The 224,815-nt window shown below is 72.4% G+C and carries 209 protein-coding genes, 2 tRNA genes, 1 pseudogene and 1 riboswitch (2 of these 213 only partly in view); of the genes and pseudogenes, 79 read left to right on the plus strand and 133 right to left on the minus strand.

The features are described from left to right. Positions 1 to 2,056, plus strand: the 3' portion of a protein-coding gene (metE, locus tag OG357_RS06125; RefSeq protein WP_329620160.1) for a 5-methyltetrahydropteroyltriglutamate--homocysteine S-methyltransferase. 263 nt of this gene lie to the left of the window's left edge; the window shows 2,056 of its 2,319 coding nt (coding positions 264-2,319); its start codon lies off the left edge, out of view; it ends in the stop codon at positions 2,054 to 2,056. Positions 2,057 to 2,132: 76 nt separating this feature from the next. Here metE and OG357_RS06130 read toward each other — a convergent pair whose 3' ends face one another. From OG357_RS06130 to OG357_RS06170, 9 genes are all read right to left on the minus strand, one after another. After that, a complete protein-coding gene (locus tag OG357_RS06130; protein WP_329620161.1) occupies positions 2,133 to 3,299 on the minus strand; it encodes an oxygenase MpaB family protein in 1,167 nt (388 codons plus the stop codon). 78 nt (positions 3,300 to 3,377) lie between these two features. Continuing rightward, a complete protein-coding gene (locus OG357_RS06135; RefSeq protein WP_329620162.1) occupies positions 3,378 to 4,436 on the minus strand; it encodes a polyprenyl synthetase family protein in 1,059 nt (352 codons plus the stop codon). After that, complete coding sequence (locus OG357_RS06140) at positions 4,426 to 4,704, minus strand: polyprenyl synthetase (RefSeq protein ID WP_329620163.1); 279 nt, start codon at positions 4,702 to 4,704, stop codon at positions 4,426 to 4,428. Before OG357_RS06140 ends, OG357_RS06135 begins: the two co-directional genes overlap by 11 nt. A 145-nt stretch (positions 4,705 to 4,849) precedes the next feature. Next, positions 4,850 to 5,863 carry a pyridoxal-phosphate dependent enzyme gene (locus OG357_RS06145; protein ID WP_329620164.1) on the minus strand — a complete coding sequence of 338 codons (1,014 nt, stop codon included), beginning with the start codon at positions 5,861 to 5,863 and terminating at the stop codon, positions 4,850 to 4,852. Next, the gene (locus OG357_RS06150; RefSeq protein ID WP_329620165.1) at positions 5,784 to 6,842 is read right to left on the minus strand and encodes a GHMP family kinase ATP-binding protein; all 1,059 of its coding nucleotides are present in this window, start codon (positions 6,840 to 6,842) and stop codon (positions 5,784 to 5,786) included. Before OG357_RS06150 ends, OG357_RS06145 begins: the two co-directional genes overlap by 80 nt. Continuing rightward, entirely contained in the window at positions 6,839 to 7,696 is an 858-nt protein-coding gene (locus OG357_RS06155) for a Rossmann-like domain-containing protein (RefSeq protein WP_329620166.1), read from the minus strand. The genes OG357_RS06150 and OG357_RS06155 overlap by 4 nt, the downstream gene beginning before the upstream one ends. A gap of 11 nt (positions 7,697 to 7,707) precedes the next feature. Beyond that, entirely contained in the window at positions 7,708 to 8,511 is an 804-nt protein-coding gene (locus OG357_RS06160; protein WP_329620167.1) for an ABC transporter ATP-binding protein, read from the minus strand. Further along, positions 8,508 to 9,632 carry a FecCD family ABC transporter permease gene (locus OG357_RS06165; protein WP_329620168.1) on the minus strand — a complete coding sequence of 375 codons (1,125 nt, stop codon included), beginning with the start codon at positions 9,630 to 9,632 and terminating at the stop codon, positions 8,508 to 8,510. Before OG357_RS06165 ends, OG357_RS06160 begins: the two co-directional genes overlap by 4 nt. Further along, positions 9,622 to 10,656, minus strand: coding sequence for an ABC transporter substrate-binding protein (locus OG357_RS06170; RefSeq protein WP_329620169.1), 1,035 nt, complete (start codon positions 10,654 to 10,656; stop codon positions 9,622 to 9,624). The genes OG357_RS06165 and OG357_RS06170 overlap by 11 nt, the downstream gene beginning before the upstream one ends. Positions 10,657 to 10,827: 171 nt before the next feature. Between OG357_RS06170 and OG357_RS06175 the strand changes: the two genes are divergently transcribed. The 3 genes from OG357_RS06175 (at position 10,828) to OG357_RS06185 (ending at position 13,651) form a co-directional block, all read left to right on the plus strand. Next, positions 10,828 to 12,123, plus strand: coding sequence for an MFS transporter (locus OG357_RS06175; RefSeq protein WP_329620170.1), 1,296 nt, complete (start codon positions 10,828 to 10,830; stop codon positions 12,121 to 12,123). Between the two features lie 95 nt (positions 12,124 to 12,218). Continuing rightward, entirely contained in the window at positions 12,219 to 12,875 is a 657-nt protein-coding gene (locus OG357_RS06180) for a hypothetical protein (protein WP_329620171.1), read from the plus strand. Between the two features lie 80 nt (positions 12,876 to 12,955). Next, entirely contained in the window at positions 12,956 to 13,651 is a 696-nt protein-coding gene (locus OG357_RS06185) for a type 1 glutamine amidotransferase domain-containing protein (protein ID WP_329620172.1), read from the plus strand. 31 nt (positions 13,652 to 13,682) lie between these two features. Here the strand turns inward: OG357_RS06185 and OG357_RS06190 are convergent, their stop codons facing one another. Beyond that, positions 13,683 to 14,366, minus strand: coding sequence for a TetR/AcrR family transcriptional regulator (locus OG357_RS06190; protein ID WP_329620173.1), 684 nt, complete (start codon positions 14,364 to 14,366; stop codon positions 13,683 to 13,685). A gap of 136 nt (positions 14,367 to 14,502) precedes the next feature. On the opposite strand from OG357_RS06190, the gene OG357_RS06195 reads away from it, so the two are divergent. Both OG357_RS06195 and OG357_RS06200 read left to right on the plus strand, forming a co-directional pair. Further along, on the plus strand, positions 14,503 to 16,326 hold the full coding sequence (locus OG357_RS06195) for an ABC transporter ATP-binding protein (protein ID WP_329625499.1): 1,824 nt from the start codon (positions 14,503 to 14,505) through the stop codon (positions 16,324 to 16,326). Next, positions 16,323 to 18,038, plus strand: coding sequence for an ABC transporter ATP-binding protein (locus tag OG357_RS06200; protein WP_329620174.1), 1,716 nt, complete (start codon positions 16,323 to 16,325; stop codon positions 18,036 to 18,038). Before OG357_RS06195 ends, OG357_RS06200 begins: the two co-directional genes overlap by 4 nt. Before the next feature lie 115 nt (positions 18,039 to 18,153). Here OG357_RS06200 and OG357_RS06205 read toward each other — a convergent pair whose 3' ends face one another. The 11 genes from OG357_RS06205 to OG357_RS06255 are packed head-to-tail and all read right to left on the minus strand — an operon-like array spanning position 18,154 to position 28,191. After that, positions 18,154 to 19,170: an aromatic ring-hydroxylating dioxygenase subunit alpha gene (locus OG357_RS06205; protein ID WP_329620175.1), complete on the minus strand. Its 1,017-nt coding sequence runs from the start codon at positions 19,168 to 19,170 to the stop codon at positions 18,154 to 18,156. A 1-nt stretch (position 19,171) separates the two neighbouring features. Then, a complete protein-coding gene (locus OG357_RS06210) occupies positions 19,172 to 19,396 on the minus strand; it encodes a recombinase-like helix-turn-helix domain-containing protein (protein WP_329620176.1) in 225 nt (74 codons plus the stop codon). A 29-nt stretch (positions 19,397 to 19,425) separates the two neighbouring features. Continuing rightward, positions 19,426 to 20,361: a PDR/VanB family oxidoreductase gene (locus OG357_RS06215; protein ID WP_329620177.1), complete on the minus strand. Its 936-nt coding sequence runs from the start codon at positions 20,359 to 20,361 to the stop codon at positions 19,426 to 19,428. Between the two features lie 55 nt (positions 20,362 to 20,416). After that, positions 20,417 to 22,051, minus strand: coding sequence for a thiamine pyrophosphate-binding protein (locus OG357_RS06220; protein ID WP_329620178.1), 1,635 nt, complete (start codon positions 22,049 to 22,051; stop codon positions 20,417 to 20,419). A gap of 9 nt (positions 22,052 to 22,060) precedes the next feature. Next, on the minus strand, positions 22,061 to 22,849 hold the full coding sequence (locus OG357_RS06225) for an SDR family oxidoreductase (RefSeq protein ID WP_329620179.1): 789 nt from the start codon (positions 22,847 to 22,849) through the stop codon (positions 22,061 to 22,063). Positions 22,850 to 22,868: 19 nt separating this feature from the next. After that, the gene (locus tag OG357_RS06230) at positions 22,869 to 23,609 is read right to left on the minus strand and encodes an SDR family oxidoreductase (RefSeq protein ID WP_329620180.1); all 741 of its coding nucleotides are present in this window, start codon (positions 23,607 to 23,609) and stop codon (positions 22,869 to 22,871) included. Continuing rightward, positions 23,602 to 24,123 (minus strand): cupin domain-containing protein, encoded by a 522-nt coding sequence (locus OG357_RS06235; protein WP_329620181.1) that lies wholly within the window; start codon positions 24,121 to 24,123, stop codon positions 23,602 to 23,604. Before OG357_RS06235 ends, OG357_RS06230 begins: the two co-directional genes overlap by 8 nt. Continuing rightward, positions 24,114 to 24,941 carry an alpha/beta fold hydrolase gene (locus OG357_RS06240; RefSeq protein ID WP_329620182.1) on the minus strand — a complete coding sequence of 276 codons (828 nt, stop codon included), beginning with the start codon at positions 24,939 to 24,941 and terminating at the stop codon, positions 24,114 to 24,116. The genes OG357_RS06235 and OG357_RS06240 overlap by 10 nt, the downstream gene beginning before the upstream one ends. After that, complete coding sequence (locus OG357_RS06245; RefSeq protein WP_329620183.1) at positions 24,938 to 25,735, minus strand: aspartate dehydrogenase domain-containing protein; 798 nt, start codon at positions 25,733 to 25,735, stop codon at positions 24,938 to 24,940. The genes OG357_RS06240 and OG357_RS06245 overlap by 4 nt, the downstream gene beginning before the upstream one ends. Further along, on the minus strand, positions 25,732 to 26,676 hold the full coding sequence (locus tag OG357_RS06250) for a VOC family protein (protein WP_329620184.1): 945 nt from the start codon (positions 26,674 to 26,676) through the stop codon (positions 25,732 to 25,734). The genes OG357_RS06245 and OG357_RS06250 overlap by 4 nt, the downstream gene beginning before the upstream one ends. Positions 26,677 to 26,706: 30 nt before the next feature. Continuing rightward, positions 26,707 to 28,191, minus strand: coding sequence for an aldehyde dehydrogenase (locus OG357_RS06255; protein WP_329620185.1), 1,485 nt, complete (start codon positions 28,189 to 28,191; stop codon positions 26,707 to 26,709). Between the two features lie 293 nt (positions 28,192 to 28,484). On the opposite strand from OG357_RS06255, the gene OG357_RS06260 reads away from it, so the two are divergent. Both OG357_RS06260 and OG357_RS06265 read left to right on the plus strand, forming a co-directional pair. Continuing rightward, positions 28,485 to 29,849, plus strand: a complete 1,365-nt coding sequence (locus OG357_RS06260; protein ID WP_329620186.1) for an MFS transporter — start codon at positions 28,485 to 28,487, stop codon at positions 29,847 to 29,849. Between the two features lie 101 nt (positions 29,850 to 29,950). Continuing rightward, a complete protein-coding gene (locus tag OG357_RS06265) occupies positions 29,951 to 30,490 on the plus strand; it encodes a MarR family winged helix-turn-helix transcriptional regulator (RefSeq protein WP_329620187.1) in 540 nt (179 codons plus the stop codon). A gap of 26 nt (positions 30,491 to 30,516) precedes the next feature. On the opposite strand, the gene OG357_RS06270 is transcribed toward OG357_RS06265, so the two are convergent. From OG357_RS06270 to OG357_RS06295, 6 genes are all read right to left on the minus strand, one after another. Then, a complete protein-coding gene (locus OG357_RS06270) occupies positions 30,517 to 31,272 on the minus strand; it encodes a thioesterase II family protein (RefSeq protein WP_329620188.1) in 756 nt (251 codons plus the stop codon). Then, positions 31,269 to 33,926 carry an amino acid adenylation domain-containing protein gene (locus tag OG357_RS06275; protein ID WP_329620189.1) on the minus strand — a complete coding sequence of 886 codons (2,658 nt, stop codon included), beginning with the start codon at positions 33,924 to 33,926 and terminating at the stop codon, positions 31,269 to 31,271. Before OG357_RS06275 ends, OG357_RS06270 begins: the two co-directional genes overlap by 4 nt. Before the next feature lie 42 nt (positions 33,927 to 33,968). Then, on the minus strand, positions 33,969 to 34,541 hold the full coding sequence (locus OG357_RS06280; protein WP_329620190.1) for an aspartyl/asparaginyl beta-hydroxylase domain-containing protein: 573 nt from the start codon (positions 34,539 to 34,541) through the stop codon (positions 33,969 to 33,971). A 65-nt stretch (positions 34,542 to 34,606) separates the two neighbouring features. Next, positions 34,607 to 35,878, minus strand: a complete 1,272-nt coding sequence (locus OG357_RS06285) for an MFS transporter (RefSeq protein ID WP_329620191.1) — start codon at positions 35,876 to 35,878, stop codon at positions 34,607 to 34,609. Continuing rightward, on the minus strand, positions 35,875 to 38,493 hold the full coding sequence (locus OG357_RS06290; RefSeq protein ID WP_329620192.1) for an ATP-grasp domain-containing protein: 2,619 nt from the start codon (positions 38,491 to 38,493) through the stop codon (positions 35,875 to 35,877). The genes OG357_RS06285 and OG357_RS06290 overlap by 4 nt, the downstream gene beginning before the upstream one ends. Positions 38,494 to 38,541: 48 nt before the next feature. After that, positions 38,542 to 38,709 carry a hypothetical protein gene (locus tag OG357_RS06295; RefSeq protein ID WP_329620193.1) on the minus strand — a complete coding sequence of 56 codons (168 nt, stop codon included), beginning with the start codon at positions 38,707 to 38,709 and terminating at the stop codon, positions 38,542 to 38,544. 214 nt (positions 38,710 to 38,923) lie between these two features. Between OG357_RS06295 and OG357_RS06300 the strand changes: the two genes are divergently transcribed. Beyond that, a complete protein-coding gene (locus OG357_RS06300) occupies positions 38,924 to 39,409 on the plus strand; it encodes a GNAT family N-acetyltransferase (protein ID WP_329620194.1) in 486 nt (161 codons plus the stop codon). 61 nt (positions 39,410 to 39,470) lie between these two features. Here the strand turns inward: OG357_RS06300 and OG357_RS06305 are convergent, their stop codons facing one another. The 3 genes from OG357_RS06305 to OG357_RS06315 all read right to left on the minus strand — a co-directional run bounded on the left by OG357_RS06305 (position 39,471) and on the right by OG357_RS06315 (position 45,394). Next, positions 39,471 to 40,229: a class I SAM-dependent methyltransferase gene (locus OG357_RS06305; protein WP_329620195.1), complete on the minus strand. Its 759-nt coding sequence runs from the start codon at positions 40,227 to 40,229 to the stop codon at positions 39,471 to 39,473. Continuing rightward, positions 40,226 to 44,068, minus strand: coding sequence for a type I polyketide synthase (locus OG357_RS06310; protein WP_329620196.1), 3,843 nt, complete (start codon positions 44,066 to 44,068; stop codon positions 40,226 to 40,228). The genes OG357_RS06305 and OG357_RS06310 overlap by 4 nt, the downstream gene beginning before the upstream one ends. A 153-nt stretch (positions 44,069 to 44,221) precedes the next feature. Next, positions 44,222 to 45,394 carry an MFS transporter gene (locus tag OG357_RS06315; protein ID WP_329620197.1) on the minus strand — a complete coding sequence of 391 codons (1,173 nt, stop codon included), beginning with the start codon at positions 45,392 to 45,394 and terminating at the stop codon, positions 44,222 to 44,224. Between the two features lie 368 nt (positions 45,395 to 45,762). Here OG357_RS06315 and OG357_RS06320 point away from each other — a divergent pair, with 368 nt between their 5' ends. The 9 genes from OG357_RS06320 (at position 45,763) to OG357_RS06360 (ending at position 60,864) form a co-directional block, all read left to right on the plus strand. Next, on the plus strand, positions 45,763 to 47,013 hold the full coding sequence (locus OG357_RS06320) for a helix-turn-helix domain-containing protein (protein WP_329620198.1): 1,251 nt from the start codon (positions 45,763 to 45,765) through the stop codon (positions 47,011 to 47,013). A 460-nt stretch (positions 47,014 to 47,473) separates the two neighbouring features. Then, the gene (locus tag OG357_RS06325; protein WP_329620199.1) at positions 47,474 to 48,751 is read left to right on the plus strand and encodes an ATP-grasp domain-containing protein; all 1,278 of its coding nucleotides are present in this window, start codon (positions 47,474 to 47,476) and stop codon (positions 48,749 to 48,751) included. Then, a complete protein-coding gene (locus tag OG357_RS06330) occupies positions 48,748 to 51,183 on the plus strand; it encodes an ATP-grasp domain-containing protein (protein WP_329620200.1) in 2,436 nt (811 codons plus the stop codon). The genes OG357_RS06325 and OG357_RS06330 overlap by 4 nt, the downstream gene beginning before the upstream one ends. Beyond that, positions 51,180 to 53,123: a S9 family peptidase gene (locus OG357_RS06335; protein WP_329620201.1), complete on the plus strand. Its 1,944-nt coding sequence runs from the start codon at positions 51,180 to 51,182 to the stop codon at positions 53,121 to 53,123. The genes OG357_RS06330 and OG357_RS06335 overlap by 4 nt, the downstream gene beginning before the upstream one ends. 81 nt (positions 53,124 to 53,204) lie before the next feature. Beyond that, entirely contained in the window at positions 53,205 to 54,305 is a 1,101-nt protein-coding gene (locus tag OG357_RS06340) for a fatty acid desaturase family protein (protein WP_329620202.1), read from the plus strand. An 81-nt stretch (positions 54,306 to 54,386) separates the two neighbouring features. Continuing rightward, the gene (locus OG357_RS06345) at positions 54,387 to 55,355 is read left to right on the plus strand and encodes a proline dehydrogenase family protein (protein WP_329620203.1); all 969 of its coding nucleotides are present in this window, start codon (positions 54,387 to 54,389) and stop codon (positions 55,353 to 55,355) included. Between the two features lie 96 nt (positions 55,356 to 55,451). Beyond that, positions 55,452 to 56,624 carry an aminotransferase class V-fold PLP-dependent enzyme gene (locus tag OG357_RS06350; protein WP_329620204.1) on the plus strand — a complete coding sequence of 391 codons (1,173 nt, stop codon included), beginning with the start codon at positions 55,452 to 55,454 and terminating at the stop codon, positions 56,622 to 56,624. Beyond that, entirely contained in the window at positions 56,621 to 59,674 is a 3,054-nt protein-coding gene (locus OG357_RS06355) for an AMP-binding protein (protein ID WP_329620205.1), read from the plus strand. Before OG357_RS06350 ends, OG357_RS06355 begins: the two co-directional genes overlap by 4 nt. After that, the gene (locus OG357_RS06360; RefSeq protein ID WP_329620206.1) at positions 59,671 to 60,864 is read left to right on the plus strand and encodes a cytochrome P450; all 1,194 of its coding nucleotides are present in this window, start codon (positions 59,671 to 59,673) and stop codon (positions 60,862 to 60,864) included. Before OG357_RS06355 ends, OG357_RS06360 begins: the two co-directional genes overlap by 4 nt. 225 nt (positions 60,865 to 61,089) lie before the next feature. On the opposite strand, the gene OG357_RS06365 is transcribed toward OG357_RS06360, so the two are convergent. Then, positions 61,090 to 61,163, minus strand: a tRNA-Pro gene (locus tag OG357_RS06365). 579 nt (positions 61,164 to 61,742) lie between these two features. Here OG357_RS06365 and OG357_RS06370 point away from each other — a divergent pair. Next, positions 61,743 to 62,951 (plus strand): acyl-CoA dehydrogenase family protein, encoded by a 1,209-nt coding sequence (locus OG357_RS06370; RefSeq protein WP_329620207.1) that lies wholly within the window; start codon positions 61,743 to 61,745, stop codon positions 62,949 to 62,951. A 100-nt stretch (positions 62,952 to 63,051) separates the two neighbouring features. Here OG357_RS06370 and OG357_RS06375 read toward each other — a convergent pair whose 3' ends face one another. From OG357_RS06375 to OG357_RS06400, 6 genes are all read right to left on the minus strand, one after another. After that, a complete protein-coding gene (locus OG357_RS06375) occupies positions 63,052 to 63,624 on the minus strand; it encodes a GAF domain-containing protein (protein ID WP_056646873.1) in 573 nt (190 codons plus the stop codon). Continuing rightward, positions 63,621 to 64,244, minus strand: a complete 624-nt coding sequence (locus tag OG357_RS06380) for a GTP-binding protein (RefSeq protein WP_317600978.1) — start codon at positions 64,242 to 64,244, stop codon at positions 63,621 to 63,623. The genes OG357_RS06375 and OG357_RS06380 overlap by 4 nt, the downstream gene beginning before the upstream one ends. Then, entirely contained in the window at positions 64,222 to 64,599 is a 378-nt protein-coding gene (locus tag OG357_RS06385) for a DUF742 domain-containing protein (protein WP_443066635.1), read from the minus strand. Before OG357_RS06385 ends, OG357_RS06380 begins: the two co-directional genes overlap by 23 nt. Continuing rightward, a complete protein-coding gene (locus OG357_RS06390; RefSeq protein ID WP_317600976.1) occupies positions 64,596 to 65,030 on the minus strand; it encodes a roadblock/LC7 domain-containing protein in 435 nt (144 codons plus the stop codon). Before OG357_RS06390 ends, OG357_RS06385 begins: the two co-directional genes overlap by 4 nt. Positions 65,031 to 65,036: 6 nt before the next feature. Then, entirely contained in the window at positions 65,037 to 67,019 is a 1,983-nt protein-coding gene (locus OG357_RS06395) for an ATP-binding protein (RefSeq protein WP_329620208.1), read from the minus strand. A gap of 595 nt (positions 67,020 to 67,614) precedes the next feature. Beyond that, complete coding sequence (locus OG357_RS06400; RefSeq protein WP_329620209.1) at positions 67,615 to 68,007, minus strand: PPOX class F420-dependent oxidoreductase; 393 nt, start codon at positions 68,005 to 68,007, stop codon at positions 67,615 to 67,617. A gap of 88 nt (positions 68,008 to 68,095) precedes the next feature. On the opposite strand from OG357_RS06400, the gene OG357_RS06405 reads away from it, so the two are divergent. Further along, positions 68,096 to 68,593 carry a small multi-drug export protein gene (locus OG357_RS06405; RefSeq protein ID WP_329620210.1) on the plus strand — a complete coding sequence of 166 codons (498 nt, stop codon included), beginning with the start codon at positions 68,096 to 68,098 and terminating at the stop codon, positions 68,591 to 68,593. 68 nt (positions 68,594 to 68,661) lie between these two features. After that, on the plus strand, positions 68,662 to 69,228 hold the full coding sequence (locus OG357_RS06410; protein WP_329620211.1) for a TetR family transcriptional regulator: 567 nt from the start codon (positions 68,662 to 68,664) through the stop codon (positions 69,226 to 69,228). A gap of 61 nt (positions 69,229 to 69,289) precedes the next feature. Here OG357_RS06410 and OG357_RS06415 read toward each other — a convergent pair whose 3' ends face one another. Beyond that, positions 69,290 to 70,258, minus strand: a complete 969-nt coding sequence (locus OG357_RS06415) for a LysR family transcriptional regulator (RefSeq protein WP_329625501.1) — start codon at positions 70,256 to 70,258, stop codon at positions 69,290 to 69,292. Positions 70,259 to 70,297: 39 nt separating this feature from the next. On the opposite strand from OG357_RS06415, the gene OG357_RS06420 reads away from it, so the two are divergent. Both OG357_RS06420 and OG357_RS06425 read left to right on the plus strand, forming a co-directional pair. Then, on the plus strand, positions 70,298 to 71,191 hold the full coding sequence (locus tag OG357_RS06420; protein ID WP_329625502.1) for a serine hydrolase: 894 nt from the start codon (positions 70,298 to 70,300) through the stop codon (positions 71,189 to 71,191). An 83-nt stretch (positions 71,192 to 71,274) separates the two neighbouring features. After that, positions 71,275 to 72,291, plus strand: coding sequence for an MBL fold metallo-hydrolase (locus tag OG357_RS06425; protein WP_329620212.1), 1,017 nt, complete (start codon positions 71,275 to 71,277; stop codon positions 72,289 to 72,291). A gap of 145 nt (positions 72,292 to 72,436) precedes the next feature. Here OG357_RS06425 and OG357_RS06430 read toward each other — a convergent pair whose 3' ends face one another. Beyond that, entirely contained in the window at positions 72,437 to 73,444 is a 1,008-nt protein-coding gene (locus tag OG357_RS06430; protein WP_329620213.1) for a hypothetical protein, read from the minus strand. A gap of 129 nt (positions 73,445 to 73,573) precedes the next feature. Between OG357_RS06430 and OG357_RS06435 the strand changes: the two genes are divergently transcribed. Continuing rightward, complete coding sequence (locus OG357_RS06435; RefSeq protein ID WP_329620214.1) at positions 73,574 to 74,011, plus strand: DUF5959 family protein; 438 nt, start codon at positions 73,574 to 73,576, stop codon at positions 74,009 to 74,011. 33 nt (positions 74,012 to 74,044) lie between these two features. On the opposite strand, the pseudogene OG357_RS06440 reads toward OG357_RS06435, so the two are convergent. Beyond that, positions 74,045 to 74,152, minus strand: a pseudogene (locus OG357_RS06440) (IS5/IS1182 family transposase); the annotation flags it as partial. 176 nt (positions 74,153 to 74,328) lie between these two features. Here OG357_RS06440 and OG357_RS06445 point away from each other — a divergent pair. Further along, the gene (locus tag OG357_RS06445) at positions 74,329 to 74,781 is read left to right on the plus strand and encodes a hypothetical protein (protein WP_329620215.1); all 453 of its coding nucleotides are present in this window, start codon (positions 74,329 to 74,331) and stop codon (positions 74,779 to 74,781) included. A gap of 288 nt (positions 74,782 to 75,069) precedes the next feature. On the opposite strand, the gene OG357_RS06450 is transcribed toward OG357_RS06445, so the two are convergent. Beyond that, a complete protein-coding gene (locus tag OG357_RS06450; protein WP_329620216.1) occupies positions 75,070 to 76,269 on the minus strand; it encodes an MBL fold metallo-hydrolase in 1,200 nt (399 codons plus the stop codon). Between the two features lie 117 nt (positions 76,270 to 76,386). Between OG357_RS06450 and OG357_RS06455 the strand changes: the two genes are divergently transcribed. Further along, positions 76,387 to 77,565: a glutamate dehydrogenase gene (locus OG357_RS06455; protein WP_329620217.1), complete on the plus strand. Its 1,179-nt coding sequence runs from the start codon at positions 76,387 to 76,389 to the stop codon at positions 77,563 to 77,565. 107 nt (positions 77,566 to 77,672) lie between these two features. Continuing rightward, the gene (locus tag OG357_RS06460) at positions 77,673 to 78,383 is read left to right on the plus strand and encodes a TetR/AcrR family transcriptional regulator (RefSeq protein WP_329620218.1); all 711 of its coding nucleotides are present in this window, start codon (positions 77,673 to 77,675) and stop codon (positions 78,381 to 78,383) included. Positions 78,384 to 78,442: 59 nt separating this feature from the next. On the opposite strand, the gene OG357_RS06465 is transcribed toward OG357_RS06460, so the two are convergent. The 3 genes from OG357_RS06465 to OG357_RS06475 form a co-directional block, all read right to left on the minus strand. After that, positions 78,443 to 79,294 (minus strand): SIMPL domain-containing protein, encoded by an 852-nt coding sequence (locus tag OG357_RS06465; RefSeq protein ID WP_329620219.1) that lies wholly within the window; start codon positions 79,292 to 79,294, stop codon positions 78,443 to 78,445. Between the two features lie 139 nt (positions 79,295 to 79,433). Continuing rightward, positions 79,434 to 80,492: a DUF6745 domain-containing protein gene (locus OG357_RS06470; protein WP_329620220.1), complete on the minus strand. Its 1,059-nt coding sequence runs from the start codon at positions 80,490 to 80,492 to the stop codon at positions 79,434 to 79,436. A gap of 27 nt (positions 80,493 to 80,519) precedes the next feature. Then, entirely contained in the window at positions 80,520 to 80,846 is a 327-nt protein-coding gene (locus OG357_RS06475; RefSeq protein ID WP_329620221.1) for a hypothetical protein, read from the minus strand. A gap of 200 nt (positions 80,847 to 81,046) precedes the next feature. Here OG357_RS06475 and OG357_RS06480 point away from each other — a divergent pair, with 200 nt between their 5' ends. The 5 genes from OG357_RS06480 to OG357_RS06500 are packed head-to-tail and all read left to right on the plus strand — an operon-like array spanning position 81,047 to position 86,243. Beyond that, a complete protein-coding gene (locus tag OG357_RS06480; RefSeq protein ID WP_329620222.1) occupies positions 81,047 to 82,018 on the plus strand; it encodes an STM4015 family protein in 972 nt (323 codons plus the stop codon). Further along, on the plus strand, positions 82,015 to 83,187 hold the full coding sequence (locus tag OG357_RS06485; protein WP_329620223.1) for an STM4014 family protein: 1,173 nt from the start codon (positions 82,015 to 82,017) through the stop codon (positions 83,185 to 83,187). Before OG357_RS06480 ends, OG357_RS06485 begins: the two co-directional genes overlap by 4 nt. A gap of 11 nt (positions 83,188 to 83,198) precedes the next feature. Then, positions 83,199 to 84,020, plus strand: coding sequence for an STM4013/SEN3800 family hydrolase (locus OG357_RS06490; protein WP_329625503.1), 822 nt, complete (start codon positions 83,199 to 83,201; stop codon positions 84,018 to 84,020). Continuing rightward, entirely contained in the window at positions 84,017 to 85,363 is a 1,347-nt protein-coding gene (locus tag OG357_RS06495) for an STM4012 family radical SAM protein (RefSeq protein ID WP_329620224.1), read from the plus strand. The genes OG357_RS06490 and OG357_RS06495 overlap by 4 nt, the downstream gene beginning before the upstream one ends. Before the next feature lie 7 nt (positions 85,364 to 85,370). Continuing rightward, on the plus strand, positions 85,371 to 86,243 hold the full coding sequence (locus tag OG357_RS06500) for an STM4011 family radical SAM protein (protein WP_329620225.1): 873 nt from the start codon (positions 85,371 to 85,373) through the stop codon (positions 86,241 to 86,243). Here the strand turns inward: OG357_RS06500 and OG357_RS06505 are convergent. Further along, positions 86,230 to 87,024, minus strand: coding sequence for an SGNH/GDSL hydrolase family protein (locus OG357_RS06505; protein WP_329620226.1), 795 nt, complete (start codon positions 87,022 to 87,024; stop codon positions 86,230 to 86,232). The two genes, OG357_RS06500 and OG357_RS06505, sit on opposite strands and share 14 nt — an antisense overlap. Before the next feature lie 150 nt (positions 87,025 to 87,174). Then, complete coding sequence (locus OG357_RS06510) at positions 87,175 to 88,209, minus strand: M23 family metallopeptidase (protein ID WP_329620227.1); 1,035 nt, start codon at positions 88,207 to 88,209, stop codon at positions 87,175 to 87,177. A 4-nt stretch (positions 88,210 to 88,213) separates the two neighbouring features. Continuing rightward, positions 88,214 to 88,376, minus strand: a riboswitch (cyclic di-AMP (ydaO/yuaA leader). 388 nt (positions 88,377 to 88,764) lie between these two features. On the opposite strand from OG357_RS06510, the gene OG357_RS06515 reads away from it, so the two are divergent. After that, positions 88,765 to 89,586, plus strand: a complete 822-nt coding sequence (locus tag OG357_RS06515; protein ID WP_329620228.1) for a tyrosine-protein phosphatase — start codon at positions 88,765 to 88,767, stop codon at positions 89,584 to 89,586. Positions 89,587 to 89,605: 19 nt separating this feature from the next. Here OG357_RS06515 and OG357_RS06520 read toward each other — a convergent pair whose 3' ends face one another. The 18 genes from OG357_RS06520 to OG357_RS06605 form a co-directional block, all read right to left on the minus strand. Beyond that, positions 89,606 to 89,761: a DUF6126 family protein gene (locus OG357_RS06520; protein WP_329620229.1), complete on the minus strand. Its 156-nt coding sequence runs from the start codon at positions 89,759 to 89,761 to the stop codon at positions 89,606 to 89,608. A gap of 49 nt (positions 89,762 to 89,810) precedes the next feature. Then, positions 89,811 to 90,440 carry a helix-turn-helix domain-containing protein gene (locus OG357_RS06525; RefSeq protein WP_329620230.1) on the minus strand — a complete coding sequence of 210 codons (630 nt, stop codon included), beginning with the start codon at positions 90,438 to 90,440 and terminating at the stop codon, positions 89,811 to 89,813. A gap of 75 nt (positions 90,441 to 90,515) precedes the next feature. Further along, the gene (locus tag OG357_RS06530) at positions 90,516 to 91,901 is read right to left on the minus strand and encodes an aspartate aminotransferase family protein (protein WP_329620231.1); all 1,386 of its coding nucleotides are present in this window, start codon (positions 91,899 to 91,901) and stop codon (positions 90,516 to 90,518) included. Positions 91,902 to 91,908: 7 nt separating this feature from the next. Further along, on the minus strand, positions 91,909 to 92,931 hold the full coding sequence (gene hpnH, locus OG357_RS06535; RefSeq protein WP_329620232.1) for an adenosyl-hopene transferase HpnH: 1,023 nt from the start codon (positions 92,929 to 92,931) through the stop codon (positions 91,909 to 91,911). A 7-nt stretch (positions 92,932 to 92,938) separates the two neighbouring features. After that, positions 92,939 to 93,628 carry a phosphorylase family protein gene (locus OG357_RS06540; RefSeq protein ID WP_329620233.1) on the minus strand — a complete coding sequence of 230 codons (690 nt, stop codon included), beginning with the start codon at positions 93,626 to 93,628 and terminating at the stop codon, positions 92,939 to 92,941. Beyond that, positions 93,628 to 95,631 carry a squalene--hopene cyclase gene (shc, locus tag OG357_RS06545; RefSeq protein WP_329620234.1) on the minus strand — a complete coding sequence of 668 codons (2,004 nt, stop codon included), beginning with the start codon at positions 95,629 to 95,631 and terminating at the stop codon, positions 93,628 to 93,630. The genes OG357_RS06540 and shc overlap by 1 nt, the downstream gene beginning before the upstream one ends. A 108-nt stretch (positions 95,632 to 95,739) precedes the next feature. Next, positions 95,740 to 96,840 carry a polyprenyl synthetase family protein gene (locus OG357_RS06550; RefSeq protein WP_317600884.1) on the minus strand — a complete coding sequence of 367 codons (1,101 nt, stop codon included), beginning with the start codon at positions 96,838 to 96,840 and terminating at the stop codon, positions 95,740 to 95,742. Continuing rightward, the gene (gene hpnE, locus OG357_RS06555) at positions 96,837 to 98,237 is read right to left on the minus strand and encodes a hydroxysqualene dehydroxylase HpnE (RefSeq protein ID WP_329620235.1); all 1,401 of its coding nucleotides are present in this window, start codon (positions 98,235 to 98,237) and stop codon (positions 96,837 to 96,839) included. Before hpnE ends, OG357_RS06550 begins: the two co-directional genes overlap by 4 nt. A 115-nt stretch (positions 98,238 to 98,352) precedes the next feature. Beyond that, entirely contained in the window at positions 98,353 to 99,303 is a 951-nt protein-coding gene (gene hpnD, locus OG357_RS06560) for a presqualene diphosphate synthase HpnD (protein WP_329620236.1), read from the minus strand. Further along, a complete protein-coding gene (hpnC, locus tag OG357_RS06565; protein WP_329620237.1) occupies positions 99,300 to 100,211 on the minus strand; it encodes a squalene synthase HpnC in 912 nt (303 codons plus the stop codon). Before hpnC ends, hpnD begins: the two co-directional genes overlap by 4 nt. A 313-nt stretch (positions 100,212 to 100,524) precedes the next feature. Further along, positions 100,525 to 101,172 carry a TetR/AcrR family transcriptional regulator gene (locus OG357_RS06570; RefSeq protein WP_329620238.1) on the minus strand — a complete coding sequence of 216 codons (648 nt, stop codon included), beginning with the start codon at positions 101,170 to 101,172 and terminating at the stop codon, positions 100,525 to 100,527. A 176-nt stretch (positions 101,173 to 101,348) separates the two neighbouring features. After that, positions 101,349 to 102,134, minus strand: coding sequence for an ABC transporter ATP-binding protein (locus OG357_RS06575; RefSeq protein ID WP_329620239.1), 786 nt, complete (start codon positions 102,132 to 102,134; stop codon positions 101,349 to 101,351). Beyond that, positions 102,127 to 103,056 (minus strand): ABC transporter permease, encoded by a 930-nt coding sequence (locus tag OG357_RS06580; RefSeq protein ID WP_317600873.1) that lies wholly within the window; start codon positions 103,054 to 103,056, stop codon positions 102,127 to 102,129. Before OG357_RS06580 ends, OG357_RS06575 begins: the two co-directional genes overlap by 8 nt. 48 nt (positions 103,057 to 103,104) lie before the next feature. Beyond that, positions 103,105 to 103,950, minus strand: coding sequence for a glycosyltransferase family 2 protein (locus OG357_RS06585; protein ID WP_329625504.1), 846 nt, complete (start codon positions 103,948 to 103,950; stop codon positions 103,105 to 103,107). 47 nt (positions 103,951 to 103,997) lie between these two features. After that, on the minus strand, positions 103,998 to 104,777 hold the full coding sequence (locus tag OG357_RS06590) for a CDP-alcohol phosphatidyltransferase family protein (RefSeq protein WP_329620240.1): 780 nt from the start codon (positions 104,775 to 104,777) through the stop codon (positions 103,998 to 104,000). Then, on the minus strand, positions 104,755 to 105,816 hold the full coding sequence (locus OG357_RS06595) for an iron-containing alcohol dehydrogenase family protein (protein WP_329620241.1): 1,062 nt from the start codon (positions 105,814 to 105,816) through the stop codon (positions 104,755 to 104,757). Before OG357_RS06595 ends, OG357_RS06590 begins: the two co-directional genes overlap by 23 nt. Beyond that, complete coding sequence (locus OG357_RS06600) at positions 105,804 to 106,541, minus strand: phosphocholine cytidylyltransferase family protein (protein WP_329620242.1); 738 nt, start codon at positions 106,539 to 106,541, stop codon at positions 105,804 to 105,806. The genes OG357_RS06595 and OG357_RS06600 overlap by 13 nt, the downstream gene beginning before the upstream one ends. Further along, the gene (locus OG357_RS06605) at positions 106,538 to 108,361 is read right to left on the minus strand and encodes a DUF5941 domain-containing protein (protein ID WP_329625505.1); all 1,824 of its coding nucleotides are present in this window, start codon (positions 108,359 to 108,361) and stop codon (positions 106,538 to 106,540) included. The genes OG357_RS06600 and OG357_RS06605 overlap by 4 nt, the downstream gene beginning before the upstream one ends. A 412-nt stretch (positions 108,362 to 108,773) precedes the next feature. Here OG357_RS06605 and OG357_RS06610 point away from each other — a divergent pair, with 412 nt between their 5' ends. The 3 genes from OG357_RS06610 (at position 108,774) to idi (ending at position 111,978) form a co-directional block, all read left to right on the plus strand. Continuing rightward, complete coding sequence (locus OG357_RS06610) at positions 108,774 to 109,715, plus strand: cation diffusion facilitator family transporter (RefSeq protein WP_329620243.1); 942 nt, start codon at positions 108,774 to 108,776, stop codon at positions 109,713 to 109,715. A gap of 198 nt (positions 109,716 to 109,913) precedes the next feature. Next, entirely contained in the window at positions 109,914 to 111,206 is a 1,293-nt protein-coding gene (locus OG357_RS06615; protein ID WP_329620244.1) for a bifunctional class I SAM-dependent methyltransferase/N-acetyltransferase, read from the plus strand. Positions 111,207 to 111,357: 151 nt separating this feature from the next. Continuing rightward, positions 111,358 to 111,978 carry an isopentenyl-diphosphate Delta-isomerase gene (gene idi / locus OG357_RS06620; protein ID WP_399227160.1) on the plus strand — a complete coding sequence of 207 codons (621 nt, stop codon included), beginning with the start codon at positions 111,358 to 111,360 and terminating at the stop codon, positions 111,976 to 111,978. On the opposite strand, the gene OG357_RS06625 is transcribed toward idi, so the two are convergent. Next, complete coding sequence (locus OG357_RS06625) at positions 111,944 to 112,465, minus strand: ATP-binding protein (protein ID WP_317600862.1); 522 nt, start codon at positions 112,463 to 112,465, stop codon at positions 111,944 to 111,946. The genes idi and OG357_RS06625 overlap by 35 nt on opposite strands. Before the next feature lie 258 nt (positions 112,466 to 112,723). Between OG357_RS06625 and OG357_RS06630 the strand changes: the two genes are divergently transcribed. Further along, complete coding sequence (locus tag OG357_RS06630) at positions 112,724 to 113,467, plus strand: enoyl-CoA hydratase/isomerase family protein (RefSeq protein WP_329620245.1); 744 nt, start codon at positions 112,724 to 112,726, stop codon at positions 113,465 to 113,467. A 3-nt stretch (positions 113,468 to 113,470) separates the two neighbouring features. Here OG357_RS06630 and OG357_RS06635 read toward each other — a convergent pair whose 3' ends face one another. Continuing rightward, positions 113,471 to 114,118, minus strand: coding sequence for a DJ-1/PfpI family protein (locus OG357_RS06635; RefSeq protein ID WP_329620246.1), 648 nt, complete (start codon positions 114,116 to 114,118; stop codon positions 113,471 to 113,473). Between the two features lie 35 nt (positions 114,119 to 114,153). Beyond that, positions 114,154 to 115,146 carry a GlxA family transcriptional regulator gene (locus OG357_RS06640; RefSeq protein ID WP_329620247.1) on the minus strand — a complete coding sequence of 331 codons (993 nt, stop codon included), beginning with the start codon at positions 115,144 to 115,146 and terminating at the stop codon, positions 114,154 to 114,156. A 127-nt stretch (positions 115,147 to 115,273) separates the two neighbouring features. On the opposite strand from OG357_RS06640, the gene OG357_RS06645 reads away from it, so the two are divergent. Both OG357_RS06645 and OG357_RS06650 read left to right on the plus strand, forming a co-directional pair. Continuing rightward, entirely contained in the window at positions 115,274 to 116,140 is an 867-nt protein-coding gene (locus OG357_RS06645) for an SCO6745 family protein (RefSeq protein ID WP_329620248.1), read from the plus strand. A 137-nt stretch (positions 116,141 to 116,277) separates the two neighbouring features. Beyond that, positions 116,278 to 118,758 (plus strand): Tex family protein, encoded by a 2,481-nt coding sequence (locus OG357_RS06650; RefSeq protein WP_329620249.1) that lies wholly within the window; start codon positions 116,278 to 116,280, stop codon positions 118,756 to 118,758. 98 nt (positions 118,759 to 118,856) lie between these two features. On the opposite strand, the gene OG357_RS06655 is transcribed toward OG357_RS06650, so the two are convergent. From OG357_RS06655 to OG357_RS06670, 4 genes are all read right to left on the minus strand, one after another. Next, positions 118,857 to 119,258 (minus strand): hypothetical protein, encoded by a 402-nt coding sequence (locus OG357_RS06655; protein ID WP_329620250.1) that lies wholly within the window; start codon positions 119,256 to 119,258, stop codon positions 118,857 to 118,859. Beyond that, complete coding sequence (locus OG357_RS06660; protein ID WP_329620251.1) at positions 119,255 to 119,983, minus strand: 2-phosphosulfolactate phosphatase; 729 nt, start codon at positions 119,981 to 119,983, stop codon at positions 119,255 to 119,257. Before OG357_RS06660 ends, OG357_RS06655 begins: the two co-directional genes overlap by 4 nt. Positions 119,984 to 120,011: 28 nt before the next feature. After that, a complete protein-coding gene (locus tag OG357_RS06665; RefSeq protein ID WP_329620252.1) occupies positions 120,012 to 121,649 on the minus strand; it encodes an ABC-F family ATP-binding cassette domain-containing protein in 1,638 nt (545 codons plus the stop codon). A gap of 75 nt (positions 121,650 to 121,724) precedes the next feature. Then, on the minus strand, positions 121,725 to 122,201 hold the full coding sequence (locus OG357_RS06670) for a hypothetical protein (RefSeq protein WP_329620253.1): 477 nt from the start codon (positions 122,199 to 122,201) through the stop codon (positions 121,725 to 121,727). Between the two features lie 82 nt (positions 122,202 to 122,283). Between OG357_RS06670 and OG357_RS06675 the strand changes: the two genes are divergently transcribed. Beyond that, positions 122,284 to 123,240 (plus strand): NAD(P)/FAD-dependent oxidoreductase, encoded by a 957-nt coding sequence (locus OG357_RS06675; RefSeq protein ID WP_329620254.1) that lies wholly within the window; start codon positions 122,284 to 122,286, stop codon positions 123,238 to 123,240. A 99-nt stretch (positions 123,241 to 123,339) separates the two neighbouring features. On the opposite strand, the gene OG357_RS06680 is transcribed toward OG357_RS06675, so the two are convergent. The 3 genes from OG357_RS06680 to OG357_RS06690 form a co-directional block, all read right to left on the minus strand. Then, positions 123,340 to 123,642, minus strand: a complete 303-nt coding sequence (locus OG357_RS06680; protein ID WP_329620255.1) for a hypothetical protein — start codon at positions 123,640 to 123,642, stop codon at positions 123,340 to 123,342. A gap of 118 nt (positions 123,643 to 123,760) precedes the next feature. Next, positions 123,761 to 125,068, minus strand: coding sequence for a M14 family metallopeptidase (locus OG357_RS06685; protein ID WP_329620256.1), 1,308 nt, complete (start codon positions 125,066 to 125,068; stop codon positions 123,761 to 123,763). Next, the gene (locus OG357_RS06690) at positions 125,065 to 127,140 is read right to left on the minus strand and encodes a Xaa-Pro dipeptidyl-peptidase (protein WP_329620257.1); all 2,076 of its coding nucleotides are present in this window, start codon (positions 127,138 to 127,140) and stop codon (positions 125,065 to 125,067) included. The genes OG357_RS06685 and OG357_RS06690 overlap by 4 nt, the downstream gene beginning before the upstream one ends. Positions 127,141 to 127,364: 224 nt before the next feature. Here OG357_RS06690 and OG357_RS06695 point away from each other — a divergent pair, with 224 nt between their 5' ends. Next, the gene (locus OG357_RS06695; RefSeq protein ID WP_329620258.1) at positions 127,365 to 128,915 is read left to right on the plus strand and encodes a M1 family metallopeptidase; all 1,551 of its coding nucleotides are present in this window, start codon (positions 127,365 to 127,367) and stop codon (positions 128,913 to 128,915) included. 42 nt (positions 128,916 to 128,957) lie between these two features. On the opposite strand, the gene OG357_RS06700 is transcribed toward OG357_RS06695, so the two are convergent. Then, positions 128,958 to 129,842 (minus strand): oxygenase MpaB family protein, encoded by an 885-nt coding sequence (locus tag OG357_RS06700; protein WP_329620259.1) that lies wholly within the window; start codon positions 129,840 to 129,842, stop codon positions 128,958 to 128,960. Positions 129,843 to 129,955: 113 nt separating this feature from the next. After that, positions 129,956 to 130,444, minus strand: a complete 489-nt coding sequence (locus OG357_RS06705) for a F0F1 ATP synthase subunit B family protein (RefSeq protein WP_329620260.1) — start codon at positions 130,442 to 130,444, stop codon at positions 129,956 to 129,958. A 125-nt stretch (positions 130,445 to 130,569) separates the two neighbouring features. On the opposite strand from OG357_RS06705, the gene sph reads away from it, so the two are divergent. After that, positions 130,570 to 131,604 (plus strand): sphingomyelin phosphodiesterase, encoded by a 1,035-nt coding sequence (sph, locus tag OG357_RS06710; RefSeq protein WP_329620261.1) that lies wholly within the window; start codon positions 130,570 to 130,572, stop codon positions 131,602 to 131,604. Positions 131,605 to 131,632: 28 nt separating this feature from the next. Here sph and OG357_RS06715 read toward each other — a convergent pair whose 3' ends face one another. Together OG357_RS06715 and OG357_RS06720 are read right to left on the minus strand one after the other, a co-directional pair. Beyond that, positions 131,633 to 132,118 (minus strand): hypothetical protein, encoded by a 486-nt coding sequence (locus tag OG357_RS06715; RefSeq protein WP_329620262.1) that lies wholly within the window; start codon positions 132,116 to 132,118, stop codon positions 131,633 to 131,635. Positions 132,119 to 132,211: 93 nt separating this feature from the next. Further along, positions 132,212 to 132,694 (minus strand): macro domain-containing protein, encoded by a 483-nt coding sequence (locus OG357_RS06720; protein ID WP_329620263.1) that lies wholly within the window; start codon positions 132,692 to 132,694, stop codon positions 132,212 to 132,214. 76 nt (positions 132,695 to 132,770) lie between these two features. Here OG357_RS06720 and OG357_RS06725 point away from each other — a divergent pair, with 76 nt between their 5' ends. Then, positions 132,771 to 133,499: a MerR family transcriptional regulator gene (locus OG357_RS06725; RefSeq protein ID WP_329620264.1), complete on the plus strand. Its 729-nt coding sequence runs from the start codon at positions 132,771 to 132,773 to the stop codon at positions 133,497 to 133,499. Here the strand turns inward: OG357_RS06725 and OG357_RS06730 are convergent. From OG357_RS06730 to OG357_RS06745, 4 genes are read right to left on the minus strand one after another with little or no spacing between them, the layout of a single operon-like run. Next, entirely contained in the window at positions 133,486 to 135,660 is a 2,175-nt protein-coding gene (locus OG357_RS06730) for a 3-hydroxyacyl-CoA dehydrogenase NAD-binding domain-containing protein (protein ID WP_329620265.1), read from the minus strand. The genes OG357_RS06725 and OG357_RS06730 overlap by 14 nt on opposite strands. Before the next feature lie 47 nt (positions 135,661 to 135,707). After that, positions 135,708 to 136,922 (minus strand): acetyl-CoA C-acetyltransferase, encoded by a 1,215-nt coding sequence (locus OG357_RS06735; RefSeq protein ID WP_329620266.1) that lies wholly within the window; start codon positions 136,920 to 136,922, stop codon positions 135,708 to 135,710. Between the two features lie 46 nt (positions 136,923 to 136,968). Then, positions 136,969 to 138,111, minus strand: a complete 1,143-nt coding sequence (locus OG357_RS06740) for an acyl-CoA dehydrogenase family protein (RefSeq protein ID WP_329620267.1) — start codon at positions 138,109 to 138,111, stop codon at positions 136,969 to 136,971. Then, on the minus strand, positions 138,108 to 139,277 hold the full coding sequence (locus OG357_RS06745) for a CaiB/BaiF CoA transferase family protein (RefSeq protein ID WP_329620268.1): 1,170 nt from the start codon (positions 139,275 to 139,277) through the stop codon (positions 138,108 to 138,110). Before OG357_RS06745 ends, OG357_RS06740 begins: the two co-directional genes overlap by 4 nt. A gap of 181 nt (positions 139,278 to 139,458) precedes the next feature. Between OG357_RS06745 and OG357_RS06750 the strand changes: the two genes are divergently transcribed. Further along, positions 139,459 to 140,712 (plus strand): saccharopine dehydrogenase family protein, encoded by a 1,254-nt coding sequence (locus tag OG357_RS06750; RefSeq protein WP_329620269.1) that lies wholly within the window; start codon positions 139,459 to 139,461, stop codon positions 140,710 to 140,712. 72 nt (positions 140,713 to 140,784) lie between these two features. Here the strand turns inward: OG357_RS06750 and OG357_RS06755 are convergent, their stop codons facing one another. Continuing rightward, the gene (locus OG357_RS06755) at positions 140,785 to 141,156 is read right to left on the minus strand and encodes a VOC family protein (protein ID WP_329620270.1); all 372 of its coding nucleotides are present in this window, start codon (positions 141,154 to 141,156) and stop codon (positions 140,785 to 140,787) included. A 126-nt stretch (positions 141,157 to 141,282) separates the two neighbouring features. Next, positions 141,283 to 141,978: an endonuclease V gene (locus OG357_RS06760; RefSeq protein WP_329620271.1), complete on the minus strand. Its 696-nt coding sequence runs from the start codon at positions 141,976 to 141,978 to the stop codon at positions 141,283 to 141,285. 82 nt (positions 141,979 to 142,060) lie between these two features. Here OG357_RS06760 and OG357_RS06765 point away from each other — a divergent pair, with 82 nt between their 5' ends. Beyond that, positions 142,061 to 142,360, plus strand: a complete 300-nt coding sequence (locus OG357_RS06765; protein ID WP_317600813.1) for a YciI family protein — start codon at positions 142,061 to 142,063, stop codon at positions 142,358 to 142,360. Positions 142,361 to 142,367: 7 nt separating this feature from the next. Here the strand turns inward: OG357_RS06765 and OG357_RS06770 are convergent, their stop codons facing one another. Further along, the gene (locus tag OG357_RS06770) at positions 142,368 to 143,495 is read right to left on the minus strand and encodes a WD40/YVTN/BNR-like repeat-containing protein (RefSeq protein WP_443066636.1); all 1,128 of its coding nucleotides are present in this window, start codon (positions 143,493 to 143,495) and stop codon (positions 142,368 to 142,370) included. 98 nt (positions 143,496 to 143,593) lie between these two features. Between OG357_RS06770 and OG357_RS06775 the strand changes: the two genes are divergently transcribed. The 3 genes from OG357_RS06775 to OG357_RS06785 all read left to right on the plus strand — a co-directional run bounded on the left by OG357_RS06775 (position 143,594) and on the right by OG357_RS06785 (position 146,561). Next, complete coding sequence (locus OG357_RS06775) at positions 143,594 to 144,070, plus strand: (4Fe-4S)-binding protein (protein ID WP_329620272.1); 477 nt, start codon at positions 143,594 to 143,596, stop codon at positions 144,068 to 144,070. 143 nt (positions 144,071 to 144,213) lie between these two features. Continuing rightward, a complete protein-coding gene (locus OG357_RS06780) occupies positions 144,214 to 144,630 on the plus strand; it encodes an SsgA family sporulation/cell division regulator (RefSeq protein WP_329620273.1) in 417 nt (138 codons plus the stop codon). Between the two features lie 290 nt (positions 144,631 to 144,920). Next, on the plus strand, positions 144,921 to 146,561 hold the full coding sequence (locus tag OG357_RS06785) for an ABC-F family ATP-binding cassette domain-containing protein (protein WP_329620274.1): 1,641 nt from the start codon (positions 144,921 to 144,923) through the stop codon (positions 146,559 to 146,561). Positions 146,562 to 146,657: 96 nt separating this feature from the next. Here OG357_RS06785 and OG357_RS06790 read toward each other — a convergent pair whose 3' ends face one another. Beyond that, positions 146,658 to 147,134, minus strand: coding sequence for an ATP-binding protein (locus OG357_RS06790; RefSeq protein WP_329620275.1), 477 nt, complete (start codon positions 147,132 to 147,134; stop codon positions 146,658 to 146,660). A 182-nt stretch (positions 147,135 to 147,316) separates the two neighbouring features. Here OG357_RS06790 and OG357_RS06795 point away from each other — a divergent pair, with 182 nt between their 5' ends. The 3 genes from OG357_RS06795 (at position 147,317) to OG357_RS06805 (ending at position 149,675) form a co-directional block, all read left to right on the plus strand. Continuing rightward, a complete protein-coding gene (locus tag OG357_RS06795) occupies positions 147,317 to 148,168 on the plus strand; it encodes a helix-turn-helix domain-containing protein (RefSeq protein ID WP_329620276.1) in 852 nt (283 codons plus the stop codon). A gap of 14 nt (positions 148,169 to 148,182) precedes the next feature. Next, a complete protein-coding gene (locus OG357_RS06800; protein ID WP_329620277.1) occupies positions 148,183 to 148,452 on the plus strand; it encodes a hypothetical protein in 270 nt (89 codons plus the stop codon). A 248-nt stretch (positions 148,453 to 148,700) separates the two neighbouring features. Beyond that, entirely contained in the window at positions 148,701 to 149,675 is a 975-nt protein-coding gene (locus OG357_RS06805) for an acyl-ACP desaturase (RefSeq protein ID WP_125742070.1), read from the plus strand. 37 nt (positions 149,676 to 149,712) lie between these two features. Here OG357_RS06805 and OG357_RS06810 read toward each other — a convergent pair whose 3' ends face one another. From OG357_RS06810 to OG357_RS06845, 8 genes are all read right to left on the minus strand, one after another. Continuing rightward, a complete protein-coding gene (locus tag OG357_RS06810) occupies positions 149,713 to 149,970 on the minus strand; it encodes a WhiB family transcriptional regulator (protein WP_329620278.1) in 258 nt (85 codons plus the stop codon). Positions 149,971 to 150,016: 46 nt separating this feature from the next. Further along, positions 150,017 to 151,099, minus strand: coding sequence for an LLM class flavin-dependent oxidoreductase (locus tag OG357_RS06815; RefSeq protein WP_329620279.1), 1,083 nt, complete (start codon positions 151,097 to 151,099; stop codon positions 150,017 to 150,019). A 5-nt stretch (positions 151,100 to 151,104) separates the two neighbouring features. Further along, positions 151,105 to 151,968, minus strand: coding sequence for an ABC transporter substrate-binding protein (locus OG357_RS06820; protein WP_329620280.1), 864 nt, complete (start codon positions 151,966 to 151,968; stop codon positions 151,105 to 151,107). Next, entirely contained in the window at positions 151,965 to 152,738 is a 774-nt protein-coding gene (locus OG357_RS06825) for an ABC transporter ATP-binding protein (RefSeq protein ID WP_329620281.1), read from the minus strand. Before OG357_RS06825 ends, OG357_RS06820 begins: the two co-directional genes overlap by 4 nt. Continuing rightward, positions 152,735 to 153,649: an ABC transporter permease gene (locus OG357_RS06830; protein WP_329620282.1), complete on the minus strand. Its 915-nt coding sequence runs from the start codon at positions 153,647 to 153,649 to the stop codon at positions 152,735 to 152,737. The genes OG357_RS06825 and OG357_RS06830 overlap by 4 nt, the downstream gene beginning before the upstream one ends. Continuing rightward, complete coding sequence (locus tag OG357_RS06835; protein WP_329620283.1) at positions 153,646 to 154,647, minus strand: ABC transporter substrate-binding protein; 1,002 nt, start codon at positions 154,645 to 154,647, stop codon at positions 153,646 to 153,648. The genes OG357_RS06830 and OG357_RS06835 overlap by 4 nt, the downstream gene beginning before the upstream one ends. A gap of 63 nt (positions 154,648 to 154,710) precedes the next feature. Next, positions 154,711 to 155,733 carry an ABC transporter substrate-binding protein gene (locus OG357_RS06840; RefSeq protein WP_329620284.1) on the minus strand — a complete coding sequence of 341 codons (1,023 nt, stop codon included), beginning with the start codon at positions 155,731 to 155,733 and terminating at the stop codon, positions 154,711 to 154,713. A 287-nt stretch (positions 155,734 to 156,020) separates the two neighbouring features. Next, positions 156,021 to 156,134 (minus strand): putative leader peptide, encoded by a 114-nt coding sequence (locus OG357_RS06845; protein WP_329620285.1) that lies wholly within the window; start codon positions 156,132 to 156,134, stop codon positions 156,021 to 156,023. A 199-nt stretch (positions 156,135 to 156,333) separates the two neighbouring features. On the opposite strand from OG357_RS06845, the gene OG357_RS06850 reads away from it, so the two are divergent. From OG357_RS06850 to OG357_RS06865, 4 genes are all read left to right on the plus strand, one after another. Further along, the gene (locus OG357_RS06850; protein ID WP_329620286.1) at positions 156,334 to 157,125 is read left to right on the plus strand and encodes an IclR family transcriptional regulator; all 792 of its coding nucleotides are present in this window, start codon (positions 156,334 to 156,336) and stop codon (positions 157,123 to 157,125) included. A 138-nt stretch (positions 157,126 to 157,263) separates the two neighbouring features. Further along, complete coding sequence (locus OG357_RS06855) at positions 157,264 to 158,088, plus strand: NAD(P)H-binding protein (protein ID WP_329620287.1); 825 nt, start codon at positions 157,264 to 157,266, stop codon at positions 158,086 to 158,088. A gap of 69 nt (positions 158,089 to 158,157) precedes the next feature. After that, positions 158,158 to 158,865, plus strand: coding sequence for a TetR/AcrR family transcriptional regulator (locus tag OG357_RS06860; protein WP_329620288.1), 708 nt, complete (start codon positions 158,158 to 158,160; stop codon positions 158,863 to 158,865). 103 nt (positions 158,866 to 158,968) lie between these two features. Then, positions 158,969 to 160,024, plus strand: coding sequence for a hypothetical protein (locus tag OG357_RS06865; protein WP_329620289.1), 1,056 nt, complete (start codon positions 158,969 to 158,971; stop codon positions 160,022 to 160,024). 1 nt (position 160,025) lies between these two features. On the opposite strand, the gene OG357_RS06870 is transcribed toward OG357_RS06865, so the two are convergent. Together OG357_RS06870 and ligD are read right to left on the minus strand one after the other, a co-directional pair. After that, positions 160,026 to 160,943 (minus strand): alpha/beta hydrolase, encoded by a 918-nt coding sequence (locus OG357_RS06870; RefSeq protein WP_329620290.1) that lies wholly within the window; start codon positions 160,941 to 160,943, stop codon positions 160,026 to 160,028. Positions 160,944 to 161,061: 118 nt separating this feature from the next. Then, a complete protein-coding gene (gene ligD, locus OG357_RS06875; protein WP_329620291.1) occupies positions 161,062 to 162,093 on the minus strand; it encodes a non-homologous end-joining DNA ligase in 1,032 nt (343 codons plus the stop codon). 53 nt (positions 162,094 to 162,146) lie between these two features. On the opposite strand from ligD, the gene OG357_RS06880 reads away from it, so the two are divergent. The 3 genes from OG357_RS06880 (at position 162,147) to OG357_RS06890 (ending at position 166,010) form a co-directional block, all read left to right on the plus strand. After that, a complete protein-coding gene (locus OG357_RS06880; RefSeq protein ID WP_329620292.1) occupies positions 162,147 to 163,205 on the plus strand; it encodes an ATP-dependent DNA ligase in 1,059 nt (352 codons plus the stop codon). Between the two features lie 383 nt (positions 163,206 to 163,588). Continuing rightward, positions 163,589 to 163,840: a hypothetical protein gene (locus OG357_RS06885; protein WP_024761539.1), complete on the plus strand. Its 252-nt coding sequence runs from the start codon at positions 163,589 to 163,591 to the stop codon at positions 163,838 to 163,840. Positions 163,841 to 163,904: 64 nt separating this feature from the next. After that, positions 163,905 to 166,010, plus strand: a complete 2,106-nt coding sequence (locus OG357_RS06890) for an MDR family MFS transporter (RefSeq protein ID WP_329620293.1) — start codon at positions 163,905 to 163,907, stop codon at positions 166,008 to 166,010. Positions 166,011 to 166,117: 107 nt separating this feature from the next. Here the strand turns inward: OG357_RS06890 and OG357_RS06895 are convergent, their stop codons facing one another. Continuing rightward, positions 166,118 to 166,567, minus strand: coding sequence for a YchJ family protein (locus OG357_RS06895; protein WP_329620294.1), 450 nt, complete (start codon positions 166,565 to 166,567; stop codon positions 166,118 to 166,120). Between the two features lie 113 nt (positions 166,568 to 166,680). Here OG357_RS06895 and OG357_RS06900 point away from each other — a divergent pair, with 113 nt between their 5' ends. Together OG357_RS06900 and OG357_RS06905 are read left to right on the plus strand one after the other, a co-directional pair. Beyond that, positions 166,681 to 168,024: a 6-phospho-beta-glucosidase gene (locus tag OG357_RS06900; protein ID WP_329620295.1), complete on the plus strand. Its 1,344-nt coding sequence runs from the start codon at positions 166,681 to 166,683 to the stop codon at positions 168,022 to 168,024. A 111-nt stretch (positions 168,025 to 168,135) separates the two neighbouring features. After that, positions 168,136 to 170,037 carry a M64 family metallopeptidase gene (locus OG357_RS06905; RefSeq protein ID WP_329620296.1) on the plus strand — a complete coding sequence of 634 codons (1,902 nt, stop codon included), beginning with the start codon at positions 168,136 to 168,138 and terminating at the stop codon, positions 170,035 to 170,037. 87 nt (positions 170,038 to 170,124) lie between these two features. Here OG357_RS06905 and OG357_RS06910 read toward each other — a convergent pair whose 3' ends face one another. The 3 genes from OG357_RS06910 to OG357_RS06920 all read right to left on the minus strand — a co-directional run bounded on the left by OG357_RS06910 (position 170,125) and on the right by OG357_RS06920 (position 172,114). Continuing rightward, positions 170,125 to 170,931 (minus strand): SAM-dependent methyltransferase, encoded by an 807-nt coding sequence (locus OG357_RS06910; protein ID WP_329620297.1) that lies wholly within the window; start codon positions 170,929 to 170,931, stop codon positions 170,125 to 170,127. Between the two features lie 73 nt (positions 170,932 to 171,004). After that, positions 171,005 to 171,241 carry a DUF397 domain-containing protein gene (locus OG357_RS06915; protein WP_055640502.1) on the minus strand — a complete coding sequence of 79 codons (237 nt, stop codon included), beginning with the start codon at positions 171,239 to 171,241 and terminating at the stop codon, positions 171,005 to 171,007. After that, a complete protein-coding gene (locus OG357_RS06920; protein WP_329620298.1) occupies positions 171,242 to 172,114 on the minus strand; it encodes a helix-turn-helix domain-containing protein in 873 nt (290 codons plus the stop codon). Positions 172,115 to 172,376: 262 nt separating this feature from the next. Here OG357_RS06920 and OG357_RS06925 point away from each other — a divergent pair, with 262 nt between their 5' ends. Genes OG357_RS06925 through OG357_RS06935 form a run of 3 tightly spaced genes read left to right on the plus strand, consistent with a single transcriptional unit; the run spans position 172,377 to position 174,098 of the window. Next, the gene (locus OG357_RS06925; protein WP_329620299.1) at positions 172,377 to 172,826 is read left to right on the plus strand and encodes an ATP-binding protein; all 450 of its coding nucleotides are present in this window, start codon (positions 172,377 to 172,379) and stop codon (positions 172,824 to 172,826) included. Continuing rightward, positions 172,820 to 173,353 carry a hypothetical protein gene (locus tag OG357_RS06930; protein WP_443066637.1) on the plus strand — a complete coding sequence of 178 codons (534 nt, stop codon included), beginning with the start codon at positions 172,820 to 172,822 and terminating at the stop codon, positions 173,351 to 173,353. Before OG357_RS06925 ends, OG357_RS06930 begins: the two co-directional genes overlap by 7 nt. Positions 173,354 to 173,387: 34 nt before the next feature. Next, a complete protein-coding gene (locus OG357_RS06935) occupies positions 173,388 to 174,098 on the plus strand; it encodes a class I SAM-dependent methyltransferase (RefSeq protein ID WP_329620300.1) in 711 nt (236 codons plus the stop codon). 190 nt (positions 174,099 to 174,288) lie between these two features. Here the strand turns inward: OG357_RS06935 and OG357_RS06940 are convergent, their stop codons facing one another. The 20 genes from OG357_RS06940 to OG357_RS07035 all read right to left on the minus strand — a co-directional run bounded on the left by OG357_RS06940 (position 174,289) and on the right by OG357_RS07035 (position 197,394). Then, the gene (locus OG357_RS06940; RefSeq protein WP_329620301.1) at positions 174,289 to 174,657 is read right to left on the minus strand and encodes a zinc ribbon domain-containing protein YjdM; all 369 of its coding nucleotides are present in this window, start codon (positions 174,655 to 174,657) and stop codon (positions 174,289 to 174,291) included. A 107-nt stretch (positions 174,658 to 174,764) separates the two neighbouring features. Continuing rightward, positions 174,765 to 174,849 (minus strand) — tRNA-Leu (locus OG357_RS06945). 223 nt (positions 174,850 to 175,072) lie between these two features. Next, positions 175,073 to 176,137 carry a sugar phosphate isomerase/epimerase family protein gene (locus OG357_RS06950; RefSeq protein ID WP_329620302.1) on the minus strand — a complete coding sequence of 355 codons (1,065 nt, stop codon included), beginning with the start codon at positions 176,135 to 176,137 and terminating at the stop codon, positions 175,073 to 175,075. 58 nt (positions 176,138 to 176,195) lie between these two features. After that, positions 176,196 to 177,584, minus strand: a complete 1,389-nt coding sequence (locus OG357_RS06955) for a nucleotide pyrophosphatase/phosphodiesterase family protein (protein ID WP_329620303.1) — start codon at positions 177,582 to 177,584, stop codon at positions 176,196 to 176,198. Continuing rightward, complete coding sequence (gene eboE, locus OG357_RS06960) at positions 177,581 to 178,774, minus strand: metabolite traffic protein EboE (protein ID WP_329620304.1); 1,194 nt, start codon at positions 178,772 to 178,774, stop codon at positions 177,581 to 177,583. Before eboE ends, OG357_RS06955 begins: the two co-directional genes overlap by 4 nt. Before the next feature lie 10 nt (positions 178,775 to 178,784). Next, positions 178,785 to 179,633, minus strand: a complete 849-nt coding sequence (locus OG357_RS06965; protein ID WP_329620305.1) for a TatD family hydrolase — start codon at positions 179,631 to 179,633, stop codon at positions 178,785 to 178,787. Next, positions 179,633 to 180,193 (minus strand): EboA domain-containing protein, encoded by a 561-nt coding sequence (locus tag OG357_RS06970; protein ID WP_329620306.1) that lies wholly within the window; start codon positions 180,191 to 180,193, stop codon positions 179,633 to 179,635. Before OG357_RS06970 ends, OG357_RS06965 begins: the two co-directional genes overlap by 1 nt. Then, positions 180,187 to 181,083 carry a sugar phosphate isomerase/epimerase family protein gene (locus tag OG357_RS06975; protein WP_329620307.1) on the minus strand — a complete coding sequence of 299 codons (897 nt, stop codon included), beginning with the start codon at positions 181,081 to 181,083 and terminating at the stop codon, positions 180,187 to 180,189. The genes OG357_RS06970 and OG357_RS06975 overlap by 7 nt, the downstream gene beginning before the upstream one ends. Continuing rightward, positions 181,080 to 182,021: an SCO3242 family prenyltransferase gene (locus tag OG357_RS06980; protein ID WP_329620308.1), complete on the minus strand. Its 942-nt coding sequence runs from the start codon at positions 182,019 to 182,021 to the stop codon at positions 181,080 to 181,082. Before OG357_RS06980 ends, OG357_RS06975 begins: the two co-directional genes overlap by 4 nt. Continuing rightward, positions 182,018 to 183,199 (minus strand): inositol-3-phosphate synthase, encoded by a 1,182-nt coding sequence (locus tag OG357_RS06985; RefSeq protein ID WP_329620309.1) that lies wholly within the window; start codon positions 183,197 to 183,199, stop codon positions 182,018 to 182,020. The genes OG357_RS06980 and OG357_RS06985 overlap by 4 nt, the downstream gene beginning before the upstream one ends. A 109-nt stretch (positions 183,200 to 183,308) precedes the next feature. Next, positions 183,309 to 187,058, minus strand: coding sequence for a ThuA domain-containing protein (locus OG357_RS06990; protein ID WP_329620310.1), 3,750 nt, complete (start codon positions 187,056 to 187,058; stop codon positions 183,309 to 183,311). Between the two features lie 309 nt (positions 187,059 to 187,367). Beyond that, entirely contained in the window at positions 187,368 to 188,372 is a 1,005-nt protein-coding gene (locus tag OG357_RS06995; protein WP_329620311.1) for a sugar phosphate isomerase/epimerase family protein, read from the minus strand. Between the two features lie 13 nt (positions 188,373 to 188,385). Beyond that, entirely contained in the window at positions 188,386 to 189,636 is a 1,251-nt protein-coding gene (locus tag OG357_RS07000) for a Gfo/Idh/MocA family protein (RefSeq protein ID WP_329620312.1), read from the minus strand. A 68-nt stretch (positions 189,637 to 189,704) separates the two neighbouring features. Further along, complete coding sequence (locus OG357_RS07005) at positions 189,705 to 190,748, minus strand: substrate-binding domain-containing protein (protein ID WP_329620313.1); 1,044 nt, start codon at positions 190,746 to 190,748, stop codon at positions 189,705 to 189,707. Between the two features lie 118 nt (positions 190,749 to 190,866). Next, positions 190,867 to 191,868 (minus strand): ABC transporter permease, encoded by a 1,002-nt coding sequence (locus tag OG357_RS07010; RefSeq protein ID WP_329620314.1) that lies wholly within the window; start codon positions 191,866 to 191,868, stop codon positions 190,867 to 190,869. Continuing rightward, positions 191,865 to 193,379 (minus strand): sugar ABC transporter ATP-binding protein, encoded by a 1,515-nt coding sequence (locus OG357_RS07015; protein ID WP_329620315.1) that lies wholly within the window; start codon positions 193,377 to 193,379, stop codon positions 191,865 to 191,867. Before OG357_RS07015 ends, OG357_RS07010 begins: the two co-directional genes overlap by 4 nt. 115 nt (positions 193,380 to 193,494) lie before the next feature. Continuing rightward, positions 193,495 to 194,676, minus strand: coding sequence for an ROK family transcriptional regulator (locus OG357_RS07020; RefSeq protein WP_329620316.1), 1,182 nt, complete (start codon positions 194,674 to 194,676; stop codon positions 193,495 to 193,497). 172 nt (positions 194,677 to 194,848) lie between these two features. Continuing rightward, on the minus strand, positions 194,849 to 195,550 hold the full coding sequence (locus OG357_RS07025) for a class F sortase (protein ID WP_329620317.1): 702 nt from the start codon (positions 195,548 to 195,550) through the stop codon (positions 194,849 to 194,851). 107 nt (positions 195,551 to 195,657) lie between these two features. Next, a complete protein-coding gene (locus tag OG357_RS07030) occupies positions 195,658 to 196,263 on the minus strand; it encodes a hypothetical protein (RefSeq protein ID WP_329620318.1) in 606 nt (201 codons plus the stop codon). A 174-nt stretch (positions 196,264 to 196,437) separates the two neighbouring features. Then, a complete protein-coding gene (locus OG357_RS07035; protein WP_329620319.1) occupies positions 196,438 to 197,394 on the minus strand; it encodes a beta-ketoacyl-ACP synthase III in 957 nt (318 codons plus the stop codon). Positions 197,395 to 197,629: 235 nt separating this feature from the next. On the opposite strand from OG357_RS07035, the gene fdhD reads away from it, so the two are divergent. Then, positions 197,630 to 198,457, plus strand: a complete 828-nt coding sequence (gene fdhD, locus OG357_RS07040; RefSeq protein ID WP_329620320.1) for a formate dehydrogenase accessory sulfurtransferase FdhD — start codon at positions 197,630 to 197,632, stop codon at positions 198,455 to 198,457. Positions 198,458 to 198,500: 43 nt separating this feature from the next. On the opposite strand, the gene OG357_RS07045 is transcribed toward fdhD, so the two are convergent. Next, positions 198,501 to 198,923: a MerR family transcriptional regulator gene (locus OG357_RS07045; RefSeq protein ID WP_329620321.1), complete on the minus strand. Its 423-nt coding sequence runs from the start codon at positions 198,921 to 198,923 to the stop codon at positions 198,501 to 198,503. A 55-nt stretch (positions 198,924 to 198,978) separates the two neighbouring features. Between OG357_RS07045 and OG357_RS07050 the strand changes: the two genes are divergently transcribed. Then, positions 198,979 to 199,950 (plus strand): oxidoreductase, encoded by a 972-nt coding sequence (locus OG357_RS07050; protein WP_329620322.1) that lies wholly within the window; start codon positions 198,979 to 198,981, stop codon positions 199,948 to 199,950. A gap of 44 nt (positions 199,951 to 199,994) precedes the next feature. Here the strand turns inward: OG357_RS07050 and OG357_RS07055 are convergent, their stop codons facing one another. The 3 genes from OG357_RS07055 to OG357_RS07065 are packed head-to-tail and all read right to left on the minus strand — an operon-like array spanning position 199,995 to position 202,001. After that, positions 199,995 to 200,378 (minus strand): hypothetical protein, encoded by a 384-nt coding sequence (locus OG357_RS07055; RefSeq protein WP_024761558.1) that lies wholly within the window; start codon positions 200,376 to 200,378, stop codon positions 199,995 to 199,997. Next, entirely contained in the window at positions 200,375 to 200,896 is a 522-nt protein-coding gene (locus tag OG357_RS07060) for an isochorismatase family protein (RefSeq protein WP_329620323.1), read from the minus strand. The genes OG357_RS07055 and OG357_RS07060 overlap by 4 nt, the downstream gene beginning before the upstream one ends. Before the next feature lie 25 nt (positions 200,897 to 200,921). Next, positions 200,922 to 202,001, minus strand: coding sequence for a bile acid:sodium symporter family protein (locus OG357_RS07065; RefSeq protein WP_329620324.1), 1,080 nt, complete (start codon positions 201,999 to 202,001; stop codon positions 200,922 to 200,924). Positions 202,002 to 202,124: 123 nt separating this feature from the next. On the opposite strand from OG357_RS07065, the gene OG357_RS07070 reads away from it, so the two are divergent. The 7 genes from OG357_RS07070 (at position 202,125) to OG357_RS07100 (ending at position 211,577) form a co-directional block, all read left to right on the plus strand. Further along, entirely contained in the window at positions 202,125 to 203,006 is an 882-nt protein-coding gene (locus tag OG357_RS07070) for a LysR substrate-binding domain-containing protein (protein ID WP_329620325.1), read from the plus strand. A gap of 367 nt (positions 203,007 to 203,373) precedes the next feature. Further along, positions 203,374 to 205,203, plus strand: coding sequence for an AMP-dependent synthetase/ligase (locus OG357_RS07075; RefSeq protein ID WP_329620326.1), 1,830 nt, complete (start codon positions 203,374 to 203,376; stop codon positions 205,201 to 205,203). A 113-nt stretch (positions 205,204 to 205,316) separates the two neighbouring features. Continuing rightward, on the plus strand, positions 205,317 to 206,603 hold the full coding sequence (locus tag OG357_RS07080; protein ID WP_329620327.1) for an ABC transporter substrate-binding protein: 1,287 nt from the start codon (positions 205,317 to 205,319) through the stop codon (positions 206,601 to 206,603). Between the two features lie 12 nt (positions 206,604 to 206,615). Next, entirely contained in the window at positions 206,616 to 209,369 is a 2,754-nt protein-coding gene (locus OG357_RS07085; protein ID WP_329620328.1) for an ABC transporter permease subunit, read from the plus strand. Then, positions 209,366 to 210,184, plus strand: coding sequence for an ABC transporter ATP-binding protein (locus OG357_RS07090; protein WP_329620329.1), 819 nt, complete (start codon positions 209,366 to 209,368; stop codon positions 210,182 to 210,184). The genes OG357_RS07085 and OG357_RS07090 overlap by 4 nt, the downstream gene beginning before the upstream one ends. A 99-nt stretch (positions 210,185 to 210,283) precedes the next feature. Beyond that, positions 210,284 to 211,078 carry an aldo/keto reductase gene (locus OG357_RS07095; protein ID WP_329625508.1) on the plus strand — a complete coding sequence of 265 codons (795 nt, stop codon included), beginning with the start codon at positions 210,284 to 210,286 and terminating at the stop codon, positions 211,076 to 211,078. A 34-nt stretch (positions 211,079 to 211,112) separates the two neighbouring features. Further along, positions 211,113 to 211,577 carry an RICIN domain-containing protein gene (locus OG357_RS07100; protein WP_329620330.1) on the plus strand — a complete coding sequence of 155 codons (465 nt, stop codon included), beginning with the start codon at positions 211,113 to 211,115 and terminating at the stop codon, positions 211,575 to 211,577. A gap of 21 nt (positions 211,578 to 211,598) precedes the next feature. On the opposite strand, the gene OG357_RS07105 is transcribed toward OG357_RS07100, so the two are convergent. Then, entirely contained in the window at positions 211,599 to 212,546 is a 948-nt protein-coding gene (locus OG357_RS07105; RefSeq protein ID WP_329620331.1) for a class I SAM-dependent methyltransferase, read from the minus strand. A 103-nt stretch (positions 212,547 to 212,649) separates the two neighbouring features. Further along, the gene (locus tag OG357_RS07110) at positions 212,650 to 213,582 is read right to left on the minus strand and encodes an AraC family transcriptional regulator (protein WP_329620332.1); all 933 of its coding nucleotides are present in this window, start codon (positions 213,580 to 213,582) and stop codon (positions 212,650 to 212,652) included. A gap of 250 nt (positions 213,583 to 213,832) precedes the next feature. On the opposite strand from OG357_RS07110, the gene OG357_RS07115 reads away from it, so the two are divergent. The 3 genes from OG357_RS07115 to OG357_RS07125 all read left to right on the plus strand — a co-directional run bounded on the left by OG357_RS07115 (position 213,833) and on the right by OG357_RS07125 (position 215,707). Continuing rightward, positions 213,833 to 214,048: a DUF6243 family protein gene (locus OG357_RS07115; RefSeq protein ID WP_030146807.1), complete on the plus strand. Its 216-nt coding sequence runs from the start codon at positions 213,833 to 213,835 to the stop codon at positions 214,046 to 214,048. Positions 214,049 to 214,203: 155 nt separating this feature from the next. Continuing rightward, positions 214,204 to 215,082 (plus strand): NmrA family transcriptional regulator, encoded by an 879-nt coding sequence (locus OG357_RS07120; protein WP_329620333.1) that lies wholly within the window; start codon positions 214,204 to 214,206, stop codon positions 215,080 to 215,082. Between the two features lie 70 nt (positions 215,083 to 215,152). Beyond that, entirely contained in the window at positions 215,153 to 215,707 is a 555-nt protein-coding gene (locus OG357_RS07125; protein ID WP_329620334.1) for a hypothetical protein, read from the plus strand. On the opposite strand, the gene OG357_RS07130 is transcribed toward OG357_RS07125, so the two are convergent. Both OG357_RS07130 and OG357_RS07135 read right to left on the minus strand, forming a co-directional pair. Further along, on the minus strand, positions 215,694 to 216,428 hold the full coding sequence (locus tag OG357_RS07130) for a class I SAM-dependent methyltransferase (RefSeq protein WP_329625509.1): 735 nt from the start codon (positions 216,426 to 216,428) through the stop codon (positions 215,694 to 215,696). The two genes, OG357_RS07125 and OG357_RS07130, sit on opposite strands and share 14 nt — an antisense overlap. Before the next feature lie 51 nt (positions 216,429 to 216,479). After that, positions 216,480 to 216,785 carry a 4a-hydroxytetrahydrobiopterin dehydratase gene (locus tag OG357_RS07135; protein WP_329620335.1) on the minus strand — a complete coding sequence of 102 codons (306 nt, stop codon included), beginning with the start codon at positions 216,783 to 216,785 and terminating at the stop codon, positions 216,480 to 216,482. 91 nt (positions 216,786 to 216,876) lie between these two features. Between OG357_RS07135 and OG357_RS07140 the strand changes: the two genes are divergently transcribed. Beyond that, the gene (locus tag OG357_RS07140) at positions 216,877 to 217,695 is read left to right on the plus strand and encodes a helix-turn-helix domain-containing protein (protein WP_329620336.1); all 819 of its coding nucleotides are present in this window, start codon (positions 216,877 to 216,879) and stop codon (positions 217,693 to 217,695) included. Here OG357_RS07140 and OG357_RS07145 read toward each other — a convergent pair. Then, positions 217,685 to 218,107, minus strand: a complete 423-nt coding sequence (locus OG357_RS07145; RefSeq protein ID WP_329620337.1) for a hypothetical protein — start codon at positions 218,105 to 218,107, stop codon at positions 217,685 to 217,687. The genes OG357_RS07140 and OG357_RS07145 overlap by 11 nt on opposite strands. A 227-nt stretch (positions 218,108 to 218,334) precedes the next feature. Here OG357_RS07145 and OG357_RS07150 point away from each other — a divergent pair, with 227 nt between their 5' ends. The 3 genes from OG357_RS07150 to OG357_RS07160 all read left to right on the plus strand — a co-directional run bounded on the left by OG357_RS07150 (position 218,335) and on the right by OG357_RS07160 (position 220,321). After that, positions 218,335 to 219,549: a low temperature requirement protein A gene (locus OG357_RS07150; RefSeq protein WP_329620338.1), complete on the plus strand. Its 1,215-nt coding sequence runs from the start codon at positions 218,335 to 218,337 to the stop codon at positions 219,547 to 219,549. A 110-nt stretch (positions 219,550 to 219,659) separates the two neighbouring features. Further along, positions 219,660 to 220,154 carry a helix-turn-helix domain-containing protein gene (locus OG357_RS07155; RefSeq protein ID WP_329620339.1) on the plus strand — a complete coding sequence of 165 codons (495 nt, stop codon included), beginning with the start codon at positions 219,660 to 219,662 and terminating at the stop codon, positions 220,152 to 220,154. Continuing rightward, a complete protein-coding gene (locus OG357_RS07160) occupies positions 220,040 to 220,321 on the plus strand; it encodes an IclR family transcriptional regulator domain-containing protein (protein WP_329620340.1) in 282 nt (93 codons plus the stop codon). The genes OG357_RS07155 and OG357_RS07160 overlap by 115 nt, the downstream gene beginning before the upstream one ends. Before the next feature lie 103 nt (positions 220,322 to 220,424). Here OG357_RS07160 and OG357_RS07165 read toward each other — a convergent pair whose 3' ends face one another. From OG357_RS07165 to OG357_RS07180, 4 genes are all read right to left on the minus strand, one after another. Next, complete coding sequence (locus tag OG357_RS07165) at positions 220,425 to 222,278, minus strand: alpha/beta hydrolase (RefSeq protein WP_329620341.1); 1,854 nt, start codon at positions 222,276 to 222,278, stop codon at positions 220,425 to 220,427. 105 nt (positions 222,279 to 222,383) lie between these two features. Continuing rightward, on the minus strand, positions 222,384 to 222,539 hold the full coding sequence (locus OG357_RS07170) for a hypothetical protein (RefSeq protein ID WP_329620342.1): 156 nt from the start codon (positions 222,537 to 222,539) through the stop codon (positions 222,384 to 222,386). A 60-nt stretch (positions 222,540 to 222,599) separates the two neighbouring features. Continuing rightward, on the minus strand, positions 222,600 to 222,998 hold the full coding sequence (locus tag OG357_RS07175; protein WP_329620343.1) for a hypothetical protein: 399 nt from the start codon (positions 222,996 to 222,998) through the stop codon (positions 222,600 to 222,602). A 101-nt stretch (positions 222,999 to 223,099) separates the two neighbouring features. Further along, a protein-coding gene (locus tag OG357_RS07180) for a phage holin family protein (RefSeq protein WP_329625510.1) crosses the window boundary here: on the minus strand, positions 223,100 to 224,815 show its 3' portion. 402 nt of this gene lie beyond the right edge of the window; only the last 1,716 of its 2,118 coding nucleotides appear in the window; the start codon falls outside the window, past its right edge — the gene reads right to left on this strand; the stop codon is at positions 223,100 to 223,102.

Consider the following 224,815-nt stretch of genomic DNA (forward strand, 5'->3'; position numbering starts at 1 on the left):
CGCCCGCCACCGGGCCGCCGTCGCGGCGGACCCGCTCGACGGCTACTTCGCCATGGCACGCGGCACCCAGGATGTCGCGCCACTGGAGATGACCAAGTGGTTCGACACCAACTACCACTATCTCGTCCCGGAGTTGGGACCTGACACGGTCTTCTCGGCCGACTCCTCCCAGCAGGTCGCGGGCTTCCGGGAAGCTCTCGACCTGGGCCTCGGCGCCCGGCCCGTCCTGGTCGGCCCCGTCACCTACCTGATGCTCGCCAAGCCCGCGCCCGGCGTGGCGGCCGACTTCGATCCGCTCACCCTCCTCGACCGGCTGCTTCCGGTGTACGCCGAGGTCCTCGCCGACCTCCGCGCGGCGGGCGCCGACTGGGTGCAGCTCGACGAGCCCGCCCTCGTCCAGGACCGCACCCCGGCGGAACTGAACGCCGCCGCACGCGCCTACCGCGACCTCGGCGCGCTCACGGACCGTCCGAAGCTCCTGGTCGCCTCCTACTTCGACCGGCTCGGCGACGCCCTCCCGGTGCTGGCCAAGGCGCCGGTGGAGGGGCTGGCCCTCGACTTCACCGAGCGAGCGGCCGCCAACCTGGACTCGCTCGCCGCCATCGGCGGCCTGCCCGGCAAGCGACTCGTCGCCGGAGTGGTCAACGGCCGCAACATCTGGGTCAACGACCTGGCCGCGTCGCTCACCACACTCGGCACCCTCCTCGGTCTCGCCGACCGCGTCGACGTGGCGGCCTCCTGCTCCCTGCTGCACGTCCCGCTCGACGCCACGGCGGAACGCGAGATCGATCCGCAGATCCTGCGCTGGCTCGCCTTCGCCCGCCAGAAGACCGCCGAGATCGTCACCCTCGCGAAGGGACTCTCGCAGGGCACCGGGGCCATCACCGGCGAACTCGCCGCCAACCGCGCCGACCTCGCCTCGCGCGCCCGCTCCCCGATCACCCAGGACCCGGCCGTCCGCTCCCGCGCAGCCGCCGTCACCGACGCCGACACCCGCCGCCCCCAGCCGTACGCCGACCGCGCGGGCGCCCAACACGCCGCCCTCCGGCTTCCGTTGCTCCCCTCCACGACCATCGGCTCGTTCCCGCAGACCGCGGAGCTGCGGACCGCGCGGGCCGACCTGCGGGCCGGGCGGATCGACACCGCCGGGTACGAGGAGCGCATCAGGTCCGAGATCCAGGACGTGATCGCCTTCCAGGAGAAGACCGGCCTCGACGTCCTGGTCCACGGCGAGCCCGAACGCAACGACATGGTCCAGTACTTCGCCGAGCAGCTCACGGGCTACCTGGCCACGCGACACGGCTGGGTCCAGTCCTACGGCACCCGCTACGTCCGGCCGCCCGTCCTCGCCGGGGACATCTCCCGTCCCGCGCCGATGACGGTCCGCTGGACGGCGTACGCCCGGTCCCTCACCGCCAAGCCCGTCAAGGGCATGCTCACCGGACCGGTCACCATGCTCGCCTGGTCCTTCGTCCGCGACGACCAGCCCCTCGCCGACACCGCCCGCCAGGTCGCCCTCGCCCTGCGCGACGAGGTGAACGACCTGGAGGCGGCGGGCACTTCGGTCATCCAGGTGGACGAGCCGGCCCTCCGCGAGACCCTGCCGCTGCGCGCCGCCGACCACGGGACGTACCTGGCGTGGGCGACGGAGGCGTTCCGCCTCACGACCGCCGGAGTGCGCCCGGAGACCCAGATCCACACCCATATGTGCTACGCCGAGTTCGGCGACATCGTCCAGGCCATCGACGACCTCGACGCCGACGTCATCAGCCTGGAGGCCGCCCGCTCCCACATGCAGGTCGCCCGCGAACTCGCCGCGCACGGCTACCCGCGCGAGGCGGGACCCGGTGTCTACGACATCCACTCGCCGCGCGTGCCGAGCGCCCACGAGGCCGCCGAGCTGCTCCGTACCGGCCTCGAAGCCATCCCCGCCGAGCGGCTCTGGGTCAACCCCGACTGCGGCCTGAAGACCCGAGGCTGGCCCGAGACCCGCGCCTCCCTGGAGAACCTGGTCGCGGCGGCCCGCACCGTCCGCGCGGAACTCGCCACCCCCTGACCGTGCCGTAGCGACAGGGAATCCTCGCGCCCCCGCCCGAGCGGCGGGGGCGCGGGGATCACGGGGATCACGGGGATCACGGGGAGACCGTGGCGGCCGGGGGCGTCCAGCGGCGCGTGCGGGCCGGGATAGCCGAGAGGCCGTACTCCTTCCTGAGGTCCTCGGGGATGGCGTAGTGCATGACGCGTCCGCGGGTGAGGGAGGACAGTTCGAGGACGGTGGTGAGGTGGCCGAGTCGGTCCAGGGCCCACGCGCCGAGCGGGGAGCGGTCCTCGATGGTCTCCAGGACGCCGAGGAGGTGGGGGACGGACTTGACGAGGGTGTCCCAGCGGGTGCGGGGGACGTCCAGCCAGTCGGCGCAGGTGTCGCCGACGAGGTAGCGGATGAGCGCGGAGACGACAGGGTCGAAGAGGGTGCCGGGCACGACCTCCTCGTAGAGGTCGATCAGCTGCCGGGTCAGATGGGATCCCTCCGGGGAGGGGCCCATGTAGCGGATCATGTACTGGTCGAGGAAGCGGCGGGCGTCGTCGAGGCTCTTCGGTACGGCGTCCTGGTCGACGCCCAGCATGGCGCCGACCACGCGCCAGGCGTAGTAGTAGGCGTCCGCGCCCTCGGAGGTCATGTGGATGCCGAGGCGGTGGAGGCTGTCGAGGACGAGCATCGAGAAGAACATCTGCCCGCCGATCATGTCCTCCTGACAGATCGGCACCCCCAACGCCCCGGCGTCCCATCGGTTCTCGCGGGTGAGGTGGTGGCGGATGGAGGCGTGCAGCAGGCGGACTTTCTGCGCGGCGGGGATGAAGCGGCTCCCCGCCTCGAAGGCGTCGGGCCGCATCAGGTAGACGGTGAACTGGCCTGTCTCCGCCATGCGGGTGGACGGGTAGCTCAGTCCGTGGGTCGTCGACAGCAGCTTCGCCACGTGCGGGACGAGGTAGCAGGCGGGCATGGCGGCGAAGGACAGCGCGGTGGAGATGTGGACGTTGTTGTCGATGAAGAACAGCCGGGCCTTCTCCATCTCCCCCCAGTCCACCCAGGCCGGCGGGGCGCTCGTGGCCCGGAGGTACTCCCGGGCGACGTCGGGAAGCCCGTCCGGCAGCGGAGCGCCGGCGGTGGAGACGTACCGCATCAGGGTGTTGAACGTACCGACCTCGCCGCGTTCGAAGAGCGCGGCGACCGTGGCGTCGGCGAGTTCGTCGCCGGTCTTCCGCAGGGCGTCCGTCGACGCCTCGGTGGTCCGGGTCATGGCGGGGCTCCTTGTTCTCCTGGTCGTCCGTCGGTCGGTGAGTCCGTGAGTCCGTGAGTGCGTGAGTGCGTGAGTGCGTCAGGAGCGGCGGACCGCCGCCGAGTGCGCCAGGCCGGTGAGCGCGGCGGCGGCAGGCGCGGGCAGGTTCAGGGCGTCGAGGGCGCGGAGGGCCTCCTCGACCCGCTCGGTGATCATGACCTCGACCCGCTCGGGTGCCTTCAGTCGCCGCATGACCGCCCGTACGGCGTCCAGGGCGTCGCCGTCGGGGTCGTCCGACGTGCCGAGCAGGTCGCGCAGCCGCCCGCGGTCCTCGTCCCCCGCGAGCCGCCAGGTCTCCGCGAGGAGGGCGGTGGGCCGCCGGCCGTGTACGTCGTCGGCGCCGGCCTTTCCGGTGACCTCCGGGTCTCCGAACAGGCCGAGCAGATCGTCCCGCAACTGGAACGCCTCTCCGAGCGGCAGCCCGTACGCGGAGTAGCCCTCGCGCAGCCGCCGCCCGGCCCCGGCCAAGGCGCCGCCGATCAACAGAGGTTGCTCGACGGTGTACTTGGCGGTCTTGTAGCGGATCACCTTCAGCGACGCCGCCGTGTCCGGGGCCGCGCCGGTGTGCAGGATCTCCAGGCACTCGCCCGCGATCAGGTCCCGGGCCAGGGCCGCCCAGAGCGGACGGGCCCGGCCGAGGTAGGCGGCCGGCAGTCCGCTGGTGACGAAGAGCTGGCCGGCGAGCGACATGAGCAGGTCCCCGACGAGCATCGCCAGCGACCGGGCGCCCTCGGCGGGACGCGGGTGGTGCTCCACCGCGTCGCGCAGGGCCAGGTGCGCGGTGGGCCGGCCGTGCCGCAGCGGACTGTCGTCGATCAGGTCGTCGTGCACGACCGCGGCCGCGTGCACGATCTCCATCGAGGCCGCCGCCCGCAGCAGCGCTTCGCTGTCGGGCTGCCCCACCGCGCGCCAGCCCCAGTAACAGAACGCCGCCCGCAGCCGTTTGCCCTCCGTGGTCGCCGCCTCCAGCTGCCCGGCCACCGGGCCCAGCGCGGGATCGACCTCGGACAGCAGGTCGGCCTCCTGGGCGACGTACCGCCGGAGCACGGCGTCGACGCGCGCCTTGAACGCGGCGGGATCCCAGCGCTCAGACGTCATCGTCGGCCCGCCGGGCCAGCACGTGCCGGGCGAGAACCTCCAGGTGGGCCGGTGGCGGCGACGCGTACCTGTCGAGGACGAGGCGCCCGCGCGCCTCCAGATCCCGCTCGGCCTCCGCCGCCACCTCGGCGGCGTCCGAACGCCTCAACAGGCCGCGGACGGCCCCGAGTCCCGAACTCAGCGTGCTCACCGCCAGGTCGGCGAGGCCCGCCGCCAGCAACACCGCCCGCTCGTCCAGGCCCGCCTGGGGTCCCGACTCCCGCGTCATGCCATTCCCCCGCCCGCGGCGCGGCCGGGGCTCCGTGCCCCGGCCGCGCTCTCGCCGCCACTTCTCCCCCAGCGTCACGCCCACCAGGGGAACGGCGCAGGTGAACTCACCAACGAGTGATCACCTCGCTGAAACGTACGAGTCCTCACACACACGCGCGGTTCCAGTGCATCCGGGACCACGGCAGGACCAGCTCGCTCCGGTCCTTCACGTCGCGCGGGGCGAGGCCCTCGACAGGTACGGCCTCGCGGTGCCGTGCGTAGACGGTGTCGACGTAGCGGTGGCCGGTGTCGGCGGCGATGAAGAGGACCGTCCGCGAGGGGGTGCGCGCGCGTTCGTGGCGGGCGGCGAGGTAGCCGGCGCCGGTCGAGAGGCCCGCGAAGACCGCGTGCCGGCGCAGCAGGTCGACGCTGCCGGCCAGTGCCGCGTCGAAGGAGATCCAGTGCAGGGTGTCGTACAGCTCGTGGGAGACGTTCCCGAAGGGGATGGAGCTGCCGATCCCGGCGATGATGATCTCGGGATCGGAGACGTGCTCGGCGCCGAAGGTGACGCTGCCGTACGGCTGGACGCCGACGAGTTCGACGTCGGCCTCGCCATCGCGCGGCTCGTCGGCCGGCGCGCGCAGATAGCGGGCCAGGGCGCCGGTCGAGGCCCCCGAGCCGACCCCGCCGACGACGGTGAGCCCGTCCGTTCCGGTCGCCTCCCGGATCCGGTCGGCGATCGCGCGGTAGCCGAGGTAGTGGATGTCGTCGTGGTACTGCCGCATCCAGTGGTACTCGGGGTGTTCGGCGAGGATCTCGTGGATCCGCTCGACGCGCCGCTTCTGGTCGAGCTTGAGATCGCTGGACGGCTCCATCTGCTCCAGCGTCGCCCCGAGCACGGCGAGTTGTGTGCGCAGCGTGTGATCCACCGTGGACGAGCCGACGATGTGACAGCGCATGCCGTACCGATGGCAGGCCAGGGCGAGGGCGTAGGCGTAGATGCCACTGGAGCTGTCCAGCAGGGTGTCCCCGCGCCGTACGGTTCCGGTGTCCAGGAGGTGGCGTACCGCCGCGAGGGCGGAGACCACCTTCATCGTCTCAAAACGCAGGCAGACCAGCCGGTCGTCGAGACGTATCAGGTCCGGCCGGCCGATCGACTCCGCGATGTGCTGGTCCATTCCAGGGCTCCTTGGTGGTGGTGGCGGCGGTCGTGAAGGTCCGGGTGGCGGGGATGCCGTGGGCGTCCAGGGCGCGCAGGCAGCCGCGGACGCGGTGCCGCACCCCCGGCGCGGCCGGGTCGAAGAGCACGCCCGCCACCGCGCCGCTGTGCGCGATCTGCACGCCCGCCGCCCCGACCCGGCGGGCGATGCCGGTCAGTGCGTCGAACTCCGGGTGTCCGAGTACGTGTTGGCCGCGTCGAGCGCTGGCGGTGGCGACCTGCCCGAGCAGTCCGACGTCGCCGGTGGCCACGGCCCGGCGCAGCCGCGCGCGCAGCAGCTCGTAGGCCCGTACGTCACCGGCGTCGGGCTCGTACGCGGGGAGGGCCAGCGTGTCCACGGGCGCTCCGCCGCCCAGCACGCAGCCGACCACGACCAGCGGCGGCAGGGACGGGCCGAGGACTTCCAGGACGCGGCCCTCCCGCTGGGCGAAGAGCACGGGACCTCCGTCCAGCATCAGCGGATCGCAGGCCAGCTCCGCGCGGACCGCCAGCCGGGCGACGGTCTCGGGCGTCAGGCGAAGCCCGTACGAGTCCGCGACCGCCCGTACGGCGGCGATCACGTCGCTGGTGGAGCTGCCCATGCCCAGTCCCACCGGGATGTCGCCGGTGAGACGCAACTCCCCTCCGCAGGGCGGCTGTCCGACCCGCTCGGCACACGCGGCCACGGCGAGCGCCGCGGCCTGCGCGGCCTTCCCCCGGCCGGCGGGGACGACGGTGAGCGCCTCGGCCGGCGTGCCGGGAGCGCGGACGAACCGAGCTCCGCTGCCCGGGCCGGCCATGGGGAGGGTGACCAGTCCGGCGCACCGGAGCCCGTCACCGTCGAGGAAGACCCCTTGGAGGATCTCGCCGTGGTGACAGGGCGCGTACCCGGTGCCCGCGCCGGTGCCCGTGCACGTGCCGGCGCCGGTGGAAGGGGCCGGGCGGGCGGCGGGGATCACGCGCCGTCCACCGTCCGGTAGCGGTACAGAACCGTCTCCTCGGCGCTGAACTGGGAGAAGGGGAAGGGTTCCGCGGAGAGCGCGGTGACGCCGGAGCCGAGGAACGCCCGGGCGACGGCGCTGCCGGTCTGCGCGTAGACGACCAGCGGGATGCCGCGGGAGCGACAGCGGTCGAGGATCGTGTCGAACGAGCCGTTGCTCAGGGTCATTCCGGTGGCGACGACGGCCTGGGCCCGGTCCAGCACCTCGTGCATGTCGGCGGTGACGGGGTCGCCCCACTGCGTGGTCCTGAGGTTGAGGTCGCAGGGCAGCGGTCGGCCGCCGCGCGCGCGGATCGCCGCGACGAGCGGATTGACGACGCCGATGAGACCCACCTCGGCGCCCTCCTCGATGTCCAGCAGGCCCGCGATGGCCGCGTCGCGGGCCTTGGCGCGGACCTCCGGGGTGCCGGTGGGGAGGGTGACCGGCTCGGCGTCGCCCGCCGCGCCTGCCGTCCGGTGCGGTCGGACCTCGGAGAGGTAGGCGTCGAGGGCGGCGATCCGCAGCGGACGCGGAGCCTCTCGCAGGAGCACGTCGAGCGGGGTGCCCGAGGAGTCACGGCAGATCGACGGGTCGATCTCGCCGGCCTCGAAGGCGCAGCCACCGAACGAGCCGCCGAGGCGGACGAGGACGTACTGGTTGAGATAGGTGGTGTCGCCGCCGGCCAGGCGGGTGCCGTGGTGGATCCAGAACACGCTGGTCGCGACGAGTTCGGAGGGAAGCGGTCCGTGCGCACCGGCCAGGACGGCCTCGACGAGGCCGTCGACGGACGTCGCGGCGGAAGGGGTGACAGAGGTGGGGATCGTCTGGGTCATGGCTTTCCTTTTCACAGGGCTGGTTGGGGTGCCGGGGCCGGTGCCGCGTCGCCGAGCGGCCCTCGGTACGTCACGTGGGGGTGTCCCAGGGCGTCGGCGGTGAGTTCGGCGTCCACCTCGAAGACCTCGGCGAGCCGGTCGGCGGTCAGCACGGCGGCGGGCGGGCCGGAGGCGACCAGCCGGCCGTGGTGCAGGAGCACCAGCCGGTCGCAGTACCGGGCGGCGAGTGACAGGTCGTGCAGCGCGACCAGGACCGTCCGGCCGGTGCCGGACAGCAGCTCCATGAGCTCCAACTGGTGTTTGACGTCGAGGTGGTTGGTGGGTTCGTCGAGGAGCAGCGCGTACGGCTGCTGGGCGAGCGCGCGGGCGATGTGGGCGCGCTGCCGCTCGCCGCCCGACAGCGCCTTCCAGGAGCGGTCGGCGAGCGCGGTCAGGCCGAGCCGTTCGAGGGCGGCGGCCACCACGGCCCGGTCGGTGGCGTCCGGACCGCGCCAGCGGTCCCGGAACGGGGTCCGCCCCAGGCCCACGACGTCACCGACCCGCAGGTCGCTGTCCGCGCCCGAGTCCTGTTCGACGAAGGCGACATGGCGGGCGACGCGACGCGCGCTCCAGTGCCGTACGGACTCCCCGTCGTAGCGGACCTCGCCCGCGTCAGGAGCCCGGAGGCCGGCCAGACAGCGGAGCAGCGACGACTTGCCGGAGCCGTTCGGCCCCAGCAGTCCCACGGTCTCGCCGGGGGCGATGTCCAGGCTGACGTCGTGGACGACCCGCGTGCCGGCCACCGACCAGCTGAGTGCTTCGGCGGTGATCCTCACAGTTCCCCCCTCCTGCGCAGGACGAGCAGGAAGAGCGGTACGCCGAGGAGGGCGGTGATGACACCCACCGGGACCTCGCGGGGCGCGAAGGCGATCCGCGCCAGCGCGTCCGTCCAGACGAGGAACACCGCTCCGGCGAGCGCCGCGTAGGGCAGCAGGACCCGGTGCAGCGGCCCGACCAGGAACCGCGCCCCGTGCGGGACGATCAGGCCGACGAAGCCGATGGCTCCGACGGTGGCCACCGCCACCGCGGTCAGCACCGCCGTGACCACGAGGAGGAGCATCCGGGTGTGCCGGACGCCGATCCCCAGGGAGGCCGCGGTGTCGGTTCCGAAGGAGAGCCCGTCGAGGGCGGTGGAGCAGAACCACGCCACCGCGAGACCCAGCGGAGTGACGATCGCGCAGACCACGACGGTGTTCCAGCGGGCCGGCGCCATCGAGCCCAGCAGCCAGTGGGTGACGGCCCGTGTGGTGTCCGCGTCCGCCGAGGCCATGAGGACGAGGGAGGTCAGGGCGGTGAACAGCTGGCCGACGACCACGCCGGTGAGGACGATGCGGACGGAGTCGAGCCCGCTGCGCCGGAGCAGCAGGAGGAGCAGCGCGAAGGACAGCAGGGCGCCGACGAGCGCACCCCCGGTGACGCCGAGCGCGCTCGCGCCCACCCCGAGCACGACGACGGTGACGGCTCCCGTCGACGCGCCGGAGGAGACGCCGAGCAGGTAGGGGTCGGCGAGCGCGTTACGGGTGACCGCCTGGAGCACCGCGCCGCAGACGGCGAGCGAGGCGCCGACGAGGGCGGCCATCAGCACGCGCGGCAGACGCAGGTCCCAGACGAGGGAGTCCACGAGCGGGGGCAACGGCTCGACGTCCAGGCCGAGATGGGTGCCGAGGACACGGCCGAGGCCGGCCCAGGTCACCTCGGCCGTGCCGATGCGAACGGCGGCCGCCACCGAGCCCACGAGAACGCCCACGGCGAGAAGGAAGAGCACCACCTGGGCGGCCGCGGGCCGGCGAGCGGCGACGGACCCGCCTGCGTCACCGCCGGTCCGTGAGCCGCGGGCCGCGGGCGACAGGAGATCCGCCGCTCCCCTCCCGCTCCGGACGAGCGGGTCAGCGGGCATACCCGAGGTCCTTCATCCCGTCCGCGAGCAGTCCCAGGGTGTGCACCGAACGCACGGAGGGGTCCAGCTCGATGCCCGGCACTTCGAGGATCCTGTCGTCGCGGACCGCCGCCAGCCGGGAGATCACCGGGTGCCGGGTCATCGAGGCGCGCTTCTCGGCGGCGCTGTCGCCCGGCCGGCCGCGCTCGGACAGGTCGCCGATCACGATGAAGTCCGGGTCGCGCCGGGCGACTTCCTCCCAGGAGACCTCCGGCCAGTCCTCGTCGACGTCGTCGAAGGCGTTCTTCGCGCCGACGATCCGGCTCATCTCGCTGGGCAGGCCGGTGCCGCCCGCCACGTACGGCATGCCGTTGAAGACGGAGTAGAGGTAGACGACGGTCGGCCGGTCCGCACCCTGAGGCACCTTGGCGGCGTTCGCCCCGGCCTTGGCGACCGTGGCCCGCTGGTCGGCGGCGAGTCTGCCGGCCCGCTCCTCGACTCCGAAGACCTTGCCGAGGTTCTCGTAGTCGGAGAAGAGCAGCTCGAAGGGGGTCGTACCGGCCGCGTTCTGCTGCGGGCAGTCCACGGCGCTGACGAAGGTGGGGACCTTGAGGGCGTCCAGCTCCTCGCGGGTGCCCGCGCGGTCCTTGGTGAACAGGTCCGCAGAGCCGGCGACGACGAAGTCGGGGGTGGAGGCGCGCAGTTGCTCGCCCGTGGCGATCTTCGGGGCGATGACCGGGATCTTGGCGTACGCGGCCGCGTACCGGGCCGGGATCTTCGTCTTGAGGTTGGCCGTGCCCGCCATCCGGTCCTGGAGCCCGAGGGCGAGCAGGGTCTCGGTCGAGGTCTGGTCCAGGGCGACGGCCCGCTCAGGCGTCCCGGCGAAGGACAGCTGACGGCCACAGCTCGTGACGGCGTTCGCAGCGACGGACGACCGGTCGGTGGACTTGGCGTCCGGCGCGGAGCCGTCGCCGCCCGCCGTGGAGCAGCCCACGGTGGCGAGGAGGACGGTCAGGGCGATGCCGAGGCGGGTGGGGTGGCGCATGAGGGTCTCCGGTCTGCGGGGGGCCTGGATAAGGCATGGGTGTTGTCGTGCACCGGGCAGGAGTGCCGCGTTCGAAGGGTACTGTAATGGTATTCATTTTCATTAAAGACCCAGGGGGGCGTTCACCGAGCCGCCCCGCCCTCATCCCCGCCCCCAAGGAGCACCCACACCGTGGCGACCACACCCGCGACCGCAGCGGCCAAGTCCGATGCACCACCCCCTCGTTCGATCCTCCGCGACACCGCGTTCCTCCGCCTGTGGGCGGGCACCACCGCCTCAGGGCTCGCGACTTGGGCCCTGCCCTTCGTCCTCGGACTCGCCGTGCTGCACCACGACCTCGGCGCCGCCGGCCTCGGCCTGGTCCTCGCCGCACGCACCGCCGGCTTCCTCGTCGCCGTCGCCGTCGGCGGCGTGCTCGCCGACCGGCACTCCCGCCGCGCGGTCGTCCTCTGGTCGGCCCTCGCGGCGGCGACGGCCGCGCCCCTCCTCGCCGCCGGGCTCGGCGGCTCGCTCGCGCTGATGACGGCGGCCGCCGCCCTCGCGGGCGCCGGACAGGGCGCCTGCCGCCCGGCGTTCCAGGCGCTCACCGCCGAGACCGTCGCCCCGGAGCGCCGCCAACAGGCCAACGCCGCCATGACCATGGCCGTACGCGGTTCCACCCTCGCCGGCCCCGCCCTGACCGCGCTGCTCGCGGCCTTCCTCGACGTCCGGACGCTGCTGCTCGGCATCGGCCTGCTCTGGCTGGTCGCCGCGCTCGTCCCGGGCGAGGGCTCCGCCACCCCGGCGGACCCTGCCGCGATGCCGGACCCTGCCACCGGGCCCGCGCAGCGCGCCGGTTTCCGGGCCGAGTTCCTGGAGGGCATACGCGAGGCGCGGCGCCACCCGTGGTTCCTCGCCGGACTCGCCGCCCTCGTCGCGGTCATCGCCCTCGGCTACTCCGCCACGAGCGTCGCGCTGCCCCTGATCAGCAGGGACCGCTACGGCACCCAGTGGGTACTGGCCGCGGCCATGACCGCGTACACCGTGGGCGCGCTCGCGGGTGCCCTGGTCATCGCCCGCTGGCGCCCGCGCTCCCAGGGCTGGGCCGCCTTCGCCGGGCTGGCCGCGTACGGCGTCGCGCCGCTGAGCCTGATGCTGCCGGTGCACCCGCTCGTGGTCGTCGCCGCGTACGCCGTCGCCGGGATCGGGATCGAGCTGTTCAACGTGCCCTGGTTCACGGCCACCCAGCGGGAGGTCGCCCCGGACAAGCTGGCCCGTGTCTCCTCCCTGGACTTCCTCGTGTCCTACGGCCTCGCGCCCGTCGGACTGGCCCTGATCGCCCCGGCGATCGACGCCTTCGGGGTCACGCCCGTACTCGGCGCCTGCGCCGCCGCCTGCTTCCTCGTACCGGCCGCGGCGGCACTGACACCCACGGCCCGCCACTTCGCACGCACGGCCCCGGCCCCCGCCCCGGCGAAGACGGGCTGACGGCAGGCATCGGACGGAGACCGTGTCGGACCCCTCCGATACGGTCTCCGTCCGACGACTCTCACGAGTCGGGACGACGACACACGGGGGCAAGGATGACCATTCACCGTCCGGGACTGCCGGAGGACCTTCCGGCGGGCGAGGCCCTGTGGGCCCGGTGGGCGCTGCTCGCCTCGCTCGGCGCGACCACGAAGGAAGAGAGTCGCCCGAGCGGCTACCGCACCGGGCGCTGGATCGACGACGAGGGCCTCCACTACGACGACGCCGGCTGCACGTGGTGGACCATGTCCCGGATGGGCGAGGGCCGGTTCGTGCTGTACGGCGAGGACGAGGCGAGCGGCGTCAAGTGGCACGAGCCGCCGATCGACATGCTGGCGGGCGGCCCGGACTGGCTCCCGTACGACGAACTGCACGACCGGCTCAAGGGCTACGAGCTGGGCTGCGTCTACTGGTACGAGAACGGGTCCTGGGCCCGCGCACCCTACCCCGACGACCTCGGCGACGACGGCCTGGACTGCGGCATGAGCGACTTCGTCGACCGGGGCCGCACACTGAGCGAACTGTCCGACCACATCGACGGCACCGTCGACGGGCCGAGCGCGGACACCCTTCTGGCCGAAGCCGAGGCACACCGCCTGGAGCCGGGCCTCCTGCTGGAGCGGCTGCGCCCCACCGACCCGGACGGCGATCCACGGGACCTTCCGGCCGTCGCCAGAGCACTCACCCTCGCGGGCCTGACCGCCCCTCGGTGAGCGACGTCGCAGGCCGAACCCCGCGGGCATAGCGTGAGGACATGACCTCACCGACGATCTGAACCCTCGGAGGCCCCCGCATGTCCACAATCCTTCTCGTGATGACCGGCGCCGACCACTGGACGCTCGCCGACGGCACCAAGCACCCCACCGGCTTCTGGGCGGAGGAGGCCGTCGCGCCGTACGAGGCGTTCAAGGCTGCCGGCCACGAGATCGTCGTGGCCACCCCCGGCGGAGTCGTCCCCACGGTCGACCGGGGCAGCCTCGCCCCCGAGGTCAACGGCGGCCAGGAGGGCGCCGACAAGATCGCCGCCACCCTCGCGTCCCTCGCCGAGATCAAGAACCCGATCACGCTGGAGGACGTGGACCTCGACGACTACGCGGCCGTCTTCTACCCCGGCGGCCACGGCCCCATGGAGGACCTCGCCGCCGACCCGGCCTCGGGCCGGATCCTGATCGACGCCCTCGACTCGGGCAAGCCCCTCGCCGTCGTCTGCCACGGCCCCGCCGCGCTGCTCGCCGCCACGCGGGCGGACGGCACCAACGCCTTCGCGGGCTACAAGGTCGCCGCCTTCACCAACGCCGAGGAGACCCAGGCCGGCTTGGCGGACAAGGCCAAGTGGCTCCTGGAGACCCGCCTCGTCGAGGCCGGCGTGGACGTACAGGTCGGCGAGCCCTGGGTGCCGAACATCGTCGTCGACCGCAACCTCGTCACCGGCCAGAACCCGTCCTCCTCCGCCCCGCTCGCGGCCGAGGTCCTCAAGAAGCTGGCCTGACCCACGAAAAACGGTCGGAGGCCGTATCGGATCACTCCGATACGGCCTCCGACCGGGCTTGCGCGAGCAGCCCGTCGACGAACGTGCGGAGTACCTGAGGGTAGATGTCCCGCGCGGCCAGCGCTGCCCACCGGACGCCGATGGCGGCCAGGTGGGGCACCTGGGACGGGTCCAGGTCGTCGCGGTAGGCGAAGGGCACGCCCTCGGCCTGCCGACGGGCGGAGTGGGCGCGGACCAGGACCTCGCCCACGGTGAAGTACCAGATGCCGCGGAAGACGTCGACACTCTGCTCCGGTGTGCATCCGTGGTCGCCGGCTCCGGCCACGATGGCTTCGACCATCCACATCGCCGATTCGTCGAGGAGACCGACGAAACCGTCGGCCGAGAGAACTTCCGCCGCCCATGGCCAGGCCGCGAGGGCGTCGTGGAGCGCGGTGGCGGCCGTGACGATGCGCTCCCGTGGGTCACCGGGCAGTTCGGGGCGTCCCACCTGCTCGATGTGGTGATGGAGCAGGAGGAGCAGCAGGTCGTCCTTGTTCCGGATGTGGTGGTACAGGGTCGTCGCCCCGATGCCGATCTCGGCGGCCAGGCCGCGGATCGTCAGCTTCTCCCAGCCGTGCTGATCGATGAGCCGGCGGGCGGCCACCAGGATCTGCTCACGGGAGGTCAGGGGTGGCCGGCCGGTGCGGCCGTGCGGTGCGGGCGCTCGGGACATCGTCCCATCATGCCGCCCCTCGCCCCCGCCTCGAAACGGGTGCGGATGCGGCCTTCATGCTCACGGCGGCCTGTCCCGTGCTACTTTCGGAACACGTTCGGAAACTCAAAAGGCAGTGAGGAAACCGGAGTTCGTGATGATGAAGAGCCGGGAGCAGTCCACAGCACCACCCGATGCCGATTCCGCGGCCGGGCAGAACACGGCCGGGTTGCTGCGCCCCTATTACTGGAGTTTCGCCGCCGTGGTGATCCTGCAGGTCATCGGCGCCCTCGCGGGGCTGATGCCGCTGCTGGCGGTCGTCGAACTGGGGCGCGCACTACTGGCGTCCGGCCCGATCGATCACGGTCATGTCCGGATCGTCGTGCTCGCGGGTGCCGCCGGGCTGTTCCTCAGGCTGCTGTTCACGGCCGCGTCGTCAGGCATCGGGCACATCGTCGACGGCCAGGTGCAACTGACGCTCCGCCGGCAACTGGCCGCGCGGCTGGGGCGCGCACCGATCGGCTGGTTCTTCCGGCGCCGGACCGGCGAGCTGGCCAAGGTGGTGGGGGACGACGTCAGCGCCGTCCACCCGTTCATCGCCCACACCCCCGGCGAGCTCGTCTCCGCCTTCGTGGTTCCGCTGACGTCGCTGATCTACCTGTTCACCGTCGACTGGCGGCTCACGCTGATCACGCTGCTACCGGTCGTGCTGGCGGTGGCGCTCGTTCCCCTGATGATGACCCCGACCCGACTGCGCGAGCAGGAGGAGTTCGACGCCGCCATGGGGCGGATCTCGAGTTCCGTCGTCGAGTTCGTCCAGGGCATCGCCGTGGTCAAGGCGTTCGGCGCGTCCGGGCGCGCCCACCGCAGGTTTCTCACGGCGGTGGACGGTTTCGTCAGCAGCTTCCTCCGGATGGTGCGCGGTCTCGCCGGGATCGCCGCCGGAATGCAGGTGGCGCTGTCGCCGCCGTTCGTCCTGCTCGTCGTCCTGATCGGCGGTACGGCTCTGATCACCACCGGCGGCATGGCTCCGGCCGACCTGTTGCCCTTCCTGCTGCTCGGGCTGGGCCTGACCGCACCCGTGGCGGCCCTCGGCCACGGCTTCGACGACATCCAGGCCGCCCGGCGCGCGGTCGGCCGGATCCGGGACGTACTCGCGGTGCCGTCGCTACCGGAGCCCGCGCACCCGGTCGCACCACGGGGTCACCGGGTGGAACTGCGCGATGTCCGATTCGGGTACGAACCCGATCACGAGGTCCTGCGCGGGATCGATCTGGTGCTCGAACCGGGGACCACCACCGCGATCGTCGGTCCGTCCGGAAGCGGAAAGTCCACGCTGGTCCAGCTGTTGCCGCGGTTCTTCGACCCGACCCACGGTTCCGTCGTCCTCGGCGGTGTCGACCTGCGTGAGCTCGGCAGCCGACAGCTCTACCGGACGGTCTCCTTCGTCTTCCAGGACGTCCGCCTGCTGCGCGCGTCGATCGCGGACAACATCGCGCTGGCGGTACCGCACGCCGGCCTCGACGACGTGGTGCGCGCAGCCCGGCTGGCGAACATCCACGAGCGCATTCTCGAACTGCCCCGCGGATACGAGTCGGTGATCGGTGAGGACGCCGGCCTGTCGGGTGGCGAGGCGCAACGCATCGCGCTCGCACGCGCCCTGATCGGCGACGCGCCCGTTCTCGTACTCGACGAGGCGACCGCCTTCGCGGACCCGCAGACCGAACAGGCGGTTCGCCGGGCACTGGCGACGCTGGAGGGTGACCGGACGATCCTGGTCATCGCCCATCGCCTGGAGACGATCGCCGACGCCGACACCGTCGTGATGCTGGACAACGGGTCGATCATCGAACGCGGCACGCCGTCCGAACTGCTGGCACAGCAAGGAAAGTTCGCCACGTTCTGGCAATCCCAACGGTCGGCGCTCGCCGACCGGACCGACACCCACGGTGACGTACCGCAGGGAGGCGAGCCCCGATGATTCGCATGCTGCTGCGCGTGCTGGGCCACGAGTACGGCCGGCCGGTGCGTCGCACCGTGGCCCTGATGACGACGACCGCGGTGGTCGAAGGTCTGTCCTGCGCACTGCTGGTTCCCGTACTGCGTGCGCTGTTCGGGAGCACGCCTGAAGACGCGTGGCCCTGGCTGATCGCGTTCGGGGCCGCGGTCGCGGTCTACGCGGCACTGCGCTACGTCAGCGACCGGTCCGGTTTCCTTGCCGGGACCACGCTGTTGCGCGGGACGTACCACCGTCTCGGCGATCACCTGGCCCGACTGCCCGTCGGCTGGTACGACGCGAGCCGCCTCGGAGAGGTGTCCGTCCTGGCCGGCCGCGGCGTCCTCCAGGCGATGGGTGTGATCGCGCATCTGCTGGCCCCGTTCATCTCCGCCTGTGTGACCCCCCTGACGATCGTCGTCGTGATGCCGGCCTTCAACTGGCAGATGGGTCTGGCCGCGTTGGCCGCCGTACCGATCGTGGCGGCGATCCAGATCCGGACGGGCCGCTCGATGGCCGCCACCGACGCGGAGCGCCACGAACGCGACCACGAGGCCACCGGGCGGGTCATCGAATACCTCCAGGCCCAGCCGGTGCTGCGGGCCGGCGGCCGGACCGTCGAACGCTTCCGGGTACTCGACGACTCCCTGCGGGACGTCGAGCACGCGTCCCGCCGTTCCACACGCTCGGCGCTGCCCGGCGTAGTGGGTTCGACGCTCGCGGTACAGACGGCGTTCACCGTCGTGCTGGCCCTGGGCGCCTACCTCGCGCTCGGCGGAAGCATCGGTACGGCGGAGGTCCTGGCGATCCTGGTGCTGGCCGCCCGGTGCGCGGATCCGCTGCTGTCGCTGGCGGACATCGGTGGCCAGATCCGCGGCGCACGGTACGAACTGGCGAGGCTCGACACGGTCTTGCGCACCGAGCCGCTGCCGGAAGCCGACGAACCGGTCCAGCCGGTCCGCCATGACCTGGAGTTCGCATCCGTCGCCTTCCGGCACGGCGACCGCACAGTGATCGACGACCTGTCGTTGTCCTTGCCGCAGGGACAACGACTCGCCGTGGTCGGACCCTCGGGTTCCGGCAAGAGCACGTTGCTGCAGTTGCTCGCGCGGTTCTCCGACGTGGACGCGGGCGCGGTGCGTGTGGGAGGTGTCGACGTACGGGCGATCGACTCCGAGGTGCTGATGGCGCAGATCGCCATCGTCTTCCAGGACGTCTACCTCTTCGACGGCACGATCGAGGAGAACGTACGTCTCGGCCGCCCCGACGCCGACGAGGCCGAGGTGCGGGCGGCGGCGACGGCGGCGCGACTGGACGAGGTGATCGAGCGGCTGCCCGACGGATGGTCGACGCCTGTCGGCGAGGGCGGCGCGAGGCTGTCGGGTGGTGAACGCCAACGCGTCTCGATCGCGCGGGCGCTGCTGAAGAACGCGCCCATCGTGCTCCTGGACGAGGTGACCTCCGCACTCGACCCGGTGAACGAGGCAGCCGTCCATGAGGGCATCGAACGCCTGATGGCCGGGCGGACGGTGGTGATGGTCGCGCATCGGATGCGGACCGTCCGGCGCGCCGATCGCGTCGTCTTCCTGGACCGCGGCCGGATCGTGGAGGAAGGCAGCCACGACGCACTCCTGCGCCACGGCGGCCGCTACGCCGACTTCTGGAATCTCTCCCTGGCACCGGCGGCGACCGACTGAGCCGGCAACGCTGCCCGCTCCTCTGCTGCGGGACAGCTGCCTGAACGACATCGCCGGCCTGCTGTGGGGACAGCAGGCCGGCGACGGCTTGGACAAGCTCGTCAGCGACACACTCTCAAGCCCCGGCAGAGGACTGCGCCTCGGCCTCCGCCCGGTAGAGCCGGCGCAGCCGGACCACGCCGAGGTCGTGCTGGTAGAGGTTCTCCCGCTGGTCGGCGTCGGCGGGCATGGCCTCCAACATCACGCGGTCCTGCTCCAGAACCTCCCAGTGCCGCTCCTCGATCAGCGTCTTGTACAGGAAGCGCCAGGACGCGCGCTGCCAGTCCTCGACGCGGCGGTAGCGCCAGAAGAAGACGCCGGAGCGCTGCTCGTCGACGGGGCAGACCATGCCCACGATGCCGAACGGTCCGCCCGGACCGGCCGACGGCGGGTACGGGATGGACAGGTCGACCCAGTCGACGCCCGTACGGCACAGCTCGACCCAGTCGAAGTTGACGCCCCGCTGGTCGGTCTTCTCGAAGAAGTAGCCGCGGTCGGTCTCCCGGATGCGGAACTTGGCGGTCGTGTCGCCGGCGAACATGGTGTGCGACTCGTGGTGGAGGAAGGCGCCGTGCATGGGGTCGAGGAGGTTCTCCACCGCGTACCGCCAGGGCACCTCCCACTCGGCGTAGCAGAGGAACGCGTCCACCGCGGGGTCCGTCAGCGGATCGGGGAGCGTCAGCTCGGCCGGCTCCGGGTGCTCCTCGTCGCCGAACCAGGCGAGGACCGCACCGCCGACCTCGCGCACGGGCAGCGAGGTGACCAGCTTCTTGCCCTCCAGGTTGCAGCCGGGCAGTCCGGGCACCGAGGTCACCGTGCCGTCGGTGCCGACCTCGACGCCGTGGTACCAGCAGGCCACTCGGTCGCCGAGGTGCCTGCCGAGCGACAGGGGGGCTCCGCGGTGCGGGCAGCGGTCGGCGAGCATGGAGAGCGTTCCGTCGGAGCGGCGGAACAGCAGCCACTGCTCGCCGAGTGCGGTCACCTTGCGCATCGCGCCGGGGGCGACGAAGCGCGAGGGGACGACGGGATGCCACTGGTTGCGCAGACCGGTGGCGTAGATGCGGTCCGCGGTGGCGGTGGACGACAGCGTCATGTCAGTCTCCCAGTCGGTTCATCTCGGCGCGGAAGGACTCCTCGGTCCACGGCGTGCCGTCCGCGGTGTGCACCGCGCGGGCGTTGAGCCCGCGCACCACGTCGGCCAGCTCGTGGCCCTCCTGTGCGAAGACCTGTTCGAGGGTGGCGGCGAGCCTGTACTCGTAGGGCGTGGGCTCGTGCGTACGGGACTGATGGACGTCCAGGTACGGCCAGGTGTCGGTCACGTTCTCTCCTGAGAAGGCGGGGGAAGGGTTCACAGATCGAGGACGAGCCGGCCGGAGGCGCACCGCGAGACGCAGATCATCATGGTGGCGCCGGCGGACTGCTCCGCCTCGCTGAGCAGGAAGTCGCGGTGGTCGGGCGTGCCGTCGAGCACCCTGGTCTCGCAGGACCCGCAGATGCCGTCGCGGCAGGAGCTGTTGACGCTCAGCCCGGCGCTCTCCGCGGCGTCGAGGATCGACGTGTCGGCGCCGACCCGGAGCGTCAGGCCCGAGGTGCGGCACTCGACCTCGAACTCCTCGTCGGCTCCGTCGCGTTCCACGGCGGGGGCGGCGAACCGTTCCAGGCGCAGGCGGCCTTCCGGGCAGCGTTCCTCCACGGCCGCGAGGAGGGGTTCGGGTCCGCACGAGTAGACGAGCGCGCCGTCGGGCAGCCGCGCGAGCACCGCGTCCAGGTCGATGTGGCCCAGCTCGTCCTGCGGGACGAGCATCACATCGCCTTCGAGCAGGGCGAGTTCGGCGGTGAAGCCCATCGAGTCCCGGCTCCTCCCGCCGTAGACCATGCGCCATTCGGCGCCCCGGCGGGCGGCCTCACGGGCCATCGCGAGGAGGGGGGTGATCCCGATGCCGCCGGCGACGAAGACGTACGAGCCGGCGTCCTCCAGGGCGAAGTGGTTGCGCGGTTCGGAGACCGTGACGGACTGGCCGGGGCGGAGTTCGGTGTGCACGAATCGTGAACCGCCGCGCGAGGAGGGTTCGTTGAGGACGCCGATCCGGTACGTGCTCTGGTCGTGCGGGTCGCCGCACAGGCTGTACTGGCGGATCCGGCCGCCGACGTGCACGTCGATGTGGGCGCCGGGTGTCCAGGCGGGCAGGGGTTTGCCGTCGGGGTGGGTCAGCGCGACGGACAGTACGCCCTCGGCCTCCCATGTCATGCGGTGGACGATCAGGTGCAGGGGGTTCTCGCTCATGGCCTGGTGCCTCCTTACCGGCGATCGGGCAGTGCGGGTGCGGGTCGGGACCGGATTACCGGCCGGGGATCCTCACGGGTGGGGTGAACGGGTTCTTCATCGGGCCCAGGGCCGCGAGGTCGACCTCGACGAGCGTCGGCCCGTCCGAGGCGACCGCCTCGCCGATGACCGGTGCCGCGTGCTCCTCGGCGGCGATCCGCAGGTACGGCAGACCGCAGGCACGGGCGAGGAGTTCGAAGTCGGGAGTGACCAGGTCGACGCCGGAGCGGCGCTCGCTGTGGCGGTCCTGCATGTTGCGCAGCACGCCGTATCCGCCGTCGTTGAAGACGATCAGGGTGAGCCGTGGGCGCTCCTGGGCCAGGGTGAGCAGTTCGCCCAGGTGCACCGCGAGTCCGCCGTCGCCGGCGAGGACGACGGTGGGTGCGTCGGGCCGGGCGAGTGCCGCGCCGATCCCCATGCCGAGGCCCTGACCGATGCCGCCGCCCCGGGGGAAGACGTTGTCCCGTGGGTCGTACATCTCCAGGAGGCGATTGCCCCAGCTGCTGGAGGGGATGGTCACGTCACGGGCGACGACGGCCTCGCGCGGCAGCGCGGCGCGGATCGCGTCGCAGATCGCGGCCTGCGGGCCGATGGCGTCGTGGAGATGGGCGCGCACCTCGGAGCGCACGGCGCGGACGCGTTCGCTCCAGCCGTCCTCGGCGGGCGTGGCGTGCCCGGTCAGGGCCGCCAGGGTGGGCGCGGCATCGCCGTGCAGGGGGTGCGCGACCGGGTAGACCCGGCCGAGCGCCGCCGCGTCGACGTCGATCTGTATGTGCGCCGCGGGCAGGTCCAGCGTGTAGTCGGCGGTCTCGTTGGACCGGAAGTGGGTGCCGATGGTGAGCAGCACGTCCGCGTCGGCGAGCAGGGCCCGCGCGGCGGGGGTGGTGGCGAAGTTGCCGATGACCTGTTCGTGGTCCTCGGGCACAGTGCCGCGCCCGGAGTTGGAGGTGAGCAGTCCCGCTCCGGTCGCCTCCAGGAGGCGGGCGAGTTCGGGGCGGGCCCCGGTCGCGCCGCCGCCGGCCCAGACGAGCGGGCGGCGGGCGGAGGCCAACAGCTCCCCTGCGGCGGCCAGTTCACCGTCCGTGGGGGCCGGCACGGCGGGGAAGACGGGTACGGCGGGACCGTCGGTCTGGGGCGCGTACTGAAGGTCGATCGGCCACTCCACGCTCACCGGTCCGCCGGGTCCGGCCGGCCCGCCGAGCGACGCCCGCGCCGCCTCGCGCAGGATGCGGCCCGCCCCTTCGGTGTCCGTCACGGTCGCCGCGTGGGCCGACACGGCGGTGAGCATGCCGAGCTGGTCCTTGGTCTCGTGGATGAATCCCCGTCCGCTGCCGAGGAATTCGCTCTCCACCTGACCGGTGACGTGCAGCACGGAGCTGCCGGCGCTCAGCGACTCGATCAGCGATCCGGCGGCGTTGCCCGCGCCGGTTCCGGTGGAGGTCAGGGCGCAGCCGATGGAGCCGCGGGCGCGTCCGTAGGCGTCGGCGGCGTTCACGGCGGACGCCTCGTGGCGCACGGGAACGAAGCGCAGGTCGCGGTCGACGGCCTCGACGAGCGGCAGGTTGTGCACGCTGACGATGCCGAAGACGGTGTCGATGCCCAGTTCACGCAGGATGGCGACGAGGAGATCGCCTCCGTTGTCGTAACGCATGGTGTCTCCTCAGAGGATGGAGCGGCCGACGCCGCCGCACACGTCGATGCTGGTGCCGGTGATGTAGGAGGCGCGGGGCGAGAGCAGGGTGACGACCGCGTACGCGACCTCCTCGGCCCGGCCGAGGCGGCCGAGGGCGATGCCCCGGTCGGCGGCCAGCTCCGCCTGCCAGTCCTCGTAGCTCGTGCCGGTGGTGGCCGCGGCGTGGCGGCGGGTCCACTGGCCGGTGTCGATGAGACCCAGGCACACGGAGTTGACCCGGATGCCGTCGCCGGCGAGTTCGGCCGACAGGGACTTGGAGAGGTTGAGGATGCCGGCGCGGGCGGCGCTGGTGGTGATCAGGCGGGGTTCGGGCTGCTTGGCGAGGACCGCGTTGATGTTGACGACGCTCGCCGCTCCGGAGCGGGCGAGGAACGGGCGCGCGGCGCGCAGGGGGTTCAGCACCCCGGCGAACTTGAGCTCCAGTTCGTCGCGCCAGTCCTCGGCCGTCGAGTCGTCGAGCCCCTTCATGCGGGACTGCCCGGCGTTGTTGACGAGCCCGTCGACGCCGCCGAGCGTGTCGGCGGCGCCGCGTACGAAGCGGTCCACGGCGTCGGCGTCCCGGACGTCGCAGACGCCGGTGAGCAGGCGGTCGCGACCGGCGCCGAGCCGGGCGGCCGCCGTGGCGAGACGGTCGGCGTCACGGCCACAGGTGGCGACACGGGCTCCTTCGTCGAGCAGGGCGCGGACCGTGGCCAGGCCGACACCCGAGCTGCCGCCGGTGACCACGATCGTGCGGTCGGCGAGACCCAGATCCATAACTCGTTTCTCCTACAGGTCAGTTCATGGTGAATCCGCCGTTGACGGCGATCACCTGTCCGGTCAGATAGCGGGACTCCTCGCCGAGCAGGAAGGAGACGATCCCGATGAGGTCCTCGGGCTGCTGCGGCCGGGAGACGGCCCGGTTCGCGGCGTAGAGGTCGTGCCGCTCGGCGGGCACGGTCTCGGTCGCCTCGCCCTCGGTGAGTCCGGGGGCGATCGCGTTGACGGTGATCCCCTTGTCGCCGAGTTCGCGCGCCATGGCCCGGGTGAGGGCGATGACCGCTCCCTTGGAGGCGATGTAGTGGGCGAGACGTGGGGAGCCGTAGAGCGCGGCGTCCGAGGCGATGTTCACGATCCGGCCCGGTGCCGCGAGGAGCGGGTACAGGGCCTTCGCCACCAGCCAGGGGCCGCGGGCGTTGACCGTCATCAGCCGGTCCCACACCTCGATGTCGATGTCCTGGAACTCCTTGCCGCCCACGCCGTTGGCGAGCGCCGCGTTGTTGACCAGGCCGTACAGCGGGCCGATCTCCCGCACGGCGGCCGCCAGCGCGGCCACCGAGTCCGGGTCGGCGACGTCGCAGCGTACGAAGCGGGCGTCGATGCCCTCCTCGCGCAGCTCCGCGGCCGCGCGCTCGCCCCGCTCCCGCTCCAGTTCGGCGACGACGACCCGGAAGCCGTCCTCGCCGACCCGGCGGGCCATGGCCAGTCCCAGGCCACGGCCCGCCCCGGTGACGACGACGGCCCGCGGGTCAGTCACGGGTGACGCCGTGCATCGGCGAGTACTCGGGGTAGGTCGGCACCTGGGGCTTCTGCGTGCCGATGACGACGCAGAACAGGGCGTCGGTGTCGCCCTCGTTCTTCAGGGAGCGCGTCACGCCGGCCGGGACGACGATCATGTCGCGGTAGCCGAGGGTGCGGTACTCGGCCTCGTCCGGGCCGCGGTGGATCCCGACCTTGACCTCGCCCTCCAGGACGAAGAAGGCCTCCTCGACGTCGTGGTGGGTGTGGGCCGGGCCCTCGGCGCCGGGCGGGAGCAGCATGTTGGAGAAGGTGAAGCCGCCGGAGGGGATGATCCGGCTGTCGCTCTCGTGGTTGCCGGTGGCGCCCGAACCGACGTAGCGGATCTGGCCGCGGCGGTACTGCGGGCCGGCCTTCTCCTGGAAGGAGAGGGTGCCGAAGTCCGCCACCCGGGAGCCCTTGGTGGCGATGAGCGAGTCGGTGTACGCGGCGAGGTCGCCGCCGTTCTCGTACGCGGTGGTGGTCAGCGGCATGGGAACAGCTCCTGTTCGGGGATGCGTGCGGTGATGCGGAGGTGGGAGAGGACCCAGGCGTTGAAGCGCCCGGGCTGCTCCTGGTTGGCCAGGTGACCGGCGTCCTTGACGATCACGAAGGCGGTTTTGCGGAGGGACCCGGCGAGGACCTGACCGGTCTCGATTCCGGTGACCGTGTCCTGGTCGCCGCAGAGGACGAGCGAGGGCGCGGCGACCGAGGGCAGTTCGGCACGGAGATCGGCCGAGGCCATGGACTCGGCGGCGTACGCGTAGCCCGGCAGCCGCACCGAGGCCGCCATGGTGTCCACGACGCGCCGGACCAGTTCGTCCGGGGCGCCGGGGGACACCAGGCGTGGCCCCCGGGCCTCGGCGAAGGCCCGCGGACCGAGCTCGGCCAGCTCGGTGGCGCGGGCCCGCATGCCCGCCGCCTTCGCCGAGTCCGTACCCGAGCCGGCGCTGGAGTCGGCGACGATGACCGAGGCGACCAGGTCGGGGTGGCGGGCGGCGAGCCGCAGGGCGATCACACCGCCCCAGGAGACGCCGAGCACATGGGCGCTCCCGCCGCGCTCCCGGATCAGTCCGGCCGCCGTGTCCGCGAAGTCGTCGAGGGTGAGGGCGACTTCGGGGTCGGGGGACATGGCGTAGCCGGGGGCGTCCCAGGCGACGACCCGTGCGTGCGAGGAGAGTTCAGCGAGCTGCGGGGCGAAGGCGGCCGACGACGAGCCGATGCCGTGCAGGCACAGGAGCAGGGGCCCGTGGTCGCCGGCTTCCTCGACGTGGACCTCCGTGGAGGCGGGGGCGAGGACGTCGGCGCTCACAGGATCTGTCCCGTCCGCCCGGCGAGCGCGGCGAGGCTGCGCAGTACGGCGTACGGCACCACCTGGCTGGTTGCCGGGTTGCCCGGGTCCGGCAGGTGAGCGACCTCGAAGCGGTACGTCCCGTGCGCGCCGGCCGCCTCGACGACGTGGCGGGTGTGGTGTGCCGCGGGATCGGCGACGACCCGGACCCGCACAGCGTCCAGGTCGCCGACGGCCAGCGCGACCGAGGCGGCCACGTTCGTCGACTTCGGGAATCTGACCGGCACCTCGCGGGCCGTTCCGCTCATGACCTCGACCGGGCCGGTCGCCGTCCGCAGCCGGGCGAGCAACTCCTCGTCCATCCACGGCTGTTCGAGGGTCGACGGCAGCTTCGTGGTGGTGAGCCGGACCTCGCTCAGGGGTCCCAGGGAGCGGGCCGCCTGAAGAAGGTCGAGACCGCCGACGGCACCGCCGGTGAAGTACACCCGGCCAGGGCCCGCCGCGAGCAGTCGCTTCGCCAGCTCGTCGTCGGTCAGCGCCCCGGTGGAGGCGATCAGCAGGTCGGTGCCGGAGGCCAGTACCCGCTCGCCCCATTCCCGTACGACTCCCTGGCCCGCCGCCTCCACGATCAGGTCGCAGAGCTCCAGGGCCTCTTCGAAGGGGACCTGCGGGGCCGGGGCCGCCTCGCCGAGCGGACGGTTGTCCACGACGCACGCGAGCTCGGCGCCGCTCACGTCGCCCGCGGCGAGCGCGGTGCCGACGATCCGGCCGATCGCACCCCAGCCGACGATGCCGACCTTGCGTACGGTGCTCATACGGTGACCTCCTGGGCGTCGACGGGGGCGAGCGGGCCGGGGTCCGGCGCGCCCGCCATGTGGCAGCGGATCTCCTTCGACGGCGGACCCGCCGTCCCCCACAGGTCGGACAGGTCCGGCACCCGTCGCCAGACGCGGGCGATCCACGCGTCCTCGACGATCTGGGCGACCTCGGAGGTGTACTCGCAGACCAGTCCGGAGGGGTCGGTGAAGTAGGAGAAGGTGTTGTTCCCGGGACCGTGGCGGCCGGGTCCCCACTGGGGGGTGATGCCGTGGTGGCGGAGCCGGCCGAGGCCGCGCATGAAGTGGTCGACCGAGCTCATCTCGTACGCCACGTGGTTGAGCGAGGTCCACTCGGCCTGGTTGAAGGCGATGCAGTGGTGGTCGGCGTTGCAGCGCAGGAACGCCATCTGGTGCTCGGACCAGTCGGAGACGCGCAGGCCGAGCACCTCGCGGTAGAAGGCGACGGCGGCGTCGATGTCGACGGTGTTGAGCACGGTGTGGGTGACCCCGACCGGCACGGCGCCGTCCCGTCCGCGCGGGACGACCGCCTCGACGTGGGCGCTGATCTCGACGAGGCGCCCTTCGGGGTCGGTGAACCGCAGCCCGTATCCGCCGCCCGCCTGGTCCAGCGGCCCGGGGCCGAAGACGGGGACGAGGGAGCGCGCCTCCAGGCGCCGGGCCGCCTCGTCCACCTCGGCCGGGGATCCGACGGCGAAGGAGATCCGGCCGAGGCCGACGCGCTCGCGCTCGGTCAGCTGGAGGACGTGGTGTTCGTCGCTCGTACCGCGCAGCCAGCGCGTCCCCGTGTCGGACTCCACGGTTTCGAGGCCCCAGACGTCCTCGTAGAAGCCGGCGGCCTCGGTGAAGGCGGGGGTGTACAGCTCGACGGAGCGAAGCGAGCGGAGCCGGGCGATCGGACCTGGCGGTGTGGGGTGCATGAGTCTCTCCAGACGGGCGGGCGTGCCGGGTCAGTTGGCCCAGGGCAGGGGAAGGTCGGAGGTGCCCCAGTACAGGGACTTCTGTCGCTGGTAGGCGCGGATCGCGTCCCGGCCCTTCTCCGTGCCGAGGCCGCTGTCCTTCCATCCGCTGAACGGGGTGGACGCGCTGAACTGCTTGTACGTGTTGATCCAGACGGTGCCGGCGTCGATCCGGCGGGCGATCCGCCAGGCGGCGCGCAGGTCACGGGTCCAGATGCCGCAGGCCAGTCCGTAGACGGAGTCGTTGGCCTGGCGGACCAGGTCGTCCTCGTCGTCGTAGGGCAGGGCGACGAGGACCGGACCGAAGATCTCCTCCTGGCAGGTGCGGGAGGTGTTGGGGATGCCTTCCAGGACGGTCGGGAGGTAGTACGCGCCGTCCTGGTACCGCTCCCCCCGGGGCGCCGCGCCGCCGCACAGCACGCGCGCCCCTTCGGAGCGGGCGAGGTCGACGTAGGCGGCCACGGAGTCGCGGTGGCGGTGGTGCACCAGGGGGCCGACCTGGGTGGCCGGATCGGTGCCCGGGCCGACGCGCAGCTTGCGGACCCGCTCGACGAGCTCGCCGACGAAGGTGTCGTGGATGTCGCGTGCCACGAAGAGCCGCGAGCCGGCGATGCAGGACTGGCCGCTGGACGAGAAGATCCCGAACAGCACTCCGGCGAGGGCCTGCTCGATGTCGGCGTCGGCGCGCACGATGGTCGGCGACTTGCCGCCGAGCTCCAGCGAGGCGGGGACGAGCTTCTCACCGGCGAGCGCGGCGATGGACCGGCCGGTCTCGGTGCCTCCGGTGAATCCGATCCGGGCGACGAGGGGGTGACGTACGAGGGCGTCGCCGACGATCCTCCCGCTGCCGGGCAGCACCGAGAGGAGGGCGGTGGGCAGGCCGAACTCGTCGAGCGCCCGGGTGATCAGCCGCCCGAGGGCGAGGGAGACCAGCGGGGTCCAGGCTGCGGGCTTGAGGAGGACGGCGTTGCCTGCGGCGAGCGCGGGGGCGATCTTCTGCGCGTCGCTGGCGACCGGGGAGTTCCACGGGTTGATCGCGCCGACCACGCCGATCGGTTCGTACACGCTCATGGTGACGTACGGGCCGCGGGACGGGGTGATCGCGTTCTCGGCCGCCTCCAGGGCGGCGGCCGTATACCGGAAGGTGGCCGCCGCGCTGAGGGCGAGGGCCCGGGTCTCGGCGAGGGTCTTGCCGGTGTCGGCGGTCTGCAGGGCGGCGAGCTCGGGCGCCGCCTCTTCGGTCAGCTCGGCGATCCGGTGCAGCAGACGGGCGCGCTCGTGGGCGAGCATGTCCCGCCAGGCGGGGTCGTCCATCGCCTGCGCCGCGGCTTCGGCCGCTTCGGCGACCTCGGCGGCGGAGGCGGAGTGGACGGTGGCGAGCACGCGTCCGGTCGCCGGATCGACGGTGTCGAGGGGCTCGCCCGCACCGCGTCGCCACTGGCCCGCGATCAGGATGTCGGTGGGAAGGAGCGGCACGGGTGGACCTCCGGGCGGGCGGCGGAAGGGGAGTTGGCTCCGGGCACGGACGGAGTCCGGCGCGATCCCGTGGCCGGAATCGTCGAAGCGCTAGAAATCTAAGCGCTTAACTATTTCTCGGCAAGCCCCCGAGTCGAGATCGTTGCCGAATCGGCCTTGAGCACGACCTTCACTGTGTCGATGATGGCTACCGGGCCCGCGAGACAGAGATCTTTAGGCGCTTAACCATTGACCGCTTAGATATGTCCCCCTACTGTCTCGGCAACTCCCCTGCCCGCGGAAGGACCCCCTCCATGACGACTGTGGCCGGCAAGCAGGCCATCGGCTCGATAGCCGCGCGACTTGAACGACTTCCGCACTCCCGGTGGCACGTCAAGGTCCGGTTCCTGATCGGCGCCGTCACGTTCTTCGAGGCGTTCGACCAGCTTCTGGCCGCGTCCGCGCTGCCCGTCCTGATGAAGGAGTGGCACCTCACCACCGGACAGGCCACCCTCGCCGTGACCGCCGCCTCCATCGGGATGCTGCTCGGCGCGCTGGCGGCCGGCTGGCTGGGCGACCGGATCGGCCGTGTCCGCACCGTCGCCCTGGGCGTCGGCATCACCGGCCTCGCCAGCCTCGCCGTCGCGTTCTCCGGCAGCATCGAGACGTTCTCGCTCTTCCGGTTCGTCCAGGGACTCGGCATCGGCGGAGTCGTGCCCGTCGCCGCGACCTACATCAACGAGATCGCCCGCTCCGACAAGCGGGGCCGGTTCGTCCTGCTGTACGAGATGATCTTCCCCGCCGGACTCGCGGCGGCCACGCTGGTGGCCGTATGGGTGATCCCCCACTTCGGCTGGCGCGCGATGTTCCTCATCGGCACCGTCCCGGTGCTGCTCGCCGCCGCACTGCCCCGCCAGGTCGCCGAGTCCCCGCGCTGGCTGCTGGCCCGCGGACGCACCCAGGAGGCGGAGGAGGTCATCGCGCGCATCGAGGCGGAGGTGGCCCGTTCCACCGCCGAGCCGCTCCCCGCTCCCGCCGCGAACCTGCCCGACGAGACGTCCCGCGGCCGGCTGAGCGACCTGTTCCGGGGACGCTACCTCCGACGGACGGTGGTCCTCTCGGGTCTGTGGTTCGTCGCCTACTACGTCAACCACGGCATCTCCACCTGGCTGCCGTCGCTCTACACGAAGACGTTCGGCCTGGACCTGACCACCGCCCTCGTCTACACCCTGCTCAGCAACGTCACCGGTCTGCTCGGCACGCTCGTCGTCGCCCTCCTGATCGACCGTATCGGCCGCAGGCCCGCCTTGGCGGGCGCGCTCGTCGGCACCGTGCTCTCGCTGGGTGTGCTCGCCCTGGCCGGCGCGACCTCGGGCGGCCAGGTGGCGGTCTTCGCCTCCTGCACGACCTTCTTCCTCTACGCGGTCAACGCCGGGCTCTACCTGTACTCCCCCGAGCTGTACCCCACCTCCAACCGGGCCAGGGGCGCCGCGTTCGGTGGCGTGTGGAACCGGCTGGGCGTCATCCTCGGCCCCGTGACCGTCGGCGCGATCATCGGAGCGGGCGGCAGCCTGACCCTCGTCTTCCTGCAGCTCGCGGTGGTGGCCGCGGTGGGCGCCGCGATCGCCTGTTTCGCCGTCGAGACCAAGGGCCGGACGCTGGAGGAGCTCAACACCTGAGGCGACCGGCACGGAGCGGCCTGCCAGGCGTTTTCACCTCAGGGCTAAGATTCTCAGCGCTGCGAGAAGTCGGGGGACGACCGCCGGACGAGGGGAAGAGCATGGCTACATCGAGGCCGTCGGACCGTGACGCCGTCGCGCGGGTGATCGAGGACTGGGCGCGGGAGAGGCCGGAGCTGGACACCAGCCCGCTGGAGGTCCTCGCCCGCCTCCACCGCTCCTTCCTGCGCTACAGCACCCGGCTCACGACGTCGATCGAGCGTCACGGCCTGTCCGTGGCCGGCTTCGACGTCCTCACCGCACTGCGGCGGGCGGGACACCCTCACCGGCTGACCGCGGGGCAGCTCGCCGACTCCGGTCTGGTGTCGTCGGCCGGCGTGACCCTGCGCATCGACCGCCTGGAGAAGGACGGCCTCATCGTCCGCGAACGGGACGCCGACGACCGCCGGGTCGTCTACTCCCGCCTCACCGACAAGGGCCTCGCCACGGTGGACACCGTGTTCGCCGAGCACCTCGACAACGAGCGCCGGATGCTCGACGGCCTGTCCCCCTCCGAACGCCGGCAGCTCGCACGACTGCTGCGCAAGCTGGAGGAGTCCATCCTCGACTCCGACGACAAGCCCGCCTCCCCCACCGGGTAAGCGGCAACGGGTGCCCGTACGGAAGTTCACCAGCGCTGGCGAGGCGGCACGGCCGGCACCTCCTCGCGGAGCGCCTCCTCGATCAGGTCGAACGGCGGGTGGTCCGTCAGGTAGAAGTGGCCCCCGGGAAGCTGGTGACGCCGGAACGGACCGCGCGTCACCACGGACCAGGCGTCGGCCTCGGCGGCCGTGACGTGCTCGTCCGTGTCACCGGCGATCGCGGTGACCGGGCAGTCGAGCACGTCGGCCGCCCGGTGCTCGTACGCCTCGAACATCCGCAGGTCCCCGATGAGGTACGGGAGCACCAGCTCGCGCATCATCTTGTTGGCCATCAGTTCCGCGTCCACACCGCCCAGTTCCATGACGGCGGCCACCACGGCCTCCTCCGTGAACTCGCCGCCGTCCGGGAGCGAGGGGCGCTCGCGGTGCGGTGCCCGGCAGCCGGAGGCGAAGAGCCGCAGGACCGGGGTCCCGCGCCGCGCGAGCAGCAGGGCCGTCTCGTAGGCGATGACCGCGCCCATGCTGTGGCCGAAGAACACCAGCGGCCTGTCGTCGAGCGGACGCAGCGCCTCCGCGATGTCGGCGACCATCCCGCGCAGGTCGACGGGCGGCGGCTCGGCGATGCGCTGCGCCCGGCCCGGATACAGGACGGACTGGACCTCGAGGCCGGGGAGCGCATCGGACCAGGACCCGAAGAACTGCGCCGAACCTCCGGCGTGGGGGAAGCAGACGAGCCTGTACGGGGCCTCGGGGCGCGGGGTCCGGCAGTACAGCCAGCTCATCGCTGCGCCTGCCCGTCGTCCAGGGAGCGGGCCCGGCGGGCCCTGGCGGCCCAGGCGCGGCGCACCCGTTCCGCGCTGCCGTCGGTGCGGGCGCCGCCGGCCGGGGCCGATGCCGCGCCGGACCGGATCAGCTCCACCTGCGCCTCCACGGTGGTGCAGCGGTAGAGGTCGAGGGGGGAGGGACGGACGCCGGTCAGGCGCTCGAGGGTTGCCTGGAGCCGGACCATCATCAGGGAATGGCCGCCGAGCTCGAAGAAGTTGACCGTGGGAGGGACATCGGTCACGTTCAGGACCTCCGCCCATGCGGCGGTGACCTGGGCGAGGGTGTCCCCCGGTGCGGCGGCGGTGCTGGTCTCAGGGCCGGTCTGGTTCATCTGCTCACGCTTCTCGATCAGTTCGGCGAGCGCCTTCCGGTCCGCCTTGCCGTTGGCGGTCACGGGGAAGGCGTCCAGGACGCGGAGCTGCCCGGGCACGGCGGCCTCCGGCAGCTTGGTGGCGAGTTCCTTGCGGGTGAGGGCGGTGTCGGTGGCCTCGTCGGCCAGGACGAAGCCGACCAGGCCGGTCAGGGCGGAGTCCGGTACGACCACGGCCTCCCGGATGCCGGGGCAGGAGCGCAGGGCGGTCTCGACCGCGCCGAGCTCGACCCGGTGGCCGCGGATCTTGACCTGGTTGTCGCGGCGCCCGAGGAAGTCGAGCGTGCCGGCGTCGTTCCAGCGCACCAGGTCGCCCGTGCGGTACATCCGGGCGGAGTCGGCGGCGAACGGGTCGGCGAGGAAGGCCCGTTCGGTGCTGTCGGGCCGTCCGAAGTAGCCGCGGGAGACTCCGGCTCCGCCGATGTACAGCTCTCCGGTGACGCCTCGGGGCACCAGCCGCCGTTCGTCGTCGAGCACGTAGAGCCGGACGCCGGGCACCGGGCCGCCGATGTCCGTGGTGCGGGAGAGGTCGCTGCGCCCGTGGGTGGCCCACACGGTGGTCTCGGTCGGTCCGTACTCGTTGACGAGGGTGGTGCCGGGCAGGGCCTCCAGGTGCCAGGAGAGAAGGGCCTGGGGCAGCGCCTCGCCCGCTACGGTCACGGTCGTCAGGGACGCGAGCCGGTGGAGTCCGGCGCGTTCCGCGGCGGCGAGCACCATGCCGTAGAGCGAGGGGACGCACAGCAGGTGTGTCACCCGGTGCCGCTCGACGAGCCGGACGAGCTGGTCGGGGTCGCGGTACTCGTCCTCACCGGCGACGACAAGGCGCCCGCCGGCGGTCAGGGTGCCCCAGAGGCCGGCGGCGGAGGAGTCGAAGGCGAGCGGGGGCAGCAGCAGGAAGACGGGCGCGCCGGGGTAGACCTGGCGCCGGGCGAGGGTGGAGGCCGCCAGCTGGCCGTGCTCGACCAGCACGCCCTTGGGCGCCCCCGTGCTGCCGGAGGTGTAGATGAGGTAGGCGGGGTCCTCGGGTGCCGCGGTGGCCGGGACCGTATCCGTGTGTTCGGCTGCGCTCGCGCCTGCGTCCTCCGGTGTCCGCAGCTCCGGTGCGTCCGCTCGTACGACCGCACGGGCGAGGGATCCGGTCAGGCGCTCGGTCTGCCTTCCGGTGACCACCACGGCCGAGACGCCGGCGTCGGTGAGGACCGAGGCGACGCGTTCGTCCGGGTTGGCCGGGTCGACGGGGACATAGGCGGCGCCGGCCCGGAGGATGCCCAGGGTGGCGGCCACGGCGGCGAGGGAACGTTCCGCCAGAAGGCCGACGCGGTCGCCGCGGCCGACGCCCGCGGCGAGCAGCCGGGAGGCGATGCGCGACGCCCAGGCGTCGAGTTCGCCCCGGTCGGCCTCGTCGTCCCCGCAGACCGCCGCGGGGGCGGTCGGGTCCTCGGCCCGGAGCCGGGCCACCCGGGTGTGGACCGGCTCCCGGCCCTCCTCGGGAAGCTCCTGTCCCCGGCCGAGCGCAAGGAGCTCCTCGCGCGCGGACGCGTCGAGCAGGACGAGCTCGCGCAGCACGAGTTCACGCGGCGGCGTGCCCGACCCGGGCTCCTCGGTCAGCGCGGTGAGCGCCGCCCGCAGATGCGTGAGGAAGCCCGTCAGTTGTTCGGGTGTGTAGCGCTCCGCCGGGAAGGCGGCGGTCAGTTCGGCGCCGCCGTCGTCCGTGTGGAGCAGGGCGAAGTGGACGTCCCCGGCGGCGGACGGCGCAAGCGGAGGCGTCGCCGGGCCCTGGACTCCGTAGGTGAACTCCAGGGGTACGGCCGGCACCTGCCCCGGCGTCAGGGCGAGGTCCCGGGAGCGCCCGAGCGCCGCGTGGGCGGTGGCGAACAGCTCGGCGGGCGCCATGTCCTCCCGTACGTCGAGCAGAACCGGCACGTCGGCGTCGGAGGTGGCGATCACCTGCCGGTACACGGCAGTGTGGCGGACGAGCGTCAGAGCGAGTGCGGAGAGACCGACCGTGAGGGGGTTCACTCCGTGCCGGTGGGCCGTCCGGCCGACCGCCGCGCGAAGGGAGGCGTCCAGTGTCAGCCGGACCCGGGCCGCGGGGCCGGCGGGGACCGGGCGGTCCCCGCCGAGTCCGAGCGGGCGCTCGGGGAGAGCGGCGCGGACCTGTTCGGTCCACTGCCGGAACTCCTCTCCCCCGGCGCTGTCCCGCGCGGCCGTTGCGGCCGTCTCGGCGGGCCGTGATGACATGGGTACTCCTTCGGTGGCGGTCGGCACGGAGGGCTGGGGACGTCAGTCGGCCAGCGTCATCGTCAGGTGGACGCGGTCCGAGCCGCCCGCGTTGTAGGCGGAGTGGTGGAGCTTGGTGTTGAGGATGTGGATCCGGCCGTCCGTGGGCACGTGGTAGGTGTGGCCGGTACGGAAGAGCAGCCGGCAGTCCTCGTTGGTCTGGATCGACATATGGGCGACCCGGGAGTGGTCGGTGTGCATGTGGTAGATCTCGCCCGGGTGCAGGGTGACGAGGCGCATGCGGCCGGGGCGGAACGGCAGGCTCTTGTAGATCTCGTGGAAGTACGTGTCCTCGAGTTCCTCGTTGAAGACGGAGAACTCCGCCTCCTCGAAGTTCTTCTCGCCGGTCTCCTGGTCGTACTGGCCGTTGCCGGCGTCCCGCCACGGGTCCTCGGCGCCGACCCGGTGCGTCAGGCCGAGGCGGCGCAGCCGGTCCTCCTCCTTGCCGGACGCGGGCATCGGCACGCGCTCGATGTACTGCTGGTAGGCCTTGGCCAGCTCCTCGTGATCGAACTGGAGCCCGGGGACGAGTTCGAGCAGCTCGGGACCGACCGTGGTGAGGGTCTCGACCGACATGGAGATCTCCTGTGCCTGTGTGAGTGGTGTTGTGGAAGGGGTGTGCGTTGGGGCTGTGGTGCCCGTCAGGCGGCCGGCGCCGACGAGACGGGACGCTTCGGGGCGGTGCGCACGGCCCAGCGGACGAGCGGGCCGCTGATGAGGCCGACGACGAGGAAGAACCCGCCGAGCAGATACCAGCCGGGCTGTCCGAGGCCGAGGGCGAGCGCGCCGAGGACCATGGGGGCGAGGGCCTCGGCGGCTCCGCCGCCCAGGCCGAAGACGCCCGAGTACTGGCCCTGGGCGTGGGGCGCCGCGAGACCGTAGGAGTACTCCATCGCGGCGGCGGAGTGCCACAGTTCGCCGAGGGTGTAGACGGCCGTGGCCGTGAGGAGCAGGGCGACGGACATCCAGGCGGAGGGTCTGCCCGCCGCGAGCATCAGCAGCAGTCCGGCCGCGACGGCGATGCCCGCCCAGCGCATGCTCCGGCCGGCGGCCGCCGTGTTGTCGACGTTCTTGCTGACCACCACCTGGAGGGTGATGACGAGCACGGTGTTGAGGATCAGCACGCCGGACACCATCGAGCGCGGTGCGTCGGTGTGGTCGATGATCCAGAGCGGGAGCAGAAAGGTCGGCACCGCGAAGTGCAGCGACATGAGGCAGTTGAGGACGGTCGCCGCCAGGTACGGGCGGTCCCGCAGCGCCTCCCAGCGGCCGCTCAGCTCCGGTGCGGGCACCGGGGCCAGCCGGGGAAGGCGCAGCAGGACGACGGCGCAGCCGGCGAACGAGAGGGCCCGGCCGATCACGAGGGCCAGATAGGCGGGGGCGGTGTCGAACTGGATGGCGACACCGGCCGCGAGCGCGCCGAGGGCCACGGCGAGGTTGGTCGAGGCCCGCAGATAGGCGCGGAAGCCGGCCTGTTCGTCTCCGCCGATCCCCCGGATCAGGGGGGCCTTGCTGGACTTGTCCGCCGCGAACACCACGCCGATGAGCATGGAGACGAGGACGTACGACCAGAAGCTGTCGACCAGGAGGTAGCAGGCCATGAACAGGGTGCCGCTGACCATCACGCCGATCTGCGTCTCCCGCGCCCCCCAGCGGTCGGCGACCTTGCCGCCCAGGATGCCGGCCGCGAGGCCCACCATGGCGCCGGCGAAGAGACCGAACGCCACCTGGGACATGGGGAGGTGCACCACGCGCGTGAAGTACAGCACGCTGGACGACATGAACATCCCGCTGCCGAGGGCGTCCACGAAGACCGACGTCGCCAACAGGCGGCGCGGTCCTGCCGGTTGCAGCAGCCGGTCGGCGAGCGATCGGCGCTGGGGGGCCGGTCCCCCGTTCCCCTTCTCGGTCACTGCCACATCTGGTCCTTGAAGTCGGCGTCCGGACGCAGGACCTCGCGGTGCCAGGCACGCAGTTCTCGGCCAGACACCCCGTACGGGGCGACGACCAGGCGCTCGTCGAACCAGGCCCGTACCGCGGTGAACCGTGCCTGCAGCTCCTCGTCGTCGGACGCGGAGACCAGGACCTGGCCCATGCGGTGATTGGTGCTGTCGACGTCGGCGGAGAACCGCTGCCCCACCGGGAACTCGAGCCGGGCGAACTCGACGCCGGGCAGTTCACGGAGCTCGGCGGGCGAGGGGCAGTCGAAGACGATGCCGGACCGGCCCGGGAGGTAGCTGGTGCCGACGAGTTCCGGACGGTAGGTGGTCTCGTCCTCCGGCGGCCGGCCGATCGCGCAGAACAGCGCGGCCTCCCCGAAGTTCACCCCGAACTTGGCCATCACCTGCTCGTCGATCAGCGCTCCGCCGCCGCGCGCCGCGCACTCGCTGAAAGTCAGCCGGCCGGTCTCCGGGTCGTGGAAGAGTTCCATGTGGAAGAGGCCGTCCCGCAGGCCGAGCGCCGAGAGGGCGCCGCGGACGACAGGTTCGGCGCGCTCGTACGCCCACGCCTCGGACTTCTGGTCGAAGTGCCGCATCCACAGCACCTGCTGCTCGTCGACCATGGTGAGACACGGCAGCCCGTAGCGGCCGACCGCGAGGAACCGCAGCCGGCCCTCGTACACGAAGCCGTCGGCGATCCACTCCTCGGTCCCGCTGCCGCCCACGTACTCCTCCAGGGCGAAGGTGCGCTGGGCGAGGTGTTCCTCGCGGTAGCGGTCGCTCAGCTCGCGGAGGCGGTCCAGGCTGTCGACGACCGTGGTCCTGGCGGTCCCCGCTCCTGCGATCGGCTTGAGCACGGCACGCTCGTAGGGCAGCTCCGTGAGAGCCGAGACATCGTGCACGTCGTCGATCACGGTCACCCGGGCGGCCGGGATCCCGGCGGCGGCGACCCGGCCCTTCTGGAGGGACTTGTCCCTGAAGTACACAGCGGTGGCCGGGTCGACGGCGAAGCGGCAGCCGAGGTGGGCGGCGAGCAGGCCCGCCGTCACGAGCGACCACTCGTCCGAGGTCTGCACACCGTCGAAGGGGAGGTCCGCGAGCCCTTCCCGGTGCAGGGCCATGAGGATGGCCTCGGGGTTCTTCTGCTCGTCCACCCGGACCACGGTGATGCCGGCCGGGACCTCGGCGAGTCCGTAGTCGTAACTGCCCGGACCCCAGATCAGCACGGCGTCGACGTCATGGCGTACGCACGCCTGCATGACGTACTTGTCGGTGCCGAGCAGCAGCACCCTGGGGCGGCGACCGGCCTCGTCCACCTGGTACACCTCGTCCTTCAGGCTCTGGATGGTCTGGTGGTCGGCGCGGATCTCGGCCTGCTCGGGAGCGGTCATGAAGATGCGGAGCGGGCTGGTCAGCAGGTCGGCTGTGGGCCGGATGCGCTTGCCGGGGGCCAGCTTGACGCTCACCAGATGGACGCTGGGCAGAGCCGCGATCCGGTCGACTGTCTCCTGGTCGACGTCGGTCACCTGACCGTCCTGATCGGTGCGGGTGTTGTGCACCGCCGCGGCCTGGCGCCGCGAGTAGACGTGTCCCGCGTAGCGGGTGCGGAAGTCCCAGGGCCGGGCGTAGGCGAGCGCGGTGAGGTCGGCCTGGTTGGTGCCGAGGCAGATGTCGTGGAAGCCGGGGTTCATGTTGCCGTTGAGGCGGGCCCCGATCTCGACGAGGGCGGGCCCCTCGGGCGTCATGATCACCTCGGCGTGGGCGGGGCCGTGCAGGATGCCGAGGGCGTCGAGGACGGTGCCCACGTAGGCGATCAGCTCGGGCACCGGCTCCTCGGCCGGGTCGCGGAGCACATCGAGGTCGTAGATGTTCGCCCCGTTGGGCAGGATCTGCTTCTCGTACTCCCAGACGCCGCACACGTAACGCTCGCCGTCCACGGAGACCGTGTCCACGATGTACTCGGGGCCTTCGAGGAACGACTGCACCAGCGCCTCGGTGTTGCGCCGGTCGAAGATGTCGGTGGAGGCGAGCACGGCCCGGGCTGCGGCCTCGACCTCCGCCGCGTCGTGGCAGCGGTAGACGTGGTCGGTGGAGGCCGAGCTGAGCGGCTTGACGACGACCGGGTAGGACGTCTCGCGCTCCGCCCAGTCGACGATGGCCGCCGGGTCCGCGCTCTTGAACTGGCGGGCGCAGTGGATGCCGGCCGCCCGGAGGGCCTCGGCCATCTCGAACTTGTCGCGGCGGGCGCTGGACAGCGCCGTGCCGTTCGTCGCCAGGCCGAGCCGCTCGCTGAGCGCGTCGGCGAGCGGGACTCCCGGCTCCTGGCCGGCCAGGACGGCCACGGGCTTCAGGGCCCGCAGCGCCTCCACGGTCCGCTCGAAGGACTCCTCGTCCCCGCAGTGGTAGTGCTCGCGATATACGGCGGGATCCGGGGCGAGCATGGAGGTCATCGGCTCCGCGGTGCTGCGGACGTGTACCACCTCGATGCCGAGCCTGGAGAAGGCCGGGGGCAGGAAGGTGCCGGTCGAGTAACCGTCCACGATCACCGCGGTCTTGGCGTCCGCTACGGCGGCTGGGTCAGAGGCCATCGGAATCACTTTCCATTGCGGGGTACGAGGGCGCTGCGGGACCGTGGGTTACGGCGCGGGCCAGCCGATGTCGCCGAGGGGACCGGCGACGGGGGCAACGGGCTTCGGCGGGGTCGGCCAGCCGATGTCGCCGGCTATGGCGCCCATGCCGAGGGTGGACGCGGCGAGCACGGCCAACAGGGCGGGGACGCGGGCGATCCTGGGGAAGTTCCGCATGACAACTCCGTGGGAGGTTGAGGGGGTGGCTGATCGCGGGGGCCGAAGGCATCTCACGCTGACCAGGAAGCTAGTACAGCCGTCGCGGTCTGGCAAGGTTTGCCAGTAGTTGGCAAGTCTCCTTGACTGACCCTTTCCCCAAGGGCGTGAGGACGGCGGCGGAAACAGCTCGCGGACCATGGCGCCCCGGCGTCCGGGAGGGCATGCTTCTCCCATGCTGATCAGGGAAGCCCATGCATCGGACTGGCCGGCGATCTGGCCCTTCTTCCACACGATCGTGGCAGCGGGCGAGACGTTCACGTACCCGGTCGACCTCGGTGAGGAGGAGGCCCTGGACTGGTGGATCCTGCCGCCGCCGAACCGTACCGTCGTCGCGGTCGACGGCGACACGGTTCTGGGCACCGCGAAGATGAACGGAAACCATCTCGGCAACGCCGCGCACATCGCGAGCGCCAGCTACATGGTGGATCCCGCGCACCAGGGAAAGGGCGTGGGCCGGGCCCTGGGCGAGTACACCCTGACGTGGGCCCGCGCACAGGGCTACCGGGCCATGCAGTTCAACGCGGTCGTCGAGACCAACACCCACGCGGTGAAGCTCTACTCCTCACTCGGATTCACCGTGCTCGGCACGCTCCCGGAGGGCTTCCAGCACCCCGCGCAGGGCTATGTGGGGCTGCACATCATGCACCGCTCGCTGTGACGCGCTGTGACGCCCCCCGTGTCGGCGCCCCGCCCACGGGCGGGGCGCCGACACGGCCGGTTCAGGACCTGAACGCCGAGACGAGGACCCGGGGCACCGTCTCCAGGAGCCGGGGCGCGTCCTCGGCCTCGTCCACGAGGACCTGGGCAGCCGCCTCCCCCATCTCACGCGCCAGCGCGTCCCTGGACTCCAGGATGCGCCGGTACACGGCGAGCTGACGCTCGGTGGAACCCTCGACGAGCTGGGTCTCGATGTCCTCGAAGCCGGCCGGCTCCAGGAACCAGGAGTAGTCGAAGTGCGAGGGCGCCCAGGTCGTGAAGACCAGCGGGCTCCCCGGCTTGAGCAGGCGGGCCAGCTCCGCGAAGGCCGCCGTCTTGTCGATCACCATCCACAGCGCGTCGACGCTCATCGCGCCGTCGTAGCGGTCCCCGGGCAGGCCGGTGTCCGTCGCGCTCGCCGCGTGGAACTCGGCCGCCGGGGCCGCCTCGAACGACTCGGCCATCCGCGCGGCCTCCGCCACCGCCTCGGCGACGACGTCGACACCGGTCAGGGAGGCCTTCAGCTCCCGCGCGACCCAGAGTCCCGGACCGCCGCGCCCGCAGCCGATGTCGAGCAGGCTCGTCACCTCGAACGGGGCCAGGAACTCCGCGAACGACCGGAGGTCACTGAGGGTCACGAAGCCGAAGGGCTCCACCTCGTCCGGGTACTCCTCGCCGTAGACCTCCTGATAGATGGCCCGCAGCGTGCCGCCCGACCGCTGGTTCGCCAGCACGGGACGGTAGCGGTCCTCGTACACGATCGCCGATTCGTGACTGGTCACAGCGCTTCTCCCCGCCGGTCGTCGAGCGTCGCGCGCAGCGAGTACATCAGGGGTACCCGAGGCTTGCCGTCGGCGCTCTTGAAGATGCCGTCCGCGTGCGAACTCAGTGAGTGGAACTTCTGGAAGATTGTCATGTCGTGCTCGTTCAGGAAGTCGATGCGCAGCCCCGCGGAGACGAGTGCCGACACCACCTCGCCGAGACCGTGCTGGAAGGCGACGGCCCGGGAGTTCTCGGTCGACGCCTTCGTGTCGGCGTACGTTCCGGACATGTCGCTGATCTGCGGACCGGAGTCGAAGTAGTCGTGGACGACGGTCCGTCCGTCGTACCCCAGGGTGTCCGCGAAGGGGTGGAACTCCGAGAGGTAGAGGAACCCGCCCGGAGCGAGCAGGGAGACGACCGTCTCGGCCCACTTCCTGATGTCGGGCAGCCAGCAGAGCGCCCCCACGCCGGTGTAGACGATGTCGTACGCCCGGCTGCCGAGCCGGGCCTCCGACTCGTAGACGTCGGCCGTCTCGAACCGTGCGTCAAGGCCCAGTTCGGCGGCGAACCTCCTGGCCTGCTCGATCGCGGGGGCGGAGAAGTCGAGCCCCGTGACGCGGGCGCCGCGGCGCGCCCAGGCGAGGGTGTCCAGGCCGATGTGGCACTGCAGATGGGCGAGGCGAAGGCCGGTGACGTCACCGACCTCACGCAGCTCGAACTCCCGGATCGGGTCGGCGCCCCGCCGGAAGCCCTCCACGTCGTAGTGGTCGCTCTCGACGTGGATCGGGACCCGCTCGTCCCACAGCGCGCGGTTGACCTCCAGGTAGTCGGTCTCCGCCGGCTCGGGCGCTCCGGCCGCGAGCAGTTCCTTGATCAGGGTGGCCTGGCCGCCGAGCGTACGGGCCACGAGCATCGACCGCACCGGGATGTCGATGCCCAGTTCCTCGGAGAGCCTGGAGGTGACCCGTGTGATCAGGAGGGAGTCGCCGCCGACGTCGAAGAAGTCGGAGTCGTCGATAAGGGCGGTCGCGCCGAGGAACTGGGTCCAGGCACGGACCACGGCGTCGTGCGCGTCCGCCGTACCTTGTGCGTTCTGGCCGGTCCGGGCGGTCTGGCCGGTCTGGCCGGTCTGGCCGCTGTCCGCGGGCGAGGTTGTCTCCGGCTCCTGCCGGAACGTCGCCGCCCCGGGCTCGGTGCGTTCCCGGGTGCCCGCGCGTCCGGCGGTCCCGGCCAGCGCCTCGGGTGCGATCCGGCTCGGCCCGGCGAACGGGTACCCGGGCAGGCGGATCCTGCGGCCCTCGCCGCAGAGGGCCGCCACGTCGAGCGGCTGCCCCAGGGTCCACAGGGCGCCGAGGGCCGCGAGCGGTCCCTCGCCGCTGTGCCCGGAGCGCGCCGAGGACAGCGCCACCGTGCGCAGCCCGGCAGCTTCCGCCGGCGCCGACAGCGCCCGGCCGGGGCCGACCTCGACCGCGACGGCCCCCGGGAACAGCTCGGCCGCGTCGGCGAGGGCGTCGGCGAACCGGACCGTGCGGCGGGCCTGTTCGGCGAACGCCCCGGGGGCGATCTCCGCCCCCGCCGGGACGATCCGGCCGGTGACGTTCGAGGCGATCGGGACGGTGGGCCGGCCGAGACGGACGCCGGAGAGCGCGGCGAGGAGTTCCGGCAGGGCGGGTTCGACGAGCGCGGAGTGGAAGGCGTGGCTCGTCCGCAGCGGACGGGAGAACGCCCGGTCGCCGAGCCATGCGCGGAAGGCCTCGACCTCGTCCGCGGTTCCGGCCACGACCACGTTGTCCGGTCCGTTGACGGCGGCCTGCTCAAGGGCGCCGCCGAACTCCGCGAGCAGCTTCTCCGCCTGGGCCGCGCCGCAGCCCAGGGCGAGCATGGCGCCCGTCGGGCAGCCCTGCATGGCACGTCCCCGGGTCGTCACGAACCGGGCCGCGTCGGTCAGTTCCAGGACGCCCGCCAGACAGGCGGCCGTGATCTCTCCGAGGCTGTGGCCGATCAGCGCCGCGGGGGTCACGCCCAGCCCGGTCAGGGCGGTGGCCGCGGCGTACTCGAGCGCGAAGATCGCGGGTTGGGCCAGTTCCGTGGCCTCCAGCTCCGCCGCGGGGAACTCGGGGTCCAGGAGCGCACGGCGCAGCGTGGTGGCCTGCTCCGGGGCGAAGGCGGCGAGGCAGGTGTCGAGCGCGACGGAGAAGCCGGGGAGTTCCTCGGCGAAGGGCACGGCCATGCCCGGTCGCTGAGTGCCCTGTCCCGGCAGCAGGAAGACCACCGGAGCGGGCCCGGTGACGGGACTGCTGCCGCGCGCCACCGACGTGCCCCCGGTGAGCCGCTCGGCGATCTCGGCCGGGCCGCGGCCGGAGACCGCGAGGCGGCGCGGCAGTTCGGCGCGGGCGGCGGCGAGGGTGTGCGCGACGTCGGTGAGGTCGGGGGCCGTCTCGCTCAGGTGGGCCGCGAGCCGCTCCGCGGACCGGTCGAGGGCGTCCGGTGTGGCGGCGGAGAGCAGCACGAGGCGCTCGCGCGCCGGCCGGTCGATGGTGGCGGCCGCGGCGGGCACGGCTTCGGGTTCGGGTGCCTGCTCGATGATCGCGTGAGCGTTGGTACCGCCGATGCCGAAGGAGCTGACGCCGGCCCGTCGCGGTCCCGCGGCGTCGTTCCAGGCGCGCGGCCGGGTGGGGACGTAGAGCGGGGAACCGTCCGTCTCCAGGAGCGGGTTGAGAGCGTCGAAGCCCGCCACCGGCGGCACGATGCCCTCCTTCACCACGAGGAGCGCCTTGACCAGCGAGGCGAGCCCGGCGGCGGCGTCCAGGTGGCCGATGTTGGCCTTGACCGCTCCCACCGCCACCTGTCCGGGACGGGCGCCCAGACCGGCGAGGGCAGCCGAGGCGGCCGACCACTCGATGGGGTCGCCGACCCGGGTTCCGGTGGCGTGCGCCTCCAGATAGCCGAGGGAGGAGGCGTCGACGTCGGCGGTGTGCAGGGCCGCGCGGATGACGGCCTCCTGGCCGATGGCGGACGGTGCGTGGTATCCCGCCTTCGCCGAGCCGTCGTTGTTGATCGCGGTGCCGAGGATCACGCCGTGCGGGGCGGCGCCCTCGGGCGAGTCCGCGAGCGGACTCAGGACCACGGCCACCACTCCGGAGCCGGCGATGACACCGTCCGCGTCGGCGTCGAAGGGCCGGCAGACGCCCGAGGCGGAGAGGATGCCACCCGGCACGTACAGATGGCCGGCCTGGGGGAAGTCCACGGCGGCCGCGACCACGACGGCCTGGTCGCACTCCCCGTTAAGCAGGGCCTGTACGGCGGTGTGGAGGGCGACGAGGGACGAGGAGCACGCGGTCTGCACGGTCAGCGCCGGCCCGGTGAGCCCGAGTTTGTAGGCGATGCGGGTGGCCAGGTAGTCCGGCTCGGTGCCGCGCAGTGCCTGGTCGAGAGCCGTGGGTGCCAGGGCGCCGCCGGTGAGCATGGCGCGCATGTACGTGCTGCCGCTGGCGGAGGCGTAGACACCGGTACGGACCGAGTCGTCGCGCGGATTCCTTCCCGCGTCCTCGAGGGCGGCCCAGGCCACTTCGAGCATGAGGCGGGACTGGGGGTCCATCAGCTCCGCGTCCCGCGGGCTGACATGGAAGAGGTCGTTGTCGAAGCGGTCGGCGTGGGGGAGGTGACCGCGGACCGGAACGTAGTCGGGATGGTCGACGCGTTCCGGTGGCACTCCGGCCCCGAGCAACTCGTCGCGTGTGAATCGAGTGGTCAGTACCCGGCCGGCCTTGAGGGCTTCCCACCATTCGGTGAGGGAGCCGCCGGGGAATCGGGCGGCCATACCGGTCACGGCCACGTCGAGGGAACGGTCGCGGGTCATTTCCCCGACTCCTCGCCGGTTCGGTGGCCTCCGGGGAGTATCGACTCCCGCACATGCCGACACTTCTTTGACATCTTCTTCATGATTCCCCCACAGGGCGTGTGTCAGCGCATGCGCGCGCACGGGCAAGTGATTTCCTGACGAGTGGCAACATCAAGCCGAATCGGCTCCGCGGACTCGCATCGCACGTTCCACGACGAGAGCCCCTGCGGTCAGGACGATGAATACGACTCCCACGACCACCGTGCCGGTCCAGCCGTGGTCGCTGTAGGCGGCGGCGCCGGCCAGCGAACCGATCGCGCCACCGCCGAAGGACGACAGCATGAAGATGGTGTTGAGACGTGCGACCTTGTCCTCACCCAGGACGAAAAGCCGTGCCTGGTTGGCCACTTGACTGCTGCTCGTGCCTAGAATCAAGAGATTGCTGCCCACGATCAGAGCGGCCATCGACGCCCCGAGGAACGCGAACAGCGCGAAGGAGGCGGCGATGCAGCCCAAGGCCCAGACGTTGACCACGGTCGGGCCGTGCCGGTCGTTGAGCCTGCCCGCGTAGGCGGAGAGCAGCGCTGCGGGCAGCCCGTACAGACTGAACAGCCCCGCGAGGGCAGGTCCCTGGTGGAAGGGAGGTGCTGCCAGATGGAAGGTCAGCGTTGCCCAGAAGGCGCTGAAGGCGGCGAAGACCGTCGCACCGAGGAACGCGGAGAACACCACCTCCCGGTGCGAGGTGAGCAGCCCGGGAAGCGTGGCCAGGAGCTTGCGGTAGGGCAGCCGGGCCCGGCCCGCGCCCAGCCGCTCCGGCATGGTGCGGCGGAGTGCCGGGAGGAGCGCCGCGGTCATCACGGCGGCCACCACGTAGGCCGTGCGCCAGTTGCCGCTGAGGTCCGACACCCCTCCGGAGAGCGATCGGGAGAAGGTCGACCCGAGGGTCAGCCCGAGGCCGATGAGGCCGACGACGTGCCCGCTTCGTTCGGGGCCCGCGAGGGCGGCGGCCACGGGGGTGATGACCTGGGGAAGCACCGTCGTCGTGGAGACCGCGAGGGTCGCGACGATCAGGGTGACGATGTTGGGCGAGGCCGCGGCGACGAGCAGTCCGCCGCTGGTCAGGACCAGCAGGACGGTCGTCAGGCGGCGTACGTTCGCCGTGTCCGCCAGGGGCACGATCAGGAAGATGCCGAGGGCGTAGCCGATCTGCAGGGCCGAGGCGATGATGCCGGCGGTGTCCTGGGACACCTTCAGACCCTGGGCGATGGCCTCGAGCAGGGGTTGCGGAAAGTAGATGTTGGCGACGGTGACGGCGCCGGCGAGGGCCAGGACCAGGACATTCACCCGGACTGGGGACGACGGGGAGAGTTCGTCCCGGGCGGCGTCACCTGGGGCCGTGGAGCGTGGTGCGGTCAAGGGGACCCTCTCGTGAAGGGATGTCCTGGTCCGGTCCGGGGTGGCCCCCTGCTCAGGCGGTGCCGAGAGCTGGGGGGAGGAGGCCAGGAAATGGCGTCGCCGCAGAAACTAGTGCAGCGATCGCAGCCAGGCAAGGAGTTGCCAAGAAATTGGCAATCACTCCTGACGCTCTCCCGTGGAGCGTTACCTTCGACTTGCCAAGCCATAGGCCGTCCGGTTAGTCTTGCGCGTCACAAGAAGGTCGGCCGTTGATCAGGGCCAACCTGTTCCATCAATTCGCTTCTGGGGCTCTTCACATGCTGGAACAGCCTGCATTCGGGCGCAGACTCAAGCGATTGAGGCGTGAACGCGGCCTCTCTCAGGCGACACTCGCCGGTGCGGGCATGTCCACCGGTTATCTGTCCCGCCTGGAGTCGGGAGCCCGGAATCCCACGGACCGTGCCGTGGCACACCTGACCAAGCAACTCGGCGTGAACGTCGCCGAGTTCGAGGAACAGCAAACCGTCTCACTGGCACAGGCGCTCACCATCGTCACCTCCATCGACTCCGATTCCGGGGGCGAGCTCCTGGAGACGGCGCTGGCGGGCGACGACGGCCAGGACCTCCTCCTGCGTTGGCAGGCCCTGTGGCTCCTCGCCCAGTGGAAGCGCCGGCACGGCGAGCACGCCAGTGAGCTGGAGTACCTGGAGGAGCTGGTCACCCTCGGCGACGAGGTCGGCCTGCCCGAGCTGCGGGTGCGGGCGCTGACCCAACTCGCCCGATGTCTGCGCTCGTCGGGTGACATCGTCCGCGCGGTCGACATCGCCGTCACGGCGCACCGCGTGGCGGGGGCGCACGAACTCACCGCGCAGGACGTCGTCCTCGTCCTCCTCGCCCTCGTCTCCGTCGAGACGGAGGCGGGACGGCTGCCGGACGCGAGGGCGCACTCCGACGAGCTGCTCGCCCTGGTCGAGGGACGCTCCGACGCCCTGTGGGCCGAGGCCCTCTGGACGGCGGCGGCACTCCGCGTCAGGCAGGGCGACTTCGAATCGGCCCAAACCCTGCTCGACCAGGCGCTGAACGGGTTCCAGAGCCGGGAGAACCTCGTCCTGTGGCTCCGGCTCCGCGTCGCCGCGGCCAGGCTCCACCTGCAGAAGGTCCCGTCCGAGGTGGATGTCGCCCAGCGCTACGTCGAGGCGATCGAATGCGGTCTCCCGTTCGCCGGAACGCCCGCCCTGGAGCAGGAGTTGATCTCCCTCAAGGCCGATCTGGCGTTCCGCGAGGGCCGGTACATGGACGCCCGCGCGATGCTGGGCCGGATCGACCAGACGGGACCGCGCATGTCTTACCGCGACCGGATGCGCCTCGACGTCCTGGAGAACCGGCTGCGGATCGTGGAGGGCCACGAGGAGGAGGGTCTGCGCGGTATGCAGAACCTCGCCCAACAGGCCCACGCGACTTCCAACATCGACCTCGCCGCGGACATCTGGCGCATCGCCGCGGAGACCCTGGTCGAAGTCCGCAACGAGGCCCGCGGCGGCCCGAAGGGCATGGGCCCGCAGTCCTGATCCGAGCGCCGGGCCACGCCGGCCGTCCGCTCCCCCGCACATCCGAGCAGGACCTGACCGCACGTCGGTCAGGTCCTGCCGCTCGTCGTGCCCCGGACCGCCCGGGGATCGCCTTGGATCGCCTTGGATCGCCAGGAATCTCCTGAGATCGCCCGGGATCGCCTGGGATCGCCCCGCCCCCGGAGCCTGCCGCTCCGGCCCGCCGGCGCCCTGACGCGTCCTGCCCGGCCCCGCCGGAGCCCTGATCGGTGTTGCCCGGCCACCAGTCGATCATGCCACCGTTGCCAGCCCTTTTCCTAGCATGTTGCCTGCTAGGGGGGCGAAATCGCAATGATTCTTACATGCCACTTGGATAGTGTTGCCAAGCTGGAAGATCTCATGGCAATCTCTTGCCTCGCATTGGGAATCTGAGGCGCCAGCAACGGCTGCCCACCAAACCCATGACCCAGGGTGGAGACTAATGAGGAGTGCTGAAGCACGCCCCATCGCAGTGCTGGTGGACGCTTACACGACTGGCAATCACTTGCCACCGGCTTTCGACAGGCTCGGCGTGGACGTGGTGCACGTCCAGAGCACTCCCGAGCTGATGACGTCGATGACCTTGCCCGATCTCACCGCCTACAAGGCCGTGATCCCGTACGGCACCCCCGAGGAGACCGCGGCGCGCCTGGCCGAGTTCCGGCCGATCTGCGTGGTTCCGGGCCAGGAGCCCGGAGTCCCCCTCGCGGACGAGCTCTCCGAGCGGCTCGGACTGCCGACCAACGGCACCGCGCTCTCGGCTGCCCGCCGTGACAAGTACGAGATGATCGAGGCGCTGCGCCGCGCCGGCCTGCGCTGCGCCGAGCAATTCAGGAGCGGCGACCCGCAGGCTCTGGTGGACTGGGCGGAGCGCCGGGGCGAGTACCCCGTGGTCGTCAAGCCGCTGTCCTCCGCCGCGACCGAGGGTGTGGCCGTCTGCCGAGGGCCCGAGGAGGTCCGCAAGGCCGCGGAAGCCGTTCTGGGCACGCAGAACATCTTCTTCGAGACCAATGACGAGGTGCTGGTCCAGTCCTTCCTCCAGGGGGAGGAGTACATGGTCGACACCGTGTCGTACGAAGGCCGGCGCTACTGCACCGGTGTCTGGCAGTACCACAAGCGCCTGCGCGGTACGCACCGCATCTACGACCAGGAGACGCTCTGCTCTCCCGAGTCGAGCCCGGTGCCCGAACTGGTCGCCTACACGAGCGAGGTCCTCTCGGCGCTCGGCATCGCGTACGGCCCGGTCCACGCCGAGGTCATCATGACCGAGGAGGGCCCCGCGCTCGTCGAGATCGGCGCCCGGCTCAGCGGCGGGGTGCTCCCCGCGTTCAACGACCTGTGCCACGGGGTCAACCAGGCCGACATGACGGCCCTCGCCTACGCGCGGCCCGCCGAGTTCCTCGCGGAGTACGGCGACCGCACGTACCGCAAGCTGCGCGAGGCAGCGGTGATCGACACCGCCACCGAGCTCGACGGGATCGTCGACAGCATCGACCAGGACGTGTTCGACGAGATCGAGGCCCTGGAGTCGGTCCACTTCCTGCGCGCCAAGCTCCGGCCGGGCGGTCCCATCCGCCCCACGGTGGACCTCTACACCTCGACCCTCGTGGCCTACACCGTCCACGAGTCGGCGGAGCGGCTGCGGGAGGACTACGCGCGCATCCAGCAGCTCAAGGACCGTGTGTACCGCCTCGCCGAAGGTTCGGAGGCCGGCAAGTGACCTCCCGAACCACCACGCCCGAGACCACCGCGCCCGGGACCGCCCCGGAATCCACGGACGCGCCGCGTCTGCTGCTGATCGGTGGCGGCGGCGCGATGACCCTCAGCATCGACGTCGCCGTCGAGGCGCTGGCCCAGGCCCGTGCACGCGGCATGCGTACGCACGTGACCAATCAGGCCGACACGCTGGAAGCCACCCGTGAGGTCGGGGAGAACGCCGACCAGGTGTCCGCCGTCGACTTCGAGGACCCGGCCGGCACCGCCGAGTGGGCGAGCGACCTGGCCAAGGACCACCGTGTCGATCTCGTCTTCGGTGTACGGGAGATGGCCCAGCAGGCCGTGGCGGACACCGCGCTGGCCCTCGGGCTCCCCGGCAATCCGCCCGAGGCCGTCCGCCGGGTCCGTACCAAGGACGCCTGCCGGGCGGCCCTCACCGCCGCCGGATTCCGGCAGCCCGCCGTCGCCGTCTGCGCCGACGAGGCCGAGGCCCGCGCCTTCGCCCTCGGCACCGGCACCGGTCCCTGGGTGGTCAAGCCGCGCGACGGCTCGGACAGCGAGGGCGTCCGCAAGGTGACGGAGGCGGACGGCTTCCGCGCCGCGATCGCGGAACTTCCCGAGCCTCATCTCCCCTTCCTCGTGGAGGAGTTCGTGGAGGGCGAGGAGTTCAGCGCCGAGGGCGTCTTCATCGGTGGCCGGCCCGCGGTCCTCGCCGTCACGGCGAAGGAGAAGCTGGCACCCCCGCACTTCGTAGAGATCGGGCACGTCCTGCCGGCGCCCCTGCGGGATGAGGCCCGCGAGGAGATCGAGGAGCAGGTCCGCGCCGCGCTGACCGCCCTGGGCCTCCGCTTCGGCCTCTTCCACGTCGAGTTGTGGCGCACCGGGGACGGCATCGTCCTCGGCGAGGTCCACTCCCGGATCGGCGGCGGCTGGATCCACCGGATGCTGACGCACACCCGTCCCGGCCTCGAGCTGTACGGGACCGTGTACGACGACATGCTCGGCCGCCCCGTCGAGCTCCCCGAGGGTCCGGTCCGTGCTGCGGCCTCCCGGTACTTCGCACCGCCGCCCGGCCGACTGGTCTCCGTGGAGGGGTGGGAGGAACTGCGCGACCACCCGGCGGTGCTCCACACCGATCTGCTGGTCTCCCCCGGTGACCTGGTCCACCCCTACCGCAGCGGCGAGGACCGGGTGGGCGTCGTCGTGGTGGGCGCCGACACGCCCGAGGCCGCCCGCGCCCTGGCCGCGGAACTCGCCGGTTCCCTGCGCTGGGTGACGGAGCCGGCCGAATCCCCCTCCGTCACGCACCCCGCCGACACCGATGCCGCCTCGGAGTCCGCCGGCATCGATGCCGCCGCAGAGTCCGCCGTCGCCGTCGCCGCCACGGAGTCCGCCGGCACCGCGGCCGTCTTCGTGACGCTCGAACCCCGGCCGCTCACCAGCTCGTTCCAGATCTCCCACATGACGATCGAGACCGTCGACATCGTGCGCCTCCGGCTGCTCGACACCGACGAGCGGGTCCTCGGCGAGGGGGAGATCGCCGCGGACCTCGGCTACGGCCAGAACGGGCCCGTCATCGCGGCCGAGGCGGAGGGCCTCGCCCGCTCCCTGGTCGCCGACGCCGCCGCGTACCACGGCGACGACCAGGTGGCCTGGCTCTCCACGCGCCTTGCGCGGGCCGCCGCCGACGGTGTCGGGGCACCCGCCCGGATGCTCGTCGAGATGGCGTTCCTCGACCGGGCCGCCCGGCTGGCCGGAGTGCCCCTGTGGCAGCTCCTCGGACTGCCCGACCCCGGCCGGATCGAGCTGCTGCACACGGTCCCGATCGGTGAGGAGATCCCGACCGACGGGCGCCCGTTGAAGATCAAGCTCGGCGGACCGCAGGACGAGAGCGTGCTGCGTTCCCTCGTCGGCGCCGCCGGGCCCCTGATCCTGGACGTCAACGGCGGCTGGGAACGGGCCGAGTGGGAGCGGCTGCGTCCGCTCGTGCACGAACTCGCCCCCGCCGTACTGGAGGATCCCGCCCGCGACCCGCGCCTCATCGAGGAGATTCGCCGGGCCCTGCCCGCCACCACCGTCATCCTCGACGAGGGCATCGACTCCCTCGACGGCGCCGAGGAGGCCGCCAGGACCGCCGGCGGAGTCAACGTCAAGCTGATGCGCTTCGGCGGGCTCCTTCCCGCGCTCGCCGCCCTCACCCGGGCCGGCGAACTCGACGGCGCCCGGATGCTCGGCTGCTTCCTGGAGCCGCCGCGTGCCATCGCGTACGCCGCGCAGCTCGCGGGCCTGTGTGACTGGACCGACCTCGACGGCCACTTCTGGGTCAGTGAGGACCCCGTCGTCCAGGAGTACCGGCTCGACAGCACCGCCCCCGGCATCCCGCGCATCGCGTACGGCTCCGCGCAGGTCGCGGCTGGGGAAGGCGGGCAGGCATGAGCGGGCAGCGCAGGACAGCCCCGTACGGCAGCTGGCCGTCACCGATCGGCGCCGAGGACGCGGCCACGGGCGAGGCCCTCGTCGAATGGGTCGGCTTCGTCGGCGCGGAGGTCTGGTGGACCGAGGTGCGGCCCGAGGAAGGCGGACGGGCCGCGCTCGTGAGGCACACCCCCGCCGGGATCGCCGAGGCGCTGCCGCCCGGCTGGGACGTCCGTACACGGGTGATCGAGTACGGCGGCCGGCCCTGGCTGCCGCTGTCCCGCGACGCCGAGGACGGCATCGTCTTCACGCACGCCGCCGACCAGCGGGTCTACCGCTGGCGGCCGGGGACCGACCCGGTTCCGCTCAGCCCCGCCGGAGCGTGGCCCGGCGAGCTGCGGTACGCCGACTTCGCCGTGCACGGGGACGAGGTCTGGTGTCTGCGCGAAGCCGTGTCCGACGAGGCCGCTCTGCGGGCTGTGCGGCACCTGGTGGCACTCCCGCTCGACGGCAGCGCGCACGACGACCCCTCCGCGGTACGGGAGTTGGCGTCCGGCCATGACTTCCTGACGGGCCCCCGGATCGAACCCGGGGGGAGCAGGGTGGCCTGGCTCGGCTGGAACCATCCGGCGATGCCCTGGGACTCCACCGACCTGATGAGCGCGTCCATCACGGCCGACGGCACGCTGACCGAGCCGGTCAGGCTCGCGGGCGGCGGCCAGGAGTCGATCACCCAGGTCGAATGGGCGGCCGACGGGTCCGGACGGTTCTACGCGGTCACCGACCCCCAGGGCTGGTGGAACGTCCACGAGATCCTGCCGGACGGCGGATCCCGCGAACTGTGCGGGCGTGCCGAGGAGTTCGGTGACGCCATGTGGCGGATCGGCCTGCGATGGCTCCTGCCGCTCGACGACGGCGGTCTGGCCGTGCTCCACGGGGTCGGGGAGCGCCGGCTCGGCGTCCTCACCCCGGACGGGCGGCTCACGGACTGCTCGGGCGCTGCCACCGAATGGTTCTTCCCCGCGACGGACGGCCGACGGATCGCCGCGGTGTCCGCGGGACCGGACCAGCGCCGTACCGTCGTCCTGACCGATCCGGCAAGCGGCGCGGTCGAGGTGCTGCGCGCCCCGGCGGACGCGGGCACGGAGGCCTGGGCGAGCACGCCGCACCGGCGTACGTACCGGGGCCCGGACGGCGAGGCGGTGCACGCCCACGTCTATCCGCCGGCGAACCCCGAGTTCAGCGGGCCCGAGGACGAACTGCCGCCCTGGCTGGTCTTCGCGCACGGCGGCCCCACCGGCCGCTCGTACCTGACGCAGAATCAGGAGATCAACTACTTCACCAGCCGTGGCATCGGTGTGATCGACGTGCAGTACGGCGGTTCGACCGGCTATGGCCGGGCCTACCGCGAGCGGCTGCGCGAGACCTGGGGCGTGACCGACGTACGCGACTGCGCCACCGCGATCCGCGGTCTGATCGCGGACGGCCTGGCCTCCGCGGACCGGGTCGCGATCCGCGGCGGCAGCGCCGGCGGCTGGACGGCGGCGGCGTCGCTCGGAGCCGAGCCGGACCTCTACAAGGCGGCGGGCATCTACTACCCGGTGCTCGACGCGGTCGGCTGGCGCACCCAGGGCACGCACGACTTCGAATCCCGCTACCTCGACGGGCTCATCGGTCCCTGGCCCGCCGCGAAGGACCGCTACGAGGCGCAGTCCCCGCTGGCCGGGGCGTCCCGCATCCGGGCTCCCTTCGTGCTGCTCCAGGGGCTCGACGACACCGTCTGCCCGCCGGCCCAGGCCGAGCGGCTGCTCGCCCTGCTCGACGGATCGGGTGTCGCGCACCGCTATCTGACCTTCGAGGGCGAGGGACACGGTTTCCGGCGATCGGCCACCGTCGTCGCCTCCCTCCAGGCGGAGCTGGAGCTGTACGGGCGCGTCCTGGGCTTCACCCCCGGGACCTGATCCGCCGCCCCGCCTCGCGCCTTCCCCCCTCCCCCGCCCGAAAGAACACATCACACAGCGCGAATCAACAGAAGGACGGGCATGTCCGCAATCGAGCAACTCAACTTCGACCGGCTCGAACCCGGAGTGAGAAAGGAACTCCGGGAACTCTGCCGCCTCGACAACCACCACGGCCCGCTCGCGGTGCTCGCCGAGTACGCCCTGATCGCCGCCTCCGTGGCCCTGTGCGTCGGCGTCTCGTACTGGTTCTATCCGGTGGCCCTGGTCGTCATCGGCTCCGTACAGCGCTTCCTCGCCCACTTCCTGCACGAGTCCAGCCACAAGACCTTCGCCCGTGGCAAGACGCTGAACCTGCTGGGCGGGTCCGTGTTCTCGGGCTATCTCGTGTGGCACCTGTACGGTCCCTACCGCAGCTCCCACGTGGGCAACCACCACCGCAACCTGGGCGACGCGGAGAACGATCCCGACTACGCGTTCCACATCGCGTGCGGCCTTTACGACACGGAGCGCTCCGACCGGCACTTCTTCCTGCGGGAAGTGATCCTGTCCGTCCTGGGTCTGCGGACGTTCGCCTACCTCGGCTACATAGCCCGCGAACGGGTCTTCTGCGACAGCTCCCAGATCAGCGTGTCCGTCCCCGTGCCCCTGCGGACCGAGCGTGCGGTGTTCCTCACCCAGTGGGCGGCCGTCTTCGGGCTGTGCGCCTGGTTCGGGTGGCTGCCGGAACTGCTGCTGTTCTGGTTCGTCCCGATGTTCACCACGAACGTGGCCATCGGCTGGCTCGCCGAGCTGTCCGAGCACTATCCGATGCCCGAGAGCGAGAAGCACCAGGTCCTCCTCACCCGGAACCGACACGGGCGCTTCCTGGAGCAGTTCCTGATCAGCCGTCACAACGACCGCTATCACCTTGTCCACCACATGAACGCCGGCATTCCGCACTGGAACCTCGGGCGCGCCCACCGCGTGCTGCTGCGCGACCCGGTCTACGCCGCTTGGGACGGACTGTGGGCCGGCGCCTTCACCCGGCCCCGCTCGCGCCGCGACAAGGAGACCGTCATCAGTTACGCGGCCAAGTACCGCCAGTGGCGCAAGGACGGCGGTGAACCCGAGACGGCCGAACCCACCTTCGCCCGCGTCATGCTGCTCGCGGCCGCCTCCTCCTCCGCCACCCCGCAGGCGTGACGGGGCAGTTCGCTCCCCTGTCCCCTGCCCCCTCCCCGTATTCCTCCCATGTCCCTCTCAGGGAAAGTTCGAGGTAGCGTCATGAACTCCGAGCCCTCGCAGCGCGTGCTGCACGAGGCCGCCTCCCGGGGACTGCGTGCCCTGGCCGCCGACGAGCGGTGCCGCAGCGCCTTCACGGCGCCCGGCTCCGTCCTCCAGGACATCCTGTCGCCCGCGGCACGCCGGTACGTACTGGCCGCCGACCGGGACGAGTTCCTCGGGCACCTCGCGGTACTCCGCGAGAAGTCCTACGGAATCACCGTCGAGTTCGTCGGAGAGGAGAACTCCGACCCCGCCCAGATCGAGCAGGTCGTCCAGGAGTACCTGTCCGTGCTCGCACACGACCCGGTGCCGGGCCAGCTCGGCTTCGACCTGTCCAACGTGGGCCTCACCGTGTCCCGCGAACTCGCCCTGGAGAACAGCGCCCGGATCGTGGAGGCCGCGGCCGCCAAGGGCTGCGAGGTCGTGCTGAGCATGGAGCGCTCGCCGGCCGTCGACGCGGTGCTCGGCGTGTATCGGGACCTCGCCGAGCGGTACGAGAACGTCGGCATCACCCTCCAGGCCCATCTGTACCGGAGCGAGCAGGACATCGCGGCGGTCGCCAGGCCGGGCCGCCGCGTGCGCCTCGTCAAGGGCGCCTTCCAGGAGCCGGCCGATGTCGCCCTCGGCCGCGGTCCGGCGCTCGACGCCCGCTACCTCCGCTTCGCGGAGCAGCTCGTCGACGCGGGTGTCCGGCTGAGCCTCGCCACCCAGGACCCCGAGATGCTGGCCCAGGCGAAAGCCAGCGGTCTTCTGTCGCGGGTCGACGAGATCGAGATGCTGCACGGCGTACGTCCCTCCCTGCTGCGCGAATACCGGGACGCCGGATTCGCGTGCCGGATCTACGCGACGTACGGCGAGAACTGGTGGCTGCACCTGCTGCACCGGCTCGCGGAGCACCCGCCGATGGTGCTCACGGCACTCGCGGACCTCGCCGACCGGGGAGAGCGCACCGTCGGGGCCGGCTACTAGGGACTGTCGGACAGCCCCCACAGCAGACGTCCGGAAGCCAGGACGTGTCCGGCGATCATGGTCGGACAGGTCGATTCGAGAACGATGGAGCACGAAATGGCAGAGCAAGGCGTACGTCAGGCCGAAGACAGGCTCGTTCACCTCAACACGGCGGGCGCCGGGCTGATGCCCGACACCGTCCGCGCGGCCATGGAGGCCTGCATCGCGCGTGAGGCGGCGATCGGCTGCTACGAGACCGAGGAGTCCCTGGACGACCTGCTGCAGGGCGAGGTCTACCAGCGGCTCGCCCGGGCGATCGGCGCCCCGGTCGAGGACGTCGCCCTGTTCGACAGCGCGACCCGGGCCTGGTGCGCGGTCGTGCCCAAGCTGCGGCTCGGCCCCGCCGACCGCGTCTGGGTCACCCCGTACGAGTACGCGGGCAACCTCATCTCCCTGTTCTCCCTGCGCGACCGGACCGGCTGCCGGATCGAGGTCGTCCCCACCCTGCCGGGCGGCGACCTCGATCTGGAGTGGATGGCCGCACACATCGCCGACGACGTGGCCCTGGTGTCGGTCACCCACATCCCGTCCGGCTGCGGCATCGTCAACCCGGTGGAGGAGATCGGCCGCATCCTCGCCCCCTACCGCTGCTTCTACGCCGTGGACGCGTGCCAGTCGATCGGCCAGGTCCCGGTCGACGTCTCCCGGATCGGATGCCAGCTGCTGACCGGCGCCGGCCGGAAGTTCATGCGGGGTCCGCGCGGCACCGCCTTCGCCTACGTGGCGCCGCGGCTGCGCGAGGCGCTGATCACCGACTTCCACGATCTGCACGTGGCGCACGTCGACTCGCCCACCGGCTACCGGGTCACGGACCCGAGCGCCCGCGGCCTGGAGCTCGCCGAGCGCACCACCGCCGCGGTGGCCGGCCTCAACGCCGCGCTCACTCTCTTCGAGTCGGGCAGCCCCTTCGACCACAAGGACGTGTTCCGGGCGCTGCGCGAGACCGTGGAGCGGACCCCCGGCATCGAACTCATCGCCCCTGGAGAGGTGCAGTCGGGCATCGTGTCCTTCCGGCACGCGGACATCCCCGCCGACGAGATCCGACGGCGCCTCGGCGAGCGGCGTATCAACGTCTGGAAGATCGTCGGCAACCACACCCCGATCTACATGGCCGAACGCGGTGTGGAGACGGCCGTCCGCGCCTCGGTGCACTACTACAACACGGTGGAGGAGATCGAGACGTTCGGTCGCGCCCTGCGCGAGATCGTCGGCGCGGGGAGCCGGTCATGACGTCGCTGCACGCGGCGGTACGCCGGCACGCCGAGGCCCGGCCCGGGGCCACCGCTCTGGTGTCCGGCGCCCGCTCGGTCGGCTACGGGGAGCTGGACCGCCGGGCCGACGCCTGGGCGGAGTCGCTCGCCCGGCAGGGCGTCGGCCCCGGTGAGCTGGTGCCGGTCCTGCTGCCCCGGGGCGTGGACCTGGTCGTCGCGGTCCTGGCGATCCTCAAACTGGGCTCCGCCTACGCGGTGCTGGACGCGGGATGGCCCGAGCAGCGCATCCGGGAGATCGTCGAGGACCTGGACGCCCGGCTGATCGTGGCGGGCCCCGGGAGTGCCGGGGTGCCCACGGGGATGCCGGTGTGGTCCGTGGCCGACGCCCCGGCCGGTCTGCCGGGACCGGCCACCGGCTTCCGGCCGGCCGACGTGCAGGAGACGGCTCCGGCCTGCGTCTTCTTCACCTCGGGGACGACGGGGAGGCCCAAGGGCGTGGTGGTCCCGCACCGGGCCCTGAGCCGGCTCGTACGCCCCGGCACGTTCGCCCGGTTCGCGGAGGACACGGTCATGCCGATGGCCGCGGCGCTGCCCTGGGACATGTTCTCGTTCGAACTGTGGGGAGCACTGCTCCGCGGCGGCACCGCACTGATCATCGGCGAGCCGTACCTGTCCGCCCAGGCCCTGCGCGAGGGGGTGACCGCGCACGGCGTGAACACCGTGTGGCTGACCAGCAGCCTGTTCAACATGATCGTGGACGAGGACCCGGACGCCTTCGCCGGGCTGACCCAGCTCATGATCGGCGGGGAGCGCCTCTCCGTCCCGCACGTACGCGCCTTCCTCCGCCGGCATCCCGGTGTGACGCTGCTCAACGGCTACGGCCCGGCCGAGAACACCGCGCTCTCCACCACCCATCGGATCGTCGAGGGCGACTGCGACCGGTCCGGCGGCATCCCCGTCGGCCGTCCCGTGCCCGGTACCCGGATCCACCTCCTCGACGGCGAGATCTGCGTCTCGGGCGAGGGCCTCGCCCTGCGCTATCTCGGCGACCCCGAACTCACCGCGGCGCGCTTCCCCGAGGTGACGGTCGACGGCCGGACCGTACGGGTCTACCGCACCGGCGACCTGGGCGAGTTCGACGACGAGGGGGTGCTCCACTACCGCGGCCGCGTCGACCGGCAGGTGAAGATACGCGGCCACCGGGTCGAACCGGCCGAAGTGGAACGGCAGATCGAGCGGCTGCTGCCCGCCGTCCGGCACTGCCGCGTGGTGGCGCGTCGGGACGACGAGGGTGTCGTCGAGGCGCTGCTCGCCTACTGTGTGCCGCACGTTCCCGGTGACGCGCTGGAGACCGCCGCCGGGGAGCTGCGCGCGGCCCTCGTGCACTACCAGCGCCCGGAGGCCGTGATCAGCGTCCCTTCGTTCCCCGTGACGGGCAGGGGAAAGCTGGACGAGCGCGCGCTCCTCGAGCTGGCCCGCGCGCACGCCGCGCCGGCGGAGTCGTGGGACCTCCCGGACCCGTCCGGCACGGAGGAGGACCCCGACGTCCGGCGGGTCGCCCGGGTGTTCGCCGGTGTGCTCGGCGTCGACACGGTGCCCCCGGACCTGACCTTCACCGAACTCGGCGGGACCTCCCTGGGTGCCGGCCGGGTGTGCGCACGGCTGTCCACCGAACTCCGGCGGCCCGTACCGCTGACGCGCATGTACGAGCATGCGACCGCCCGTGCGCTCGCCGCATGGCTGCGCGACACGGCTGGGACGGAACACACCGACGACGGGACGGCACCGGACGGGGACGTACCGCTCACGCCCATGCAGAGCGTGTATCTGACCCGGCACCTCCTCGACCCCGACGACCGCTCCGCGCACTGTCTGCTGCTGTGGACCGTCGCGGGGGAACTCGACCTGGACGCCCTCGAAGCGGCGGTCGGGGACGTCCACCGGCGGCACGAGGTCCTCGGCTCGGCCTATCTGCTCGACCCCGAGCCCGTCTGCCGCCCGGTCGACGCTCCCGGCCCCGTGCTCGAAGTGCTTGCCGCCGCCCCGAACCGGGAGTCCGCCGTCGAACTCCTGCGGGAGACCCTTGCCGAGCCGCTGGAGATCACCGAGGGGGACGTCTGGCGTACCGTCCTGGTGCCGCTCGACGGCGCCTCGCCGACAAGCGGCCATGTCCTCGGCTGCGTCGTGCACCACATCGCCTTCGACGGCGGGTCGGAGTCCATCCTGGCCGCGGACCTCGCCGAGGCGTACGGGGAGCGTGTCCGCACCGGCCAGGCGTCCGCGCGGCCCAAGGCGCCCACCGCGGCGATGACACACCGGCTACGGACGGATCGGCTCGCCCTTGCCGATGTGGACAGTCAACGCCAGTGGCTCATCGAGGAGTTGACCGGCGTACCGGAGGTGAACTGGCCGGGGTTCCCCGCAACCGGGGGGAAGGTCCCGCCGGGCCGGTGCGAGGTGATCCTGGAGAGGGAGAGCGTGGCACGCCTCGACAGGGCGGCCGCCCGGTTCGGGGTCACCCGCTTCACCCTGCTGCTGTCCCGCTACGGCCGGCTGCTCGCCGACCTGACCGGGGGCGAGGACTTCGCCGTCGGAATTCCGGCCTCCCAGCGTCAGGACGGCGACCTGGAGAGCGCCGTCGGCTGCCACATCGACATGGCCTGCATCCGGCTGCGCGGTGCCGCCCTGGGCGCGGACCCCGAGGCCGTCGCCGCGACCGCCCGGATCGTCGACCGGAGCTTCGCCGCCCAGGACCTCGCCTTCGACGAGGTGGTGCGTCTGGTGAACCCGCCCCGCACCGGCCGGGCCCCGCTCTTCCAGACCCTGTTCGTCCTTCAGGACAACCCGGTGCCCGAGCTGCCGCTCGACGGTCTGACGACGGAGTTCGTACGGCCGCGTTACCTCGAAGTTCCGCTGGAGGTCCAGACCGAGGTATGGCCGCTGGCCGACGGACGGCTGCGGCTGGTCGTCAACCACCGCCCCGACGCCGTGTCGCACGACGTGGCACACAGCCTCGTCAAGGGCCTCGCCGAGCTGCTTCGCACCATTCCGTCGGGAGACCGGTCATGATGCCCTCCGTCCTTGATCCGGCCCGTCTGACCGACCCCGGGTTCCACGCGGACGACTCGGCGCACGCCGTGTGGCGCGCGCTGCGCGAGCACGACCCGATGCACTGGCACGAGCCCACCCGCTACCCGGGCTTCTGGTCCCTCACCCGGTACGAGGACATCCGTGCCGTCAGCCGCGACGCCCGGGTCTTCAGCTCTGCCCAGGGGATTCTCCTGCGGCCCACCGCGCACGGCACGGACGTGGGCGGCGGCCGGACCTTGGCGCTCACCGACCCGCCCCGGCACAAGGCGCTGCGCAACCTGGTGGCCGACTGGTTCACGACCCGCTCGGTGCGTGCCCTTGAGGAGTCGATGCGGGAAGCGGTACGGAACGTCCTGGCGCACGCGATCGAGCTGGAGGAGTGCGACTTCGTCACCGAGGTCGCGGCGCGACTGCCCCTGTACGTCATCTGCGGGCTGATGGGCGTGCCGGACGAGGAGCAGGAACTACTTTTCTCCCTCACCAAGCTGGCGTTCGCCGCCGGCGAGCCGGAGATCCGCGGCGCCGCCCACCTGCAGATCATGCAGTACTTCACCGAGCTCATGTACCAGCGAATGGACAGCCCGGCCGACGATCTGGTGAGCGCCCTGGTGACGGGCCAGATCGACGGGGAGCTGCTCACCGAAGAGGAGGTGCTGCTCAACTGCGACAACCTGCTCGTGGGCGGCACCGAGAACGTCCGGCTCGCCGTGTCGAGCGGGCTCCGCGTCTTCCTCGACCACTCGGACGACTGGGAACGTCTTCGTACGGAACGGGAGTTGCTGCCGACGGCGGTCGAGGAGGTACTGCGGTTCACGTCGACCGCCACCCACGTCATGCGCACGGTCACCGAGCCGGTGCTCCTGCGGGACCAGCGGCTCGACGCGGGCGACCGCGTGGTGCTGTGGATCCCCTCGGCCAACCGCGACGAGCGCGTCTTCACGGACCCGGACCGGTTCGACATCACGCGCACACCCAACCGCCATCTCGCGCTCGGCGCCGGACAGCACTTCTGCCTCGGCGGGATGCTGGCACGGGCGGAAATGCGGATCTTCTTCTCCGAACTCCTCGACATGGTGAAGACCGTCGAACAGACGGGCCCGGCCGTCCCGGTGGAGTCCATCGTCGTCAACGGCCTGGAGCACCTCCCGGTCCGCCTTCGAGCCCGCTGAGCACCCGCCCGGTTCGCCTCCGTCGCGATGCTGGACGAGGGAGGCTACGAGATCGTCCGGCGTGACACCACCCGGGCGACCTCACCAAACGGCCGGCCGCCCGCGCCGAGACTCCTTGGCGCGCGGAGCCGACAGAACCGGGTAACGCCTTTGCCATCCCCAAAAACGATCAAGGGCCCGTTTCAGATTACTCTGAAACAGGCCCTGACCTGCGACTCTTTCGAGTCGGGACGACAGGATTTGAACCTGCGACCCCTTGACCCCCAGTCAAGTGCGCTACCAAGCTGCGCCACGTCCCGATGCCCGTCTGACCTGGGGTTTCCCCTGGCCGAACGCGCATGAGAACGATACCGCACTTTCGACGGTGGTCACGAACCCTTTCCGGCGCCCGGGCGAGGGCACGCGCCGGGGGTGCGACGCTCACTCTCCGTAACGCTTCCGCGCGCCCCTCAGTGCGCCCGCGCGCCCGTGGGGAGGGGTCCCGGAGTGGGGAGGGCGGGGGCGAGGCCCGTGTTCACGGGGCAGGGACGGGGTGGGGCGAGTTCCGGAATGCCGCTCCTTTGGTGACGAAGGGGCTCATGTGGAGATCTCTGGGACCTCATGGCCATATGCCCCCGGATCCGTTGCCGTTGGCATGTGGCAGAAAGATGCCCACGGGGAAGGGACTCCGGATCGGCGGAAGGGGGCCAACACCACACGAAACACAGTCAGATTCAATCGTCAACAGCTCCCGTTTCGGACAAAAGTCGTGGCGATATTGCTCCGTCCCGGAAAGATCAACACCATGAAGAGGTCGGCCTGTTCGGGACGGGACCACTGCCGATGCACCACCTGCTCGATCGACTGGGCGAGCAGGCGTTTCGCAGGGGAGGACTCGAATGGACGGCTACTTCAGCAGTCGACTGCATCATCAGCTCAGGGAGACGGTCCGGGACTTCGCAGAGCGTGAGGTTCGGCCACGGATAGCCGAGATGGAAGCATCTCGGACAGTCCATCACGAGCTCTCCCGGCTCATCGCCGAGCAGGGCTGGCTAGGCGCGACAATCAGCCAGGAATACGGCGGTATGGGCGCCGGCCATCTCGCCAAGACGATCATCATCGAGGAGCTCTCCCGGGTCAGCGGCGCGATGGGCGCCATGGTCCAGGCCTCGCAGCTGGGCACCGCCAAGATCGTCCACTTCGGCAGTGACGAGCAGCGCAAGACCTGGCTCCCGGCCGTCGCGGCCGGTGAGTGCCTGCCGACCATCGCGGTCACCGAGCCCGAGTCCGGCGGTCACGTCCTCGGCATGAGCGCCAGCGCGGTCCGGGACGGCGACGACTACATCCTCAACGGCAGCAAGGTCTTCGTCGGCAACAGCCACGTGGGCGATCTGCATGGCGTCGTGGTCAGGACCGGTCCCGGTTCGAAGGGACTCACGGCCTTCCTGGTCGAATCCGATCGCCCCGGGTTCAGGACCGGACCTCAGCAGCCCGCGATGGGTCTCCACGGCTTCAGCTTCGGCGAGCTGATCTTCGAGAACTGCCGCGTGCCGGCGTCCAACCGCCTCGGCGACGAGGGAGACGGCCTCTCCGTCGCGTACTCCTCCAGCGTGCTGTACGGGCGGGCCAACCTCACCGCCGTCTCGCTCGGCATCCACCAGGCGATCCTGGAGGAGACCACCCGGTTCGCCTCCGAGCGCATCCGCTACGGCAAGCCGCTCCACGACCTGCCCACGGTGAAGCTGAAGCTGGGCCAGATGCAGTCCCGGCTGATGACGGCCCGGCTCGCCGCGTACCACGCCGTGCACCTGCTCGACCAGGGCATGTCCTGCGACGCCGAGCTGATGAACGCGAAGCTCGTCAACGTCGAGTCGGCGATCGACTCCGGACGCAACGCCATGGAGATCCACGCCGCCGCCGGCCTCTTCACGGACCGGGCGATCGAGCGGTACCTCCGGGACGCGCACCACATCTTCGCCCCGGCCGGCACCTCCGACATCCAGCTCCTGCGCCTGGCCGAGGTCGCCCTCGGCCAGGACAAGGGCAGTTGGTCGGAGCGGCTCTCCGAGCTGGTCCGCACCCCGGAGCTCGAACCGGCGCACGCCTGAGCGGGCACGGATGCGGCCGGGGCCCCGGTACGGCGACATGCGCCGTACCGGGGCCCCGGCCGTCTTCCCCGCGGTTCAGGTGCCCTTCCCGCGGTTCCGGTCAGAACATGCCGTCCTCGCGGCGGTGGATCTGCTCCACCAGCTCCGCCGCCATCGCCTTGATCGTCTCCAGTCCGGCGCGCCCCCACGGCCGGACGTCGGTGTCGACCACGCAGATCGTGCCCAGCGCGACACCGGTACGGTCGATCAGCGGCGCCCCCATGTAGGAGCGGATCCCGATCTCGTCGACGACCGGGTTCCCCGCGAAGCGCGGGTAGTCGCAGACGTCCTCCAGGACCAGCGCCTTGCGCCGTACGACCACGTGCGGGCAGTAGCCGTGGTCGCGGGCCATGTAGCGGCCGACGCCACCGGTGTTCGCCGCGGCCGCGCCCAGGTCGCTGCCCGAGTGGGTGCCCTCGGGCGTGTGCAGCCCCGCGAAGAACTGCCGGTTCTCGTCGATGAAGTTGACCATCGAGAACGGGGCGCCGGTCACGTCGGCGAGCCGGTGGGCGAACTCGTCGAACGCCGGGTCCGGCCGCTCCCCGAGCCCGAGTTCACGGAGCCGCTGGACGCGCGCGGGCGCGTCCTTGTCGATGGGGGTCAGCAGGAGATGACCGGTCGGGTCGTAGGTCATGTCGTGGCTCCGAAGCTCGGCACGGCGGCCGGGATGGTGGTGAGCAGATGCTGGACGAGGGTCAGCAGGGTACGGATGCCGGAGCTGGAGATCCGGGCGTCGCAGACGACGACCGGCACCTCCGGCTTGAGGTCGAGCGCGGCCCGTACCTCGTCCGGCTCGTAGCGGTAGGCGCCGTCGAACTCGTTGACCGCCACGACGAAGCGGATGCCCCGCCGCTCGAAGAAGTCCACGGCGGAGAAGCACTCCTGGAGCCTGCGGGTGTCGGCGAGGACGACCGCGCCCAGCGCTCCCTCGGAGAGCTCGTCCCACATGAACCAGAAGCGCTCCTGCCCGGGGGTGCCGAACAGGTACAGCACATGGCGGTCGTCGAGCGTCATGCGTCCGAAGTCCATGGCCACGGTGGTCGTGGTCTTGGACTCCACGCCCTCCAGGCTGTCGGTGGCCGCGCTGACCGAGGTCAGCAGCTCCTCGGTGCTGAGCGGCTCGATCTCGCTGACCGCGCCGACGAAGGTCGTCTTGCCCACGCCGAACCCGCCCGCCACGAGGATCTTGAGCGCGGTGGGGAAGGGGTCGGTCGCGAAACTCTCGTGGCGCTCAGAGCCGTTGTCGTAGGCCATCGAGCACTGCCTCCAGCAAGGAACGGTCGGTTGAATAGGCGTGGAACCGTGGGGCCCGGGCGGTGAGCGCCCCACAGTCCACGAGGTCGGAGAGCAGGACCTTGGTGACGACGGCCGGCAGCCGTAAGTGCGCCGCGATCTCGGCCACCGAGGTGGGCCCGTCGCACAGCCCGAGTGCCAGGCTGTGCTCGGGGCCCATGTGGGCCTGCGGGATCGAGCCGGTCGCCATCACCATCGAAAGCAGGTCCAGCGCGGTGCTGGGCTTGGTCCGGCCGCCGCTCACGGTGTACGGCCGGATCAGCCGGCCTGCCGCGTCGTCGAGCCAGGGCCCTTCCTGGTGGGACGTCACATTCACTGCCCGATGCCACCTGCCGCACCGGCCGCCTGCCGGGCAGGCGTGACCAGGTACGGCCGGACGCTCTTGACGAGCATCGCCATCTCGTAGCCGAGTACGGCGGCGTCCGCCTCGCGTCCGGCGAGGACGGCCAGGCAGGTGCCCGAACCCGCGGTGGAGACGAACAGGAGCGTGGAGTCGAGTTCCACGACCACCTGGCGGACCTCGCCGCCGTCGCCGAACCGGGCGCCCGCACTCCGGCCGAGCGAGTAGAGCCCGGAGGCCAGGGCCGCCATGTGGTCGGCGGCGTCGGGGTCGAGGCCGTGGACGGATTTCACGAGGCCGTCGGAGGAGAGCAGAACCGCGTTGCGGGTGTAGGGAACCCGCTGGACCAGTCCGCTCAGCAGCCAGTCGAGATCCGAGGAATGGCCGTTCGGCACATTGCTCGCCATGGTGATCTACTCCTTGTGCGCGTCGCCTGGACGCAGCGGTTCGTGGGGGGCGGGCTGGGATTCGGCGAGGCCGATTCCGCGCTGGAAGGCGGCCATCAGACCGGGGTCGTGCAGGGCGTGCTCCTCGGGCCTGCGGGCCGCGGGCTCGTCGCGCAGCTGCGGGACGAGGTGCTCCTGCGCGCGCCGCTTCGGGAGGAGGGGCCGGCCGGAGGGCTCGGCACGGGAGGCTTCGGGTGCCGGGGGCAGCAGCGGGGCCTGGTGCTCGGTGCCGACCGACTGCGCCGGTATCGAGGGGGTGGATCCGGCGTCCGCTCGGCCGTCGACGTGGCCGTTCAGGTGCGTGCTCGTACGGCGGTACGCGAGCGGGTCGGACGACGGGGTCTCCTCGTGGCGGGCGGGGGCCCGCTCCGGGGAGGGTGCGGGCGCGGCCATCGGCGCGGAGGCCTGGGCGTACGCCGGCACGTGGCCCGCGGCCGGGGCCGAGAGCGGGACCGAGTGGGGTCCCTCGTAGTGCCCGTCGTGGTGCCCGTCGTGACGGTCGGAGCTCCGGACGTCGGCATGGGACGGCGCGTCGGCGTGGGCCGGGACCTGGACCGGCACCGGAGCCTGGACCGGCTCGGGGGCGTGGACCGGCTCCGGCTCCGGCGCCTGGGGCTGGGGCTGCATCTGCACCTGACCTTGCGGGACCGCCGGGGAGCCGACGGCCGCGGCGGCCTGGCGCTCGTGCTGTGCCAGCCCCTCGGGGTCGGCGCCGAGGAGGCCCTGCGGCAGGACGAGGACGGCCTGGACGCCGCCGTAGATGTTCGACTGGAGTCGTACGGCGATGCCGTGCCGGCGGGCGAGCGCCGAGACGACGAAGAGGCCGATGCGGCCGTCCTGGAGCAGATGCGCGACGTTGACCTGGTCGGGATCGGAGAGCAGGGCGTTCATCTTGTTCTGCTCGGTGACGGGCATGCCCAGGCCGCGGTCCTCGACCTCGATCGCCAGGCCGGCCGTGACGTACTGGGCACGCAGCAGCACCGTGGTGTGCGGTGCGGAGAACAGCGTCGCGTTCTCGACGAGTTCGGCGAGGAGGTGGATGACGTCGGCCACGGCATGGCCCCGGAGCGTACCGTCGATCGGCGGTACGAGCTTCACCCGCGGGTACTGCTCGACCTCGGCGATCGAGGAGCGGAGCACCTCGGTCATGGTGACCGGGTTCGACCACTGGCGGCGGGAGATGGCGCCACCGAGCACGGCGAGGTTCTCGGCGTGCCGGCGGATGCGGGTGGCCAGGTGGTCGACGTGGAACAGGCCCTTGAGCAGCTCCGGGTCCTCGACCTCGTTCTCCAGCTCGTCGAGGAGCTGGATCTCGCGGTGGACGAGGGACTGCAGGCGCCGGGCGAGGTTGACGAAGACCTCGACCTTCTGTTCGTTGCCGACGCTGCTGGAGAGTCGGGACGCCTGGACGACGGCGGCCACGGCAGCCTCGTGCGAGCGGTTCAACTCCTGTGACAGCAGGTCGAATTCGTCACCCGTCGCTGCGCCGGACGGCGTCGCGGGGCGGGGCGGGAGGCCCTCACCGCGGCGCAACTGTTCGACGATCGCACGCAGTTCGCTCTGGCCGCGGGCGCTGGAGCGGCGCAGGGCGTTACAGCGGTCCAGGACCGCTTTGGCCGCCCGGTCGGCGCCGAGCGCCGCGGCGGTCACGGAGGCGACGGTGAGGGCGGCCGCGCCGGTCAGCGCGGCCCAGAGGCCGGGCGTGGGACTGGCGCCCGTGGAGCGGATGGTGAAGAGGACGGCCGCCGCGCCGCCCAGGGCCACCGCGACGGCGGGGAGCACGGAGGTGCGCAGGAGTTGGGGGCGTATGCGGGCTTCCGTCGGGAGCGGCGCGGATGTCTGCGCCGGGGGGGTACTGGGGGTGCCGGAGGAGGAGCGGGCGCCCGACCGGCCGTGCCGCCCGCCCTCGCGTCGATCGGACCGCGAGGCGGGTGCGCGAAGTTGAGACATGAGTGTCCTTGGTACGTGCCCAGGAATCGGCGTACTGCGGGTACAGGGGTGGACTACGGGGGTGCTTCAGACGGTTGTTCAGGGGTGTCGTGCGGGAGTGTCGTACGGGGGGTACTGCGAGGGTGCGATGAGCCTACCGATGATCACCAACCACACACTGTAGTCGTCAACCGTTCATGTGCGGTGCGCAGTTGGCAAACTTACCCGTAGAGCGGCCCGGTCTGGTATCGCCCTTCGCACGACAGGCCGAGAAGCGCATGGCCGAAAGTCGACGTCCCGCCTCCCGTGAACCGCGGAGCGGCGGGAACGGAAGAGGGCGGAGGCGCCCGTACACCTCCGCCCTCTGCGGAAATCGCCCCCTACCGGAATCTCCCGGAAGAGGCGCGAACCGGCCGGCCCGCGCGCGCGTCACGTCGTGCGCGCCGCCTCCAAGGCCTCCCGGCCGGTGTCCGCGCCGGCCTCCCCGGGCGTCCGTCCGGTACCCGGATTCGCGTTCGCGCTCGATACCGTGACGCGCGGCCCGTGACCGTCGGTGAGAGCGGAACGTTCCCAGCCACCCGCGGGGGCCTGGGCATCCGGTCGCGCGGCCGTCCGGCTATCCGTCCAGCCGGATCCGGATGCCCACCGCACGCTCGGAGCCGCCGCGCAGCCTGCTGCCGAGCAGTCCGACCCGGGCGACAAGTCCGTACTTGCGCTTCATCAGGCCGGTGTAATGCGCGCTCGCGTCCGGCGTCAGCACCTCGGCGAAACCGGGCACCGAGGCACCGATCGGTGTGCCCCGCCAGTCGCAGGGGCCGACCGTCACCCGGCCGCTGTTGCGGATCCGCTTCACCTTGCCGGCGTCCGCGGCGCTCCACACGGCCAGCGTCCGGCCGTCCAGCATCACCCAGACCGGGGTGGGGACCGCTCTGCCGTCTCGGCGAAACGTGGTGAGGAGGAGGTACTTGCCGGTCGCCAACTCGGCCAGCGCCGCGTCGATATGAGTCATAGAGCGAGACTAACTGGTTAGTTAGTTGGTTAGACTGCCGCCGGCAAGCGCCAACCGATGCGAACGACGCAGCTGAAAGGATTCCCGTATGGGGAGATTCGTCTGGACCCTGCTCGCCGGCTTCGCGATCGGCACCCCCGCAGTCCCCTTCGGCCTCTCGCTCTCCCTGCCCGGCCCGGTCGCTCTGTTCGCGGTGCTCCTCGGCTCCGCCTGCTGTGTGGTCTTCGCGGTGTTCGCCATGGAACGCGCCCGGTCGCGCTGGCAGTCCTGGCGGGCCCGCCGGAAGTCCTCTGCGCCACGCGCCGGTTCGGCGGCGGAAGCGTCCTCCGACGGCACGGCTGCGGACGGCCGGCTCTCCGGCGCCGCAGGGCGGCGGGCGCGGCGAGTCCTCGACCGGTACGGCGTGGCAGGCTTCGGCATCGTCGGGCCCGCCCTCTTCGGCACCTGGGGCTCGTCCCTGCTCGGCGCCGCGCTGGGCATCCCCCGCCGGCGGCTGATCAGCTGGCTGATGGCCGGCGTCACCTTGTGGTGCACGGTCCTGCTGATCGCGTCGGACGCGGCCTTCGACGCCTTCGGGGCGGGGTGACCGGCCGACCGGCGGGGGCGTCCACCACGCCTCGAACCACCTGGTCAGCCGCCGGTACGATGAACCGCATGTCCCGAGCCGACGCGACCAAGGCCCGCATTCTCCAGGCCGCCACCGACGAGTTTGCGACGCACGGCATCGCCGGAGCCCGGGTGGACCGCATCGCCAAGGCGGCGGCGGCCAACAAGAACCTCATCTACATCTACTTCTGCAGCAAGGACCAGCTCTTCGACGCGGTCTTCGACGCCCACGTCACCCACGGCCTGGACTCGGTCCCCTTCACCCCCGACGACCTCCCCGAGTACGCGGGACGGATCTTCGACTACTGCCAGAAGCGCCCCGAGGTCATCCGGCTCGCCACCTGGCACCGCCTGGAGCGCGGCGACAGCCACGACCGGGACCCGGCCGTCGCGGCGCCGGCGCGCCACGCGAAGCTGGAGGCGCTTGCCGTGGCCCAGAGGGAGGGGGGCATCGGCACCGGCTTCTCCCCCGCCGCGCTGCTCACCTTCGTCCTGAGCATCGCCCTCGCCTGGAACCCGACCAACGCCACCGGCATGCCCGCCTCCACGATCGAGGCCGAGAGCATCGACGACCGCCGCCGCGCGATCGTCGCGGCCGTGCGCCGCCTCCTGTGACATGAGTACGCGTACCGAGAGGCCCCGGCTCTCCTCCCACCGGCAGCCGGCCGCCTCGACGTCAGCTCGACTCGTCGTAGACCACCGACCAGGGGCGGGGTGGCCCGTCCGGTGAGCGAGGGCTGTCGTCGAGGTGCGGGGTCGCCGTACGGTCGCGGGTGAACACACCGGCCGCGAGCTCCGCGAAGTGCGGGGCTGCCGGGTGGGCGGACCGGCCGGCGGGCCAGGCCCCGGTCGTCCGCTGGACCAGGGGGCGGCCCGCCAGCGGCCGCCAGGCGACGCGGGGTTCCTTGCGGGCCACCGGCCCCTGGTCGAAGGCGACGCCGTGGCCCGCGTGGACGAGGGCCAGCAGGAACTCGGGGTTGGACGCGTGCCGGAGCCGGCCGGGCACGAAGCCCTCGGCGCGGCAGGTGTCGAGGACCCGGTCGTACCAGCCGGGGGCCTGGGCGCGGGGGAAGAGCACCAGGTCGTGGCCGGACAGTTCGGCGAGCGCGACCTCGGGGAGCCGGGCCAGCGGCGAGGTGCGGGGCAGGACGACGCCGAGTTCCGCGCGCACCTCCGGGCCGAGGCGGAGTTCGGTGGCGTCCACGGGCTGGTGGACGAGGCCGACGTCGAGTCCACCGGAGCCGAGCAGCCGCAGCTGTTCCTCGGTGGTGATCTCCTGGAGATCGACGGACAGGCCCGGGGAGTGCTCCGCGCAGGCCGAGAGCAGCGTGGAGAGCATGGCGACCGTGGTGCCGGGAGGAACGCCCGCGCGCAGGGCGCCCAGGCCGCCGTCCCCGGCGCGGCGGGCCAGCGTCCGAAACCGCTCCTCGCGGGCCAGGAGTTCGCGGGCCTCGTCCAGCAGCACCATGCCGGCGGCGGTCAGCCGGACCTGGCGGTGGGACCGGTCGAACAGTTCGGCGCCGAGGTCCTTCTCCAGTCTGCGTACCGCCTGGCTGAGGGGCGGCTGGGCCATGCCGAGCCGGTCGGCGGCCCGGCTGAAGTGCAGCTCGTCGGCGACGACGACGAAGATACGCAGGTGGCGCAAGAGATCCACAGCCAGGGACCTTACGTGAGGGGCGAACCGATGGTCGAGGAACGGATCCGCGAGGTCTTCGCGGGGGCGGGCGCCGAGGGATTGCTGCATGCGGTCCCGGTCGACGGGGGGCCGGACGTCGCGGAGGTGGCCGTCGGCGCGGACGAACCCGTCGTGATCGCCTCGGTCTTCAAGGTGCTGCTCGTCCTGGAGTTCGCCCGGCAGGTGGCCGCCGGCCAGCTCGACCCCCGTGAGCGGGTAAGGGTCACGGCGGCCGACCGGCTCGGCGGCTGGGGCACCGCCGGCTGCGCGGACGACGTCGATCTGTCCCTGCGCGATCTGGCGTTCTTCGCGATCTCGGTGAGCGACAACTCGGCGGCGGATCTGCTGCTTGCCCGGGTCGGCCTGGACACGGTGCGGCTCCTCGCCGAAGAACTCGGGCTCGCCAGGACCCGGATCGTGGGTGGTCCCCGTGACGTACTGGAGTCGATGCTCGCCGAGGTCGGCGCACGGAACGAGGCGGAGTTCGCCCGCCGGTACCCGGCTCTGCCGGACGATCGCAAGAGACGGCTGAGCGTGCTGGATCCGCGGCGGACCAACGCCGCCACACCCCGTGAGATCACCCGCCTGCTGCGTCTGGTCTGGCGTGACGAGGCGGGCCCGCCGGAAGCCTGCGCTCAGGTGCGGGAGCTGATGGCCCGCCAGGCGTTCCGGCACCGGTTGGTGTCGGGGTTCCCCGACGAGGTGACGGTCGCGGCGAAGACCGGAACCCTGCCCGGGCTGCACATGGAGGCGGGGGTCGTCCGGTATCCCGACGGCGGTCGCTACGCGGTCTCCGTCTTCGCCTCTACGCGGGAGCTGGCCGCCACGCGTCCGGCGGTGGACTCCGCGATCGGCGCCACGGCCAGGATCGCCGTCGACTTCCTTCGCAGCAAAGGGCTCTGACGTGCACTCATATGCGTACGCATATGAGGACTCCCGAATTTTGATCTTGGACGACGGGGGCCGCGTCCTGATCTGCTGAGGCCATGAACGACGAGACAGACGCACAGCGCCCGAAGCGGCGCGTCCAGGGATTCGGCCGGCGTACGGTGCTGCGCGGCGCCGTGCTCGGCGCGGCCGCCCCACTGCTTCCCGCCACCGCCGCCGCGACCACCGCATCCGATGCGGCCACCCACGGGGCCCCGGCGGCCGGTTCGGCCTCCTTCCGCTGGCTGGGCACCTCCGGCTGGCGCATCGACGTCGACGGCCGGACGGTGCTCTTCGACCCCTACCTCACCCGGTTCAAGACCGGCCTGTTCGACGGGGGCTTCAAGCCGGGTACGAAGCTGGAGTCCGACCCCGATCTCGTACGGGAGCACATCGGCCGTCCCGAGATCGTCCTGGTCAGTCACTCCCACTGGGACCACATCGCGGATGTGCCCCACATCGCCAAGTCCACCGGCGCCCGGGTCGTCGGCACCGAGACCACGTTCCACCTGCTGGTCGCGTTCGGCGTCGACCCGGGCCAGATCTCGGTGGTGAAGGGCGGCGAGATACTGGACTTCGGCGGGATCACCGTCGAGGTGGTGTCGAGCCTGCACAGCCGCAACAAGCGGCACGCCTATTTCGCCCCGGGCACGCTGAACGCGCCGCCCGCGGCGGCCCCGAGGACCATCTCCGACCTGCCGGAGGGCGACACACTCGCCTTCCAGGTGACGACGGGGAGCGGCGGCCCTTCGGCGTTCCTGATGGGCGCCAGCGACTTCTCCGAGCGGGCCGTGCAGGGGCTGAGCCCCGATCTCGCCATGGTCGCAGTGCCGTCCAGCGCCACCACATCCCGCTATGTGCCCCGGCTGCTGAGCGCCCTGGGCCGGCCCGGCGTCGTCGTCCCCGTCCACTGGGACAACTTCGAGGAGCCGCTGAGCGAACCCCCGCGCCGCGACCCGGTCATGGACCTGGACGCGTTCGTCGCCCAAGTCCACCAGGAGTCTCCGACGAGCCGGATCGTCGTCCCGGACTACCGCACGACCTACGGCGGGGACATGCGGCCGAGGAGTCTCTGACCGCAGCACCGCCCGGCGAACGTCGCCATCACCTCACGGTCGCGGGCGGGATCTGACCCACTGGTACGCCCGGGGCCACACCGGCGGCACCGGTCCGGTCGGACCATGGTGCGCGTTCATCGACGAACACAGGGCGCCCCCACTGCTACTGCAAGCTGAGTTGATGGGGGTGGAAGGCGTCTGTGGGGCAGGTGTGGATACGCAGGTAACCGCGCCCCAGGTACACGCCCGTGGGGGTGATGACGTGCCGGTACAGATCAGGGCGGCGGTCTTCCGGGGGAGCCCAGCTCTCCGAGGCGGGATCCCACTCGACATGGTGAGCGGTGAGGAGCGGCGGCATAGAGGTGCCGCACACCGTGCAGTCGACGGTGCGCGGGTCGGTCAGGTGCCAGGTTGCGAAGCCGCCGACCTTCCAACCCGGGGCGAGGGACAGGTCACTGGAGTACTCGGTGGGGAAGTCCGCTTCCGCCTCCTCTTCGTCCTCGTCGAGGAGCTGCTCCTCCCACGTCGCGACGGCTTCCTGGAGATCCTCGGGGAGCAGGCCGAGGTATTCATGTTCGACGATCTGCTCGGGGTGGAGCTCGCAGGGCTGGGGAACGCACTCGGGTGAGCCGACGACGAGCGGCTCGGGCTGTTCGCCGAGTACGGCACCGATGTCCTGGCTGCGGCGCCACTTCAGTACGACGTCGACGCTCGCGTCGGGGCCGTGTGCCTCGAACGGGCACCAGAAGACCTGGAGAAGGTCGTACCCCTCGGGCCCGGTGAGGTCGGGGATGTCCCGTGCCCACAACTGTGCGCCGGCCAGCATCGGGATGGGGTCCGCGTCGCCGATGCCGGGGTCGTGAAGCCCGTTTCGAAGGGCGCCGAGGAGAGCGATCTCCTCTTCGGTCTTCTTCCGCCCCTCCGAAGCGGCATGGATACGGCGTGCGAGTCGGACGTCGGCCAGCAGATGCCCGGTTCCCTTGGGGTGGACGGCGGTGCACATCGGCCAGGGCTCGTCGGCCGGCCACAGCATGGGGCCCGCGACGGAGCTGTCCTGCGTCTTCGGGTCGCCGGGGCGTGGGTGAAGTCGCGTCGCTGTCCTTCGGAACTCGGCAAGGCCGGGAAAGGGCTCCTCGACATCGGCGGGACGCGGGGGTGTGGTGCGGGGCATGCGTTTCTCCGGAACGATTCGTCGTGAGCGCTGGGCCCTGTCTGGTCATTGATCTTGGATGGATCGTCGGGATCGGGCGGCCAGTGAAGTAGTTTTCCAAGGTCGCGAACCTCAGGGACGGGAGTTGGCATGGAAGCGCAAGGCCCAATCGACTTGATCCACTTGGCGGGCATCGAGGGCAACAGCGTTGTTGTTCGCGTAACAGGCCAAGAAATCCGCGCATCTCAACATGACCCCGACGTCCTGGTCGGCGAGATCAGTGTCGGAACCAGCTTCGTCGCGGGAAGCCTCAAGACTTGGATCTTCCCTCAGGACCTCGCGGACTGGGAGACGGCCCTCAACACCCTGGCCGGTGGGGGAAGTACATCCTGGAGGGAGGACAAGAGGGCAACCGAACTGCACATTGACCTCGAAGAGGGCCTCGAACGCGCCACGGTTTCGGTTGCCGACCGCTCGATGTCCCTGGCGACCGTGCAGGTCACCATCGAGTTGGCCGACGGCTGGATCGAAGACCATCGCGCCCGTCTGGGCAGAGTCCGGCAGGCATGGCCCATGCGACGCAACTGAGGAACCCCGCGAAGCCCCCCCCCGCAAGAGAGCTCACGCGGCGGTGTCGCGCAGCCACAGGACGAGCGAGGCGAGGTGCAGCCCGGCCCCGTAGCGGCCGGCGAGCTTGTCGAACCACGTTGCGACCGCCCGGAACTGCTTGGGACTCCGGAGGAGCGCAAGGCGTTCGACGCCTGAGCACCAACAGATCCGGGGTTTGGGGATCGTCACCGACGACAAGGAAGCCGCAGCGTACTGGAGGCGCTCATGGCCCTCCAGCAGCTTCCCGGTACCGCCCGGTGCGTGAAGTGACCTGCCCCCAGGCAGGATGCATCCCCATGACGCACGATGACGACGACCGGACCACGTTCTTGTTCTACGCCCCGGAGCGCGAGCCGCATGCCTGGGGCCTCGACCTCGCCGGCCTGGGTGAAACCCTGCGGGAAGCATTCACCGAGGTCCGCTACGAGGTCCGCCAGGACCGCACGCACCAGGGCGAGCCGTACCTCTCCTTCTGGGCGGCAACAGCTGACGGCACCGAGTACGACGGCACCGCCACGGTCCACGGGCGGGACTGTGTGATGCTGGCCGACTCCACGGTCGGTGAGGCAGCCCTCTTCCTCCTCTGGCTGCGCGACAGCTGCCTGCCCGCTCCCGACCTCGTCCGCTTCAGCAGCGAGCCGGCGGTGGAACGGGGCATCGAGACGGACTGGCGACTGCCTGCCAACGGCGACGCGGCGAGGATGGTCGACGAACTCCGCCACCACATCGCGGTCGTGGACGGGACCTGACTCACACCGGCACAGCGGCCCGGGTGAGCCAGGTCCCACCCGTTGCGCATGGCTATCCGCCGCGCTACCACTCCAACAGGAAAAGAGCAGTTCAGCAGTCCACGATGCGTGTTCGGACCACGACTCGCGACATTCCCCTCCCAGTCGACAATGGCCTGAACCGCTGTGCAACAACCGCGCCCTCTCCGCGAGGCGCCCCGTCCAAGGCCTGCAGCACACGATCACATCCGTCAGCCGGGAGACGCGACAGCATCCGCACGGTCTCGGCAGGATCGTCCCCGGCCGACGTCACCGCTCGCCCGCGAGATCGAGGTCGTCACTGCGCTTCTCGGGCTCGACCTCGACATGCCGGGGGCGGCGCCACGGGCGCGCGACCGGACGGGACACCGCCCGCCACCACGACTCCCCGGGCAGCTTCCCCGCAGGCTCGAACGGCTCGCCGGGACGGGGCAACGCCACCGCCTGGCCGGCCTCCTCGGCCGCGTCCCTCGTCCACTCGCCCGGCTCGGCCCACGGGTGAGGGGCGAGGTTGAACGTGCCCCAGTGGATCGGCAGCATCACGCCGGCCGCCGCACCGCCCTGGAGGTCCAGATGCGCCCGCATGCCCTCCTCGGGAGTCATGTGGATGTCAGTCCAGAACTCCGAGTAGGCGCCGATCTGGATCATGGTGGCGTCGAAGGGGCCGTGCGCGGCGCCGATCTCCTCGAAGCCGGAGAAGCAGCCGGTGTCCCCGCTGTGGAAGATCCGGTGCTCGGGGCCCTGGACGACCCAGGACGCCCAGAGCGTGTGCTGCCGGTTGCGGATGCCCCGGCCGCAGAAGTGGCGGGCCGGGGTGGCCGTGAGCCGCAGCGCGCCGATCTCGGTGGACTCGTTCCAGTCCAGCTCGCGGAGGCGGGAGGCGGCCACGCCCCAGCGCTCCAGGTGTGCGCCGACGCCGAGCGGCACCGCGAAGACGGTGTCGGTGGCCGCGAGCGCCTTGATCGTCGGCAGGTCGAGGTGGTCGTAGTGGTCGTGCGAGATCACGACGACGTCGACCGGGCCGAGCGCGGCGAGCGGTGCGGGCACCGGGTGGAGCCGCTTGGGGCCGACGAAGGGGAACGGCGAGCAGCGATCGCCCCAGACCGGGTCGAAGAGGACCCGGTGCCCGTCGATCTCGGCGAGGACGCCGGAGTGCCCCATCCAGGTGAGGCGCAGCCCGGTGACCGGCGCCTTGGCCAGGTCGGCGACGGTGGTGGGGTGGACGGGGATCGTGCCGGTGGGGGCTCGGCGCGCGCGTCCTTCCTTCTCGAAGTAGATCTTGGCGAACTCCAGGGTGGAGCCCGAGGGCCCGCGGCGGGCGGGTTCGGGGTTCTGGAAGATCCCGTCCGCGAAGTTCGGCGAACGGCGGATACGGGCGAGGCGCTCGCCCGCGGGGTCCGCGCCGAAGGACTCGGGGCGCAGCGCGCGCAGCCGGGCCCGTGGCGAACGGTCGGAGCCGGTACCGGTCACAGGACCTCCTGATCTCTGGGGGTCGTTCCATTATGGGCGGCCCGCGCTCCGAACGGCCGGGGAGACCGGTCATACTGAATCGTTGTTCAGTAACAGCCCCTCCCGAGGAGACGCGCGATGAGCCCCACCCCCCTGCTGTCCGTCGACTGGACCGATCACGTGACCGGCCGCCGGGGCCACCTGGTCGTCGACCGGCTGGTGCGCGGGGTGGCCAGCGGCGGCCTGCGGATGCGCGAGGGATGCACGGCGGCCGAGGTCGCCGGGCTCGCCCGCGGCATGACCATGAAGGAGGCCCTGCACTACGACCCCGAGGCCCGGTACGTCCCGCTGGGCGGCGCGAAGGGCGGCATCGACTGCGACCCCCGCTCCCCGGAGGCGTACGGCGTCCTCGTCCGCTACCTGCGGGCCATGCGGCCGTACATCGAGCGGTTCTGGACGACCGGGGAGGACCTGGGGCTCACCCAGGACCTGGTGGACCGGGCGGCGGCCGAGGCCGGGCTCGTCTCCTCCGTGCAGGCCGTGTACCCGCTCCTGGACGACGAGGCGACGGCCCGGAAGCGGCTCGCCGACGCGTTCGCGATCGAGGTCGACGGCATCGGGCTCGACGAGCTGGTCGGCGGCCTCGGAGTGGCCGAGTCCGTGCTCGTCGCCCTCGACCGGGCCGGGCGGGAGTACGCCGGGACCCGGGTGTCGGTGCAGGGGCTCGGCACGATGGGCGGGGCGACCGCCCGGTTCCTGGCCCGGGCGGGGCTGCGGGTGGTGGCCGTCGCCGATGTCCGGGGCACGATCGTGAACCCGGACGGCCTCGACGTCGAGACGCTGCTCGCCGCCCGCGACGGCCACGGCACGGTCGACCGCGCCGCCCTGCGGCCCGGCGACCGGGAGGAGCCCCGGGACGCCTGGCTCGCCGTGGACGCGGAGGTCCTGGTCCCGGCGGCCGTCTCGTACGCGATCGACACCGGGAACCAGGGTCGGATCACGGCCCGCTGGATCGCGGAGGCGGCCAACATGCCGGTCCTGCCGGAGGCCGAGGAGGCCCTCGCCGCGCGCGGGGTGACCGTGCTGCCCGACGTGGTCGTGAACTCGTGCACCAACGCCTGGTGGTGGTGGACGCTCTTCGGTGACATCGAGGCCGACGCCGAGCAGGCCTTCGGCCGGGTGCGCCGGTCCATGCGGGAGCTGGTGGGCGGCATGCTGGACCGGGCCGCGGCGGACGGCACGGGCCCGCGCGCCGCGGCGCACGCGCTGGTCGCGGAGCGGCTGCCGGTGATCGCCGAGCGCTACGGCTGGTACTGAGGCCGGGTGCGGCCAGGGCCTGGTGTCCCGGGCCCGGGACGGCTCCGACCGGTCGGCCGACTCGGTGACGATCATGCCCTTGTCATGTGCTGTGTAGGCTGCTCGACGTGGCGAGAGTGCGGTTGAGCGTGGCGGAGCGGCGGGACGAGCTGCTGCGGGCCGCCGTCGACCAGATCGAGGCCCGGGGCGTCACCGCCGTCCGGATCTCCGACGTGGCGTCGGCGCTCGGGGTGAGCAACGCCCTCGTGCTCTACCACTTCTCGACCAAGGAACAGCTGGTCGCCGCCGCCTTCTCGCACGCGGCCGAGGGCGACCTCGCCCGCCTGCGGCAGCTGCTCGGACGGCGCTCCACGGCGGTGCGGCGACTGCGCGCCGCGGTGCGCTGGTACGCGCCGACCGGGCAGGCCAAGGGCTGGCGGCTGTGGATCGAGGGATGGGCCGCTTCGCTGCGCGACCCCGAGCTGCGCGAGGTCGCCGCGTCGCTGGACCGGGAGTGGAAGGCGGCGCTGGCCCGGGTGATCGGGGAGGGGGTCGCGGACGGCGAGTTCCGGTGTCCGGATCCGACCGCGGCGGCCTGGCGGCTCACCGCGTTCCTCGACGGGCTCGCGGTACAGACGACGGCGTACGCCGGCTCCCTGTCGCGCGCCACGCTGCTGCGGTGGGCGGACGCCGCCCTCGCCCGGGAGCTGGGCCTGCCCGAGGAGACACGGGACGGCCCGGAGGGCAGCGCACAGGCCCGTGCGGACGGCGCACCGGACGAGGCCCGGGACGGCATCCCCGCGGCCACGCCGGGCGCGGACGGTCCGCCCGGCGCGTAGTGGTTCCGCACGTGGGACGGACCGGACGGACCGGTCGCCACGGCCGGCCCTCTTCGGCCTCAGAGCAGTTCGAAGACCGCCGAGACCGTGACCTGCTCCTCGATCTCTCCGGGAGCCAGCGGGACCCCCGACTCGTCCGCGGGCATCGAGGGGACGGCGCCGTGGCCGGGGCGCATGGAGTCGCCCTCGCTGAGGGAGACCAGGCGGCCGAGCCGGTGTCCGCTGAGCCGCGCGTGCTGCGAGGCCTTCTCGTACGCGTCCTGGAAGGCGGCCTCGCGCGCCTTCACCCGCAGCGCCGACGGGTCGGCGACGTCGAAGACGACGCCGTTGATCCGGCCCTCGTCCCCCGTGGCGTCGTTGACGGCGCCGATGACCTGCCCGGTCCTGTCGAGGTCGCGGACCTTCACGGAGAAGGACTGCCCGGCCTGGTACCCGGTCACCTTGCTCTCCCCCTCGGGGCTCTGCGTGTACACCGGAGAGAGCGAGAGGCTGTCGGTCCGGATGTCCCGGTCCTCGATCCCCTGCTTGTGCAGCACGTCCAGCAGGGCCTTGGCGGCGGTGCTCTGCGCGGCCATCGCCTCCTTCGCCGTCTTACGGGTCGCCTCGACCCCGACGGACAGGATCGCCAGGTCCGGTGCGGCGGCCGCCCGGCCGGTCCCGCTGACGCTGACCGTGGCGGGCGCGGCCGCCCGGGCCGCGGTGCGGAGGGCGGTCCGGTCGGGCGCGGCGGCCAGGGCGGGGGCGGCCGTGCCGGCGAGCAGCCCGCCGAGCACGGCGGTGGCGGCGAGCAGACGGGCAGTGCGGGCGGTCGCGGAGGCACGAGCGGTCGCCGCGGTACGAGGGGGCACCGCGATACGGGCGGTCGGCGCGGTGTGAGCGGTCGTCGCGGTCCGGGGCTGGCGGGTCGTCACGGGCGGTCCCTTCGGGTTGGGTGCCGGAGCTCCGGCGGGCACATCCCAGCACCCGTCGCCGCCGCCTCCCGCACGCCACTCCTGACCGGCGGCTCCCTTCACCTCTCCGTACCAGCCGGGCCCGTGCCCCGGGCCCCGCTCAGGTCTGGACGAGCGGCTCGTACGCCTCGGCGGAGAGCCCGAAGGTCCAGGCCACGCCCTCCCGCGCGGTCCGCGTCGAGGGCGGCACCCGCAGCCAGTACGTGCGGTGGCTGCCGTCCGGTTCGGGGGTGGAGTTGACCACCTCGACCATCACCACGTCCTCGTCGTCGGCCAGTTCGACGCGCCACAGAACGCCCGTCTCGTCGCGGTGCTGGTGCCGGGCACCCGACTCCGCGAGGTAGCGGTCGTAGCCGTAGTACTCCAGCATCACGCGCCGCAGTTCGGCGTTCTCCTCCGCGCGGATCAGCTCGGGGGTGAGGCCGGCGAGACCGGCCAGGAAGTCGGCGTCCACCGACATGCCCCGCCAGGCGTGCAGGGCGAAGCCGTCGGGGTAGGCGAGCGCCGGGCCGTCGCCCCGGTCGAGGCGCCCGGCCTCGTCCCGGTGGAGCTCCACCGGGCGCTCGCAGACCACGGCGACGTTCTCGTAGGGCCACCACCAGCCCGCGTGCCGGGCGACTGCGGCGAGCCCCGCGAGCCGCTCGCCCCGGCCGTCGAAGGCGGCCAGCCAGGCGGCGTCGTGCTGGCCGAGCACCGCGTCGAACAGCACGAGCCGCACGGCGGTCGCCTCCCGCGCGGTCCCGTCGGTGACCCGTTCCGCGGCAGCCTCCGTCACCCCGGCCCGGATCCGGTCGGCGAGCTCCCGCGTGAGGTCCCAGAGCCCCGCGCCGGTCGCCTGCCAGTGCGCCGCCCAGCCCGCGGGTCCGAGCGCGTCGTGGAGGCGTCGCCGCTCCTCGGCCCAGGGCCGGGTGCGCACCTCGTCCCGTACCGAACGGCCCGCGCCGTCAAGCCCTCTGACGAGTGCGACGGCCGCGAGCGGCGAGTCCGCCCAGAGCACGCGCGCGGGCTCGGCGAGCCCCGCCGTGCGGTAGGCGAGCCGGACGCCGGCCTCGGCGGCGGCGCGATCGGCCGGTCCGGTGGCCGCGGCGACGGCCCGCCACGTGTCCTGTGCGGTGGTGCGGTTCATTCCGGTGTCCCCCAAGTCCTCGTCCTTGACCATGTCGAGCCCCTCACGTCCGCCGGGCCGTCAGTCCGCGACGATCCGGTAGGCGCCGGGCACGTACTCCCGCTGCCGCACGACCCGGTACCAGCCCTTGGGCAGGGCTATCGGGGCATGCTCCTCGTGCACCACCCGGCCGCCCTCGGGCAGTTCGAGCAGCAGCGGGCCGAGGGGGCCCGGCTCCCGCACGAGCCGGCCGGGTCCGGGGATGGCGTGGGCGTGCCCGGTCACCTCCCCGAGGGCAAGGACGAGACGGCCTCTGGCGTCCCTCGGCTCCCCCGCCGCGGCCTTCGCGCGGGCCGGTACGGCCGTCTCCTCGACGGGTGCGATCAGCACGTCTCCCTGCCGGTACATGGCTCTCCCCTCCCCGTTCGGCGCGCTTCGCCCGAACACGAGAACGACGCTAGAGGCCGGGTCTGACAATCGGTCCGACCATCGCCCACCGGACAGTCCCTTGCCCGCCGGCGCGGCCCCGGCGAAGGGCGTTGTCGGTGCCGCTTGGTACAACTCTTGGCATCAGCCGATCAACGTCGTCCGTTGTCTGGAGCACCGTCATGACCATCGGGAAATACCAGCAGGATTTCCACGGCCTTCCCGTGTTCGACTTCCCGAGTGCCGGCGCGGACGGGACCGCGTCCACCCCGCTGCCGGACGCCGCCGCCGTCGCCTGGCGGATCTCCGCCCCGACGTACAGCGAGCCCGAGGACGAGCTCTGGGAGCCGCAGTTCGAGCGGTTCCTCAAGACGGTCGACCCCACCCAGGTCCGCGCGCTGGTCGTCGGCGGCTGGGACGAGGCGTACGAGGAATCGTCCGCGCCCATCGTCGCGGCGCTGATCGCCGCCCGCGACCGGCTCACGGACCTGCGGGCGGTGTTCCTCGGCGACATGACGGGCGAGGACTGTGAGATCTCGTGGATCGTCCAGTCCGACGTGACGCCGCTGCTCGCCGCCTACCCGGCCCTGCGGGAGTTCGGGGTGCGCGGGGGCTCGGAGCTGGAGTTCCCGCCGATCCGGCACGAGGGCCTGGAGACCCTGGTGGTCGAGACGGGCGGTCTGCCCGCCGAGGTCGTGCGCGGGATCGCCGGCAGCGAGCTGCCCGCGCTGGAGAACCTCGAACTCTGGCTCGGCACCGACAACTACGGCGGCGACAGCACCACCGAGGACCTGGCACCGCTGCTCGCCGGGACGGCCTTCCCCGCCCTGCGCAGCCTGGGACTGTGCAACAGCGTCATCCAGGACGAGGTCGCCGCGGCCGTGGCCGGCGCCCCGGTCGTCGCCCGGATCGAGCGGCTCGACCTCTCCAAGGGCGTCCTGACGGACGAGGGCGCGGCCGCCCTGCTCGACGGGCAGCCGCTCACCCACCTCACCCGCCTCGACCTCTCCCACCACTTCCTGTCGGAGGCGATGAGCGACCGGGTCCGCGCCGCGCTCGCCCCGCACGGCGTCACGGTCGTCCTCGACGACGCCCAGGAGCCGGAGGACTACGGTGACGGCTCGGTCTACCGGTACGTCGCGGTAGCCGAATGACCCCCGCCCCGCGCCCCGTCGTCGTCGGTGATCCGGCGGGCCGCCGTGTCGCGTTCCTCCAGGACGCGCTGCGGACCGCCGGGCTGCCCGGGGCGCGGGTGGTGTCCTGGCCGGACGTGCTGGGCGGCCGGGCGCGGTTCGCCGCCGGCGAGACCGTACGGATCGACTCGCCCGGTGAGGATCCGGAGGCCGACCGGCTGCTGCGCGGCGTCGACGACCCGGCCCGGGTCGAGGGTTCGGGCCGCTGGTACGCCCGGTTCACCGCCGCCGTCTCGGAGCTCGCGGAGACCGTCGGAGACGCGGGAGCCGCGCTCGTCGACGACCCCGGCGAGCTCGCGGTCCTGTTCGACAAACGGCTGAGCCACGGCCGGCTGCGAGCGGCCGGTGTGCCGGTGCCCGACTCGCCGACCTCCGGGCCCGCCGCCCCGGCCGTGGGCGGCTGGGCGGACCTCCGTTCGCTGCTCGGCGAGGCCGGCCTGCGGCGGGTGTTCGTGAAGCTCGCGCACGGCTCCTCCGCGTCGGGAGTGTTCGCGGTGGAGACGAACGGCACGGGCAGGATCCAGGCGACCACCTCGGTGGAGCGCGCACCGGACGGACGTCTCTTCAACTCCCTGCGGGTACGGCGCTACACGAGCGAGCGGGAGATCGCCTCGATCGTGGACGCCCTCGCCCCCGACGGGCTGCACGTCGAGCGCTGGCTGCCGAAGGCCACCCAGGACGGCCGCGCCGCCGACCTGCGGGTGGTGGTGATCGACGGCCGGGCCACCCATGCCGTCGTCCGCACCAGCCGCTCCCCGATGACCAATCTGCATCTGGGCGGCGCCCGGGGCGACCTGGCCGCCGCCCGGGCCGCGATCATCGCGGCCGGCGGGCGGTGGGAGGACGCGCTCGGCGTGTGCGAGCGGGCCGCCGCCGCCTTCCCCGGCACCCGGTGCGTGGGCGTCGACCTGCTGCCCGCGACCGGCTGGCGCCGCTTCGCGGTGGGCGAGGTCAATGCCTTCGGCGACCTGCTGCCGAGGCTCACGGGTCTGCCGGGCAGCGGCGCCGAGGGCCTCGACACGTACGCGGCGCAGGTCGCCGCCCACTTCCCCGGCCCACTCTCCTCCGACGCGACCCGCACCCGCCCGTCCGACGCAGCCCCCCGCACCACAGGAACGAGCACCACGTGAACCAGCCCGACATGAACGCGATCGTCGGCAGCCACGACCTGCTCCTGGTCACCCTCGACACGCTGCGGTACGACGTGGCGGCCGAGCTGGCGGCCGAGGGGCGCATCCCGCATCTGGCCCGGCATCTACCCGGCGGCGCCTGGGAGCGGCGGCACGCGCCCGGCAGCTTCACGTACGCCTCCCACCAGGCGATCTTCGCGGGTTTCCTGCCGACCCCGGCCGCTCCCGGGCCGCACCCCCGGCTCTTCGCGGCCCGTTTCGCGGGCAGCGAGACGACGGCCGACGGCACTTTCGTCCACGACACCCCGGACCTCGTCTCGGCGCTCGCCGGCGAGGGCTACCGGACGGTCTGCGTCGGCGGGGTGGGCTTCTTCAACAAGCAGCCGCCGCTCGGCTCCGTACTCCCCGGCCTGTTCCAGGAGAGCCACTGGGAGCCGTCCTTCGGCGTCGCGTCCCCGACCTCCTTCGCGTCCCAGGTGGACCGCGCCGAGGAGGTCGTCGCCGCGCTCCCCCGCGAGCGCCGGCTCTTCCTCTTCGTCAACGTGTCCGCGCTCCACCAGCCCAACTGGTTCCACAGCCCGGGGGCGACGCCCGAGGCCGGGGACTCCCGGGCCACACACGCGGCGGCCCTCGAATACGTCGACCGGCACATCGGACGCCTCTTCGCCGCGATGAGCAGCCGCCGGCCCTGCTTCGCGATCGTCTGCTCGGACCACGGCACCGCGTACGGGGAGGACGGCCACACCGGACACCGGCTCGGCCACGAGGTCGTGTGGACCGTGCCGTACGCGCAGTTCGTCCTGGACGGCCCCGCGCAGGAGGCGACGGCATGAGCGACACCACCACCCCGCGCCCGTACCGCAGCTACGTCTACGCCTATCCGCACAAGACGGCGTACCGCGCGCTCCCCGACCGGCCGTCCCTCGACGCCCTCTGGGCGGCGGAGCCGAAGGACGCGCTCTCCCTCTACGCGCACATACCGTTCTGCGAGGTCCGCTGCGGGTTCTGCAATCTCTTCACCCGCATCGGCGCCCCCGACGAGCTGACCACCCGCTACCTCGACGCCCTCGACCGCCAGGCCACGGCCGTCCGCGAGGCGCTCGGCGACCCCCGAGGGGACAGCGCTCCCGTGCGGTTCGCCACGGCCGCGTTCGGCGGTGGCACGCCCACCTTCCTCACCGCCGCCGAGCTGGAGCGGCTCTGCGACATCGCCGAGAAGCGGATGGGGGTCGATCTGCGGGCCGTACCGCTGTCCGTCGAGACGTCCCCCGCGACCGCGACCGCCGACCGGCTCACGGTCCTCGCCGAGCGGGGCGCGACCCGCCTCAGCATCGGCGTGCAGAGCTTCGTGGAGGCGGAGGCGCGGGCGGCGGTCCGGCCGCAGCGGCGCGCGGACGTCGAGGCCGCGCTCGGCAGGATCCGGGACACCGGTGTGCCCGTCCTCAACATCGACCTGATCTACGGGATCGACGGCCAGACCGAGGAGTCCTGGCGTTCCTCGCTCGACGCGGCGCTCGCCTGGTGCCCCGAGGAGCTGTACCTCTACCCGCTGTACGTCCGGCCGCTCACCGGTCTCGGCCGGATCTCCCCCGGGGCCGACCGCGAGTGGGACGAGCGGCGGCTGCGCCTCTACCGGTACGGCCGGGACCACCTCCGCGCGCACGGCTACGAGCAGGTGTCGATGCGGATGTTCCGCCGGACGGACGCCGCGCCCCTCGGCCCGGACGACTACGCGTGCCAGACGGACGGGATGATCGGCCTGGGCTGCGGCGCCCGCTCGTACACCTCGGCGCTGCACTACTCCTTCGACTACGCCGTCGACATGCGCGAGATCCGCTCGATCATCGACGCGTACACGGAGACAGAGGACTTCTCCCGCGTCGAGGTCGGCCGGTGGGTCGATGCCGAGGAGGCCCGCCGCCGCCATCTGCTCCAGTCGCTGCTCCAGGCCGAGGGCATGCCGGTCGCCGGCTACGAGGAGCGGTTCGGCTCCTCCCCGTTCGCGGACTTCCCCGCGGAGCTGGCCCGTTTCGCGTCCCTCGGCTGGCTCGACGAGGACGCCCCGGCGGGGCTGCTCCGGCTGTCACCGGAGGGGCTCGCGTACTCGGACGGGCTCGGCCCGGAGCTGTTCTCGCCCGACGTGCGGGCCGCCATGGCCGCGTACGAGCCGAAGTAGGGAAGCCGTGGATCTGACCCTGCTCTACCGCGGCCCGCTCGCCTCCTGCGACTTCGACTGCCCCTACTGCCCCTTCGCCAAACGCCGGGACAGCCGCGAGCAGCTGCGCGCGGACCGGGCCGCGCTCGACCGGTTCACCGGGTGGGCCGCCGGACAGACCGGCGACCGGCTGCGGATCCTCTTCACCCCGTGGGGCGAGGGCCTGGTGCGCTCCTGGTACCGGCGGGCCCTGGTCGACCTGTCACGGCTGCCGCACGTGGAGCGGGTGGCGATCCAGACCAACCTCAGCTGCCGGACCGACTGGCTGGCGGAGGCGGACCCCGAGACCGTCGCCCTCTGGTGCACGTACCACCCGGGCCAGACGCCGTACGAACGCTTCCTCGGCAAGTGCCGCGAGCTGGCCGCCCGGGGCATCCGGTTCAGCGTCGGCGTGGTCGGCCTGCCCGAGCACCGTGACGACGCCCGCCGGCTGCGCGCGGCCCTGCCGCCGCACGTCTACCTCTGGGTGAACGCAGCCGAGGGCCACACGTACACGGACGCGGAGGCCGAGGAGTGGACGGGGATCGACCCGCTCTTCCCCTACAGCAGACGGCCGCACCGCTCGGCGGGGCTGCCGTGCCGTACCGGCGAGTCGGTGATCTCGGTGGACGGCGAGGGGACCGTGCGGCGCTGCCACTTCGTCAAGGCCGAGCTGGGGAACCTGTACGACGGTTCGTACCGCGCCGCGCTGCGCCCCCGGGCCTGCCCCCTCGCCGTCTGCGACTGCCACATCGGCTACGTCCATCTGGAGACGCTGCCGCTGTACGACGTCTTCGCCGGCGGGGTCCTGGAGCGGATCCCGGCCGGCGTCGGCGGCCCCGGCGGTCCTACAGGGGCATGAGGTCGGGGCGCTTCGCCTCGACGTGGTCGCCCGAGCTCTCGCCGCGCAGCCTGCGCCCGATCCAGGGCACGAGGTACTCCTTGGCCCAGTTGAGGTCGTCGCGGCGGACCTCCAGCGTGCCGCGCGGGGGGCGCGGCGGCCACGGCTGGTCCGGGTCGGCGGGCACCGGCAGGCCGAGGACCTGGGCGGCACGCAGGGCGACGCGGGTGTGGCCGTCGGGCGAGAGGTGCAGCCGGTCGTCGTCCCAGGCCCGCAGGTCCTGCACGGACTTGAGCGACCACAGGTCGAGGACCGGGCAGTCGTAGCGGTCCGCGATGGACCGGACGTGGGCCGTGTAGGTGGCGATCTTCCCGCGCAGGTGCCGGAGCACGGGGATGTCACGGGTGTCGAAGCCGGTGGTCACCATGACGGTGCCGACGGCGGAGGTCAGGTCGGCGACGGCGCGCTCGAAGCGCTCGGCCACGTCGTCGGGGTCGGTGCCGGGCCGGATGATGTCGTTGCCGCCGGCACAGAAGGTCACCAGGTCGGGGGCGAGTTCCTTCGCCCGGGGGACCTGTTCCGCCACGATCTGGTCGAGCAGGCGCCCGCGTACGGCCAGGTTGGCGTAGCGGAAGTCGTCGTGCTCCGGCAGCTCGTCGGCGAGCAGCACCGCGAAGCGGTCCGCCCAGCCGACGTACGTCCCGTCGGGCCCGGGGTCTCCGACGCCCTCGGTGAAGCTGTCACCGATCGCCGCGTACGACCCGAATGCGTTCTTGTCTCTTGATCTCGAATCGTCTGCCACGGGAGCACATCCTTCCCTTTCGGATGTGACCTACGCGACCGTAAGGAGGGGTTGACGCAGGGTGACATATGCCACCGATAAAGATTCTCCCAAGCCGGAATACGCCGACGGCCCGGCACACATGTGCCGGGCCGTCAGGGAGCGTCCGTGTCAGACGGAGACGCCGTGCTGGCGCAGGTAGGCCAGCGGGTCGACGTCGGAGCCGTAGCTCGGGGAGGTGCGGATCTCGAAGTGCAGGTGCGGGCCGGTGGAGTTGCCGGTCGAGCCGGAGAGGCCGATCTGCTGGCCGCCGGTGACGGTCTGGCCGGACGAGACGGAGAGGGAGGAGAGGTGCGCGTACTGCGAGTAGTTGCCGTCGGCGTGCTGGATGACGACCTCGTTGCCGTAGGCGCCGCTCCAGCCGGCGGAGACGACCGTGCCGGCGCCGACGGCGCGGACGGTGGTGCCGGAGGAGGCGGTGAAGTCGACACCGGTGTGGTAGCCGGAGGACCACATGGAGCCGGAGGCGCGGTACGGGGTGGAGAAGCCGGCGCTGACGGGGGCGACCCAGCCGGACGCGGAGGTCGAGGCCCCGGACGACTGGGAGGTCTGCGACGACTGCGACGAGGAGGACTCGGCGGAGGCGGCGGCCGGAGCGGCGGCGCGCTGGCTGCTGCGCGAGGCACGCGAGGAGTCGCCGTTCTTCTCGGAGCTCTGCGTGCTCTCGGGAGCGGCCTTCGGGGCGGCCTTCGGAGCCGCCTTCGGGGCGGCGGCCTTGGGCGCGGCGCTCTTCGGAGCGGCGGCGGCGGTGTTCTTCGCGCCGAGCGTGAGCTTCATGCCGGGCAGGATCAGCGAGGGGTTCTCGCCGACGACCTGGCGGTTGTCCGCGTAGAGCTTCTGCCAGCCGCCTGCGAGGTGGTGCTCGGTGGCGATCTTCGACAGGTAGTCGCCGCTGACGACGGAGTACGTCTTCGGCGCGGCCTTCGCGGCGGCGGTGGGCGCGGCCTGGAGGGCGGCGGGCGCCTTCACCTGAGCGGCGGCGACGGCCTGGGCGGGGACGGCGGCCGGGGCGGCCTGCTCGGCGGCGTGGGCTCCGGTGGCGCCGAGGAGCGGAAGGGCGACGACGGCGCCTCCCGTACTGGCGACGACGAGACCACGCGTGATGGAATTGATCTTGGGACGGCGGTGCTTACCCTTCGCGGGCATGGCGAATTCCTCTCCGGCGCCTACGAGGTGAGCTGTCGGGTTCGGACTGGAGATGCCCGGCCGCGTTCTCACGCGGCTTCACCCCGAGCCGTCCTGTTGTCGCGGGACCGGCGTACTTCCTGGGTCCCCCGCTCCTGCCACGCATGGGATGAGTGCGGATTCCGGACGGTGGCAGGATTCGGCGGTCCGACCGGATTGACGGTGACGCTAGACGAGCGGGGTCGGAGCGAACAAGCCGCAGATTTCCTCCGGCATTACCCGGGCCGCATTCCGGGCGGAATTCCGGTCACCCTCCGTCGATGACGGTCCTTCGATTTCCTTTTTCCGTACGGCAATTGCCCGGGGCCTTCGGCCACGATCCGTCACATCTATGACCCTGCTCACGCGGCATCGCCCATCTCGCCTGCAACCAGGGCGTGTTCCCCTTAACGCCTCATTTCGGACAGATCACCCATTCCCGTCCGAGGGGGTGCGCCGACCCCGTCCCACCTGGATGATTGCCCTAGGAACCGATCTCGCATCGGGCCCCCGAACGACGACCCCCCAGGAGCATCCGTGACGCAGCAGCTGCCGCAGGTCCCGCCCACCGAAGCGAACGAACCCGAGCTGGCCGAGGTCCGCAACTTCCGGGACGTGGGCGGCCTGCCGACGACGGACGGGCGCGCCGTGCGGCCCGGACGCCTCTTCCGCAGCGGCCACCTCGCCCACGCCACCGAGACCGACGCCGCCTTCCTCGCCTCACTGGGCCTGCACACCGTCTTCGACTTCCGCAACGAGGCCGACCGCAAGGTCGAGGGTGCGGACGTCGAGCTCCCCGGCGTGCGAAACGTGAACATACCCCTCAACGACCCCGCCGACGGCAAGGAGTTCTGGAAGCTGGTGTGCGACGGCGACATCGCGCAGTTGCGGGACATCCTGGGCGACGGCAAGGCGGCGGCCCGTATGTCCGACTCGTACCGGAAGATGGTGGTCGAGCGGACGTCGGAGCACAGCCGGATCCTGCACTCCATGGCCGAGGAGAGCGTCCCGGCCCTGATGCACTGCGCGGCGGGCAAGGACCGCGCCGGCCTCTCCATCGCGATCACGCTGCTCGCCCTCGGCGTCGAGGTCGAGGCGATCGAGGCGGACTACGTGAAGTCGAACGACCCGCACCGCCGCTACAAGGTGCGCCGCAGCTCCACCGGCGCGGACGCGATGTCGCCCGAGGTGATGGAGCTGCTGAGCCCGCTCTTCGACGCGCGGGTGGAGTATCTGCGGGGCGCCTTCGAGACGATCGAGGCGACGTGGGGCTCGGTCGAGACCTACCTCACGGAGGGGCTGAAGCTGGCCCCCGAGACCCGCGAGCGGCTGCGGGAGCGCTTCCTCACGGAGGCGTGAGCCCGCCCGGGGCGCCGCTCTACTGGTTCTGCCCGCCGAGCATGAAGAGCAGGTAGAGGAAGCCGGCGAAGAGGTGCCCGGCGATCAGGTACGCGAAGAGGCGGAGGGCCAGCCCCTTGGGAAACTTGCCTTCCCCGCGCTCTTCACCGGTGACAGGTCGTGACTTCTCGGACATCTCGGTCCTTTTCTGGCGAAGGGGCACGTTCTCACGAGGAGGCGCGGTATCAGCGCCGGTGCGGGGTTCCGTCGCCGAGGCACAGCTCGGCGACGGGACTCTGCATCAGGGTGTGGACGAAGAGCAGCTCGGCCCCGCCGGGAGTGGCGGCGCCGATGCGGTGCGGGGTCAGCGAGTCGAAGTGCGCGCTGTCCCCGGGATCGAGGACGTGGACGGCGTCGCCGAGCGCGAGCCGCACCCGCCCCTCCAGGACGTGGATCCACTCCTCGCCGGGGTGGACCCGCACGATGTCGGCCCGGGTGGCGTACGGCACGTGGACGCGCAGGCACTGGAGCGCCCGCCCGGCGCCGCCGGCCTGCCGGTAGATCCAGCCGTCGGCCTCGACGGGTTCGGAGCGGCCGGCCCGGACGACGGGGTCACGCTCGGGCGGAGCCTCGCCGAGGAGCTCGGAGACCGTCGTACCGTAGATACGGGCGAGGCCGAGCAGCATCGGCAGCGACGGTTGCCGGTTCCCCGTCTCCAGCCGGGAGAGGTGGGCCGGCGAGAGGCCGGCCCGCTGGGCGGCGGCCTCCAGGGTGAGTCCCCGGCGGCGGCGCAGGGCCCGCAGCTGCGGGGCGACGTCGGGCAGGACGTCGGGGGTGGCGGAGTCCGGGGAGGCTTCCCCGGGGACGTGGTCCATGCGTCCATTGCGCCAGGATCATGCCTCTGAGGCAAGTTTCTTGCCTCAGAGGCAAAGATCGCGGACTCGTCCGGCTCAGCGCTGCGCCACGGCCTGCTTCACCAGGGTCTTCCCGAAGTCCCACATCAGCCCGCCGCCGCCGTGGGCCTCGTCCATGACCGCCGTGAACGCGGTGACGAACCGGTCCACGTCCGCCTCGTCGATGACCAGCGGCGGGATCAGTTTGATCACCTCCAGGTGGTCCCCCGAGACCTGGGTGAGGATGTGGTGCCGCTGGAGCAGCGGCACCACGACCATCTGGGCGAAGAGACCCTTCCGGGCCGCCTGGAGCATGGCCCAGCGGCCGCGCAGCCCCAGCGACGTCGGCCGGCCGAACTCGATCCCGATCATCAGCCCGCGCCCGCGGACCTCGTGCAGCAGCTCGTACCGGGGTACGAGCTCCTCGAGGCGGGAGCGGAGCAGCCCGCCGATCCGCCGGACGCGGGCGACCGTGTCCTCGCTCTCCATGACCGAGAGGACGGCGAGCCCGGCGGCCATGGCCTGCGCGTTCGATCCGAAGCTCGCCGAGTGGACGAGGACCCGGTCCATGGACGAGTAGACCTTCTTGAAGATCCAGTCCTTGCCGAGGGTGGCGCCGACCGGCACGTAGCCGCCGGAGAGCGCCTTGGCGACGCAGACCAGGTCCGGTTCGACCCCCGCCTCGTGCTGGTACGCGTAGAAGTCGCCGGTCCTGCCGAGGCCGGTCTGCACCTCGTCCACGATCAGCAGCGCGCCGTGCCGGTGCAGCAGCTCCTGGGCGGCGAGCAGGAAGCCGGGCGGCGCCTCCTGGACGCCCTTGCCCTGGATCGGCTCCACGACGAAGGCCGCCACGTCGCCGCGGCGCAGCTCCCGCTCCAGGGCTTCGAGGTCGCCGAGGGCGATCGCGGTGTCCGGCAGGAGCGGGTCGAAGCCCTCCCGGAAGCCCTGCTCGCCGTTGACCGAGAGCGAGCCGGTGGTGAGCCCGTGGAAGGCGTGGGCGCAGTAGAGGACCCTGGGCCGCCCGGTGGCGTACCGGGCGAACTTGAGGGCGGTCTCGACGGCCTCGGTGCCGCTGTTGCCGAAGAAGACCCGGTCGAGGTGGGGGCTGTGGGCGAGGAGGCGTTCGGCGAGCAGCCCCGGCAGGGGCTGGCAGTCGAAGCGGGTGAGGTCGGCGAGCTGGGCGTCCAGGACGTCGTGGAGGGCCTTGCGGACGACGGGGTGGTGCCGTCCGAGACCCATCACGCCGAATCCGGCGAGCATGTCGAGGTGGTCGACGCCGTCGGCGTCCCAGAAGTGGGCACCCTCGGCCCGCTCGTACACCTTGTCGAAGCCGATGGTGTGGAGCATGCGCGGCAGCTGGTGGTTGAGGTGCTTGGCGTGCAGCTCGTACCGCTCACCGCCGCGCTCGGCGAGCAGCGCCCGCAGGTCGAACTCACCCTTCACGAGTCACTCACCCGTTGTTCCCGGAGACGGTCTCCCGGATCGCACGCAGGGACTCCTTGAGGGAACCCATGGTGGCGAGGACGGCGGTGGGCTCGTAGCCGCAGTGCGCCATGCAATTGGCGCAGCGCGGGTCCTTTCCGCGGCCGTACTTGTCCCAGTCGGTGTCCTCGACGAGTTCGCGGTACGTGGGGACGTAGCCGTCGCTCATCAGATAGCAGGGTCGCTGCCAGCCGAAGAGCGAGTAGTTGGGAATGGCCCAGGCCGTGCAGGGGAAATCGGCCTTTCCCTCGAGGAAGTCCAGGAAGAGCGGCGAGTGGTTGAGACGCCAGCGGCGCCGGTTCCCGCCCGCGAAGGCCTTCTTGAAGAGCTCGCGGGTCTGCTCGACGCCGAGGAAGTGCTCCTGGTCGGGGGCCTTCTCGTAGGCGTAGGCGGGCGAGATCATCATTTCGTCGACCTGGAGGTCGTCGTTGAGGTAATTGAGCACCTCGATGATGGTCTGCGGGGTGTCCGTGTTGAAGAAGGTCGAATTGGTGGTGACGCGGAAGCCGCGCCGCTTGGCCTCCTTGATGGCCGCCACCGCCTCGTCGAACACGCCTTCCTTGGCGACGGATTCGTCGTGCCGCTCGCGCAGGCCGTCGATGTGCACGGCGAAGGCGAAGTACGGCGAGGGCGTGAACTTGTCCAGCTTCTTGCGGAGCAGCATCGCGTTGGTGCAGAGGAAGACGTACTTCCTCCTGGCCACCAACTGGCGCACGATCTCGTGGATCTGAGGGTGCATCAGGGGCTCGCCGCCCGCGATGGACACCATGGGGGCGCCTGACTCCAGGACCGCGCCGACCGCTTGCGCGACCGGCATGCGCTGCTTGAGGACACCCGCCGGGTGCTGGATCTTCCCGCAGCCCTCGCACGCGAGGTTGCAGGCGTAGAGCGGCTCCAGCTCGACGATCAGCGGGAACTTGTCACGCTTTCGGAGCTTCTGTTCGACGAGGTAGGTCCCGACCCTGATGGACTGACGAAGCGGCATGGCCATAACTCGCTCACCTCCTGGGGAGCAGCAAAGAACGGTGCCATTCGAAGAATGCGGGAAGGACGGCACGGAGAACACGGAAGGCCGATATTCCCCCGCGTACCGTGCCGATCCGGACCAGTTCATGTTCTGGAGCGTCCACGACCACCCGTACGGCCGCAACCGGGCGGGCGTCCGGCCCGCCGCCGAGCCGGCCGGCCTCCCGGGCGGTCCGCAGGGTCGCCGCGGACTCCATGTCGACGGCGATCGCCCCGGTGGCCCGCAGCGCGACGCGCTCGGGGCCGCGCACCACATGGTCGGAGCCGCTCAGCGGGCCGGTGTGGACGGTCCGCCCGGGCACCGCCCTGACCAGCGCCTTCACCAGGAGCTCGGTGCCGACGCAGGGGGTCGTGCCCTCGGGGCCGCGGGTCTCCTCGGCGACGATCAGGTCCCCCGGGTGCATGCCCGGGGCGAGCCCCGCGCAGAAACCGGAGGCGATGACGGCGGCGTCCGCCCACCGCTCCTCGCCGAGCACCCGGGACACCATCCTGCGGGCGTGGGCGGGTCCCATGCCCGTACGCACCACGGTCACCGGGCCGGGGGCGCCCGTGTGGTCCCCGCCGCGCAGGGCGAACCGCTCGATGCCGAGCGCACAGGCGATCAGCAGCGGTGGTGCGGCGCCGGGGCGGGCGGCCGGGCCCGGTCCCGGCTCGCGGCCCATCAGCGCCCCTTGCCGGGCGAGGGCTCCCCGTACACGTAGCGCCCGAGCGCCGTGAGCGGGAACACCTGCCGGTAGAGGTGGTAGTTGATGGAGAAGTCCCAGGGGAAACCGGTGCCCGTGAAGTACGGCTCGTCCCAGGATCCGTCCTCGCGCTGCGTCTCCGTGAGCCAGGCGACACCCCGCCGGACGGGCCCGGAGTCGCGCTCGCCCGCCGCGAGGAGGGCCAGGAGCGCCCAGGCGGTCTGGGAGGCGGTGGAGGCGCCGCGTCCGATCCACCGCTCGTCCTCGTACGAGCGGAGGTCCTCGCCCCAGCCCCCGTCCTCGTTCTGTACGGAGCCCAGCCAGGCGACGGCCCGGCGGATCGCCGGGTGGGAGCCGGGCAGCCCCGCGGCGGTGAGGGCCGGGAGCACCGAGCCCGTCCCGTACACGTGGTTGACGCCCCAGCGGCCGAACCAGGCGCCGTTCGGCTCCTGTTCGGCGAGGAGCCAGTCGATTCCCCGGCGCGTGCGGGGGTTTCGGGCCTGCCCCTCGAAGGCGAGCATCTCCACCACGTGGGCGGTGACGTCGGCGGACGGCGGGTCGATCACCTCGCCGAAGTCGCAGAACGGCAGCTTGTTGGGGAACACGCTGGTGTTGTCGGCGTCGAAGGCTCCCCAGGCGCCGTTGCGCGACTGCATGCCGAGCGTCCAGCGCGCACCCCGGGCGATGGCCGCCTCGACCCGCGCGGGGTCGGGGTGGTCGACCCGGCGCAGGGCGAGGAGGACCTCGGCGGTGTCGTCGATGTCGGGGTAGTTGTCGTTGTGGAACTCGAACGCCCAGCCGCCCGGCGGGAGTCCGGGGCGGCGCACCGCCCAGTCCCCCTTCCTGGTGATCTCCTCGTCCAGCATCCAGTCGACGGCCTTCACCAGCGCCGGGTGATCGGGGCGGAGCCCGGCGTCGGCGAGCGCGATGGTGGCGAGACAGGTGTCCCAGACGGGCGACTGGCAGGCCTCGATCATGCGGGAGCCGTCCTCGCCCCAGACCGCGAACCGGTCGAGGGACTCCAGGCCGGCGCGCATGACCGGGTGCCCGAGGTCGTAGCCGAGGAGGTGGAGGGCGATGACCGAGTAGACGGCCGGGGGCTGGATGCCGCCCCAGCAGCCGTCGTTCTCCTGGCGCTCGACGATCCAGCGGGCGGCCACGTTCATGGCGGTCCCGCGCAGCGCGCGCGGAGCGACCCGGTGGTAGACGTGCAGCGCCTTGTCGAGCCGCTGGAAGATCCCGTCCCAGCCGGTGGCCGGGGCGAGGGGCCGCGGCGGGTTGGGCCGGGCGGGATCGGTGTGCAGCTCGTCGAGCGGGAAGGGCGCGGGGCGGACCGGGCGCTTCGCGGAGACCACGGTGAGCGGCACGATCGTCTGCCGGGCCCAGCAGCCGAAGTCGTAGATGTTGAGCGGGAACCACTTCGGCAGGAACAGCAGCTCGGGGGGCAGCTCGGGCAGGTCCTCCCAGCGCCACCAGCCGAAGAGGGCCAGCCAGATCCGGGTGAAGACCCGGGCGGCGGCCATCCCGCCACGGTCGCGGACCCAGGCGGAGGCGCGGGCCATGTGCGGGGCCTCGGGCGGGTCTCCGGCGAGCCGCAGGGCCACATAGGCCTCGACCGTCGTGGAGAGGTCGCCGGCTCCGCCGTAGAAGGTGGCCCAGGCACCGTCCTCCCGCTGTTCGCGGCGGATGTGGAGGGCCGCCGCCCGGAGGGTGTCGGCGTCGAGGATGCCCAGGAACTGGCGGAGGAGCAGGTCCTCGGCGTCCATGGTGACGTTGGTCTCCAGGTCGCCCTTCCACCAGCCCGACGGGTCCTGGCGGGCGAGCAGGTGCTCGACGGCGCGCTCCGCGGCCCGTGCGGCGCTCTCGTCGAGCGTGTCCCACGCGACGGAGAGCTCCTCCGGCGCGGCGGTGTCGTGCGTCGTGCTGGCCGCGGCCGCCCGGGGGCCCACGGCCCCGGAGCTTCCGTCGGTCGTCGCTGTCATGGCTTCCCCTTTGATGCAGTCGGTTACTTCTGCTCCTGCGGGTCTGCCGTCGGCCGGCGCCGGATGGCACCGGCCGGCGACTGCGAACTCATATGAGGGTGATGGTGATCATCTCTTCCGTACGACCACGAAATCGGCCAGCGCGGTGAGCTGTTCCCGCACGCGGGCGGGCATGTCCACCTCGTGCAGGGCCTCGATCGCGACGGCGTGCTGGCGGCGGGCCTCCTGGGAGGTCCACTCGCGTCCTCCGGCCTCCTCGATGAGGGCGGCCCGGAAGGCGAACTCCTCCTCGGAGAAGGTGTCGAAGTCGTTGGACTTGGCGTCCTCGGCGAGCAGTTCGCCGAGCCGCTCGGAGGCGGTTCCGCCCGCGGCGAGGGCCGCGACGACCGGCAGCGACTTCTTGCGCTGGCGCAGGTCGCTCCAGGTCTGCTTGCCGGTGGCCTCCGGGTCGCCCCAGATGCCGAGGAGGTCGTCGACGGCCTGGAAGGCGAGGCCGAGGTGGTAGCCGTACTCCTCCAGCTTGTCGGCGGTGCGGTCGTCGGCCCCGCCGAGGACGGCACCGATGGAGACGGCGCAGGCGAGCAGGGCGCCCGTCTTGTTGCCCTCCATCTCCAGGCACTCCTCGACGGTGACCCGCTCGCGGTGCTCGTACGAGATGTCCTGGGCCTGCCCGTCGATGAGCTTGCGGGTGGCCGTGGTGAGCCGGCGGGTCGCCCGGCCGGCCTCGACGGTGCCGAGTTCGAGCAGCAGCTCGTTGGCGAGGGCGAAGAGGGCGTCGCCGACGAGGATGGCCTGGGCCGGTCCGTGCACCTTCCACACGGTGTCGCGGTGGCGGCGCTGCTCGTCGCCGTCCATCAGGTCGTCGTGGAGCAGCGAGAAGTTGTGGACGAGTTCCACGGCGACGGCGCCGGGGACGCCGACCTCGGGCGCGGCGCCCGCGGCCTCGGCCGACAGCAGGGCGAGCGCGGGGCGGATCGCCTTGCCGCCGTCGCCGTCGGCAGGGTTGCCGTGGGCGTCGATCCAGCCGAAGTGGTAGGCGGCCACGGTGTCCATGGGCGCTGCGAGGCGGTCGACGGCCGCTCGCAGTACGGGAGTGGACAGGGTCCGCCCTCGCTCCAGCAGTGCGGACACGTCCGCGGTGTCGACGGCCGGATTACCCGGCGGCACAGTCGGCACGGTCTCTCCTCTAGTTCCGGTACTCACAGTCATGCCGCCTCCTGCAGCGGATGGTCATGACGGCGGCCGAGGGTGGAGAGCGCCGCGCCCGCTGCGCTGAAGCCGCTGCGGACGGCGCCCTCCATGGTCGCGGGCCAGCCGGTGGCGGTCCAGGATCCGGCCAGGTAGAGGCCGGGGACCCGGGTGCGGGCGCCGGGGCGAAGTCGGCCGACGCCCGGGGAGGGAGCGAACGTGGCCGTCCGCTCCCTGGTGACGAAGAAGTCGCGGATCCCGGCGCCGCGGGCGGCGGGCAGCAGCCGCTCCAGCTCCGGGAGGTAGCGCTCGCGCAGGACGGCGACGGGCTCGTCGATCTCGTCCCCGGCGGCGGACTGGGAGACGGCGAGGTACTGGCCGCCGCCCTTCAGTCCCGAGGAGTCGGTGCGGTCGAAGACCCACTGGACCGGGGAGCCCAGCGCCGTGAAGAAGGGCCGCTTGAGCACCTTGCGGTCGTAGACCACGTGCAGGTTGAGGATGGGCGCGGTCTCGATGTCGAGGAGCCGGTCGGGATCGTCGAGGGCGCCTTCGGGCAGCAGGGCGTGCGTCTCGTGCTGCGGTACGGCGAGGACGACGGTGTCGGCGTCGAGGGTCTCCCCCGACACCTCGACCGCCCAACGGCCGTCGTCGGTACGGGAGATCCGCTCGGCCTTGGTGCGCAGCAGGGTGCGGACGCCGAGGGCGTCGAGCTCCTTCGCGGGCCTGGTGTCGTGGAGTTCGCCGAGCGGGACGTGGGCCCAGCCGATGTCGGCGGCGCCGGGCTCGGAGAGGAGGCCGGTCTTGAAGACCATCGCGGCGAGCCCCATGGAGGCCTGCGGGGCGGGGGCGTTGAGGGTGGGGATGCCGACGAGGTCCCAGAGGGCCTCGACGGTCCGCGGGGACTGCCCGTGGCGGCCGAGCCAGGTGGCGAAGTCGATGCCGTCGAGGGCCGGGTCGGCGGGGTCGAGCTTCTTCAGGGCGAGCGCGGCCCGGCCGACGGAGGCACGCTCGGCGAGGGAGAGGTGCGGGTACGTGGCGAGGCTGCGCGCGAGGTGCAGCGGTACAGGAAGGGCGTCGCGGCGGATCCGGCCGAGCCGGGGGCCGCGCGGGTGCGCGACGTCCAGGACGGGCACGTCCAGCCGGTCCTGGAGGGGAGCGAGCCGGGCGCCGTCGATCCGGTCGAGGAACCACCGGTAGGCGGTGCAGCAGCGGAGGTACACGTGCTGGCCGTTGTCGACGGTGAGGTCGCCGCGGCGGAAGGAGAAGGCGAGGCCGCCGAGGCGGGGCCGGCCTTCGAGCAGCGTGACGCGGACGCCGGCGTCCGCGAGCTGGAGCGCGGCCGTGATCCCGGCGAGCCCGCCGCCGACGACGACGGCGTGCGGCTGCGGGGAGTTCCGCTCGGTTCCTTCGGTCGTCACACGGCCTCCGTTCGGGTCGAGGCGGTCGGCAGGGATACCCCGGGCAGGGGCACCGCAGGCAGGGACGCCGGGGCGGCGCTCCGGGTTGCCTGGCGGGCGGGGGCGTACGGGCGCATCAGGCACGCCTCCTGACGGTACGTCGCGCGATGTGGCGGGTGTCGAGCCCGGAGAGGCCGCGCACGGCGACGTACGCCTTCTCCCGGCCCGGCAGCGAGACCCGGCCGCGCAGGACGGCCTCGGGGTCGCGCTCGATGCGGTCGAGCAGGCGCCGGTAGATGCCCGCCATGGCCGCGACGCACGCGCCGCTGCGCCGGTCGAGCATCGGCAGCAGCCGGTAGCCCTCGGCGAACAGGGCGCGGGCGCGCCGTACTTCGAAGTGGACGAGGCCGGCGAAGTCGGCGCCGGGCGGCGGGGTCTCGCTCCCGAAGCCGTCCCCGCAGCCGAACTTGGCGAGGTCGTCGGCGGGCAGGTAGGTGCGCCCGTTCCCGGCGTCCTCACGGACGTCCCTGAGGATGTTGGTGAGTTGGAGCGCGAGGCCGAGGGTGTCGGCGTACTCGGGGGCGCGGTCGGCGCCCGGGGCGCCGGGCTGGGTGCCGAAGACGCCGAGCGAGATCCGGCCGATCGCGCCGGCGACGCAGCGGCAGTAGACCTTGAGGTCGTCCCAGCTCTCGTAGGTCTCGCCGCGCACGTCCATGAGGACGCCGTCGATGAGCTCGTCGAGACCGCCGAGCGGGATCGGGAAGCGGCGGGCCGAGTCGGCGAGCGCGACGGCGACGGGGTCGGTGTCGTCCTCGTCGACCCCGCCCGTGCGGACCCGGTCGAGCAGCGCGCGGGTGGCTTCGAGCCGCTCCCGCTTGGCCTCGACCGGAAGCGTGCCGTCGCCGATGTCGTCGACGCGCCGCGAGAAGGCGTACAGCGCGGACATCGCCTGCCGCTTCTCGGTCGGCAGCAGCCGGATCCCGTACGCGAAGTTGCGGGCCTGCTGCCCGGTGACCGCCTCGCAGTAGCTGTAGGCGGCCAGTACGGGTGCGGACGGCTGGAGCTGTCCCTCCACGGTGGCGCTCACCCCTCTCTCCGCGCCCGGAGCAGAACCGCTCCAGCCTGGCGCATCAGGCTCGGCTTGGTGGGCCCCGGCGGGCCGGGAAGGACGTCGAATCCGGCGGCGGTGATCGCGTCGAGCGCCGCGAGGCCTCCGGCGGTGAATCCGGTGAGGAGGAGGCGGAGCCGGCCGTGGACGCTGCCGACGAGCGGGATGCCCGCGTACAGCAGCTCGCGGGCCCGCTCGGCCTCGAAGGCGATCAGGGCGCGCACGGAGGCGCCCGCGGTGGGCCGGGCCAGGTCGTCCTCGGTGACGTGGAAGCGCTTGAGGTCCTCGGCGGGCAGATAGATCCGGTCGTTGCCGAGGTCCTCGGCGACGTCCTGGAGGTGCTCGACGATCTGCAGGGCGGTGCAGATCTCGTCGGAGCGCCGGATCCGCTCCGGGGTGTCGGTGCCGGTGATGGCGAGGACGAGGCGGCCGACGGGGTTGGCGGAGAGCTCGCAGTACGCGAGGAGGTCGTCGTACGTCTCGTAGCGGCGCACCAGCTGGTCCTGGCGGTTGGCCGCGATCAGGCCGAGGAAGGGCTCGGGTGTGAGGCCGCACCGCCGGACGGTCGGCTGGAGCGCGCGCAGCAGGGGGTGGCGGGGGGTGCCGTCGAAGACGCGCCGGAGGTCGGCCTCGAAGGCGTCGAGGAGCGCGACGCGGTCCTCCCCCTCCTCGGGGGTGAGGCCGAGGTGCCGGGCGTCGGCGCCACCGGGGGCGAGGTCGCCGTCGCCGATGTCGTCGACGAGGCGGGCGTAGCCGTAAACGGCCATGAGGTCGTCGCGCCAGGCACGGGGCAGGAAGAAGGGGGCCACGGGGAAGTTCTCGTCCGCGGCCTTGCCGAGTGTGGTGCGCGAGGAGGCGTCGGGGCGCACCTGCCGGGGACCCGTCACTGGGCGCTGCCCGACAAGGGGACGGCGACACCCTCGTGGAGCTGGAGATTCTGCGTCATGGCCGTCACGACTCCCGTTCTACACTGCCGATCCAATCCATCCTATTTCGGACACGCCGCCTACTCCTGCCCGCCGGGCCGTCTCCCGGCGACCCGATGGCCGTGGGGTATCGCCCTACTTGCCTCGAAACAGACCGGTCCAGCTTACGTTGTACGACGGCAGTCGTCGTTCCGGGGTGGCAGGGATCCGGGACTTCATCCGTACGGGTCGCCAACCCTCCTGTACGGAAAGGGAGTTCGAGTCCGGGCGGGAGTCAGGGAGTGCGGGCGCCGGAGACGACCATGGCCAGGGTGGATTCGACGACGTCGTTCCTGCGCTGCGCGGGCAGGCGCCGCAGCGGACCGTCGAGCAGGAGAAGTGACAGGCCGTGCACGGCCGACCACGCTGCGGCGCCGGCGGCGGGCCGGACGCCGGGGCGGGGTCCGCCGGCCTTGGCGAGGCCTTCAAGGGCCTCCTTGAGCAGGGTGAAGGCGCGGATCTCGGGCTCGGGAGCCGGCCGGCCCGAGACCGGCTCGTCGGCTTCGGCGGGGCGGGGGACGCAGAACGCGGCGCGGTAGAGGCCGGGCTGGTCCACGGCGAAGCCGACGTAGCCCCGGCAGAGGGCGACGAGCCTGCGCTCGGCGGCCAGGGCGGGGTCGTCGGCGCCGGGCTCGCGGGCGGCGGCCCGGTCCATGGAGTCGGCGAGCAGGCGCTGGGCGTGGAGCTTGACGGTACGGAGCAGTTCGCCCCGCCCGTCGAAGTGCCGGTAGGCGGCGGTGGGCGAGACGCCGACCCGGCGGGCGGCCTCGCGCAGGACGACCCGCTCGGGCCCGCCGTCGGTGGCCAGGTCGACGGCGGCGCAGATCAGCGCGTTGCGCAGATCGCCGTGGTGGTAGGTCTTTCCCCCCGAGATCGCTGCCATGTCCTCATCCTGCCCGATGTTTACCGCATGAACATTCCAGGTGGCAGCGCGACGCGCGGAGAAGAAGGGTGCAGGTGCGTAGCACCTTCCGGCAAGGGTGGTGGTGGGCGACGGGAGGGCGGAGGAACCCCTACCGGGTGACTCCGGCAGGGGTTCCGTACAGCTCGGGGTGCTCGCTAGCGGGCGGTCTCCCGCTCGTACGCCTTGAGGACCTCGTCCGTGGGGCCGTCCATGAGGAGCTGCCCCTTCTCCAGCCAGAGCACCCGGTCGCAGGTGTCCCGGATGGACTTGTTGCTGTGGCTGACCAGGAAGACCGTGCCGGCCTCCTTGCGCAGCTCGCGGATGCGCTCCTCGGAGCGGATCTGGAACTTGCGGTCACCCGTCGCGAGGGCCTCGTCGATGAGGAGGACGTCGTGGTTCTTGGCCGCCGCGATGGCGAACCGGAGCCGGGCGCCCATGCCGGAGGAGTACGTGCGCATCGGCAGGCTGATGAAGTCGCCCTTCTCGTTGATGCCGGAGAAGTCGACGATGCCGTCGTACCGGGCGCGCACCTCCTCACGGCTCATGCCCATGGCGAGGCCGCCGAGGATGACGTTGCGCTCGCCCGTCAGGTCGTTCATGAGGGCCGCGTTGACGCCCAGGAGGGACGGCTGGCCGTCCGTGTAGACCTTGCCGCTCTCGGTGGGGAGCAGTCCGGCGACGGCGCGCAGCAGCGTGGACTTGCCGGAGCCGTTGGAGCCGATGAGGCCGATGGCCTCGCCCCGGTAGGCGGTGAAGGTGACGCCGCGGACGGCGTGGACCTTGCGGACGCCGCGGGTGACCTCGGCCTTGCCGCGGCCGACGATCCGGCTGAGGGCCGCGGTGGCGCTGCCCTTGCCTCCGCCGCCGGTGTTGACCCGGTAGACGATGTGGACGTCGTCGCAGATGACGGTGGGGACGTTGCTCGGGTTGGGGTCAGCCACGGCCGTACCTCTCCTCGGCCTTCCAGAAGTAGACGAATCCGCCGGCGCCGACGGCGAGGGCCCAGCCGAGGGCGGTCATCCAGACGTGGTCCGGAAGGTTCTGCGCGCCGTAGCCGTCGATGAGGGCGAAGCGGATCAGGTCCATGTAGACCGCCGCCGGGTTGTACATGAGGATGTCGGCGATCCAGGCCGGCTTGTCGGCGAGCATCACCGGGATCGAGAACATGACGCCGGAGGCGTACATCCAGGTCCGCATGATGAACGGCATCAGCTGGGCGAGGTCGGGGGTCTTGGAGCCCATCCTGGCCACGATCATGGCGAGTCCCACGTTGAACACGAAGTGCAGGAACAGCGCCGGGATCACCAGCAGCCACCGGAGGGAGGGGTAGCTGCCGAAGGAGAGCACGATCGCCACGAGGACGATCATCGAGAACAGCAGCTGCTGGAGCTGCTGGAGCGAGAAGGAGATCGGGAGGCTGGCCCGCGGGAAGTGCAGGGCCCGGACCAGGCCGAGGTTCCCCGAGATCGCCCGGACGCCGGCCATGACCGAGCTCTGGGTGAAGGTGAACACGAAGATGCCGGTGACCAGGAAGGGGATGTAGACCTCCTTGGTCATCCCCTGTCCGGCGCCCAGGATCAGCCCGAAGATCAGGTAGTAGACCAGGGCGTTGAGCAGCGGGGTCGCCACCTGCCACACCTGGCCCAGCTTGGCCTGGCTGTACTGGGCGGTCAGCTTGGCCGAGGAGAAGGCCAGGATGAAGTGGCGGCGGCTCCACAGCTCGCGTACGTACTCGAACAGCCCGGGCCGGGCGCCGCTGACCGCGAGACCGTACTTCGCGGCCAGCTCGGCCGGGGCCAGGCCCTCGTCGACGGACGGGGGCGCGCTCGTCGCGACCGCCCCGCCCTGGTGTGTGTCACTCACAGTCGAAACTTTCGTGTTCAAGATGCGCGGCACGTCGGTACCACGATGTCAGACGACCGGGGGGCGACCCAGCCGGGTCAGCCGCCACACCGTACGCCACCTCATCGGGCGGCGCGGACCGCAGGGAGTCGCCCACCCTTCGCGGAAACCGCCGAACCACGCCTTGAGCGCGGAGAGCGAAGGCCGACGGGCCAGGGTGAGCAGCAGCCAGACGCCGAGATACACCGGCACCAGGGGCGCGGGCAGATTGCGACGTGCCAACCACACTCGGTTACGGGCCACGTTGAAGTGGTACGAGGCGTGGCGGGAAGGCGCTGTAGTGGGGTGCAACAGCACCATGTCGGAACGGTAGTCGATCATCCAGTCGGCGTCGAGCGCGCGCCAGGCGAGATCGGTCTCCTCGTGCGCGTAGAAGAACTCCCCCGGGAGTGCGCCCACTTCGGCGAAGACCTTGGTCCGGACGGCGTTGGCGCCGCCGAGGAAGGTCGTCACCCGCGAGGAGCGCATCGGGTCGGCGGAGCGCAGCCGCGGCACGTGCCGGCGCTGGGTGACCCCGGTCTCGGGGTCGGCGATGCGGAAGCTGATGATGCCGAGCCGCGGGTCCGCCGTGAAGGCCTGCCGGACCAGCTCGGCGGTGTCCGTGTGGGCGAGCAGCCCGTCGTCGTCGAGGAAGAGCAGGACGTCGACGTCGGTGCCGCCCGGCCCGAAGGCCTCGATGCCGACGTTACGGCCGGCGGGGATGCCGAGGTTCTCCGGCAGGTCGACGGTCCGGACCCAGCCGGGCACCCCGGTGACCGGGGTGCCCTGCCCGACGACGACGACGTCGATGCGGTCGCCCTCCTGCTTGGCGACCGAGTCGATCAGCGCGCGCAGGTCGTCGGGGCGGTTGCCCATCGTGATGACGACGGCACCCACCTTGAGCGGAGAACTCACGGCCGGCCTCACTTCAGCCTGCTGGAGACCAGGATCGACACCAGGTGCAGAACGGTCTGGAGCAGGGCGATGCCGCAGAGGACGGCGACGCCGAGCCGGGAGAAGAAGAGGTCGCCCCGGATCTGGTCCAGGACCGCGAGGGCCAGGATCAGGAAGGAGGCCTCGATGCCCAGGATCAGCCGGTGGAACTTGAGCGCGGCGGCGGCCTTGCGGGCCAGCGCCATGCCGGAGGAGCGCGGCTCGGCGGCCGCTTCCTTGACCGGCGGGAGTCCGCCCTGGTGCCGGGCGACGCCGACGAGGTCGGTCTCCGCCTTGATCAGGATCGCGCCGAGGGCGGCGAGGGTCCCGAGGAAGGCCCACAGCCAGTCGATCCGGCCCTCGCCCCACAGGTCGGCGGCGCGCAGGCCGAAGCCGACGAGGACCGCCGCGTCGCACAGGTACGCGCCGACCCGGTCCAGCCAGACGCCGCTGAGCGAGAACTGCTTCTTCCAGCGGGCGACCTCGCCGTCGACGCAGTCGAGCAGCAGGTACATCTGGACCATCACGACGCCGAGGACGGCGCCCGTGATGCCCGGCACGAGGAGCGCCGGGGCGGCGAGCACGCCGAAGACGGTCATCAGGTAGGTCAGCTGGTTGGGCGTGACCTTCGTGGTCACCAGCCGCCGGGTGATCCGCAGCGAGATCTCCCGCATGTACAGGCGGCCGCCCCAGTGCTCACCGCTCCGCCGGTCCTTCACACCCGGGGGGTGGACGACCGGTCGGAGCTCAGCTACCGATGGCTTTTGCATAGTCGGCGTACGCGTCCCTGATCTCGTCGTCGGACAGGTCGAGGTGTTCCAGGATGGTGAAGCGTCCCGGCCGGGTCTGCGGGGCGAAGGACACCGCCTGGACGAACTCGTCCACGGAGAAGCCCATCTCCTCCGGCAGCACGGGCAGCCCGTGCCGGCGCAGGGTCTCGACCATCAGCGCGGAGCCCTCCTGGGCACCGCGCAGGTGCATGGCGAAGGCCGCGCCGAGACCGCACTGCTCGCCGTGGCTCGCGGCCCGCGTCGGGAAGAGCAGGTCGAAGGCGTGGCTGATCTCGTGGCAGGCGCCCGAGGAGGGCCGCGTGTCGCCGCTGATGGACATGGCGATGCCGGACATCACCAGGCCCTCGGAGAGCGTGACGAGGAAGTCGTCGTCGCCCACGCCGCCGGGGTGGCGGAGCACGGCCTCGCCGGCGCTGCGCGCCATGGCGGCCGCGAGACCGTCGACGGGCTCGCCCGTCTGCACGTGCGACAGCTCCCAGTCCGCGATGGCGGAGAGGTTCGAGATCGCGTCGCCGATGCCGGAGCGGACGAAGCGCACCGGGGCGTCCCGGATCACGTCGAGGTCGATGACCAGCGCGATCGGGGTCGGCACACCGTACGAGCCGCGCCCGTTGTCGTTGTCCAGGGTGGACACCGGCGAGCAGATGCCGTCGTGCGAGAGGTTGGTGGCGATGGCCACCAGCGGCAGGCCGACCCGGGCCGCCGCGTACTTCGTCACGTCGATGATCTTGCCGCCGCCGAGGGCGACGACGGCGTCGTACCGCTTGCCGCGCATGGCGTCGGCCAGCTTCACGGCCTCGTCGATGGTGCCGCCGGAGACCGGGTACCAGTCCGCGCCCGGGAGCTCGGGCGCGAACTGGTCACGCAGTTTCAGGCCCGAGCCGCCGCTGATGGCGACGGCGATCTTGCCGTTGCTGGAGATCCGCTGGTCCGCGAGGAGCGCGGACAGGTCGTCCAGCGCTCCTCGGCGGATGTCGACGACGACCGGCGACGGGATCAGCCGGGTCAGTACTGGCACGCGATCTCACGGCCCTTCGCGAGGTCGTCGTGGTTGTCGATCTCGACCCACTTGACGTCGCCGATGGGCTCGACGTCGACGGTGAAGCCGCGGTTGACGAGCTCCTGGTAGCCGTCCTCGTAGTACAGGTCGGGGTCGCGCTCGAAGGTGGCCTTGAGGGCGTCGGCGAGCTCCTCGGCGGCCTCGGCCTCGATCAGCGTGACGCCGATGTACTCGCCGGTGGCGGTGGCCGGGTCCATCAGCTTGGTGATGCGCTGGACGCCCTTGCCCTCGGCGGTGATGACCTTCATCTCCTCGTCGGCGAGGTTCTTCACCGTGTCGAGGGCGAGGATGATCTTCTTGCCGTCGCCGCGGGCGGCGAGCAGCGTCTTCTCGACGGAGACGGGGTGGACGGTGTCGCCGTTGGCGAGGATCACACCGCGCTTGAGGACCTCACGGGCGCACCACAGGGAGTAGGCGTTGTTCCACTCCTCGGCCTTGTCGTTGTCGACGAGGGTGATGGTGAGGCCGTACTTCGCCTCCAGGGCCTCCTTGCGGGCGTAGACGGCCTCCTTGCGGTAGCCGACGACGATCGCGACCTCGGTGAGGCCGATCTCGGCGAAGTTCTTCAGCGTCCCGTCGAGGATCGTGGTCTCGCCGTCGACAGGCACGAGGGCCTTCGGAAGGGTGTCGGTGTAGGGGCGCAGACGGCGTCCGGCACCGGCTGCCAGTACGAGGCCGATCATGCTGTTTCTCCTTCGTCGTGAACGGCGGGTGCTCCGGAGGAGACCCAGAAACGGATGGACTCCACGAGCACCACGAGCGCGACGGCGACCGCGAGGGCGGTCAGTGCCAGGGTGAAGTCGTCACCGCGGTCCGCCAGGAGGGCGGCGAGAGCGACCACGAGGAGCGTGCGCCCCTCGTGTCCGCCGGTGACGCGCACCAGCCACGTGGGCGGCGCGCCGGTGCCACCGCGTATGCGGTAGACCGTGTCGTAGTGATGGTAGGCGACCGCCGCGACCAGCCCGAACGCCGCGGGAAGGGCGTGCGCGGAGTCGGAGCGGGCGGCGAGCACGAGGACGGTGGTGTACTCGGCGGCGCGGAAGAGCGGGGGGACGAGCCAGTCCAGGGCGCCCTTGAGGGGGCGGTGGACGGCCGCGCCGGCGAACATCACGTAGAGGGCCGCGGCGACGACGGTCTGCACGTCCCCGAAGGGACGGCCGAGGACGGCGGCGAGCAGCACTCCCGTGGCGATCAGCGCGAGGACGAACCCGGGGAGCCTCCCGAGTCCGAGGCCGCCGAAGATCCGGCCCGCGATCCGGGCGAGCGGACCGGAGTCCGCGAGGTCGGCGAGGGCCTGGGCGGCCCGGTCCGTCCTCTTCGCCTTACGGGTCACGGAGCGCAGGACGCGGCCGGCGGCGGTGTAGCACGCGGCGAACGCGCCGCCGGCGATCAGCGCCCAGAAGACGATCCGGGGGCTGGTGAAGGCGGTGAGGACCGCGATCATCGCCCAGCGCTCACCGATCGGCAGGATGATTATCCGGCGGGCCCAGACGGTCCAGCCGACACTGTCGAGCCGGCCGGAGAGGGCGGCGGAGGGGCTCTTACTCGCCGCGGCGTCGTAGGTGGCCTCGTAGAACGCGAAGTCCACGACGTGCCGGCAGGTCATGAGGACCATGGCGCCGAGCGCGAGGGCCCAGACGTCGTCGCCGTTGCGGGCGGCGCCGAGAGCGAGGCCCGCGTAGAAGGCGTACTCCTTGGCGCGGTCGAAGGTCGCGTCGAGCCAGGCGCCGAGCGTCGAGTACTGCAGCGAGTAGCGGGCGATCTGCCCGTCGGTGCAGTCGAGGACGAAGGAGACGAGGAGGAGGATGCCGGCGGCGACGTAGCCGCCGCGCTCGCCGGTCGCCGCGCAGCCGGCCGCGATCAGCGCGGTGAGCAGCGAGGCGGTGGTGACCTGGTTGGGGGTCAGGCCGCGGCGCGCGCACCAGCGGGCGATGTAGCGCGAGTACGGGCTGATGCAGAAGGTGGTGAAGAAGCCGTCCTGGGCCTTGACCGCCGAGCGGAGGCGTACGGCTTCCTCGTCGACGGCTGCGACGGCGGCGCGCGCCTCGTGGCGGGCCTCGGCGTCGGCGGGCACGGTGGCGACGAGGGTGCCGAGCCGGGGCCTGTGCACGGCGACGCCGTCGGCGTCGAGGGCGTCGGCGAGGCTGCCGGTGAGGTCGCCGGCGTCGGCGTCGGCCTCGGCGGACCCCGCGGGCACGGTCACGGCCGTCACCGCGGTCAGGGCGCGGGCGAGCGCGGGGCGGGCCTCGCTCTGCGCGGAGAGCGCGCCGGTCGTGGCCGCGGCCGGGAACCGGGGATCGGTGAGGGCGAGCCGCAGGGCGTGCACATGACCGACGAACCGGGGGTCGACGAGCGCGACGCGCTCGTCCGCCGGGACCGATGCCAGCACGGTGCCGGTCTCCTCGGCGCCGGTGGCGATCCGGACGTCGAAGCCGAGCGACCGCAGATCAGCGTCGAGCGAGGATCCGGGTGCCGGCGGGCCGGTGAGGATGGCGGTCGACAGACGAACTCACTCCTTGGAGCTGACGAGGGGCCTGCGGGCCGTGGCGGCCCGGGGCGCGGTAGTGCGGCCCGGCGCCGGGCGGCGGCACGTCGGCTGAGGCTATCGGATGAACGGAGCGTGAGTTCACCGAGGCTTCGCGGGCCGGACTCCCCCGGGCCCACCCATGGCCTCACGGGTGCGAGAGGCCCTGGGGAGATCGGCCCGGACGGGTGGTGGTCCGGCCCGGGGGTCCCTGGCGGCGCCCGCCGTGCGGGCCCCTGCCGACCAGTTCTCGCCATGGCGGGTTCGGATCACATATCCGCAGGTCAGAGCATATGACAACGGTGTTCAGTACCGTGTTGCACATACCCCCCACCCGTAGTTCACTTGCCACTTGGGGCAGACGGAACGACTCGATTCGGGAGGCCATCTCATGGGGGCAGGACACGACCACGGGCACAGTCACGGCGGAGCGCCCCCCACGGGCACCGCGGGGGCCGCGTACAAGAACCGGTTGCGGATCGCGCTCGGCATCACGCTCTCCGTGATGGTGATCGAGATCATCGGCGGTGTGGTCGCGGACTCGCTCGCGCTGATCGCCGACGCGGCCCACATGGCGACGGACGCCGTCGGCCTCGCGATGGCGCTGCTCGCGATCCACTTCGCCAACCGGCCGCCCTCCGGGAACCGCACCTTCGGATTCGCCCGGGCCGAGATCCTGGCGGCGCTGGCCAACTGTCTGCTGCTGCTCGTCGTCGGCGGTTACGTGCTGTACGAGGCGATCCAGCGGTTCGTCGAGCCCGCCGAGACCAAGGGCGGTCTGGCGATCGCCTTCGCCGTGGTCGGCCTGGTGGCCAACATGATCTCCCTCTCCCTGCTCGCCCGGGGCCAGAAGGACAGCCTCAACGTGCGCGGGGCGTATCTGGAGGTGCTCGCGGACGCGCTCGGTTCGGTGACGGTGATCGTCGCGGCCGGCATCATCATCGCCACGGGCTGGCAGTACGCCGACCCGATCGCCTCGATCGTGATCGGCCTGATGATCGTGCCCCGCACGGTCAAGCTGCTGCGCGAGACCCTGGACGTGCTCCTGGAGGCGGCCCCCAAGGGCGTCGACATGGCAGAGGTACGGGCCCACATACTGGCGCTTCCGGGCGTCGAGGACGTCCACGACCTGCACGCCTGGACGATCACCTCGGGCATGCCGGTGCTCTCCGCCCACGTCGTGGTGGACCAGGGCGCGCTGGACTCGGTCGGGCACGAGAAGATGCTGCACGACCTCCAGGGGTGCCTGGGCTCCCACTTCGACGTGGAGCACTGCACCTTCCAGCTGGAGCCCGCCGGGCACGCGCAGCACGAGGCGAAGCTCTGCCTGTGAGATCCCGGGACTGTTAGGATCTTCGGACGTGTACGTGTGGAGAGGAGCTGAGGTTGATGACCGTCGCGATGGAGGCTGCCCAGTGCGGCAGCGCCCGGTCCAGCTTCAGCTCCCGGGTCACCGGCTGACCTGATCCCGGTCTTCCCACCGGTACGTCACGTCGTCGGCCGGGGCCCTCTCACACAAGGGTTTCCCACGTTGTCCGACAACGCTTTGTACGACTCCTTCTTCGCCCTGCACCACGGTCTTCCGCGGCAGGGCCCCGGATCCGACACCACCACCCGTCGGCTGCTCGCGCTCGCGGGCCGGCTTCCGGAGCGTCCGCGCGTGCTCGACCTGGGCTGCGGCCCGGGCCGTTCCGCGCTGCTCCTGGCGGCCGAGGCCGGCGCCGAGGTGACGGCCGTCGACACCCACGAGCCGTTCCTCGCCGAGCTGCGGGATTCCGCGGCCGCGCGCGGGCTCGACGGCTCGATCCGCACCGTCGACGCCGACATGGGCGCACTGCCCTTCCCCGACGGCTCCTTCGACCTGGTCTGGGCCGAGAGCTCGGTCTTCGTGCTCGGCTTCGACCGGGCCCTGGCCGAGTGGCGCAGGCTGCTCGCGCCGGGCGGCACGCTCGTGCTCACCGAGTGCGTGTGGACCACCGAGGAGCCGGGCCCCGTGGCCCGCGCCTTCTGGGAGGAGCACTACACGCTCCGTACCGTCGCCGGGAACGCGGCGGCGGCGGTCGAGGCCGGCTACCACGTCGTCGGCACCGTCCCGCAGCCGGAGAGCGACTGGGACGAGTACTACGTCCCGCTCGCCGCGCACGCCGAGGCGGCCGACACCACCGTGCCCGGCATGGCCGAGGCCGTGGCCGGTGCGCGTACCGAGATCGCCCTGCGGCGCGAGCACGGCGGTGACTACGGCTACGCCGGTTTCGTCCTGCGGCCGGCCGATCCGCGCTGGGGGTCCCCCCACGCCCCCGGGCGTAGGGGGAGCGTCCGCGAGGAGACCGCCGAGGACGCCCCTGCGGTGTGGAGGGTCGTGTCGGCGGCCTTCGCGTCGGCGGACCCCCCGTCGGAGGGAGAGGCCGATCTGGTCGACGACCTCCGGCGGGACGCCGACGCCTGGCTGCCCGGTCTGTCGTACGTGGCGGAGGCCCCGGACGGCTCGATCGCGGCGCACGCCCTGATCACCCGCTGCCGGGTGGGCGGTGCCCCCGCGGCGGCGCTCGCGCCGGTCTCGGTGGCTCCGGAGTACCAGCGGACGGGGGCCGGGCAGGCCGTCGTCCGGGCGGTGCTCGACGCGGCCCGGCTGCGCGGAGAGGCGCTCGTCCTCGTCCTGGGCCATCCGGAGTACTACCCACGATTCGGGTTCGTACGGGCGTCCGAGTATGGAATCAAGCCAGGTTTCGAGGTTCCGGACGAGGCCATGATGGCGCTCGTCCTGGACGGATCCGTGCCCGTCCCGACGGGCACGCTCGTCTATCCGGCGGCTTTCGGGGTCTGACGCCCCCTTGAGGTCCCTCCGCTCCCGCCGCGCCGGTGTGCTCCGGCGCGGCGGGAGCGGCGACGTCCGGCCGACGAAGTGCGGACAAGCCGCTTTTGTACGGCAGACTGGGGTTGCCCCACCGGGCCGAGGACCGAAGCGAAGGACGGGTATGCCGACCACACCAGCCACAGTGGCTCAGATCTCGCCGGAGATCACGTCGAACGGCGTCCAGCCGTCCGGAGCACCGGCGCCGATCATGCTCGAACTGGTCGACGAGGACGGGACGACCATCGGCACGGCGGAGAAGCTCGCCGCCCACCAGGCGCCGGGTCAGCTGCACCGCGCCTTCTCCGTCTTCCTCTTCGACGAGTCCGGCCGGCTGCTGCTCCAGCGCCGGGCGCTCGGCAAGTACCACTCCCCCGGCGTCTGGTCGAACACCTGCTGCGGCCACCCCTACCCGGGCGAGGCGCCGTTCGCGGCGGCCGCGCGGAGGACCTTCGAGGAGCTCGGCGTCTCGCCGACGCTGCTCGCCGAGGCGGGCACCGTCCGCTACAACCACCCGGACCCGGCCTCCGGCCTGGTGGAGCAGGAGTTCAACCACCTCTTCGTCGGCCTGGTGCAGGCCGAACCGCGGCCTGACCCCGAGGAGATCGGGGAGACCGCGTTCGTGACCGCCGCCGAGCTGGCCGAGCGGCACGCCGCCGCGCCGTTCTCCGCCTGGTTCATGACGGTGCTCGACGCGGCGCGGCCGGCCGTCAGGGAGCTGACGGGTCCGTCCGGGGGCTGGTGACCATCGGCTCGTGGGATGCGCCCCCTGGCCCCGGTGCCATCGGGGCCAGGGGCAGCGCCGCCCAGATGATCTTGCCGCCGCTCGCCGTGTGCTCGACGTCGCAGGCTCCGCCGGCCTCCTGGGCGACCTCCCGGACCAGGAGCAGTCCGCGGCCCCCGGTCTGCCCGTAGTCCGCCTCCAGCGCCTTGGGTCGGTACGGGTGGTTGTCCTCGACGGACACCCGGATCCACTCGGGGCCGATCGCGACCTCCACCGCTATCTCCGGGGACAGCAGCGCCGCGTGCCGCACGGCGTTGGTGACCAGCTCGGAGACGATCAGCAGCAGGCCGTCCATGATCTCCTCATGGACAGGGACTCCCTGGCGGACCAACAGGTCGCGTACGGCGTGCCGGGCCTGCGGGACGGAGACGTCGACCGCGGGTGCGGTGAAGCGCCAGACTCCTTCGTAGGACGGTGACCGGGTGGGTACACCTCCGTGGGTGTCCACGGTCCGGTTCCCACCCTCGTGCTCGATTCTCGCCACGGATCGAGTCTTGGCAATGCGCGCGGGCGGACCGGCCTACTGACCAGAAGTCGACACCTATCGGCCACCTTCTGATCGGGTGGGTATGCCAACGTCAGTTGTTCGACTGATCCTGCACGCTTTCTGAAGGCCCCCGACGGCGGGCGTCCTTCGCCCCGTGGCGTCTCCTCGGGACACCCCTTCCTGATCACGCGTCCGGGTGCGGCGGATAGCATCCGGCCCATGGAGCCGCAGCTGAAGGCCAGCGTCACGGACGGGGTCGCCACCGTCGTCATCGCCAACCCCGCCAAGCGCAACGCGATGAGCGCCGCCATGTGGCGCGCGCTGCCCGGTGTGCTGGACCGGCTGGCCGCCGACCACGCGGTGCGGGCCCTGGTCCTGACCGGCGAGGGCGACACCTTCTGCGCCGGGGCGGACATCTCGGCGCTGCGGGAGCCCGGTGACGAGCAGCAGAGCCTCGCGGTACGGGCCGAGGACGCGCTCGCGGCCTTCCCCAAGCCGACGCTCGCGGCCGTCCGGGGCTTCTGTGTCGGGGGCGGCAGCCAACTCGCCGCCGCGTGCGATCTGCGCTTCGCCGAGGAGGGCACCCGCTTCGGGATCACCCCCTCGAAGCTCGGCATCGTCTACCCGTCCTCGTCGACCCGCAGGCTGACCGCCCTCGTGGGCCCTTCGACGGCCAAGTACCTGTTGTTCTCCGGCGAGTTGATGGACACCGAGCGGGCACTGCGGACCGGGTTCGTGGACGAGGTCCACCCGGCGGGCGAACTGGACAAGCGGGTGGCCGAGTTCGTCCGGGTCCTCGCCTCGCGCTCGCTGCTGACCCAGGCCGCGGCCAAGGAGTTCGCCGACGGGCGGGCGGACCGGGACGCCCACTGGGCGGAGCAGGCGCGCGGCAGCGGCGACACCGCGGAGGGGGTCGCCGCCTTCCTGGAGCGCCGCGCGCCCCGCTTCACGTACGGACTCTGAGAGTCACCCCTCGGCGGCGGCGCGGGCCTTGTCGCCGCCGCTTCGCCAGTACGCGACGATCTCGGCCGGGGCCTTCTCCGGGGAGCCCGCGTCGTACGGCGGCTGCGGGTCGTACTCGGTGAGCAGCTGGACCGTCTGGGCGGTCTCGTCGCCGGCGATCCTGCCCAGCAGGTGCAGCGCCATGTCGATGCCGGAGGAAACCCCGGCGGCGGTGACGTACTTGCCGTCGAAGACGACCCGCTCGCCGGTGGGCTCGACGCCCAGCGCCTTGAGCTCCTCGTAGGCCAGCCAGTGCGTCGTCGCTCGGCGGTCCTTGAGCAGGCCCGCCGAGGCGAGGATCAGCGAGCCGGTGCAGACCGAGGTGGTCCAGGCGCTGGTCTCGTCGGCGGTACGGAGCCAGGCCTGGATCTCCGGGTCGTTCATGGCCTCCCGGGAGTCGGGCCCGCCGGGGACCAGGACGATGTCCGGGCGCGGGACCTCGGCGAGCGTCTTGTCCGCGACGAGGGCGAGGCTGCCCTGGTCGTTGCGGACGGGACCGGTCTCCTTGGCCACGAAGACGGTCTCTGCGCCGGGGAGGCGGGCGAGGAGCTCGTACGGTCCGACGGCGTCGAGCGTGGTGAAGCCCGCGTAGAGCAGGACGGCGATCTGCATGGTGGTCCCTTTCGGTCGATGAGTCGGTCGATGGGTCAGTCGATGGGTCGGTCGATGCGGTGGGCGGGTGCGTGGAAGCGGCGGCGGTAGTCGGCTGGCGCGGTGCCGAGGGCCTTGGTGAAGGCGCGGCGCATCGCCTCGGACGTGCCGTAGCCCGAGGCGCGGGAGACCTCCTCGACCCCGCGGGTGGTCTCCTCCAGGAGGCGGCGGGCGTGTTCGAGCCGCACCCGGTCGACGTAGCGGCCGGGGGTCGTACCGGTCTCCGCCCGGAAGGCCCGGGCGAAGTGGCGGGGCGAGAGCCGGGCGCGGGCGGCGAGCGCCTCCACCGAGAGGTCCCCGCCGGGGTGCTCGGTGATCCACTGCTGGAGGTCGCGCAGCGGCTCCCGGCGGGCGGTCTGGGCGGCCAGCTGGGCGCTGAACTGGGCCTGGTTGCCGGGGCGGCGCAGAAAGACGACCAGGTGGCGGGCGACGGTGAGGGCCACGTCCCGGCCGAGGTCCTCCTCCACCAGGGCGAGCGCGAGGTCGATACCGGCGGTGACACCGGCGGAGGTGGAGAGCCGTCCGTCCCGGACGAAGATGGGATCCGGGTCCACCTCGACCTCGGGGTAGCAGCGCGCGAGGTGGTCGCAGGCGATCCAGTGGGTCGTCACCCGGTGTCCGTCGAGGAGTCCGGCCTCGGCGAGGAGCAGCGCCCCCGTACAGACGGAGACCAGGCGTCCGGCGTCCGGGGCGTGCGTGCGCAGCCAGTCGATCAGGGCGGGGTCGGGTTCCCGCGTGCCCTCGCCGCCGGGTACGACGAGGGTGTGCGGGGCGCCGTCGGCGACCGCCTCGGCGAGGGTCGTGTCGGGGAGCAGCCGCAGTCCGCTGTGCGTACGGACCGGTCCGCCGTCCAGGGAGGCGGTGCGGATCGTGTACGTGGAGGGGTCCCCGGCGGACCGGCCGGCACCGGCGAACACCTCGTAGGGGCCGGTGACGTCGAGGCTCTGCACGCCGTCGAAGAGGACGACGAGTACGGGTCGCTGCGTCATGTCCCCATCCTTGGCGGCTCCGGCGGTGTCGGCAACGACGCGTATCCCACCTTTCCTGCCATCGGGCGGCGGCACGCGTCAGGCCGCCCCTTTCCCGTCGTACCGACCAGTCGGTAACCTTCGGTCCATGACGACTGCCCTGCCGCCGCGCGCCGGACGCCGCTGCCACAACGCCCTCAACCCGCTGCACTCCACGCTCTACTTCTCGCCCGACCTGGACCGCGAGTTCAGCGCCCTCGGCTTCACCGACCAGAGCGCGATGCGGCTCGCCGCGCGGAGCGCCGCGCTCGGCGCGGTGGGCGCGGGCACGGTCGCGGCGACCTTCTACAACTACAACCACGAGCTGCTCGCCCGGCACCTCCCCGCCGTCTGGGACACCGCCTCCCCCGCCGACGTCCTGGACGCGCGGCTGCGCACCGTCGACGCGACCCTGCGCCGGCTCCTGGGCGAGGACACCGTCTCCTCCCCGGAGATGGCCGAGGCCGCGGTGCTCGCCCTGCGCGCCACGGAGGCCTGCACCCGGCACGCCCGGCCGCTCTACTCGGCCCACGCGGACCTGCCGGTGCCGGAGGCCCCGCACCTCGCCTACTGGTACGCCGCCACCCTGCTGCGCGAGCACCGGGGCGACGGCCATCTCGCGGCCCTGCTCACGGTCGGCCTCGACCCCGTCGAGGCCCTCGCCTCCCACACCGCCACCGGCAAGGGCATGGCCCCGCGCTGGGTGCTCGGCTCGCGAGGCTGGAAGCGCGCCGACTGGGAGGCGGCGACGGAGCGGCTGCGCGGGCGCGGGCTCCTCGACGCCGACGGCGAGCTCACGGAGGCGGGTACGGCCCTGCGCGACGAACTGGAGCAGCAGACCGACCGGCTGGACGCCGCCCCGTACGAGCACCTCGGCGCGGCGGGCGTCGAGCGGCTGACCGAGCTGGGGCGCGGCTTCCTGGTCACGGCGGCGGTCGCGGGCGCCTTCCCCGCGGACCTCGTCGGCAAGGGCTGAGCGGGGCCGAGCAGGGCTGACAAGGGCTGACGCGGGCGCGGGGACGCGCGCGGGACGGGTCGGTTGCCGCATCCGGGTGACCGACCCGGCACAATGCACTCGCAAGCTTGAGGCACGAGAAGGCGAGTCGGGACACCGTGACGACGTCCATCGAAGCAAGGATCGCCGAGGAACTCGGCGTACGCGAGCGACAGGTGAAGGCGGCCGTCGAGCTGCTCGACGGCGGTTCGACCGTGCCGTTCATCGCGCGCTACCGCAAGGAAGCGACGGAGATGCTCGACGACGCGCAGCTCCGCACCCTGGAGGAGCGGCTGCGTTATCTGCGCGAGCTGGAGGACCGCCGGTCGGCGATCCTCGACTCGGTACGCGAGCAGGGCAAGCTGACGGAGGAGCTCGAGGCCCGGATCCGGGCCGCCGACACCAAGGCACGCCTGGAGGACATCTACCTGCCCTTCAAGCCGAAGCGCAGGACGAAGGCCCAGATCGCCCGCGAGGCCGGGCTGACCCCGCTGGCGGAGGGGCTGCTCGGCGACCCCTCGGTGGAGCCGGCGGCCGCCGCGGCCGCCTTCGTGGACGCCGACAAGGGCGTCGCGGACACCGCCGCGGCCCTGGAGGGCGCGCGGGCGATCCTCACCGAGAAGTTCTCCGAGGACGCCGACCTGATCGGCGAGCTGCGCGAGCGGATGTGGGGCCGGGGCCGGCTGGCCGCGAAGGTCAGGGACGGGCAGGAGGAGGCGGGGGCGAAGTTCGCCGACTACTTCGACTTCGCCGAGCCGTTCACGGCGCTGCCCTCGCACCGGGTGCTCGCCATGCTGCGCGGCGAGAAGGAGGACGTCCTCAGCCTGGACCTGGAGCCGGAGGAGCCGTCCGAGACGCCCGGCCCGTCCTCGTACGAGGGGATCGTCGCGCACCGCTTCGGCGTGACCGACCGGGGGCGCCCCGGCGACAAGTGGCTCCAGGACACCGTCCGCTGGGCCTGGCGGACCCGCATCCTGGTGCACCTCGGGATCGACCTGCGGCTGCGGCTGCGGACCGCCGCCGAGGACGAGGCGGTCCGGGTCTTCGCGGCCAACCTGCGCGACCTGCTGCTCGCCGCGCCGGCCGGCACCCGGGCGACGCTCGGTCTCGACCCCGGTTTCCGTACGGGCGTGAAGGTCGCCGTCGTCGACGCCACCGGCAAGGTCGTCGCCACCGACACGATCTACCCGCACGTCCCCGCCAACAAGTGGGACCAGGCGCTCGACAGGCTGGCGCGCCTCGCGAAGCAGCACGCGGTCGAGCTGGTCGCGATCGGCAACGGCACGGCGTCCCGGGAGACCGACAAACTGGCGGCCGAACTCCTCGCCAAGCACCCGGAGTTGAACCTGACCAAGGTGATGGTCTCGGAGGCCGGCGCCTCCGTCTACTCCGCCTCCGCCTTCGGCTCGCAGGAACTCCCCGACCTCGACGTGTCGTTGCGCGGCGCCGTGTCGATCGCGCGGCGGCTCCAGGACCCGCTGGCGGAGCTCGTGAAGATCGACCCGAAGTCGATCGGCGTCGGCCAGTACCAGCACGACCTGGCGGAGGTGAAGCTCTCGCGCTCGCTGGACGCCGTGGTCGAGGACTGTGTGAACGGCGTCGGCGTCGACGTCAACACCGCGTCCACGCCGCTGCTTTCGCGGGTCTCCGGGATCAGCGCCGGCCTCGCGGAGAACATCGTCGCGCACCGGGACGCCAACGGCCCGTTCCGCTCCCGCAAGGCGCTGAAGGACGTGGCCCGGCTCGGCCCGAAGGCGTACGAGCAGTGCGCGGGCTTCCTGCGCATCCGGGGCGGCGACGACCCGCTCGACTCCTCGGCCGTGCACCCGGAGGCGTACCCGGTGGTGCGCCGGATGGCGAAGACGACGGGCGGACAGGTCGCGGCGCTGATCGGTGACACGGGAACGCTGCGCTCGCTGCGCGCCGACGAGTTCGTCGACGAGACCTTCGGTCTCCCGACGGTGACGGACATCCTGCGCGAGCTGGAGAAGCCGGGCCGCGACCCGCGACCGGCGTTCAAGACGGCCACCTTCAAGGAGGGCGTCGAGAAGATCGGCGACCTGGCCTCGGGAATGGTCCTGGAGGGGGTCGTCACGAACGTGGCCGCCTTCGGGGCGTTCGTCGACATCGGCGTGCACCAGGACGGTCTGGTGCACGTGTCGGCGATGTCGAAGACCTTCGTCAAGGACCCGCGTGACGTCGTGAAGCCCGGCGACGTGGTCAAGGTCAAGGTCATGGACGTCGACATCCCGCGCAAGCGGATCTCGCTGACCCTGCGCCTGGACGACGAGGCGGGCACGGACGCGCCGGGCGGCGCGCCCAAGCGCGGCGAGCGCGGGGAGCGGGCCGAGCGCGGGGAGCGGGCCGAGCGCGGGGAGCGGGCCGAGCGAGGTGGCCGTCCGCCGCAGCAGCGCCAGGGCGGCGGAGCCGGCAGCGGAGCCGGCGGTGGCGGTGGCGGTGGCCGCCGGAACGACCGAGGCGGCCGGGACGACAGGGGCGGCCGCGACCGCTCGTCGGCCCCGGCGCCGGGCAACAGCGCGATGGCGGACGCCCTGCGCAAGGCCGGTCTCCTGGGCGAGGGCGGCGGCAAGCGCAAGTAGGGACGGGTGGAGGGGCCGATCCGCATCGGCCCCTCCCCCCTGGGGGAACGACCGAGGCCGCGACCCCACCGGGTCGCGGCCTCGTCGCACGTCACCCTTTACGGCACGAAGCGCAGCGCCCACTCGGCGCGGTTGGCGACGGAGAGGTCGTCGTCCTCCGTCAGGGGCCGGAGAACACGGCCGGCCGTGTTCGGGTCCGCCTGGACCAGGTCGACGATCTCGGCGGCCAGGCCGTCCTGGTCGTCGCCGAGGTCGACGGCCGAGGCGCGGATCAGCTCCGGGAGGGCTTCCGGGCCGCCGATGGCGGCGAGGACTCCGCCGAGGAGTTCACGGGCGTAGGCGTTCCGGTCGGTGAGGGCGCGGTCCAGCTCCGCCTGGAGCCGGGGCAGGAGCCCGGCGTCGCCCGAGGACGCGATCTCGTCCGCGAGGTCGATCGTCTCGTCGACGTCCGCGTCGAGATCGTCCAGCATCTCGGTCAGCCGGGTCAGTAGGTCGGTCATGGTGCTGCCTCCTGGAATGCACCGTCCACGAGGACGGGGACGGTCGTCGAGCTGTCGATCTCGGCGGCCACGGCCACGTCCTGCGGAAAGCCGTACTCGTACAGTTCACGGCCCGAGTCGCAGCCGTGCAAGGCGGCGACCGGGTCCTCCGTCGCCGCCCACAGCGTGGCCGCCGCACTCGCCTCCGGGCTCGCGGTGCCGCCCGTACGCGCGAGAGCGGAGAGCACCGCTCCCGCGCCGAGCAGGTCTTCGAGCGCCGGGCGCAGCGAGCCGTCGGGCCAGCGCTCGCCGGAGGCGATCACGGCGAGCGGGCGGTCCGCGGAGCCGTATCCCCGGTCCGCGAGCCAGCGGGCGACGGCCGTGGGGTTGCGCAGGGAGGCGGCGACGACGGTCGCGCCCCCGGCCTCCGCCGCGATCGTGGAGCCGTTCGGGGACGGCAGGACCAGGCGCGACGGCATCGGGGCGGCGCGCAGGGCGGCCGGGGAGAGCGTCCACGGGTGCGCCTCGGTGGCCTCGCGCCGGCCGACGGCGAGGACGGCGTCCTCCTCCCGCGCGAACGCCGCCGCGGTGGCGTCCCGCCAGCGGTACGGGAGGACGGCGGTGCCGCCCTCGACCGCGACGCCGACGGACGTGGTGAAGGAGAGCACGTCGACCACGACGACACAGGCGGCCGCCGGGGCGAGGGCCCGTGCCTCGACGGGCCCCCAGCCGAAGGAGATCGTCATGAGGTCGCCGCCGGCACTCGGTCCGCCATCAGAGCTCGGTCACCTTGCCGTCGGCGACCTCGATGCGGCGGGTGGTGCGGACGGCGTCGAGCATGCGCCGGTCGTGGGTGACCAGGAGCAGGGTGCCGTTGTACGAGTCGAGGGCGGACTCCAGCTGCTCGATCGCCGGCAGGTCCAGGTGGTTGGTCGGCTCGTCGAGCACGAGCAGGTTCACGCCCCGGCCCTGGAGCAGCGCGAGCGCGGCGCGCGTCCGCTCGCCCGGGGAGAGCGTGGTCGCGGGCCGCAGGACGTGCTCCGCCTTCAGCCCGAACTTGGCGAGCAGGGTGCGGACCTCGGCGGGCTCCGTGTCGGGCACGGCCGCGCAGAACGCCTCCAGGAGCTTCTCGGTGCCGTGGAAGAGCTTGCGCGCCTGGTCGACCTCGCCGACGACGACGCCCGAGCCGACCACGGTGTCGCCGGAGTCCAGCGGGAGCCGGCCGAGGAGGGCGGCGAGCAGCGTGGACTTCCCGGCTCCGTTGGCGCCGGTGACGGCGACCCGGTCGGCCCAGTCGATCTGGAGCGTGACGGGACCGAAGGAGAAGTCGCCGCGGCGCACCTCGGCGTCGCGCAGGGTCGCCACGACCGAGCCGGAGCGCGGGGCGGTGGCGATCTCCATGCGCAGCTCCCACTCCTTGCGGGGCTCGTCGACGACGTCGAGGCGTTCGATCATGCGCTGGGTCTGCCGGGCCTTGGCGGCCTGCTTCTCGCTGGCCTCGCTGCGGGCGTTGCGGCCGAGCTTGTCGCCGTCGGTGGCCTTGCGGCGGGCGTTCTTGACGCCCTTGTCCATCCAGGACCGCTGCATGTGGCCGCGCGCTTCCAGGGCGGCCTTCTTGCCCGCGTACTCCTCGAAGTCCTCGCGCGCGTGCCGCCGGGCGGTGTCGCGCTCGTCGAGGTACGCGTCGTAACCGCCGCCGTACAGGGTGATCTGCTGCTGGGCGAGGTCCAGTTCGAGGACCTTGGTGACGGTGCGGGTGAGGAACTCGCGGTCGTGGCTGATGACGACCGTCCCGGCGCGCAGCCCCTTCACGAAGGCCTCCAGCCGCTCCAGACCGTCGAGGTCCAGGTCGTTGGTGGGCTCGTCGAGGAGGAAGACGTCGTAGCGGGAGAGGAGGAGCGAGGCGAGACCGGCGCGGGCGGCCTGGCCGCCGGAGAGCGAGGTCATCGGCTGGTCGAGGCCGACGGTGAGGCCGAGGGAGTCGGCGACCTCCTCGGCGCGCTCGTCGAGGTCGGCGCCGCCGAGGTTCAGCCAGCGGTCCAGCGTCTCGGCGTACGCGTCGTCGGCGCCGGGCGTGCCGTCGACGAGGCCCTGGGTGGCCTCGTCCATGGCGGTCTGGGCGGCGGTGACGCCGGTGCGCCGGGCGAGGAACTCGCGCACGGTCTCCCCGGCGCGGCGCTCGGGCTCCTGCGGGAGGTGGCCGACGCTCGCGGTGGGCGGGGAGAGCCGCAGCTCGCCCTCCTCCGGGGTGTCGAGCCCGGCGAGCAGCCGCAGCAGGGTGGACTTCCCGGCGCCGTTCACGCCGACGAGGCCGATGACGTCACCGGGGGCGACGACGAGGTCGAGCCCGGCGAAGAGGGTGCGTTCGCCGTGGCCGGCGGCGAGGTCCTTGGCGACGAGGGTTGCAGTCATGAGGGTACGAATCCTAGGCGACGGCGGGAGCACGGCTCCGCCCGGTCGGGCGGGCCCTGGTCGGGGGGGCTCCGGTCAGGCGGCTGCGAGCCGTACGCCGTGGGGCCCGGGATCGGGCCCGGCCTCGGCCGTCGCGTCGCCGAGGAGGCGGAGCAGGACCGTCCGGTAGGTGTCGCCGCGGAAGCGGTACGGGCCGACGCCCGGGTAGCCGTCGCGGTCCAGGTCGACGGGATCGCCGAGGCCGCGGGTCTGCCAGGCGAAGTCGCGCCAGACGACGTCCTCGCCGTCGCGCTCGACGACAGCGGTGACCGCGCCACAGCCGGGGTCCTCGCAGTCGGGGCAGGAGTAGACGATCCGGCGGCCGGTGGCGCGGAGCAGCGCGCGGAGGGACGCGGCGCGGAGCGTGGGCGGGAGGTCCGAGGCCAGGGGCGAGACGGCGTCGACACCCTCGACCTCGTCGAGCCGGTGGAGCAGGGGCCAGCCGTCGACCACGAGATCGGAGGTGTCGCGGTGAGGGCCGGAGAGGTCGAAGGTCGTGTACGCGGACGGCATGCCTGAAGTATTTCCCCGGACCCGGTCCCGTTCCATGGCTGTGGAGTCCCGGAAATGTCCCGGTCCCGGTACGGTCCCCGCCATGGACAGCGACGTGATCGTGGTGGGTGGCGGGGTCGTCGGTCTGACGACGGCGGTCACCCTGGCGGAGCGCGGACTGCGCGTACGGATCTGGTCACGGGACGACGTGACGGCGACGACCTCGGCCGTGGCGGGTGCCCTGTGGTGGCCGTACCGGATCGAGCCGGCGGCGGAGGCCGGGGCCTGGGCGCTCGCCTCGCTCCGGGTGTACGGGGAGCTGGCCGCCGATCCGGAGCGGACGGGGGTGCGGTGGGTGGCCGGGGTCCACGCGGACGTCGTCCTGGACGGCCTGGGCGCGTGGGCGAAGGAGGTGCCGGGGCTGCGGCAGCTGGCTCCCGAGGACGTGCCGGGTCCGTACGGCGTGGGTCTCGCGGCGCGGCTGCCGCTCATCGACATGCCGGTCCATCTGGCGTGGCTGCGCGAACGGTTCGAGGCCGCGGGCGGGATCTTCGAGCGGCGCGCGGTCACCGGCTTCGAGGAGGCGGCGGCGCGGGCCGGGGTGGTCGTCGACTGCGCGGGGCTCGGCGCGCGGGAGCTCGTACCGGACGCCGGACTGCTGCCGGTGCGGGGGCAGTTGGTGCTGGTGGAGAATCCGGGCGTCGAGGAGTGGTTCACGGCGGCGGACGACGGGGCGGGCGAGACGACGTACTTCTTCCCGCAGCCGGGGCGTCTGGTGCTCGGCGGGACGGCCGAGGAGGGGGCGGAGGGGCTCGACGCCGACCCGGCGACGGCCGCGGCGATCGTCGCGCGGTGCGCGCGGGTGCGGCCGGAGATCGCGGGGGCGCGGATTCTCGGGCACCGGGTGGGCCTGCGGCCCGCTCGGGCGGGCGGTGTCCGGATCGAGGCGGTGGCGCTGCCGGGCGGTGGCCGGCTGGTGCATCACTACGGGCACGGCGGCGCGGGAGTGACGGTGGCCTGGGGCTGCGCGGCGCGGGCGGCGGAGCTGGTGAGCGGATGACGTACGACTGACGTGCGGCTGAGCCGGTGGCCGACCGGCCGCGAACGGCCGCGGGGCGGGTACGGCCCTTTTCGGACCGTACCCGCCCCGCGCGAGCCGCTACTTCCAGAGCGGCGGGCGGTTGTTGTTCTCCGCGTCCTGGCACTGCTGGGCGCGGTGCTCCAGGGCGTCGGCGCGGGCGGCGGCCTTGCGGGCCTCCGTCATGGCGCCGAGGCCGCGGAGCTGGGCGGCGCGGTTGCGCTCCTTGTGGGCGTCCGACCGCAGCTTGTCGATGTTGCAGGTCATCTTGGCCGCGGCCGCGGGTTCGGCGGTGACGGTCTGTCCGAGCAGCACGCCCCCGGCGAGCAGCGTCGTGGTGAGCACGGCCGTCAGGGTGCGGCGCAGAGTCATCGTGTGGCGCATGGTGGTTCTCCAACTTCCCGGCGGAGGCCGCCGGTTTGAGGCATGGTCAATACCGGTCAGTAACATTACCTGTCCGGAAGTCGGTTTCACGCCAATGCGCGGCCCTGGTGCCGGACCGTCAACATTCCTTCACAGGACTCCCACTGACGAGGTGATAGGTCGCGCGCCCGTCGAGGAGGAGCGGGACGAGCATGCGCTGCGACTGGCGCATCGGCACGAACACCCCGGCGCCCGCCGGCCGGACGGTGACCCCGTGCAGGTCGAGTTCGTCGCCCACGTCGGCGTACTGCGCGGCGTCCAGGCGGTAGCCGCAGGGCGGGTCGGCGAGGATCTCCCCGGGCTCCGGCGGGTCGTTGTCGGCGCCGCCGAGGAAGACCGGGCCCCGGTCGGCGAATCCCCGGTGCCGGGCGGCCGCGGTGACCGCCGCGAGCGGCCCGCGCCGCTCGTCGACATAAGCGAACATACCTTCGAGTGTGGCGTGTTGGGTGGCGACGCGGCGCCGGTGGTTGCGCGCCGGGTCGTCCTGCTCGGCCTCGTCGAGCGCGTCCACACGGGTCTCGACGAGCAGGCCCGCCGCGTGCTTGATGCCCGCGGTGTTGCGCAGGATCCGCTCCTGGCCGTCGCCCGCGACCTGCTTGACGGGCTTGCCGGTGAGGGGGTCGGTCCAGATGCCGTAGATGCCGGTGCTGTAGCCGGCGAGCCCGGCGGCGGGCCGGACGTAGGACTCCGAGAGCGTCCGGGACTCGTCGTGGACGTGAAGGTCGGCGTCGAGACTGCGGGGCCAGAGGGCGAGCAGGTCCTTGTCGTAGTAGCGGGGTGTGGCCCCGTACTCGTGGAGGTCGTAGACGAGTTCGGGGCGCCGGTCGCGGATGACGGCGGCCACGGCCCGGGCCTCGGCGGTGCGCAGGGCGATGTGGTCGCGGTTGACGTCGACGCCGTCGCCGTTGCCCCGGGTGTCTGCCTCCCGTCCGTCGGGGTTGGCGGTGGGGACGACGAGGAGAGTGGTCCGGGCGAGGAAGCGCAGGGTCTCCGCGTCCTGGGCGGAGGAGAGGTCGCGGAGCGTGCTCAGGCACGCCTCGCGGCCCGCGGGCTCGTCGCCGTGCTGGCTGCAGACGAGGAGCACGGTGGTACGGCCGGTGCCGAGGGTGGCGAGCCGCAGCGGTCGCCCCTGCGACGTGGTGCCGATCGTGCGCAGCGACACCCGGTCGCTCCCCCGGTCCACGGCCGCGAGGAACTCCCGCTCCTCGGCCTCCGTGGTCCACCGGGCCCCGTGGCTCGTCTCGAATCCGGTGCGCGGGAGGGGGCGCGGGGGCGCGCTGTCCGCCGCCTTGGCGGGGACGGTGACGAGCGGCAGCGCGAGGGCGGCCGCGCCCGCCGCGAGGGCGAGCACCCGGCGCGAACTCCGGTGCGTGGTACGGAGTCTCATCGGGCGGCTCCTGTCCCGGGAAGGCGCGGTCCGGTGACGGCGGCCGGGGGTACGGAGCCGCTGCCGCTCAGGGACGGCCGGGCGGCGGTCGACGGCAGGGCCGGGGCCGGTCCCGTCGTGGCCCGCGCGAACGCGTCCTTGCCGCCGACCAGGGGCAGCTTCGCCCAGGTACGGCTGAGGTCGAGGGTCACGGTCGGCGTGGTCGACGGAGGGTCGATCAGGTCCTTGTCGGTGCCGCCGACGATCAGGGCGAGGCGGTGGCCCGCCGGGACGACGTGGTCGGCGGAGGCGAGGTCCAGGGTGAGGGTGTACGCCCTGCCGGGGGTCAGCGGCCGCTCCTTGCGGGGGTCCGCCCAGGTGCCGAGGTCGGCCCAGCCGCGGCTGACGACCGTGTACCCGACGTCCGTCGTGCGGGCCCGGGTCTCCTTGAAGCAGGCGCTGTCGCCGGGTGTGCTCGGACCCCAGCAGGTGCGGTCGGTCAGCGTGGTGATGCCCTCTCCCGCCGCCGCGTAGTCGCGGATCGTGTCGGGGCCGAGGTCGACGAGGACGGCGGAGAGATGCGCGGTGGCGGTGGTCGGGGTGGCCGTGACCGTCACCTTCGAGGAGCCGGAGATCCGCAGGTCGCGGGAGAGCGGGCGGGTGACGAACCCGGCCTTCTCGGGGGTCGCGGAGTCGACGCGGGCGGCCCAGTCCAGCTCGCCGAGAGCCGGGTCGTCGGTGAAGGTCGCGGCGGAGCCGGGGGCGGCGGGCGTCCGGGCGAGGGTGCCGGCGCCGGGCTCGGCGCCGGGGGCGGGGCGCAGGGTGGTGGCCGAGGTGCCGCGCGGCGGCCAGTGCCGGTCGGTGGTCCAGCGGTCCGGTGCGCGCTCGATGTCGGCGACCGGTTCGCGGTCGATGCCGTTGTCGTATCCGAGCAGGTAGTGGTCGAACCAGCGGTGCAGGGTGCGGACCCAGTCGGCGCGCCGGAAGTCGAAGGGGTCGACGTGGCCGGTCTGGGAGAGCCAGATCTTCCGCTCGACGCCGTGCGCGGCGAGCGCGTCCCACCACTGGCCGAACTGGTTGGCGCGGACGTTCAGATCCTGCTGTCCGTGGACGACGAAGACACTGGCCTTCACCTTCGAGGCGTCCGGCACATGGTTCCGCTCGCTCCAGGCGGGGGTCCAGTCGCCGCTGTACGGGGTGCCCGCGGCGATCCGGTCCTGGACGGCCCCGCAGCGGTCCCTGGCATCGGGGCTGCTCACGTAGTCGGAGAGCCAGCTCGGGTTGGCGTTGTAGAGGGGAGCGCCCTGGGAGTGGAAGTAGTCGTACCAGGACGAGATGGCACCGATCGGAACGATCGTTTTCAGCCCTTCCACGCCGGTGGCGGCCACACCGTTGGCGACGGTGCCGTCCCAGCTCTTGCCGATCATGCCGACGTTCCCGGTGCTCCAGCCGGTGGCCCCGGCCCTGGCCGTGCCGGTGCGGGTGGTGTAGCCGCGGGCGCGGCCGTTCAGCCAGTCGACGACGGCCTTGGCGGACCGGACGTCGGAGCGTCCGCCGACGTCGTCGCAGCCGTCGGAGCGGTTGGTGCCGGCGAGGTCGACGCCGACGAAGGCGTAGCCGCGCGGGACGAAGTAGTTGTCGTAGAAAAGCGGGAACTGCACGGGGTTGCCGTCGGCGTCGTACGTCTTCTTCTGGCTCTCGTTGCCGCGCCCGCAACAGGCGTAGTACGGGCTGGCGTCCATGACGACCGGGATCTTCCGGCCTGCCGCGGCGGGCTCGCGGGGCCGGATGATGTCGACGGCGACCCGGTCGCCGCGCCCGTCCCCGTCGCCGTCGAGTCCGGTGTCGACCCAGACGGACTCGCGGATGGCGTCGGCGTAGGAGTGGACGGGCCGTGACTCGCGTACGGAACTCACGGCAGACGCAGCAGAAGCGGCAGGCGCGGCGGGCCCGGCGAACGCCGGGGCCACCGAGGGCTCGGGCTGCGCACCCGCCGGGGTGACCAGGGTCGCGAGCAGGGCGGCCGTGGCCGCGGCCACGAGGGTTCCGTACGGCAGTCGGGCTCCGCGGGTTCTCCGCATTCGCATCGGCATGGGCGGGAACGTACCCCGGTCAACTCCCGCGCAAAAGAGTGCAGGAGGCAATCAGGGGTGATTCGGGGTCATCCCCGAGACGGAGGGGTTCATGTCGGCCGAATGGCGATCGTGTGACAGGGGGTCCTCTGGACGTGACGGTGCGTCGGGGGCTGAATAGGCTCCGAACTAAGGACCGACGACCACCCGCGCGTCTTACGTTTCTTATGACTTGGGGAGCACCTGTGCACCGCAGAATCATCGTTCCGAGCGCCCTCGCGGCCTCCCTGCTGCTGGCGATCCCGGCATCGGCGGCCGACTTCCTTCCTGGGGCCCCGGGCATCGGCGACTCCTACTACCCCGCCAGCGGCAACGGCGGCTACGACGTCTCCCATTACGACCTGCGGCTGAAGTACCAGCCGGAGACCGATCTGCTCGAAGGTACGGCGACGATCCTCGCCACGACGAAGCAGAACCTGTCCCGGTTCAACCTGGACCTCGGGCTGAAGGTCAGCGAGGTCCGGGTCAACGGGCGCCTCGCGAAGTTCACCACCTCGGGCGACCACGAGCTGGAGGTGACCCCGGCCGCCCCGCTGGAGAAGAACAAGGCGATCTCGGTGGTCGTGCGCTACGCGGGCAAGCCCTCCGAGTTCAAGGTCGACGGCTGGTCGGCCTGGGCCCGTACCCCGGACGGCGGCGTCGCCGCGCAGGAGCCGGACTCGGCCGTCTGGTGGTTCCCGTCGAACGACCACCCGCTGGACAAGGCCACCTTCGACGTCTCCGTCTCCGTACCGGACGGCACGCAGGCCATCAGCAACGGCGTGCTCCAGTCGCAGTCCTCGCGGCTGGGCTGGACGCGCTTCAACTGGCGTTCGAACAAGCCGCAGGCGACCTACCTGGCCACGCTCGCCGTCGGCAAGTTCGACATCACGACGGACAAGACGGCGAACGGGCTGCCGGTCCTCAACGCGTACAGCAAGGACCTCGGCGACAACGCGGGCGCGGCGCGCGCCTCGATCGAGCGCACGACCGAGGTCGCGGAGTGGCTGGAGGGGGTCTTCGGGCCGTACCCCTTCAACTCCCTCGGCGGGTACGTGCCGAACGTGACCAGCGGCTTCGCCCTGGAGACGCAGACCCGCCCGTTCTACAGCCCGCGGCAGTTCGCCAACGGCGCGAACGTGTCGGTCGTCGTCCACGAGCTGGCGCACCAGTGGTACGGCGACAGCGTTTCCGTCCAGGACTGGAAGGACATCTGGGTCAACGAGGGCTTCGCCCGCTACAGCCAGTGGCTGTGGTCGGAGAAGGAGGGCGAAGGCACGGCCCAGGAGCTGGCGGACTACGTGTACGCCACGCGGACGGCCGAGGACCCGTTCTGGACGGTCAAGCCGGGTGACCCGGGCGCGGAGAACCAGTTCCACATCGCCGTCTACGACCGGGGCGCCCTGGCGCTCCAGGCCCTGCGCAACGAGATCGGCGACGAGGACTTCTTCGCGATCCTGAAGGGCTGGCCGCAGGAATTCGCCTACGGGAACGCGCGGGTCGGCGACTTCGTGCGGTACGCGGAGCGGGTCTCCGGCAAGCCGCTGGCCGGGCTCTTCGACACCTGGCTGTACCAGCCGTCGAAGCCGGCCGCTTCGACGGCGGCCGCGGCCGGTCTGTCCGCCCCCGCGGCGGCGCCGGCAGCAGGTCCGGCCGCGCGGTCGGCGGCGCGGTCGGCCGCTCCGAAGCCCGCGCAGCCGAAGTCGTGGAAGAAGATCGCGGCGACGAACACGGTCCACGACCACGACGAGCACTGACCGCACGACCGCACGACCCTCGTACGGTGACCGGGCCGTCCGTCAGCGCTTCCCGCGGCGGGCGGCCCCGCGTGCCTTCCGGGCCAGGGGCAGGTAGCGCAGCCGCTCGGGCAGGACGGGGACCACGGCCCGGACGACCAGGGCGAACCGGCGCAGCGCGCGCTCCTGCGCGTCCGTCCACTCCAGGCCGATGGCCTCGCGGGCGTCCGGGGGCATCAGGCCCACGGTGAGGAAGGCCCGCAGCCGCAGGAACGGGCGGCGCAGTACGGGCCAGAGCAGCCGGAGCGCGAGCCGGACGGGCAGGGGCCCCCGGTCCGGGGCGGGCACCGGCAGGTCCGGGTCGAGCAGCTCCCGGACGACGACGGTCGCCTCCAGCTCCTCGGCGAGGACCCTGCGGTAATAGGGCCAGAACTCCTCGACCGTCTGCGGCATGTCCCGGTCGTGGATGCCGAGGACGCGGCCGACCCGGAGCCACTCGGCGTACAGCTGCCGTTCCTGGGCGTCGGTGAGGGGGCGGGCGAGGAGGCCGAGACCGTACCGGTAGACGGGGAAGCCGGTCGCGTGCACCCACGAGTAGTAGGCCGGGGTGAGGGCGTGGTACTTGCGGCCGTGGGCGTCGGTGCCCTGGATGTCGCGGTGCAGCCGTCGAAGGCGGCGGCCCTCCTCGGCGGCCTCCTCGCCTCCGTACACCCAGAGCTGGACCGAGCGCAGGGAGCGCTCGCCGCGGCCCCAGGGGTCGGTGCGGAAGACGGAGTGCTCGTCGACCCCGGCGCCGATCGCGGGGTGGGCGACCTGCATGGCGAGGGCGGCGGGCAGCATCAGGAGTGCCCGGACGTCCCCGGCGACGCTCCACAGCACGCCGCCGACGGGCGGGGGTGCGGGATCGCCGGCCGGGATTCGGGCGGCGGACTCCTGCGGGCGGTTCATACGGTCGCTCTCCTCACACATCCGGTCACATGTCCAGGCTGCACCCACGACGAAGGGGCCGTCACCCGGGCGTTCTGCTGCCCGGGGACGGCCCCCTCATGGAGAACCTGGGGTCAGGAGCGGTCGGCCCCGACCGGCTCGCCGACGATGCGGGTGGCGAGGGCGTGGGCCCAGGCGTCGACGTCCGCGGTGAGCTCGCGCTCGGCGGCGGCGCGCTCGGCGGCGATCTTCTCGGCACCGGCGGCGAGGATGGCCTCGCGCTCGGCGTTGCCCTCGGCGCGGGCGGCGGCGATGGCGGCCGAGCCCTCCTCGGTGGCCCTGGAGCGGATGCGCGCGGCCTCGTGGCGGGCCTCGGCGAGCTCCGCCTCGTACTGCTCGCGGATCTGCGTGGCCTCGGAGCGCAGGTCGTCGGCGCGGCCGGTGCCGCCGTCGATGGCGTCCTCACGCTCGTCGAGCGTGCGGCGGATCTTGGGCAGGATCCCCTTGGCCAGGATGAGGAAGGTGAGGGCAAACAACACCACGCCGAGAATGAGCTCGGCCCAGACGGGGTTGAGGGGACCAAGGTCCATTTCGAAGACAGTGGGGTTACTCGCGAGGGTCATGCGCGCATTCTACCTGGTTCAAATAAGGACAATTCAGACACCGGGGCGAGAGTTGGCGCGGTTGTGCGAGTTCGGCAAGATTCCCGGCATCCAAAGGCTACCGGAAGGTAACCACGGCTGATTGTATGTGCGGCGCCAGGCCAACCCCCCACGCCTCCTTGGGAGTTCCCTTGTCCTTCGCCGCGCTCCGCCGCGCCCCCGGCGCCGCCCTTTCCCTCGCGCTCGCCGCCGCCACCCTGGCGGCGACCGCCCCGGCCGCCGGCGCCGCCTCCGCCGCGACCGCCGAGGCCCCGCGCCTGAAGGTGCTCACGTACAACGCGTTCCTCTTCTCCAAGTCCCTCTACCCGAACTGGGGCCAGGACCACCGGGCCAAGGCGATCCCCGCCGCCTCCTTCTTCCAGGGGCAGGACGTCGTCGTGATCCAGGAGGCCTTCGACAACTCCTCCTCCGACGCGCTCAAGGCGAACGCCGCCGCGCAGTACCCGCACCAGACCCCGGTCATGGGCCGCAGCAAGACCGGCTGGGACGCCACCGGCGGGGCCTACTCCGCGACCACGCCCGAGGACGGCGGGGTGACGATCTTCAGCAAGTGGCCGATCGTCCGCAAGGAGCAGTACGTCTACAAGGACGCCTGCGGCGCCGACTGGTTCTCGAACAAGGGCTTCGTCTACACCGTCCTGGACGTGAACGGGAGCCGGGTCCACGTCGTCGGCACCCACGCCCAGTCCACCGACCCGGGCTGCTCGGCGGGCGAGGCGGCGCAGATGCGCAGCCGCCAGTTCAAGGCGATGGACGCCTTCCTCGACGCCAAGAACATCCCGGCGAACGAGCAGGTCATCGTCGCCGGCGACATGAACGTCGACTCGCGCACGTCCGAGTACGGCACGATGCTCGCCGACGCGGGCCTGGCGGGGGCCGACTCGCGCACCGGCCACCCGTACTCCTTCGACACCGAGCTGAACTCGATCGCCTCCGAGCGCTACCCGGACGACCCGCGCGAGGACCTCGACTACGTCCTCTACCGGGCCGGGAACGCCCGCCCCGCCGGCTGGACCAACCACGTGGTCCTGGAGAAGAGCACCCCGTGGACGGTCTCCAGCTGGGGCACGCAGTACACGTACACCAACCTCTCCGACCACTACCCCGTCACCGGCTTCTGACCGACCGGCCCGGAGCTGGTACCTGGTCCTAGTACCCGGACCGGCCGAACACGCTGTACAGCCAGACGCCGAGGACCCCGGCGACGCAGAGCAGGACGAACCACGAGCCGAGGCTCGTGTGCCGCGACGTGCGGGGTCTGCCGGGGCGGGCGGCACGCGCCGCCCGCTTCCCGGGCTTGCCCTCCGGCCGTCCCGCGCGGGACGGCCCCTGGGCCGTGTCGGCGCCGGCGGCGACATCGGCGAGCAGCCGCCGGCAGATCGTCGCCAGCTCCGCCGTCCCGGCCGTCAGGTCGACGACCGTCTCGCTCCGGGCCGGGGCGGTGGTCCCCCCGTCGAGGAGCCGCCCGGCGCGCAGCAGCGCCCGGTCCTTGCCCCCGGTCGGGGCGAGACTGATCCAGCGGCCCACGTGCTCGCCCCGGATGACCACGCCACCGCCCCGCTCCCGGTAGACGGTGTGCTCCCGCCACAGGATTCCGGCCAACTCGTCAGCCGTCTCCCTGAGTTGCGCGTACATCTGACTCCCCTGTTGCCGTTCCCCCGATTCGAACAGCCGCCGACTCTAGCCCCCACCACCCACAGCGCCCGCGATGCCCCGCCCCCGTGCCCCTTACGCGCCGAAGTCGTACACGGTGACCGGTATCCCCCGGTCCACGAGCCTGCGGACGACCATCGGCCCGACCTCGTCCCAGGAACCGCCGGCCAGTCCGCAGCCGATGCGCGGCATGTGGACGGACGCGCCCAGCTCCGCCGCCTTGTCGCCGAGCAGCCCGAGCGCGGTGTCGATCGCCCCGTACCGCACGGGCACGGCCTGGTTCCGGACCGTCCGTATGCCGTGCTGGCCCACCATGTTGGCCACCCACACGTCGGGTTCGACCCGCACGAACTGGGCGGCGCCGAGTCCGAAGTCGTTGTCCGCCCGGTCGCGGTGCCACCGCCGGAAAGCCCTCTCCGGCTCCGGCCAGCGGCGCGTGAGCGCGAGGACGAAGCCCCTGCCCCAGCTCCCGGCGTCGTTGCAGACGTGGGCGATGATCCTGACGCCCTCGCCGTGCGGGGCGGTCGCGTCGCCTTCGACGTACGTGATCCCGTTCATGTCGATCACGCTACGGGCAGCCACTGACAGTGTGCGTGGTCTTTTACAGCGGTGGTGAGACAGCAATACTGTCCAAGTGAGCGACGAGGAACACGAGCCGAGCTATACGGTCGACGAGCTGGCCGCGCGGGCCGGGGTCACGGTGCGGACCGTGCGGTTCTACGGGACGCGGGGGCTGCTGCCGCCGCCCGTCATCGGGGCCCGGCGGGTCGGTCACTACGGGCCCGGGCATCTGGCGCGGCTCGCGCTCATCGAGGAGCTCCAGCGGCAGGGTATGACGCTGGCCGCGATCGAGCGGTATCTGGAGCAGTTGCCGGACGACCTCAGCGAGCAGGACCTGGCGATCCACCGCGCGCTCGTGGCCTCCTGGGCGCCCGAGTCCGCCGAGGAGATCACCCTGCGCGAGCTGGAGCGGCGCGCCGGGCGGGCCCTGACCGAGCAGGATGTCGAGCGGCTCGCCGCGATGGGGGTGGTGGAGCGGATCCCCGGGAGTGAGGACTTCCGGCTCGACGGGACGTTGCTGCGGCTCGGGGTCGAGCTGCTCGACGTGCCGATCGAGCACGAGACGATCCTCGCCTCCCGGACCGTCCTCGTGGAGCACGCGCGCTCCGCCGCCCAGGAGCTCTCCCGGCTCTTCCGGGACGAGGTGTGGAACCCGTACCGGGAGAGCGCCGAGGACCCGGACCACCTGAACGCCATGCGGTCGCTCTCGGCCCATATGCAGCCGATGGTGGTCCAGGCCCTGGTCACGGCGTTCCAGCGCTCGCTCCGCGAGGAGCTGCGCGCCGCGTTCAGGAGTCGGTGAAGACCTCGCCGCGCTCGGCCTTCTCGACGAGCAGCGCCGGGGGCTCGAAGCGCTCGCCGTACGTCTCCGCCAGCTCGCGCGCGCGGGCCGCGAAGCCGGCGACACCGCCCTCGTAGCCGTTGATGTACTGGAGCACGCCGCCGGTCCAGGCCGGGAAGCCGATGCCCATGATGGAGCCGATGTTGGCATCGGCGACGGAGGTCAGGACGCCCTCCTCCAGGAGCCGGACGGTGTCAAGCGCCTCGGAGAACAGCATCCGCTCCTGCATGTCGCGGAAGGGGATCTCGTATCCGGGCTTCGTGAAGTGCTCGCGCAGGCCGGGCCAGAGCTTGCCGCGCTTGCCGTCCTCCGCGTACTCGTAGAAGCCCGCGCCGCCGCTGCGGCCGGGGCGGCCGAACTCGTCGACCATGCGGTCGATCACGGCCTCGCCCGGGTGGGTGGCCCACTCCCCGCCGGCCTCCTCGATCGCGCGCCGGGTCTCGTTGCGGATCTTGCGGGGCAGCGTCAGGGTCAGCTCGTCCATGAGGGAGAGGACCTTCGCCGGGTAGCCGGCCTGGGCGGCCGCCTGCTCGATCGAGGCGGGCTCGATGCCCTCGCCGACCATGGCGACACCCTCGTTGATGAAGTGGCCGATCACGCGGGAGGTGAAGAAGCCGCGGGAGTCGTTGACGACGATCGGCGTCTTGTTGATCTGCCGGACCAGGTCGAAGGCGCGGGCGAGGGCCTCGTCGCCGGTCCGCTCGCCCTTGATGATCTCGACGAGCGGCATCTTGTCGACCGGCGAGAAGAAGTGCAGACCGATGAAGTCGGTCTGGCGCTCGACGCCCTCGGCGAGGACGGAGATCGGCAGGGTCGAGGTGTTGGAGCAGAGCAGCGCGTCGGGGGCGACGACGCCCTGGATCTCCTGGAAGACCTTGTGCTTGAGGGACGTGTCCTCGAAGACCGCCTCGATCACCGCGTCGCAGCCGGCCAGGGCCTGGACGTCGGAGGTCGCGGTGATGCGGGCGAGGAGCGCGTCGGCCTTCTCCTGGGTGGTGCGGCCGCGGGCGACGGCCTTGGCGCAGAGCTTCTCGGAGTAGGCCTTGCCCTTGGCGGCGGACTCGGCGGAGACGTCCTTGAGGACGACCTCGATGCCGGCACGGGCGCAGGAGTACGCGATGCCGGCGCCCATCATGCCCGCGCCGAGGACGGCGACCTTGCGGACCGGGCGGGGCGCGATGCCCTTGGGGCGGCTGGCGCCGGAGTTGACGGCCTGGAGGTCGAAGAAGAACGCCTGGATCATGTTCTTCGCGGTCTGCCCGATGACCAGCTCGGTGAAGTACCGGCTCTCGATGACGCTCGCCGACTCGAAGTCGACCTGGGAGCCCTCGACGGCGGCGGCCATGATCGCGCGGGGCGCCGGGTAGGGCGCGCCGTTCAGCTGCTTGCGCAGATTGGCCGGGAAGGCCGGCAGGTTGGCGGCGAACTTCGGGTTGGACGGGGTGCCGCCGGGGATCCGGTGGCCGGGGACGTCCCAGGGCTGGCGGGACTCGGGGTGCGCGTCGATGAAGGCGATGGCCTTGGCCATCATCTCCTCGGGGGTGGCGGCCACCGCGTGGACGAGGCCGTTGTCGAGGGCGCGCTTCGGGGCGTACTGGGTGCCCTGGAGGAGCACCTTGAGCAGGGCGTCGGTGATGCCCATGAGGCGTACGGTACGGGCGATGCCGCCGCCGCCCGGCAGCAGGCCGAGGGTGACCTCGGGCAGGCCGATCTTGGAGCCGGGGGCGTCGAGGGCGACGCGGTGGTGGGAGGCGAGGGCGATCTCGTAGCCGCCGCCGAGTGCCGCGCCGTTGATCGCGGCGACGACGGGCTTGCCGAGGGTCTCGATGCGGCGCAGCGCGTTCTTGATCTCCAGGGCGCCCTCGAAGATGTCCCGGGCGTGCTCGGGGCCCGCCTGGACCATGTCCTTGAGGTCGCCGCCGGCGAAGAAGGTCTTCTTCGCGGAGGTGTAGATGATGCCCCGGATGGAGTCCTGCTCGGCCTCCACGCGGTCGGCGATCGCCGTGATCGAGGCCCGGAAGGCCTGGTTCATGGTGTTGGCGGACTGGTTCGGGTCGTCGAGGACGAGGGTGACGATCCCGGTCGCGTCCTGCTCCCAGCGGATGGTGGTGCTCTCGCTCATGTCTCTGCTTCTCCGTGGATCCGTGAAGAGGGGTTCGGACGGGACCGTCAGACGCGCTCGACGATGGTGGCGATGCCCATGCCGCCGCCGACGCAGAGGGTGGCGAGGCCGTAGCGCTTGTCCTGGCGCTCCAGCTCGTCGACGAGGGTGCCGAGGATCATCGCGCCGGTGGCGCCGAGCGGGTGGCCGAGCGCGATGGCACCGCCGTTGACGTTGACCTTGTCCAGGGAGATGCCCATGTCCTTGACGAAGCGGAGGACGACGGCCGCGAAGGCCTCGTTGATCTCGATGAGGTCGATGTCGTCGATGGTGAGGCCGGCCTTGGCGAGGGCCTTGCGGGTGGCCGGGGCCGGGCCGGTGAGCATGATGGTCGGCTCGGAGCCGGAGACGGCGGCCGCGACGATCCGGGCGCGCGGGGTCAGCCCGTACCGCTCGCCGACCTCCTTCGAGCCGATGGCGACGAGGGAGGCGCCGTCGACGATGCCGGAGGAGTTGCCCGCGTGGTGGACGTGGTCGATCTCCTCGACCCAGTGGTACTTCTGCAGGGCCACGGCGTCGAAGCCGCCCAGCTCGCCGATGTCGGCGAAGGAGGGCTTGAGGCGGGCGAGCGAGTCGGCGGTGGTGCCGGGGCGCAGGAACTCGTCGTGGTCGAGCACGGTGAGTCCGGCGCGGTCCTTCACGGGGACGATCGAGCGGGCGAAGCGGCCGTCCTTGACGGCGGCGGCGGCGCGCTCCTGGGAGAGGGCGGCGTACTCGTCGACGTCGCGGCGGCTGAAGCCCTCGATGGTGGCGATGAGGTCGGCGCCGATGCCCTGCGGGACGAAGTTGGTCTCCAGGTTGGTCATCGGGTCGGCGAACCAGGCGCCGCCGTCGGAGGCCATCGGCACGCGGGACATGGACTCGACGCCGCCGGCGAGGACGAGGTCCTCCCAGCCGGAGCGGACCTTCATCGCGGCCATGTTGACCGCTTCGAGGCCGGAGGCACAGAAGCGGTTCTCCTGGACGCCGGCGACGGTGTCGGGGAGTCCGGCGGCGATGGCGGCGATCCGGGCGATGTCGGAGCCCTGGTCGCCGACGGGGCCGACGACGCCGAGGACGATGTCGTCGATGGCGGCCGGGTCGAGGCCGGGGTGGCGGGCCTGGATCTCCCGGATGAGGCCGACGACCAGGTCGATCGGCTTGGTGCCGTGCAGGGATCCGTTGGCCTTGCCGCGTCCGCGCGGGGTGCGGATCGCGTCGTACACGTACGCTTCGGTGCTCACGTAAAGCCTTTCGCGATGAGGGTGGTCGAGCGGGAGAGGGACGACGTCAGCCGAGGAGGGAACGGCCGATGATCTCCTTCATGATCTCGGTGGTGCCGCCGTAGATGGTCTGGATCCGGCCGTCGGTGTAGGCGCGGGCGACCGGGAATTCGCTCATGTAGCCGTATCCGCCGTGCAGTTGCAGGCAGCGGTCGGCGACGCGCTTCTGGAGTTCGGTCGCCCACCACTTGGCCATGGAGGCGTGGACAGCGTCCAAGGCGCCGCTCGCGTGCTCCTCGATGCAGCGGTCGACGAAGGTCCGGGTGACGGCGCACTCGGTGGCCATCTCGGCGATCTCGAAGCGGACGTGCTGGAGCTTGGCGATGGGGCGGCCGAAGGCCTCGCGCTCCTTGACGTACCGGCTGGTGATCTCCAGGAGGTACTCGGCCCCGGCGATGCCGGCGACGGCGATGGCCAGGCGCTCCTGGGCGAGGTTGGTCATCAGGTGCAGGAAGGCGCCGTTGAGTTCGCCGAGGAGGTTCTCCTTGGGGACGCGGACGTCGTGGAAGAAGAGCTCGGCGGTGTCCTGGGACTTCTGGCCGATCTTGTCGAGGTTCCGGCCGCGCTCGAAGCCCTCGGCGCCGCGCTCGACGACCAGGAGGGAGAGGCCGTGCGCGCCGCCCTCCGGGGTGGTGCGGGCGACGACGATCACGAGGTCGGCCAGGATGCCGTTGGAGATGAAGGTCTTGGAGCCGTTGAGGATCCAGTGGTCGCCGTGGTCCTCGGCGGTGGTGCGGATGCCCTGGAGGTCGGAGCCCGCGCCGGGTTCCGTCATGGCGATGGCGGTGACGGTCTCGCCGGAGCAGAAGCCGGGCAGCCAGCGTCGCTTCTGCTCGTCGGTGGCGAGCGAGGTGAGGTACGGGCCGATGATGTCGTTGTGCAGGCCGATGGCGAGTCCGGGGGCGCCGGCCCGGGTGAACTCCTCGGCGAGTACGGCTCCGTAGCGGAAGTCGGGGTTGCCCCCGCCGCCGTACTCCTCGTCGACGGCGAGCCCGAGCAGTCCCTGCCGGCCGGCGGCCCGCCAGGCCTCGCGGGCGACGATGCCGTCCCGCTCCCACTGCTCGTAGTGGGGCAGCACCTCCTTGGCCAGGAAGGTGCGGACGGTCGCCCGGAAGGCCTCGTGGTCGGCGGTGTAGAGCTGGCGCTTCATGCTTCGGTCTCCTGGATCTCCGGGGTCTCCGGGGTCTTCAAGGCGGGGACGGCCCAGTCGCGGGCGACGGCGGCGGTGTCGGCACCGGGCAGGGCGGGGCCCGAGCGGAGGGTGCCGGGGGTGACGGAGAAGCGGGGAGCGGGGGCCGGCTGGGTGAGGCCGGCATGCTCGGCGAAGGTGGCGCGGGCGGCGAGGTGGGGATGGCTCGGGGCCTCGCGCAGGGAGAGGACGGGGGCGACGCAGGCGTCGGTGCCCTCGAAGACGGACGTCCACTCCTCGCGGGTACGGCTCCGGAAGCGGTCGGCGACGGCCGCGCGCAGTTCGGGCCAGCGGGCGAGGTCGCCGCGCAGGGCGGCGGCCTCCTCGATGCCGATGCCGAGGAGGCGGGTGAACTCCGCGTAGAACTGTCCCTCCAGGGCGCCGACCGCCATGTGTCCGCCGTCGGACGTCTCGTAGACACCGTAGAAGGGACAGCCGCCGTCGAGGAGGTTGACGCCCCTGCGGTCCTGCCAGCCGCCGGCCGCGAGCATGCCGTGGATCATGGTCGTGAGGTGGGCGGTGCCGTCGACGATGGCGGCGTCGACGACCTGGCCCTCGCCGTGCGCCCGCGCGTGCTGGAGGGCGGAGAGGACGCCGATGACGAGGTAGAGCGAGCCGCCCGCGTAGTCGCCGACGAGGTTGGCGGGGACGGTGGGCGGCCCGTCCGGGTCGGGGCCGATCATGCCGAGGGCGCCGGTGATCGCGATGTACCCGATGTCGTGGCCCGCGGTCGTGGCGAGCGGTCCGTCCTGGCCCCAGCCGGTCATCCGGCCGTAGACGAGCCGGGGGTTGCGGGCGAGGCAGGGCTCGGGGCCGACGCCGAGGCGTTCGGCGACGCCGGGGCGGTAGCCCTCGATCAGGACGTCGGCGCGCGCGACGAGGTCGAGCACGGTGGCGGGGCCGTCCTCGGCCTTGAGGTCGACGAGGACGGAGCGCTTGTTGCGGTTGGTGAGGTCGCGGGCCGGGTCGATGCCGAGGCCGGCTCCTCCGGGGCGGTCGACGCGGACGACGTCCGCGCCGAGGTCGGCCAGGAGCATGGCGGCGAAGGGGCCGGGGCCGATGCCGGCCAGTTCGACCACGCGCACCCCGGCGAGCGGGCCGTTCCGGGCGGTGTGCGTCGTGCTCATCGAGCCCCCAGGAGTGTGTGACACCAATGATGTAACACCGGAGATGCTAGGAACGTGTTCCACTCGGCACAAGCCCCCCGGCCGAGCAAGCGCTTGGAAATCGCCGCGGCGCGGAGTTCCGCTATTCTCCGCCGACGACAACCGCGCGCGGCGGCGCGGTACGGCCGAAATGAGGGGCTGGATGGAGACAGGGGCGGGCACCGGACGCGGGACCGGAGCGCGAGCGGAGGACGCGGCAGGCGGGGAGGGACCCCAGGACGGCACTCGGCGGCCGTACGACGTCGTGCTCTTCGGGGCGACGGGTTTCGTGGGCGGGCTCACCGCGGAGTACCTGGCCGAGCACGCCCCCGCGGAGTGCCGCTGGGCGCTCGCGGGGCGCAACCGCACCGGGCTCGCGGCCCTGCGCGAGCGGCTCGCCGCCCGGTGGCCGCACTGCGCGGAGCTGCCGCTGGTCGTCGCCGACGCCGACGATCCGGACTCGCTGCGCGCACTCGCCGAGTCCGCCCGGGTCGTGGCGACGACCGTCGGCCCCTACGTCTGGTACGGGGAGGGTCTGGTCGCCGCCTGCGCGGAGGCCGGGACGGACTGTGTGGACCTCACCGGCGAGGCCGAGTTCGTGGACCGGATGTACGTACGGCACGACGCGCGCGCCCGTGAGACCGGGGCCCGGATCGTGCACGCCTGCGGCTTCGACTCCGTCCCGCACGACCTGGGCGCGTACTTCACCGTCCAGCAGCTCCCGGAGGGCGTACCGCTCCGCGTCGACGGTTTCGTGCGGGTCGGGGCCGCCTTCTCCGGCGGTACCTTCGCGTCGGCGCTGACCGCGCTCGGCCGGGGCCGGCACGTCCTGGGCGCGGCCCGCGAGCGGCGGCTGCACGCACCGAGGCTGGTGGGGCGGCGGGCCCGCGCGCCGCTGGGCAGCCCCCGGTTCAGCCGGGAGACGGGCACCTGGGCCCTGCCGCTGCCGACGCTCGACCCGCAGGTGGTGGCCCGCTCGGCCGCCGCCCTCGACCGGTACGGGCCGGACTTCCGTTACCGCCACTACGCCTCCGTGAAGACGCTCCCGATGGCCCTGGGCGGCACGGCGGCCGTCGGCGCGGGCGCGGCGGCTGCTCAACTCCCTTCGGTACGGCGATGGCTGATGGAGCGTTACCAGCCGGGCCAGGGCCCGTCGGAGGAGCGCCGGGCCCGTAGCTGGTTCTCGGTGCGGTTCGTCGGCGAGGGCGGTGGGCGCCGGGTGTTCACCGAGGTGTGGGGCGGCGACCCGGGGTACGACGAGACGGCCAAGATGCTCGCCGAGTCGGCGCTCTGTCTGGCCTTCGACGCGCTGCCGAAGACGGCGGGCCAGGTGACGACGGCGGTCGCGATGGGCGACGCGCTGATCGAGCGGCTTCGCGCGGCGGGCATCGGCTTCCGGGTGGCGCACCGGGGCTGATCCGCGCGGCGGATCGGGGCGGGCCCGGCGGGTCCGTGCGGGCCCGAGAGACCGGAGCAGGCGGGGCCGGCCTCAGAACCGTACGAGGCGGAAGGGGTGGCCGGCCGGGTCGGCGTAGACGCGCCAGGCCGGGTCGCCGCCCCCGCCGTCGAGCGGGGTGGCCCCGAGTTCGAGGACGGCCTCCTCCGCGGCGGCCAGGTCCTCGACCCGCACGTCGAGGTGGAACTGCTGCTCGGGCGCGCCCCAGACGGGCGGCCGGTGGTCGGCCACGTCCTGGAAGGCGAGGACCGGGCCGGCGGCACCGCGCAGGATGGCGGATCCCTCGCCGACTGCCAACCGGGGGTCGGGGCTCTCTACCTCGCCGCCGATCAACCGCTGGTAGAACAGGGCGAGTTCCCGCGCGTCCGGGCAGTCGAGGACGACGCACCGCAGCCGCCCGATCATGCCAGGACCCAGTCGGCGACGACGTACTGCATGCCGTGCTCCGCGGAACGCGGCGGAACGGAAAGGGGTGTTGTCATGGGGGCCACTGTGCCGGGCGGGAGAGCGGCGCGGTATCCGTACGCGTACTCAGGTATCCCCTAGTGCTTCCCTGAGTGCCCTGCGGCAGAGGGAGTCGGCGTGGCGGGTGGTCTCGGGGATGCGGTAGCGCGGCGCGAGGCGGAGCGTGTGGGCGCAGGCGCGGTCGAGGTCGACCCGGTGGCCGACGGAGACGAAGACCGGCTTCACCCCGGCCTGGGTCCGCAGGGCCCGGCCCACCTCCTCGCCTTCGGCGAGCAGGGAGCTGAACCCCCCGCGTTCCACGCCGGGTTGCTCGTAGGTGAAGGTGAAGGGGTTCTTGGCGACGCCGATGGACGGCCGTCCGGTCAGCACCCCGAGATGGCTCGCGAGCCCGAAGCGGCGGGGATGGGCGAGGCCGTATCCGTCGCAGACGAGCAGGCCGGGGTCCGCGGTCAGGGCGTCGAGCGCGGCGAGCACGGTCGGGATCTCGCGGAAGGCGAGGAGCCCGGGGACGTAGGGGAAGGAGACGCAGCCGACCGCCGTGGCCTCCTCGACCACGTCGAGGGTCCGGGCGTCGAGGACGACGGCCGCGGCGGCGACGAGATCGCGCTCGTCGTCGTAGGCCACGTCGAGCCCCGTGACGTGGCCTTCGCCGACGGCCGGCCCCGGTTCGTCGAGCACGATCCGCCCGCGCAGCTCCCGCTGGACGTCCCGCGCGGCGTCCTCGTCGGCGGGCCAGCCCGCCGGAATACCGATGATCGTCATAGTGCGAGCCACCCTACGACCCCGGTTCCGAGGGCTGGAACGCCTCGTCGGCGTCCGCCGGGTGCCCGGTAGCCTGGCGGTCATGTTCGTACTGGAATTGACCTACACCGCGCCCGTCGAGCGGGCGGACGCCCTGCTCGACGCGCACGTCGAATGGCTGGACGCGCAGTACGCCGCCGGCGTGTTCCTCGCCTCGGGGCGGAAGAACCCGCGCGACGGCGGCGTGATCCTGGCCGCCGGGGTCGGCCGCGCGGAGATCGAGGCGATCGCTGCGGCCGACCCGTTCAGCGCCGAGGGCGTGTGCGCGTACCGGATCACGGAGTTCTACGCGACCAAGACGGTCGAGGGACTCGCCCCGTACCGGGAGCAGCTGCCCTCCTGAACCTGGCTCAGTGGCGTCCGGTGCGGGCGATCCGGCCCTTCTCGCCGGAGGCCCAGCACGACCCGTCGTCCGTGCAGTCCACCGTGTCGTACGAGCCGGTGTCGATCGTGCGCCAGGTGCGGCCGGCGTCGGTCGTCAGGTCCGTGCCGGTCGGGCCGACGGCGAGCGCGGCCGACCTGCTGTGCGGGAGCCAGGCGACGCCGGAGCGGTAGGCAGGCGGCGGCGCGTCCGAGGCGTGCCAGGTGCGGCCTCCGTCCCTGGTGACCGCGGCGGCCCGCGGGGACGGCTGGTCCTTGCGGTAGTCACCGCCGACGGCGATGCCGTGCGTACGGTCGCGGAAGGCGAGGCCGAAGACGCCCCGGGCGGGGTCCCCGGCCGGGATCGGCGTGGCGGTGGCCGTCCAGGTCAGCCCCCGGTCGGCGGAGTGGAGCACGCGGGCCGTGGCGCCGCCGCCCGTCGCGAGCCACACGTCCCGGGGTCCGGAGGACACCAGGCACTGGCCGCTCGCCGCGAAGCCGGCCTCGCCGGGGAGCGCGTCCGGCATCCCGGCGCTCGGCAGCACGCGCCAGGTCCGGCCGCCGTCGCCGGTGGAGAGGATGCGGTACTTCCCGTCGACTGGGTCGCTCATGGCGAGTCCGTGCCGCCGGTCGAAGAAGGTGACGCAGTCGTAGAAGGCGCGCGGGTCGGTGTTCCGGAAGGACTCGGTCCAGGTGGCGCCGCCGTCCTCGGTGCGCAGCAGGCGGGAGGCCTCGCCCTCCCCGATGGCGAGGACGACGGCCCGGCGGGCGTCGAACGCCTCCACGTCGCGGAATTCGAGCTCTCCCGCGCCGGGCGGTGAGACGTCTCGCCAGCTCCGGCCGCCGTCCGTCGTGCGCAGCACCGTGCCTTTGGAGCCCGCGGCCCAGGCGGTCCTCCGGTCGACCGCCGCGAGCCCGCGGAAGCGGGCGTCGGTGCCGGTCGGTGTCAGCCGCCAGCCGGCCGCGGCCGTGGGGGTGTCCCCGGCCTTCCCGGCTTCCCGGGCTTCCCCGGCCGCTCCCCCGGCCCCGGCGCGCGCCGGGGCCGCCAGGCTCAGCGCGAGCGCCGCCCCGATCAGCCCCACCGACATCATTCGTCTCGTCTTCCCCATGGACGTCATGGCGCCGGAAGCTAGTGCCCCGGGGCGGTCCCCGTCCAGGGTGCCTCCCGGGTGCGCCCCGGGTGCGCCCCGCGCTGGGCGTTCCTAGGCTGAGTGGCATGAGCGACCGTCCGGGCGAGCGTGCCCCGACCGAGGAGAAGCCGAAGCTCAAGGAGTACGAGGGCGAGGGCATCACCGTCACTTTCGAGCCACGGCGCTGTCTGCACGCGGCCGAGTGCGTGCACGGCCTGCCCGAGGTCTTCGACCTGTCCCGGCGCCCGTGGGTGCTGCCCGACGCCGCCGAGCCCGGCCTGGTCGCCGAGGTGATCCGCCGCTGCCCCTCGGGCGCGCTCCAGTACCACCACCACCCGGCGGAGGCCGCCGTCGCCGAGCCCCCCGACTCCCCCACCACCGTGCGCCGCACCCCTTCCGGCCAGCTCGTTCTGCGCGGGGACCTGCTCGTGACCGGCCCGCACGGGGACCGGCACGAGACCCGGGTGATGCTGTGCGGCTGCGGTGCCTCCGCGAACCAGCCGTACTGCGACCACTCCGGCCCCTGCGCCGAGCCGGACGACGACGTCGCCGATCAGCGCTGACCCTCGACCGCGTCCGTCCGGTGACGCAGGTCACGTGGTCACCGAGTGCACGTTCCGGCCGTGCCGCTCGTCTTCCCTGGTGTGAGGTGCCCTGGTGTCGGGGAGACGCACAGGATCCGAAACCCGCGCGAGAGGAGCCGGTCTTGCCCGCCGTCATCGAGCAGTCCGTCCAGGCCCGTCTGGTCGCATCCGTGCCCCGGATGGAGACGGTCCCCGCCACCCTGCGGTACGACCGGGAGGACCCGTACGCCGTCAGCATGGCCTTCCCGCCTCCGGCGACCCTGGAGGGCGTCGAGGTCTCCTGGGCCTTCGCCCGTGAGCTGCTCGTCCAGGGCGTCGAGCGCCCGGCGGGGGTCGGTGACGTCCGGCTGCGCCCGTACGGGTACGACCGCACGGTGGTCGAGTTCCACGCCCCTGAGGGGGTCGCGATGGTGCACGTCAGGACCTCGGAGCTGCGCCTCTTCCTGGAGCGCTCGGAGCACCTGGTGCCGGCCGGACGCGAGCACCAGTACCTGAACTGGGACCAGGACCTGGCGGAGCTGCTGCGCGAGCGCCCGTAGAGCGTGCGCCATGAATCGGGCGCCCGTAAGCCGAGCGCCCGTAAACCGAGCGCCCGTAAATCGTTTGCCCCCGCCCGATCGGGGTCGTACGGTCGTACCTGACCTTGTCGTCACTTGATCGGAGAAGGACGTTGCTCGTCTGAGGTTGCGAGACACCGCGCCGCGCGTGCCCCTTGTGCCGCGTGTGCCGTTCTCGACCTCGGCGTACGAGCCGTTCTTTCCACAGCCCGCGCCCCGGTGTCTCTCGCGTCGCCCATTCACGCCCGCGCTCGCGCAACCGGGAGGCCTCCATGGCGCATCACCCCACGTTCATCACCTGTTCCTCGCTCTCCTTCTCCTGGCCCGACGGCACCGAGGTCCTCGACGACTTCCGCCTCACGGTCGGCCCCGGCCGCACCGGGCTCGTCGGGCTCAACGGCTCCGGCAAGTCGACCCTCCTGAAACTCCTCGCGGGAGAGCTCACCCCGGCCTCCGGCGCGATCCGGGTCACGGGCGAGCTCGGCTACCTGCCGCAGAACCTCGTCCTGGACACCTCGCGGCGGGTCGACGAGATCCTCGGTATCGCGGGGAAGCGCGCCGCGCTGCACGCCATCGAGGCGGGCGACCCCGCCGAGGAGCACTTCACCGCCCTCGCCGACGACTGGGACGTCGAGGAGCGGGCCCGCGCCACCCTCGATCAGCTGGGGCTCACCGCCGTCGGCCTCGACCGGACCGTCGGCGAGGTCTCGGGCGGCGAGTCCGTCCTGCTGCGCCTCGCGGCGCTGCTGCTCGCCCGGCCCGACGTGCTGCTGCTCGACGAGCCGACGAACAATCTGGACCTGCACGCCCGCGCCCGTCTGTACGAAGCGGTGGAGGGCTGGTCCGGGGTCCTGGTCGTGGTCAGCCACGACCGTGAACTCCTGGAGCGCGTCGACCAGATCGCCGATCTCCGGGACGGCGAGGTCACCTGGTACGGCGGCCCCTGGTCCGCGTACGAGACGGCACTCGCCGCGGAACAGGACGCCGCGGAGCGGATGGTGCGGGTCGCCGAAGCCGACGTACAGCGCCAGAAGCGCGAACTGGGCGAAGCCCAGACGAAGTTGGCGCGCCGCAAGCGGTTCGCGCAGAAGAGTTACGAGAACAAGGTCGTACCGAAGATCGTGGCGAACGGCCGCAAGAGCGATGCCCAGGTCGCGGCGGGGAAGCACCGCACCCTGCACACGGAGCGGCTCTCCGAGGCCAAGGAGCGGCTCGACGCGGCGGTGGAGGCGGTACGGGACGACGACGAGATCCGCGTCGAACTGCCCCGCACCTCGGTGCCGCCGGGCCGCGAGGTCCTGTTCCTGCGCGACCTGGAGCTGCGGTACGGGGCCAGGGTCGACGGCGAGTTCGCGCTGCGCGGCCCGGAGCGGATCGCGCTCGTCGGCCGGAACGGCGCCGGCAAGACGACGCTGCTCCGGACGATCGCCGGGGAGGTGGAGCCGCTGTCGGGCGAGGCGGACGCACGGGTACCGCTCCGCTTCCTGCCGCAGCGGCTCGACGTCCTCGACGACGGGCTGAGCGTGGTGGAGAACGTGGCCCGCTTCGCGCCCACGGCGACGGGGAACGCGATCAGGGCGCGGCTGGCGAGGTTTCTGTTCCGGGGGGCGCGGGCGGATCAGCCCGTGGGCACCCTCTCGGGCGGGGAGCGGTTCCGGGCGACGCTCGCGGCGCTGCTCCTGGCGGAGCCGGCTCCGCAGCTGCTGATGCTGGACGAGCCGACGAACAACCTGGACATGGGGTCGGTCCGGAAGCTGACGGCGGCCCTCGACGCGTACGAGGGGGCGCTGATCGTGGCGAGCCACGACGTGACGTTCCTGGAGTCGCTCGGCATCACGCGCTGGCTGCTGCTCGACGGTGAGCTGCGGCCGACGACGGCGGAGGAGGTCCGGGGAGTGACTTCGAGGCACTAGCGGGGCATCGAGTCGCGGGGGTGGGGCTCGAGCCCGCGGGACGGGGTGTCGAGGGATCAAGGTGTCAAGGTGTCAAGGTGACAAGGTGACAGGGTGTCAACGGTGAAGTAAGGCCCAGGACTTGGTACCGCCGCCCGGCGTCAGTACGGGGGCGAGGCCCCAGTCTCCGCCGTGCGCGTCGACCGCCGCGGCCAGCAGCCACATGCTGCGGCTGCGGCGGTCGCGGCATTCCTCGGCCGCGGCGGGCGAGGCATGGACCGGGTGCTGGTCGTAGAGCACGATCCGCAGCGCCTCGTACTGCCAGCGGACGCGCAGGATCATCTCGCGGTCGGGCGTGAAGCGGTACGCCGCGGCGACGAGTTCCGAGGTGGCGAGGGCGGCGGTCTCGCAGAGGTCCGAGAGGCCGTGCCGGGTGAGGAGCGTGCCGACCGACTCACGGGCGAGTCCGGCACAGTAGGCGCCTCCGGGGAGGAGCATCGAGTAGCTGAGGTTCTCCGTGGCGGGAGGTATGGGCCCGGCCGCCGCGACGGCGGACGGGAGGCAACGCAGTGCGCCCTTCATCGGGTTGCTCACATTTCTTGCGCATTGGGGGTGTACGCACACACGGTCACAGTCGCCCCGTGTGAGACTTGCGCTACCGACCGTAGCGCACGACCGGAGCACAGTGCTACTACTTGCGGGTAGTCGTGCCATTCCGGCCGAAACGGCGATCCGCGAGGGTCGTCGTCGTCACGCAACGAAAGGGGAGATCGCGCGTGCCACCCAGGAGCAGCCCGACCGCACGACAGCAGCGCCTCGGGAGCGAACTGCGCAAACTGCGCGAACAGTCGGGCATGTCGGCCCAGCAGGCCGCCGCCCTCCTGGGCGTCGACCGCACCCGTATCCCCAACATCGAGTCCGGCCGCTTCGGCATCAGCGCCGAGCGCGTCCGCACCCTCGCCTTCAACTACGGCTGCCCCGACACGGCGCTCGTCGACCTGCTCGCCGACATCGCCCAGGAGCGGGACCGGGGCTGGTGGGAGGAGCACCGCGGACTGCTGCCGCCCGCCCTCATCGACATCGCCGAACTGGAGTACCACTCCTCGGAGTTGCAGAGCGCCGTCACCACCCACATCCCCGGCCTCCTGCAGACCGAGGAGCATGCGCGGGCCGTCTTCGACACCGCTGTCCCGCTCCTGCCGGGACCCGACCTGGAGGCCCGCCTCGCGCTGCGGCTGCGCCGCCAGGAGGTCCTGGACCGGGACCGGCCCGTGCTCTACGAGGCCGTGATCCACGAGGCGGCGCTGCGCATGCAGTTCGGCGGGCCGAAGGTCGCGCGGGACCAGCTGGAGCACATCCTGGCGTACTCCGAGCGGGACACCGTGACCGTCCGCGTCATCCCCTTCGCCGCGGGGGGTTTCCCGGGCGCGGGCCAGTCGTTCACCTATGTGGCCGCGCCCGTGCCGCAGCTCGACACCGTGCAGCTCGACTCCTCCCACGGATCGATCCTCCTCGACGCGGACATGAAGCTCCGCCGCTACCGGGGACTCCTGGAGCGACTGCGCGGACTCGCCCTGTCCACGACCGAATCACGCGCGTTCATACGCACCATCGCCCAGGATCTGTGAAGGACCGCCCCACCATGAACGTCACGACCGACACCCCCCTCGCCGCCGCGCCTCTCGCCGGCGCCCCTCTCGCCGCCGCCCCCGCCCCCGTCGCTGCCGACATCGACTGGAACGAGGCCTTCTGCAGCGAGGGCGCGAACTGTTTCCGGTTCGGCCTCGACGACTCCGGCCGGGCCTACATCGGCTCGACTCTCGCCCCCGGCGAGTACGTCAGCGACTCGGTGGAGGCGCTCCGCGCCCTGATCTCCGCGGTGAAGGCCGGCGCGGCGGACCATCTGCTCTGAACCGTCCGCCCCGAACCGTGCGCTCCGAACCGTCTGCTCTGCGTAGCCGTCCGGTCGGCCTGTGGCGCACGTCGAGGACGTGACCTGCATCTCCAGGACCCCACCGGAGCAGCGCACATAACGGAACGTAACCGGACATCGTCCAGACGGGCTTGGCCGACGCCTTACGGAGCCTTAACCTACGGTCTCGTAACCTACGAATCCGTAGGTAATCCCGTATGCCCTTCTCTCCGTCCCCAGGAGTCCCCGTGACGCTCACCTCTCCCCACCTCGGCAGCTCGGCGGAGTGGACCGACGCGCGCCTGCTCTACGCGCTGGAAGAGGTCGTGGAGAAGGAGCTCAACCGGCACCTGAAGGTCACCAAGGACTGGATGCCGCACGAGTACGTGCCGTGGTCCGACGGCCGGAACTTCCCCGGCTTCTTCGAGGACGGCGAGGCCTGGGACCCCAAGCAGTCCAAGGTCACCGAGATCGGAAAGATCGCCCTCGTGGTGAACCTGCTCACCGAGGACAACCTCCCGAGCTACCACCACGAGATCGCCAGCCTCTTCGGCCGCGACGGCGCCTGGGGCACCTGGGTGCACCGCTGGACCGCCGAGGAGGGCCGCCACGGCATCGTGATGCGCGACTACCTCCTGGCCTCGCGCGCGGTCGACCCGGACAAGCTGGAGCAGTTCCGGATGTCACACATGAGCGAGGGCTTCGAGTCCGACAACCGGCACTCGATGCTGCACTCCGTGGCGTACGTCGCCTTCCAGGAGCTCGCGACCCGCATCTCGCACCGGAACACCGGCCACCAGTCGGGCGACCCCGTCTGCGACCGGATGCTCTCCCGCATCGCCACCGACGAGAACCTGCACATGGTCTTCTACCGGAACCTGCTGGGCGCGGCCTTCGAGCTCGCCCCCGACCTGACCATGATGGCCGTGCGGGACGTGGTCGTGAACTTCCGGATGCCCGGACACGGCATGCCGGGCTTCGAGCGGGCGGCGGCGCAGATGGCGATCGGCGAGATCTACAACATGCGCATCCACCACGACGACGTCCTCCAGCCGGTCCTGCGCTTCCTCAAGGTCCTCCAGATCGAGGGGCTCGGCCCGGAGGGCCTCCAGGCCCAGGACGAGCTGGGGCTGTACATGAACGGCCTGGACAGCGAGGCCAGCAAGTTCGACGAGAAGCTCGCGGCCCGCAAGGCCCGTATGGCGGCCCGAGCGGCCGGCTGATCCACCTCTCGCACCCCCGAAAAGGAGCGCGTGCGGCTCAGCGGCTGCCCTGCTGCCGCTTGAGCCGCACGCGCTCCTTTTCGGAGAGCCCGCCCCACACCCCGAAGCGCTCGTCGTGGGCCAGTGCGTACTCCAGGCACGCCACGCGCCCCTCGCACGCCCCGCACAGCTGCTTGGCCTCGCGCGTCGACGAGCCGGGGGCCGGGAAGAAGAACTCCGGGCCCGCCTGGGCGCACAGGGCGTTCTCACGCCAGGAGAAGTCGGGAGCGGTCAGCACGTCGGTATCCGTCTGCATGACCCACACGTTGCCTGCCTGCCGTAAACAGGCCATCAACGTTCGATCAATGGCGGATACCCAGTGCCGGGAGGACCGTCTCCGCGACCCGGTAGGCCTCCTCCAGGAGCGGGTTCCCGGACAGGATGAACGTGTCCACGCCCAGCTCCCGGTACTCCTGGAGGCGCTCCACGACCTGGGCCGTCGACCCGACGACCGCCGTTCCCGGACCGGGCCGGAACAGCCCCATGCCGGGCCAGAGATTCGGGTGGACCTCCAGTTCGCGCGCCCGCGCGGGGACCCGGCCGCCGTGCTGCCGGAACTGGCGCTGCCAGCCGACACCGTCCTCGCCCGCCCGCTCGCCGAGCTGCCGGGCGTACGTCGCCTCGCTGGTGACGTCGAGCAGCCGGTCGGCCGCCGCCCAGGCCTCGTCCTCGGTGTCGCGGACGATGAGGTGGAGCCGGAGGCCGATCCGGAGGGTACGGCCGTGGGCCGCGGCCCGGGCCCGTACGTGGTCGAGCTTCTCCTTCAGCAGGTGCGGGGGCTCGCCCCAGGTGAGGTAGACGTCGACGTGCTCGGCGGCCATCTCGATGCCGGGCGCCGACGAGCCGCCGAACCACAGCGGGACGTGCGGCTCCTGCACGGGCCTGAGGTCCCGGAAGGAGGCGCCCGCGTTCCTGAGGTCGTAGAAGCGGCCCTTGTGGTCGAAGACCTCCCCCGCCGTGAGCCGCTTGACGATCGACCAGTACTCGGCGCTGAGTGCGTAGCGCTCGTCGTGCTCGACGTGGAGCCCGTACTCGCGCAGGGCGGCGGTGGAGCCGTTGACCACGTTGAAGCGGAGCCGGCCGTCGAAGAGGTTGTCGAAGCTGAGCGCCATCTTGGCGAGCAGGGTCGGGGCGATCAGGCCCGGGTGGACGGCGAGCAGCGGCTTGAAGCGGGTGCTGGTGGAGGCCGCGAGTGCGGAGCCGAGGGGCCAGACGTCGTAGAGGTCGGTGGCGAGCAGCGCCCCTGTGTAGCCGAGGCGTTCGACGGTTCCGGCGAGCTGCGCGAGGTAGCCGAGGTCGACGGGGCGGCGGCCCGCCGGCTCCCACGGGTAGGCGCCTTCGCGCGGGATGATGTACCAGAGGACTTCGGGTGCGGGGGTCGTCACGGTGCTCAGGCCTTCCGGGGCAGCGCGTCGGCGACGGTGATCGCGCGGTCGATGAATCCGGTGCGGTGGAAGATGTCCGCCGCCTGCTGCTGCTCGGCGATGAACTCCTCGGTGACCGGCTCGATCGTCCAGGGCAGGGCGCGCAGCGCGGTCTCCCAGTCGTCCGCGGTGCCGCCCTGGTCGGCGGCGGCGATCTCGGCGGCCTCGCGCGGATGCGCGGCGGCCCAGTCGTCGGCCCGCCGGAGGGCGCGGGTGAGCGCCTCGACGAGCTCGGGCCGCTGCTCGGCCAGGTCTCGGCGGGCGAAGAAGACGGACCGGTCGGTGATGACCTCGCCGGTGCGGACCAGGGTGCGCAGTCCGCCGGCGCGGCGGGCGGCGGCGAGCTCGGCGCCCTGCGCGACCCAGGCGGTGATCTCACCGGAGCGGAGCTTCGCCTCGCTGGCCGAGTCGCCGCGTACGGGGGTGATGTCGGTGGCGTACGAGAGGCCGGCGTCGTCCAGGGCCTTGGCGACGAGATGCGTCTGCCAGGAGCCGACGGCGAGGTGGACGGTGCCGCCCTTGAGGTCGGCGACGGTACGGACCGGGCTGTCGTCGGGGACGAGGAGGGCGCCGTGGTCGGGGCGGGGCGCGGAGACGGCGGTGTAGACGATGTCGTGGCCGGCGGCCTGCGCGGTGACGGGCGGCGTGGAGCCGGTGCCGCCGAAGTCGATGGTGCCGTCGGCCAGGAAGGCCCCGGTGCGGACTCCGTCGGTGTACGGGTGCCAGGTCACGGTCTCGCCGAGGGCGGCGAGCTCCTGCTCCGCGTAGCCGAGGCGGGAGAGGTGGTAGAGGGAGGGGTTGCTGCGGTGGACACCGATGGTGACGGTCATGCGGGGGCTCCTTCGAGCGGGGCGGGGGCGGCGGGGGGTGTTCCCTCGGGCGTGTGGACGCCGAGGTCGGCGAGGAGGCGGCGGCGCAGGGCGACGAAGGCGGGGTCGCCGGGGTCGCGGGGCCGGGCGACGGCGACGGGGACGTCGGTGACGAGCCGCCCGTCGCGCAGGACGGCGACCCGGTCGGCGAGGCGTACGGCCTCGTCGACGTCGTGGGTGACGAGCAGGACCGCGGGGTGGTGGACGCGGCGCAGCTCGCCGACGAGGTCCTGCATACGGAGCCGGGTCAGCGCGTCGAGCGCGGCGAACGGCTCGTCGAGGAGCAGGAGTTCGGGCTCCCGTACCAACGCCCTGGCCAGTGCGACGCGTTGGGCCTCGCCGCCGGACAGGGTGGCAGGCCAGGCGTCGGCATGTCGGTCGAGGCCGACCTCGGCGAGGGCCCGCAGGCCGGTCGCCCTGGTCGCCGCCCCGCGCGGCAGCCCGACGGTCACATTGCCGAGGACCTTCGTGGAGGGGATGAGCCGGGGCTCCTGGAAGACGATCGTGCGGGCGGCGGGGACGAGGGCCTCTCCTCCGTCGGCGCCGTCGAGGCCGCCGAGGATGCGCAGCAGGGTCGTCTTGCCGCTGCCGCTCGCCCCGAGCAGGGCGAGGAACTCGCCGCGCGCGAGGGTGAGGTCCAGGCCGTCGAGGACGGGGCGGGTGCCGAAGACGCGGCGCAGGCCCCGTACCCGTACGGCTGTGGCTGGGGCTGTGGACGTGGACGTGCTCATCGGGTTCCTCCTCCGGGGCCCGCCGTGCGCCAGGGCATGAGGATCCGCTCCAGTCCGCGGACGAGGACGTCGGCGGTGAGGCCGAGCAGTCCGTACACGAGGATGCAGACGGCGAGGATGTCGGTGCGGGCGTAGCTCTGGGCCTGGGACATCAAGTAGCCGATGCCTTCGGTGGCGTTGATCTCCTCGGCGGCGATGAGCGCGATCACGCTCAGCGTCATGGAGAGCCGGAGTCCGGCGAGCAGCGAGGGCAGCGCGCCGGGCAGGACGACCTGGCGCACGATCGCGAGGCGGCCGAGGCCGAAGCTGCGCATCGCCTCGACGAGCTTGCGGTCGGTGTTGCGGACGCCGCCTGAGGCGGAGACGTACATGGGGAAGGTGGTGGCGACGGCGATGAGCAGGATCTTCGCGGTCTCGTTGATGCCGAACCACACCATGAAGAGCGGGACGAGGGAGAGGAAGGGGATGGTCCGCAGGGTCTGGAGGGAGGAGTCGAGGAGCTCGTCGCCGAGCCGGGTGAAGCCGGTGGTGATGCCGAGGGTGAGCCCGGCGGCGAGGCCGATGACGAGCCCGATGCCCGAGCGGGTGAGGGACGTGGCGAGCGCGTCCGGAAGCTGACCGTTCCCCCACAACTCCCCTACGGCTTTGATGACTTGGGGCGGAGACGCGAGCACGTCGGGGGTGAGGAGGCCGGTGGCGGAGGAGATCCACCACAGGGTGAGGAGGGCGACCGGGCCGAGGGCGCGGACGGTGAGGGAGCGGGCGCGGGAGCGGGGGCGCCTGACGGGCGGGCGGGGCGCGACGAGTCCGGTGGCCGTCGTGGTCGCCTTGGGCTCCTCGCTCGCCCTGACCTCCTCGGTCGCTTCGGCCGCCTGGTCCGCCTTGGTCGCCTGGGCCGTCACGCTCGTCATGACAGCTTCTCGATGTCAAGGAGATGGGCGGCGATGTCGACCTTGTTCGGCGTGACCTTCTGGTCGGCGTAGAACCCGGCGACGGTCTCGAAGCGCTTGATGTCCTCGGCGCCGATCGGATCGACGGTGCCTCCCTTGCGGGTGAAGCCGATCTGGACCTCCTTGGCCTTGCCGTTGACGGCCGTGGGACCGGCGTCGGTGAAGACGTTGAGATAGGCGGCCGGGTCGCTCTTCTCCTTGGCGCTGTTCTCGTGGAGGTAGCGGTAGAGCGCCTTCACGACCTCGGGGTGCTGCGCGGCGAAGTCCGAACGGACCGCGTTGAGGCTGTAGTTGTCGGAGTCGATCGCGGTGCCGTCGGCGACGAAGTGCGCCTTGCCGGAGCCGATCTCGGCGACGGCGTAGGTGGACCAGACGGCCCAGGCGTCCACCTGGCCCGCGTTGAAGACGGCGGCCGTCTGGTCGGGGCGCAGATAGACCCGCTCGACCTTGTCGGCGGGGACGCCTGCCCGGGCGAGGGCCTTGAGCAGCAGGTACTCGCCGGTGCCGCCCTTGTTGACGGCGACCTTGCGGCCGACGAGGTCCTTGACGGAGGCGATGTCCGAGCCCTCGCGGACGAGGATGCCCTCGCCGACGGGGTCGGGGTCGGTGGCCGTGAAGAAGGCGAAGCCGGGGCTCTGGGAGAGGGACGTGATGCCGGAGGTGATGGAGCCGGTCGCGATGTCGAGCTGGTCGGCGTTCATGGCCTGGGCGGCGGGGGCGAAGGGGCCGGCGCTGCCGGTCCAGGCCACCTTGGCGCCGACGGCGGCGAGCGCCTTGTCGAGGCTGCCGTCCTTCTTGCCGCGGGCGAGGACGCCCGCGTTGCCGGGGTCGGGGATGCGGACGGTGACGGTTCCGCTCGTTCCCTTCGACGCCTCCGTCCCCGTGGCGCCGCCGCAGGCGGTGACGGTGGAGAGGGCGGCGAGGGCCGCCAGAGCGGCGAGCGGGGTGAGTGGGCGCATGACGGTCGTCCTTCTCGGAGTCGGGTCGGGGGGCGGGGAAGGGGCGGGGGCGGGGCTCGGCGGTTACGGGACGGGGTGCGGCGATCGCTGCCCGCTGGCGGAGGCGAGGAGCCGGGCTCGGCGGAGCGGCTCCGGGTCGGCCCAGGCCCGTACGTCCACGGCCTCGGGCAGGAAGCCGTGTGCGCGCAGCGCCTCCTCCTGGCGGGCGAGGAGGTCGAGTCGGGTGGCCGACAGGTCCGGGTGGAGGGTGCGGTGGATGCCGGGCCGATAGGCGCCGGCGACACCCTCGGCGCCCGCGCCGGTCTCGGCGCCGAGGATGCGGGCGACCTCGGCGGGCTCGTCGGCGGCCCAGTCGGCGGCGCGGAGCAGGACGGCGAGGAAGCGCGCGACCAGCTCGGGATGCTCGTCCAGGAGGTCCTGGTGCACGGTGAGGGGGCGCGGGGTGCCGTTGTTGACGCGGTGCGCGGGGTCGGGGAGCTCGTCGAGTTCCACGGCGACCTCGGCTCCGGCGCGGCGGGCCGCCTCGACGGCGAGGGCTCCCTTCACGTACACGGCGTCGACCTCGCCCCGGCGCAGTGCGGCCAGCTCGGCCGCCCACTGACCGGAGTGGCCGTCGGCCGGTACGTCGACGAGGACGGCGTCCGTGAGCCCGTACCCCGCCGAGGCGAGGACGCCCTCGAAGCCGCGCACGGCCATGGCCCGCCAGAAGTCGATCGGCACGGAGTGGCGGGGCACGGCGAGCCGGAGGCCGCGCAGGGCGGCGGCGCCACGGACCGGTGAGCCGGGGCCGACGAGTACGGTCTGGCGCTCTTCGATCCAGGTGAGGCCGACGAGCCGGGTGCGCTCGCCGCGTGAACGGGCCCACAGCGCGGGCACGTTGCCGCCCTCGCGGAAGAGCCCGGGAAGAGCGTGGGTGAAGTGGGCGGCGCGGTCGGCGCCGGGTTCGGCGTCCTGGAGGGAACGGACGGCGATCCCGTCCGGGGCGAACTCCCCGGCCAGCCAGCCGCGGTCGGCGGCGACACCGGTGGCGGTGGGGACGGGGCAACGGGTGAACCAGAGCGTGTCGGGGACGCGGGCAGGGGTCATGGCGGGATTCCCGGGGTGTGGTGGGGCCGGCGGCGCACAGGGGCGCCGGGCCGCTCAGCGGCGTGGTGGAGGCGAGTACGCAGGTCAGGAACGCGGCGCAGGGGACGGGAGGCGGACGGGAGACCGTACGCAAGTCACAGGTCACCGGTCGCAGCGGAAAGGACCCGTTTCAGCGGGAGTCAGGAGTAGCGCGGCGAGCGCGCCGCGGCGCGAACCACGTACCGGTGTGGTGGCAAGCCGGTGACGGTGTGCGCGGGGCGACGGCGTACGGACGGCTCAGCGACAGGTCAGCGACAGGTCGCGGCGGCGACGCGCGCCAGGTCGATGTGGCGGCGCCGGGTGAGCGCGGGAGCCTCGGGAGGGGCGGCGGGCGTGGAGCGTGCGGTACGTCGTCCGTTCATCACGGGCCTGCTCCCTTCGCGTCGTCGCCGCTGCGGTGTGTTGGCCGGAACCCTGCCACGGAAGTTCCGACCGTCACAACTCGGCTCCCACGATGTGGGATTGCGTATGAACAGAGTGTTTCCGACCGCGTCCCCCACCTGATTCGGCTCCCGCCATGTGGGAGCGTGGGAGCCCGATCACCCACGGGGAGCGAACTCTATGACGACCGAGGCCGGCATCGCCCGACCCCCGGCGGGCGCCCAGGCGGTCCGCCGCGCCCTGGACGTGCTGCACTGTTTCCACGACAACGGGCCCGATCTGAGCGCCTCCGACCTCGCACGCCGGCTCGAGCTCTCCACCTCCACGGCGCACCGGCTGGCGCGGACCCTGCTCGGTGCGGGATTCCTGGAGCAGGACGCCCGGACCGCCCGCTACCGGCTCGGTCCGGCGATGACCGAGCTGGGCCGGCTCTCGTACCACCAGCGGGGGCTGCACCTGGCCACGCCCGAGCTGGCCGATCTGGCCGAACGGACGGGCGCGACCGCCGACTTGGCGCTGCGCAGCGGCCCGCACGTGGTGATCGTGGCGGGCGGTTCGGTGACGCCGAAGGTCGGCCTGCGCCGGCCCCTGCACTCCACGGCGCTCGGGAAGGTGCTGCTCGCCTGGCCCCGCGCGGGCGAGGGCGGCCCCCGCTCCCTGCCGCCGCTGCCCGCGTTCACCGAGCGGACCATCGTCGAACCTCCGGCCCTGACCGCCGAGTTGGCCCGCGTGCGGGAGGCGGGGTACGCCCTCAACGACGGCGAGTCGGCCCACGGGGTGCGGACCGTGGCCGTGCCGGTCCTGGAGCGGGCGGGGCACGCGCGGTTCGCGCTCGCGGTCCGCGCGACGCCGGAACTGATCACCGACGCGCGGCTCGACTGGTACCTGGCGCAGGCGCGCGAGTGCGCCAGGGCGCTGGAGGTCCTGCTCCTGGCCCCGACGGAACGGCGGGACCCCGGAGACCGCGCCTGACGGCGCCTGACCGCGCCTGACGGCGCCTGACACCCCCGCCAAGTAGGTCACGATCCGTCCTACTTGGCGCCTAGCGTTCGTCGCGTGCGGCGGCGCGGACGAAGCCTCGCCGCCCCGTGCGGACGAGGAGTGAGCGACGTGACGATTCTGGTGACCGGTGCGACGGGGACCCTGGGGCGCCGGGTGGTCGAGGGGCTCCGGCGCGAGGGGCGGAAGGTGCGGGCCCTGACCCGTACCCCGGCGGGGGCGAACGGTCTGCCCGGGGACGTGGAGGTGGCGGGCGGCGATCTCACCGACCCGGGGACCTTGGAGGCCGCCCTCGACGGGGCCTCCGCCGTACACCTGCTCGGCACCACCGGCTACGACCACGCCCCGCTGCGGACCGGAACGCAGCTCATGGCGATGGCCGCCGCGGCGGGCGTGCGGCGGCTGACGGTCCTCGCCCCGGACGAGGGCGGCGAGTTGGAGCGGGCGGTCCGGGCGAGCGGCCTGGAGTGGACGTTCGTCTGGCCGATCGACCTGATGGCCAACACCCTGGGGTGGGCGGACACCGTTCGCGCCACGGCGGAGGTCCGCGAACCGTACGGGGGGCGCAGGACCGCCTCGGCCGACGAGGCGGACGTCGCCGACGTGATCGCGGAGCTGCTCGTGCGGGGCGGCCACGCGGGACGGCGGCTCGTCGTGACGGGGCCCGAGGCGCTCACGCCGGCCGACAAGGTGGCCGCGCTCGCGGCGGCGACCGGCCGCGAGCTCCGCTTCACCGAGCTGACCGACGGCGAGGCCCGTCACCGGTGGCGGGCCGAGGGCTGGCCCGAGGAGGGCATCGACTTCATGCTGCACATGTGGGCGACCGTGCCCGCGTCGGTGGCCGAGGTGACGCCGGCCGTCGAGGAGGTCCTCGGCCGTCCGCCCCGGAGCTTCGCCCAGTGGGCGACGGCCCACGCCGCCGCCTTCCGCGCCTGACCCCGCAGGGTTCGGCACGCACGTGCGCGGAGATTTCCGCACGGTCGTGCGTTCAGTACGATGGGGGGCATGAGCGGCAGCACCGGAAGCACCACGGGTACCCGCACCGGCACGGCCACAGGATCCGGCACGGGCACCAAGACGGACGGACGTGTCGAGCGCGGCAACCAGACGCGACGCCTCGTCCTCGGCCGGACCATGGACATCGCGTCCGTCGAAGGCCTCGAAGGCCTGTCCCTCGGCCGGATCGCGACCGAGCTGGAGCTGAGCAAGAGCGGCGTCTTCGCGCTCTTCGGCTCCAAGGAGGAGCTCCAGCTCGCCACCATCAGAGCCGCCGTCGCCGTCTTCGCCGAGCAGGTCGTCGCCCCCCTGAAGGACGTGCCGCCGGGGGCATCGCGCGTGCGCGCCCTGTGCCGGAACTGGCTCACGTACTCCTCGGGGCGGGTCTTCTCGGGCGGCTGTTTCTTCTACGCGGTCTCGGCCGAGTTCGATGCCCGTACGGGTCCGGTGCACGACGCCGTGGCCCGCGCCCGCCTCGACTGGAACGCGTACATGGAGCGGACCCTGTCGGAGGCCCGTGCGGTGGGCGACTTCACCGAGGACCTGGACGTGGAGCAGCTGGCCTTCGAGGTGATCGCCCTCATGGAGGCGGCCAACGCGCAGTCCGTGCTGCTCGGCGACACCCGCGCGTACGGCCGCGCCGAGCGGGGCGTCACGGCCCGGCTGCGTTCCTCGGCCACGGACCGGGGCCGCGCGGCACTCGCGGATCCGGCCTGATCACCGCCTCCCCTTTTCCTCGCCCCAAGAGTCTTTCCTCTCACGTCCCACCGGTCTCCGCACCCCGGGCCGTCCACCCGACTCCTGCCCGGGAACTGATCAGGTGAAGGCCGGGTGTCGCTCACGCGTACGCGACGGGGCGCGCGCCCATGGTGAGCGCGTCGGCCGGAGCCCTCGGCGATCCCGCCCGCGGTCCGGTCCGCCCCGTGAGAGGAGCGCGTATGTCCGTCTCGGACACCCGTCCCGGCGCCCGCAGGAGGACCGGTCTTCGAAGACCACTCTCCGCGATGGCCGCCCTGGCCACCTCGCTGGCCGCCGCCCTGGTGCTGCCCGGTCTCGGCCTGTCGTCCCGTCCCCCGCGTACGCCGACAGCGCGGGCGGGCGGGACATCCGTACGGGCCCGCCGGGCACCGCCCTCGCCTGGGGGACCAACGCGTCGGGCCAGCTGGGCGACGGGAACACCGCCGGGCACAGCACCGTCCCAGGGCGGGCCTGCGGGAACGCGACCTGTACGACGCCGCTCGGCAAGGTCGTGCAGGTGGCCGCCGGAAACGGGCACAGCATCGCCCTGCTCGAGGACGGTTCCGTCGTCGGCTGGGGCGCCAACATCAGCGGCCAGCTCGGAGACGGCACCACGACCGACCGCATCTCGCCCGTCCGGGTCTGCACTCACGGCCAGACCGCTCCCTGCACTCGGTTCCTCGAAGGCGCCACCGCGATCGCCGTCGGCGACAATCACACCGTCGCCGTCCACCAGACGTCGGCCGACCTGGCCACGTCGATCACGGCCGGCCCTGAGCCGGTCGCCAACGGCGGGACGCTGACCTACACCGTCCGCGTCCACAACTACGGTCCGACCGCCGCGGAGAACGTGGTCCTCACGAACCAGCTCCCGGCCTCCGTCCGTTACGCCTCCGCGAGCCCGTCCACGGGCCACTGCGACACCCCGCCGACCGGCACCACGGACACCGTGACCTGCTCGTTCGGCACCGTGGCCAGGGGCGGGGCCGCCACCGTCACGATCGCGGTGAAGGTCCGCTCGGCCAGCGGCGCCGGAGGCGTCGTCAACGCCGTCACCAACGCCGTCTTCGCGACCAGTGACACGCCTGACCCCAGGCCGAACAACAACTCGGCCGTGATCACCACGCCGGTGAGCTGACTCAGCCTGTCGCGATCCTGTCCTCGGGCGCGGTCCTGCCCTCGGGCGCCGTGACCGCCGGCTCCGGCTCGGATCCGGCGGTCGCGAACTCCACGGCCTCGGCCACGACTCCGGGGTCCGTCAGGATGCGCCGGTGACCGAGGCCCCGGGTGACGACGAGCCGGGCCCGGTCGCCGTGGGCGCGGGCCAGCCGGCGTGCCTGGACGACCGGGACCATGTCGTCGCCCTCGTCGTGGAACAGCAGGACGGGGAGGGCGAGTTCGGCGGCTGCCCGGTCGGCGTCGAGCCGATCCCAGATCCCGGGCTCGCCGGGCGCGACCCGTCGCTCGACGTGGGCGCGCATACGCCGGATCACCAGCTCGTCCACGCCGAAGCCGGCCCGGAAGCCCGCAAGGAGCATGGTGAAGGAGCCGACGCCGCCGAGCCCCACGAAGCGGCCGACGCGGACGCCGTCGCGGAGGGCGAGGTGGGTGGCGAGGACGCCGAAGGAATGGGCGACGACGGCGTCGAAGTCCCCATGCCGGGCATGCAACTCCTTGATGACGGCGCGGTATTCGATGATGTTGCTCGCCTTGCCCGAGGACTCGCCGTGGCCCGGAGCATCGAAGGCGACCGGGCTGTAGCCGCGTTCGAGCAGGGCCTCGGCGAAGGCGGTGAGCCGTGAGGCGCGCGAGGACCAGCCGTGGACGAGCAGGACGGGCCGGCGCCCGTCGCCCCAGGCGTACGTGACGACGTCCTTGCCCCGGACGTGGAGGCGTTCCGTACGGGCGGCGGCGAAGAGTGTCTGCTCCTCGGGCCGCTGCCGGGCCCGGCCCAGCGGGCGGACGAAGAGGTGGAAGGCCAGGCGGCCGGCCGGTCCCGGGGCGACGCGGGCGGCGAGGTTCAGAACGGTGCGTACGAGCGGAGCCATCGGGTACATGCCGGATCTCCTCGGTCGGCCAGGATGTGTCAAAAATGTTAGCACGACCGTTCGTGTTGTTTTAGGATCGGAGAGGCAGGGCGGACCGGCCCCCACCCGGAACGGGCCGGCCGCCTTGTCACGCCTCTTCGGACGGCTCCTTCTTCGCGCGGCTCGGCTGGACCCGCTTCGGCTCGCCCGGCATCTTCGGATACTCCGGCGGATACGGCAGGTCGCCGAGCCCGTGCTCCGCCTCGTCCCGCCGGGCCAGTTCGAGCAGGGACTCCAGGCTGAACCGCTCGCCGTCCATATCGGCGTGGACGTCGCCGAGTTCGGCGTACCGGAGCTGCATCGTCCTGATGTCGAAGTCGCGCGGCACGGCGTCGTCGATCTCGTCCCACCGCAGCGGCGCCGAGACGGGCGCGTGCGGGCGCGGACGTACCGAGTAGGCGGAGGCGATGGTCCGGTCCCGGGCGGTCTGGTTGTAGTCGACGAAGATCCGCTCCCCGCGCTCCTCCTTCCACCACTTCGTGGTGACCTGCTCCGGCATGCGTCGCTCCAGCTCCCGGCCGCAGGCGATGGCGGCCCTTCTGACCTGTGTGAAGGTCCAGTCGGGCACGATCGGTACGAAGACGTGGATCCCGCGGCCGCCCGAGGTCTTCGGCCAGCCGCGCAGTCCGTGCTCATCGAGGACGGAGCGCAGCTCGTGGGCGGCACGGACGGCGTCTGCGTACTCCGTGCCGGGCTGCGGGTCGAGGTCGATGCGGAGCTCGTCGGGGTGGTCGGTGTCCTCCCGCCGTACCGGCCAGGGGTGGAAGGTGACGGCGCCGAGGTTGGCGGCCCAGAGCACGGCGGCCGGCTCGGTGGGGCACATCTCGTCGGCCGACCGGCCGCTGGGGAAGGTGATGTGGGCGGTGGGGATCCAGTCGGGCAGGTACTTCGGGGCCCGCTTCTGGAAGAAGGACTCGCCGGTCACCCCGTCGGGGTAGCGCTCCAGGGTGGTGGGCCGGTTCCGCAGGGCGCGGGTAATGCCGTCTCCGACGGTGAGGTAGTAGGTGACCATGTCGAGCTTGGTGTAGCCGGGTTCGGGGAAGTACACCTTGTCCGGGTTCGAGACCCGCACGGTCCGGCCGCCGACTTCCAGTTCCATCGCTGCTGCCTTGCCTGCCATGCCGGTCAGCCTAGGGTTCGCCGACAAGTCGCGCATACCGGACAATCGGCCCCATGGATCTGCCGGTGATGCCGCCCGTGAAGCCGATGCTCGCCAAGTCGGTGAAGCGGATTCCGCCCGGGATGCAGTACGAGGCGAAGTGGGACGGCTTCCGCGCCATCGTCCATCGCGACGGGCCGGAGCTCGTCATCGGCAGCCGTACCGGCAAGCCCCTGACCCGGTACTTCCCCGAGCTGGTCGAGGCGCTGGCGACCCGGCTGCCGGAGCGCTGCGTGGTCGACGGCGAGATCGTGATCGAGCACGACGGCCACCTCGACTTCGACCGGCTCAGCGAGCGCATCCATCCGGCGGACTCCCGGGTCCGCATGCTCGCGGAGACCACTCCGGCGCGGTTCGTCGCCTTCGACCTGCTCGCCCTCGGGGACGATTCGCTGCTGGACGTGGGGATGAGCGAGCGGCGGGCGGCCCTGGAGCGGGTCCTCGACGGGGTCGACGCCCCGGTCCATCTGGCACCCGCGACCCGGGACGTCGAGGTCGCCGCCCGCTGGTTCGAGCAGTACGAGGGCGCCGGGCTCGACGGGGTGATCGCCAAGCCGCTCGACCTGCCGTACCGGCCGGACGCCCGTCTCATGTACAAGATCAAGCACGAACGGACGGCCGACGTGGTCGTGGCCGGCTACCGCTTCCACAAGAGCGGACCGGTGGTCGGTTCGCTGCTGCTCGGCCTGTACGACGACAGGGGCGTCCTCCAGCACGTCGGCGTGTGCGCGGCCTTCACCGCCGCCCGGCGCGCCGAGCTCGTCGAGGAGCTGGAACCGCTGCGCATGGATCCGCCGGACGGCCACCCGTGGGCGGCGTGGACGGACGAGTCCGCGCACGAGGGCGCCCGGCTGCCGGGTGCGCCGAGCCGCTGGTCGGGCAAGAAGGACCTGTCGTGGGTGGCGCTGCGGCCGGAGCGGGTGTGCGAGGTCGGGTACGACCACATGGAGGGCGACCGCTTCCGCCACACGGCCCAGTTCAAGCGCTGGCGCCCGGACCGGACGCCGGAGTCCTGTGGCTACGGGCAGCTGGACGAGCCCGTCTCGTACGACCTGACGGAGATCCTCTCGTAGCGCCCGTCGAACACGACGAACACGCACGGAATCGCTGTCGGCGGAAGCCACCGGAACCGCGAGTGAGATGGTTCACATTCCGCGGTCCGCCTCCTCCGCCCAACACCCCTTTATCGAGAAGATGTTCGACGAACGCCTTCTCGATGGACGGGCTCCGCCGTGCCGCGCAGGAGCCGCCGACCACCCCCGCACCTGCGGGAACGCATCCAGGCGTGCCGGTCGCCGGGCACCCCTCCCGCTCCCCCGCCGGTCGCCTTCCCCGCCCACCGGGCCTCCCGGCGTCACGCCGTCGCGACAGCCCCGTGCCGGAACCCGAACCGCGATCCGGTACGTATGGAGGTGGAGACACTCCGCACCCTCCCCGGACTCACAAGGACTGCCCCGTGATCGCCTCTCCCTCGCCCCTCGTCCCCGTACCGATCCCCGACAGCGTGGCCGCACTGATCGGCGCCTGTCTCCCGCTGCACGTCCTCCAGGCCGAGGTCGACGCGGACTGCGCGGCGCGCGAGGTGTACCGGTTCCGGGGGCCGCTCTGTGCGGAGGACCGGGCGGACCGCGAGCACGCCCTCGCGGCGCTGGCGCGCGCCAACAAGATCCTCGCCAAGCACCATCCCCAACTGCCCGTCACCCCCTGATCCAGTACACCTGTTCGGCCGTCCCCCGCATGCACGAGGCCGGTGGCGGTGTGACGCTGCGAAGGTGACCACGACCAGCGACGCAGTGCCCGCGCCCCCGGCCGCCACGACCGAGCCACCCGTGCTCGACAAGCGCCGCCGCAACATCGTGTTCGGCACGATCATGCTGGGCGTCCTTCTCGCCGCCCTCGACCAGACGATCGTCGGCACCGCCCTGCCCACGATCGTCTCGGATCTCGGCGGCGCGGCCCATATGTCGTGGGTGGTCACGGCCTATCTGCTCGCCGAGACGGTCGCGACCGTCCTCGTCGGCAAGTTCGGCGACCTCTTCGGCCGCAAGGTGATCTTCCAGATCTCGGCGATCATCTTCATCACCGGCTCGTTCCTCTGCGGGCTCGCCACGAACATGACGCTGCTGATCGTCTGGCGCGGTCTCCAGGGCATCGGCGCCGGCGGCCTCATGGTCACCTCGATGGCGCTCATCGCCGATGTGATCCCACTGCGCGAACGCGGCAAGTACCAGGGCGCGATCGGGGCCGTGTTCGGTGTCTCCACCGTCATCGGCCCGCTTCTCGGCGGACTGTTCACCGACCATCTGAGCTGGCGCTGGGCGTTCTACGTCAATGTCCCCATCGCGATCCTGGTCGTGATCGCCGCCGCCCGCACGATCCCCTCCGTACGCTCCGCGAGCCGACCCGTCATCGACTACGCCGGCATCGCGTTCGTCGCCGCCAGCTCCAGCGCCCTGATCCTCGCGACGAGTTGGGGCGGCAACGAGTACGCGTGGACGTCCGGCGTCATCATCGGGTTGTTCGTCGGCGGCTTCCTGTCGCTCGCCCTGTTCTGCTGGGTGGAGACCCGGGCGGCCGAACCCATGCTGCCCATGCGGCTGTTCGCCAACCCGGTCTTCACCGTCTGCTCCGTGCTGAGCTTCGTCGTGGGCTTCGCCATGCTCGGCGCGATGACCTTCCTGCCGACCTATCTCCAGTACGTCGACGGGGACTCGGCGACCGTCTCCGGCATCCGTACCCTCCCCATGGTCGTCGGGCTGCTGATCGCCTCGATCTTCAGCGGCAACGTCGTCAGCAAGACGGGCCAGTACCGGATCTTCCCGATCGTCGGCTGTCTGGTGATGGGCATCGGGCTCTATCTCCTGTCACTCATGGGGCCGGAGACCGGCACCTGGCTGGAGTCGCTCTACATGTTCGTGCTCGGCGTCGGCATCGGCCTGTGCATGCAGGTCCTGACGATCGCCGTGCAGAACACCGTCGAGTACGCCGACCTCGGCACCGCGACCTCGGGCGTCACCTTCTTCCGTACGCTCGGCAGCGCCTTCGGCACGGCCGTCTTCGGCACCATCTACGTCAACGCCCTCACGCCCAACCTGACCGCGGGGGTCGCCGAGGCGGCGGCGATCGCCGGGAGCCTCGGCATCGACCCGGCCGGCCTGGAGCAGGCCGCGCAGAGCCCCGCCGGGGTGCACGGCCTGCCCGACGAGGTCGCGGAACCGATCGTGCACGCCTACGCGGACACCCTCCACACCGTCTTCCTGTGGACGGTGCCGGTCGCCGCGATCGGGTTCGTCGTGGCCCTCTTCCTCAAGCAGGTGACGCTCCGCGACTCGGCCCGTGCCGCCGCACCGGACATGGGCGAGGGCTTCGCCTCCCCCACCATGTCCGGCGACTCGGCGAAACTCCTCGAACTGTCCGTGGGCCGGATCCTGCGCCGCATCGACCTCGACACCGCCCGGAGGATCGTCGGCTCGTCCGATACCCGGCTCGACACGGCGGGAGCCTGGGCGGTGATGCAGGTCGAGCTCTTCACCCGGACGGTCGGGCACGCCAGCCTCGGCCTGATCGCGGCCGGGCGGCGGGTGCCGCCCGAGGTGCTCGTGCCGGTCTTCGACCGGATGGTCGACGAGGGCTTCCTCACCCGGGACGGCAACCTGTTCTCGCACACCCCGGCGGGCGAGCGCGAGGCGGGGGTGATCACCCGGGCCTGGGGCGACTGGCTCTCCGACCGGATCGAGCAGGAGCGCGGCCGGCCGAGCGGCCCCGAGCTGCGGGTGGCGACGGACGCCATCGCGAAGAAGGTCGTCGCCGAGGACCTGGCGAGCGGACTCCCGGCGGGGCGGTCGGGGGACGACCGCACGGTATCCGTGACGCGGTGACGCCGCCGCCCTGCCACGCGGTGACGCCGCCGTCCTGTCGCGCGGTGACGCCGCCGTCCTGTCGCGCGGTGGCCTCGCCGTCCTGTCGCGCGGTGGCCTCGCCGTCCCTAGTCGGTGACGTCGCCGTCCACGTACACCCAGGCACCCTCGTGGCGGGCGAAGCGGCTCCGCTCGCGCATCGCGCCGGGCTCGCCGCCGTGGACGTAGGCCGCCGCGAAGGTGACGGTGCCGTGCTGGTGGAAGGCGGTGCCGTCGGTGGTCTCCTGGATCTCCAGGCCGGTCCAGCGCAGTGCCGGGTCGAAGTCGACGTCGCCGGGGCGGGTCTCCGGTGCCCAGGTGCGCAGCAGGTACGCCTCGTCGCGGACGACGAAGGCGCTGTAGCGGGAGCGCATGAGCAGCTCCGCCGTCGGCGCCGTGCCCGCCGTTCCGCTGTGGAAACGGCCGCAGCACGCGCCGTACGCGGCATCGAGGCCGCAGGGGCAGGGGGAGTCCGCGGTGACGGCCCGGGCGGCGGCGGCCGCCGGGGACGTACGGGGACGGGTCTTGCGTCGGGACATGCCGCCATTCTCCCCCAGCGGCGCACGGGCCCCGCGCCCGGCATGTGGACGGCTCCGTGGACGCCCGCCCGTCGTCCCGCTGCCGGGCAGGTGCGCCCGAGTAGCGTACGGGCATGAAACTGACGATTCTCGGAGGCGGCGGATTCCGGGTGCCGCTGGTGTACGGCGCCCTCCTCGGCGACCACGGCCAGGGGCGGGTCACCCACGTCACCCTGTACGACCTCGACGAGGGCCGTCTCTCGGCCATCGCCAGGGTGCTCCTGGAGCAGGGCCAAGGGGTGCCGGACGCGCCCGTGGTGACAGCGACGTCCGACCTCGACGAGGCGCTTCGCGGGGCCGACTTCGTGTTCTCCGCGATCCGGGTCGGCGGCCTGGAGGGCAGGGCGGCGGACGAGCGGATCGCGCTCGCGGAGGGGGTGCTCGGCCAGGAGACCGTCGGGGCGGGCGGTATCGCGTACGGCCTGCGGACCGTGCCCGTCGCGGAGCGCATCGCCCGCAGGGTCTCCGAACTCGCCCCGGACGCCTGGGTCATCAACTTCACCAACCCCGCCGGGCTCGTGACGGAGGCCATGTCCCGGATCCTCGGCGACCGGGTCGTCGGCATCTGCGACTCGCCCGTGGGCCTGGGCCGTCGCGTCGCCCGCGTCCTCGGCGCGAACCCCGGCGAGGCGTGGATCGACTACGTGGGCCTCAACCACCTGGGCTGGCTGCGCGGTCTGCGGATCGGCGGCCGCGACGAACTCCCCCGCCTCCTCGCCGACGAGGAGGCGCTCGGCTCCTTCGAGGAGGGCAGGCTGTTCGGCCCGGAGTGGCTGCGCTCGCTCGGCGCCGTCCCCAACGAGTACCTGCACTACTACTACTTCAACCGCGAGGCCGTGCACGCCTATCGGACCGCCGAGCGCACCCGCGGCGCCTATCTGCGCGACCAACAGGCCGGTTTCTACGAGGAGATGGGCAAGCCCGACACGCCCGCCCTGGACACCTGGCACCGGACGCTCGCCGACCGTGAGGCCACCTACATGGCCGCCAACCGCGAGGCCGCCGGCATCGGCGAACGCGACGAGGAGGACCTGGAGTCGGGCGGTTACGAGAAGGTGGCGCTCGCCCTCATGAGGGCGGTCGCGCGCGATGAGCGGACCACGCTGATCCTCAACGTGCGCAACGGCTCCACGCTCGCCGCGCTCGACGCGGACGCCGTGATCGAGGTCCCCTGCTTCGTGGATGCGAACGGCGCCCATCCGGTGTCGGTGGCCCCGCTGCCGTACCACGCCGTGGGTCTCGTGACAGCCGTGAAGGCGGTGGAGCGGGAGGTGCTCGCCGCGGTGGAAAGCGGCTCGCGGGCGACGGCGGTCAAGGCGTTCGCGCTGCATCCGCTGGTCGACTCGGTGTCGGTGGCCCGGCGCCTGGTGGAGAACTACACGGCGGAGCACGCCGGTCTGGCCTATCTGCGGCACTGAGCATGGCCGACCGGCACTGAACCGACGGGGAGCGTTCACGGATCCGTCGTGATGCAGTGCGGCTGGCGAACATCTTTACGGGATCGGGGGCGCGGCCTAGGCTCGCGCCCCATGACCTCACAGCGTCGCAAGGGAGCACGGAGAGGCCTGGCCCGCCTCGTCGCGGTCTGTCTGCTGGCCGTCGGACTCGTGGGCACGGGACCGGCGGCCGCCGAGACCCCGACGACGGCCGGTGGTCCGGTCGTCGTCCCCGTCCAGACGACCGGACCCGCGGACCGGCGGTTCAACCTGGTGTTCATGGGCGACGGCTACACGGCCGCGGAGATGCCGGCCTTCCGGGCCGACCTCGAACGGCATCTGAACACGTTGTGGAGCATCGAGCCCTTCGCCTCGTACCGCTCGTACGTCAACGTGTGGGCGGTGGAGGCCCCTTCGGCCGAGTCAGGGGTGGACTGCGACCCGGGCCTGGCGGCCCCCGCCCGCGACACCGCGCTCGACATGGGCTTCTGGGGCGGCTGCAACCCGGACAGCGTGCAGCGACTGCTCACCGTCGACAGCGCGAAGGCAGGCGCGCTCGCCGATCTCGTCCCCGGCACGAGCCGCGCCAATCGGCAGATCGTCGCCCTCGCCCACAGCTCCACCTACGGCGGCGCGGGCGGGAGTTACGCCACGGCGTCCGGCGGCAACGCCCTGTCCTCCCTCATCACCCCGCACGAGATAGGCCACTCGCTCGGCGGCCTCCAGGACGAGTACGACTACTACGCACGCGGCGTGCCGGGCGAGACCTACTCGGGACCGGAGCCCGGCTCCACGCATCACACCCTTCTGACGGAAGATCAGATGCGGGAGCAGCGCGCCAAGTGGTGGCGCTGGCTCGGCGAGGAGAGCGAGTCGGGCGGGGTCATCGGCCGCCACGAGGGCGGCCTGTACAGCACGAAGGGCGTCTGGCGGCCCAGCCGGCACTCCCTGATGAAGACCCTCGGCTACGCCTTCGACCAGGTGGAGCGCGAGGTGATGGTCCGGGCGATCTCCGCGAAGGTCAACCTGATCCAGGACCACACACCGAACACCACGCCGCTCGGCGCGGACCGGACCGTATGGGTGGACACCCTGCACCCGGTCGGCGGTGAACTCGCCGTGACCTGGCGGCTGGACGGGCACGCGCTCACCACCCGCGGTGCGCGCACGATCGACCTGCGGAGGCTGGGCCTCTCCCCCGGCACGCACACCCTCACGGCGACGGTCACCGACCCGACGCCCTTCGTGCGCGACCCGGCGGTCCGCGCTTCCACGGCGCTCACCCGCACGGTCGGCTGGACCGTGGACACCTCGCTCACCACGCGGGAGGCGCCGGTGGCGGCCGCGTTCACCGGTCACACCCCCACCAGGGACCCGGTCGGCGCCCGAACGGTCGTCCACGCGGACACCACGCACCCGACGGACCGCACTCCCGCCGTGCAGTGGCGCCTGGACGGCCGCCCCGTCCACCCGGCCGGCAGCAAGGGCCGCAACGACCGTGACCTGGACCTGGGTTCACTGAACCTCACACCCGGTACGCACCGGCTGACGGCCCGCATCCCGGGCACGGACGAGGAGTTGCGCTGGACGATCGACGCCCGTCCGGCCTCGTCCTCGTACGAACTGTCCGCGCCACTGCGCACCGTGCGGCGTCCCGGCCTCCCCGTCGAGTACGTCTACGACGGGCCGTTCACGATGCGACTGACCGCGCGCGACGACCAGGACGGCGCCGTGGTGAGCCAGTTCCGGGTCGACGGCGACGGCTGGTACACGTACTACGGCTGGCCGACGGACGCCGACGCGCCCTTCCGCTTCTCGCCGAGCGGCACCGTGATCGACGATCTCGTGTACGGGAAGCTCGGCCGGAGCCGGGCGGTGCCGTGGGACGACGCCACCCCGGACTACGGCACGCACACGGTCGAGTACCGCACGATCGACGCGGCCGGGAACGTGAGCCGGGCCCGGAGCTTCCGCGTCACGCTGCTCGCCCCCTGACCGCCCTCAGCCGGACACCAGGACGCAAGCGGAGGCCCGCGGACTCTCGGTCCGCGGGCCTCCGCGCCGCGCTGTTCCGGTATCTCGTCAGGGCTTGCGGGCCACGGCGGCCCACCCCGGGATCGGGTCGTCTCCCTGGACCGGGACGGGCTCGCCCAGCTCCGGGTGCCATTCGGCGGTGAGCGAGACACCCGGCTCGACGAGCTCCAGGCCCTCGAAGAACGCGGCGAGTTCGTCGCGCGAGCGGGGCCGCAGGGTCAGGCCGCGCGCCTTGTACATGGCGCTCGCCTTCGCCGCGCCCTCCGGGTCGAAGTCCCCGGTGACGTGGGAGAGGACGACGTAGCTGCCCGGGGCGAGCTTGTCGACGAGCTTGGCGACCAGGTCGTAGGCCCCGTCCTCGTCCCCGACGAAGTGCAGCAGGGCGAGCATCGACAGAGCGATGGGCTTGTCGAAATCAAGGACCTTTCCGGCCCTTTCGAGGATGATCTCGGGCTCGCGGGCGTCCGCCTGGATGTACTCGGTGGCCCCTTCCGGGGTCGAGCGCAGCAGGGCGGCCGCGTGCGCGAGCACGATCGGGTCGTAGTCGCAGTAGACGATGCGGGACTCCGGCGCGGCCCCCTGCGCGATCTGGTGCAGGTTGGGCTCGGTCGGGATGCCCGTACCGACGTCCAGGTACTGCCGGACGCCGTGGGCGCTGAGCCAGCGGATGGCGCGGTGCATGAAGGCCCGGTTGACGCGGGCCATGTCCCGGCCCCGGGCGTCGACGGTGAGCAGCTGCTTCGCCATGGCCTCGTCGACCGGGTAGTTGTCCTTGCCGCCCAGGAACCAGTCGTACATGCGCGCCGGATGCGGCTTGCTGGTGTCGATCCGTACGGATGCGGGGTCCTGGGTCATCGGCTCTCCTGGTCGGGACGAACGAGTGGCACTTCAGCAAGAGTTACGCGACGGAGCGGGCGAGGCGGAAGGGTCAGGTGAGCAGAAAGTCAGCCTGACCGGATTTGGCCCCCTGGATGAAAGCGGCGATCTCCCCGTGGGTGTAGATGAGCGCGGGTCCTTCAGGGTCTGCGGACTGTCGCACGGCGACTCTGCCGTCGGCCAGCTTCATGGCCTCCACGCAGTTGCCCCCGTTCCCGCCGCTCCAGGGCTTGTGCCAGCCGTCGGCACCGAGCTCAGCGGCGGGCATGCCGTTGTATATGCGATCCATTCACAGCTCCTTGCGGAGATCCCGGAGGATCTCCTTCGTGCGTTGTGCAGTCGCGGCCTGAGCCGCCATGCGGTCCATGACCTCCAGGTGGGATGCCACCTCGGGGCGCGCGTCGAGGTAGACGGCGCCGGTCAGGTACTCGCTGTAGACCATGTCGGGGAGTTCGGGCATGGCGAAGCGGAAGAGGACGAACGGTCCGTAGGTGCCGGGGTGGTGGCCGGACGCGAACTCCGCGATCTGCAGGGTGACGTTCGGCAACTCGGACGCTTCGAGCAGCCGGTCCAGCTGGTCGCGCATCACTTCGGGCCCGTCACCGACCGGTCGGCGGAACACCGTCTCGTCCATGATCACCCAGAACTTCGGGGCGTCCTCCCGCGTCAGCAGGGACTGGCGCTCCATCCGTAGGGCTACATGACGCTCGGCGTCCTCGTCATTGCCGGCATCGCTGGCGCCGACCGCCCCGCTGCGCAGAATGGCTCGGGCGTAGGCCTCGGTCTGCAGGAGACCGGGGATGAACTGGGGTTCGTACGCCCGGATCAGGCTGGCCGCCCCCTCCAGGCTCACGTACATGGAGAACCAGCCGGGCAGCACGTCGTGGAACCGCTGCCACCAGCCCGGGAGGTTGGCCTCCTCCGTGAGGGCGACGAACCCCTCCGCCTCGGCCTCCGTGATCCCGTACTCCTTCAGCAGGAGTTGTACGTACGGAACCTTCAGTGCGACCTCGGCCGTCTCCATGCGCCGGACGGTGGCCGGGGCCACCCGGAGGATCTTGGCGGCCTCTTCCCTCTTCAGGCCGGCGCGCTCCCGCAGATCCTGCAGACGCCGGCCGAGAACGACCTGTCCCACCGTGGGGGCGGACCGCGGCTCGCTCACTCTCAGACCTCCCCGACGCACTGTTTCGACGAGTGTGCCACGAAGCCGGGCCAGAGAGAACACGGCACTCTGCAATTTTCAGAGTGCCACTTGCCAAGTGTCCGAGTCAGGAGGACAGTGTTCCGGTGAACCAGTACACGCTGCCGTCGTGCGCCACCGCGCCACGGGGGCAGCGCCGTACGGCAGTCCTGCCCACTGTTGTGAGGAACCGGTCGTGGCTTCTGGTAACGCGCAGCCTTCAGGTCTCATGAGCCCTCGAGTCATGGCCCAGCGCCCGGAACCCCTGACCGATACCGGTATCCGCACCGACGACGTACGCCGCTTCGCGTTCGAGCTCCCCGCCCTGACCGCCTCGGTGGCGCGGGCCCGCCGCCTCGCGGAGGAGCGGCTCATTCTGTGGGGCTGCGGCCCCGGCATACGCGACACGGTCGCCCTGGTCGTCTCCGAACTCGTCACCAACGCCGTCGTCCACACCGCGAGCAACCGGGTGATCTGCGAACTCCGCGAGGGCGAGGACACCTTGCGCATAGCGGTACGCGACGAGGGCGGGCCTGCGGGGCCGCGGATGCGCGACTGCGGCGAGGACGAACGCGGCCGCGGACTCCTCATAGTCGACGCGCTGTGCACCGCCTGGGGCGCCGACCGCACCGGGCACGGCACGGCGCAGATCGTCTGGGCGGAGCTCGCCCACGGCATGGGGGAACCGTGCTGAGGTCGGTGGCCACCCTCCTGATCCCCCGGTCGGCCCGCAGGCCCCCGGAGAACCCGACCGTCCCGCGCCAGGGCGGCGCCTCGGAGCCCAGGGGACCGCACGGCAGGACACTCGGCTCCACGTCGCCCGGCTCCGGCACCCTCGACTCCCCGGAACTCGGCGCGACCCGCCTGACCGTCCCCGCCGGCCTGTACACGGGCCTCGGCTGCGACGCCGTCGGCGTCCCGGCCCGCTTCGGCTTCAAGATCCTCTCCCGCCTCCCCGCCAAGGGCTGCGTCTACGCCGACACCGACTGGTGGTGGTGGCTCGTCCCGGCCGGCTCCGACCTGGACCTGACCTGGCCGCTGCCCGCCTGCTACGCACCGGGCGCCGAGGTCCCGGACCGCGGCCCCCGCCTCGTCCACCACCCCGACGGCACCTCCCCCTACACACCGCCGATCCCCCTGTACCTGCTCGCCTGCCAGCTGACGGGAATCGCCCCGGCCTGGTCCGTGCCCCCGGCGCCCCCCGTACGCAGTGCGCTCTGACGCTCAGGGGCGATGACCGCATAGGCTCGGAACCATGTTCACCCCGCAGGGCCCCAGCCTCCGCGAGCTGACCGTCCAGGCCCTCTCCTCGGTCGAGCACGGTTACGACCTGCTCGCGAACAAGTTCGACGCGACTCCTTTCCGCACCTCCGACCGCCTCCTGAGCGCAGTGGCCGACACCCTGGAGGAGCTCGGCCCCTTCGACTCGGGGCTCGACGTCTGCTGCGGCACCGGCGCCGGACTCGGCGTCCTCCGCTCCGTGTGCGCGGGCCGCGTCACGGGCGTCGACTTCAGTACGGGCATGCTGACCCGGGCCCGCCGCGCCCACCCCACGGCCACCCTGGTCCGCTCGGACGCCCTGGCCCTGCCGTTCGCCCCGGTCTTCGACCTGGCCGTCAGCTTCGGCGCCTTCGGCCACTTCGTCCCGGACGACCAGCGCACCCTCTTCACCCAGGTCCACGCCTCACTCCGCCCCGGCGGCACCTTCTCCTTCCCCCTCCCGGCCCCACCCCGGGTCGGCTCGCGCCTCTACTGGACGCTGTGGGGCTTCGACGCCACGATGCGCGTCCGGAACGCCCTGTGGCGCCCGAGGTTCGTCATGTACTACCGCACCTTCCGCCTCGCGGACGTCCGCACCCGCCTGGAAGAAGCAGGCTTCGAGGTCTCCCTGATCCCGATCGAGCCCCTGGGCAGACGAGAGGACGACAGCCCCCACTGCCGCCTGGTGGTGGCCCGGAAGCGATAACCGCCACCGGGGTCGCCCGGCCTGTCAGGGGATCGCTCCACCCCAGAAGGGGTGGGGGTGGTCTCCTGGAAGGAGATGTCCGCGGGGCGGACGGTGTGGGCGCTTCCGTGGCGTCACCCCGCCCGCCCCTTTCGAAGGCACCCGCCCGGTCCCCCGCATACCGAGCCGTCGCCGCCGCGACGGCCTGGCTTCAGGCCTTCTTGACCACGCTGGACTTGAGCTGCATCGCGCCGAAGCCGTCGATCCTGCAGTCGATGTCATGGCCGTCGACGCCGTCGACCAGGCGGATGTTGCGTACCTTGGTGCCCGCCTTGATGCCCGACGGGTTGCCCTTGACCTTGAGAGCCTTCACGACGGTCACCGTGTCGCCGTCGGTGAGCACGTTGCCGACGGCGTCCTTGATCACGCGCTCGCCGGCCGCGTCCGTACCGTCACCGTCCGTCGCGCCGTCGGTGGCCGGAACCCACTCGTGGCCGCACTCCGGGCACACCACCAGGTTGTTCATCTCGTACGTGTACTCGCTGGAGCACTGGGGACACGGGGGAAGGTTCTCGATCACTCCCCCAGGATAGGCGCCGGGCGCCATCGGGCGTCCCGGCCGCTCGCCCGGCCTGTGGAAAACGAGAAGTGCCGGTCGATTCGAGATCGACCGGCATTTCTCTTCGGTGTCCGAGGGGGGACTTGAACCCCCACGCCCGATAAAGGGCACTAGCACCTCAAGCTAGCGCGTCTGCCATTCCGCCACCCGGACAAGGTGTCTGTCGCTTCGGGGTTTCCCTCGCGGCGACAGAGATAACTCTACCAGGGGTTTGGGGTGCCCTTCACCAGGGTTTTCCGTGGTCAGCGGCGTGGAGCAGTCGGAATCTCCATGATCCAGACCGGACTGCCCGGTGGTGTGCACAGTGTGTGTTCAGCGATGTACAAGGGGTGGGCGGGCGGCCTCGGGCCCCCCTGTGAGGGGCCCGAGGGGTGGGTCAGCGGCCCTTCTCGCGCAGGGAGTGGAGGTGGGCACTGGACCTGCGGGCGAAGTCGAGCGAGTCGACCGGGTTGTCGCGCTCGGCCTGCCAGTGGTGGGCGTGCCTGCCGTGGTGGGTGCGGTTGACCGCCGAGATGAAGCGCCGGTAGTCGATGTCCCCGTCCCCGACGTCGGTCATGCGGTAACCGTAGGGAACGGCGGAGTCGTCGCGGTCGCCGTCCTTGACGTGGAACAGCGGGTAGCGGTGTGGCTGGGCAAGGACGTAGTCGAGCGGGTCGAAGGGGGCGGGGGTGCCGTCCGGACGCGTCGAGTAGCGGTACTGGCCCACGTACGCCCAGAAGACGTCCATCTCCAGGTGGACGAGGTCCGGGTCGGTCTCGGCGAGGAGGACGTCGTAGAGCCGCACGTCGGGGCGGTCGGTGGCGAAGGAGAACTCCTCTGAGTGGTTGTGCTGGTAGAACTTCATGCCGCGCTTCCGTGCCGCGGCGCCGTACCGGTTGAACTCCTCTGCGCAGCGCTTCCAGCCGTCGACGGTGGCGCCGTAGCGCCAGGGGCCGGACGCGGTGCCGATGTGGGGCAGGCCGAGGGCTGCCGCGTCGTCGAGGACCCGGTCGAGGTTCTGGGCGAAGGTGTAGGCGCCGGGGTCGCTCGCGTAGTAGCCGACGTGGCTTCCGATGCCGCGCAGCCCGTGGTCACGGGTGAGGCGCTTGAGTTGGGCGAGTGTGAGGGGGCCGCCGGTGCCCTGGGTGTAGCCGGCGTACTCGACCTCGTCGTAGCCGAACCTCTGGAGCTCGGCGAAGACCGCGGCGAATCCGAGGGCGGCGATCTTGTCGCGCAGCGAGTAGAGCTGGATGCCGAGGCGGCCGGGAGGCAGAACCGGCCTGCCGTGGCCCTTGCCCTGGGGTTCGGCGGCAGGGGCCGCGGGGGTGGCCGCGGCGGGGGTGGCTGCCGCGCCCAGCAGGGCGGCGGCGGTCGCGCCGGCGGCGACGCCGAGCATGTTGCGCCTGCTGAGCCGGTGGGTGAGCTCGGGGTCGGCGGCTTCCGTACGGCGGCTGAGATTCATCTGTGGACAACTCCTCGGGTGTCGGTGGCGGCTGCTTCACTGGATTCAGGTCGGCTCCTCACGCGAGTCCGGCCAGTCGGAGCAGCAGGGACTTCACATCGGTGGCCGCGACGCGGCCGCTTACGGCGCGGGGGGTGGAGCACAGAATGAGCGGACCTTCGTCATCGCTCGTGGGGAGGCGGCCATGGCTGCCGCGAATAGGTGAGGGGTCGAGGGGCACCACCGCGAGCCGGTAGCGCATGCCGAGCTTCTTGCGGGCGACCTCCCTGGCCGCCTTGAGCCGTACGTACGGATCGAGCGGGTCCATGAAGAGTTCGGCGGGGTCGTAGCCGGGCTTGCGGTGGATCTCGACGAGCCGGGCGAAGTCGGGCGCGCGGGCGTCGTCGAGCCAGTAGTAGTACGTGAACCAGGCGTCGGGCTCGGCGAGGGCGACGAGTTCGCCGGAGCGCGGGTGGTCGAGGCCGTGTTCCTTCTTCCCCTCGTCGTCGAGGAGCGATTCGACGCCGGGAAGGTCCAGGAGGACGTCCCGGACCGTGGGCAGGTCCTCGGGGCGGCGGACGTAGACGTGCGCGATCTGGTGGTCGGCGACGGCGAACGCACGGGAGGTCATGGGGTCCAGGTACTCCATGCCGTCCTGGGTGTGGACCTCCAGGAGCCCGGCGCGGCGCAGGGCGCGATTGATGTCGACGGGCCTGTTCACCCGGGTGATGCCGTACTCGGAGAGGGCGACGACCGTGCGTCCTTCGGCGCGGGCGTCGGCGAGGAGCGGGGCGAGGGCGGTGTCGAGGGCCGCGGCGGCCCGGAAGGAGCGCGGGTCGTCGGGGCCGTAGCGCTGGAGGTCGTAGTCGAGGTGCGGGAGGTAGCAGAGAGCGAGGTCGGGGCGGCGGGTGCGGAGGATGTGGCGGGTGGCGTCGATGATCCACCGGCTGGAGACGAGGTCGGCGCCCGGACCCCAGAAGTGGAAGAGGGGGAAGGTGCCCAGTTCCTCGGTGAGTTCGTCGTGGAGGGCCGGGGGCCGGGTGTAGCAGTCGGGTTCCTTGCGGCCGTCGGCGTAGTAGACGGGGCGGGGGGTGACGGTGATGTCGGTGTCGGCACCCATGGCGTACCACCAGCAGATGTTGGCGACGGTGTAGTCGGGGTGGGCGCGGCGGGCCGCGTCCCAGAGGCGGTCGCCGGAGACGAGGCCGTTGTGCTGGCGCCAGAGCAGGACGTCGCCGAGTTCGCGGAAGTACCAGCCGTTGCCGACGATGCCGTGTTCGGCGGGGAGGGTGCCGGTGAGGAAGGTGGTCTGGGCGGTGCAGGTGACGGCGGGCAGGACGGTGGAGAGCGGCGCCTGGGAACCGGCCCGGGCGAGGGCGGCGAGGTGGGGCATGTGGTGGAGGAGCCGTGGGGTGAGGCCGACGACGTCGAGCACCAGGAGGGGGGTGGGGTCAGTGGAGTGGCTCACGGCAGTTCCTTGAGGCCGAGGTCGGTCAGCAGGTCGCGGGCCAGGGTCAGTTCGGCGGCGATGCCGTCCGCGAGCCGGGCGCGGGTACGGGGGCGACGGTCGGCAGGGAGGGCCTGCCAGGTGTAGGTCTCGACCTCCAGGTGACGGGTGAGCGGGTGGGGTCCGCCGACGAGGAGGCCGAGGGTCTCCTGGAGGACGGGAAGCGTGGAGTCGAGCGGAGGGGCGGGTGGGGCGTGGAGGGGGACGTGGAAGTGGGCGCGCCAGGGCGTCGCGTCGGGAAGGCCGGCGCCGGGGCCGGGGCCCGCGCCGGGGGTGGCGAGGGCTTCGGGGAGGTCGTCGGTGCCCCGCAGGCCGGCGGCGGTCCTCGTACGGGTCTGGTGGAGGAAGCGGGGTTCGGCGAAGGCACCGAGCGCGGCCCTGACCTCGGGGAGGTGCGGGTGTTCGGCGTGGAGCGCGGCGGAGAGCTGCGCCTTGGGGACGGCGATTCCGGCGGCGGTGAGCGCGTCGAGGGCGGTGCGTGGGTCTTCGAAGGAGGTCGCGAGGTGGCAGGTGTCGAGGCAGACGCCGATGCGGGCGCGCGGTACGCCGCTGAGCGCGGCGACGGCGTCGGCGACCGTTTCGACGGTGCAGCCGGGTTCCGGTTCGAGGCCGATCCGGATGCTTCGTCCGGTGAGCTCCTCGAGTGCGTCGAGGCGGGTGGCGAGCGTGGCCAGGGCGGTGCGGGCGGTGGCGGCCGCGCGGGTGCCGAAGGGGGTGCGCCAGGCGAGGGGCAGGGTGGAGACGGATCCCTCGCTGACGTCCTCGGGGAGGAGCGCGGCGAGGAGCCGGGCCAGGTCGGTGGTGTGGGCGAGGCGTTCGGGACGGGTCCAGTCGGGCTGGTAGACCCGGTGCTTGACCTCGTCGGCGCCGAAGCCCTCGTAGGGGAAGCCGTTCAGGGTGACCACTTCGAGGCCGCGGCGGTCGAGTTCGGCGCGCAGGGCGCGGAGCGAGGCCGGGTCGGTGGTCAGGGTGTGGGCGGCGGCGCGTGCGAGCCAGAGGCCGATGCCGAGACGATCGCGGCCGAGGCGGCGGCGGACGGGCTCGCAGTGGTCGCGGAGCTGGGCGAGGACGCCGTCGAGGGTCTCGGCCGGGTGGACGTTGGTGCAGTACGCGAGGTGGACGGTGGAGCCGTCGGGGTGCCGGAAGCGCATGCGGGGTGCCTCATTCCCCGCCGCGGAGGAGGGAGTTGCCCTCGTGCAGGCCCTGTGGGGAGGGGAGGTCGAGCCGGAGGCGCCCGCTGAGTCCGTAGAAGGCGACGGGGTTGCGCCAGAGGACCCGGTCGACGTCGTCGTCGGTGAATCCGGCGGCGAGCATGGCGTCGCCGACGGCACGGGTCTTGAGGGGGTCGCTCCTGCCCCAGTCGGCTGCCGAGTTCACGAGGACCCGCGCGGTCCCGTGGTTCCGGAGGATCGCGACCATCCGGTCCACGTCCATCTTGGTGTCGGGGTAGACGGAGAAGCCGAGCCAGGCGCCGCTGTCGGCGGCCTCCTTGACGGTGGTCTCGTTGAGGTGGTCGAGGAGGACGCGGTCGGGGGCGAGCGCGGACTCGCGGACGACGTCGATGGTGCGGCGCAGGCCGGTGAGCTTGTCGCGGTGCGGGGTGTGGACGAGGGCGGGCAGGCCTTGGTCGGCGGCCAGCTGGAGCTGGGCGGCGAGGGCGGTGTCCTCGGCCGGCGTCAGGGAGTCGTAGCCGATCTCGCCGACGGCGACGACACCGTCCTTGGCGAGGTAGCGGGGCAGGTCGTCGAGGACGGGGGTGCAGCGGGGGTCGTTGGCCTCCTTGGGGTTGAGGGCGAGGGCGCAGTGGTGGGTGATGCCGTACTGGGCGGCGCGGAAGGGTTCCCAGCCGAGGAGCGAGTCGAAGTAGTCGAGGAAGGAGGCGGGCGAGGTGCGGGGCTGGCCGAGCCAGAAGGAGGGTTCGACGAGGGCGCGGACGCCGGCGTCGCGCATCGCCTGGTAGTCGTCCGTGGTGCGCGAGGTCATGTGGATGTGGGGGTCGAAGACGCGCATCAGGACTCCTCGACGGGTGCGGTGGCGGTGAGGGCGAGGACGTGGGGCAGGTCGGCGGGGAGGGGGCGGCCCGCGGCGGTGAGCTCGGCGGCGTGGGCGGCGAGCATCCGGGCGAGTTCGGTGTCTCCGGCGGAGCGCTCGGCGAGGCCGGCGACGGCGGTGACGGGGACGCCGGTGAAGAGGCATTTCAGCAGGGCGTGGCGCCAGGTGTGGGGGGTGAGGTGGGTGGCGGCGTAGGGGCCGAGGGCGGCGGCGATGAGGGTGGTGTCGTGGGTGCGCAGGGCGTCCTCGACGAGGGGTACGGCCTCGGGGCCGGGGACGAGGGAGGGGAGGGCGAGGAGGACGGCGCGGCGCTCGGCGGCGGCGCCGTGGTGGTAGAGGCGGGTGAGTGTGGCGGCGTCGGCGGCGGCCGTCCGGAGGAGGAGGGTGCGGGCGGAGTCCGCGTGGGTGTGGCCGCAGTGGCGTCCGGCGGCGACGAAGTGCGATTCCCAGTCGGGGGTGCGGGCGGCGGCTTCGGTGAGTGCCGAGTCCAGCCAGGTGCGGGCGGTGCCGGTCAGCATTCCGGGGCCTCCTGCCGCAGGAAGGAGAGGGCGGTGCGGGCGATTTCGGGGCCGGCGTGGGAGTGCCGGGGCAGTTCGACGACGGTGAGCCCGGTGTAGCCGGCGGTGGTGAGGTCGGCGAGAGCGGCGAGGACGGGCGGGAAGTCGATGTCTCCGTCGCCGAACGGCAGGTGTTCGTGGACACCGCGGCGCATGTCCTCGATCTGGACGTGGTGCACCCAGGGGGCGGCGGCCCGTACGCAGTCGGCGGGAGGGAGGGGTTCGAGGCACTGGCAGTGGCCGATGTCGAGGGTGAGGCCCAGGACGGTGGGTGGGGGTGCTCCGAGGAGTCCGCGCAGGTGGTGGAAGTCGTCGAGGGTGGCGAGGAGGTGACCCGGTTCGGGTTCGACGGCGAGGGGGACGCGGGCGGCGTCTGCGGCTTCCAGGACGGGTGTGAGGGAGGTGGTGAGCCGCTTCCAGGCCTCGTCGGGTGAGGTGTCCGCGGGGACGGTGCCGCTGAAGCAGTGCACGGCGTGTGCGCCGAGGTCGGCCGCGACCCTGACGGCCCGGAGCAGCAGCCGGGTGCGGGCGGCCCGGTCCTGGGGGTCCGCGTCGAGCAGCGACGGTCCGTGTTTGCGGCGGGGGTCGAGGACGTAGCGGGCGCCGGTCTCGACGGTGACACCGAGTCCGAGGGCGGCCAGTCGCCGGCCGACCCGGGCGGTGTGGGCGGCCAGGTCGGGCGCGAGCGGGTCGAGGTGCATGTGGTCGAGGGTCAGGCCGACGCCGTCGTAGCCGAGGTCGGCGAGGAGGCCGAGGGCCTCGTCGAGCCGCAGGTCGGTGAGGCCGTTGGTGCCGTAGCCGAGCCTGAGGCGGGGTGTGGGGCGGGGCCCGGGGTGGGGGGCGGTGCTCATGTGGGGCTCACCTTCCGGGCGAGGGCGCGGGCGAGCGGGACGAGCCCGAGGAGCCCGAGCGCCGTGCCGGGGGCTCCGGCGCGGGCGGCCAGCGCGGCCTGGAGCGGGATCGTCGCCCGTATCCCGCCGCCGACGGCCCGCTCGGTGAGCGCCGCGGAGGGGTTGAGCGCCGCATGCAGGAGGTGGGTGGCGGGGGTGCGGGCGTAGGCCAGGGCGAGGAGGGGGCCGAGGCGGGGAGGGGGGAGGGTGGGGCGGGGGCGGGGGGCGGGGGCCCCGGAGGGAGGGGATTGTTTCGCGCGGCTCGATACCGTCCCGGCCACCGCCAGGGTCACGGCGAGCGCCGCGAGCGGGGTGCGGGTCGAGCCGCCGTGGGTCTCGTGGCGGGAGACGGCGGTGACGGCGTAGGTGTGGGCGCCGAGGAGAGCGGCGGCGGGCAGAGCGGCGGGGAGCGAGCGGAGGGCGCGGCGCGGCGGGTCGGTGGTGGCCGTGGCGCCGAGGAGGAGGTCGAGGGCTCGGGCGGTCGCCATCGTGGCCGGGCCCGCCGGAGTGTGCTTGAGGCCGAGGTCGTAGACCCAGACGGTGGTGGCGAGGGCGGTGGCGACCGCGAGGGCCGGGCGGCTGGCGCGGGAGGCGAGGCCGAGGCCGGTCGCCGTCAGGGCGGCCGAGGCCGCGAGGGCGGCGGCGGGGGTGATGCGGCCTGAGGGCAGCGGGCGGTGCGGGCGTTCGGCGGCGTCCTCGTCGCGGTCGGCCCAGTCGTTGAGTGCCATGCCCGCCTCGTACAGGCAGAGGGACGCGGCGATCGCCCACAGCGTGCCGCGCCCGGGGCGCGAGCCGGCGGCGGCCGCCCCGGCGAGGACGTCGCCGGGTACGGAGGCAAGCGCCGAGACGCGGAGGAGTTCCGCCCAGGCCCTCGGGCCGCCGGTCGCGCGGGTCGTCATCGTCGTACCCCTGGCGTCGGGGCTGCTTCGGGCGTCGGCTCTTGTCCGGGTGGGGGCGTGTCCGTGGCGTGTGTCGTGCTCAGGGTCCTGCCGAAGCTGACGAGGCGGGTGTACTGGGCCGCGAGGGAGGCGGGAGGGGTGCCTTCGGGGTCCTTGAAGTAGAAGGCGAGGTCGTCGAGGGAGCCGGTGAGGCCCCTCTCGTGGGCGCGGGCGGTGAGGCGGGCGAGGTCCAGGACGAGGGGTGCGGCGAGGGCGGAGTCGCAGCCCTGCCAGAGGGTCTGGAGGATCATGCGGGTGCCGAGGAAGCCGTCGAAGGCGATGTGGTCCCAGGCGGTCTTCCACTCCCCCAGGGCGGGGACGTCGTCGATGTGGACCTGTCCTTCGACCGCGCCGCCGAGGGTGTCGGTGAGGACGCGTTCCTTCCCGGCGTTCTTGGCGGCGGCGGCCGCCGGGTCGGCGAGGGCCGCTCCGTCGCCGCCGCCGAGGAGGTTGCTGCCGGACCAGGCGCGTACGGTCAGGGCGCGCTGGAGGAACATCGGGGCGAGGACGGCCCGCAGGAGGGTCTGTCCGGTCTTGCCGTCGCGACCGGCGTGGGGCAGTCCGCTCGCCGCGAGCGGTGCGGCGAGTGCGGGGTGGCGGAGTCCGGTGGACGGGGTGAAGTTGACGTACGGGCAGCCCGCGCGGAGCGCGGCGGCGGCGTAGAGGCTGCTGGGTGGGAGCCCGACGCCCCCCGACGCCGGCTCCGTGGAGGCCACATTGACGACCACGACGCGGTCCAGGCCAATGCGTTCCCGGAAGTCCGTCAGGTCGGCGGTGAAGGCGGTGACGAGCTGTTCGTCGGTGCGGGTGTCGCCGGGGAGGGGGCCGCCGGGGCGGATCTCCCGGTCGGCGGCTTCGAGTTCGGCGGTGACGGCGCTCGCCAGGCCGTACGGGAGGACTCCGGCGGTGGTGAGCTGTTCGGCCCGTTTGGGGAGGGGGAAGTCGGTGGTGTCGTGGCCGCCGAAGACGAGTGTGGCGAGTGGTGGGAGGCCGGCGTCGGCGAGGTCGGGTGTCTCGGTGGCCATGCCGGTGGGTGGGTGGAGTCCGGCGACGAGGGCGGCGCAGCCGGCCACGGTGGTGGTGGCGACGGATCCTCGCGCGCCGATGAGCCAGATTCCCGTGCGGTGTCCGGTGGGCATGTCGACGGCCTCCCTGCTCGTCCTGCGGGGGTGGTGTGTGGGGTGGGGGACGGTGGGCGGGTACGGCGGCCCCGCCCACCGTCGTCCGGTGGGGGTGGTCAGAGGGCGGTCAGGAGGAGAGCTCCCTGATCTGGATGTTGCGGAAGGCCGCCCGGTCCGCGGCTCCGTGGTTCTGGATGCCGATGTGGCCGGTGGTGAGGGAGCGGGCGGGGTCGGTGTTGGTGAAGTCGTTGATCTTGACGCCGTTGAGGATGACCTGGAGGCGTTCGCCCTGGACGCGGATCTCGTACGTGTTCCACTGGCCGGGCGGGCGGAGGACGCGGTCGCGGGCGGTGAGGTTGGCCGACTTGAAGCCGTAGACGGCTCCGGTGGTGCGGTCGGCGGTGTCGGTGGCGTCGATCTGGATCTCGTAGCCGTTGTTCACGGCCGACCAGGGGTCGTCGGAGGCGGGGAATCCGACGAAGATGCCGGAGTTGTCGTCGCCGGTGAGTTTCCAGTCGAGGGTGAGGGAGTACGACCGGAATTCCTTGGCCTGGTACCAGAGGAGGCCCATGCCGCCGGTGGTACGGAGTTCGCCGTCGGTGACGTCGAAGGCGCCGGGTCCGGCCTGCTTCCAGCCTTCGGTGGTCGCGCCGTTGAAGAGGCTGCGGCTTCCGGTCTGGGGTCGGCAGTCGGCCTTGACCTGGCCGGTGGCGTACTGGAGTCCGCCCGACAGGTGCTGTCGGAAGGCGGGTTCGGCGTACGACTCCTTGGTGTGGCCGCCGCCGGTGTAGAAGGAGCGGCCGCCGCCGTAGCTCTGGCACCAGGCGATGGGGTGGTCGCCCTTCATGGTGCCGCCCTGGTAGGTGGTCTCGTCGAGGGTGGCGAGGATGCGGGCCTGACCGCGGGGGTTGGTGCGGTAGTTGTACCACTCGTCGGTGCGCTGCCAGGGGCCGTCGAGGTGGGCGGTGGCGGGGTGGGTGTGGTCTTCGACGCGTACGGTGGCGGGCTGGATCTGGGGGTGGGACTGGAAGTGTGCGCCGACGAGGCCGCCGTAGAAGCTCCAGTCGTATTCGGTGTCGGCGGCGGCGTGGACGCCGAGGTAGCCGCCGCCTTGGGAGACGTAGTTCTCGAAGGCGGTCTGCTGGTCGGTGTCGAGGACGTCGCCGGTGGTGGAGAGGAAGACGACGGCGTCGTAGCGGGCGAGGTTGTTGGTGGTGAACTGGCGTGGTTCTTCGGTGGCGTCGACGGTGATGCCGTGTGCGGCGCCGAGTTCCTTGAGGGCGGTGATGCCGGTGGGGATGGAGTCGTGGCGGAAGCCGGCGGTCTTGGAGAAGACGAGGACGCGTTTGGCGGTGCGGTCGGCGGGGGTGCTGGAGATGGTGAAGTCGTCGAGGTCGTAGAGCGCGCCGGTGCCGCCCTTGAAGACGAGGTAGAGCTGGGTGGTCTTGCGGGGTACGGCGCGGAGGGGGACGTCGACGTCCTGGAAGGTCTCCCAGCTGCCGGTGACGGGGACGGTGGTGGAGCCGAGGAGGGGGCCGGTGGGTGAGCCGGTGCGGACTTCGAGGTAGCCGCCGGTGCCGCCGGAGGAGACGCGGGCGGTGAGTTCGGTGGCGCCGGTGAGGTTGTACGGGGTGAAGGCGATCCAGTCGCCGTCGTTGATGTCGCCGACGGTGCGGCCGCCGTTGGCCTGGGTCTTGTCGTAGGTGCGGATGCCGTCCTGGCTGTCGAAGTGTTCGGCCTGGCGGTGGCGGGGCTGGAGTTTGGCCTGGTCGCGGCCGGTGAGGGCGGCTTGTCCGCCGCCTCCGCCGTCGGTGTACTCGGCGGTGAAGACGGCGAAGATGTTGGCGTCGTCGTCGTGGCCGCCGTCGGCGGAGGTCTTGATGGTGCCGGTGCAGCCGTTGGCGGAGGTGACGGGGTGGCCGTGGCTGTCGTGGCCGAGGACGTAGGTGACCTTGATCTTGGCGCAGTCGATGGGGCCTGTGGCGGCGTCTTCGGGGTCGGTGACGGTCACCTTGAAGGGGACTTCGTCGCCGAAGGCGAAGAGGGCTCCTTCTGCGGGGAGTTGGAGGTCGACCTTGGGTGCGGTGTTGCCGACGACGATGTGGGCGGAGGCGGATCCGGTGCGGCCGGTGGGGTCGTGGGCGGTGACGGTGGCGGTGTAGGTGCCGTTTGTGCGGTAGGTGTGGGTGGGGTTGGCGGTGGTGGCGGTGGTGCCGTCGCCGAAGTCCCAGGTGTAGGTGAGGGGTTCGCCGTCGGCGTCGGTGGTTCCGGCGGAGGAGAAGGCGACCTTGAGGGGTGCGGTGCCGGAGGTCTTGTTCGCGGTCGCTTCGGCGACGGGTGAGCGGCCTCCGGTGGCGTTTTCGATGCGGTAGAGGCCGGAGTTGTCGTCGCCGCCGAACCAGGCGGTTCCGTAGTCGAGGACGTAGAGGGCTCCGTCGGGCCCGAAGGCCATGTCCATGATCTGGGTGCCGGTCCAGGGCACGGGGTTGATGGACTGGACGGTGCCGTCGGTGTTCTGGTCGACGCGCTTGATCCAGCGGCGGCCGAACTCGCCGGCGAAGAAGTCGCCGTCGTAGGCCTCGGGGAACTTCACCGGGGAGGTGTTGGCGGGGTCGTACCGGTAGACGGGGCCGCCCATGGGTGATTCGGAGCCGGTGCCGAACTCGGGTACGGAGTCGCCGTTGTAGGGGATCCAGGCGGGTTCGGCGGGGGGCAGGTCGACGAGGCCGGTGTTGTGCGGCGAGTCGTTCTTGAGGGCTCCGCAGTCGAAGGTGGCGCCGGAGGTGCCGGTGGCGAAGTCGTAGTCGACGTAGGGCTCGTTGTCGCCGGTGCAGAAGGGCCAGCCGAAGTTTGCGGGCTTGGTGACACGGGCGAACTCGACCTGTCCGGCGGGGCCGCGGGCGGGGTCGGCGGCGCCGGCGTCGGGGCCGTAGTCGCCGACGTAGAGGATGCCGGTGGCCTTGTCGACGCTGAAGCGGAAAGGGTTGCGGAAGCCCATGGCGTAGATCTCGGGCCTGGTCTTGTCGGTGCCCGGGGCGAAGAGGTTGCCGGCGGGGACGGTGTACGTGCCGTCGTCGGCGACCTTGATACGGAGGATCTTGCCGCGGAGGTCGTTGGTGTTGCCGGAGGTGCGGCGGGCGTCGAACGCGGGGTTGCGGCCGGGGCGTTCGTCGATGGGGGTGAAGCCGTCGGAGGCGAAGGGGTTGGAGTCGTCGCCGGTCGACAGGTAGAGGTTGCCCTGGGCGTCGAAGTCGATGTCTCCGCCGACGTGGCAGCAGATGCCGCGGGTGGCGGGGATGTCGATGACCTTCTTCTCGCTGGCGTTGTCGAGGGTGAGGTCGGCTTTCAGGGTGAAGCGGGAGAGGCGGTTGACGCCGTCGAACTTCGCGAGCTCGGCGGGGGTGCCGTCGTTGGGGGCGTCGCCGGCGGGGGTGGTGAGGGGTGGGGCGTAGTAGAGGTAGATGGCGTGGTTGCGGGCGAAGTCCGGGTCGAGGCCGATGCCTTGGAGGCCCTCTTCGTCGTGGGAGTAGACGGGGACGGTGCCGATGACGGTGGTGTTGCCGGCGGCGTCGGTGCGGCGGAGTTCGCCGTTGCGGGAGGTGTGCAGGACGCTGCGGTCGGGGAGTACGGCGAGGGACATGGGTTCGCCGACTTCTGCGGCGCCCTTGGCGAGGGTGACCTGCTGGAAGTCCTCGGCAGCGGCAGCGGCAGCCGAGGCGGAAGTGGTGGTGTCCGTGTCGGCGGCGTGGCCGGTGGGGGCGCCGAGGGTGAGGGCGGTGAGGGCGAGCAGGCCGCCGGTGAGCAGGGCGAGGGGCTTCCCCAAGAGGGGGCGTCCGGCGAGCGGGGTCCTGGTGCGGGGCCGTCGTTGTGTGTGCACGAGTGTCCTCCGGGAAGGGGGGCCGGTCGTACGGGGTTCTCCGTGCCGTTGGGGGCGCGGGGAGGGGTGGGTGCCGTGGTGTCCGGGGGTGGGCGTGCGCCGTCACGCCGTCCGGGTCGACATTCACGTCGCGTTACGTCATGTACACATCAGGTACGTCTGGGACCGTAGCGGTGTTCGTCCGGGTCGCAAAGCCCTTGTGCACGAGGAGGCGTGAACTTTCTCCCGCCAGTGGACAAAGGCGTGTGCGGGCAGCACGGCCCGGCCCGGCGGCGGTGTCGCCGCCGGGCGTGGACCTGCGCGTTCAGTTCAGTCGGCGTTCCCGAAGGCCGCGTCGAAGGAGGCGGCGGGCGGGTCGAAGTCGTACCGCTTGAGGTGGGCGAGTGCCTCGGGGGCCCCGGTCAGGCGGTCCATTCCGGCGTCCTCCCACTCCACCGAGACGGGCCCCGCGTAGCCGATCGACCGGAGCATCCGGAAGACGTCCTCCCAGGGCACGTCGCCGTGCCCGGCGGAGACGAAGTCCCAGCCGCGCCGCGGGTCGCCCCAGGGCAGGTGGGAGCCGAGCCGCCCGTTGCGGCCGTCGAGGCGCTTGCGGGCCTCCTTGCAGTCGACGTGGTAGATCCGGTCGCGGAAGTCCCACAGGAAGCCGACGGGGTCGAGGTCCTGCCACACGAAGTGGCTCGGGTCGAAGTTGAGCCCGAAGGCCGGGCGGCGGTCGACGGCCTCCAGGGCTCGCTGGGTGGTCCAGTAGTCGTAGGCGATCTCGCTGGGGTGGACCTCGTGGGCGAAGCGCACGCCTTCGGCGTCGAAGACGTCGAGGATCGGGTTCCAGCGCTCCGCGAAGTCCTCGAAGCCGCGCTCGATCATGCGCTCGGGCACCGGCGGAAACATCGCCACGAGGTGCCAGATGGAGGAGCCGGTGAAGCCGATGACGGTGTCGACACCGAGGGCCGCCGCGGCCCGCGCGGTGTCGGCGAGTTCGCGCGCCGCCCGCCGCCGTACACCCTCGGCGTCGCCGTCGCCCCAGATCCGGGCGGGCACGATCGCCTGGTGGCGTTCGTCGATCGGATGGTCACAGACGGCCTGCCCCACCAGGTGGTTGGAGATCGCCCAGCACTTCAGCCCGTACGCGTCGAGTAGTTCGCGCCTGCCCTTGACGTACGCGGGGTCGGCGAGGGCTTTGTCGACTTCGAAGTGATCGCCCCAGCAGGCGAGTTCGAGTCCGTCGTAGCCGAAGTCGCGGGCGAGCCGGCAGACCTCCTCCAGGGGCAGGTCGGCCCATTGGCCGGTGAACAGCGTGAAGGGTCGGGGCACGGTCGGGCACCTCCTAGCTCGATGCGGGTGCGGGCAGGGGCGTGGGCAGGGATGTGAGTACGGGGGCGGGTACGGGGGTGTAGACGGCGTTGTTCCGGGCGCTGTCCTCCACCGCTGCCAGGACCCGCTGGACCTGGAGGCCGTCCGCGAAGGAAGGTGCGGGGGCGGTGCCGCTCGCGATGGCGAGGACCAGGTCGCGGGCCTGGTGGGCGAAGGTGTGCTCGTAGCCGAGTCCGTGACCGGGGGGCCACCAGCCCTCCAGGTACGGGTGGTCGGGTTCGGTCACGAGGATGCGGCGGAAGCCGGCGGAGACGGCGGGCTCGGTGTGGTCGTGGAAGGACAATTCGTTGAGCCGTTCCAGGTCGAAGGCGAGTGAGCCCTTCTCGCCGTTGAGCTCCAGCCGCAGCGCGTTCTTGCGGCCGGCCGCCATCCGGGTGGCCTCGAAGGAGGCGAGCGCCCCGGAGGCGAGTCGCCCGGTGAACAGGGCCGCGTCGTCGACCGTGACCTGCCCGTACGCCTCCGAGCCCGCTCCCCCGGCGAGGCCGCCCGCGGCGGCGCCCGCGAGCAGGGGACGCTTCCGTACGAAGGTCTCGGTGAGCGCCGACACCCCGACGAGCGGCTCCCCCACCAGGTACTGGGCGAGGTCGACGGCGTGCGCGCCGAGGTCCCCGAGGGCGCCCGAGCCTGCGTGTTCGCGTTCCAGGCGCCAGGTCAGCGGGAAGCCACGGTCGACGAGCCAGTCCTGGAGGTAGGTGACGCGGACGTGCCGCAGCTCGCCGAGGCGGCCGTCCGCGACGAGCTGCCGGGCGTACGAAAGGGCCGGCACCCGGCGGTAGTTGAAGCCGACCATGGCGATCTGGCCGCGGGCGGCGGCGGCCGCGGCGGCCGCGGCCATCGTCTCGGCCTCGGCGACCGAGTTGGCGAGCGGTTTCTCGCACAGGACGTGCTTGCCGGCCTCCAGGGCGGCGACGGCGATCTCGGCATGGCTGTCGCCCGGGGTGCAGACGTCGACGAGCTGGACGTCGTCGCGGGCGATCAGGGCGCGCCAGTCGGTCTCGGCGGCGGCCCAGCCGTGGCGGCGGGCGGCGGCCCTGACGGCGTCGGGGTCGCGTCCGGCGACGGCGGCGAGGACGGGGCGCAGCGGCAGGTCGAAGGCGCGGCCCGCGGTGCGCCAGCCCTGTGAGTGGGCGGCGCCCATGAACGCGTAGCCGACCATGCCGACGCCGAGCGTCGGCGGTGCGGCCCCGCTCTCCGTCGTGTCCATTCGGTTCCTCCGTTTCGTGGTGCGGCGAGGTCCTGCTCCCCCGGGGGCGGTCGGGCCGCCGGGGCCGGTCAGCTGAAGCCGGTGGGCAGGTACTCGTCGACGTTCTCCTTGGTGACGACGGCCGAGTAGAGGGTGATCGAGGCGGGGATCTCCAGCTCGGCCATGCCGCTGATGCCCTTCTTCTGACCGAGGGCGCGGGCGAGGTCGATGGCGGAGGCGGCCATGGTGGGCGGGTAGAGGACGGTGGCCTTGAGGACGCCGTCGTCGGCCTTGATGGCGTCCATGGCGGACTTGGCTCCGGCGCCGCCGACCATGAGGAAGTCCTTGCGGCCGGCCTGGGCGATGGCGCGGAGTGCTCCGACGCCCTGGTCGTCGTCGTGGTTCCAGAGGGCGTCGAACTTCGGCTGCGCTTGGAGGAGTTGGGCCATCTTGGCCTGGCCGGACTCGACGGTGAAGTCGGCGGCCTGGCGGGCGACCTTGCGGATGTTGGGGTAGTTCTTGAGGGCGTCGTCGAAGCCCTGGGTGCGCTGTTTGGTGAGTTCCAGGCTGTCCATGCCGGCGAGTTCGATCACGGTGGCGTTCGGCTTGTCCTTGAGCTGTTCGCCGATGAAGCGGCCGGCGTTGAGGCCCATGCCGTAGTTGTCGCCGCCGATCCAGCAGCGGTAGGCCTGCGGGGAGGCGAAGATCCGGTCGAGGTTGACGACGGGGATGCCGGCCTTCATGGCCTGGAGGCCGACCTGGGTGAGGGCCTTGCCGTCGGCGGGGAGGATGACGAGGACGTCCACCTTCTTGTTGATGAGGGTCTGGACCTGGCCGATCTGGGCGGCGGTCTCGTTGGAGCCCTCGGTGATCTCCAGGGTGACGTCGGCGTACTTCTTCGCGCGCCGCTGAGCGTTCTCGTTGATGGCGTTGAGCCAGCCGTGGTCGGCCTGCGGTCCTGCGAAGCCGATGGTGACGGGGGTGCCGGGCTTGTCGTCGGCGCCTGCGGCGGGGGCGGAACTCGCGGCGGGTGTCTGGTTCTTGGGCTCGTTGCTCGTGCAGGCGGTGAGGACGGCACCGGCGGAGACGGCCGCGCCGCCGAGGAGGAGGTGTCTGCGGCTGGTTTCGGGCATGGCGGTGGATCCCTTCTGGAGAGGGTGGTGCGCGCAAGGGGTGGAGGGGGTCGTCAGGGAGGGGGGAAGGGGGCGTCAGGGAGGGGGAAGGGGGCGCCGGGGAGGGGAAGGGGGGTCGTCAGGTGTCGCCGTCGCGGGCCGAGCGGCGCTGGACGAGGACGGCGGCGACGATGATGGCGCCCTTGGCGATCTGCTGGACGTCGCTCTGCAGGTTGTTCAGGGCGAAGATGTTGGTGATCGTGGTGAAGACGAGGACGCCGAGGACCGAGCCGACGATGGTGCCGCGGCCGCCGCTGAGGAGGGTGCCGCCGATGATGGCGGCGGCGATGGCGTCCAGTTCGTACAGGTTGCCGTTGGTGTTCTGTCCGGAGCCGGCGAGGACGATCAGCAGGAACGCGGCGACGCCGCAGCACAGTCCGGAGAGGACGTAGAGGAGGAGGCGCTGGCGGCGGACGTCGATGCCGGCGAGGCGGGCGGCCTCGGGGTTGCCGCCGACGGCGACCGTGCGGCGGCCGAAGGTGGTGCGGTTGAGCAGGAGCCAGCCGGCGCCGGTGACGGCGGCGAAGACGAGGACCAGCGGCGGGATGCCGAGGATGTAGGCGTCGGGGATGCCGAGGTCGAGGACGGAGTCGACGGTGACGATCTGGGTGCGGCCGTCGGTGATCTGGAGGGCGAGGCCGCGGGCCGAGGCGAGCATGGCCAGGGTGGCGATGAAGGGGACCATGCCGCCGTAGGCGATGAGGACGCCGTTCACGAGCCCGCAGCCCACGCCGACGACGACGGCCGTGAAGAGGATGCCGGCGAAGCCGAACTCCTGGGTGGCGAGGGTGGTGGCCCAGACGGAGGCGAGGGCGACGATCGCGCCGACGGACAGGTCGATGCCTCCGCTCGTGATGACGAAGGTCATGCCGACGGTGACGACGCCGATGACGGAGGCCTGGGTCAGGACGAGTTGGAGGTTGGAGCCGGCGAGGAACTCGGCGGGCCGGGTGAGGCCGCCGACGGTGATCAGGACGGCCAGGACGCCGAGCAGGGACAGGTTGCGGACGTCGGCCTTGAGGCCGAGTGCCCGCCAACGGCTTTCCTCGGCCGGGGCCTTGGCCGGGGTGGTGAGGGTCATGCGGTCGGGCTCCCTTCCATCACGAGGTCGAGTACGCGGTGTTCGTCGAGGTCGCGGGCGGGCGCCGTGTGCACGACGCGGCCTTCGCGGAGGACCAGGACGCGGTCGGCGAGGCCGAGGACCTCGGGTACCTCGCTGGAGACGAGGAGGACGGCGAGGCCGTCGTCGGCGAGTCGGCGGATGACGGCGTAGAGCTCGGCGCGGGCGCCGACGTCGACGCCGCGGGTGGGTTCGTCGAGGAGGAGGACGCGGCAGCCGCGGAGCAGCCAGCGGGCGAGGACGGCCTTCTGCTGGTTGCCGCCGGAGAGGGTGCGGACGCGGGCCTCGGGCCGGTCGGGGCGGAGCGAGAGCGTACGGGTGGCGGCGCGGGCGGCCTCGCGTTCGGCGGCGCGGTCGAGCCAGCCGCCCCAGGAGAAGCGGGCGAGGGAGGAGACGGAGACGTTGCGGGTGACGGATTCGAGGAGGAGCAGGCCCTGTGCCTTGCGTTCCTCGGGGGCGAGGCCGAGGCCGGCGCGGACGGCGGCGGGGACGCTGCCGGGGCGCAGGGGCCGGCCGTCGACGAGGACGCGTCCCGCGGTGGGTCGCCGTGCCCCGTAGACCGTCTCCAGGATCTCGGAGCGGCCGGAGCCGACGAGTCCGGCGAGGCCGACGATCTCCCCGGGGCGGAGTTCGAGGTCGACGGGATCGAACTCGCCTTTTCTGGTGAGGCCTTGGACCTGGAGGACGGGTGCGGCGGTGGGCGGGCGGACGGGCCGTTCGGGGAAGACGTACGGGACGTCCCGGCCGGTCATGAGGGCGACGACGTCCCGGGTGGGGGTCGTGGCGGGCAGTCCGCGGGCGACGGCCCGGCCGTCCTTGAGGACGGTGACGCGGTCGCCGATGCGGCGGATCTCCTCCAGTCGGTGGGAGATGTAGACGACGGCGACCCCGTCGGCGGTGAGGTCGGCGACGATCCGGAAGAGGTTGGCGACCTCGTCGGGGTCGAGGGCGGCGGAGGGTTCGTCCATGACGATGAGGCGGACGTCGTGGGAGAGGGCCCGGGCCATGGAGACGATCTGCCGCTGGGCGGCGGAGAGTTCGCGGAGGTGCCGGTCCGGGTCGATCTCGGGGTGGCCGAGCCGTGCGAGGAGGGCGGCGGTGGCGGTGCGGGCGGTACGGCCCCGGACGAAGCCGGCGGTGGTGGGCTCGTGGCCGAGGTGGACGTTCTCGGCGACGGAGAGTCCTTCGACGAGGTCGAGTTCCTGGTAGATGGTGGCGATGCCGAGGCGGACGGCGGCGCTCGGGGAGCGGAGCCGGACGGGTTCGCCGTTCCAGGTGATCCGGCCCGCGTCGGGCTGGTGGGCGCCGGCGAGGACCTTGATGAGGGTGGACTTGCCGGCGCCGTTCTGGCCGAGGAGGCAGTGGACTTCGCCGGGGGCGACTTCCAGGTCGACGCCGTCGAGGGCGCGGACGCCGGGGAAGGACTTGGTGATGCCGTGCATCGTGAGCAGGGGCGGTTGTTCTTGGGGCATGACGGGGATCCCCTCGGCGGGTACGGGTGGCGCCGGAGCGGGTGGGTGAGGTGGGGCCCGGCGGTGCGGGCCGATGGGCACACACCGTGGGGAGTCGGCGAGCTACGCGGACGGGCTACGCCGGTGAGAAGAGGTGGTCGCTGATGAGGCGGGCCGCGCCGGTCACTCCGGCGGTCTGGCCGAGCTCTCCGAGGACGATGGGGAGGTTGCCGGTGGCCAGGGGCAGGGACTGCCGGTAGACCTGGGTGCGGACACTGGCGAGGAGGTTGTGACCGAGGCCGGTGACACCGCCGCCGATCACCACCAGACCGGGGTTGAAGAAGCTGACGAGTCCGGCGATGACCTGCCCGACCCGGTTTCCGCCCTCGCGGATGAGGGCGAGCGAGGTGGCGTCGCCCGCGGCGGCGGCCGCCGCGACGTCGACCGCGGTGAGCCGGCCGGCTGCCGCGAGGCGGGCCGCCAGCTCCTCCGACCTGCCGCCGCGCGCCGCGTCCTCGGCGTCGCGGGCCAGGGCGGCGCCGCTGAAGTGGGCTTCCAGGCAACCCGTGTTGCCGCAGGCGCAGGCGCGGCCGTCGGGGTCGACCTGGATGTGGCCGATGTCGCCGGCGCTGCCCGTCGTCCCGCGGTAGACCTCGCCGCCGACGACGATGCCGCAGCCGATGCCGGTGCCGATCTTGACGCAGAGGAAGTCGCCGACGGAGCGGGCGACTCCCGCGTGCTGCTCCCCCATGGCCATGAGGTTCACGTCGTTGTCGACCATGACGGGGCAGCCGAGTTCCTGGCTGAGGGCCTCCCTGACGGGGAAGCCGTCCCAGCCGGGCATGATCGGCGGGGCGACCGGGACGCCTTCGGGGAAGCGGACGGGTCCGGGGACGCCGATCCCGGCGCCGTCGAAGCCTTCCGCGATGCCCGTGTCTCGGAGCTTCGCCGCCATCGACAGGGCCTGTTCGAAGACGGCGACGGGCCCTTCGCGGACGTCCATGGGGTGGTTGAGGTGGCCGAGCACCTCCAACTCGGCGTTGGTGACGGCGACATCGATGGAGGTGGCGCCGATGTCGATGCCGAGGAAGCGGAGTTCGGGAGCGAGTCGGATGTTGTGGGAGCGGCGGCCGCCCCGGGAGGCGGCGAGACCGTCGGCGACGACGAGTCCCGTCTCCAGGAGGCGGTCGACCTCGACGGCGAGCTTGGAGCGGGAGAGATCGATCTGATCACCCAGCTGCGCACGGGAGTTGGGACCTCCGTCGCGCAGCAGGCGGAGCAGTCGCGCCTGATGCCGGTTGGCGGGTCGTGCCGTCATGCGTCTCACGCGCCCCTCCCTCTCGTCGCACGCTCTCCTTCGGGCTTTCGGCAGGAACGTAGCAGCGGGGTTCCGGGGTGGGAAGAAGTCGCGCAGGAATCCGGGCAGACTTTTTCCCCGATGGGGACAAAGGAGGGGTGTGGCAGGAAGAAGGAAGGAAGGGTGAGAGGTGTCAGCGGATCTCGACCAGGCGGGCCGAGACCACCACGTTGCCCTCGTAGCCGGTCTCCCGTGTGAAGGTGCCGCCGCAGGTGATGAGCCGCAGCTCGGGGAGGCCGGAGTCGCCGTAGACCCGTGCGGCGGGGAAGCCGTCCTTGGGGACGACCTCGACCCCGTACACGGCGAAGACGGCGGTCCGGCCGTCACGGCGGACCACTTCCACGCGGTGGCCCTTGCCGAGGGCGCCGAGGTCGTAGAAGACGGCACGGCCGGACGGGGTGTCGACATGGCCGACGACGACGGCGGTGCCGCGCTCGCCGGGGGTGACCGCGCCGGTGAACCAGCCCGCGAGGTGGTCGTCCTCGGGGGGCGGGGCCTCGATCCAGCCGTCCGCGTCGAGGCCGACCTCCGTGAGCGGCGCGTCGATCCGGACCGCCGGGACGCGGACCCGTACGGGCGGCGAGGCGGGCAGCGGATCCGGTACGGAGTCGGTGACCGGCGCGGTACCGGCCGCCCGGGTGCCGGCGGGGGCGGCCACGGCGAGGGGCTGCGGGGGGCCTTCGGCGCGGAGCTCCTCCGCGCCGCCGCGCACGAGGTGCACGCCGACCAGGAGGACGACGGCTATGACGCCCCAGGCGCCGCGCCTCCCCGTTCCTGGCGTCCCCGTTCCGCGCGTCCCCGTTCCTGGCGTCCCCGCTTCGTTCGACCCCTGCACGGCCGTACTCCTCCGTCTCCGCGTGGGTGTGTTGGCGCCCCTCCGCCCCGGTCCTCGTCACACCGGGGCGGAGGGGCAGTCTCGGGCCCCCCTGGTTCCGGCCGGTGTCAGGCGCTGCCGTCGGCGCCGCGGCGGCGGGTCAGGACGACGGCGGCGCCGAGCGCTCCGGCGATCAGCACGACGCCGGTGACGAGTTCGGTGGCGCCGAGTCCTTCGTCGGCGGACCCTGCCTCGGAGCCGAAGCCGGCCTTCACGCCCTTGTGGGCGCCGGGGGACGTGTCGGGTCCCGTGACGTTCCCCGTGTCGTGGCCCGGGCCGGCGGGCGGGGCGATCGTGAGGCTCGTGGTGCCGCGCTCGCCCTTGCAGTCGAAGGTGATCTCGTGGCGGGCGCCGGCCTTGGCCTCGAAGTCGACGGTGGCGGTGCCGCTCCGGCCCTCGCTCAGGGTCACCGTGTCGAAGACACCGGAGGTGACGGTCACGGACGGCACTTCGCAGCCGTCGGAGGTGAGGGTGACGGTGCCGCCGGGGGCGACCGTCGCGGGGGTGACCGAGAACCCGAACGACGTGATGTTCGGTTCGTTCTCTTCCGCCGGCGCGGCCGGCTCGGCCGGTGCCGCCAGGGCCGTCGCCGCCGCCAGGGCCGTCGGCGCCGCCGCGAGCCCCAGGACCGCGGCGGAGAGCAGGGCGGCGGAAGCGATACGTATCGCGCGCATGACGGTCCTCCCGATCACGCGAGGGTGCGGGGGCGGAGCGATTCCGCGCCCGTGGACTGGACGACCCTCACCGCGATCGAAGCTAGGTGCGCCCCCGGCGCGCCGCCACCGGGCTCCGCCGAACGGGGCACGGGGCACGGTCGGCCGCGGGCCCCGTCGTCCGTTCGTCCCGCCTTACGGAACCCGGATGACCTGCCCCGCGTACGAGAGGTTGCCGCCGAAGCCGAAGAGCAGGACCGGGGCGCCGGAGGGCAGTTCGCCCCGCTCGACGAGCTTGGCCAGGGCCAGCGGGATCGAGGCGGCGGAGGTGTTCCCGGAGTCGACGACGTCGCGGGCGACGATCGCGTTGACGGCGCCGATCTTCGCCGCGAGCGGTTCGATGATCCGCAGGTTGGCCTGGTGCAGCACCACGCCCGCGAGCTCCTCGGGGGCGATGCCGGACCGCTCGCAGGTCTTCCGGGCGAGCGCGGGCAGCTGCTGGGTGGCCCAGCGGTAGACGGACTGGCCCTCCTGGGCGAAGCGCGGCGGGGTGCCCTCGATCCGGACGGCGTTGCCCATCTCCGGGACCGACCCCCACAGGACCGGGCCGATGCCGGGAGCGTCGGCCGGATCGGCGTCGTCCACGGCCTCGACGATCGCGGCGCCCGCGCCGTCGCCGACGAGGACGCAGGTGGTGCGGTCCGTCCAGTCGCACACCTCGGTCATCTTGTCGGCGCCGATCACCAGGACCCGGCGGGCGCCCCCGGCCCGTACGGCGTGGTCGGCGGTGGCCAGGGCGTGCGTGAAGCCGGCGCAGACCACGTTCAGGTCCATGGTCGCGGGCGAGGGCATGCCGAGGCGGTTGGCGACGCGGGCGGCCGTGTTGGGCGAGCGGTCGATCGCGGTGGAGGTGGCGACGAGGACGAGGTCGATGTCGTCCGGCGTGAGCCCGGCGGCGGCCAGGGCCTTGCCCGCGGCGTGGGCGGCGAGCTCGTCGACGGGCTCGTCCGGCCCGGCGACGTGCCGGGTGCGGATGCCGACCCGGCTGGTGATCCACGCGTCGTCGGTGTCGACCAGTTTCGCGAGGTCGTGGTTGGTGAGCACCTTGGCAGGCTGGTAGTGCCCGAGCGCGGCAATGCGAGTGCCCGTCATACCGGGACCCCCTCGGTGGTTCGTTCGTCCGGCAGGACCCCCCAGTCTTGCCAGCGACTCATGGGTAACAGGTGACGTAAACCACCAACATTCACCCGTACCGCTTGGCCGACCATGACAAGGACCCCGGTGGGGCACGGGGCCCCGGTGACGGAGAATGGCCCCGTCAGGGCCGATTCCGTCGCGTTTTCGCGGCCCCACGGCCTTCCACACGAGAGAATCGAGTGCGATCACGATGGGACGGGTCACCGAGCGGCGGCGTGTCATGCGGATCCGCGGCGGGGCGGTGAACACGCGGCCCGACACCCTGGTGGCCGAGGAGCCGCTGGAGATCCGGCTGAACGGCAAGCCGATCGCCATCACGATGCGCACCCCGGGGGACGACTTCGCGCTCGCGGCGGGCTTCCTCGTCAGCGAGGGTGTTCTCGCCGCCGCCTCGGACGTACGGAACATCGTGTACTGCGCCGGGGCCACGGACGACGGCCGGAACACGTACAACGTGGTGGACGTGCAGCTGGCGCCGGACGTGGTCGTCCCCGACATCAGTCTGGAGCGGAACGTCTACACGACGTCGTCGTGCGGGCTGTGCGGGAAGGCCAGCCTGGACGCGGTACGCACCACGGCGCGCTTCCCGATCGCCGACACTCCCCCCGTACGGCTCGCTCCCGCGCTGCTGTCGCTCCTGCCCGAGCGGTTGCGGGCCGCGCAGCGGGTCTTCGACTCGACGGGCGGGCTGCACGCGGCGGCGCTGTTCACGGAGGACGGCGAGCTGCTGGACGTGAAGGAGGACGTGGGCCGGCACAACGCCGTGGACAAGCTGGTGGGGCGGGCGCTGCGGGAGGGGCTGCTGCCGCTGGAGCGGGCGGTGCTGCTGGTGTCGGGGCGGGCTTCGTTCGAGCTGGCGCAGAAGGCGGTGATGGCGGGGATTCCGGTGCTCGCGGCGGTGTCGGCGCCGTCCTCGCTCGCGGTGGACCTGGCCGCCGAGACGGGTCTGACGCTGGTCGGCTTCCTGCGCGGGCCGGACATGAACGTGTACGCGGGCGAGCACCGGATCGCCGTGTAGCGACCGCGGCCATGATCCGCCGGACAGGCCCTGGGTGGGGGGCTCAGGGCGTCGGGGCCCAGAGTCCGTCGGCCTCGCCGCGGGCGAGGTGTTCGGCGTAGACGCCGACCTTCCAGGTGATGAGGGATCGGCAATCCTCCAGAGCCTGGATCCGGGCGTCGACGCGCTGCCGGTGGGCATCGAGGAGTCGCAGGCGTTCCGCCTCGTTGCCCTGGCCGTGCCGCACGAGCTCGGCGAACCGCTTGAGGTCGGCCAACGGCATCCCGGATTCCCGTAGCTTGACGCAGATCAGGAGCCAGTCGACATCGAGGGTGGTGTACCGCCGCCGACCGCCGGCGGTGCGCTGGATCGGTCCGACCAGCAGGCCCTCGCGCTCGTAGAAGCGCAGAGCGTGCACGGTGAGTCCGGTCCGCTCGGCCACCTCGCCGATGGCCAGTGGCTCCGCAGAAGTCTCGATGGTTGCCATGCGCCACAGCCTAGGACTTGATCTAGACCTCACTCCAGATCGTAGCGTCGTGAGCATGACCAGCACTGATCAGCAGCCGCTCGGCTCGCCCTTCTCCGCCGCCAGCACCGCCCGGGACATCACCGCCGGCCTTGACCTCTCCGGCACGAGCGCCGTCGTGACCGGGGGCTACTCCGGACTCGGTTTGGAGACCACCCGCGCCCTGGCAGCCGCCGGGGCCCGGGTCCTCGTCCCCGCGCGTCGACCCGACATCGCCCGCGCCGCCCTCGCGGACGTGGAGGGCTGCGAGGTCGCCCCCATGGATCTGGCAGACCTCGGCAGTGTGCGCGCCGCCGCCGCACGGATCAGCGGCTCCCTGGCCAAGATCGACCTGCTCATGGCCGTCGCCGGAGTCATGGCCACCCCCGAACGACACGTGGGGCCCGGCTGCGAGAGCCAGCTCGCCGCCAACCATTTCGGACACTTCACTCTCGTCTGTGAGCTCTATCCGCTCCTGGCCGCCGCCGGGAGTGCCCGCGTCGTGGTCAACAGCTCCGCCGGCCACACGCTGACCGACATTCGCTGGCACGACCCCCACTTCCGTACCGGCTACGACAAGTGGCTGGCCTACGGCCAGGCCAAGACCGCCAACGCCCTCTTCGCCGTGCACCTCGACGCCCTCGGCCGCGGTGACGGCGTCCGCGCGTTCGCGCTCCACCCAGGCAAGATCATCACCGGGCTGCAGCGGGAGATGACACTCCAGGAGCAGATCGACCGGGGGTGGGTGGACGAGCACGGCAAGGTGATCGGCGCCGACTTCAAGACCCCGGCTCAGGGCGCCGCCACCGGCCTGTGGGCCGCTACGTCCCCCCTCCTCGACGGCCTCGGCGGCCTCTACCTGGAGGACTGCGACATCGCCGGCGTCTCCGCTCCTGACGCTCACATGGACGAGGGCGGAGTCCGCGCGTACGCCATCGCTCAGGATGCGGCCGCACGGCTGTGGGACCTGTCCGTCGCCGCGACCGGCGCCACCCCGATCGCCCGATGACCCCGCCCCACATCCCGCGTGCGACACCGGTGTGGGTGGGGTACTCAGTTCTTCGGCGGGTCGATCATCTGGAGGGTGAGGGTGGCCGGGGGCTTCGCGATGCCCGGGCCGCCGGCCGCCGTCCAGGCGAGGATGTCGTCGAGGCAGTCCTCGTCGAGGGTGAAGCCGATCCAGGCGGCCCGGCCGCCGCGCCGGCGACCCTCGGTGGAGGGCTGGACGACGACGATATTGGCCTGGGCGCAGGGGCCGAGGCAGTCGCTCGTACGGACGGCCAGGCGGCCGCCGGAGGCCGCGGCGGCCTCGCGGAGCCGGGTGAGCTGGGCGTCGTGGTCGGTGCCGGGGTTCTTGCGGGCGTCGCCGCAGCAGCAGCCCCGGCAGACGACGAGGGAGCAGGGGCGGGCCCCGTACCGTATCGGGACGGGTGTCACGCGGGGCCGTCCAGGGTGATCGCCGATACGGGTGCGACGGTGCCGAGGCGGGGGAAGTCGAGCTCGACGGAGGCCCGGTGTTCGTCGGCGGTGAGGGCGGTCATGGCGTCCTCGGCGAAGACGAGGTCGTAGCCGAGGTCGCAGGCGGCGCGGGCGGTGGACTCGACGCCGAGGTTCGTGGCGATGCCGCCGAGGACGAGGGTGGTGGCGCCGGATCCCGTGAGCAGTTCGTGGAGTCCGGTGTCGTGGAATCCGCCGATGGTGCGCTTGACGACGACGTGGTCGTCGTCCTGGACGAGGTCCGGGACGAGTTCGCTGCCGGGCGGCTGGGTGGCGACGTTCGGCCGTTCGACGCGGATGTGGACGACGGGTGCTCCGGCGTCCCGGAAGGTGTCGGCGAGCCGGGCCGCGGCGGCGAGGACGTCGGTGCCGGGGCGGGGGGCGAGGGGCAGCGCGACGATGCGCTCCATCAGGTCGACGAGGACGAGCGCGGTGCGGCCGGGATCGAGTGAGGGCATGGGAGCACCGTAGCGGCCCGGATGATCATCGTGGGGCGGGTGGGGGTGTGATCCGGCCGATGGGTGCGCGGAGCGGGGTGGAGGCGGCCGGGACCGGGGCGGCCGGGTCGTGGGAGCGGCGCTTGGCGATGACCGCGCAGACCATCAGCTGCATCTGGTGGAAGAGCATCAGCGGGAGTACGGCGAGCGAGGCGTGTGCGCCGAAGAGGACGCTGGCCATCGGCAGTCCGGCGGCGAGGCTCTTCTTCGAGCCGGCGAACTGGATGGCGACGCGGTCGGCCCGGTCGAAGCCGAGGCGCTTCGCTCCGTACCAGGTCAGTGCCAGCATCGCGGCGAGCAGGACGGCCTCGACGGCGAGGAGCAGCCCGAGGCGCGCGGGGGTCACCAGGTGCCAGACGCCGGCGACCATGCCCTGGCTGAAGGCGGTGTAGACGACGAGGAGGATCGAGCTCCGGTCGACGTGTCCGAGGGCCTTCTTGTGGCGGACGAGGAAGCCGCCCACCCAGGGGCGCAGGAGCTGCCCGGCCAGGAAGGGCGCGAGGAGCTGGAGCACGATCTTGAGGAGGGCGTCGGCGGAGAGGCCGCCCGTGCTGCCGCCGAGGGCCGTGCTGCCGCCGAGGAGGAGGGCCGCGAGGAGCGGGGTCAGGACGATGCCGGCGAGGGAGGAGAAGGAGCCCGCGCAGATCGCGGCGGGGACGTTGCCGCGGGCGATCGCGGTGAAGGTGATGGAGGACTGGATGGTGGAGGGCACGAGGCAGAGGAAGAGCAGTCCGCTGTAGAGCTGCGGGGTGAGCACGGTGGGTACGAGGCCGCGTGCGGCGAGCCCGAGGAGCGGGAAGAGCAGGAAGGTGCTGCCGAGGACGGTGAGGTGGAGGCGCCAGTGCCGGAGGCCGTCGAGTGCCTCGCGGGTGGAGAGGCGGGCCCCGTAGAGGAAGAAGAGCAGCGCCACGGCCCCGGTCGACGCGCCTTCGGCGACGGTGGCGGCGGTTCCGGAGGCGGGGAGGAGCGCGGCGAGGGCGACGGTGCCGAGCAGCGCCAGGATGTACGCGTCGACGGGGAGCCAGGACGGCAGGCGCGGGGTGTGGCGGGGCGTGCGGCGGTTCATGGGCTTCAGCTCTGTGGAGTGCGGGGTGCTTCCATCCTGGTCCGGAGGGCGGTGATCGGGAATCCCGTACAGCGCTCTGACTGTCATCGCGGTTCATGATGAGAGAGGCGTACCGTCGTTCCCGTGTACGAACCGACGCAGCTCCGCACGTTTCTCGCCGTGGCCCAGACGCTGAGTTTCACGCAGGCCGCGCGCCGGCTCGGCGTGCGGCAGTCGACGGTCAGCCAGCACGTCCGGCGTCTGGAGGAGGCGACGGGGCGTCCTCTCTTCTCGCGGGACACGCACAGCGTGGAGCTGACGGAGGACGGCGAGGCGATGCTCGGTTTCGCGCGGGCGATCCTCCAGGCGCACGAGCGGGCGGCGGCGTTCTTCGGGGGGACGCGGCTGCGGGGGCGGCTGCGTTTCGGGGCGTCGGAGGACTTCGTGACGACCCGGCTGCCGGAGATCCTGGAGTCCTTCCGGCGCGAGCATCCCGAGGTCGATATGGAGCTGACGGTCGAGCTTTCGGGGACGCTCCAGGCGCGGCTGGCGGCCGGCCGGCTGGATCTGATCCTGGCGAAGCGGCGTGGCGGGGAGGGTGAGGGTGTGGAGAGCGAGGGGCGGCTCGTGTGGCAGGACGCCCTGATCTGGATCGGGGCGCCGGGGCTGCGGGTCGAGCCGGACCGGCCGGTGCCGCTCATCCTGTTCCCGCCGCCGGGGATCACGCGGGCGCGGGCGCTTGAGGCGTTGCAGGCGCAGGGCCGGGCGTGGCGGGTCGCGTGTACGAGTTCCAGCCTGAGCGCGAACGTCGCGGCGGCCCGGGCGGGGCTCGGGGTGATGGCGCATACGCGGGGCCTGGTGCCGGAGGGGCTTGTTCCGGTGTCGGCCCGGGCGGGGCTTCCGGAGCTGGGCGAGGTCGGGTTCGTCCTGCTCCGGGGGCGGCGGGGCGGGGCGGCGCAGGAGGCGGCGGACGCGCTGGCGGAGGCGATCCTGGCGGGCGGCGACCGCCTGCACCGGCCGCGCTGAGCTGCCGGCCGGGCCGTGCCGAGCTGCGGGCCGGGCCGCGCTGAGCCGGGGTCTCGGAGAGCCTCCGTGCGCAGCGGGTACAGATTCCGTGGAGATTCGCGCCGGGTGGACGTACCGAGCGGTCCGCAACCCACCCGCCGCACCCGCGACTTGACCCTCCCACCCGCTCTGACCTGTGGGAACGCGGAATGTCCCGGCTTGGTGAAGGCCCTCCCGCCGGGCAGACGGGTGGGGTACCGTCACCCGCGCCGTACGGAGCGCGACAGCGGTCCTTTTCAGCCACCGAGCCACCGGGTCGCGGAGCCGTCGAGTCGACGGAGCCGACGGAGCCGTCGAGCCGTCGAGCCGTCGAGGGAGGAGCAGGCCAGTGCGCGAGTTCACCGTGCCGCCCGTCGCGGCGGCGCCTCAGGTCGGCGGTCTGGCGGACGCCGTGTTCGATCACGCCCTGGCCGATCCGGACCGGGTCGCGTTCGGCCGCAAGGGCCGGGACGGGGAGTGGCGGGACGTGACGGCCGCGCGGTTCCGGGACGAGGTCCTCGGGCTCGCCAAGGGGCTGATCGCGCAGGGTGTGCGGTTCGGCGACCGGGTCGCGATCATGTCCCGTACGCGCTACGAGTGGACGCTCTTCGACTTCGCGCTGTGGACGCTGGGCGCGCAGCCCGTGCCGGTATATCCGACGTCCTCCGCCGAGCAGGTCTTCTGGATGCTGCACGACGCCGAGGTCACGGCGTGCGTGGTGGAGCACGAGGACCACGCGATGACCATCGGGTCGGTGATCGACCGGCTCCCCCGGCTGCAGCGGCTGTGGCAGCTGGACTCGGGGGCGGGAGCGGTGGCCGAGCTGACGGCGGCCGGCGCGGAGATCGACGAGGACGTCGTGCAGCGGCACCGGCGGGCGGTGACGCCCGAGTCGGTGGCCACGGTCATCTACACCTCGGGGACGACGGGCCGCCCGAAGGGCTGTGTGATCACCCACGCCAACTTCATGTTCGAGTCGGACATGCTGACCGGCCGCTGGGACCCGGTCTTCCGGTCCCGGCCCGGGGAGCAGGCGTCGACCCTGCTGTTCCTGCCGCTGGCGCACGTCTTCGGGCGGATGGTGGAGGTGGCGGCGGTCCGGGCCGGGGTGAAGCTCGGGCACCAGCCGGTGATGGCGGCCGCGGAGCTGCTGCCGGATCTGGCGGCGTTCCGGCCGAGTTTCGTCCTCGCCGTTCCGTACGTCTTCGAGAAGGTCTTCCACGCGGCCCGGCGCAAGGCGGAGAGCGACGGGCGGGCGGCTCCCTTCGACAAGGCCGTGGAGGTGGCGGTCGCGTACGCGGAGGCGCTGGAGCAGAAGGCGTTCGGCACGGGCCCGGGGCCGTCGGCGGCGCTGCGCGTGCAGCACCAGTTCTTCGAGAAGACGGTGTACGGGAAGATCCGGGCCGCGCTGGGCGGGCGGATGCGGCACGCGATGTCGGGTGGTTCGGCGATGGACCGCCGGCAGGGTCTGTTCTTCGCGGGCGCCGGGATCACGGTCTTCGAGGGGTACGGGCTGACGGAGTCGTCGGCGGCGGCCACCGCGAACCCGCCGGAGCGGACCCGGTACGGCACGGTCGGGCAGCCGGTCCCGGGGACGACGGTGCACATCGCGGAGGACGGGGAGGTGTGGCTGCACGGCGGGCAGGTCTTCTCCGGGTATCTCAACGATCCGCGGTCGACCTCGGCCGTCCTCAACGACGGCTGGCTCGCCACCGGCGACCTGGGCTCGCTCGACGAGGACGGCTATCTGACGATCACCGGGCGGAAGAAGGAGATCCTGGTGACCTCGGGCGGCAAGAGCGTCGCGCCGACGGGCCTGGAGGAGCGGGTGCGGGCGCATCCGCTGATCGCGCAGTGCATCGTGGTCGGCAACGACCGGCCGTACATCGCGGCGCTGGTGACGATCGATCAGGAGGCGGTGGAACACTGGCTGGCGATGCAGGGGCGGGCGCCGCTCTCGCCGGCCGAGCTGGTGCGCGATCCGTCGCTGGAGACGGAGATCCGGCGGGGTGTGGTGGCGGCCAACACGCTGGTCTCGCAGGCGGAGTCGATCCGTACGTTCCGGATCCTGGCGCATCCGTTCAGCGAGGAGCACGGGCTGCTGACGCCGTCGCTGAAGCTGAAGCGGAAGGCGATCGAGCGGGCGTACGCGGCGGAGGTCGAGGCGCTGTACGGCTGACCGGAGCAGAGGCCGCAAGTTCCTGACGCATCATCAATTGACGTTGCGTCAGTTATTGACGGTTCATCAGCCCGGTCACAGAATGCGGTCACCCGACGGAGGGACGACCGACCGTGTTGCGACCGACCCGCACCCTGCGACCGATCCGCACCCTCGCCGCCGCAGCAGCGGCACTGCTCCTCGCCACAGCCTGCAACTCGGCCTCGACCGGTGGGGCTTCGGAGAAGCCCGGCTCCCCCGGCGGCTCCGCACGCGGAGTCACCGCCGACGCGATCAAGGTCGGCGGCATCGTCTCCATGACCACCGCGAGCGGCTACTCCAAGAAGGACACCGATCTCGGCGCCAAGGCGCGCTACGACCGGGCCAACGCCGAGGGCGGGGTCAACGGCCGCAGGATCGACTACCTGGGCGCCGAGGACGACGGCCAGGACCCGGCCAGGAACCTGGCGGCGGCCCGCAAACTCGTCCAGCAGGACAAGGTCTTCGCCGTCTCCCCCATGAGCTCGGTCACCTTCGCCGGAGCCGACTTCCTCGACGGCCAGAAGGTCCCCACCGTCGGCTGGGGCACGCTCCCCTCGTTCTGCGGCCCGAAGTACCTCTACGGCTTCAACGGCTGCCTCGTCCCGACCCCGGGCGGCACCCTCAACCAGACCTGGCCGGAGGGGCTCGCCACCGTCCTCGGCGGCGCGCGCGGCAAGTCGGTCGCGCTGATCGCCGGCGACAACGACGCGGGCAAGTTCGGCATGCGTACCTTCACCCAGGGCTTCAAGGCGGCCGGCTTCCATGTCGCGTACGCCAAGGCCGCGGTGCCCGCGACCTCCATGCCCAGCGACTGGTCGGCGTACACGAAGGAGATCCTCCGCTCGGGCCCGGGCGGCCGCGCGCCCGACGCCGTCGTCTCCGTGATGCAGACCCCGTACAACATCGGCCTGTTCACCGCCCTCAAGCGGTCCGGCTACAAGGGCGTCATCTCCGACCCGACCGACTACGACCCCGGGCTGCTCGCGAAGGACGCGACGCGTCAGGCCCTCGACGGGGTCCATGTGCTGCTGCAGTTCCAGCCGTTCGAGGCGGACAGCCCCGCCATGACGCAGTTCAAGGCGGACATCAAAAAGGCTGCGGGCGGGAAGGACGTGCCGCTCAACATGCACATGATGACCGGCTACATGTCGGCCGACCTCTTCCTGTCCATCGCCGCGAAGGCGGGCAAGGACCTGACCGTCGAGTCCTTCCAGAAGGCGGCCGACGGCTTCTCCGACACGGGCACGCTCGTCGGCGACCGGGCCGAGCCCAAGGGGCAGAAGGAGAGCTTCGGCTGCGGTGCGCTCGTCCGGCTGAAGAACGGACGCTACGAAGTGGCCGTGCCGTTCAAGTGCTATCCGCCGATCCCCTTCGGATGAGGACGCCTCACCGTGGGTGACCTGCTGGGCTTCGTACTGAGCGGTCTGGTCTCGGGCGCGCTGTACGCGCTGCTCGCGACCGGGCTCGTCCTTTCGTACTCCGCCTCCGGGCTCTTCAACTTCGCGCACGGAGCCACCGCCTACCTGTGCGCGCTCGCCTTCTACGAGCTCCACTCCGGCTTCGGCTGGCCCGCCGTGCCGACGGCGCTCCTGCTCGTCTGCGTCGTCGCGCCGGCGCTCGGCTGGGGCCTGGACCGGCTGATGTTCCGCAAGCTGGCCCGGGTCGGCGAGACGGCGCAGATCGTGGCCACGATCGGCCTCCTTGTCGCGCTGCCCGCGGCGGGGTTGTGGGCGGTCGAGCTCCTGGAGCGGGCCGGTGCCCCGGTCCAGCCGGCCGAGAACCAGTTCGGGCTGCCGGGTGTCGGACCGAGCCCCGCGGTGTCCTGGCAGCCCCTCGACGGCGTCGGCATCGACTCCGACCAGCTGATCACCTGGGTCGCGACGGCGCTCGTGGCGGCCGGGCTGTGGGTGCTGATGCGGCACACGCGTCTCGGGCTCCAGCTGAGGGCGGCCGTGGACAACCGCTCGCTGACGGAGCTGCGGGGCATCAGCGCGGACCGGCTGTCCTCGATCGCGTGGATGCTGTCGTCGGGCCTCGCGGGCCTCGCCGGGGTCCTCGCGACCCCGCTCCTCGGCCTCTCCGCGCACGACTACACGCTGTTCCTGTTCGTCTCCGCGACCGCGGCGGTGCTCGGCCGCTTCCTCTCCGTGCCGCTCGCGTTCGCGGGCGGGCTCGGACTCGGGGTGCTGCAGAACCTGGTGGCGGGGTACGCGTCGTTCGCCGAGGACATCACCGGGTTCCGTACGGCGGTGCCGTTCCTGATCCTCTTCGGCGGCCTCGTCGTCCTGGCGCGGCGCGGGCGCGCGGCGGGCACGGCCGCCGCGGATCCGCCGCCGGTCGACTATCTCGCCGGGAAGCGCTGGGGCCGCAGATGGGGCGCGTGGGTCGTCGCGGGCGTCCTCCTCGCCACCGCCTTCTACACGGTCACCACACCGTTCTGGTCCGGCATCCTCGCGCAGGGCCTCGCGATCGGGCTCGTCTTCATGTCGTTCACGGTGGTCACCGGCCTCGGTGCGATGGTGTCGCTCGCCCAGGCGACGTTCGTGACGGGAGCGGCGCTGGTGGCGGGGCTCCTGATGAGTCACGGCTGGCCGTTCGTGGCCGCGGCGGCGGTCGGTACGGCCGCGGCGGCGCTGCTCGGCGCGGTGGTCGCGCTGCCCGCGCTGCGGCTCGGCGGCCGGTCGCTGGCGCTCGCCACCCTGGCCCTCGCGTTCCTGGCGGACCAGGTGCTGTTCCAGGTGGGGTGGTTGCGCAACGGGGACACGGGGTGGGAGATCCCGCGCCCCGTCCTCGGCCCGGTGGACCTCGCCGACGACCGTGCCCTCGGGGTCGCGCTGGTCCTGCTGTCCGGGGCGGTCGTGTGCCTGCTGACCTGGCTGCGCGGCTCCCGGTGGGGCCGGGCGGTCCTCGCGGTCCGGTCGGCGCCGGAGGCCGCCGCTGCCTCCGGGGTGTCGGTCGTCCGCACGAAGCTCCTGGTCTTCACGGTGTCGGCGGGCCTCGCCGGCTTCGGGGGCGTGCTGTACGCCTCGTACAACACGCGGATCACGGCGACGGACTTCACGGCGATGACGGGTCTGGTGTGGCTGGCCGTCGTGGTCGCCGCGGGGGTACGGCGTCCGCAGTTCGCGGTGGTGGCGGGGCTGGCCTTCGCGGTGGTCCCGCATCTGATGGCGACGTACGTGACGGAGTCCGCGCATCTGCCGGTGATCCTGTTCGGTCTGGCGGGTCTGGCCCTCGCCAACGACCCGGACGGGTACTGCGCGGCGCTGCCCTCGCGACGGGCGGCACGGGCCGCGCGGGGGACGACGGCGGTACGGGGGACGGCGGCGGTACGGGGGAGCGCGTCGGCGCCGCTGCCCGTGCAGGGTCGGGCCCCGACGCCGGTGCCCGCCGGAGCCACGGTCGTCCGCCCGCGGAGCGAGGCGGAGGCGGGGCCCGGCTCCGGGACGCCCGCGCTCGCGTTGTGCGGCGTGCGGGCCGGGTACGGGGGCGCGGCGGTGGTGCACGGGGTCGATCTGGAGGTCCGCGGCGGGGAGGTGCTCGTGCTGCTCGGGCCCAACGGGGCCGGGAAGTCGACCCTGTGCCGGGTGGCCGCCGGCCTGCTCCGGCCGTCCGCCGGACACCTCCACGTGGGGGGCCGGGACGCCACCGGGGACGACACCGTCCTGCGGGCCCGGCGCGGGGTACGGCTCGCGCCCGAGGGGCGGGGGATCTTCGCCGGACTCTCCATCGAGGAGAACCTGGCCCTGCAACTTCCCACGCCCGACGACCGCGACGCCGTGTACGCGCGTTTTCCCGCGCTCGCGGCCCGCCGCTCCGTAGCCGCCGGCTCCCTCTCCGGCGGCGAACAGCAGCTCCTCGCGCTCGCCCCGCTGCTCCAGCGCCCGCCCACCGTCCTCGTCGCCGACGAACCCTCCCTCGGACTCGCGCCGCGCGTCGTGGACGAGGTCTTCCGCCTCCTCACCGAACTGCGGGCGAGCGGCACGGCGCTGCTCCTCGTCGAGGAGAAGGCGGCCGAGGTGCTCGGTATCGCCGACACCGTCGCGTACCTCTCACAGGGCGAGATCGCCTGGTCCGGGCCGCGGTCCGAGGTGGACACGGACCGGCTCGCCGAGGCCTATCTGGGAACGGGAGTCCGCCGATGACACGCGCGATGCTCCACGCCGCCGGGGTCGACGTCCGCTTCGGCGGCGTCCACGCCCTGCGGGACGTGACGATCTCCGTACGCCCCGGAGAGATCTGCGGCCTCATCGGGCCGAACGGCGCGGGCAAGACCACGCTGTTCGACGTCCTGTCCGGGATCCGGCGGCCCGACGGCGGGCACATCACGTTCGCGGAGGAGGACATCACCCGCCGCTCCCCCGTGTGGCGGGCCCGGCACGGCATCCGCCGGACCTTCCAGCGCCAGCAGCTCTTCGGACAGCTGACGGTGACCGACAACCTGGTGGTGGCCCAGGACTGGCGGGGCGGGCTGCGGCCGGGTACGCGACGCCACCGCGAGCGGGCCGCCGCGGTGCTCCGCGAGTGCGGGCTCGACGCGCTCACGGACGCGTACGCCGGCGCGCTGCCGGTCGGGCAGGCCCGCATGGTCGAGCTCGCCCGGGCCCTCGCCGACCCTCCTCGCGTGCTCCTCCTCGACGAACCCGCCTCCGGGACGACCGCCGACGAGCGCCGCCGACTCGCCGCCGTCGTCCGCCACATGGCCGAGGAGGAGAACTGCGCGGTGCTGCTCGTCGAGCACAACGTGCCCTTCGTGATGGAGCTGTGCTCGCGCGTCGTGGTCCTGGACCTCGGCCGCGTCCTGGCCGAGGGAACGGCGTCCGAGGTACGGGCCGACCCGGCCGTACGGGAGGCGTATCTCGGCACGTCGCCGGGCACCTCTCCGGCCACGTCTCCGGACGCCTCTCCGGACGACTCTCCGGGCGCCTCTCCGGACGCCGCGGAATGCGAGGAGGACTGAGATCGTTGTACAGGGGATTACCCCCGACGATGTGAGGACCGAGCGCACGTGAGCACGGACAACAAGGTCCCTTCCCGCACCCTGAACAACGGCGTGGCGATGCCGCAGCTGGGCTTCGGCGTGTGGCAGGTGCCGGACGACGAGGCCGCGACGGCCGTGGCCACCGCCCTGGAGGCCGGCTACCGCTCGATCGACACGGCCGCGATCTACCAGAACGAGCGGGGCACCGGGCAGGCCGTGGCCGCCTCGGGAATCCCGCGCGAGGAGCTGTTCGTCACCACGAAGCTGTGGAACAGCGATCAGGGTTACGACGCGACGATGCGCGCCTTCGACGCCTCGCTCGACAAGCTGGGCCTCGACCACGTCGACCTGTACCTGATCCACTGGCCGCTGCCGTCGAAGGACGCGTACGTCGACACGTACCGGGCCCTCGAGAAGATCCATGCGGACGGGCGGGCGCGGGCGATCGGCGTCTCGAACTTCCTTCCCGAGCACCTGGAGCGGCTGATCGGCGAGACGTCCGTCGTGCCCGCCGTCAACCAGATCGAGCTCCACCCGCAGCTCCAGCAGACGGCCTCGCGCGAGACGCACGCCCGGCACGGCATCGCGACGGAGGCGTGGTCGCCGCTCGGTCAGGGCAAGGGGCTCCTGGAGGTTCCGGCGATCGTGGCGATCGCGCGGAAGCACGAGCGGACGCCGGCCCAGGTGGTGCTGCGCTGGCACCTCCAGCTGGGAAACGTCGTCATCCCGAAGTCGGTGACCCCCTCGCGCATCCGCGAGAACATCGACGTCTTCGACTTCACGCTCGACCCGGAGGACCTGGCGGCGATCGCCGCCCTCGACGAGAACCGCCGCATCGGGCCGGACCCGGCCGAGTTCCACGTCGGCGCGTGAGAGAAGTCGGCGCGTGAGAGAAGGGGAACGAACCGTGAGTGGTGCCCCGGGGCCCGTCGAGGAAGGCCTCTACCGGGTACGGAACGTGGCGAGCGGGCTGCTGATGGAGATCTTCGAGGGGTCGGGCCGCAGCGGTGCCAAGGCGCAGCAGGGTGCCGAGAGCGGGACCCCAGGGCAGCACTGGCACGTCACGCCCGTGCCGAACGGCGGCGGCCTCTACCACCTGGTCAACGCGGCCAGCGGCAAGCGGCTCGACGTCATGAACGCGTCCACGGAGAACGGTGCGCTGATCCAGCAGTGGAAGCCGAACAACTTCGGCGCGCAGGAGTGGATCATCGAGCAGGACCTCCAGTCGCCGGGCACGGTGGCCCTCGTGAGCTTCGTCAGCGGGCTGTTCCTGGAGGTCGCGGACGACTCGCGGGAGGCCGGTGCGTCCGTACGCCAGTGGGAGGACACCGACTCCCCTTCCCAGTGGTGGCGGTTGGAGCCGGTGTCCTGACGTCGCGGCCCGGGCCGGCCGTCAGCCCTTGCGGGCGGTGTGGACGGTCCGGGCCGTGAGGTGGAAGAGGTCCGTGCGGTGGTGCAGGGACCTCTCGTCGGCCGGGTCGAGGAGCCGGTCGAGCGTCGTGAGGTCGTCCGGGTCGATCCGGTCGCCGAAGCCCTCGCGCAGCCGCTGGTAGTGCGAGACGGCCAGCTCCCGCACGACCGGGGAGACGGGCGCGGGGACGTCCGTGAGGAAGGTGCGGGTGCCGGCGGGGGTGAGGCCGGCGGAGGCGAGGAGCGCCCGCCAGTCGTCCGGCTCGTCGACGGAGCCGGGCAGTCCGGCGCGCATCTCGCCGAACGAGTCGGCGTGGGCGGCGTCGAGGCGGGCTTCGAGGCCCGGTCGGCCGATGCCGATGTGCCAGGGCAGGTGGCGGGTGGGCAGGCCGCCCTCGACGAGCGCGATCAGGCCGCCGGGACGCAGGATGCCGGCGAACTCCGCGAGCGCGGCCCGCTGGTCGCCGATGTGGTGCAGGGAGTTTCCCGCCCAGACGAGGTCGGCCTCGCCGAGGGAGCCGATGGCCTCGGGGAGTTCGGCGTGGAGGGTGGAGACCCGGGCGCCGAGACCCCGGGCCTCGGCGCGGTCGCGGGCCCGTGCGAGGAGTTCGGGGGTGCCGTCGACGGCGACGGTCTCGGCGGCCGGGAAGGCCTCCGCGAGCAGACCGGTGACGACGCCGGGGCCGCTGCCGATGTCGAGGACGCGCCGGACGCCGTAGACCGGGGCGAGGGTGCCGAGCCAGGCGGCGGCCTCGGCGTAGGCGGAGCTCGCGATCTCGGCCTGCCGCTCCAGGTGCGAAGCCAGCTGGTTCCAGTCCAGAGGGGCGCTGCCGTGGTCGTGGCCGGGCTGGTGGCCGGGCCCGTGACCGTGGTTCTGGCCGTGGTCGTGGTTCTGCCCGTGGCCGGGGTGGGATGCGCGGTGCTGACTCATCGTTCCAGGGTGCGGCGGGGCGGCAAAATGCGCGAGAAATGTTGCCGGTCCGGCAAAGAGCACCAGGCCGAGTCGAGTCGCATCGAGTCGACGCGCGCTCCGCTCAGCTCCGTGCGCGGTGCTCCTGCGGGCTGAGGCCCCGTACCCGCTTGAAGGCTGCGCTCAGGGCGAACGCGCCGCTGTAGCCGACCTGCCGGGCGACCGCCTCGACGGTGGTGTCCGTCTCGCGCAGAAGGTCGGCGGCGAGTGCGAGCCGCCAGCCCGTGAGGTACGCCATCGGGGTCTCGCCGACGAGCTCGGCGAAGCGGCGGGCGAGCGCGGCTCGGGACACGCCCGACTTGGCCGCGAGCGAGGCGACGGTCCACGGGTGGGCGGGGTCGTTCTGGAGCAGCCGCAGCGCCCGGCCGACGACCGGATCGCCCATGGCCTGGTACCAGGCGGGCGGCTGGGCTCCCGGCCGGGAGAACCAGGCACGGACGCCGGCGATGAGCATCAGGTCGAGGACCCGGTCGAGGACGGCGCTCTGGCCGGGTTCGTCGCGGGCGATCTCCTCCCCGAGGAAGGGCATGAGGGGGCAGTTCCACGCGTCGGCGGGCAGGTGCAGCAGCCCTGGCAGGGCGTCCAGCAGCCGGCGGCCGACCTCGCCGTCCATCCGGTAGGTGCCGACGAGGACCGTGTTGCGGCCGGCGGGGGCGTTGCCCCAGGTGCGGACGCCGAGCCGCATGGTCTCGGCGAGCGGCTCCCCGGCGAGGGTGGTGCAGGCGCCGTCCGGGCCGATCACGGCGCGGGGCGGGGCGTCGGGGGCGTCGCCGACGGTGTACGGCTCGGGGCCGCGGGCCATGGCGAGGTCGCCGGGCTTCAGTAGGACGGGTTCGCCGGTGTCGGGGACGAGCCAGGCCTCGCCCTCGGTGACGCACATCAGGCATATCGCGGCGCCGTCCTCGATGCGCACGGACCACGGCGGATCCATGATCATGCGCAGGAGGAAGGCGCCCCTGGCGCGGGGCCCGTCGAGCAGTCCGGCGAGTGCGTCCATGGTCGGCAAGCGTAGGGGGTGCCTTGTCGATCAGGCCGGATCAGGGAGCGGCGAAGGCCCGGCCGGCACCGGGGCCGCGACAAGGTTGGTCTGCGGGGCCGACGGGACCGGGTAACGTCTTTGTCATGTTCTTCCAGGCGCCGATTCACGAGTGAGAGCGTGATGGGCCTCTGCTGACGTTCATCGACGTCGCCGCCTGTCCCTCACAGATGAATCCGTAGACCACTTCACATCATGACCGGGAGAACCCGTGACCGACAGCAAGAACATCAACAACCCCGTGGGCCAGGGCGGCGGCCAGCGCAAGAAGCTGTCCCGCGCCGAACGGCAGAACAACGGTCCGCACCGCAACCTCGACCGCCAGAATGCCGCTGACCGCAAGGCGGAGCTGGTGCGCAAGATGCGCGAGAAGGCGGCCGCAGCCGGGGGCGCCGGGCAGGCGGGCGACGACACCGCCCAGAGCTGACGCACCGCCGCCGCGAGGGCGGCACCGCACGGGGCAGGGCCCGGACCGCGACGCGCGGTCCGGGCCCTGCTGCCGTACCGCACGTGAGACGCAGGCGTAGGGGTGTGAGACTGCGGAGCATGGGCGGCGGGGGCCGTGGGCGGGAGTCTTGAGCCATGACGACACACACGAACACGACGAGCGACATGAACGCCACGGACGACACGAACGCCACGCCGCGGACGATCCTGGTGACGAGCGCCACCGGCAAGACCGGGCGGCGCGTGGCCGAGCGGCTCGCGGCGCGCGGGGTGGCGGTCCGCGCCGGGTCCCGTACCGGATCGACCCCCTTCGACTGGGAGGACCCGGAGACCTGGGGTCCGGCGCTGCGGGGCGTGGACTCCGCGTACGTGGCCTACTACCCGGACCTCGCCGCCCCGGGCGCGATCGAGGCGATGCGGGAGTTCGGCCGCCTCGCCCGGGAGAACGGCGTACGGCGGATGACCGTGCTGTCCGGGCGCGGGGAGCCCGAGGGGGTCGTGGCGGAGGAGGCGCTGCGGGAGGCGGCCGTCGGGGTGGAACTGGCCGTCGTACGGGCCTCGTTCTTCAACCAGAACTTCTCCGAGGGACTGCTCGCGGAGGGCGTCGCGGAGGGGACGCTTGTCTTCCCCGCGGGTGACACGCGCGAACCGTTCATCGACGCGGACGACCTGGCGGACGTGGTCGTCGAGACCCTGACGGCGGACGGGCACGCGGGGCGGGTGCACGAGGTGACGGGGCCGGAGCCGGTGTCCTTCGCGGAGGTGGCCGCGGAGATCGCGCGCGTATCGGGTCGCCCGGTGGTCTACGAGGCGATGCCGGAGGCGGAGTACGCCGGGCTCCTCACGGGGTTCGGGCTCCCGGCGCCGGAGGCCGAGTGGCTCGCGGGCCTGTTCGCGACGCTCCTCGACGGCCACAACGCCTCGGCGACGGACGGGGTGAAGCGGGTCCTGGGGCGCGAGCCCCGCTCGTTCGCCGCGTTCGCGGCGGACACCTGGGGCGGTCCGAAGTCCTGAGCGGACCCCCACGAAGATCGCCGGCCTTCACTGACAGAAGGTGTCAGTGAAGGCCTCGTACAGTCCGGCCATGACGTTCACGGAACAGCGGGACAAGCAGGAGACGCAGGAGACGCAGGAGAAGCACCGGGGCTTCGACTTCCTCGACGGGGAATGGAACGTCCGCAACCGGTGGCTCGGGGACTTCCTCGACCCGGATAGCGGCTGGGAGGAGTTCGACGGGCACACGACGGGACGGCTCTTCTGGAACGGCCGCGCGCACGCCGACGAGATCGTGTTCCCGTCGAAGGGCTTCAGCGGCCTGACGCTGCGGCTGTACGAGCCGGAGACCGGTGAGTGGACGCTGAACTGGTCCAACAGCGCCACGGGGAGGCTCGACCCGCCGGTCAGGGGCCGGTTCGCGGAGGACGGTACGGGCACCTTCCACGGGACGGACACGTATGCGGGCCGTCCGGTCCGGGTGCGGTTCCGCTGGTCGGGGATCGGCGCGGACGCGGCCCGCTGGGAGCAGGCCTTCGCGCCGGCGGACGGCGACGGCAGGGACGCCGGCGGCGACCCCGGTGACGGGCCCGGCAACGGCCCCGCGTGGGTGACGAACTGGGTGATGGAGTTCAGCCGCGCCTGACGAAGCGGGCCAGCCGGTAGCGAGGGTCGTCACGGGGGCGATCCTGGTCCGGGAGGGCCGTGAGGGCGGCGGCGAGCGCGTCGACGGACACGGTGTCGCCGTCGAACCAGGAGGCGAAGTAGCCGCTGCGCAGTTTCCGTACGGTGTCGCGCGGGGTCCCGCCCTGGCCGTGGCCGGCGAAGACGGTGCCGGGGGCGGGGTCGAGGCCGTGGGCGGCGGCGTGCCGGGTGATCAGGTCCGAGCGGTCGGTGGCGCCGGACTCCGAGCGGTGGGGGCGGAGGATCTCGTCGATGTCGCTGCCGACGTCGTGGGCGGCGTCCTTGTCGACGGTGGCGATGAGGACACCGCCGGGGCGCAGGACGCGGGCGGCCTCGGCGACGATCTCCGGCGCGAAGGGGACGAGGTGCAGCAGCCAGACGGCGGATACCGCGTCCAGGGAGGCGTCGGGCAGCGGCAGCCGCCGGGCGTCGGCGCGGACGGTGCGTCCCGGCAGGCGCCCGGTGGCCGTCCGCAGCATCGCGTGGGCGGCGTCGGCCCCGTACACGAGCAGCCCGGTCCTGGTGAGGCGCTCGGTGACGAGGCCGGTGCCGCAGGCGAGGTCGAGGAGCGTACGCGCGCCGGGCGGCACGAGGCGCAGCACGGCCTCGGCGGCGGCCTCGGCGCGGGGCACGCCGCCGCGGGTCCGGTCGTAGTGCGCCGCCTCGGCCTCGTAGTCGAGCATGGTGTCCGCCATGCCGGTGATCCTACGGAGGGAAGGGAAGGGACCGGCGGGTCAGTCGGCGCCGTGGCCGGGGGCGATTCCCTCCACGCGTTCGGCGAGCTGGAAGTCCTTCTCGGTGACGGTCCCGCCGGCGGAGTGGGTGTTCACGGACAGGGCCACGGTGTTGTAGCCGAGGGTCAGGTCGGAGTGGTGGTCGAGCTCCTGCTGGATCCGGGCCACGTGCACGACGAGGGCGGTCGCGGCGAAGTGGTCGCCGAGCCGGTAGGTGCGGAGGAGACGGTCGCTCTCGACGGACCACCCGGGGAGCTCCCGCAGTCGGTCCTCGATCTCCTTCTGCGACAGCGGCTGTGTGGGCACGGTGGTGCTCCCTCCGATGGGGTGGTGCGCGGTGCGGGACGGGGTCCCCCGGGGAAGCTACCCGGGTCCCCCTCTGGGATACCGTCTGGCCATGACAACTGTCGTGAGCGACACGGGGGTAGGGCCGCTGTTGCGCGGATGGCGCGAGCAGCGGCGGCTGAGTCAGCTGGAGCTCGCGCTGCGGGCCGATTCCTCGGCGCGGCACATCTCCTTCGTGGAGACGGGCCGTTCCCGGCCGAGCGAGGAGATGATCCTCAGGCTAGCGGAGCACCTGGACGTGCCGGTGCGGGAGCGGAACGCGCTGCTGCTCGCCGCCGGTTACGCCCCCCGGTACACGGAGTCGCCGCTCGGCGCCCCGCACCTGGAGGTGCTGCGGGAGGGCATCGAGCGGCTGTTGCAGGGGTACGAGCCGTATCCGGCGTTCGTGGTGGACGGCTCGTACACGGTGGTGGCGGCCAATCGGGGCATCGGGCTGCTGCTCGGCGGTCTGCCGGAGCATCTGCTGGCCCCGCCGCTGAACGCGATGCGGCTCACCCTCCACCCGGAGGGCCTGGCGCCGCGGATCCGGAACCTGCGGGAGTGGCGGGGGCATCTGCTGGCGCAGATGGAGCGGCAGATCGCGCTGGCCCGGTCGGAGGCGCTGCGCGAGCTGTACGAGGAGGTGGCGGCGTATCCGCTGCCGCCGGGCGCGGAGGAGGAGAGCGCGCCGGACGCGGAGCCGTATCCGTACATCGCGCTGCCGATGCGGATCGAGCACGACGGGCGGGTCCTGTCGTTCGTGTCGTCGATCTCGACGTTCAACACGCCGATGGACGTGACCGTCGCCGAGCTGGCCATCGAGACGCTGCTCCCGGCCGACGCGGAGACGGTCGCGTACCTCCAGTCCCTGGCGGCGGCGGTCAGCGAGTAGCCGGGACGGCTCGCAGGGCGGTCCACTGGAGCAGGGCGAACCCGGCGACGGTGGCCGCCTGCATCGGTGTCCACAGGAGGCCCGCGGTGGTCGGCTCCAGCCAGGCGAAGAGGGCGACGATGCTCAGGACGGCCCAGAGGGCGTTGACGTCGACGACGAGCTTGACGCCGAGGGCCGGGGGCTGGGGGCGGCTCGCGAGCCAGGCGACGCCGGCGGCGTACGCGGTGAGCAGGACGCCGAGTTCGAGCAGGAGGGCCGCGTCGATGCCGAGGAGCTCGCCGAGGGGGCCGGAGGCCGTCAGGTAGGCGAGTCCGTTGGCGCCGGTGACGACGGCGTCGAGGGCGAGGAAGCGGCGCAGCGCGGTCTGGGGGCGGGTGGTGCGGGCGAGGCCGGCGAACAGGGCCTGGGACATGGCGGATCACCCTCCATGGGGGACGTTCGAGCTGGTGGTGGGTCCGGAGCCCGAGCGGAGTGCGCCGCCCGGGTTCCGGTGTTCATGAGCATGCCGCGCGGTCCGGGCGGGGTCGATTACGTGAGAGGTAATGCCGGACTCCGGACAGCCGTGTCGTCGTGCCCGTGGCGTGAGTAGTCTTCGCCTCCGGGTGGCCGGAACCGGTCTCCCGGAGGGGGAGACAGCGCATGGCGTGGAACAGGGAACGGGCTCTCGTCGTGGCCACCGGTGACGATCACCGGGTGACGCCCGCGGAGCTCTTCTTCGACCTGGTGTTCGTGTACGCGATCACGCAGGTGACCGCCCTGATGGCGGCGCGACCCTCACCTCTGGGGGTGGTCGGCGGGATGGTCGTGCTCGCGCTGCTCTGGTGGTGCTGGTGCTGCTTCGCCTGGCTGGGGAATGTCGTACGGGCCGACTCCGGTGGGGTGTTCGCCGTCCTCGTCACCGTCATGGCCGTCGTCCTCATCGTGTCGCTCGCCGTGCCGGAGGTCTTCGCGGACGAGCCCGGCGGGCTCTCGGCCCCTCTGGTGTTCGTCGTCTGCTACGGCGTGGTGCGCGTCCTGCACCTGACCTCGTACTGGGTCTCCAGCCCCGGGGACGCGGTGCTGCGCGCCACCCTGCGCCGTACGGCGCTGATGTCCGTGCTGCCGCCGCTCGTGCTGCTGCTGATCGGCAGCGCGTACAGCGGCCGGGTCCAACTCCTGCTGTGGCTCGGCGCGGTGGCCGTCGACTACGGCGGCATCTACGTCACCGGCTCCTCCGGCTGGCGGGTCAACTCCCCCGGGCACTTCGCCGAGCGCCACGGCCTGATCGTGATCATCGCGCTCGGCGAGTCCATCGTGGCGATGGGCGTCGGCGTCTCCGGCTTCCCGCTCACCTTCGCCGTCCTCGGCGCCTCGGCCGCCGGGCTGCTGCTCGCGGCCGGGCTGTGGCGGCTGTACTTCCGGCAGCTCGGCGAGCCCGCCGAGCACCGGCTCGGCGGGCTGGACGGCGACGACCGGACCCGCTTCGCCCGGGACGTGTACACCTTCCTGCACCTGCCGCTCGTCGCGGGCGTCGTGCTCTGCGCGCTCGGCATGAAAAAGGTCCTCCAGCAGGTCGCCGACACCGGCCACTACGGTCTCGCGGAGCCGCTGCACGGGGTCGTCGCCTGGTCCCTGACCGGGGGCGTCGGCGTGTTCCTGCTCGGCGCCGCCGCGATCGTGCTGCGCACGACGGGCCGGCGGCCGACCGCCCTGGCCGTCGGCGGCGTGTGCTGCCTCGCGGCGGGTCCGCTCGTCGGGCTCGTCCCGGCCCTGCCGGCGCTGGCGGTCCTCGCCACCACGACGGCGGTGCTCGTCACACTGGACGGCCGGCGGGGCCGCCCGGAGGTGGTCGCGGTGGCGGAGACGGAGGCGTAACCGCGCCCTGTTGGAGGAAAGTGACGGTTCGCCACACCCGGACAAGCCGATCGAACAAGGCTCGGGCCACCGGGGCTCGGGCGGGCGAGGTGCTCGGCAGACTGGGCCCCATGGCCCCCTCCACGCCCACGCTCATCAGTTCCGTTCGCCGTGCGCTCGTGCTGCTCGAAGCGGTCGCCGAGCACGGCGAGATCACCGCCAAGCGGCTCTCCCGGGAGACCCGGCTGCCGCTGCCGACCACGTACCACCTCCTGCGGACCCTGGTGCACGACGGCTATCTGCGGCGCGAGCGCGGGACGTTCCGGCTCGGGCCCGCCGTGCCCCGGCTCGCCGGACGCGGGCCGGGGCCCGGGCCGGGGGTGCGGCTCGCCGAGTGGCTGGGGGTGCTGCGCGACGAACTCGGCGCGCCCGTGTACTACGCGGACCTCGCCGACGGGGAGGTGCGGGTGGTGGCCGTGGCGGAGAGTCCGGAGCGCCGGGCCGTCGAGGAGTGGGCGGACTCCGGACGACCGCGCACGCCCACGCGCTCGGCCAGTGCCTGCTCGCCCAGCTGTCCTCGGAGGCCCGCCGCGCCTATCCGGTCCGCCGCCCCGTGGCCCGGCTGACCCCGCACACGGTCCGGGACGAGGAGGCACTCCTGACCCGGCTGGCCGGGATACGGCGGGGAGCGCCGGTGCTCGAACGGGAGGAGTACGCCCTCGGCGCGGTGTGCGCGGCCGTGCCGATCACGGCGGGCGGGGCCACTCGGCGGTCGGCTTCTCCCTGCCGGTGAGTGAGCGCGCACGCCTGGAGACGACGGCGGCGCGCCTGCGGGAGCGGCTCGAACGGGCCCTGACGACACAGGCGTTCACGGTACTGACCTGACGGGCCGCCGCTCAGTAGGCCGCCTTGCGGTGGCGGATGAAGGCGCGCAGGCGGGTCGTGTCGGCGGCGGTCCAGTCGGGTGGCGGCAGGACCGCCGCCCAGCCGTCGACGGCCCCGGCCCCGTACCGGTGGCCGTGCGGGGCGTCGACGCCGTAGGAGACGGTCATGTCGACGGACGTCTGCCAGAAGGCGACGATGGGAAACCAGCCGATCTCGGGGGTGACGTCGGGGCCGAGCGGTTCGTCGAGCCATTCGGGGCGGTCGAGGAGCAGTTCGGGCGACCACCAGACGACGGGGTCGGAGGCGTTCTGCAGGTAGACCGCGCGCGGCCGTTCCCAGACGGCGGCGGGGCGTTCGAGGTCGGTACGGGGGAACTGCGCGAAGCGGATGTGGGCGCCGCCGCGGTACTCGGGGCGCCAGACGGGGCTGCCCGGGTCGCGGTCGCGGCGGATCTCCCGGGAGATCGGGGAGAAGTGGGGGGCGCCCATCAGGAGCGCGCCGTCGGTTCCGGCGAGGAGCTCGTCGGCGGTCCCGAAGGACGCTTCGACGGCGTAGGCGCCGAGGCTCTCGCCGGTGACGACGAGCTTCGGCCGCCGGTCGGCGGGGAGGGCGGCGAGGCGGGTACGGACGGCGTCGAGGAGGGCCCGGGTGGCCTGCCCTGCCTTCTCCTTGTCGACGAGGAAGGAGACCCAGCTCGGGAGGTACGAGTACTGGACGGCGACGATCGCGGTGTCGCCGCCGTACATGTACTCCAGGGCCTCGGCGACGTTCGGGTCGATCCAGCCGGTGCCGGTGGTCCCGGCGACGGCGAGGACGGCGCGGTCGAAGGCGCCGGTCCGGTCGAGTTCGCGGACGGCGAGGCGGGCCTGGGCGGCGAAGGGGCGGTCGTCCGTGAAGGCGGCGGGCAGCGCGGAGGGTATGTAGACGCGGACGGGTTCGCGGGCGGGCCGGCCGGTCCAGGCGGTGAGGGCGGTGCGGGTGGGGGTGGAGCCGGTGAAGTTACGGCCCTGGTAGCCGAGGTCCTGCCAGGGGATGAGGGAGCCGGGGCCGCCGGAGACATGGCGGGACGCGGGGCGTCGGATGCCGTCCTTCGTGCCGCCGTTGGTGGCCTCGGCGATGCGGTCGGCGAGGTCGACGACGCCCCGGTCGAAGACGACGTCGCGGACGCCGACGAGGACGACGAGCGCGGAGAGGGCCGCGCCGACGGCGAAGGCGACGGGACGCGGCAGGAGCCTGCCGAGGAGCCGGATCAGGGTGACGGCTCCGAGCCGTACGGAGCGGGCGACGAGGAGCGCGGCGAGGAGGAGGCCGAGGGCGATCAGCGCGATCATCGGCGTGTGCCAGGTGAGGGTGGGCGGAAGGCCCTGGAGGACCCGCAGCTGACGCTGCATCCGGGCGCTCTCGGAGATGAGCCAGACGGCGATGACCGGGCTGAGCAGCCAGTAGGCCTGCCAGCAGCGGGCGCGGACCGGCTCGCCGGGGCACCGGCGGACTACGGCGCGGAAGAGCCAGGCGAGTCCGGCGCCGAGGGCGTAGCCGATGGCGGCGGTGATGCCGCCGACGATCCCCTGGAGGTACCAGGGCCGGGGCACGAGGGAGGGTGTGAGGCTGGACCAGAAGAAGACGGTGGCTAAGCAGAGCGCGGTGAGGTCGGGCCAGCGGCGGATGCGGAACGAGGGGTCGGGGCGGTCCCAGTAGGGGCGCCGCGCGAAGGCGAGGAGACGGGCGGCGGCACGAGCGGCGGCGGCGCGGGTCCTGGTCCCGGTCCTGCTCCCGGTGTCGAGGGTCGTCTCGGTGGCGGGGCCCGGGCCGGACGCGGGTCCGGCGGACCGATCGGGGCTGGTGTTCCGGTCGGTCGAGGTCATCGGATCAGCCTCGTACGTCCGTACACCCGTCCGCAAATCGTATTTTCCCCAGGGCCCGCGTCCCGCGTCCGCGTCCGCGTCGGTGTCCGAAGCGGATCCGGTCGTTCAGCGGGTGCGGTCCTCCCGAGGGGCGGGCGGCTCGGCCACCGGGGCGGGCTGCGCCGGTTCGGCGGGCTCGGCGGAGCGGCGGTCGGCGCGCTGGGCTCGGGAGGCCTCGGCGCGCAGCAGGGCCTGGAGGACGGCGTACGGGTCGACGGGCATGGCGGAACTCCTCGCGTGGGGGGTGATGTCTGGGCTGACTGCCGGGAGGTCCCGGGCCTGTCAGCAGCGCATCACCACGCGCCGGGGCGCGCCGCCACGCGGGGCGGGTACGGGAGCGGGGGCGGTGGTACGGGAGCGGCGGCGGGCGGGACGGGGGTGGTGGCGCGGCGGGACGGGCCGGACGGGCGTGCGGTGCCGTCGGGTCCTGCCGGGAAGCCCCGCCTCCGCGGCCGCCGGGTCGAACGTCTCGGCGCCCGGGTCGGAGGCCGGGGCGGAGGCCGGGGCTGCGGCAGCGACGCGGAGTTCGGCGCCGCCGGGGAGGGCGTTGGCCGCGCCCGTGCCGAACAGGGTGGTGAGGATCAGGAAGAGCGCGACCCACCAGGATCCACCCGGCGCGAGGCGCGTCCGGCGGCCCGCCGGGGTGGCGGGCGTCGCGGTCGGCTCGGGCACGGGGCTCACGGAGATGCGTCCTGCCCCGCGCGGGTCCGCACGCGGCGCTCCGGGGGCGAGATCCGCCCGGGCGGCCTACGTCCGGAGCCCCGGATTCACCGCACCGGCGGTCAGGGCGTGGGTTCGCTCTCCCCCGCCGTGGCGCCCTCCACGGACGCTCTGCAGGGCGAGGACTCCGGCGCGCCCCGTGCCGGCGAGATCTCCCGCGCCCCCGCCGGCCCCAGCGGCACCTGCGGGCCCGCGGACTCGCGCAGCCAGCGTCGCAGCACCCGGTGGATCCGCTCCGCGCCGACCAGCTCCTCCCCCGCGCCGACCGGCGCCGTCAGCTCCGGCGGCGACAGCAGGAAGGGGTGCGACTGCTCGCCGCCGAGCCCGCCGTGCGAGCCGATCTGCTCCTCGAAGGCGTGCACGGTGCCGGTCGCCGGGTCGTACATCGAGTTGACCATGATGTCGGCGACGTGCGGGAAGCCGTCCGTACGGCGCACGGCGTCCGCCGCGCCCCGCCCGAAGACGGCCAGCGGCCCGTCGTCGGCGAGCTCGGCGACCGGCACCTCCACGCCGTCGCGGGCGAGGACGAGCGAGCCGTGCTCGGCGCTCGCCACGAGCACGAAGCCGACGCCCGGGTGGTGGGCGAGGGTCCGCAGCAGTGCCGGGTGGCGCCGCTCGATCTCCTCGCGGGTCATCCGGTGCGGCACGTCGGGGAAGGAGATCAGGCCGAGGTTGCCCGAGGCGAGGACCACCGGCTCGGAGGGCTTGGCGGGCAGCTCCTTCGCCGTCTCGCCGGTCTCGTCGAGCGGCCGGTGCAGGGCGCTGCGCAGCGCGTCCCTGGCCGCGTCGCGCGCCTCCGAACCACTGCGGGTGCGCCGCACGCGGCGCGGCACGGGCAGCCCGCACCCGGCCCGTACGAGCTCCTTGAGGGAAAGGCCGTACGCCGACTCGAAGGTCTCGCCCGGGCTCTGCCCGTGGTCGGATAGGAGCACGATCCGGTACGGCCTCGGGGCGTGCTCGGCGACGGTCGCGATCAGCGCGATCGCGCGGTCGAGGCGGCGCAGGACCTGGTCGGTGTCCCGGCCGTGCGGGCCGGAGTGGTGGGCCACCTCGTCGTACGCGACGAGGTCGGCGTAGACCGCGGTCCGCCCGGCCAGCATGTCCCCCATCACGGCGGAGACCACCACGTCCCGCTCGACGACCGTCGCGAAGGCGCGGACGAAGGGGTACGTGCCGCCGCGCGAGACCCTCGGGGTGTCGCGGCGCAGCAGCGCCCGGGTCGACTGGCACATCTCGCGGACGCACTCGGTGACGAGCGAGCCGGCGGTGCGGACGGCGTTGGCCGGGTCGGAGAAGTACGCGAAGTAGCCGGCCCGGGAGCGGTTGCGCCGGCCGCGCCGGGCGGCCATCGACAGGACCAGGGCGAGCTGGTCGGCGCCGCCGCTGAAGAGGTTGCCGCGGGAGGCGCCGTCGAAGGTGAGCAGCCCGCCGTCCCCGGTGCGGCGCACGGCCCGCCGCTGGAGTTCCACGGCGCTCGCGGGGCGGTTCGACACCATGAGCCGGCCGGTGTCCTTCTCGTACCAGCGGAAGGCGGGCACGTCCTCGTTGGAGCCGTGCAGGATGCCGAGCTGGCTTGCGCCGGTCTGGCTGGACCAGTCGGTCCGCCAGGGGGTGAGCCGGTGGCCGGCGTCGAGCCAGCCGGCGACGGTCGGCATGAGCCCGTCGGCGACGGCGGCGCGCAGCACGTGGTGGCCGACGCCGTCGAGCTGGAGGAAGACGGTGCCGGGAGCGGCCTCCGGCGAGGCCTCGGGGTCGCGGGGGCGGGTGCGGCCGGTGAG

The organism is Streptomyces sp. NBC_01255 (assembly GCF_036226445.1).
Taxonomy (GTDB): Bacteria; Actinomycetota; Actinomycetes; order Streptomycetales; family Streptomycetaceae; genus Streptomyces.

Bases quoted from the DNA above. Each gene is read 5' to 3' on its own strand.
- OG357_RS06130 (WP_329620161.1), bottom strand. From the start codon at position 3,299: ATGACCCGGACCACCGAGGCGTCGACGGACGCCCTGCGGAAGACCGGC.
- OG357_RS06135 (WP_329620162.1), bottom strand. From the start codon at position 4,436: ATGACGTCTGAGCGCTGGGATCCCGCCGCGTTCAAGGCGCGCGTCGAC.
- OG357_RS06140 (WP_329620163.1), bottom strand. From the start codon at position 4,704: ATGACGCGGGAGTCGGGACCCCAGGCGGGCCTGGACGAGCGGGCGGTG.
- OG357_RS06145 (WP_329620164.1), bottom strand. From the start codon at position 5,863: ATGGACCAGCACATCGCGGAGTCGATCGGCCGGCCGGACCTGATACGT.
- OG357_RS06155 (WP_329620166.1), bottom strand. From the start codon at position 7,696: ATGACCCAGACGATCCCCACCTCTGTCACCCCTTCCGCCGCGACGTCC.
- OG357_RS06165 (WP_329620168.1), bottom strand. From the start codon at position 9,632: ATGCCCGCTGACCCGCTCGTCCGGAGCGGGAGGGGAGCGGCGGATCTC.
- OG357_RS06170 (WP_329620169.1), bottom strand. From the start codon at position 10,656: ATGCGCCACCCCACCCGCCTCGGCATCGCCCTGACCGTCCTCCTCGCC.
- OG357_RS06180 (WP_329620171.1), top strand. From the start codon at position 12,219: ATGACCATTCACCGTCCGGGACTGCCGGAGGACCTTCCGGCGGGCGAG.
- OG357_RS06185 (WP_329620172.1), top strand. From the start codon at position 12,956: ATGTCCACAATCCTTCTCGTGATGACCGGCGCCGACCACTGGACGCTC.
- OG357_RS06190 (WP_329620173.1), bottom strand. From the start codon at position 14,366: ATGTCCCGAGCGCCCGCACCGCACGGCCGCACCGGCCGGCCACCCCTG.
- OG357_RS06195 (WP_329625499.1), top strand. From the start codon at position 14,503: ATGATGAAGAGCCGGGAGCAGTCCACAGCACCACCCGATGCCGATTCC.
- OG357_RS06200 (WP_329620174.1), top strand. From the start codon at position 16,323: ATGATTCGCATGCTGCTGCGCGTGCTGGGCCACGAGTACGGCCGGCCG.
- OG357_RS06205 (WP_329620175.1), bottom strand. From the start codon at position 19,170: ATGACGCTGTCGTCCACCGCCACCGCGGACCGCATCTACGCCACCGGT.
- OG357_RS06215 (WP_329620177.1), bottom strand. From the start codon at position 20,361: ATGAGCGAGAACCCCCTGCACCTGATCGTCCACCGCATGACATGGGAG.
- OG357_RS06220 (WP_329620178.1), bottom strand. From the start codon at position 22,051: ATGCGTTACGACAACGGAGGCGATCTCCTCGTCGCCATCCTGCGTGAA.
- OG357_RS06225 (WP_329620179.1), bottom strand. From the start codon at position 22,849: ATGGATCTGGGTCTCGCCGACCGCACGATCGTGGTCACCGGCGGCAGC.
- OG357_RS06235 (WP_329620181.1), bottom strand. From the start codon at position 24,123: ATGCCGCTGACCACCACCGCGTACGAGAACGGCGGCGACCTCGCCGCG.
- OG357_RS06245 (WP_329620183.1), bottom strand. From the start codon at position 25,735: ATGAGCACCGTACGCAAGGTCGGCATCGTCGGCTGGGGTGCGATCGGC.
- OG357_RS06250 (WP_329620184.1), bottom strand. From the start codon at position 26,676: ATGCACCCCACACCGCCAGGTCCGATCGCCCGGCTCCGCTCGCTTCGC.
- OG357_RS06260 (WP_329620186.1), top strand. From the start codon at position 28,485: ATGACGACTGTGGCCGGCAAGCAGGCCATCGGCTCGATAGCCGCGCGA.
- OG357_RS06265 (WP_329620187.1), top strand. From the start codon at position 29,951: ATGGCTACATCGAGGCCGTCGGACCGTGACGCCGTCGCGCGGGTGATC.
- OG357_RS06270 (WP_329620188.1), bottom strand. From the start codon at position 31,272: ATGAGCTGGCTGTACTGCCGGACCCCGCGCCCCGAGGCCCCGTACAGG.
- OG357_RS06275 (WP_329620189.1), bottom strand. From the start codon at position 33,926: ATGTCATCACGGCCCGCCGAGACGGCCGCAACGGCCGCGCGGGACAGC.
- OG357_RS06280 (WP_329620190.1), bottom strand. From the start codon at position 34,541: ATGTCGGTCGAGACCCTCACCACGGTCGGTCCCGAGCTGCTCGAACTC.
- OG357_RS06290 (WP_329620192.1), bottom strand. From the start codon at position 38,493: ATGGCCTCTGACCCAGCCGCCGTAGCGGACGCCAAGACCGCGGTGATC.
- OG357_RS06295 (WP_329620193.1), bottom strand. From the start codon at position 38,709: ATGCGGAACTTCCCCAGGATCGCCCGCGTCCCCGCCCTGTTGGCCGTG.
- OG357_RS06300 (WP_329620194.1), top strand. From the start codon at position 38,924: ATGCTGATCAGGGAAGCCCATGCATCGGACTGGCCGGCGATCTGGCCC.
- OG357_RS06310 (WP_329620196.1), bottom strand. From the start codon at position 44,068: ATGACCCGCGACCGTTCCCTCGACGTGGCCGTGACCGGTATGGCCGCC.
- OG357_RS06320 (WP_329620198.1), top strand. From the start codon at position 45,763: ATGCTGGAACAGCCTGCATTCGGGCGCAGACTCAAGCGATTGAGGCGT.
- OG357_RS06325 (WP_329620199.1), top strand. From the start codon at position 47,474: ATGAGGAGTGCTGAAGCACGCCCCATCGCAGTGCTGGTGGACGCTTAC.
- OG357_RS06335 (WP_329620201.1), top strand. From the start codon at position 51,180: ATGAGCGGGCAGCGCAGGACAGCCCCGTACGGCAGCTGGCCGTCACCG.
- OG357_RS06340 (WP_329620202.1), top strand. From the start codon at position 53,205: ATGTCCGCAATCGAGCAACTCAACTTCGACCGGCTCGAACCCGGAGTG.
- OG357_RS06345 (WP_329620203.1), top strand. From the start codon at position 54,387: ATGAACTCCGAGCCCTCGCAGCGCGTGCTGCACGAGGCCGCCTCCCGG.
- OG357_RS06350 (WP_329620204.1), top strand. From the start codon at position 55,452: ATGGCAGAGCAAGGCGTACGTCAGGCCGAAGACAGGCTCGTTCACCTC.
- OG357_RS06355 (WP_329620205.1), top strand. From the start codon at position 56,621: ATGACGTCGCTGCACGCGGCGGTACGCCGGCACGCCGAGGCCCGGCCC.
- OG357_RS06360 (WP_329620206.1), top strand. From the start codon at position 59,671: ATGATGCCCTCCGTCCTTGATCCGGCCCGTCTGACCGACCCCGGGTTC.
- OG357_RS06370 (WP_329620207.1), top strand. From the start codon at position 61,743: ATGGACGGCTACTTCAGCAGTCGACTGCATCATCAGCTCAGGGAGACG.
- OG357_RS06375 (WP_056646873.1), bottom strand. From the start codon at position 63,624: ATGACCTACGACCCGACCGGTCATCTCCTGCTGACCCCCATCGACAAG.
- OG357_RS06380 (WP_317600978.1), bottom strand. From the start codon at position 64,244: ATGGCCTACGACAACGGCTCTGAGCGCCACGAGAGTTTCGCGACCGAC.
- OG357_RS06390 (WP_317600976.1), bottom strand. From the start codon at position 65,030: ATGGCGAGCAATGTGCCGAACGGCCATTCCTCGGATCTCGACTGGCTG.
- OG357_RS06395 (WP_329620208.1), bottom strand. From the start codon at position 67,019: ATGTCTCAACTTCGCGCACCCGCCTCGCGGTCCGATCGACGCGAGGGC.
- OG357_RS06400 (WP_329620209.1), bottom strand. From the start codon at position 68,007: ATGACTCATATCGACGCGGCGCTGGCCGAGTTGGCGACCGGCAAGTAC.
- OG357_RS06405 (WP_329620210.1), top strand. From the start codon at position 68,096: ATGGGGAGATTCGTCTGGACCCTGCTCGCCGGCTTCGCGATCGGCACC.
- OG357_RS06410 (WP_329620211.1), top strand. From the start codon at position 68,662: ATGTCCCGAGCCGACGCGACCAAGGCCCGCATTCTCCAGGCCGCCACC.
- OG357_RS06420 (WP_329625502.1), top strand. From the start codon at position 70,298: ATGGTCGAGGAACGGATCCGCGAGGTCTTCGCGGGGGCGGGCGCCGAG.
- OG357_RS06425 (WP_329620212.1), top strand. From the start codon at position 71,275: ATGAACGACGAGACAGACGCACAGCGCCCGAAGCGGCGCGTCCAGGGA.
- OG357_RS06430 (WP_329620213.1), bottom strand. From the start codon at position 73,444: ATGCCCCGCACCACACCCCCGCGTCCCGCCGATGTCGAGGAGCCCTTT.
- OG357_RS06435 (WP_329620214.1), top strand. From the start codon at position 73,574: ATGGAAGCGCAAGGCCCAATCGACTTGATCCACTTGGCGGGCATCGAG.
- OG357_RS06445 (WP_329620215.1), top strand. From the start codon at position 74,329: ATGACGCACGATGACGACGACCGGACCACGTTCTTGTTCTACGCCCCG.
- OG357_RS06455 (WP_329620217.1), top strand. From the start codon at position 76,387: ATGAGCCCCACCCCCCTGCTGTCCGTCGACTGGACCGATCACGTGACC.
- OG357_RS06470 (WP_329620220.1), bottom strand. From the start codon at position 80,492: ATGGTCAAGGACGAGGACTTGGGGGACACCGGAATGAACCGCACCACC.
- OG357_RS06475 (WP_329620221.1), bottom strand. From the start codon at position 80,846: ATGTACCGGCAGGGAGACGTGCTGATCGCACCCGTCGAGGAGACGGCC.
- OG357_RS06480 (WP_329620222.1), top strand. From the start codon at position 81,047: ATGACCATCGGGAAATACCAGCAGGATTTCCACGGCCTTCCCGTGTTC.
- OG357_RS06485 (WP_329620223.1), top strand. From the start codon at position 82,015: ATGACCCCCGCCCCGCGCCCCGTCGTCGTCGGTGATCCGGCGGGCCGC.
- OG357_RS06490 (WP_329625503.1), top strand. From the start codon at position 83,199: ATGAACGCGATCGTCGGCAGCCACGACCTGCTCCTGGTCACCCTCGAC.
- OG357_RS06495 (WP_329620224.1), top strand. From the start codon at position 84,017: ATGAGCGACACCACCACCCCGCGCCCGTACCGCAGCTACGTCTACGCC.
- OG357_RS06510 (WP_329620227.1), bottom strand. From the start codon at position 88,209: ATGCCCGCGAAGGGTAAGCACCGCCGTCCCAAGATCAATTCCATCACG.
- OG357_RS06520 (WP_329620229.1), bottom strand. From the start codon at position 89,761: ATGTCCGAGAAGTCACGACCTGTCACCGGTGAAGAGCGCGGGGAAGGC.
- OG357_RS06525 (WP_329620230.1), bottom strand. From the start codon at position 90,440: ATGGACCACGTCCCCGGGGAAGCCTCCCCGGACTCCGCCACCCCCGAC.
- hpnH (WP_329620232.1), bottom strand. From the start codon at position 92,931: ATGGCCATGCCGCTTCGTCAGTCCATCAGGGTCGGGACCTACCTCGTC.
- OG357_RS06540 (WP_329620233.1), bottom strand. From the start codon at position 93,628: ATGGGCCGCGAGCCGGGACCGGGCCCGGCCGCCCGCCCCGGCGCCGCA.
- shc (WP_329620234.1), bottom strand. From the start codon at position 95,631: ATGACAGCGACGACCGACGGAAGCTCCGGGGCCGTGGGCCCCCGGGCG.
- OG357_RS06550 (WP_317600884.1), bottom strand. From the start codon at position 96,840: ATGACTGTGAGTACCGGAACTAGAGGAGAGACCGTGCCGACTGTGCCG.
- OG357_RS06570 (WP_329620238.1), bottom strand. From the start codon at position 101,172: ATGGCAGCGATCTCGGGGGGAAAGACCTACCACCACGGCGATCTGCGC.
- OG357_RS06585 (WP_329625504.1), bottom strand. From the start codon at position 103,950: ATGGGCAACCGCCCCGACGACCTGCGCGCGCTGATCGACTCGGTCGCC.
- OG357_RS06590 (WP_329620240.1), bottom strand. From the start codon at position 104,777: ATGCAAAAGCCATCGGTAGCTGAGCTCCGACCGGTCGTCCACCCCCCG.
- OG357_RS06600 (WP_329620242.1), bottom strand. From the start codon at position 106,541: ATGATCGGCCTCGTACTGGCAGCCGGTGCCGGACGCCGTCTGCGCCCC.
- OG357_RS06610 (WP_329620243.1), top strand. From the start codon at position 108,774: ATGGGGGCAGGACACGACCACGGGCACAGTCACGGCGGAGCGCCCCCC.
- idi (WP_399227160.1), top strand. From the start codon at position 111,358: ATGCCGACCACACCAGCCACAGTGGCTCAGATCTCGCCGGAGATCACG.
- OG357_RS06630 (WP_329620245.1), top strand. From the start codon at position 112,724: ATGGAGCCGCAGCTGAAGGCCAGCGTCACGGACGGGGTCGCCACCGTC.
- OG357_RS06635 (WP_329620246.1), bottom strand. From the start codon at position 114,118: ATGCAGATCGCCGTCCTGCTCTACGCGGGCTTCACCACGCTCGACGCC.
- OG357_RS06640 (WP_329620247.1), bottom strand. From the start codon at position 115,146: ATGACGCAGCGACCCGTACTCGTCGTCCTCTTCGACGGCGTGCAGAGC.
- OG357_RS06645 (WP_329620248.1), top strand. From the start codon at position 115,274: ATGACGACTGCCCTGCCGCCGCGCGCCGGACGCCGCTGCCACAACGCC.
- OG357_RS06655 (WP_329620250.1), bottom strand. From the start codon at position 119,258: ATGACCGACCTACTGACCCGGCTGACCGAGATGCTGGACGATCTCGAC.
- OG357_RS06660 (WP_329620251.1), bottom strand. From the start codon at position 119,983: ATGACGATCTCCTTCGGCTGGGGGCCCGTCGAGGCACGGGCCCTCGCC.
- OG357_RS06665 (WP_329620252.1), bottom strand. From the start codon at position 121,649: ATGACTGCAACCCTCGTCGCCAAGGACCTCGCCGCCGGCCACGGCGAA.
- OG357_RS06670 (WP_329620253.1), bottom strand. From the start codon at position 122,201: ATGCCGTCCGCGTACACGACCTTCGACCTCTCCGGCCCTCACCGCGAC.
- OG357_RS06675 (WP_329620254.1), top strand. From the start codon at position 122,284: ATGGACAGCGACGTGATCGTGGTGGGTGGCGGGGTCGTCGGTCTGACG.
- OG357_RS06680 (WP_329620255.1), bottom strand. From the start codon at position 123,642: ATGCGCCACACGATGACTCTGCGCCGCACCCTGACGGCCGTGCTCACC.
- OG357_RS06685 (WP_329620256.1), bottom strand. From the start codon at position 125,068: ATGAGACTCCGTACCACGCACCGGAGTTCGCGCCGGGTGCTCGCCCTC.
- OG357_RS06690 (WP_329620257.1), bottom strand. From the start codon at position 127,140: ATGCCGATGCGAATGCGGAGAACCCGCGGAGCCCGACTGCCGTACGGA.
- OG357_RS06700 (WP_329620259.1), bottom strand. From the start codon at position 129,842: ATGAACCGCCCGCAGGAGTCCGCCGCCCGAATCCCGGCCGGCGATCCC.
- OG357_RS06705 (WP_329620260.1), bottom strand. From the start codon at position 130,444: ATGACCCTCGCGAGTAACCCCACTGTCTTCGAAATGGACCTTGGTCCC.
- sph (WP_329620261.1), top strand. From the start codon at position 130,570: ATGTGCGGCGCCAGGCCAACCCCCCACGCCTCCTTGGGAGTTCCCTTG.
- OG357_RS06715 (WP_329620262.1), bottom strand. From the start codon at position 132,118: ATGTACGCGCAACTCAGGGAGACGGCTGACGAGTTGGCCGGAATCCTG.
- OG357_RS06720 (WP_329620263.1), bottom strand. From the start codon at position 132,694: ATGAACGGGATCACGTACGTCGAAGGCGACGCGACCGCCCCGCACGGC.
- OG357_RS06730 (WP_329620265.1), bottom strand. From the start codon at position 135,660: ATGAGCGAGAGCACCACCATCCGCTGGGAGCAGGACGCGACCGGGATC.
- OG357_RS06740 (WP_329620267.1), bottom strand. From the start codon at position 138,111: ATGAAGCGCCAGCTCTACACCGCCGACCACGAGGCCTTCCGGGCGACC.
- OG357_RS06745 (WP_329620268.1), bottom strand. From the start codon at position 139,277: ATGAGCACGACGCACACCGCCCGGAACGGCCCGCTCGCCGGGGTGCGC.
- OG357_RS06750 (WP_329620269.1), top strand. From the start codon at position 139,459: ATGGAGACAGGGGCGGGCACCGGACGCGGGACCGGAGCGCGAGCGGAG.
- OG357_RS06755 (WP_329620270.1), bottom strand. From the start codon at position 141,156: ATGATCGGGCGGCTGCGGTGCGTCGTCCTCGACTGCCCGGACGCGCGG.
- OG357_RS06760 (WP_329620271.1), bottom strand. From the start codon at position 141,978: ATGACGATCATCGGTATTCCGGCGGGCTGGCCCGCCGACGAGGACGCC.
- OG357_RS06765 (WP_317600813.1), top strand. From the start codon at position 142,061: ATGTTCGTACTGGAATTGACCTACACCGCGCCCGTCGAGCGGGCGGAC.
- OG357_RS06770 (WP_443066636.1), bottom strand. From the start codon at position 143,495: ATGACGTCCATGGGGAAGACGAGACGAATGATGTCGGTGGGGCTGATC.
- OG357_RS06775 (WP_329620272.1), top strand. From the start codon at position 143,594: ATGAGCGACCGTCCGGGCGAGCGTGCCCCGACCGAGGAGAAGCCGAAG.
- OG357_RS06785 (WP_329620274.1), top strand. From the start codon at position 144,921: ATGGCGCATCACCCCACGTTCATCACCTGTTCCTCGCTCTCCTTCTCC.
- OG357_RS06800 (WP_329620277.1), top strand. From the start codon at position 148,183: ATGAACGTCACGACCGACACCCCCCTCGCCGCCGCGCCTCTCGCCGGC.
- OG357_RS06810 (WP_329620278.1), bottom strand. From the start codon at position 149,970: ATGCAGACGGATACCGACGTGCTGACCGCTCCCGACTTCTCCTGGCGT.
- OG357_RS06820 (WP_329620280.1), bottom strand. From the start codon at position 151,968: ATGACCGTCACCATCGGTGTCCACCGCAGCAACCCCTCCCTCTACCAC.
- OG357_RS06825 (WP_329620281.1), bottom strand. From the start codon at position 152,738: ATGAGCACGTCCACGTCCACAGCCCCAGCCACAGCCGTACGGGTACGG.
- OG357_RS06830 (WP_329620282.1), bottom strand. From the start codon at position 153,649: ATGACGAGCGTGACGGCCCAGGCGACCAAGGCGGACCAGGCGGCCGAA.
- OG357_RS06835 (WP_329620283.1), bottom strand. From the start codon at position 154,647: ATGCGCCCACTCACCCCGCTCGCCGCTCTGGCGGCCCTCGCCGCCCTC.
- OG357_RS06840 (WP_329620284.1), bottom strand. From the start codon at position 155,733: ATGACCCCTGCCCGCGTCCCCGACACGCTCTGGTTCACCCGTTGCCCC.
- OG357_RS06845 (WP_329620285.1), bottom strand. From the start codon at position 156,134: ATGAACGGACGACGTACCGCACGCTCCACGCCCGCCGCCCCTCCCGAG.
- OG357_RS06850 (WP_329620286.1), top strand. From the start codon at position 156,334: ATGACGACCGAGGCCGGCATCGCCCGACCCCCGGCGGGCGCCCAGGCG.
- OG357_RS06860 (WP_329620288.1), top strand. From the start codon at position 158,158: ATGAGCGGCAGCACCGGAAGCACCACGGGTACCCGCACCGGCACGGCC.
- OG357_RS06870 (WP_329620290.1), bottom strand. From the start codon at position 160,943: ATGTACCCGATGGCTCCGCTCGTACGCACCGTTCTGAACCTCGCCGCC.
- ligD (WP_329620291.1), bottom strand. From the start codon at position 162,093: ATGGCAGGCAAGGCAGCAGCGATGGAACTGGAAGTCGGCGGCCGGACC.
- OG357_RS06880 (WP_329620292.1), top strand. From the start codon at position 162,147: ATGGATCTGCCGGTGATGCCGCCCGTGAAGCCGATGCTCGCCAAGTCG.
- OG357_RS06895 (WP_329620294.1), bottom strand. From the start codon at position 166,567: ATGTCCCGACGCAAGACCCGTCCCCGTACGTCCCCGGCGGCCGCCGCC.
- OG357_RS06900 (WP_329620295.1), top strand. From the start codon at position 166,681: ATGAAACTGACGATTCTCGGAGGCGGCGGATTCCGGGTGCCGCTGGTG.
- OG357_RS06905 (WP_329620296.1), top strand. From the start codon at position 168,136: ATGACCTCACAGCGTCGCAAGGGAGCACGGAGAGGCCTGGCCCGCCTC.
- OG357_RS06910 (WP_329620297.1), bottom strand. From the start codon at position 170,931: ATGACCCAGGACCCCGCATCCGTACGGATCGACACCAGCAAGCCGCAT.
- OG357_RS06915 (WP_055640502.1), bottom strand. From the start codon at position 171,241: ATGGATCGCATATACAACGGCATGCCCGCCGCTGAGCTCGGTGCCGAC.
- OG357_RS06925 (WP_329620299.1), top strand. From the start codon at position 172,377: ATGGCCCAGCGCCCGGAACCCCTGACCGATACCGGTATCCGCACCGAC.
- OG357_RS06935 (WP_329620300.1), top strand. From the start codon at position 173,388: ATGTTCACCCCGCAGGGCCCCAGCCTCCGCGAGCTGACCGTCCAGGCC.
- OG357_RS06950 (WP_329620302.1), bottom strand. From the start codon at position 176,137: ATGAATCTCAGCCGCCGTACGGAAGCCGCCGACCCCGAGCTCACCCAC.
- eboE (WP_329620304.1), bottom strand. From the start codon at position 178,774: ATGCGCTTCCGGCACCCCGACGGCTCCACCGTCCACCTCGCGTACTGC.
- OG357_RS06965 (WP_329620305.1), bottom strand. From the start codon at position 179,633: ATGCGCGTCTTCGACCCCCACATCCACATGACCTCGCGCACCACGGAC.
- OG357_RS06970 (WP_329620306.1), bottom strand. From the start codon at position 180,193: ATGCTGACCGGCACCGCCCGCACCTGGCTGGACTCGGCACTCACCGAA.
- OG357_RS06975 (WP_329620307.1), bottom strand. From the start codon at position 181,083: ATGAGCACCGCCCCCCACCCCGGGCCCCGCCCCACACCCCGCCTCAGG.
- OG357_RS06980 (WP_329620308.1), bottom strand. From the start codon at position 182,021: ATGACGACCCGCGCGACCGGCGGCCCGAGGGCCTGGGCGGAACTCCTC.
- OG357_RS06985 (WP_329620309.1), bottom strand. From the start codon at position 183,199: ATGCCCACCGGACACCGCACGGGAATCTGGCTCATCGGCGCGCGAGGA.
- OG357_RS07000 (WP_329620312.1), bottom strand. From the start codon at position 189,636: ATGGACACGACGGAGAGCGGGGCCGCACCGCCGACGCTCGGCGTCGGC.
- OG357_RS07005 (WP_329620313.1), bottom strand. From the start codon at position 190,748: ATGCCCGAAACCAGCCGCAGACACCTCCTCCTCGGCGGCGCGGCCGTC.
- OG357_RS07010 (WP_329620314.1), bottom strand. From the start codon at position 191,868: ATGACCCTCACCACCCCGGCCAAGGCCCCGGCCGAGGAAAGCCGTTGG.
- OG357_RS07015 (WP_329620315.1), bottom strand. From the start codon at position 193,379: ATGCCCCAAGAACAACCGCCCCTGCTCACGATGCACGGCATCACCAAG.
- OG357_RS07020 (WP_329620316.1), bottom strand. From the start codon at position 194,676: ATGACGGCACGACCCGCCAACCGGCATCAGGCGCGACTGCTCCGCCTG.
- OG357_RS07030 (WP_329620318.1), bottom strand. From the start codon at position 196,263: ATGCGCGCGATACGTATCGCTTCCGCCGCCCTGCTCTCCGCCGCGGTC.
- OG357_RS07035 (WP_329620319.1), bottom strand. From the start codon at position 197,394: ATGACGGGCACTCGCATTGCCGCGCTCGGGCACTACCAGCCTGCCAAG.
- fdhD (WP_329620320.1), top strand. From the start codon at position 197,630: ATGGGACGGGTCACCGAGCGGCGGCGTGTCATGCGGATCCGCGGCGGG.
- OG357_RS07045 (WP_329620321.1), bottom strand. From the start codon at position 198,923: ATGGCAACCATCGAGACTTCTGCGGAGCCACTGGCCATCGGCGAGGTG.
- OG357_RS07050 (WP_329620322.1), top strand. From the start codon at position 198,979: ATGACCAGCACTGATCAGCAGCCGCTCGGCTCGCCCTTCTCCGCCGCC.
- OG357_RS07060 (WP_329620323.1), bottom strand. From the start codon at position 200,896: ATGCCCTCACTCGATCCCGGCCGCACCGCGCTCGTCCTCGTCGACCTG.
- OG357_RS07065 (WP_329620324.1), bottom strand. From the start codon at position 202,001: ATGAACCGCCGCACGCCCCGCCACACCCCGCGCCTGCCGTCCTGGCTC.
- OG357_RS07090 (WP_329620329.1), top strand. From the start codon at position 209,366: ATGACACGCGCGATGCTCCACGCCGCCGGGGTCGACGTCCGCTTCGGC.
- OG357_RS07095 (WP_329625508.1), top strand. From the start codon at position 210,284: ATGCCGCAGCTGGGCTTCGGCGTGTGGCAGGTGCCGGACGACGAGGCC.
- OG357_RS07105 (WP_329620331.1), bottom strand. From the start codon at position 212,546: ATGAGTCAGCACCGCGCATCCCACCCCGGCCACGGGCAGAACCACGAC.
- OG357_RS07110 (WP_329620332.1), bottom strand. From the start codon at position 213,582: ATGGACGCACTCGCCGGACTGCTCGACGGGCCCCGCGCCAGGGGCGCC.
- OG357_RS07120 (WP_329620333.1), top strand. From the start codon at position 214,204: ATGACGACACACACGAACACGACGAGCGACATGAACGCCACGGACGAC.
- OG357_RS07125 (WP_329620334.1), top strand. From the start codon at position 215,153: ATGACGTTCACGGAACAGCGGGACAAGCAGGAGACGCAGGAGACGCAG.
- OG357_RS07130 (WP_329625509.1), bottom strand. From the start codon at position 216,428: ATGCTCGACTACGAGGCCGAGGCGGCGCACTACGACCGGACCCGCGGC.
- OG357_RS07140 (WP_329620336.1), top strand. From the start codon at position 216,877: ATGACAACTGTCGTGAGCGACACGGGGGTAGGGCCGCTGTTGCGCGGA.
- OG357_RS07145 (WP_329620337.1), bottom strand. From the start codon at position 218,107: ATGTCCCAGGCCCTGTTCGCCGGCCTCGCCCGCACCACCCGCCCCCAG.
- OG357_RS07150 (WP_329620338.1), top strand. From the start codon at position 218,335: ATGGCGTGGAACAGGGAACGGGCTCTCGTCGTGGCCACCGGTGACGAT.
- OG357_RS07155 (WP_329620339.1), top strand. From the start codon at position 219,660: ATGGCCCCCTCCACGCCCACGCTCATCAGTTCCGTTCGCCGTGCGCTC.
- OG357_RS07165 (WP_329620341.1), bottom strand. From the start codon at position 222,278: ATGACCTCGACCGACCGGAACACCAGCCCCGATCGGTCCGCCGGACCC.
- OG357_RS07170 (WP_329620342.1), bottom strand. From the start codon at position 222,539: ATGCCCGTCGACCCGTACGCCGTCCTCCAGGCCCTGCTGCGCGCCGAG.